Genomic DNA, 162,233 nt, shown 5'->3' with positions numbered 1-162,233 from the left:
GCTTCAGGCTCATGGTAACAACATCAGAAACAACACAAATTATTACTCAACCTAAAATTGAGGAATCTGTAGAGCCAAGCTTAAAACGTTGGTTTAAACATCTATGCTATTTTCCGGCCAGTAGCCGTTATTTTTCAAAACAAGATAAGCAGACGATTGCTGATGCGGTACAACAAGCAGAACATGGACATGTTGGCGAAATACAGGTTGTAATTGAAGGCCATATTCCATGTTCACAAGCCTATAGACAAAACACACGTTTAAGAGCACAGCAGTTATTTGCAGAATTAGGGGTCTGGGACACCGCGTTAAATAGTGGAGTACTACTTTATTTAAACTTATGTGAACGTACAGTAGAAATTATATTTGACCGCGGTATTAGAAATGCCACTAATGATCAAGTCTGGCAACAGATTTGTGATTCTATCGTGCAACAACTTAAACAAAAACAATATCAGCAAGCTGTAGTGATTGGTGTTCATCAAATTGGAGAGGTGATGTCACATTTTTATGATGAAAACATGCCAGATCAATCCAATGAATTGGGAAATGCTCCAATTATTATAAATTAAGTTATTTTCTAAAAGTTCCATATCTCATAATTTTTATTTCTCAAGGTGACTGACAAAAAATGTCATCTATTTATTTATTTTTAAAGAGAATTTGTTCACAGAACTAAATATAAAGTTTGATAAGTTTTGTTTACTTTTTTTTATGTGTGATCTGTTATAACCAAAAGTTATGTGACGATTTTTGTCAGTTACTTACAGTGATTTTATATTTAGTAAATTGAAAAATTAATATAAGTTTTTGTTTTATAAATAAAATAAAAGTTGGCATGGTTGCTGCAATATAGTTGATAGCTGAAAAAGCTTATATAAAAACATACATACAATCTTTGGGGAAAAAGGCTATGAATGCACAAAAAGGTTTTACATTAATTGAGCTCATGATCGTGGTTGCCATTATTGGTATTTTGGCGGCAATTGCGATTCCACAGTATAGTAAGTATCAAGCAAAATCTAAATTAACAGCAAGTTTGTCAGAGATTTCAGCAGGTAAAACTGTAGCTGAAGAGCGAATTAATAATGGGGAGGCAGTTACCCTAGCTGATCTTGGCCTTCAGGCAACTACATCAAATTGTAATATTGCTGTAACTGGTTTTGCAGCAGGTAGTGGTGATGGAACTATTGAATGTACAGTTCAAAATACCCCTTCTCAAGTTACAGGTGCAGTAATGACTTGGACAAGAGTTGGCGCAACTGGCATTTGGACTTGTGAAACTACGGGTATTACAGATGCAGACAATAAGTCACTTGCTCCTAAAGGGTGTGCTGCGTCTTAATATTAAGTTAAATAAAAAGGGAGGCTCTGACCTCTCTTTTTTATTGAAGAAAATAAATATGTTGAAAAACAATATACTGTTCCTGCTAATAGAAATTTATCTTATTAGTGCTTTATTGGGATATCAAATCGGATGGTCTGTATTTCAATACGATGAGCTTCGTTTATTACAATTTCCCTTAGCATTATGTGCTTTATCAATTTTAATCTTTACAAAAAAAATAGAATATTCAATCGTTACTCAATTTACTTTTTTTCTAATTAGCATATTAATAACTATACAGATAACAACTTATAGCATTTTTCAGTTTCAAGAACTTTGGTCGGCAATAACGTTATTATTTATATTGTCTGCTTTAACATATACATTAAAAAATGTGGGCAATATAGAACATGGAATAGCTTTAATTATAGTTTCATCCTTTATTCCATGTTTATTTATTCTTATTTCTATCCTTAATTTTATTTTTTATAAACAATGGTTTGATTGGCAATTTAACTCTGGAACAATTCGAATTTATGACAGCATCATAGTGCCTATTTTCTTTTTCCTGATTTTTTTGAGAAATAAGCAGTATCCTTATATTTATTACTTTTATCCGGTAGCTGTATTCTTTTTTACCTTGGCATGGTTGTTTGATGGTGCCAGGTCGGCATTATTTGCAATAATGACTGGTTTATTTATTTTATTTATTTTTTCTAGGCAAAATCGAAATCTGATTTTACAAACTATTGGGTATATATTATTCGCGTTTCTGGTTCACAAGACAGTGGTTTATCTTGCAGATAAAAATACTATGACGGTATTACGTACAGGAACATCTTTACGTTCAGAAATGTGGAGGTTTGTATTTGAACAATGGAAAGAAACACCATGGTTTGGAGTAGGGGGAGGTTATCTGGCGAAGATACAATATAGTTATGGTCATCATATGCATAACCTATATTTAAGATTGATTTTTGAGTGGGGAATTGTTGGAGGGATATTTTTAGTTTGGATAATTTATCAAGTTGTTAGGCTGTTCATAGATAGGAGTGTTTTAGCTATTGCAAAAGCGGGCGTAACTGCGATTTTAGTTGATGCAATGTTCTCAGGGAGTATGGTTTATCCAGCTTCACAAATTGCTTGTGTATTATTTATAGCATTTACTTTTTCCCAAAGAAAATTATCTTTTAGTTCCAGATTTTCTTTTCTGTCGACAAAAATACTGATCGGTTTATGGGGAGCTATTTTTTTTTACATTATGATCATGTATTTAGGACAAGATTTAATGTGCGGGGGGTGTGGTAGCTATGCTGAAAGAATGGCACCAAATTTCTGGTTTTATGGTGCTGCTGAGCATTTGGTGCCAGCTTCACAAATTCCTTAATTTTTTGAAGTAAACTCTATCAAGATCTTTTCATAGAGACTTCATACATTTTCTTTTAGGCTTCCATGTATAATTCTTTCAAGTTTTAGCCTCTAACCTTTTACTATGCAAGTATTCTTCCTATTCCTCGCTGCAATCCTGTTAGGTTTTGCATGGTTGTCTCCATTTCACTATAGCCCTTGGGTTATGTTTTCGAGTGAAGTGAGTACTTTTGGGGCTGGATTATGTGTATTAGCCGCCCTAATTCAGCAAAATATTAAAATTCCTAGAGCACAACTATTGTTGCTGCCATTTACTTTAATTCCAATAGTGCAGTGGGGGTTTGGTTTAGTTTTTGATTTGAGCACAGCTTTATTGAGTTCATTTTACTTGCTAGGTTTTTGGTTTATGGTTTTAGCTGGTTACAACCTATCTTTAGATCAACAAAAGCGAGATCAAATCTTTTCGGGTTTTAGCTTACTCGTAATTATTGTATCCCTTGCCACTAGCTTCATTGCAATTTGCCAATGGTTGAATATTGAGTCTCATATTCCGTATGTGCTTAAGTTGCTGGGTAATCGTCCTTACGGTAATTTTGGTCAACCCAATAATATGGCAACCTTTTTAATTATTGGATTATTAGGGTGTTTGTATTTATATGAAAAGAACAAAGTAACTATCTGGTTGTTATTGCCTTCAGCGCTCATTATTTTATTTACGGTCGCATTGAGTCAGTCAAGAACTTCATGGATAGTTTTTCCATTTTTACTCATCTATTGGATGATTAAGCAGTTTAAAAAGCAAAAAAGATTTGGACTTGCTCAAGGCTTCTTGTGGTGCCTAACATTTTTTTTAATTGCTGGATTAATCTTACCTTATATTACTCAATTCATCGAATTCTCTACAAATACAGAGATTACTGAAACGAGTACGTTTGTTGCTCGGGCAGGTTCGGGGCATGAGCGTGTAGGTATGTGGATACAAATATTGCATGCTATAGCTCAGCAACCATGGGCTGGGTATGGGTGGAGCCAAACTAGTGTTGCTGTAGTCGATAGTATTCAATATGGAACTGTACATGTATGGTTTAATAGCGCCCATAATGTACTGCTTGATTTAATTATCTGGAATGGTATTCCATTAGCGACTGTAATCATTGCTTACTTTGCATGTTGGTTCCTTTGGTTAAATCAACAGGCTAAAGAAACCATCTCAATTATAGCGATTATGATGGTGTGTGCGGTGTTCATTCATGCCATGTTCGAGTTCCCACAGCGCTATGCTTATTTCTTGCTTACCTGTGGTTTTTTACTTGGTATCGTTCAGGCACAAACTCCTGTACTCAAGGGAGTTGTGCTTAATAAGCAACTTTTTCGCTTAATATGGATAGTTAGTTTACTGCTTATTATTGCGATTTTACGTGATTACAATGTCTATGTTCTGAATAGTAATTTACTTTATAAGAATAAAAAGCCAAATGCAGAGTTCATGGGAAGCAGTAAAATTTTTGTTTTAACGCAGTTTGAAGAGCGTTTAAAATGGATTGAACTTAATCCAGAAACTAAATTACCCGAAGCTGATTTAGTTGAGTGGGGAAATTCAGTAAAGAATAAAGCGACTCCATATAATTTACGTAAATATGCAAAATTGCTGGCTTATAATGGAAAAATAGAGCAAGCGCAGCAGCAAATATTAATTTTAAAGCATCTCTATAAGCAAAAAATAACGCTACCAGATTTATTAAAAGAAAAGTAATAAAAAATCCCCTTGTATTCAAGGGGATTTTTTATGAGAAATTACATCTGACTCTGGATGTAATTTTCAATGCCAACGTTGCCGATAAGGTCAATCTGAGTATCTAACCAGTCCCAATATTCTTCTTCTTTCTCTAAAATTTCTTGAACGAGATCACGAGTTACATAATCTTGTTCTGTTTCAGCGAGTGCAACTGTTTTTTGAATCGCCTCTATATTTTCTTTCACTTTACGAATGTCACAGTGTAGAACTTCTTCTGTGTGTTGACCAATGTAAAGTTTGCCTAAATGCTGAAGGTTAGGAAGGCCTTCTAAAAACAAAATACGTTCAATAATTTTGTCTGCATGCTTCATTTGACGAATTGATTCTTTATATTCGTCAGAACCGAGCTGTTCAATTCCCCAATCATTAAACATGCGTGAATGTAAAAAGTATTGATTAATTGCAGTTAAATGATGGTACAGCACTTGGTTAAGCTGATTAATGACATCACGATTGCCTTTCATTGTAGCTACTCCAAAACAATTTCTGCCTTAATCCAATTAAGGCAATCTATAAAACCATTTTAGTGAACAATCATGGATATGGCGAGTAGTTTATGGAACAGCAAATGAAAATCGCAATCAAAAACAACACAATATTAGTACAGGAAAGTTTTCTGCCAAAAAAAACCGCTTGAATGAGGAACTATTAATGTTCCGCAAAAAGCGGTGGAGGAGCTAATAAATACGGTTAAATGTTTATAATTCTTTTACGCAGCTACGGAAATACGAGCAGCGATTTCTGATAATTCTTCACTAATAATAGCACGTGCTTCTGGTGCACAGCGTCCACAGCAAGTACCGAGATCAAGCAAGTCACGAATTTCGCGATAGCTTTCAGCGCCATTTTCAACGGCGTCTTTAATATCTTGATCGGTAATGCCACGACACAAGCAAACGTACATGGGAGTGATCCCCAAATATAAATGCGATAATTGATATTATTGATAATTATTATCGTTTGTCAATGAAATTCATTTAAAATCTCATTTATTATTATTGGGATTTTGGATAAAAAAATACCACCTGAGCGGAAATCTGAGTGGTGTTCAGATTTTACGCAAGGGTGGTACCTAATTTAGAGCTAAATATTTTTTAATTTCGAGTGTTTAATATTTTGTATCTTATTGATTGATAATAACAATACCATCCATCTCTACTAATGCACCTTTAGGTAGACTAGCTACACCTAATGCTGCACGGGCAGGATACGGTTGAGCAAAATATTCACCCATAATTTGGTTTACAAGTTGGAAATTTGATAAATCGGTTAGGAAAATATTAAGTTTGGCAATGTCTGCAAGTGAACCACCAGCAGCTTCACAAACCGCTTTTAAATTATCAAATACACGGCGAATTTGAGCTTCGATACCTTCTACAAGTTCCATACTGTATGGGTCTAAACCAATCTGCCCTGATAGATATAGCGTATTGTCTACTAAAATAGCTTGAGAGTATGTGCCGATAGCAGCAGGGGCATTTTCAGTATGAATCACTTGGCGGGACATTTGGTTCTCCTTGATTAAATCTCTTTCCATCATAATCGATGATAGGTTTGGACAAAAGTATCATCGATTTAATTGATTAAGTGAATTTGGAAAGTTTGATTTTGTTAAAGAAACATAAACCTGACCAATAGCTTTTGTAAAGATTAGCTTACTTTTGAAACTTCCATTTGGGGATTAGCAGCATCCAAACGTTCAATACGCGGGAAACCATAATGCATACGTAAGTCACGGATGACTTTTGCAATATGTTTACGGTTGTTGACTACAATATTAACAAAAGTTCTTTGCTCATTTGAATGAACCATCTCTACCCCAGCATTATTTTTACGACATTGATAGATCAGGTCTGATACCTGTTCATCATTCATTGCCATATCTATAGCGAGGTAGGCGGTAAAACGTACATCATCTACATCATCTGCTTTCCATTGAAGCGGCATAATATTTTCAGGATGTAGATGTTGTTCATGTAGCAAGTTATGGCAGCGGATGCGATGCACAATTAACCCACGACGTGTTAAGTGCCCCTGAATTGGGTCACCTAAAACTGGATTGCAGCAATGCGCATATTTAACGTCGATACCTTCAGTACTCTGAATAAGTCGATCTGAGTTTTCTACTTGAGGGTGTTTGTCATGAGCAAATAGGTGATTAGCTACAAGTTGAGGAAGTAAGTCACCAACCGCAATTTGTTCAAACAATGTATTCTTGTTATCGATGTGACGCCACTGCAGTAAATCTAACCAGTCAGCATCAGAGAGATCACTGATCGAACGATTGAAAAGTTTTAATGCGCGGGAAAGTGCTTGCTCACCGACAAGACGCTGTTCTTCAATTTCTTGATCTTTAAGAACATGTTGTAAAGCACGACGGGCTTTTTGCGTATTAATAAAGCTTAACCAGTCTGGATTTGGTGTTGCTAAAACATCCGTAATAACTTCGATAACCTGACCGCTAATTAATGGTGTAGATAATGGTTTAATCTCACCATCCACTTTTGCACCAACTGCATGGTTACCTAAAAATAAACTTGCTGAATAAGCAAAATCAACTACGGTAGCACCTTGTGGTAACTCATGGAGTTGACCATGTGGTGTGTAAACCCAAATTTTTTCTTGATGTAAGTAATCTAATAAATCATTGAAAGTTGTTTTTGCACATTCTCCATCGATAAGCGTATTCAGGTTTTGCATAGAGGCTTGAATGGCTGAGCGACAAGTTTGTGGTGCATTTTCACCTAATACAACACCAAAACGGGCAGCTTTACGCATAAGCTCGGTTTGAATGGTAAGAGATAATGTGGTTTTTTCACCTTTAAGTTTAATCAATAAAGATTGGTTGCCACCAGGTAATGGACGACGGATATGGTCTTGGTATTGGATGACTTGAAAATTTTCTCTTAAAGCATCAACTAGGCGGTCACAGTCGGCAATTGTTTGTAAAACAATTTCAAAAGCATGGCTATGGGTAAGCTCTTGTAAATCCATCTCATTTTTAACGAAATGGCGTAATAATTCGATATTGTTATTTTTCTTTTTAATGCGGCCTTGAATATGATAGTTGTGGAGAAGTTCAGCGAGGTTTTGTTCCCAGATACTTTGATATTTACATCGCTCTGGTTTGGTTTGACGTAGTGCATTTTGCACGTTATCAAACATATCAAGATCAAGATTTTGATAACAAAGATTTTCTAGATTATCGCCCATTTCATTCATGCCGACTAATCTTGCCATTGGCACAAAGATATCAAGAGTTTCTTGAGCAATACGAGCGCGTTTATCTGGACGTAAAGCACCTAGAGTTGTCATATTATGATAGCGATCGGCTAATTTAATAATAATGACACGTGGGTCCTGTAGGGTCGCTTGCAAGATTTTTCGGAATGAGGCGGCCTTGTTATATTCTTTATCACTTGACTGGCTAAGTTTGGTTACACCGTCAACCAGCTCGGCAACTGTCAGACCGAACTTTTCAGTAATATCTTCTTTTGTATATTGAGTGTCTTCAATAACATCATGCAAAAGTGCTGCCATTAAAGTTTCAGCATCTAAACGCATGTTCGCAAGAATGCAGCTGACAGCAATTGGATGCAGAATGTAGGGTTCACCACTTTTACGTGTAATGCCAGTATGCGCTAGATCGGCAAAATCACAGGCAGCAAGCACTTTCTCGACCTCACTTACCGATAAGTAAGGGTCGATAATCAATTTAAGCTGTTGCTTGGCTTGGCTGACCTCTTCGCCTGGCATAAATCACCCTTTTTCCTAATGCTGAGAAACTAAATCTATCTACTTCTTAATGAAAAGCATATTGCGGAACTTGTCAATTTTTTCATTTGAAAAAGTGTATTTTTTTTTCAATGAAAATAATTGCTTTTTTCAATATCTTTAAATTCAAGACAAAGCCAAATAAAAAACCACCGCAGAAAAACGATGGTTTTTTTATGAAACAGAATTAATTAGAAAGAAAAACCTTCTAAATTCAAGCTGTTTGTAGAAAGAGCAAGATCAAGACTAGAAGTTTGATAATCTTGTTCACGTTGTTTAAGAATTTCTTTCGTAACGTGTCCTGCCGCGATTTCGCGCAAAGAAACTACAGTCGGTTTGTCGTTATCCCATTCTACAGTTGGCTCCATGCCTTGACGTGCCAATTGACGAGCACGTTTACTTGCAACGAGCACAAGCTCAAAACGGTTGTCTACATGATCTAAACAATCTTCAACGGTGACGCGTGCCATAAAAGTTCTCGTTTTGGAATGGTGAATTTGAACAGACTAAACAGTATAAAAGGCTTTCGATCCAGACTCAAGTTATTCCTGTTTTGGTTGAGGAGTAATCAAGTCTTGAATTAATGTTTGATGACGTTTTGCTTGCTGGGATAACACTAAACGGTTTGCTGTAATCACAGCTTCAAGCTCATGTAAGGCTTTATTAAAATCATCATTAATAATAATGTAATCAAAGTTCGTGTAATGCTGCATGTCTTCAACTGCACAGCTTAAACGATGTTCAATGACGTCAACTGAGTCAGTACCGCGATTAGATAAACGCTGACGTAGGTCAAACTGTGTTGGCGGTAAAATAAATATTTGCTTGGATTCAGGAAAAAGTTTGCGTACTTGCTCTGCACCTTGCCAATCAATTTCAAGTAGAACATCGTGCCCTTGAGCTAACTGTTGTTTTACAGTTGCTTGAGAAGTGCCATAGTAATTACCAAATACTTCAGCGTATTCGATAAAGCCTTCATGGTTTACTTGGTCTAGAAAGTCATCTTTTGTAGTGAAGTGATAGTGAACACCATCTAACTCACCAGGACGTTGACCTCGGGTAGTATGCGAGACTGAAACATGTAAATTGCTTACACGGTCAAGCAGGGCTTTCACCAAAGATGTTTTGCCTGTTCCTGATGCAGCAGAAACGACAAACAATAGACCCGACATGATATTTTTCCTGATATGATAAAATATCTTCGCTATTGTAGTGTACCGTGCGTTTAAACTGAATAGTTTTAATTGCAAATATTCAAGAGAAATTCCCCTGTTTTATTAATTTTGAGGCTGTTATGGAAATTGTGTTAGCTAATCCGCGTGGTTTTTGTGCCGGTGTTGATCGAGCCATAGCAATCGTCAATCGGGCTTTAGAATGTTTTAATCCTCCTATTTATGTACGTCATGAAGTTGTACACAATAAATTTGTGGTAGATGACTTACGTCAAAGAGGGGCCGTTTTTGTTGATGAACTAGATCAGGTTCCGGATGACTCAATTGTAATTTTTAGTGCGCACGGTGTTTCAAAAGCCGTTCAACAAGAAGCTGAACGCCGAGGCTTAAAAGTGTTTGATGCGACTTGCCCTTTAGTTACCAAAGTTCATATTGAAGTGACTAAATATGCACGTGAAGGTACTGAAGCAATTTTAATTGGTCATGAAGGGCACCCAGAAGTTGAAGGAACAATGGGTCAATATGACAAATTAAAAGGTGGTGACATTTATCTGGTTGAGGATGAAGCGGATGTTGCTGCACTTGCAGTAAGACATCCTGAAAAACTTGCATTTGTAACTCAAACAACTTTATCTATTGATGATACGGCTAAAGTTATTGATGCTTTGCGTGCAAAATTTCCTCATATTCAAGGGCCACGTAAAGACGATATTTGCTACGCAACTCAAAACAGACAAGATGCTGTACGTGATTTGGCCGAACAGTGTGATGTGGTATTGGTCGTAGGTTCACCTAATTCATCAAATTCAAATCGTTTACGCGAGCTTGCAGAGCGTATGGGCAAAGCAGCTTACCTTGTAGATAATGCTGATCAGTTAGAACAGTCATGGTTCAATGATACTTGCAAAATTGGTGTGACAGCGGGTGCTTCAGCGCCGGAAATTCTGATTAAGCAAGTGATTCAACGTTTACAAGACTGGGGCGCGCAAGCACCTAAAGAATTAGATGGACGTGAAGAGAACATAACCTTTAGCCTTCCTAAAGAATTACGCATTCACGTGACTCAAGCATAAAGTGTGACTTATTTAACACACTGATTTTAAAATAGTAAAACAGATAATTGTTGATATGACAGTTATCTGTTTTTTTATACCCTTTATCTGCTTTGTATTTGTTTTGTAAATATAAAAAGTAAAATTTAAATAATAAATAAAAATTTTTAAGTTTATTTGGGGTTCTGGGGATGAGGGGAATTATTCCGCAAGACGGGTTCACCTTGGTTGAGCTCATGGTAACGATTGTAGTCATGACGATTATTACGATGACGGCTGCGCCGTCTATGTCGAATTTATTAGAAAGCAAACGACTAGATGAAAATCAACGAGATCTAATCAATACTTTGTCGGAAGCAAAGAGTCAAGCCATACTTGGTCGACAAGACGTTTCTATTAATCTGAATTCAACAGCCTCAAATTCACCAACTTCTTTGAATTGGAAAACTACTTCCAATAACACTCTTGAGCTCAAAAATATAGCTGCTGATGGTACGCAAAGTTCATTAACAGCGACGACTTTAACTTTTAATGCTAATGGAGTGGTAAGTAATATTACCCAAGATACACTTTTATCTATTTGTAATTCAAAAATAAATAAAAAGAAAATTCTTATTTTAACAAAGCTTGGCACATTAATTTTTAAAGCTGAGGAGACATGTTAATGCGGAGCTCTAAGCAAGAAGCTCAAGTTGGGGTTGGTTTATTAGAAGTGTTGGTCGCTTTAATTTTACTTGCAATAGGAATTTTAGGATATGTTGCCTTGCAAGTTCGGGCTATGGATGCTTCTTCAGAAGCATTAAGTAAATCTCAAGCTATTATGATTATGAGAGGATTAGCAGAAAATATTCGCGTGAATAGTTCTCAAGCTAGTCAATATCCTTTATTTGTCCGTAGTTATAGTAATTATTCATCTACTACCGCAGCTCCTACGTTGTGTTTCAATGCCGCTTGTACGCCTTCTCAACTTGCTCAATTTGATGCGTATCAAGCAGCGAGAAATGCTGATCAACTTGGCATGAAAATCACAATGACAAATTGCCCTGGGGTTACAAGCACAATGACCCAGCAGAGGCAATGTCTGTTTGTTTTTTGGGGAAAAACCTCTCCAGTAATTACAACAAATGAAGGAGTCACTAGCGCGGATGTGTCGAGCTGTATGAGTACAAATGGCGTTTATGTCAATAATTCGAATTGTTTAATGATGGAGGCATATTAATGGCTCACTCATTTGTACCATGGAAGCAACGAGGCTTTACATTAATTGAGCTTATGGTCGCATTAGCTTTAGGCCTAATTTTGGTAGCCGCGGCGACTCAATTATTTATTGGTGGACTTCTATCAAGTCATCTACAAAAAGCAAATGCTGAAATACAAGATAGCGGTATTTTTGGCTTGGAGTATATCGCACGTGATATACGCCTTCTAAATTATGGAAATGTAATAAACCCGATATTAACGGATACCACACCTTGGGGTGGTGTTGTTTTAACTGGCTCAACAGCAACCAACAATAACAGTGTTAATTTTGTCCCTAATGTTGGAGCGAATACTTATATTGCTGACACATTATTAAGTCGTGGTGCAGGGGATACGGTGAGTACCGTTAGTAATCACTGGAAAGGCCTTTCAAATATACAGAATAGTTCAAACGCTGCTGTGCAAAGTGATCAGCTGACTATTCAATTTATTGCTCCTACTAATATGACCAATTGCGAAGGTGTGAATGTACTTGCAGGGGATTTAATTGTAGAGCGTTATTTTTTACGTCTGGATAGTAATGGTAGTTCCCAGCAAGATTATGCACTTGCATGTGATGCAAATACTCCCTCTACTGTAGCCACAGCTCAACCGACCACTATTGCTGGGTTGGGCGACGCTGGTCAAATTGTATTGCCGCGTATTGACCATTTCCATGTGTTGTTTGGTGCAAAAAATGCGGCTGGCAATTTTGCTTATTATACGATTCCCCAATATCGCGCTGCTGCACAGGCTGCCCGAGATGTTACACCATCTGTGATGCCGCCACGAATTCTTTCAATACAAATATCTGTATTAGCGCGCTCTACTAATAATGCCCAAAACAAAGCCATAGATCCCGCGCAGTCTTTTCTTATGCTAGATCAAACCGTGCATGCTTCTGATAATACAACTCGATTCTTACGCCGCACTTATAACGTAACAATTGCTCTACGCAATGCGATGGGGGAGAGTCTATGACCCATTTAATTCATAAAAGTAGATCTAAGGAAAAAGGGGCAACTCTTATTGTTGTGCTTATTATTTTATTGGTTGTTATTTCTGTAGGTGTTTTAGCAATAAGAGTAGCTATTGTTTCTTTAAAAGTTGCTACTAATAGCCAAGTTAGCCAATTAAATTTTCAATCATCTGACACACCTTTAGAACTCATTGTGCAGATGAATCCTACCACCTTAACTAATATTACTAATGTGATTGGTGCCGCGCTCAAAGAGCACGAAAGTAACCCTGGCGCAGAATACAACTTTTGTTATAAGCCTATTTCTACGTCAACAAATTTTGCTCAGACCAGAGGTGCAAGTTTACTTCGAGCAGGAAGTGCTAATAATGCAGTCGTCGAAGATGGGGGAGTGGCAGGTTTTTGTGATTTAACAAGTGACTATGGAAGTAATCGCCAAGCAGTGGTTACACAAGTTGCCGTAAGTATTCCAACAGATGCTGCAAGTGATATTCCTGGTTCAAATTTACCACGAGGAACAAATACCTCCGAAGGCACACAACTACCTAAAAGTATGCTGTCTACACAACGTATTCGAGTTATTACCACTGCTTTTTTACCAACCTACGCATCTACCTCTATAGAAACTCTACAAACTGATTGCTTAAGCACGAGTTCAGCGAAAATTAGTGACAATTTTGATACTGCATTAACGGCTAAACAAACATTAGCAGAGTGTTTGGCAAATCATAACGTGCCTTTTAGTACTCAAGTTCAAGAATTTAACTATACCAATAAGCTCACTCAAATTACGGCACCAGGTTCATAACGGGGAATATCATGAAAGTAAAATTGAAGAATTTTAAGCCAAATAATTTATGGTATGCCATCTGTTCGAGTTCAGTTGCTTTTACATGGATGGTGGCAAGCTCCGTGGTGCAGGCGAGTGATTTACAAATTTATGCATCGCCTACAGCAGGTAAAAAAACGATTGTGATGATGTTAGATACCTCCGGGAGTATGACATCTAATAGTTATAACGAAAATCGCTTGGCTATGCTTAAAAATGGTATGAATGCTTTTTTAGCCAGCAATAATCCTGTTTTAAATGATACTCGTGTGGGCTTAGGTAATTTCTCTGCAAATGGTGATAGTCGAAGTGGGCAAATTTTGGTGGCTGCTGCTCCTTTAGGAGATGCAAGTACTTTAAATACGGTGGGGTCTCAGCGCTATAAATTAAAACAGGCAGTTGCAAATTTATCTGCTGGTGGGTCAACACCTTCAGCACATGCTTATGCGGAAGCTGCTGCTTATTTGATGGGCACAACAACCTATTCAGAGACGAATTATGTTATTCGTAAAGAAAGCTATATCAAACGAGTAAGGCGATCCGATAATAAAACTGAATACTCATCTTGCACCAATTCTTCACAAATTGATATTAATACTTTAAGTCAAGCATGCCGTTCTAATGGCTGGAGTAGTTGGACCACGTTCAATCCTGGAGTAAATACATTAACAGATTATGAGACTTCATCTGATCGGTATTATGATTATACTTATTACTACACCCCCTTTAATTACGCTATAGCAAACGCAGATAGTGGTATTCCAAAATCAAAAACAAATGATACGACAAGTAATCCGAATATTGTTATAGATCGAAATGCCTCTAACTTAAACGCCATTTATCAATCTCCTTTGCCTGCAGTGGCTAATCGTCAAAGTTGTGATGGACAGGGTATTTACTTTTTATCAGATGGTGAGCCGAACAATACAACAAATACACGCTCGGCAACAGTAATGTCGACGGCCCTAGGTAGCACTCTGGGAGCAAATTTTAGTTGCGCTGGAGGACTTTCTAATACTTCATCAGATTCTGGTTGGGCTTGTATGGGGGAGTTTGCGAAACGACTATTTGATAAAACAAAAAACCCTACTGGAGTTTCTATTCAAACAGCATTTGTTGGTTTTGGTAGTGATTTTTCTAGCTTAAGTTCTTCTGATGTAAAAAATGCCTGTCGTTTAAGTTCGAGAACCCAATCTGAGCGAAAAGGAGATGATGCGTGTTCACCGAATCAGACCACAAATGCGGTCGCTGCACCTGGTTATGGAAATGGTGGTTTTTTCCCTACCCAAAGTGCGCAAGGGGTAACGAGTAGTGTTATTACATTTATTAATAATTTAGATAAAGTCCCTTTAGAGCCCTTAACAACAGGTGCAATCTCTGTTCCGTATGATGCGTTAAATCCAAAAAATTTACAGGAATATGGTTATTTACGTGCTTTTGAGCCTAATCCCGCCAATACGTATTTAACATGGAGAGGAAATCTAAAGAAATATCATGTTCTTTTATCGGGAACAAATGCTGGGGCTTTTGAGGCTAATACGGGGGGATTAGTCTACAACGCAAGTGGAGCATTTAGAACGGGTACGAAGGATTACTGGAATAGTTCTAATTATAACGATGGGGGTAAAGTCTTTTTAGGTGGTTCATATGCAAAAGTTCCTGTACCAATTGTGGGGCAAAATGAAACACGTGATGAAGAAGGAAATATCACAAAATATTATTACGCAGTACAAAGTAAAATCCGCAACTTATTTACTGATGTTTCCGCCGTTGCAGCGGATGGTAGCTTAACGAAAATATCGACTTCTGGAACTAATTTGCTAAAAATTCCCGCTGCTCCACTAGAAGGAACTAATCCTTTTGATAGTGTTGCTAATACAGCAAGTTATGTTTTAGGAAAATTTGATGCCTCAACTGGGCAAGATATTTTAAAAGCTTTCCCGATTAGCTTGAAATTAAAAATATTAAATTATCTAGGTTATTCAACTGATATTGGTGCGGCCACTTTACCTTCCTCCTTGGTTACATCGAATGAACCATATTTATCTATGGGCGGCAGTATTCACTCTTTACCAGTACAGCTTACCTATAATGGAACATTAGATGAAAATGGGAATTTAACTTCTGCTCGAGAGCAATCCATTCTCTATGGAACTATGGAAGGCGGTTTACATATTGTGGATGCTTCAACTGGTGTGGAACAAATGGCTTTCGTTCCTGCCGATATATTAAATGATCCCGTTGCATCAAAAGCTTTAGTTGTTGGCCAAAGTGATGCCTCAGCTCCTGCTCACGGTATGGATGGGGCTTGGGTATCTGACCCTGCATATAGTATTACTACCACAGGAAGTGGTAGTGCTGCAGTTTCGAAAGTGACTGCAAAGCAAATGAATATTTATGGGGGCATGCGAATGGGTGGCAGCAGTTATTATGGCTTAAATGTCTTAAATCCTGCTTCACCTAAGCTTCTCTTTAGAGTAGGAGTAGACCAAACTGATTATAGTCGTATGGGGCAGAGTTGGTCTAAACCTGTACTGGCAAATATTCGTTATAACGGGTCTATTAAACGAGTGATGATCGTTGGTGGTGGCTATGACCAATGTTATGAAAAACCAAATATTACCTTGAGCGACTCTTGCTTTACGAATGGAAAAGCAAAAGGAAATGCTGTCTATATTATTGATGCCAAAACTGGGGAGCGCTTATGGTGGACTAGTGACACAGGCTCTAATATTGATAACTCTAATATGAAGCATAGTATTGTTAGTCGTATTAGTACATTAGATCGAGACGCTGATGGTTTAGTAGACCATTTATATTTCGGTGATTTAGGCGGACAAGTCTTCCGTATCGATCTTAATAATAACCAGACAAAAACGAATTCGACTTATAGTAGTTTTGGTATTCGAGTTGTTCGATTAGCCAATTTAGCAACGAATGATTCCACTTATGATAGCTCGAACGATTATACAGCTGGGAATGCGCCGCGTTTTTATGAACCTCCTACAGTTACCATACATGATTATGGCATCCGCACTTTTATTACTGTAGGTATTGCTTCAGGTGACCGTAGTACCCCATTGGATGTTTATCCGCTTACAGGGCGTGAAGGTATGTCACCTAGCACAGCATTAAGCGGACGCCCTGTAAATAATGTCTATGGAATTATCGACAAAGATTTTATTAAAAAGAATCTAATGTCTTTAACTGATAGCCAACTTGAAACAAAAGATATTACTCGATCGGCTCTTAGAAAAAATCCACAAATTTTACGATCTGGAGAAACACGAGTAGCACAAATTTTCTTTCCAAATACGGGGACGGGCCAAGGTGGTTGGTATCGTTCACTTTCTAGTACGAGCGGTGGTACAGAGAAAGCCAATAATAGTTTCCGTATTAAAGGTGGACTAAAAGCTTTTGAAGAGCCAATGGCAATTACTGGGACTTTAATTGTGCCTGTTTATGACCCGCAGGGAACAGGCATTGTGGCGGCAGACCCATGTTTACCACGTGTGGTAGGTGAAACGGATCAGCAGACTTACTGTTTACCATTTGGAGCCTGTCTTAATTCTGATGGATCCATTGATCAGAATAAAGAAGATCCTAGCGGGTTTCAAACACAAACAGGTGGTAACTGCCCAGCAGGAGTTTCTGAATGTAATAAAAACGTTATTGGCTCAGGTATCCGTGGCGTAGCATTTGTTCCAAAAAGAGATGAACCTCCAGTGACTAATAGTTGTGGGAAATTACAACTGTCTGGAAACGAGAGTGGAACGGGCGAGTGGCAGTGTACAAGTCATTTAGTTCCTACGCGTTGGTATGAGCGTTATCGCTAAGGGATGACTTATGAATAAATACTATATCCAGCGGTTTAATCAGGGTGTTACCTTGATTGAACTCATGGTTGTCATCGTGATTGTCGCTATTTTTGCTTCGATTGCTATCCCTTCATATCAAAGTTATAGCCGCAGAGCGACTGCTTCTGCTGCTAAAGGTGAAATTCTAAAATTGGCAGAACAATTGGAACGGCATAAATCCAAGAACTTTACCTATAGAGGATTTACCACCACATCTGTAACGTTGCCACGGGGTGGTTATACGATTGAAATTAGTGATGACACAACAGCAGGAAATTTATTGACGAATGGTGCTGCAAATGGGCAGACATGGGTCATTAAAGCGACAACAATAGATTCAAGAAACTTTAATTTTATTGCTAAGAATTCAGGTTTGCGTTGCCAAAGTTTAACAGCTACGGCTGTTGATAATGACTGTGGTGGAACAGTCACTTGCAATGTATGTGAAACAAATAGTGAGAATTGGCAATGAAGAATGGTTTTACCTTAATAGAACTCATGATTGTAGTGGCGATAATTGCAATTTTAGCAGCGATAGCTACTCCTTCGTACTTACAATATTTACGTAAAGCGAACCGTACAGCCGTTCAATCTGAAATGATGAATATTGCCCAAACATTAGAATCAGAAAAAATAGTTCACAATCGTTATCCATCGAATGCGACTATTACATCGATTTATGGTTCTAGTGTAAGTCCTCAACAAGGCCAGGCCTTATATAACTTGGCTTTTGCTAACATAACTGATTCAAGTTGGGTATTAACAGCTACACCTATTTCTACTACTTCTCAGGCCAGTGATGGGATCATTTGTCTTAATGATCAAGGGCAAAAGTTTTGGGCAAAAGCTGCAACTGATTGTGCGTTATCTGCTACATCAAATTGGCTACAGTAGTTTTAAATTCAAAACTGCGGATAACTCAAAATTTAATCTTTCTTTCAGGGCAAAAATCACGTAGAATGTTGCCCTCTATGAAAGGGGTTTGAAGTGTTGCCGATGGTCGGCGCAGGGATAATCCGTAAGAATTATAAGGCTTTTATCATGGTTGTTATTCGTTTAGCACGTGGCGGCGCAAAAAAACGTCCATTCTATCAAATCGTTGTGACTGATAGCCGCAATGCACGTGATGGTCGTTTCATCGAGCGTATTGGTTTCTTTAACCCGACTGCACAAGGTCAAGCAGAAAAACTTCGTTTAGATGCAGACCGTTTTGCTCACTGGGTTTCTCAAGGTGCTCAACCTTCTGAACGTGTTGCTTCTTTAGCTGCTCAAGCTAAAAAAGCTACTGCATAATTTTTTTGTAGTAGGTAACCCATGACATCAACACAGAATGTTCCCGAAGATCGTATTCAGATTGGACAGTTACGTTCAGCTTATGGATTGAATGGGTGGCTCTGGGTGTATTCAAATACAGAACCCATGAGCAATATGTTTGACTACCTGCCTTGGTACATTGAGACCAAGGCCGGTTGGCAAACAATAGATGTAAAACGTTGGAAACCACATGGCAAAGGTCTAGTTGTTGCTTTGAAAGGTGTGAGTGATCGCACTGGAGCAGAAAACTTGGTTGGCGCTAATATCTGGGTTGCTAAGTCTCAACTGCCAAAAGCAGATGTAGATGAGTACTACTGGTCAGATTTAAAAGGCTTAACAGTGTTAGGTCTGGATGATGAAGAACAGGAAGTAAACTTAGGTAAAATTCATGAGTTATTTGAAACTGGAGCCAATGATGTAATGGTGGTGCATGCTACCCCAGACAGCATTGATTCAGAAGAACGCATGATTCCTTGGCATAAAGATGTAGTACAACGTGTTGATCTTGAAGCTGGTCGTATTTACGTCAATTGGGGCGTAGATTATTAATCCTTTTAGGATTAATACAGCAGGAAAATAGAGGAGTCTGTGATGTTTTTTGCAGTCATTACGCTTTTTCCTGAAATGTTTGAAGCGATTACAGCCTACGGCATCAGCGGACGTGCGGCAAAACGGGATATTGTACAAGTCACTTGTATTAATCCTCGTGATTTTGCTGAGGGAAACTATAGAAGAGTGGATGAACGTCCATTTGGTGGTGGCCCTGGGATGGTGATGATGGCTGAGCCTTTGGCGAAAGCAATTAACCATGCTAAACAGCTTGCCTCACAAGCAGGACATGTTCATGTTCCTGTAGTGTATATGTCTCCACAAGGCAAAACCTTAAATGAACAGGCAGTACAGCAGTTTGTTGATTACGACGGCTTAATTGTACTGTGTGGACGTTATGAAGGAGTAGATGAACGTTTGATCCAGCAATATGTTGATCAGGAATGGTCAATTGGTGATTATGTTTTATCTGGTGGTGAACTGCCCGCTATGGTGTTACTTGACAGTATTATTCGCCGTTTGCCGAATGTAATGTCAGATGAACTGTCAGCAGTACAAGATTCTTTTGTTGATGGTCTTTTAGATTGTCCACAATATACAAAGCCAGACCATTTTGAGGGGCTGGATGTACCAGAAGTGTTAAAATCTGGACATCATGGCAATATCGAAAAATGGCGCTTTTTGCAGCGTTATCAACGAACTTTAGAACGTCGACCAGAGTTGGCTGAAAAAGTAGAGTTGAATAAGCAGCAGAAAAAGTGGCTAAAAGATGCGCAAGGGAGTGGTGGTAATTCTTAACCGCTATTCTCAGGAACGAAAGTTCTGCAAAAATACGAGAAGCAATGCTTCGAGTTAAAGCATGATTCTATTTAATGAATAGTTTTATGTATATTCTAAGGCTCTTTATAGACATATTGTCATAAAGGGAAAGATAAACGGGTTGATATGCGTTTTAGCCTCTATCCCCAGCGGAACCTCAGACCTCTTCTGACTCCGCACATATTGGAGATTCCCACAATGAGTGGTAAACATCCTTTAGTTCAAATTATTGAAAATGCACAGTTAAAAACTGATATCCCTGCTTTTGCTCCTGGTGACACTGTTATTGTCCAAGTTAAAGTAAAAGAAGGTGAGCGTGAGCGTCTTCAGGCATTTGAAGGTGTTGTAATCGCGAAGAAAAACCGTGGTTTAAACTCTGCATTTACAGTTCGTAAAATTTCTAGCGGTGTTGGTGTTGAGCGTGTATTCCAAACTCACTCTCCAATCGTTGCTAAAATCGAAGTGAAACGTCGTGGTGACGTTCGTCGTGCTAAACTTTACTACCTCCGTGACTTGTCTGGTAAAGCTGCACGTATTCGTGAAAAATTACCAGCTCGTAAAGCGTAAGCTTATACCGAGTAAAAAAATGCGCCTTTTGGCGCATTTTTTTGTTTAAAAATTATAGTCCTTGAAGTTTTAATCGGTTTGCATGTTGACGGTAAACCGAGACAGGATCTGAAGCAAAAATAGAGCGTATCCCAAGCACTTGGTTCACCTCATCTAAATGATTCCAGTTGTAATCATCACGAATGGTTTTACCAAATTTGGCGCTGCATCGTGAAACAAGCCCATCATTATCACCAAACGGATCGACTACTAGGCTACTGCCTGTAAGGGCAATATCAAATGGATCTAATGGATTTGTTAAAGCTTTATTTCCTGAGAAAGAATACATATAAATACCTTTCTCTTGATATGTTCCCTCACCACAAGAAGTAGTTGGCATACCCATAGGAAATTGAGCATTAAACTGAGCTGAACCTTTAGTTGATAAGCTATGAGCACCTGCTAAAGAGTCGTGCGGATAGCTTGTCGGATCTAGACCTCCTGCCCAAGTAATTGCTGCTGAAAACCAGTTTACTAAAGTTGCCACGCCTGCAAGAGGAGTACCCTCAACATTCAGGATGACATCTGCCATTGGTGATCCCTTATGAGGTGCGCCAATCGTTGTGAGTGATGCCACTTTTTCTGGCATGATACCAGCCACATAGCGAATTGTTGGGCCCCCGTGGCTATGACCGATTAAATTGACTTTGGGTTTACCGGTAATGGCAATAATTTCTTCTACTTGCTGTGCAAGTTGTTCTCCACGCACTTCTGTTGAGTTAAATGGTGAGACCCTTGTTGCCCAGACATTTCCCCCATTACGAGCAAGATCAGGAAGAATTTGATACCAATAATCAAGACCAAGTGTATCTGTTCCAACTCGGCTAAAGCCTGCCATACCATGGTTAAAAACCATTGGATATTTTGTTTGTGCGTAAGATGAATATACGAACGAGCTTTTAACTTGTTCAGCATTTGTTGCATGGGCCGCTGAAATACTCAGTCCTGAGAGCATTGCAGCGCAGAAAAACATTAACTTCCTTTTCATTTTTTACTCACTATTTTTATTTTGTATGAAAAGCAGCTTCTTACTGCTAGTGAATGTTTAGCCAATTCCCAAAAAAGGAAAGGCTTAGTAATTAAATGGCAGTTCACCTCCCTGATCATGGACCGTTTCAAAAGTTCGAAGTCTTAGTTGTTCTTGTGATGAATTGAATTGTTGTTGACGTAACTGCTGAATCGCTTGGTTTTTGGCGCTATCACTCATGTTACTTTTAATAATTTCATCTCGACCATCGAGGTAACTGGTGACTCTTTGTTGCCAAGCATTCCGTTGTGTATCTAAAGTTTCTAATCTTTGAGTCGCCTCGGCTCCAACAAGTGCTGTACGCATTTGCCGAAGTTCTTCTGCTGAACCATTGCGTGCTTTAATTTGTTTGGTCAGTGTATGTAAATCATCAAGTTTGGAGAGTTCTTGTAGGTTGTGTTGCCAGTCTTCTGGAAGTTCTTCAAAACGCTCTTTAAGCTTTCGTGCTTTTTCAATTTCGCTTAAAGAAGAGTCCTCAAGTATCTGCATTCGATCTAGTGTGTAGTTCTGATAGATATCTTCGCTCGAGAAGAGCCCTTCAATTTCAGAGGCAGAAAAGAAACGTTTTCTTATATCTTGGATCGAGTTAAAAATCTTTTGAAAATAATTTTTATCTTGTTGTTTTACTGAAGGTGCTTGGATTTGAGCAAGCTGTTCACGATATTTTAAATAACGGGTCCATAAATCCATAATCTGTGAGCGAGCTGGCTCTAGATATTGTCCTTGAATAAATTTCCCAAAGTGAATTTTGATTTGTTCTAAATCATTTTCCCCATATTGAGTAATAAAATATTCAAAGCAGTCACGGGTTTGACTATTCACGACCAAATGTTGGGAACTATCAATTTTTAATTGGCAGTTAACTTCTGTGTCTTGCTGACTTTTACTATGATACGCATCTTCGTTTAGCGATGAATGATCTGTGTGAGGAGATGATGCTAAGTTTTGAGCTGTCTTTTCACTGACTTGGGCTGATGTGTTTTTTGAGTTTGGACTTAACCAATATACACATGCAATGAGGCCCAAAATAAAAAATCCGAGCACACACCACAATACCTTCTTCTGCATCCCTTGCATAAAGATATCTTCCTTAAGTTTTAATTTGTTGTTTTTTTACTCGATTATTAATGTGCCATAAAATAAGTGAAAAGGCACCTAAATATTGTGAAAATATCTTGCCGAATTTGCTAACATGTCGGCACTTTTTTCTAGCTTTGTGTTCCAGTAAAAATGACGACAAAAAATCAAAAAATTTCTCGTCGCCATATCAGTGGTGTATTTCTATTAAATAAACCATTAGGGCTTAGTTCAAATGCGGCTTTGCAAAAAGTGCGTTGGTTATATCGCGCCCAAAAAGCAGGTCATACAGGAGCTTTAGATCCTTTGGCGACAGGGTTGCTTCCTATTTGTTTAGGAGAGGCTACCAAGTTCTCACATTATTTGCTGGACTCAACAAAGCGCTACCAAACCACTGTTCGGTTGGGGCAAACCACAACGACAGGTGATGTGGAAGGGGAGATTCTACAAGAACGCCCTATTCCTGTTCTGAACCGAGAGCTTATTGAACAAACCCTAGAAAAATTTAGAGGTGATATTCAACAAGTTCCGCCAATGTACTCTGCTTTGAAAAAAGAAGGTAGACCGTTATATGAGCTTGCTAGAAAAGGTATCGAGATTGAGCGTGAAGCACGTCCAATCACAATTTATGCCTTGGAGCTCATTGAATTTACCGAAAATAGTATCACTCTGGATGTAACTTGTTCTAAAGGAACGTACATTCGTGTATTAGGTGAAGATATTGGCGAAGCACTTGGTTGTGGTGGGCATTTAACGATGCTAAACCGGACTCAAACCGGACATTTTGAGCTTATTCCGAGTTATACCATTGAATATCTGGAAAGTCTGACAGAAGAGCAAAGAGAAGCTTTGTTACTTCCAGTTTATGCTCCAGTTGACCATTTCTTAAAAATTCAGGTTCCAGAAGGGCGTGAAAAATATTTTTGCAACGGTTTAGAAAGCAATATTGAGCATTCTGCAGAAGCAGAGGTTTTGGTTTTTTCGGATGAGCGCTGTCTAGGTTTAGCCGAGATTACCGATAAAAAACGGTTGGTACCTAAACGTATCTTAAATTTGTAGTAGATGTAGAGTATAGAGCATGGGCATGGAATGGGATGTTATCCTGAGTTTGATCTTTTTTGCGTTTACTGCGGGAGCGATTGATGCTGCTGTTGGGGGCGGCGGACTTATTCAGATTCCAGGCCTTATGAGCACTTTCCCGACCATGCAGACTGCAACGGTGATTGGTACTAATAAGCTTTCTTCAATTTTTGGTACAGCATCGGCTGCTTATACTTTTGCGAAAAGAGTGAAGTTGCAATGGAAACTTTTAGCAGTTATTGCCATTTGTGCTTTGATTAGCTCTTTTGCTGGCGCTGCTTGTTTATCCTTAATTCCTCAATCTGTATTGCGTCCTTTCGTATTCGTAATGTTGATTGTGATAGCAATTTATACGCTAGTTAAAAAGAACTTTGGACAGGTCCATACTGAGCAAAAAATTACTAATAAAATGCTGGTTTTGGCTGGCATAGGTAGTTTAGCGATTGGTTTTTATGACGGAATTTTTGGGCCGGGGACGGGAAGTTTCTTTATCTTCTTCTTTATCCGTTTTTTACAAGTCGACTTCTTGCATGCTTCTGCCTTATCCAAAATTGGTAATTTTATGACCAATTTGGCTGCATTGAGTTTCTTCATTCCGACAGGACACGCTATTTTGCACATTGGCTTAATGATGGCAGTAGCGAATGTATTGGGTTCTATTATTGGGGTGCGTACCGCACTTAAATACGGTAGTGGTTTTGTCCGTATTATCTTTTTAATTTTAGTCAGTGTTTTAATTTGTCGTTTGGGCTATCAACTGTTTGTAACAGGCTAAATATTTCGAAAAGTATGAACTGATCAGGAGAAGAAGTTCATACTTTTTGTGTAGGCATTTAAAATCATAAATATAAAAATAATTACAGAAGTTTACTAGAAAGAAAACTGTGTAAAAAATAGTCTCATTTTAAGCTACTTAAACATTATAAATTTCAACGTATGATAAACCTTGAAATAAAAAAGATTTTTTAGCTAAAAATGAGGAAGAGAATGAATATTTTCGAAGCATTAAGAGAAAGCCATGAAAATCAACGAAACCTTTCTGAACAATTAGTTCAGACACATGGTTTAACCGAAGAAAGAAAAGAATTATTTGATGCATTAAAAAATGAACTGTATGCCCATTCTGTTGCTGAAGACCGTTATTTATATATCCCTTTAATGTTTGATGATGTCGGTTTAGATATTACGAGACATGCTTTATCTGAGCACCATGAAATGGATGAGTTGGTCGAACAGCTCGAAAAAACAGATATGAGTAGCCCAAGCTGGTTAGCAACCGCCAAACAGTTGAGTGAAAAAGTCCATCATCATTTAAAAGAAGAAGAGCATAAATTTTTCCAACAGGCGGGAAAAATTCTTAAAGACAGTGAAAAAGAAACGCTTGGTAATAAATATTTAAAGGAATATAAAAAGTATAAAAAGCAGCAATAGTATTTAACTACGCTACTTTTTTAGTACTTCTTAAAGTAACCCCAATCGACGCTAGCATTACACAAGCTAAAGCCACCCATTGCAGCATGCTGATTTCTTCGTGAAGTAATAAGAAACCCGTTAATGCTGCCAATGCGGGTGCTAAACTCGTGAGGGTACCGTAAGTTAATTTATTAAGTTGTTTGAGTGCCATCAAATCAAGAGCGTATGGAATAGCGGTCGCTAAAATAGCAATAAGTAATGCTTTACCCCAGTACTGCGTTTCAAGTAATGCTGGAGCATTATGCCAGATACCAATGGGTAGCAAGGTCAGTGCAGATAATCCAATTCCGATAGTTAACGCATGCATACCTATATTTTGGGTCACAACTTTCTGACCAAAATAAATATAGAAGGCCCAGCAAAATCCAGCACCTAGTGCGCATGCAGCACCTACATAGGAAAAGTGGTGTTGCGTTGGGTCTTGCCAAGGTACCATCAGTGCAATACCTAACATCGCAAGTGCTACCCAAATGTAGTCACTCTTTTGTTTAATAGAAAGTAGAGCAAGACCTAATGGTCCAATAAATTCTAAGCCAACTGCAATCCCTTGAGGTAATTTTCCAAGCGACGTATAAAATAAAATATTCATGAGACCTAAAGATGCGCAGTACATCAATAAATCACGCCATTTTAAATAGGGTAAGCGCGACCAGATTTTCCACGAACGGAACATGATAGCGACAATAACCGTTGCAAAGCTCAGCCTTAAAATTGTAACGGTCAGAGGGTCTAATATTGCAATGAGCTGCTTAGCAAATGAAGCACTGATTTGATATGAGACCATCGACAGAATCATATAGAGCACAGCAATAATAGGAATATTCTGCATGGAAAATACCCGAGGGCCTCATCTAATATTACTTAAAATAAGAATGTTTAATTATAGCGAATACCATGTTCCAACTCGCAGGTTGAGTCGATTTAACTGACTGTTTTTTCACGTTCCTGACGTGCTTTTTGGGTAGTTATGGTACAACCGACGGAAGCTGCAATAATTGTTGCGAGTGCCAGCCATTGATTCCATAACAAATATTCACCTAAAAAGATAAAGCCAGAAAGTGCAGCAACTGCGGGTTCTAGGCTCATCAATGTTCCAAAACTTAACGGTGTTAAATTACGTAGTGCTAGCATTTCTAAAGAGAATGGTAATGCGCTGGCTAAAATTGCTAAGCCAATAAAATAAAAAAGATAGGGGAGCTCTATAACTTGGCCCATTGACCCTGAGAAAAAAGTAATTGGTAGCAATACACATGCGCCTACAGTCATTCCTAAACACACAGTATGGTTACCTGAAATGCCAGAAGGTTTTTGACCCGCAATAATATAAAGCGCCCAACATGCACCCGCACAAACCGCAAATAATACTCCGATCCAATCCAGACTATGAGCCTGATTGAAAGGGAAAAGTAAAATGAGACCAATAATTGCGAAACTGACCCAGACAAAATCATATTTCTGGCGTGCGTGATATAGGGCTACACTTAAGGGGCCAATAAATTCAAAAGCCACTGCAATACCAATGGGTAATCGCTCAATTGACAGATAAAAAAGCGCATTCATTCCGGCAAGAGCAAATCCATAAGCCAAGATCGCTTTCCAACGAACCTGACTAAAATTAATTCGCCAAATTTGGAAAATAAAGGCAAGAATCATTGCACCTAAACATAGGCGCATTGCGGAGACAGTGAGCACAGGAAAGTTCTGGAACAGAATTTTAGCTAAAGATGCGCTGCTTTGTACGCTTAGCATAGCGAGAATGAGAAAGCCCAAAGCATGTAGCTGAGATTTCTGGTTCGAACTGGACATTTTATTATTTGATCGATTGGTATACTTTTCACATGATAATGTAAATGTCCATAAAAAAGCCACAGACAATGCTGTGGCTTTTAAATTTACAGTTCGTATTAGAACAATACGCGCACGCGAATTGTACCTTCAACTTCATGCAACATATCTAAAGCTTCTTGAGAAGCAGAAGCGTCAACGTCCATTACGAGGTAACCGATGTCACCTTTAGTCATGAGTGATTGACCAGAAATGTTGATGCCTTGTTCAGCAAACAAGTTGTTGATTTTAGACAATACGCCCGGTACGTTTTTGTGGATGTGCAATAAACGGTGTTGACCAGCAGTAAGTGGTAACGCGATTTCTGGGAAGTTCACCGCAGAAAGCGTCATACCCTTGTCAGAGTAAGCAACAAATTTCTCTGCAACTTCTAAACCGATGTTTGCTTGCGCTTCCATGGTTGAACCGCCAACGTGAGGAGTTAAAATCACATTGTCTAAGCCACGAAGTGGAGAAACAAACTCTTCACCATTTGCTTTTGGCTCTTTAGGGAATACGTCAACCGCTGCACCAGCAATATGACCAGACTTGATTGCATCTGCTAAATCTTCAATCACTACACATGTACCACGTGCAGCATTTAGGAAGATTGCGCCTTCTTTCATTTTTGCAAATTGTGCTTTAGTGAAGAAGTTACGTGTAGATGGAACATCAGGCACATGTAATGTAACCACATCAGCAGTCGCTAAGAGTTCGTCTAACGAACCAACTTGGCGAGCATTACCCATTGGTAATTTAGTCACTGCATCGTAATAAATCACATGCATACCTAAGCTTTCAGCAAGAACAGAAAGCTGAGAACCGATGGAACCGTAACCTACAATACCTAAAGTTTTGCCACGAGTTTCGAAAGAACCGACAGCAGACTTATCCCAACCACCACGATGACAAGCCGCTGACTTTTCAGGAACACGGCGAAGAAGAAGAATCGTTTGAGCAAGTACAAGTTCTGCAACCGAACGCGTATTTGAATACGGTGCGTTAAATACAGGAATACCACGTGCCATTGCTGCTTTAAGATCAACTTGGTTTGTTCCGATACAGAAACAGCCCACTGCGATCAATTTATTTGCAGCTTCGAAAATTTCTTCAGTCAATTGGGTACGCGAACGAATACCAATAAAGTGAGCATCTTTAACAGCTTCTTTTAGCGCTTCGCCTTCAAGAGCAGTTTTACGATAGTCAATATTGGTGTAACCCGCAGCGTTTAAAGTATCGACTGCGTTTTGGTGAACGCCTTCTAACAAAAGGAAACGGATTTTATCTTTAGGTAGTGAAAGATGTTGGCTCATTACGGCTCCGCTACAAAGGCCAAATTTGGTGGCGCTATCATAACATAATGGGCGGTGCTATAGATATTTCGTTTACGCCATCATCTTATGGCAATTTTATCTATATCTAATCACTTCTGTTTATGGCTTGTTGACAGTTTTAAAATGTGCTTGTCATTTGAACTTAAAAATATTGATGCTTTGACGGTTCATAAGTCATTTATGAAGGTTAAACATGTTTTGTAGTGACAGTATCTCTATTCTGAACTTTATCGCTTGTGCGGTTACATGTAGAATATAGCTTATGGCTTTGCTCAGGTGAAAACTCTGAGAAATATTACGCCATAGTCCCACCACAGTTTACTTCTTGCTAGGTCTGCAAACGATGAATGCTCCAGTCGCTTTAACACCTGAGTTACTTACCCAATTAACAGCAATCGTCGGTGAAAACCGTATTAAAACCGATGCTGATAGTCTCGAAAACTGGGGTAAAGATCATACTAAGCATTTTAATCCGAACCCATCGGTCATCGTTTTTCCATCGACCACTGAGCAAGTTCAAGCTGTTGTGAAGCTTGCGAACCAGTTTAATATCGCAATTACCCCTTCAGGCGGCCGTACTGGTCTCTCGGCTGGTGCTGTTGCAACCAATGGTGAAATTGTCATTAGCATGGACAAAATGAACCAAATTCTTGAGTTCTTCCCAGCAGATCGTATGGTTCGAGTACAAGCTGGTGTTGTGACTGAACAATTGCAAAATTATGCTGAAGAACAGGGTATGTATTATCCGGTTGACTTTGCATCAGCAGGTTCTAGCCAGATTGGCGGTAATATCGGAACCAACGCTGGTGGTATTAAAGTAATTAAATACGGCATGACACGTAATTGGGTGCTTGGTTTAACCGTTGTCACTGGTAAGGGTGATATTTTACGTTTAAACAAAGGCATGGTTAAAAATGCAACTGGTTATGCATTACAACACTTATTTATTGGTGGTGAAGGTACATTAGGTTTAGTGACTGAAGCAGAAATTAAACTTGAGCGTCAACCGCAAAACTTACAAGTTTTAGTTTTAGGTGTTCCTGATTTTGATGCAGTAATGCCTGTATTACATGCGTTCCAAAAAGATATCGATTTAACTGCATTTGAGTTCTTTGGTGAACTTGCAATGCAAAAAGTTTTAGATCATGGACATGTACAACGTCCATTTGAAACTCAATGTCCGTTCTATGTATTGCTTGAGTTTGAAGCACCATATGAGCCGATTCTCGATAAAGCAATGGAAATTTTCGAGCATTGTATGGAGCAGGGTTGGGTACTTGATGGTGTAATGAGCCAGAGCCTTGATCAAGTAGAAAGCTTGTGGCGTTTACGTGAAGATATTTCTGAATCAATCGCGCCGTTCACTCCATATAAAAATGATATTTCAGTATTAATTACTCACGTACCTGCATTTATTCGTGAGATTGATGCAATTGTTCAAGAGAACTATCCTGATTTTGAAATTTGCTGGTTCGGTCACATTGGTGACGGTAACTTGCACTTAAATATTTTAAAACCTGAAAACTTAACCAAAGATGAGTTCTTTGCGAAGTGTCAGGTTGTGAATAAATATGTGTTTGATACCGTTAAAAAATACGATGGTTCAATCTCTGCTGAGCATGGCGTAGGCATGACGAAAAAACCGTATTTGGAATATTCACGTTCGCCTGAAGAAATTGAATATATGAAAGCGTTGAAGAAAGTATTTGATCCGAATGGTTTGATGAACCCAGGTAAATTATTTGATCTTTAATGCTTGATTAGATAAAAGAATTTTTGTTAAAAGCGTATCGAAAGATGCGCTTTTTTTAATCTATCATTTTTTATAAGCTTTCCAACCCGTCAAAATATGATAAATCAGCGGTAAAAGACAAAGAGCAAAGAAGCTACAAAGTCCAATGGCCCACACAGGTAAGTTACGCGGATTACCTAAAAAGAAATAGGCAAAAATAGAATAAGACAACATTACAAACATCGCCGTTGTAGCTAACGGAAGCGTCACTCTAAAAATTAAAGTACTAGCAAAGGTTTTATAGGGTTCCATGTTCCGATTGAGGCTATAGGCAATAATCATGAGCAATACATAACCTAAAATAAACAGCATAAATGAGGCTGCTGTAAACAGTAGAATAGTTCGCCAACTCTTTTCTTGCGCGGTGTGATCACCAGATTCATAAACAACTGTAATATGTTCACCAACTACCGGCATATCACCAGAGCGAACCGAATTGTCTAAAGTTAGTGTTTTGTTTTGATTATCTTTGAACTGAACGTGAGCGGTGTGCATAAGAGTTTGAGTTTTATATTTACGCCCATTGGAATCTGTACGTTCAGTATCGACCCACTCAGAGGTATAGTTCACTACAGTTGCATCGTAACTTGGCTTGGTTGCTAAACCGTATATTGCTTGCGAAACCCAATAGGTAAAAGGGAAAAATAAAGCGCTAATACTAAAAACAACTGCAAATAAATATACAAATTCAAACTTACTACTTTTACGATTTTTTGCTAAACGCTTGACCCAAAATTTGGTAAGCACAAATGACCAGACTATTAAAATTGCAACGACTACCAAGAAAACTTGCCCTGCATAAGTCAGTTGCATGGATGATCCTATTTGTTGGATGGAATAGAAATTAATCTTATCAAATCATAATCGCTAAGGTTGGGTGAACAGGATAAATTATTTAATCTTTAAGTGATTAGGCATCTTTAGAACTACATAGTTTCTACAGAGTAACCGACCAAGGCATAGCATCATAAAGCTATGCCTTTTGTTTTTGGTGATAAAAATGCAACGTTTATTTTTAATTTCAGCTCTCTGTGCTGGACTTTTCACTGGGTGTGCGACAACCAGTAAATTAATCCCTTTTGTAGGTTCAGAAACCCCAATGCAACAAGTACTTAAATCTCAACCTGAGATTGTAAAAGAGCACAACAATACCTCAGTTCAGCAAGTGTTTAACCGTGTGGAATCACCAACTGTTTCTCGTATTACTGTCATTCAAACAGGTTTAATGGACGACTCTGTTTCTGCAATCCGAACAGAGTATGCATTTAAATTGGTTGATGAAAAGTGGCAATTGCAAAATAAGCAAAAGAGCTATCAATGTGCGAGAGGTAAAGGCTCTAGAGGTTTCCAAACACAACTTTGTTCTTAAGCAAAAAAAGACGATAAATATATCGTCTTTTTTTATGGGCTAAATTATACGCCACTTTCTAAAATTTTAATTTTGACATCAATTACATCATTTTTAACTGCTGCATGATGGGCTTGCATATGAGGTGTAGCCAGATGTGCTTCAAGATGGGCAACACTTGCCCATTTTTCTAACATCACAATCGTATCGGGCTCTTTGGTTTGGAAACTGGCATTTGATATGTGGTCAATCAAAGGCTCATAGCCATGGCAACCATCTTCTGCTAAAACAGTTGGAATGATTTTTTGAAAGGCATCCAATACGTTTTGGCGATGCTGTCCACCCGATTTAGTACGAATTTCCGCAATAATAGTAAGCATGGATTTTTCCTTATTAGGCTGCTGCAAATACAGAATTTAAGTGGGTTTTATATTCTTCAACGTAACTATCAACGTCAGGCATTTTAATCACATCATTGACAATAAAAGTAGGAAGTGTGCTCATTCCTAAAAACTGATTCGCTTTATGAAAAGGTAAATAAACACCATCAACACCTACGCCATGGAAAAACTGATCTGCATCATCAAATGCTTCCATCGGGGCATTCCATGTTAATGACAACATATATTTTTTGTCATGAATTAAACCGCCTGAACCGTATTTTTTTGCGGCATCAGAACGGCTACGGCCATCGTTTGCATAGAGTGAACCGTGACCCACAGTAAATACGTCATCAATATATTTTTTTACAGTCCATGGAGCACCCATCCACCAACCTGGCATTTGATAGATCACAACGTCAGCCCATAAGAATTTTTCAACTTCATTTTCTGCATCGTAATTGCTATCGGCACGGGTCACTTGAACTTCATGTCCGAGTTCGGTGAGATATGAGGTTGCCAGTGTGGTTAATGTGTCATTTAATTCACCATTTGAATGTGCAAATTGTTTGGCGCCGTTAATGACTAAAATCTTACTCATGGGAGTTACTCTAATTAAATTCCTAAATTTGAAATCTACTCTACGGAATTTACTCTTATAGAAAAATGCATGAATTGGAAAAATATTCTTGATTAAAAATCAACAATTAAATAGGAATTCGAATTGTGAAATAAATTTAGATGAATAATATCAATAACTTTAATCTTATTTTACAAAGTACTACGGAAAAAACTGTTTATGAGCTTTAGCATTAAGTTTGAGTAGGATTAAGAGATTACATATGAGAAAAATGAGTTTGCTGACTGTTTTTAGCTTAGCAATGCTAACAGCTTGTGCTCCAGCTAAAAATTCTTCTGCTCAACTTGCTGATAGCCCGATTCAAGCAGTATTACTTGATCAACCAGATCTTCTAAATGATGCAAGTAATTTGGACATTTCACAGCAAATGAATGCTGCCGATGATCCCTCGAATGCTCAAGTTACTATTTTACAGACAGATCCTAGCGAAGATGCGATAACAAAAGTTCGTACGGAATATTTATTAAAGCGAGACCAGCAAGTCTGGAAAATTGTGAATAAAAAGCAAAGTTATCAATGTACGAAAGGGCAGGAAACCCCAGATTTCCAAGTTAATCCTTGTCCTTAATGATTAATTTTTATTATAGATGTGGATAACTTTAAGGTTATTCACAATAAAAACAGTATGGCTGTGGGTAAAAAAAATAAGATTTAAACTTCTTATAATTGTCCGATTGCTGAGCAATTCAAAAAATGCTATTGTTGCGCTCGGTAATTATGCCAACTGGTAAAAATTATCAAATCTCACGCCATATAATTTTTCTATTCTTAGACACCCTGTGAATACGGTGTTTCACATTCTAAACATGCACTCTCACGGCATATAAAAACTTAATTAAAGATTGATTGACCATACTGTCATCATCATGACTACATCCTATTTTATATGTAGTTGTAGAGACATATGGCCGCTATTTTGAAGTGTACAACTCATGAAAAATATTCAAACGACAACGTTGAACCGTACAACGTTGATGTTTCCTTTGGCCTTAGTGCTATTTGAATTTGCGGTTTATATTGGTAATGACCTGATTCAGCCAGCAATGTTGGCAATCACTGAAGATTTTGGTGTAAGCGCAACTTGGGCACCGTCTTCAATGTCATTTTACTTATTAGGTGGTGCCTCGGTTGCATGGTTACTTGGGCCTTTGTCAGATCGTCTTGGGCGTAAAAAAGTACTTTTGGCTGGTGTCTTATTTTTCGCCTTGTGCTGTTTTTTAATTTTACTAACCCGACAAATGGAATACTTTCTGACATTACGCTTTTTACAAGGTATTGGTTTAAGTGTAATTTCAGCAGTGGGTTATGCTGCTATTCAAGAGAGTTTTGCTGAACGTGATGCAATTAAAGTCATGGCACTCATGGCAAATATTTCATTGCTTGCACCTTTGTTGGGACCCGTACTCGGTGCTTTCTTAATTGATTATGTGTCTTGGCACTGGGGCTTTGTAGCCATCGCTATATTGGCATTACTCAGTTGGGTAGGTTTAAAAAAACAAATGCCAAATCAGCAGGTCAGTGTTACCAAGCAACCTTTTAGCTATCTTTTCGATGATTTTAAAAAGGTATTTAGTAATCACCGCTTTTTAGGTTTAAGCCTTGCTTTGCCTTTGGTTGGTATGCCTTTAATGCTCTGGATTGCCTTATCTCCAATTATTTTGGTAGATGAATTGAAGCTAACGAGTGTGCAATATGGTTTAGCTCAATTTCCGGTATTTCTGGGTCTAATTATCGGGAATATTGTTTTAATTAAAATTATTGATCGCCTGTCTTTAGGTAAAACGGTCATGATCGGTTTACCTATCATGCTGATTGGTACACTCATTTTAATATTAGGTATAGTGTGGCAAACCTATTTAATTCCTTGTTTACTCACAGGCATGACATTAATTTGCTTTGGTGAAGGAATTAGTTTCTCAGTTTTGTACCGCTTTGCACTGATGTCATCTGAAGTATCAAAAGGAACTGTTGCGGCGGCAGTTTCGATGCTGCTTATGATGAGTTTCTTTGCCATGATTGAGCTGGTACGCTATCTCTATACTCAATTTCATTTGTGGGCCTTTGCATTATCTGCCTTTACATTTATTGCGCTCTGGTTTACCCAACCACGAAATGTTTTAAAGCAAGAAATGCAAGAAAGAAAGCTCCAAGGAAATGATTAAATGAAAAATACCGGAATTTATATTCCGGTATTTTTTTAACTATTCTTTTAACATTTTTTCCATTTCTTCGCGGTCTGTTTCATAGGTACAACCTAATAATGTCATCGGACTTTTTCCGGTCATTTCTGATAAGTTGAGATTATGATAAACAGTAAAAGAATCTGCCGTTGCTGGTTCTGTCTTGACGGTGCGAACACCTCTAAAAAAAGGTAATGTTTTAAAGTCTGGATGTTGAGGTATATCAAATTTTTTCGAAAGTTGATTAACATTTGCATTTCGGAAAACGGCTACTATGCCTTGACCTGCTAAAGCAATTTCATGAGTTTTAATACCAAATAATTGAATGGGCTGAGCTGTTTTATATAAATAGATGAAAGGCTGTTCTGGATCATCAACTTTTTTAAAACCAAGTGCTGATAAATTTTCATCATATTCAGAAGCAAAATTGGTATAATTTTCTTGATCTGATTGACACTCTATAATCTTTTTTAAATCATTTATTTCAAATGCATATGATGTGCTACTCAGCAATAAAAAAGTGGCAGAAAGAAATTTATATATCTTTGGAAAGTACATTTTTATCCTCAATAAAGTGTTATAGCTATTTAATTTCTTGCTCTAAAAGTTTGTCTTTAAGCATCAGCAATTCTGGTAATGTTTCTAATAATAAACTGATTTGTTTCAAGACTAATGTATATTTCTCGGAAAGTTGTTCATGAGTGGTTAGGCCTCGAATTTCTTGCAATGTTTGCTCAATATGTGTGTTGTCGGGTAGTGACTGCCCAAGTACGCTTTGACTAAGAATTTGCTGGCAACGCAGTAATAATTGTAAAACTTGTTCTTCATCAATTTTTTGTCGTTGACTACCTAACGCTGCCACATAGCTGAGTTGACTGTGGCTATAAACCAAATAACGGAAAGCATAGTGAATGAGCTCTGGATTAGGATTGGGCTCGGCACTTAAGCTTGAGATCATGTTCGATAGCTCAATTTGAGCATTATGGGCAGCACGACGAATTCGACGGTACTCTATATCTTGATTTTTGCCATATTGGTATTGCTCAACAATTACATTGAAATAGTCGAGTGTCGCTTTGCTACTTTTCTTAATATTGTTAGGAATATTACGAAAATTCCAATCAGGCCATATAAAACTTACAGCGAGCCATGCAATAAAACAGCCTAATAACGTATCTATCAGGCGAGGTAAAATAATGCTGTAGCCTGCACCCTTTAAATTAAAAATTAATAGCACCATGAGGGTAGCCATAAGGGTGGCCAAGGCATATTTCTTTTGCCGTAAGTAAAAAAAGCATACTCCACAAATAATCGTAATGATGAGCTGGCCTTCAATACTCGGTACAAAATATAAGATTGGTATTCCTAATAAAACACCGATTAATGTCCCAATTGTTCTGAGCTTAAGGCGGCTTTTAGTCGCAAAATAGGTAATCTGACAAACAAATAAACTGGTCAGTAAAATCCAGTAGCCATGCTGAGCAAAGGGTAATAATGAAATGGCATAGCCCGCGGCGAAAACGACTGCAATTCTTATCGCATGTCTGAACAATGCAGATTGAGGGGTAAGCTGTTGCCGAAGTTTCAAGATCAGATCTGAGAATCCTTGGATATCATCATCAAGTAAATTTAAGTGCTCTTGCCTTGTTTGGGTATTATTTTCAGGGAAGGGCTGTGCATATTGCAGTTGTTCAAACTGTTCATGCATTCCTTTTAAATTATCAAAAATGAGTTTTAAATTTTTAACTTCAAAATTTTGTGGATGTTGTTGTATCCAGTCCTTTAAAGAACTCTCTAGGTGATTTAATCCTGTCTGGCTTTCTTGCGAAGGCTGAGATGGCCGATTATATAAAATACATTGGGCTAAGTCCTGACAAGCTTGTGCTTGTAGACGTAGATTTTTTTGGAAACGGAAAATAAGATCACTACGGCTAAAGTTCTGTTGAATATGTTCGTAATGTAAGTAATTAGAGGTGGCTTGTTCGTGAATATCTCTTGCAAAAAAATACAGGTTTAGCCAATAAATACTTTTATTACTCACCCGTGAAGCCTTCAACCGAGTGAGTAGGGAGCTGCGTATTTGATTTAGACTTTGAGCAACTTGTGTATTCTGTAGGGATAATTCATATAAGAGTTGTTCTACATTCTCTTTATTGTCTGGATCAAATAAACGTGCTTTTGCCTGTAGTAAAACAGAAATTTCTTTAAAAATTTGTGAGAGTTTATCTTGTAAGGGAAGTGTAGGTTTAATAATAAAAAATAAAATAGAGGTGAAACCGTACCACAAAGCTCCATAAACAAAGTAGGTAGGTTGTTGATACCAATGAGCATATTCTCCTAAACCGAACATGCTATAAATGGAAAGCAAAATAGTGCCAAATGAAATTGTGGCATAACGTTGCCCTAAGGCACCTAATAAAATGAAAAAAGCGCTAGAAATTGAGAGATAGAGAATAAAGAAAATTTTGTAGGGAGCGAGAAATCCAAGAATACTGCTGACTGTAAAAAATAGCAGGCAGACATAGACTAAGTTACGTAATCGAATACTTAAACGGTCATCAAAGTCGGTTAACGCTGCTGCAATTGCCCCTAAAGTCACAGGAACAATCAGCTCGTTATGGCCTAGCGAAAGCAAACCTAAAGTTGTGCCTGTGAGTACAATCAAAATTTGTAGGCAATAAATTAAAATCGAGTTTGTCTTAAAACTATTAAATATCTGGGTCAAATAATTCACGGCTTTTGTTCTAAATTAGAGAATACGTGAGAAAGCAGTATGTAACTTTAAATTTTTATTACTTCAAAAATATTATTCTTTTTATCTACAAAAGTCAGTCACTTTTTAAGATTTTATTAGACTTAAACCAAGTTATAGTGGTCAATAAATTAACAAAATTGTGGATATCTTTTTAGATACCCACAATTTAATAGACAGATAAATTATTTAATCACGCCACATGCAATTCGTGCTCCGCCACCGCCGAGAGGCAGAGGAGAGTCTGAATAATTATCTCCACCCGCATGAATCATGATCGCTCGGCCTTGAATATCTGCAAATTTCAATCGAGGTGCGATCACAGCCGTGGTTGCAACACCAGTATTATCGACCACTAAAGCAGGTAGATCGCCTAAATGGCCAGTCGTTGGCGTACCGTGATGAGGAGCTTGATTCGGGTTGTAGTGACTACCAGCAGCTAAGGCAGCACCAGGTTTTCCATCTTTCTCAGCAGGGGCACAAGAGGCATTCTCGTGAATATGGAAACCGCGAGTACCGCTAGGTAAGTCAGCTAAAGCAGGGGTAATAATTAAACCTTTGTCGCTATCTTGAAAGCTAATAGTACCTATTTTTTTACCAATACCATTTGCGGTAACTTCATTTACATCAACCACTTTTTTCGTATGCATTGTGGTTAATGAGTGAGCCGTGTCGGATACAGTTTTTGTGACTGAACTACAGCCGACTGCAAAAAAAGCTGTAAGCGCAAAGACTGCGCCAATTTTATTAAAAGTCTGCATGGTTGGATGCCCTTATAAATATATATGTCTGATTATTAGATTCAAACAAAGGAAGGCTTAGCCTACAAGTTAATTTAAATAGTCACTTTGTATCTTGAAACATTTTTAAATTAAATAAGTATGTCACTCTTTATGATTAGAAGATTCATTATCAGAATCATAAATCATGGTCGTTTTAGGCATAGGTTCAGGTTCAATGGTTTCATGTAACCATTCACGCCAAATCGCCAGTAAAATAGCTAAAATTACAGGTCCAATAAATAATCCCACCAAACCGAAACTCGCAATACCACCTAACACACCAAACATAATTAATAGGAATGGAATTTTAGTGGCACCGGAAATAACAAGCGGGCGAATCACATTATCTGAGCTACTAACAATCACCACACCCCATACAATTACACCAATTGCTTCCATGGTTTGTCCCTGAGAGAACAACCATAAGCCGACGCCTAAATAGGAGATTGGAGTACCAAATGGGATTAGAGCCAATAAGAAAGTAGCAATGGTGAGTACCATTGGGTTTGGTACACCCGCTACGAAATAACTTAATCCAGCTAAAACGGCTTGAGCAATTGCAGTTAAACCAACACCGTAGACTACGGCACGAGTTGTTTCAGAAATCGTATCAAGATAATGGTGAACACGAAGGCCTATCACCATTTCTAAAGCTTTGCTCACCTGAGACAAAATCAGTTGCCCATCACGGTAGAAGAAAAAGAGGCTAAATACGGCAAAGCCAAGTTTGACAATATTTTTACTAATTTCACCGAGCAGCACACGACCATAGCTTAAATGGCTTTGTACCCAAGCTGCAATATTTTGAATGGTACTATTAGGATCGTTATTTAACTCATTGAGTGTGCGAGAAATTTCTTTTCCAACAAAAGGAAGATCGCGAATAAAATCAGGAACGCTTAAATGACCCGAAAAAACCTGACGTTGTAAATCAAAATATAAGTTGCGGCCTTCATGCTGCAAAATAAAAATAGCGCATGTAAAAGGTATGCCAACAACCAAAATGACCAGACTAATCATTAGTGTTGCATTTAAAGTATTACGGGTTTCTCCAAAAAAACGCTGAATTCTTAAATAAATAGGCCAAGTCATATAAGCAATGATGGCAGCCCAAAGAACAGGAACAATAAAGTATTTCAGGATATTAAATCCTAAAAAAATCAAAATAAAAAACAGCCCAAACAGTAAAACGCGCTGTAAAGTAGGAGCGTATGGATGCACGAACAATATTTCTCTAATTTTCTACGTAGAATAAAGTCATATTAACTGAAAAATAACCTGAGGCAAATTTTAAGGTCGTAATGTAAAGAACCTTATACAACTCTTTTTAGAGGCTAAAATTCACTTAAAACCACTCAGCTTTGTCTTCAACTAACTTGTTTAGAACGGGTTGCCATTGATCTTGAATACTAATAAAGTTTTTTTGTGGTTTATCAAAAACACTTAAACCTTGCATAGCTAAGCTACCATAAGCACTGCGTTCAGAAATCCATGCAACAGGTTCTTGTTCAATTTTTTCAAAAAACTGTTGAATATCTTTTGAACTTGCACTGTTCGGTTTTACACGATTAGCAAGAAGTAAAATCTGTACTTTGCCTTTACGGATACGTTTAATATCTTGTAAATGCTTCAAAAAGCGACGAGTACTGTCTATATCAAAAAATGAAGGCTGAAGTGGAGTAATAATGGCATGAGCTTCGCTGATGAGTTGTTCAGCGTGTTCACCTGAAAGTGCACCAGGCGCATCAATAATTAAATAGTCCAGATGTTTAGGCGCATCACCAATCGATTTTTCATGACGCCAGTCGAGGCTCTGAATCGTTGCGACGGTATCAGGGCGTTGTTTTAACCACTGTAAAGCCGATTTTTGGTTATCGGAATCTGCTAATGCTACTTTATATCCTTTTTGTGCCAATGCTGTTGCCAACGTAATGGCCGTCATGGTTTTCCCGCATCCACCCTTCTGATTTGCAATAAGTATCGTTTTCATAAATTCAATTATTTTCAGCAGCACATTTGTTTATGTTTTATACCTTAGCATCTTTTTATGAGAAGTAGATGACCGCATTTGACAAAAGTTTAAGCTGTTTCGTTATTTTAGATATGATTAGATCTGCAATGTTGATTTGTGCTTGTTAAGGAAAGTTTATGTCTGTATGGCTTGCCATGCTAATTGGAGCGGGTATTGGTATTATTATGACTACTATTATTTTATCAAATACTCGCAATGGCCGAATTAAGGCTGAATATGAACAATATATTGCTGAACTTGAATTGGAGCACCAACAAGCTCTGACTCAAGCACAAAAGCGAAGCGTGAATACAAGTCGTGCGGTGTTGAAAGGGAAAATGGCAGAACAATTCGCTCCCATTTTGCCAGAATTTCAGTATCTACCAAGCGATGCAAAATTCATGGGCGATCCAGTGGATTATATTATTTTTGATGGATACACCGATTTTCGAGATGGGGATGGAACGGCAGAAGACATTAATATTATTTTACTTGATGTAAAAAGCGGTGGGGCAAGGCTAACCAAAGGCCAACAGGCAATTGCACAAGCTGTGCAACAAGGAAAGGTTCGTTTTGAAACTTTAAGAGTGGATTTTGAAGATTAAATTTTAATTTTGAGTGCACAAAAATAGACGAAATTAATCTGTATTGTTACTAAATTCCGATATTTTTTTCATGGCTTGCGACTACTATAAATTGAAGATCTATTTAATTTGATCTAGCAATATTCGAGGTATAAAGCGATGAAAAAACAACGTTTGATGATGGGCTTACTGGCTGCTATTGGCATGAGTTCAGCATTCGCATCGACCTCAAGTGAATATAATATTGCCAATGGTCTGAGTCCTATAGAAAAAGACCAATCCATTTCTGTGTTACAGCCTTTTCAAGGAAATTTCAGAATCTTGGGTTCAAAAGTTTATCAAAATGATGAACAAGCTAAATTTTCACCTATTGACTATGCAGTAAGTTGGGGACTGTTTGCACAGCCTGAAATTGCACGCCATATTTCAGTTAAACAATATGACCGTTATCTAAACTGGAAAATTCCTAAATTACCTGTTCCAGCAGATCAGGCGATGCAAATGGTGTCTAATATGCACATCATTCCTGCGAACCCGCAAATCGCCCAACAGATTAAACAGGTAAAACGTGGAGATCTGGTCTATCTCAAAGGTGACCTTGTCGAAATTAAGGATAAAGATCTAGTCTGGAAATCGTCGCTTACACCAACTGATACAGGTGATGGTGCTTGTGAACTATTTCGTGTGCAATCTATTCATTGGGTTGAAAAGCAAAATATATAATTTTAAAAAGCCTTCATAAATATGAAGGCTTTTTATTAAGGAATGTTGCACTTATTTCTGTTGCGATGCTTTCCAATATTTTAATTGATTTTGTGCTTGTAAATAGTCGGCAAGATCGTTGATCTGCTCATCTTTATTGGCTTGCTTATCACTCAAGTGTTTTTCTTGGTTTTCCCAATATTGGTAGAGTAGGCCTTGTACATAACGGCCTTGTTCAGTTTTTAAATCCAAATCTTTTAACATGGTCAGAGAAGAGCGCACATTATCAAGAGTACGTTGTTGCTCAAACTCTGTAGTGAGGGTTCCAGCTTCATGCATTTTTGCTAATTCGCTTTCCATCTCGTCACTCATTTCTGTAAAGCGGCGGTCATAATCCTCTAGTAGCGCAATATCGTGTGCATCCTCAGCAGTTGCTGGAAAAGTCTTAATAGGTCTTTCATTCAGTTTTTCTAAAACCTGATCGGTAGATGAGGTGGCAGAAGGTTGCTCCGTCTTAGCTGGCTCATCCGCTTTTTTACAAGCAGTAAGAAATAGGCTAGAGCAAAGCAAAGACATTAATATGACCTGAGGTGTTTTCTTCTTCATAACTTTCAACCAAACCTATTCACTAATTATTTAACGGGTAACGTACTTTTCTGAAAGTGATATGCATACGTAACATATGGAAAATCAATCTGATCTTGAGGACCTAATCCCGTAAAATCATAAACAATTTTTTCAAACTGTGCTTTGAGTTGTAATTGATCTTTTTCAGTCATTGCGGCAATAAAACTTGTTGAGAGTAATCGTTTGCTCACCACTTGTTCGACGCTACCTCGTTGTGACTGTGTAAACGTTTGTAGGCTATCAAATACAAACAAATCTTGTTGTTCAAATACGATTTTCCACTTTTCACTATGATAACGGGGTGTATCTCCTTCAAGTGGAAGTAGAAAATCAGCTAAAGCTTTGACCCAATCCGTACGCTCATCGCGTTGATTCCAAACCAGCCCTAAATGTCCTTGTGGTTTTAATATCCTATACATTTCTGTTAGGGTATCTATGTTGTCAAACCAATGAAAAGATTGCGCACAAATAATGGCATCAATTTTATGATCGGCTACAGGAATTGAATGACTAAAAGCCTGTAATGTTTTGATATCAGGATAAACGTGTTGAAGCTGCTGTAACATCTCGCCAATTGGCTCAACTGCAATAATATCTGCATGTGTTTGTTTTAAGTAGGGTAAGAATTTGCCAGTACCCGATCCAAGATCGATAACAGTAGAGTTTTCCTGTATTTGGAGGCAATTTTGCAGCCAACTCACTATTTCTTCGGGATAATTAGGCCTAACTTGCTGATACAGTTCAGCAGCTGAGCTGAAGCCTTTTTGAGCGGCAGGATGTAAGGATTGTGTCATATTTTGCGCTTTTTAATCTGACTGGCATCTATAAAATAAGATACTCCGCAATCATAAATTGGCAAAACACCTATTTTGTTTCATTTTTGACGTTGTATGTGGGAGCAAATTTTCTTTCGGTGTGAGCATGGATAAGCAAATTATTTTTGAAGACGAACACATTAGAGCCATTTTTTTACCAGGCGATTCTAATACATTGGTTCTCTCTTTTGGCGATTTGATTACCCGAGCGAGTGGCTTATCTATCAATGCTGAAAAGTCCCTAATTAAATACCAATACAATGTTATTGGGATAATGCCAAAACAAAAATCATGGTTTCCTCAAGCGAGCATGATTGAGCTGGCGAAAACAATTTCGCCTGTTCTTCAGGGTTTTAAAAATATTGTGGGTTATGGCGGTTCGATGGGCGGCTATGCAGCAATCAAATATTCTAATTTATTGAATATGAACCGAGTGATTGCATTTGTGCCTCAATATTCAATTGATCCTGACCATGTTGAAGATCGACGCTATGCTGAGTTTTTTGATGCGGCAGCAAACAAAGACATGCAGATCCAGCTGCAAGATGTGGATGCAGCGCGTGAATATGTCATTGTTTATGACCCTTATTTTTCGATTGACCGCGAACATTACCTAAAAATAAAAGAGCTATTGCCAAGCTTACATACGATTCATTTGCCATTTACTGGTCATGAAGCATTGTCAGTATTAGCAAGTTCAAGCCTATTGCATGATTTTATTGAGCATGAATTTGACGAAATTTATTTCTATCAACAGGTTCGCAAGGTTAAAAAGCAAAGTAAATTTTATTTCCGTAATGTACTTGCACATGTTCTTTCGCATCATGACGACATGTTGTTAAAGATATTACGCCAAAATGATTTTCAGCTAGATGAACGTTATTTTGATAATCCACTTAAACAGGCTATTACCCGTAGCCTTATGAAAGCAAAGCAGGCAACTGACTTAGACTTCCAAAAACTGGGTATTAAAGTGCAACAAACTCAGCAAGAGGTGAGTTATAAAGAGGGATTACAGAATAGCTTTAATTCAATTTTGGTATTCAACCTCATTAATTCAAAGTTTGAGAGTTATGCTCTAGATGTTCTGTTGGCAAATAAGTCATATTTGATTCCAATTGTGGCTGAACACACTGGTGTAGTGCACATTGAATTAAATAATGAAACTTATTTGTTAGGGATGAATGATCGCAAAGTCATTAAATTGTTCAAGAGCAAAGAGCCTTTAACATCTGACATGAGTCCGTTTGTAATCAAAAAATATTCCGACTTTTTTGCAATTAGCTATAAACAATTAAATTTATCTTGTGATGAACATGGGATGTGTGAATTTATAGAAGGTTCAATCAAGCCTACTGAACAACTGATCTCAATCGCCTATTAAACCTTTCTAGTGGTTAAATAAAGCTCAAGTCTAAAGATTTGGGCTTTATTTTTTGCTTAAAAAATATTTTTTCATTAATTTATTTATATATTAAATTCAAAGTCATTATTTAAATAAATGATGTGTCTGTTTTGTGGATGTCTGGCGTATTAAATACAAGCATTATAAATTAGGTGAAAAAATATCATGCTTTAAAGTAAATGATATTTGCATATGTATAAAATAAATAAATGATTGGAGGCTAATTAAAATACAACTATAACTTTAAATTTTAATAAGTGTTTGTTTTTTATTTATATGTTATTTATGTGGTGAGGAGTTGTTTAAAATAAGTTCACTATTCAAAGATAATTGCATATTTATTTTTTTATCCTAAAATGATTTTTTACTAAATTGTAGTTACAGTTTTTTATATGCAATCATTAAATTATCGGAATAATGATGCATCGCAACATGGAAGTTCTGCACCTTTGAAACGAGCAATGAGTACTCGACATTTGGTGATGATCTCCCTTGGCGGTGCCATAGGTACAGGTCTTTTTTTAGGTTCTGGTGACGTAATTTCTCAAGCAGGCCCAATTGGCGCAATTATTTCTTATTTTTTGGGTGGTTTAATCGCCTACACCGTAATGCTTTGCCTCGGTGAGCTTGCAGTTCATGTACCTGAATCGGGTTCTTTTGGAGAATATGCCCGCCGTTATATCGGTCCAGGCACAGGATATATGATTACTTGGCTGTACTGGTTAACTTGGACTGCCACTTTGGGGACTGAGTTTACCGCTGCGGCTTTACTGGTTCAGGAGTGGTTTCCAACTACTTCGGTTTGGGCTTGGACTCTGTGTTTTGGTGCCCTAGTTTTTATTCTGAATGTGAGTTCAACTCGATTGTTTGCCGAGTCTGAATTTTGGTTAGCACTTGTCAAAGTGATTACGATTATCTGTTTTATTGGTTTAGGGCTGTTGGCAATTTTTGGTTTTATCCCTTACCACGGGCATGAGACAGCGCCATTATTTAGTAATTTGACAGCACATGGTTGGTTCCCTCACGGTTTATTTCCAATTTTTGCAACTATGCTGATCGTTAATTTTGCATTTTCGGGTACAGAGTTAATTGGTGTGGCGGCTGGTGAGACTGAAAATCCTGCGAAGACAGTCCCAAAAGCGATTAATGCAGCCATTTGGCGTCTACTAATTTTCTTTGTTGGTACCATTGTTGTGATTACTTCGCTATTGCCATTCGAGCTTGCAGGTTTGAATGCAAACGAAGTAAGTAATAGCCCTTTTGTCACTGTGTTTAATTACATTGGTATTCCTTATGCGGAAGATATTATCCGCTTTGTAATCATTACGGCTTTACTCTCAGCTGCTAATTCTGGTTTATTTGCTGCTTCACGTATGATGTGGTCACTTTCAGTAAAAAACCAATTACCAAAAATATTTTCAAAGCTTACTCCTTCAGGAACACCGATTGTTGCCATTACTGTGACGATGTTTGGTGCAATACCTGGGTTGCTTTCAGAGCAGTTTGCCCCTGAGACGATCTTTAAAAATTTATTGGGTGTTGCAGCGTTTACCATGGTGGTTGTGTGGATTGCAATTTGCGTATCTCAATTTAATTTTCGTAGACAGTGGTATAAGTCTGGGAAAACTGCAAAAGATTTACGTTTTGCTGCTCCTTTATTTCCTTTGACTCCAATTGTGGGTGGTCTGTTCTGTGCTGTTACTTGCATTAGTATGGTGGTTGATCCTTCGATGCAAGTCGGCTTTATCTGTTGTATTGTTTTTATTCTTTTATGTTATGCGAGCTACTTCATTTTTTATCACAAGAAAGATGGTGTACAGAGCTAAGCGTTGTATGCTTTCACCAGCGTAGTCTAAAGGTCCCATTTGGGGCCTTTTTTATGGTCTGTAGGAAATTAAAAAGGATGGATTCTATATATTTTTTTTAAAAATGAATTTTTATTTTCAATCATGGAAACAAATGTTGTTTTGTAAATTCACCATTTATCGGATTTTTATTAATATTTATTTATTATAAATATTTGATTAAGCCTATGTTTAGTCTTGTTATTTAATAAGGTGGTGTTTTTGGTTTTTTAGAATAGAGGGGTGGAATAGGATTAATATGAATTTAATGTGGAGAATAAATAATTTTTTGATAGTTTTATAAAAAGTTAAATTTATTAAGTTGTTGTTATATAATGTGAAAAATATTTACATTTTTTATATTTATGGAAGTTTATTTTCTATAAGTTTTTTTTATTAGAGTTAAGGTTTTTTTAATATTTGTTGTTTTTTTATTATAAAAGACAGTGCGATTTGATTATTTTTTCTCTGCTTATTTATTTTAAAATGTTCTAAATGAGCGTGCTCTGTGCTATATTTATTGGAAGATTTTATATCTATGTTTCGGCTTAATTTTAAGCAGTATGTATGGAAATAATTAATCTGTAGGATTATTGAACAAAGTTTATTTTTAAAAAGACTAATGGAGGGATCTATCGATTAGTCAAAAATAATTTTATGGACTCATGATTTTTGTAAATCATAGTTCTTTTTAACTCCCAAACGGTTATGTCACTTCTTTTGTATTCATATTTCAGCCGGCTGGTTTAGTGGGTTGTGGTTAGTTTTTGCTTTTATAAAGCTATCTTTATAAACAGTAATTTAGACAAAAGAAAACTTGTAAAAGATATCGATATATAAAAGTAGATCATACTTTTAGTATCAACAAATGGAATTTAAAAAGTCTGATGCTTTAGAAGGGCAGAAGATTTGGTAAATAAACTAAGACATTGTTATTGCAAAGTTTTAGTTGCTAAATAATAAAGATTGCAGATTTATCAAATCTGAATCTATGAAGGTATATAGGAAAAAAGATGGCAGATCTTTCATACGTAAATGAACACAGCGATGCTTGGCAAACTTACTTGGCACAAATTGACCGTGTTGCTCCATATTTAGGTCACTTGGAAGAGTATATCGATACTTTAAAACGCCCAAAACGTGCGCTTATTGTAGACGTGCCAATTGTAATGGACGACGGTTCTATCCAGCACTTTGAAGGCTACCGTGTACAACACAACTTGTCTCGTGGTCCTGGTAAAGGTGGTGTTCGTTACCATCCAAATGTTGATTTGAATGAAGTGATGGCGTTGTCTGCATGGATGACAATTAAAACTGCTGTTTTGAACTTGCCATTTGGCGGTGCAAAAGGTGGTATCCGTGTTGATCCGCGTAAATTATCAAATCGTGAATTAGAGCGTTTGACTCGTCGTTATACGACTGAAATCGGTCACATTATCGGGCCTCAAAAAGATATCCCTGCTCCAGACGTTGGTACAAATGCCAATATTATGGGTTGGATGATGGATACTTATTCTACGAGCCAAGGTTACACGGTAACAGGTGTTGTAACTGGTAAACCAGTTCACTTAGGTGGTTCTTTAGGTCGTGTAAAAGCGACTGGTCGTGGTGTATTTGTTACAGGTCGCGAAGTAGCTGCAAAAATCAATTTACCAATTGAAGGCGCAAAAATCGCTATTCAAGGTTTTGGTAACGTTGGTAGTGAAGCTGCTTTCTTGTTTGTTGAATCAAAAGCGAAAGTTACACACGTTCAAGACCATACAGGCACTATTTTCAATGCTGACGGTATTGATCTTGAAGCGTTACGTGATCACGTAAATGCAAATCAAGGTGTTGGCGGCTTCGCTGGCGCGCAATCAATTGCTGATGAAGATTTCTGGACAGCAGAAGTTGACATTATTGTTCCTGCTGCATTGGAAGGTCAAATCACTGTTGAACGTGCTGAAAAACTTAAAGCTAAGTTGATTTTAGAAGGCGCAAACGGCCCGACTTATCCTAAAGCTGAAGATGTGTTAGTTGAGCGTGGCATTGTTGTAGTACCTGACGTGGTATGTAACGCCGGCGGTGTAACTGTAAGTTACTTCGAATGGGTTCAAGACATGGCGAGCTACTTCTGGACTGAAGAAGAAATCAATGAGCGTTTAGACAAATTGATGGTTCAAGCTATGGATGACGTTTGGAATGCAGCGAACAGCAACGCTTGTACTTTACGTACAGCAGCTTACATCTTGGCATGTGAGCGTATTTTAAAAGCTCGTAAAGAGCGCGGTATTTTCCCAGGCTAATCTGCGGAAATTACTTTTAGAAAAAGTGGTCTGAGCAAATACAAAGGATGTTATAGGGTTTATTTGTTCAGTCCCTTTTTCTGAATTATTAAAATTTAAGTGATATCGAATATATTAAATAAATACTGAGGTAAGCATGGAACAGCCAATTTCTGTAACTCGAAGCAACTTTAACGACTGGATGGTTCCAGTTTTTGCACCGGCAAATTTCATTCCTGTACGTGGTGAAGGTTCGCGTATCTGGGATCAAGAAAATAAAGAATATATTGATTTTGCAGGCGGGATTGCAGTAAACGCATTAGGTCATGCGCATCCAGTGGCAGTAAATGCTTTAACAGAACAAGCAAAAAAACTTTGGCATGTGGGCAATGGTTATACAAATGAACCTGTTCTACGCCTTGCAAAACAACTCACTGAAAATACATTTGCAGACAAGGTATTCTTCTGTAACTCAGGTGCTGAAGCTAACGAAGCGGCATTAAAACTTGCACGTAAAGTGGGTTTAGACAGTGGTGTTGCTGGTAAAAGTGGCATTGTGGCATTTAAAAATGCTTTCCATGGCCGTACGTTATTTACCGTTTCAGCAGGTGGTCAACCTAAATATTCACAAGACTTTGCACCGCTTCCAAATGGAATTAACCATGTTGCCTTTAATGATTTAGACGCAGCAAAAGCGGTAATTAATGAGCAAACATGTGCGGTTATTGTTGAGCCGATACAAGGTGAAGGCGGCGTTATTCCGGCTGACATCGAATTTTTAAAAGGCTTGCGCGCACTGTGTGATGAGTTTGGTGCCTTACTTATTTTTGATGAAGTACAAACTGGTGTAGGCCGTACAGGTTCACTTTATGCCTACATGAACACTGGTGTTATTCCAGATGTTCTTACAACTGCAAAAGCACTAGGTGGTGGTTTCCCAGTCGGTGCAATGTTAACAACTGATAAGTTTGCACCACATTTTTCAGTCGGTACCCACGGTACGACTTACGGTGGTAACCCATTAGCAAGTGCGGTTGCAGGTGCAGTATTCGAATTTATTAATACACCAGAAGTTCTTGAGGGTGTGAAGCATCGTCATCAGTATTTCCTTGATGCTTTGAATACTTTAAATGCTGAACATCAGATTTTTGAAGAAATTCGTGGTCAAGGTTTGCTCATTGGTTGCGTATTAAAAGCTGAGTATGCAGGAAAAGCTAAAGATATTACGACTTGGGCTGGTGAGGAAGGATTACTTGCTCTAATTGCAGGTCCGGATGTCGTTCGTTTTACTCCGTCTCTCATTATTCCTGAACAAGATATTGATGAAGGGATTGCTCGTTTAAAAAGAGCATTGGCAAAATTGGCTAAATAAAAAAAGGAAGCTAGCCATGATGATTGTCCGTCATGCCGAGTTTCGAGACCTTGAAGATATTTATAAATTAGCAGGTAAGTCGGGTGTAGGCCTGACTTCCTTGCCACAAAATATGGATACACTTTCGGCTCGAATTTCACGTACTCGCAATACTTTAAATGGCAATGTCCATAAAAGTGAACAAGGCTATTTATTTGTTCTTGAAGATACAGAAGCTCAACGTGTTATTGGTTTAAGTGCAATTGAAGTTGCTGTAGGGCTCATGGAACCTTGGTACAACTTTCATGTTGGAACACAAGTACATGCTTCAAAAGCATTAAATGTTTATAAGTCATTACCAACCTTATTTTTAAGTAATGACAGAACAGGTAGTAGTGAACTCTGTACATTATTTTTAGATCCAGAGCGTCGTGAAAACCAAAACGGTAAATTCTTATCGAAAATCCGTTTTATGTTTATCGCTGCCTTTAAGCAATATTTCGAGAAAAAATTAATTGCTGAAATGCGTGGTTTCTCAGACGAAAATGGATGTTCTCCATTTTGGGATGCGATTGGTCACCATTTCTTTAATATGGATTTTTCAACTGCCGACTACTTAAGCGGAATTGGGCAAAAAGTATTTATTGCAGAGCTTATGCCACGTTTTCCGGTCTATGTAGATCTCTTGCCAAAAGATGCGCAAGACGTGATTGGAAAAATGCATCCACAAACTTTGCCTGCCTATCATGTGCTTGAGTCGGAAGGTTTACGCTATCAAGGATATGTCGATATTTTTGATGCTGGCCCAACGGTTGAAGCCAATATTGATGAATTACGCGCAGTAAAAGAAAGTCAGTTATTAAACGTCAAAATTACAAGTGAAGCTGCGGTCGGTAAGACTCAATATCTCGTTGCCAATGATAATTATCATGACTATCGCGCAATGCTGATGAAGCTTGATCTTGTTGATAACACTATAAATTTAACACATGAACAAGCTGAAAACCTCGGTGTACAAGAAGGTCATGTTGTTCGTGTGCTATCACTCAATCCAATGGAAGTATCCTGATGTCAAACTCTTTATTTATAAACGGTGTCTGGTTACAAGGCAGCGGCACAACATTTGAAAAAACAAATCCAGTTGATAACCAAACTGTCTGGTCGGGTGCTGAGGCTACTGCTGCTGATGTTGAGCAAGCTTGCCAAGCGGCGCGTACTGCATTTCCAGCATGGGCACGTTTACCTTTTGTAGAGCGTGTGGCGATTGTTGAAAAATTTGCAGCTTTGCTTGAAGAAAATAAAAAGCACTTAGCGGAAGTCATTAGCCAAGAAACCAGTAAACCATTTTGGGAAACGTTAACTGAAGTTCAATCAATGATTGGCAAGGTTGCTATTTCAATTCGTGCTTATCACCAGCGCACTGGTGAAAGCTCAACTGAAATGGCTGATGGCGTGGCATCTTTACGCCACCGTCCACATGGTGTACTTGCAGTTTTCGGTCCATATAACTTTCCGGGCCATTTACCAAATGGACATATTGTTCCTGCATTACTTGCAGGGAATGCTGTGGTATTTAAGCCAAGTGAATTAACGCCTTGGACTGCTGAAGAAACTGTAAAACTTTGGCAGCAAGCGGGTTTGCCAAATGGTGTGATGAACTTGGTGCAAGGTGGTCGTACCACGGGTGAAGCGTTAGCTGCTTCACATGAAATTGATGGTTTATTATTTACTGGAAGTGCGAACACAGGTTATCACCTACATAAACAACTGGCGGGTGCTCCTGAAAAAATTCTTGCGCTTGAAATGGGCGGCAATAATGCATTGATTATTGATGAAATTATCGATATTGATGCTGTGGTTAATCTCACTATTCAATCTGCCTTTGTTTCGGCGGGTCAGCGTTGTACATGTGCACGTCGCATCTTGGTAAAAAATGGTCCAGAAGGCGATGCATTTATTCAACGTTTTGTTGAGGTTGCTAAAAACTTAAAAGTTGGTCGTTGGAACGACGAACAACAACCATTTATGGGTGGCGTTATCTCGTCAGTTGCCGCATCAAACATGATGCTTGCTCAGCAAAAATTGCTTGAGCTTGGCGCAAAAAGTTTATTGCCAATGACGCGTCCGCAAGAAGACAGTTCATTACTTACCCCAGGCATTGTGGATGTAACAGGTGTGACAGATATTCCGGATGAAGAATATTTTGGTCCACTTACGACTATTCAACGTTATGACAACTTTGATGAAGCATTGAAAATTGCAAATGCAACTCGCTTTGGTTTGTCTGTTGGTCTAGTTTCTCCAAAACGTGAATTATTTGATCAAGTACTTATTGAAGCGCGTGCCGGTATTGTGAACTGGAATAAGCCATTAACAGGTGCTTCAAGTGCTGCGCCATTTGGTGGTGTAGGGGCATCGGGTAACCATCGTGCGAGCGCCTTTTATGCAGCTGATTATTGTGCTTGGCCAATGGCTTCACTTGAAAGTGACAGCTTAACCTTACCAGAAAAATTATCTCCAGGGATTGTGTTGCCTTAAACACTAGGGAAAGAAAAATGAAAGGATATGAAGTAAATTTCGATGGCTTGGTGGGACCAACACATCACTACGCGGGCTTGTCATTTGGTAATGAAGCATCGACAAAAAACCGTAATAACGCCTCGAATCCAAAATTAGCAGCTAAACAGGGTTTGCTAAAGATGAAAGCCTTGGCTGACATGGGAATGAAACAAGGTGTGCTTGTTCCGCATGAGCGCCCACATGTTCCAATGTTACGCCGTTTAGGTTTTACAGGAGATGACATTAGTGTTGTTGCTCAAGCAATGCGTCATTCACCTGAACTCTTATCATCGTTAAGTTCCGCTTCGCCAATGTGGACTGCAAATGCGGCAACAGTTTCACCTTCGGCAGATAGCCAAGATGAACGTGTGCATTTTACTGCAGCGAACTTAAATAATAAGTTTCACCGTTCGATTGAAGCGGAAACAACAAGCCAAGTTTTACAAGCAATCTTTAAAAATGAACGTCATTTTGTACACCATGAAGCATTGCCGCAAGTGGCTTTGTTTGGTGATGAAGGTGCAGCAAATCACAATCGTTTAGGTGGTGATTATGCTAAGCGTGGGGTTCAAGTTTTTGTTTACGGTCAACAACATTTAAATAATGGGTTGCCGGGACCAAAACGTTATCCTGCTCGTCAGACGCGTGAGGCAAGTGAAGCAATTGCACGTTTGCACCGTTTAGATGATGCACATACTGTTTTTGTTCAACAAAATCCGGATGTGATTGATCAAGGCGTTTTTCATAATGATGTCATTGCGGTCAGCAACCAACAGGTTTTATTCCATCATCAACATGCATTTTTAAATCAAGATCAGGCTTTTGCTGAAATTCGTCAAAAAATGGCAAGCATCGGTGAAGACTTTATCTCGATTGAAGTCCCTGAAAACCGCGTTACCGTTGATGATGCAGTAGCAACATATTTATTTAATAGCCAGATTTTGACTCGTCCAGATGGTGGAATGACTATTGTTGTGCCGGAAGAGTCTCGCCAGAATAAGGCAGTTTGGGGTTATCTGAATGATATGGTTCAGATGGGCACACCAATTGATGCTATTCAGGTATATGACTTACGTGAAAGTATGCGTAATGGTGGTGGTCCGGCATGTTTACGTTTACGCGTAGCTTTAAACGAAACTGAGTTAAATGCTGTAAATCCAAAAGTATTAATGAATGATCAATTGTTTGGCACACTCAATCAATGGGTAGATAAACATTATCGTGATCGTTTAGCTCAAGAAGATTTAGCTGATCCGCATTTATTGATGGAAAGCCGTATGGCACTTGATGAGCTGACCAAAATTTTAGGTTTGGGTTCGGTTTATCCTTTCCAAAAATAAGGAGGAGGTGACATGCAAGATTTTCTAGCATTAACCTTACAAGGTGAGCAGCCTACAACACGTGAAGGAAAACAAGATAATTTTTCTTGGCGCTGGTTAGGTGAGGGAATTCTTGAATGTACGCCACATGCACAGTACGACAAAGCCGTCGTACTGTCAGCTGGAGTACATGGTAATGAAACAGCACCAATTGAATTGTTGTCTCATCTTTGCACAGATTTATTTGCTGGACGCTTAAACCTTGCTGTGAGGCTGCTGTTTGTATTGGGCAACCCATATGCAATGCGTCAAGGTAAACGTTATGTGCATGATGATGTGAACCGAATGTTTTGTGGTGGATATAAAACTCTGCCTGTGACCGAAGAATCAAAGCGAGCTGAGGTTTTAGAGCAAGTTGTCACGACTTTCTTTCAAGAAAGTTCTAGCCAAGCAAAGCGTTATCACTATGATTTGCACACCGCAATTCGGGCTTCTTTATTGCCAACTTTTGCGTTGTTTCCATATCAAACGCATGCTTATGATGCGAATTTAACAGCAAGTCTTGAATCGGCTGATTTAGATGCCTTGGTTTATCACAATGCGGTAGGTAAAACGTTTACGCATTTTACCAGTGAGAATTTTAAAGCAGCCAGTGCAACTTTAGAGTTGGGCAAAGCTTTGCCATTTGGGCAAAATGACTTGAGTCAGTTTGCTACAATTGATGAAGTCATTCGTAATGTCGTTTCTGAGCAAGTTTTACCAGCACGCAATAAAGCGAAAATTCGAGTGTTTAAAGTATCGGACTCTTTAATTAAAAAAGATGAAGATTTTCAGATGAACTTATCAGCTGAAGCTCCGAATTTTTCGACTTTTACAAAAGGTGAAATCATTGCGACACAACCTTCTGGTAATTATGTTGTTGAGCAAGATCAGGTCTGGATTTTATTTCCAAATCCAAATGTGAAGCTCGGTTTACGTGCTGGTTTAGTTTTAACTGAAATGAGCTGAATGATTGATTTTAAATAAATAAAAAAGGGCGATTAATCGCCCTTTTTTGTGCATCACGTATTAGTTAGTACCGAAAAGACCTTTAATCCAAGATTTCTTTTCTGCTTTTTGTGTAGACGCTTGCGCATCTGCATTTACACTTGCATTAATTCCGACAGGAGCAACGTTAACACCAACATTTACGCCAGTATTAGCATTGATTGCCGCTGGTTGAGCTGCATTTAACTTTGCCTGAGCATCTGCTTTAGTGTCTGCAACAAACTCTTTTTGCTCAGCTTGATTTTGAGCTACGCGAGTTTTTACAGCATCTACATGCGCTTGAGCATCAGCTTGTTTTTCAGCAGTAAATTCTTTTTGGTCAGCTTGTTTTTCTGCAACTTTAGTTTTTACAGCATCAAAACCTGCTTTTGTATCAGCTTTAGCCTCAACTGCTAGATTTTTAGTGCCATTTGCAGCTTTAGTCGCTACATTTTTAGTACCTGTTACTGCTTCGGTAGCAAAATGTTTAGTACCATTTGCAGCTTTAGTCGCTACATTTTTAGTTCCTGTCGCAGCTTCGGTAGCAAAGTGTTTGGTACCTGTTGCAGCTTCAGTTGCTAAGTGTTTTGTACCATTTGCAGCTTTAGAAGAAAGTTCAGTCACTTTTCCTGTTGTTTTTTTAGTTGCTTTAACTGTAGTGTCAGCAGCGACATGACCAGCATGCTTTGCTGTGCTACCTACAGTGTGTGCAGTAGTTTTGACTGTATTGGCTACGCCACTAACAAGACCGCCCGGTTGTACATTTACTTGAGCAGAAGCATCTGCATTAACGCCCGCACTTTGTGCAAAAATAGAAGCAGAAGCAAGAACACTTGCAGTAACGATAGCTGTTTTCATCATTTTCATTGCGATATCCTTCAAAGAATATACCCTTTTAGTGAGGTATTTCATAAACGCAAACGGATCATAGCTAACGCACTATGGGCTTGGGAACTCACTTCATCAAAACGTTACAACAGTGTTACGTTGAGTAAACAGACTAGGGATAAATTGTGGAGATTAATAAAAATTAATAATAAAGTGAAAAAGAATGTTTATTTGTTAGTTATTCTAATTAAGTTGGGCTAATTTTATCTTTTTATTTTTAAAAATTAAATTTCAAATTTTCTTGAAGTTTCTCTTCTTTTGATCTGGTACTGATATCTCTAATTATGATTTGAGTCTCATTATTTATTAGTGGGAACGGCATAGTTATTGCTTATTATGAGAATAAGATGCTTTTTAGCACTTTTTTGAACCACCTTCTGCCAGAAATATAAATGTACAGGGCAGAACAACATTTTTGCTTATTCGGGTGTGGATATTTCTACTTCTTTTGTGGGTATATATTTCATTCATTAAATTTTTCACATGAAATATATTTTAAGAAATACCTCTTTATTTCGAATAATCAAAAATAAAAATAGATGTCTATAAACAAAAGAACAGAGATCTTAACTGATGAAAATTATTGCTTCCTTTCTTGTATTGGTCGGCTTGGTCGCCGTTGTTCTCTATTTTAAGCCCACAAGCGGTGCATCTGATGTGTTCAATTCGGTTTTACATGAATCGAATTCGTCACAACCAGACACATCATCTTTTCTTTCTAAACTTAAGGAGCCTACTCAAGCTAAAAATCTATCTTTAGATTCAACTCATCCTCAATCGGTGTCAGCTGATACCGTTCCTTTTTACAACACAAAAAGTGATCTTTCTATTCAACCGATTGATCCAGAAAAAGATCCAGCAAATGAAATAAAAGCGAAATAAGCAAATTGTTAGTTTAAAAAACTACGGAGAAAAATAATGCAAAGTAAAACGTTATTTCTATTAGGTCTATGTACGATATTAAGTACAACTGCATCCGCTCTTCCTTTAGATTCTAAAGGGGCTAAACAGCGGTTAAATCAAGCAGCAAAACAAAAAGTATTTCAGGGTAAAATTGATTTAGATGCCTTGGTCAATAATGATTCGAATGATTTAATTGTTGAATATAATATTCCTTCGGTCAGTGTGCCTTCTGGTTTAGAGCGGCGGAGTTATATCGCAACCAATAAAAAGAATATACAGGCAAGGTTTAACCGTGCTGGCGGTGTGCAAGTACTGCGGGACTACAATAATTTGCCTTTAGCTTTTTATCGGATTAGTAACCGCGAAGCATTAGTCTCTTTATTAAATGACCCGAATGTTAAAGCGGTTTACCCAAATCGGATTAATCAAACCACGACCAATGAAAGCTTACCTTTAATTAACCAACCACAAGCAAACACCAATGGTTTTACGGGTGAGGGTTCTAGTGTGGCAGTGATTGATACAGGTTTGAACTATTTACATTCCGATTTTAGTTGTACAGCAGTCAATACACCATCAAGCACATGTCGGGTGGTCTATTCTTTTGATAGTGCACCAGATGATGGAGCATTAGATGATGACGGACATGGCAGTAATGTTTCAGGTATTGTGTCTAAAGTCGCAACTAAAACTAAAATTATTGGTATTGATGTCTTTAGAAAAGTGAGGTCTCAAGGTAAGTGGGTCAGTACAGCCTATGATAGTGATATTCTTGCAGGGATTAACTGGGCCGTAAACAATGCGCAAACTTATAATATTAAAGCGGTTAATTTAAGTCTTGGCGTTCCTGGCGTTAAATATACTTCAGAGTGTAGTGATAGTAGTTATGGAACGGCATTTGCCAATGCACGTGCTGCTGGTGTGGTGCCAGTTGTAGCCTCAGGTAATGATGCATTTTCAGATGGTATTTCATCTCCTGCATGTGTTGCTGGTGCAGTAAGAGTTGGCGCTGTTTATGACAGTAATATTGGTGGTGTGTCATGGGGGAATCCAGTGAAATGTTCTGACCCAACCACAGCAGCAGATAAAGTTGCATGTTTTAGTAATGGTGGTAGCCTTGTGACTTTATTAGCACCAGGTGCAATGATTACCGCGGGTGGTTACACCATGGGCGGTACATCTCAAGCGACACCGCATGTGGCAGGCGCGATTGCTTTATTACGAGCGAATAGCGTGAATCCAACTGAAAGTATTGATCAAACGATTAGCCGTTTAAAAACGACAGGTAAGCCAATTACAGATTCGAGAACGGGATTAGTTTTTCCGCGGATTGATTTGTTAGCAGCAACAAATGGCTTGATCGCTAACTAAATAGCTTATTTATAATTTTTAAATCAGGTCCAAGAAATTTTAAATGGCTATAACTCGTTGCAAAAGAAAGCTTCTGCAACGAGTTTTTTTATGGAAAAGCCTTAATTACACTTTGCTAAATTAGCTGCATTAAAATTATTTTGGAGTTTTTTGAAGTTATTTTGAATTTCAGGATCTTGAATATTAAAGGTCGTAGAACTCTTAGTCGTAGAGTTGGTTGCTTGATTTAATATGCCTGATTCATCAGGGTATTGTAGGGTCGAAGAAGTCGCTGAAATTAGACCTTTATTATTAAACGTCCAATGTTCGGTCACATGTCCTCCACCTAAATAACCTGTAAATTCAATCATACAAGCTTGATTATCTTGCTTAATGAGCTTGGCCACATTACCTGTCGTAGACGGATAGGCTTTAATATTGGTGTCTTGCTCTAAAACTTGAGCTTGAGAATAAGAAGAAAGGGGCGTTGATGTTGCACAGGCAGTTAATGCTAAGCAGCATAGTGTTGAAAAGAGAAGTTTTTGACTATTCATAAGGCAGATTCCTAGCTCTTTATAGTGAGTGGTATTTATGTCTAGATTGATATTTGTATTTTATATTAAAGCGCGAATGTATCGCGCTATCCAAGAAATTTAGTTAACCGTAGTGCTAGATTTACTTAACTCACCTTGTTCTATTGGGATGTTTTCACCGTTTCGGCTACTGGTAATATTTTGCTTAGCTTGATCTATTTTTGTTTCAGTAAAAGCTTTTGCTGTATCCGCTTTTTGTTGAACGACTTCTGCCTTTTCAGCAGTAAATTCTTTGGTGTTTTTCCACTTTTCACTAATTTTATTTGAGGTCTTTTCAGAAGCACCTTGAATATTGTCTCCTAAATTTTGTATGCCTTTTCCTGTTTTATATAACAGTACACGTCCTAGGCTTGGATTATCACCATAAGGTTGTGTTTTCGGAGCTATTTCATTCACTTGTTGAGGTTGCGTTGTTTCAGCAAATAAGCTTGATGAAGCCAATATAGAGGTCGCAATACATAGAGTTTTTAGGGTTTTCATTTTGGATAAAACCTCCCCAACCAGAATCAAAAGATGAAGTGCTGATCTTACTGATAAAAATACAGCTTGTACTGCAATGAGATAAAACCCATACGATTTGATTACGATAAATCATCATTTCAAATATAATTAAATACCGTATCTAAATTTCTAGAATGATCTGGAGCCTCAAGTGATACAAAACATTGAATTAAAATGGTTATATGACCTGATTGTTCTAGAAAAATACCGAAATTTTACAGTCGCTTCTGATATTAGAAATATTTCTCAGTCTTCGCTGAGTCGTCGCATTCAAGCCTTGGAAAATAGTCTTGGTTTTGAAGTGTTTGATCGAGAAACTTCTCCTTTACAGTTAACGGAGCAGGGTAAGCTTTTTATATTGCATGCTAGAAATTTACTAGATGATTTTGAGTTTAATATAGATCAAATTAAAGGTGATAATCATGTGCGAAGCAAAGTCACGATTGCTTCTGCGCATTCTTTGGCGGGATATATTTTTCCTAAAATTTTAGGGAATTTAAAAAATTACCAAGAAAAGATTTTTCATGTTGAAGCAATCAATGTGAATGAAACTGTAGATTCTCTTAAAAATGGTCAATGTGACTTTATTGCATCTTTTTATGATGATGACTTAATGAACCCACAATTTTTGTGCCATAAGTTGTTTTCTGCAAAGCTTTATTTAGTCACGGCTCCAAATCATTTAGGTCGACCTAAATTTTCACTCGAAGATACTTCAATTCCGCTCATGAACTATACCGATGACAGTTACATGGGGAAAAAGGTAAATAAATTTCTACAAGATCATCATTCGGACAAGTTTGAGACAAATTTTGTGTCTTCAATGAGTCTATTACTTAAGGATATGATCAAAGGCGGTTATGGCGTAGGGTGGTTACCCGATTACAGCATTCAAGATGAGTTAAAACAAAATCAGTTAATGATTATGCCAATGAAAGAGTCAGTACTGTCTGTCGATATTTATTTATATCGCAGTAGTGCAAGGCTTAATGCAACTTCTGAAGGATTATGGAATTTTGTGAAGGCAATTGATTGGACCATTGCCTAAATTAATTATGCATAATTTGCATTAAATTTTATTCAATCATGCGGCTGATGCTGTTAATGAGTTCTGATACCACGCAATCGCATTTTTAATGAGTAAATCGGTCGCATCAACAAACAGTTCAGGATTGTCTTGGATACTGTCTTGTAAGATGAGCGGAATTTCAGTACATGCTAATAAGAATTTTATGCTTTTATTTTGTTTATAAAAATGAACAACCTCACTCATAAGTTGTTTTGATTTTTTGATATTTCCTGCTTTGTATTGATAAATACTTTGCATCACTTTGTGTTGCATTTCAACAGATGGGGTAGAGAAACGAATTTTGTTTTGGATGAATTGGCTTTGGTAAAGCTGAGCGCTTATGGTGGCAGACGTCGCAAGAATACAAACTTCAGCAATTTGGCTGTCTTGAATAAAATGAACCGCAGATTCAATAATACTAATCATTTTGGTTTGGGTACGTTGCTGTAACTGGTTAAACCAAAAGTGGGCAGTATTACAGGGAATAATGATACAGCCGACCTGCGCTGCTTCTAAAATTTTAAGATATTCAGCCATTTTTTCGAGTGGTTTATCATCATGATTGATAATCGATTGTGTTCTATCTGGGATGTCTGGAATAGAAACCGTGATGACAGGAATATGCTCCTGATCGCAATGTGCTGGCGTATTTTTAATAATTTTATCCATGGCATCAATCGTGGCTTGTGGACCCATACCACCTAAAATTCCAATTGCTTTATTCATGCTGAATGACTCAAAAAATACGTTATGTACTTAGCATCTGCTTCTTTTTAGTGAGGTCGTTGCAAAAAACGGATGGGTCATGCAGTTTATGTTTTTATAATTAATTTTTAAACAATATTAAGATTTTGTTTTATATGAATAAAATTAAAATATTTAAAATGTCGTGATGTGTTTTATGCATCATTATTTTATGTAAAGCATAGGGTTTTACATGGGAGATTTTATTTGAATGCAAAGTTAGGCTATAAATTCTGACTTAATCAATTCTAAAAACATATCTCTCGCTTTGTGGTTACTCACATTCTTATGCCAGAAAAACTGGTTTTGCATAAAGGCAAGATGTTCAAATTTATAGCCTCGAATATTGGTTAAATTTTTATATTGCTCAAAAAGACTCTTTGGCACTAAAGACACACCGGAACCTGCACTCACGCAACCAATAATAGTGGCATAACTGGTAATGCTGGTAATTGGAAGTGAGATATTTTTGAGCTTAAGCCATTCTTCAAGTGCAGCGCGGTAAGGGCAGCCTTCAGTCCACATAAAAATTTCTTTACCAATCAGGTCTTCTTGGCAGTGGATTTCACCGAAAGATTCTGGGGCAATTAAAATAATTTCTTCTTGATAAATACTGAGCCTATTTAACATTGGAAATTCAATACTTCCCGCGACAATCGCACCATCGAGTTTATGTTGAGAAATATCAACTAATAGCTGTTTCCATGTGCCAGTAATAATTTGAATGGAAACTTCTGGATAGCGTTGATGATATTTCGCGAGTAAGTTAGGTAAACGGGTTGTGGCAGAAGATTCAATAGCCCCAATTTTTAATGGACCAGAGGGTGGTGCATCAGGATGAATGCTTCGTTTTGCTTCATCACAAAGCGCTAAAATTTTTTGGCAGTAATTAAGAAGGATTTCTCCAGATGGAGTGAGCTTTAAACTTTTCCCTTCCCGATAAAACAGAGGTGCACCGAGTTCTTCTTCAAGTTGTTTAATGCGCGCCGTGATGTTAGATGGAACGCAGTGTAACTGCAAAGATGCCTTGGTCATCGTGCCGCATTCAACCACCGTTTGAAACATTTTTAACTGAGCGATATCCATGTTTTATCATTCACTTTTAATGAATATTAGACTCAATATAAGTTAATTTTATTCAACTATCCATGCGCATATGATGAAAGAGTTCCATTTCATTAGCGCAGATTTAACATGGCAATTTCACTTGCTGTCGAAACACAGCCTCCTGCATTTAAGCTCTATTTATGTATTGCTGTGACCGTCTTTTGTTGGGGTTATTCACCTATTGGTGTACACAGTGCTTTGCATTCATATACACCGCAGCATATTGCCTTGCTTCGCTTTTTGATTGCATCAGTTTTCTTACTACTTTTGGTCATGAAAAAAGGGATTCAGCCTTTAAAGTGGAAAGATGCTCCTGCGCTTGGTGTGTTAGGATTTTTCTCTGTGACCTTGCATCACTTACTTATAAATACGGGTCAGCAATATGTCAGTGCGGTTGCATCTAGCATTTTAAGTCAATCTATTCCGCTATTTACCTTTATAGTTTCAGCTTTGATTTTTAAAGAGAAAATCTGTTTCAAACAGTGGTTGTGTATTTTATTAGGTCTTTGCGGTGCTGTTTTAGTGGTTAGTGGTGACCATGGTTTTGGTGTGCCGAGCCCTTATGGTTTGTTAATTGTTTTGGCGGCAATTGCATGGGCGATTTACTTTAATTTATATAAAAAATTTGCCTTAAATTATGATGCTTTGAGCATGATGTGCTACATCATTTGGTTCGGAACCATTCCTTTACTGTTCTATAGCGCGCAGTTGTCTGCTGAAATTTTACATGCCACTTGGCAGGCCAATATGTCGATTGTGTTGTTGGGTATTTTCCCTAGTGCGATGGCTTATGTACTTTGGGGCTATGTACTTAAAAATATGCCGTTAACGATTGCATCGAATTTTTTATATTGCTCGCCGATTGTCGCAATGAGTTTGGCAGTTATTTTCTTAAATGAAAAACCATCAATCATTGTGCTGTTAGGTGGAGTGATTATTGTGGGGAGTTTAGTGTGGATGAATTGGGGGAATCGGCGTACTATCGAGTAAACTATAGATAAGCTATCAGTAGTTTAACCCTTCTATGTCATGTGCTACTTCCTTTAAGAGAATGAAATGATTGTTGTTACCTTGACCTATAAAAAACCATTAGCCGAAGTTGATACTGTACTGAAAGAGCATATTGCATTTTTAGACTATTACTATGAGCAGAAGAAATTTTTGGCATCGGGGCGTCGAGAAAATAGGGTAGGTGGAGTGATTTTAGTTTTAAGCTCTTCGATTCAAGAAGCTGAAGAAATTATGAAAAATGATCCGTTTTATATTCATGATGTGGCCGATTATGATTTTATGTGGTTTGAGCCATCGAAAAGTTTAGAAGAAATTAAAGAGTTTGTTTAATTAAATGAGAGAACTACTTAAATTTAAGTAATTCTCTAATCTATATCACTTGATATTAATTAGTAATTTTTATTATTGTTCAACGATATAAATATTATTTTGAAATACATCCCCTTTGCTTGTTTTAACTACACCAACACATAAATTGTCAGGAGTTTGAATAAAAGAAACTAAGGATGTATCTGCATTGGTTTTACAGTTCTTTTGCTTGTTCTCATCAAATGCTGTTAAATTTAATTGATGTTGTAAATCTAAAGTGAACACTTGGCTAAGAGCGCTAAATGCTTGATCTGCTTTTTGCATAAATAATAAATTATTTTGAGCTTCCCATTCAGATAAAGAAATACGTTCCTTACTCACATAGTGATATAAGCGTTTTGTATCTGCATTATTGTCTGCCGCATTTTTGAATTGGGTCTTTAAACCAAAATTTACTTTTACAATTGGCTTTTCACGAAAAGAAAGACGTGAATAAGGCACAATTTTGACTTCTGATGCCTGATTTAAACCTAGCAGTTTGAGTGTGGTATCTGCTTTATTTTGGGTGAAAGAGTCGGTAATTTTTTGTTGTATTAACTGGTCAAATTTAATAGGTTGATTAAGAGAGCTTTTTTCAATGGTTGAACTATTTGCATTTTTGTCAATTGCCATTGCAACACCTACTCCGATAAGGCCAAACATTCCAGAAACTGGGCTGGCAGAAGCATTACTTGAATCACCAACTAATATTTGGCTATCCTTTACAAAGTAATCACCTGCACCTGATTCAGTCATTGAAGAAAGTTGTTCTGACGAAACTGAAATAGATGTTTGCTTACCCGCAGCTGGATATTGAATAGACTTTGTTGTTGCACATCCAGTAAATAATAATGTTGATATAAGTAATAAATTTAAGTTTTTCATTGCAATGGTACTTTGTTAAGTTTGGTAATTATTTGTTCTAGTTTATTGAATTATGGATTAAATGTGAAGGTGGTAAATAATTCTTATTTATTAATTGATTGCAAAATAATCGTTTATAATTTTACTGAGCGAAATTCTTCAATAAGAAATCATTAAAAAACCATGTTTCCGATTTAAATCAAAAACATGGTTTTAATAAGACTTAATTATACAAAAATTAATTTCTATATAATTTTAACCCTGCAATACACTTACATCAGCGATAGCAGTAAACAGGTTACGTAACTGAGCCAATAAACGTAAACGGTTTGCTTTCAGGTCAGCATCATCTGCCATCACCATGACACCATCAAAGAATGCATCAATTGGCGCGCGAAGTGCTGCAAGCTTAGAAAGAGCAGCCGTATAGTCTTTTGCCGCGAGTAATGGCTCAACAACTGGAGTAACTGCTTGAAGCTCAGCAAATAATGCTTTCTCAGCATCTTCAACCAAGTTCGCTTCAACTACAGAACCTTCTGGTGCGGCTTCTTTTGCAAGAATGTTAGCAACACGTTTGTTTGCAGCAGCAAGTGCAGCAGCTTCAGGTAGTGCACGGAAATGGTTTACAGCATTTACACGCTTGTCAAAATCAAGTGGAGATTTTGGTGCAAGTGCTTGAACCGCTTGAAGCACATCAACAGCAACACCTTGGTCTTCATACTTGGCACGGTAACGACCTTCCAAGAATGCAACAGCATCAGCACGCGTTTTGTCGTGGTCTTTCACGATGCCGCCATAACCTTGAAGTGCAAGATTTACCAGTTCTTCAATCGTTACATCTAATTCATTTTCAATGATTAAACGTAAGATACCAATTGCTGAACGACGAAGAGCAAACGGGTCTTTAGAACCTGTAGGCGCTTGTCCAATACCAAAAATACCAACAAGGGTATCTAAACGGTCAGCAAGGGCAATCGTTGTACCAGTTTTGGTTTTTGGTAAAACATCACCAGCAAATTTTGGTAAATATTGCTCGCCTAAAGCTTCTGAAACTTCAGTATTTTCGCCTTCAATGCGTGCATAGTAAGTACCCGCAATACCTTGAAGTTCTGGGAATTCACCTACAAGCTCAGATGTTAAGTCGCATTTAGCTAGTAATGCAGCTTTTTCAGCATCTGCTGGGTTTGCACCAGTGATTGCAGATAATGCAACAGCAAGTTTTGCAATACGTGTTGATTTATCCCAAAGCGTACCCAACTGTGCTTGGAATACCATGTTTGCCAATTTTTCTTTACGAGATGCAAGCGGTTGCTTTTGATCTTGTAAGAAGAAGAATTCAGCATCAGACAAACGAGGACGAACAACTTTTTCATTACCTTCAATAATTTGAATCGGATCTTTAGACTCAATATTTGAAACAGTAATGAAGTAAGGCTGTAATTTACCTTCGCTATTGATCAAACAGAAATATTTCTGGTTGTCTTGCATTGTCGTAATAAGTGCTTCTTGAGGAACAGCAAGGAAGCGCTCTTCAAAATTTGCACGAAGAGCAACAGGCCATTCAACGAGGCTTGTTACTTCATCAAGTAAGTCAGCTGGAACAATTGCAGTTGCATTAACTTCATCAGCTAACTTTTTCACTTGTTCTTGAATGGTTGCTTGACGTTTTTCAAAGTTCGCAACGACATATGCTTTTTCTAAAGCAGCTAAGTAGTCATTTGCATGCGCTAACGTCACAGCTTCAGGGGCATGGAAACGGTGACCATAAGTCACATTACCAGCTTTATGATCTTGAATAGTTGCGTCAACGATTTGAGCATCTTTAAGTAAGAGAACCCATTTAACCGGACGTACAAACTCGGTACGGCTTGCAGCAGAACGCATACGCTTAGCAATTGGTAAGTTGTCTAGTGCAGTTTGCAAAATTTGTGGCAGTAAAGCATCAAGGCTTTGACCTTTCACATCTTTTAAATAGCAAACTTTTTCAACTTTACCAGCTTGGAATGTAGAAAGCTGATCAACAGTAATCCCTTGACCACGCATAAAGCCTTCGAGTGCTTTAGTCGGTTTACCTTCTGCATCGTAAGCCGCTTGAACAGCAGGGCCATCAAAACGTTTTTGTGTATCAGCTTGAGCAGCATCGATATCAACAATTTTAAGCGCTAAACGACGTGGAGCTGCATAAGCTTCGATAGATGCGAAATTTAAGCCAGCATCTTTTAAGCCTTTTACCGTTTCTGCCTGTAATGCATCACGTAAGTTTTTTAAGCTTTTTGGTGGAAGCTCTTCACAGCCAAGTTCGAATAAAACAGTGTGTTTGCTCATTAGTTTTTCTCCGCCTTTGCTGCTTCACTTTCAGCTTGTGCTTTTAGCTGTGCCAATACTTCATCACGCAAGTGTGGTTCTGCCATTGGGAAGCCAAGTTCTGCACGTGCTTGTACATAACTTTGTGCAATCGCACGAGCTAAAGTACGTACACGTAAAATGTAGCGTTGACGCTCAGTCACAGAAATCGCGCCACGTGCGTCAAGCAAATTAAAGGTATGAGACGCTTTAACCACTTGCTCATAAGCAGGAAGAGAAAGTTTTGCTTCAATTAAACGATTTGCTTCTGACTCATAAAAGTCAAAGAGTTCAAATAGTTTTTCAACTGGAGCATATTCAAAGTTGTAAGTCGATTGTTCAACTTCATTTTGATGGAATACGTCGCCGTAAGTCACAGTACCAAATTGGCCTTTGGTCCAAACAAGGTCATAAACCGAGTCAACACCTTGTAGGTACATCGCAAGACGTTCTAAACCGTAAGTGATTTCGCCTGTTACTGGATAACATTCAACACCACCCACTTGCTGGAAGTAAGTGAACTGAGTCACTTCCATACCGTTAAGCCAAACTTCCCAACCTAAGCCCCAAGCCCCAAGTGTCGGAGATTCCCAGTTATCTTCTACGAAGCGGATGTCGTGAGTAAGCGTATCAATCCCGATTGCTTTTAAAGAATCAAGATAAAGCTGTTGGATGTTATCTGGGTTTGGCTTAAGTACTACTTGGAATTGGTAGTAGTGTTGCAAACGGTTCGGGTTTTCACCATAGCGGCCATCTTTAGGACGACGTGAAGGTTGAACGTATGCAGCATTCCAAGTTTCAGGCCCTAAAGCACGTAAGAATGTTGCGGTGTGGAATGTTCCAGCGCCCATTTCCATGTCGTAAGGTTGTAATACGACGCAGCCTTGTTCGGCCCAATAGTTTTGTAGGGCAAGAATTAAGCCCTGAAATGTATCAATGTGCGAGATGGCGCGACTCATGTAGCATCCACGAATTTATGAGAAAAATTGCCCCTAAGTATAAGGATTTTGTGGGGGAGTGGCAAAGACTAGTTTCTATACCTATAAAAAATTATTGGCTGTCATTTAGCTGGGATTTTCCTACATGTTTTGCTTTTAATCGAGGTTGAAATGAGGCAAAAAACCAAAAAATGAGGCTAAGAATAAAACTTACAGTGAATGTAGAGGTTGAGATCAAAGTACGTCCAACAGTTGGGAATACATAATCAAATATTGGTAAATTATGAGAAATATTTTCATAGATCGCTAAAAAGAAATAAATCAAGCTAAATGATACATGTGCACCTAACCACATTAATGGAAAGATAAAGCGGTTTTTAGTAATGAGTACTTGGCATATCTTAAGTAGTAATGGGAATAAGATAATATAATAAGTACCAACAAAGATTCCAATAATATAGAGGAGATCAAGTGCAAACTTGCCAGTAAGTACAGACAATAAAATTAAGAGGCTGATCGGAATAAGAGGGGTAATAATAAGAGCAATTTTAGGTTGGTATTCGATATTTGGCGTTGTTGGATTCATCTTAATCATAGTAGGTTATGTTTTTTAAATTCTAAAATGATCTGTTGATAATGTCCATGAACCATTAAAATAAGATTATTATCTTTTGTATTTAATACATCTTTTGATAGGATAATTTTTCATGGTTTGAATTAGATTATTTTAGAATGAATTTGAAAAAATATTATTTTGGAATTTTAATATTATTTTTAGGCTTTGTTGGCTTTTACTATTTAAAGAATAATTGGATTTATTATTCAGCTAAATATAACTACAATTTCAATAAGTTAAATGCAGATGAGCTGAATAATTATGCTGCATTATTATATTATAAAAATAGAAATGATTGGATTCGAAGTAAAGAGGGTGATGAGGCCTTTGAAGCAAAAAAAGCCTTAGAAATTGAAAAGCTCTTTCAACAAGCGGCTGAACAAGGGAGTGCTTTAGCTAAATTGAATTTGACTACGCTTTATTATCGGAAAGAAGACTTAAGTGCTTTTGTACCTAAGATGTTCAAACTCTCTGAAGAGGCTGCGCAAGCAGGCAATGCTGATGCTCAGTTCAGGGTAGGTACGTTTTATCATCTAGGTTATGGTGTAGATACAGACTATAAAAAAGCAATGTATTGGTATACAAAAGCTGCTGAGCAGGGTAATCCAGCAGGGATGAATAATATAGGGGTTCTTTATCAACAGGGTTTAGGGGTAACAGAAAATGGTAAAGTTTCAACAGATTGGTATATTAAAGCCGCCAATCTTGGTTATGCGAATGGTCAAGAAAATATGTTTCAAAATTATTATTCTGGGTTAAATGGTCTACCTAAGGATAAAGAGGAAGCAATGAAATGGCGTGATATGTGCTCTTACCGTACAGAGGAGATACCAATACAACCAGTTTATAATATTGATCTTAAAGTTGATGAAACCTATCCGAACACCTGTAAAAATCAGTAAAGCTTTAAATTGCCACTATACGGAATGATTGGGACTATTTCATAAATAGGAGAAATGAATAGTTTTCTATTGCTGAAGAAAGTTCAACTTATAAGGATTTTATATTCAATTAGCAGAGCGTTCATTCAATGTTGATGTTCTGCTCTTTGGTCTTATTATCTTTATAGTTATACCAAGTCAATAATGCCCAAAAATTAAAAGCTGTAATTAGTGTAGAGATTCCAATCCAACTAAAAATAAGTTCGGAAAAAAAGGTCTTAAAGGATAAGTTAGCAAGCGTATTAAAGATGAGGAGTATACCTAGTGCTGTTAAATATATTGTTATGAAATTTAGAAGCTTGAATTTATTTAGTAATATAGACGTTGCTATAAGGAATGGTAAAAAGAACAGATATATAATGAATAAATAAGTAAGCATAGAGCTCATTGAAGTCAAAATAATAAGCACTGGTATAGGAGCGAAGAATAGTCCCTTTATTATGTCTAAATACCGATAGGCAACTGTTACAGAATTTTTGTTATATTGAAGCATATTAAAAATTATAGAATTGAGAGTAAGTTATGCTGAAATTTTGCTGCAAACTCATTGTTTTATCCAGTCTTTTTTGTAGTCCATGGCTATACGCACAAACCGACACTGATGAGCAAGATGAATATAACCAATGTGTTGATCAGACGATTAAAGAAATGAAGCTTGAAAGCATTAACAACATGGTCGTGCATAGCTGTTCTGAACAAGCTAAAAAGACTTATGAAGAAAAAATTGTTGCTTTGATTGATCAAATTCGTACACAAAGCGAAGAATATCAACAGCCAGAGCGTTACCAAGATATTTTAAAGTCTCAGAGACTTTGGAAAGCTTATGTAGATCAGGAATGTAGTAATGCAGGTTCATACATTGGCTCTCCAATGTATTCATATTGCCCAATGCAAGAGTATGCAGCGCGTGTAAAACAACTAGAAGAATACGTTAATTAAGACAGATTATTTTAGACGTCACCTCATGACGCATAGCGTACTTCACTGGATTAAATTTAAGAATGCAAAATGATATTTTTTAAACGATGCCATAAATGAGTCGTTTGATATGTCTGATCGCATTCGAGAAAAACTACAAATTCTTGCTGATGCTGCTAAATATGATGTGTCTTGTTCATCAAGTGGCAGTGACCGTAAAAATAAAGATAAAGGTCTAGGAGATGCCAGTCATTCAGGAATTTGCCATAGCTATACCGAAGATGGCCGCTGTGTATCTCTCTTAAAAATTCTATTTAGCAACGTATGTATTTTTGACTGCGCTTATTGCGTTTCACGTCGTTCTAATGACGTTCAACGTGCAGCATTTACGGTGCAAGAGGTGGTGGACTTAACCATTAACTTTTACCGCCGTAATTATATTGAAGGCTTATTTTTAAGCTCGGGTATTTTTAAATCAGCCGACCATACAATGGAGCGTATGCTTCAAGTCGTGAAGAAGTTGCGCCTTGAAGAAAACTTTAATGGCTATATTCACCTAAAAACTATTCCGGGGGCATCGCCTGAACTTATTCATGAAGCAGGTTTATATGCTGACCGTATGAGTATTAATTTAGAGATGCCGACCGAAATTGGGCTAAAGACTTTTGCACCAGAAAAGTCCCATCAGGAAGTGCAAAAAGATTTAGGGTTAGTACGTGACAGACTCATCCAGCTTAAGGATGAACGTCAAATCATTAAGCATGTACCGAAATATGTGCCAGCAGGACAGACTACGCAAATGGTGGTTGGCGCTCATCAAGAGTCAGACCAAGATGTCTTGTTTATGGCAGACAAGCACTATAAAGAATTTAAACTCAAACGCGTCTATTTCTCTGGCTATATTCCAATTAATACCGAAAATAATTACTTGCCAGCAGTGGGTTCTGCACCGCCATTACTGCGGGAAAACCGCCTCTATCAAGGCGATTGGCTGATGCGTTTTTATGGTTTTCAGGTCAATGAAATCGTCAATGAAAAATTCCCAAACTTAGATCTGGATGTCGACCCAAAATTAAGCTGGGCTTTAAGGCATCCTGAACAGTTTCCAGTAGATTTAAATCGTGCTGATTATCAAATGATTTTGCGTGTACCCGGCATTGGGGTGAAATCTGCCAAGAAAATTGTGCAAGCTCGTCGTTTTGGCAAAATCCACATCGATTTACTTAAAAAGTTAGGTGTCGCTTATCAGCGAGCAAAATTCTTTATCCACTGTGAAGACAGTCCAAAATTCCAAAAAGAATTGTCTTCAAGCTTTATCCGACAGCAAATTTTAACGCAAGGTTCATCGAAATATGTGCAGCAGCTTTCGCCCCAATTAAGCCTTGGGTTTTAGTTATGTTTAATGATGAAGTGGCTTACTATTTTGATGGCTCAATGGTCGGACTGCTCAGCTGCGTTTTTCGCGCATTTCAATTCAAAGAATTACAGGTCAGACTCTGTTTGAATGATGCGGCTCAACATGGTTTATTTGCCGATAAAATTGAGGTTTCAAATAGTGAGCTACATGCCGAACGTGTGTGGTCCGCGTTGCAAAAAAAGCTTTCTTCGTCTTCTTTAAGGCAATTTTATTTTGCTTATTTATCTGAGTCTTTAGATGCCTATCAGCATTTATTTAATTACTGTATTTACGTTTTTACTAGTCACTCCTCGATAGAAAAAGATTATTCGCACCCAAGTGTTTTGGCAATTTCGCAGTGGACGAAAAAGGTTGGGCGAGAGAAGCATCGGATGGAAGCTTTTATTCGTTTTAAGAAAACCAAAGATGAGCTGTTTTTAAGTTTGGTTCGGCCTGATTTTAATGTTTTACCGCTCATTCAGCCGCATTTTAAACGGCGTTATCAAGATCAACGTTGGCTCATTTATGATGAAAAACGTAAGTTTGGACTTTATTATGATTTAAAAGAAATACATGAGGTTTCGCTTGAAGCTTCTGAGGTTGACCGTAATTTAAAAAATGGAATGAGCCAAAGCTTTCAGCTGGAGCTAGATGAGCAAGAAGTCTTATATGACCAGCTTTGGAAAGATTATTTTAAGAGCGTGAACATTACGGAACGTCAGAATATAAAACTTCATGTGCAATATTTGCCGAAACGTTATTGGCGCTACTTAAATGAAAAATTGATTGAATATTAAAGTTTTAAAATAACAAAAGATAATTCAACAGGGTTTCTTATCTTTGAAAGATATAATTTAAATGCATTTTATGTGGCTTTGAGCGTATACTTTTGCCCGTTATAAATAACGGCATATCCCCAAAGGTGTACTGTGAGTGTTATACAGCGAGAATGGTTACAGATTTTAAAACCAAATTTTAAGGTTTTGCCTTTAAAAGAGCGGTTGCTTTGTGGTGTTGGAGCACTGTGTGGTTTAGCAATTTCTTCCTTAATTAGCTGGTATGTTTTAGGTGGAATTAATGCCTGGTACATTGCACCCATGGGAGCTTCATCTGTTCTCTTATTTGCTGTGCCAACCAGTCCATTGGCTCAACCATGGAATGTGATTGTTGGTAATACGCTAGCCGGAATTATTGGGGTTGCCTGTGCACAGTGGATTCCTGATTTAACCACTGCTTTTAGTGTCGCAGTAGGCTTTGCCATATTCTTAATGATGACCACCGACTCTTTGCATCCACCAAGTGGTGCAGTCGCGATTACGGCTGTGTTAGGTGGTGCTGCAATTCATAAATTAGGCTTTTATTTCGTTTTTTATCCGGTTCTACTCAACTCGTTACTTTTACTCGGTTTCGCCGTCTTTTTTAATAGATTAATTGGAAGACATTATCCAGTTACTGCACGTCTCAATGAGCGTAGCAAAGACCCAACACCGACTCAAAAAGTATCGATTCAACCGAAAGATATTGAGTACGCTTTAGAGCACCACACTGAATTGCTAGATATTAGCCAGTACGATTTAGAAAAAATTATTTTAGATGCACAAGAACATGCCAACGAACGCATAGTCAACCAATATACCTGTCAGGATATTATGAGCCGTGATGTGATTAAGCTGCATGAAGATGATGATATTCATCAGGCGCTGGATAAGTTCAAGCATATTAACCTTATGAGCTTACCGGTGGTCAATGCTGACAATCATCTAGTAGGAACTTTAGCTTTATATGAAGTTGTGGAATGGTTTAAAGGTGCAGCGGACCCAAGAAACTCTTGGCAGCATTATGTGAAACAGATTATGAGTCATAGAGTGGTGACAGTATTGCCAACACAGCCTATTCAAGATCTAGTGCCTTATTTTGTCGAAAAATCTTTTAATTATATTCCAGTGGTCGAGGAGCGGAAGTTAATCGGAATGATTAGCCGCGCAGATATGATTGCTGCCTTACAACAGCAGTTAAACCGTAAAATATAATCTAAAAAAACAGAGCAAAAAAAGCTACGGTTGATTAGGGGATGCAACCGTAGCGACCAAAATTAATTAACGTGTTTGCTCTTCATGTACAGTTCGGACGGATTGTCGATAGCCTTCAATATGTTCTGGCTGTTTTTTCGGAATGACTAACCACAAAACCAGATAAACTAAGATTCCGGGAAAGGCCGCACTCATAATTGAAATCACAACAAAAATAATGCGTAGTAAAGTTACGTTCCAACCAAAACGTTCAGCAATACCACCCATTACACCGGCGATCATGCTATGTCGGTTCGAGCGATATAAACCAGAACTGGCCATCTAATTCTCCTTAAAAATAAAAAGTTACAAGGAATTGTTTATTCTCTTGCTTAATAAAAATATGGAGACGAAATAACGGGTTTAAAGTCTTCTAAAAAGTAAAATGGTTAAAATATGTAAAGGATTGGGATGAAGGAAACCAACATCAACTAAAATGCACCTTTTCAGGGCTTAAAGGTTTATGGCAGCAATTGGCTCGTGCCTGAAATGAATATAAACATGGTTGTTGCTGTTATCTGTGAATAATGTATATGTCTTTGAAGCGGTCTAGGTTTTTAGTTAAGCATTTGGTTGTAGGGACTATGATGTGCCTGACACTTAGTGCTTGCGACATAAACCACACCAACTCCAAAGATCACTCTAGTCCAAGTTCTAGTTCTACCGATGAAGAAAATTTAATAAAAAATAGTACATCTACAAAAACATTAGATTATGTGGCGGGACGTACTTTTTTACCTGAAGAAAATTTAGATCAAACCAAAAAATTAAGCGCAATTTCATTGCAATATGTAGGGCGATATAACACCCGAATTTCATGTGAGGATGCGTTTGCCGATTGTGAGTCTGGAGAGGCAGAGTACATTTTAAATTTATTACCCAATGGATCAGCTTATTGGAATGTTATTCATTTTGGCCGAGTGGGAAGTAAGGATGGAGCCAAAAGTACTGCTATAAATCAGTTGTGTCCTGATTTAAATTGGAAAGTACATGAAAGAGAGCATGAGTTAACCATTCACTGTCCTTTATCTAATGTTAATTTTTATTTTAATGTTGATTCAAACAAAAGATTGATCGTGAATCTAGAAAAATTGTTTTATAGCGACTACGGTAAAAACCGTGAGTTTTTGGAACAAAACTATTTTGTTCCAAAGCAAGCTTATGTTCTGACTAAAGAATAAATATTAAATTTTTACTTGAATAAAAAAGAGCGCAATATGAATTGCGCTCTTTTCATTTCACGATTTAAAAATCATTAGTAGTCGAAGCTAAAGTGTTCAACTGGTAATGATGTTAATGTGCGAGAGGTTGTCACCATTGACTCGGCGTGACCTTGAGTACGAGGTAACATACGGTCAAAGTAGAAGTCTGCAACTTTGATTTTTGCTTTATAGAATTCAGGTGTTTCTGCACCATCACCTGCTTCAAGTTTCTCAGAAGCAATGACTGCTTGTTGCGCCCAGAAGTAAGCCATCATCACGTAACCTGAGAACATCAAGAAATCTACAGAAGCAGAAGATACGATGTCACGGTCTTTACGTGCAGCAAGCATAATACGAACTGTTAAAGTATTCCATTGAGCACAAAGCTTAGTTAAATCCCAAGCAAAACGACGTAAGTATTTATTACGTGCGTGTGCAGCACAGAATTTTAAGATTTCAGCAGTGTAGTCACGAACCACTTTACCTTTTGAGCTAAGCAATACTTTACGACCAATCAAATCAAGTGCTTGAATGCCTGTTGTACCTTCGTATAGCGTTGAGATACGAGCATCACGAGCGATTTGTTCCATGCCCCATTCTTTGATGTAGCCATGACCGCCGTAAACTTGCATACCGTTGTTTGCAGCTTCTAAACCAAGTTCAGTCAAGAAACCTTTCAAAATTGGTGTGTAGAAACCAAGTTTATCATCGTAGTCTTCGTAAGCAGCTTGGTCGCCACGTGTTAATGCATCTGTCATTTTGTCTGCAAGTTTTGCAGCATGATAGATCATTGAACGACCACCTTCAGCAATTGCTTTTTGAGTCAACAACAGGCGACGTACGTCAGCATGATGAATGATGGCATCTGCAACTCTTTCAGGTTCTTTTTTACCAGAAAGTGCACGCATAGACATACGATCTTTCGCATAAGGTAATGCACCTTGGAACGATAACTCAGCGTGCGCAATACCTTGAACAGCAGTACCAATACGTGCTGTATTCATGAAGGTAAACATTGCATGTAAACCTTTGTTGACTTCACCGATTAAATAACCAGTGGCATTATCAAAGTTTAGTACAGCAGTTGCAGAAGCACGGATCCCCATTTTGTGTTCGATTGAACCACAGGTCACTGCATTACGTTCACCGATGCCACTATCAGCAGTAGGTATGAATTTAGGTACGATAAATAATGAAATACCACGAGTACCAGCAGGCGCATCTGGAAGACGTGCAAGTACGATGTGAATAATATTTTCAGTTAAATCATGTTCACCGGCAGAAATGAAGATTTTTGTACCAGAGATTTTATAAGTGCCATCTGCTTGAGGTTCAGCTTTAGTTTTAACTTGCCCTAAGTCGGTACCACATTGAGGTTCGGTTAAGCACATTGTGCCGCTCCATGTACCTTCTACAAGCTTAGGCATATACGTTTGTTTTTGTTCATCGGTACCGAATTGCAAAATGGTGTTCATACAACCCGAACTTAAGCCAGGGTACATCGTAAATGACCAGTTTGCAGTACCCATCATTTCTGATTTGATGAGGTTTAAAGACATTGGTAGGCCTTGACCACCAAATTCTTCTGGATAAGAAAGACCTTGCCAACCACCCATAACGAACTGGTCATAAGCTTCTTTAAAGCCTTTAGGTGTAGTTACTTCGCCGTTGTCAAAATGGCAACCTTCTTCATCACCAGATTGGTTAAGTGGCGATAATACGTTTTCACAATAATCTGCCGCACCTTCAAGAATCATATCAACGGTATCTGGATCTGCATTTTCACCATTTGATAAAGTTTTGTAGTGAGCAGGGTAATCTAATACTTCATTCATTAAGAAGCGAATATCGTGTAGCGGGGCTTTATATGCTGGCATGGCTTTAATCCTAATTTTGAATCATTGTGGGATTATCTGAATCGATGATTTGATTATTCACTCGCATGATAAAAATACAATGATAATCACATCCGAAAGAAATGTCAGAAAAGCGAATTTTGTCGAAAATAAATACACCTGAAAATACATTTTCTGCTACATTCAGGACTTATACTTTTATGTGAAAAAACAACTATTTTTTTATTTTTAGCAAGTTTTGCTAAAAAGATAAAGCGATAAGGTTTTAAAAAAGGTTATGCATTTAAAATATCTCAGTTTATGTTTATTCAGTTTGGGTTTGACCGCATGTGCGCAGCATAGCCTACGTCCATCAGTGGCATCTGCTAATTTAGATCAAAAAGTCATTCAGGGTATGAATGCAATGTATGAATACCCAAGCTATGACTACCGTGGGCATTTTAAAGTTAATGTTGATTCAAATCAGCCCAACAAAATAAGCACTGTAGAGAAAAGTGCTCAACTTGATGCTGAAGTGCAAAAAAAAGTAGATCAATATTTACGTGAACAAAAAATTAATTTGAATAAAAAACAGAAGCAGGCGCTTTATGCTGCAATTGCAAATGAGCAATCTGTTTCGGGTGTATCTGGCGAGTCACGTTCAGAAAAAGTAAATGCCGTATTAATCAATTTATTAAATGATCTCCAGTTTAGTTACGATGGTTCAGTTCATTATCGTCAAAAAATGGGGTCTTTCAACCTCACTGCAAGATATGAAAAACCGACTTTGCTCGTGCAGGCAAAACTGCCAATGGTACTTGATCTAAAGGATTATAAGTTTTACGTTAATTATTTCGGATTAATGCCTTATTTGGTGAATAAAGATAATCAAAACAACTTAGCCTATGTCGATTTTTCGAAATATAAAGATCTATTTACGAACGTCGATATGAAGAAGTTCGTTGAATATGCGAAGGCTTCTGGCGCCGTGTCTTATCGTTTGGCTGATCCGCAAAATTTACAACGTTTACCAATTACAGACGCTGACCGTAAAGCGGGAATTGTAGAAAAAATTCGTTTAAAAGATACGGTTGAAGAGTTGCTTCTGCAAGTCGATTTATATGGCCAAGTCAATGAAAAATACCTGCAAAAAAGTGTTTTAGGATTTGATGATCAAAAGATTGCTGAATCTATAGCAACCGAGCTTGCCGCTTCTGAAGCTAAGAAAAAGTCAGGTGGTGCCGAAGGGCAGAAAGTTTCTTCTGAAGATGCAGCAGCAGTCAGCCAACAACTTTACTCACTTATTAATGCTCATTTTGGTGGTACATTGGCTTCTGAGGAAGGTGATGAAGAACAATCAAGTGCAGCTCAAGATGCAGCGGCAGCAGCAGAGGAAGCCTCTGCTTCAGGCCAAGATGAGGATGCTGCTGATGTTGCGGTAGCGGATGCAGAACAAACTACCCAAGATGAAGAAGGCCCAGCCCTTACAGAAGAACAATGTGTTGAGTTACAGACCCTTAAAAAACCAGTAGTTTTAGGGGATATTAATTACTGTCAAATATATGGTGTTGATGTTCTTGATCAAAGCGTAGAGAGTACCCAAAAAACTCAGATCAAGTCTCGTCAAGCTGCTTTAAAACAAACTTTTGCCGCTTATGATCAGAACCAGTTTGTGAATGATGAAGCATTCAAAGCTTTATGGTTAAAGCATAAAGCAGAGATTGAACAAGCTTTACCAAAACAAAGAAATCCAATTACGATTGATGTTGGACTCGATGAAAAAGGCCGCGCAGTCAACGTAGATTACGATATTGCATATACACCAGCTGAATTTAACCATCGCTTTAATATTAAAGCAGACATGCAAATTCTAAATTATGGTAAAGCAACCTCAATTAATCAGCAGCAACTTAAACAAGCTAAATCAGTTGCAGAGGCAAGCAAAGGTTCTTTATTTGAAAACTTCGTAAAAGGTTTTAGTGAAAAACTTGGGCAGAGTGATGTTTCTGAACATCCAGTTGGCTCACATAGCGATGTACAAGATTTAGATTCGAATCTGGCGCTGTTGGCTAACCAAACTTATGATGCAACACGTGCCTATGACAAAACGTATAAGGCTGTGTTTATTGCAAAATTGACTGCCGAAAAACCGTCATATATTAATTATTATTCAGTTCAGCAACTGCAAGAAATTGCCGAAGTTTATGCTTACTGGTTCTCTGAAGAAGAAACCTATAATCCTCAAGGTAAGGCTTTAGAGCGTATCGAGGCCTTGCAGAAAAAGCATCATCTTGAACAAGAAGACCAGTTTGATAATGATTTAGGCCGTGCTGTAGACCATATTGTGATTACAACAATACAAGGTAAGGCAGGGCGTGAAGCATGGCAAAAATTACAGAAACAATATAAGCAGCCTGAGCAGCTTTTCTCGAAACAATATCAATTAAAATTTGAACAACAAAATGGTGCTTCTGCTGAAGAAAAACCATTGTTATCACAAACTGCTGATATTCTAGGTAAGGCTTATGCTGCTGCGCGTAAACAGCAACTTACGGAAAAAACAATTCAGAATTTAAAACCTGAGCATAATGAATTTATTGATTATGAGATTTTCCGAGATGTTTATCAGCAAATGGTTACAACCAAAAAATAATAAATGAAATAAAAAAAGAACCTACATCATGTAGGTTCTTTTTTATATTTATAGAAAATCTTTTAATTCAGGTCTTACGCCATTCCAGATAGAAAAGGATTCAATAGCCTGACCGACTAACATTCCAAAACCTTCCGAAGAGGGCACATTGCGTTGTTTAGCTTGATCAAGGAAGCTAGATGGTTTCCCATATGCCATTTCATAGGCATGTTCGAATTGTAAATTTTCAGGAAGCTGTAGAGCATCGCCTGAAAGGCTTGCAGAAGTCGCATTAATTACAATATCAAATTTCCCTTCTAGCTCATTTAGAGAAATTGCTTGTAATTGAGCTTGCGGGACGGCTACTTTTAGGTCATCTATAAGTTGTTCGGCACGAGCTAGAGTACGGTTTGCAATCACAATCTTTTTTGCGCCAGCTTGTACTAGTGGATAAATAACACCACGAGTTGCACCGCCAGCTCCTAAAATTAAAATAGTCGTATTTTCTAGGTTCCAGTCTAAAGCTTGAATCGCGGCTACTAAGCCTTGGCCATCAGTGTTATCGCCATGCAATTTGCCATTTTCCATCCATAACGTATTAACTGCTTTTGCAATCTGAGCACGCTCGGTTAGCACATCGCACAAAGCGAAAGCCTGTTCTTTAAACGGCACAGTAACGTTCATGCCACTTCCGCCATTTGTAAAGAAACTACGCATACTCGACTCAAAACCATCAAGAGGGGCAAGACGTTTTTGATAGTCGAGATCAACACCTGTTTTTTGAGCGAAAGCATGATGCAATTCAGGAGAGCGTGATTGTTCGATTGGGTTGCCAATTACTGCAAACTGTTTGGTCATTCTTATATCCAAAATTTTAAAATGGCATAAAGCAGTTAAAAACGTGTGCTGAATATTCAGCAGGCCTCACTATAAGCCAAATTGGAATAAGAAAAAATATTTGAATGAGGTTTAGAAAAGTGAAAATAAAAAAGGAGATTCTCTAGGGTGGAAGCCAAAGAATCTCCAAAAAGCAAAAAATTAAGCGACTTTTTCTTTTAGATTTAACCAGTCACGTGGTTTTAGGTAATAGTCGGTTAAACGTTTCTCTGGCGAGTCTTCATCCCATTCTGGGCGATACGACCAACCTGCAAGGTTAGGGAGGCTGACTAAAATAGATTCGATCCGTCCACCTGTTTGTAAGCCAAACAATGTTCCGCGGTCATATACTAAGTTATATTCGACATATCTACCGCGACGGTAAATTTGGAACTCACGTTGAGCTTCGGTATAAGGCTGTTCACGATGTTTTTCAAAAATTGGCAGAATGGCATTTAAATAACCATTACCTACAGCTTGAATATATTTAAAGCAAGTTTCGAAATCCCAGCCATTGAGATCATCAAAAAATAAACCACCAACGCCTCGTTGTTCATCGCGATGTTTTAAATAGAAATAATCATCACACCATTTTTTATGTTCTGCATAGACATTGTCACCAAAAGGCTGGCATAAGTCGTAAGCGGCTTGATGCCAATCGATAACATCTTGCTCATCTGGATAGAACGGTGTTAAGTCAAAACCACCGCCAAACCACCAAATTGGATCTTGTCCTTCAGGCTCTGCAACGAATAAACGTACATTGGCATGAGAAGTTGGAATATTGGGGTTTTTAGGATGAATTACTAATGAGACACCAAGTGCTTGCGCTTTAGCACCAGCAATTTGAGGGTGTCTTTCTGTAGCAGAAGCAGGGAGTTTACTAATGTTGATGTGAGAAAACATCACACCACCTTTTTCAATCACTGTACCATTTTGCAAAACTCGTGAACGACCACCACCACCTTCAGGACGTTCCCAATCATCAATAATAAATTCACTCGTACCGCCGCCAGCTTTTTCTTGTTGTTCTAAACCCGCACATATACGGGCTTGTAAATCGAGGAGAAATTCGCGGACACGTTGAATATCTGTTGAAGTCGGATGTTGCATAGTGACCCTCAAAGATGATTGAGATAGGAGATAGATACATCAAAGCACAAAACCATAAAAAAAGTAAGGGATTTCTGAGGAATGTCTCAAAAATCCCTTCCAATTATTTTTAAACTTATAATTTGGGCTTAAAAATCATCTTTTTGATAAAGGTGATCCATACGTTCACGTTTGGTTTTTAAATATTGTTCATTAAAAGGGTTGCGTCCAACCGTTAAGGGAACGCGGTCAACCACATTAATTCCTTGATCTTTGAGTGCCTGAATTTTCAAAGGATTGTTGGTAATTAATTTAACTTCTTTCACTGCTAAGTGATCGAGCATAATGCTACACATGTCATAACGACGTGCATCGGCAGGTAAATTTAAAAGTAAATTAGCATCTACGGTGTCATGACCCTGATCTTGTAAGGCATAGGCGCGAATTTTATTTGTAAGCCCAATACCACGGCCTTCTTGACGTAAATATAAAATAACGCCTTGACCTGCCTCGTTGATGAGCTTTTGAGTTGCCTGCAATTGAGGACCACAGTCGCATTTTAATGATGCAAACGCATCACCTGTTAAACATTCTGAATGTACACGAACCAAAACAGGGCCTGTAGGTGGATTTTCTAACCCTTTAGAAAGTGCCACATGTTCTTCACCTGATACTGGATCTTGAAACACAGAAATATTGAATTCACCAAAAGCGGTCGGGAGTTTTGATGTTGCAATGAACTCTATAGGCACAGATTAACTCATCTTTTAACCGAAAACGGTTTAAAGTATAGCGTAATGCTGGGAGATTGGTCGAATTGTCATAATCATTTTGCACACTAAGGTTTTCTTTTTTGTATAAAGATGACGATAATAGTTGATAAATAGTCAGATTATTCAGGATAATCTGCCAACCATACCCATGATGTATGAGAGACTGCTTTGCATGACCTCGTTCGCAAATGTGGCTGATTGAAGGTGACTTCATTCGATTGTATGATCGACCCATTTTGACCCAGCTTAGGATTTGCCAGGCTTATAAAGGCTTTGCCACATATGTTGTATACCGAAATTCCAACTCAACGCCCTGTTACGCCATTGTTAGATGCAATTGATCATCCTCAACAATTACGTCAGCTCGAGCATAGCCAATTGGTTCAAGTGGCTGATGAGTTGCGTCAATATATTTTATATGCAGCAGGCCAGAGTGGTGGCCATTTCGGTGCTAATCTCGGCGTGGTTGAGCTGACGGTTGCGCTGCATTATTGCTTTAATACACCAAATGACCGATTAGTTTGGGATGTAGGACATCAGGCCTATCCGCACAAAGTCCTGACAGGTCGTCGTGAACAAATGACGACGATTCGTTCTAAAAATGGTTTAGCGGCATTTCCAGCTAGAGAAGAATCAGTTTTTGATACATTCGGCGTAGGGCATTCATCAACAGCAATTTCAGCTGGTTTAGGAATGTCGTTAGCACGTCGTTATCAAAACGACCCATGTGAAGTGGTTTGTATTGTAGGTGATGGTGCAATGACAGCGGGTATGGCATTTGAAGCCATGAACGATGCTGTTGCACATAATGCTGATTTAATTGTTGTGCTCAATGACAATGACATGTCAATTTCTTGTAGTACAGGTGGTTTTGCTAAACATTTGGCTGCAATTTGGGAAAAAGGCCATTTAGTTAACGTTAATGAAGATGGCGAAGCGTATATACAGCCACATCCAAAATGGACTTATAATTCTCGTTTGCATCAATCAGCAACAGATGCGGCCGATAATTTATTTAAAGCAATTGGTTTTGATTACTTTGGTCCATTTGATGGCCATGACGTAAATCAACTGGCCCAAGTATTTAATGCTCTGAAGAAGCGTAAAGGTCCACGTTTAGTACACGTCTATACTAAAAAAGGTAAAGGTTTTATTCCCGCAGAAGCGGATCCGATTACCTACCATGCAATTAGCAAAATTAATGCAACCTCAGCAGGTAAAACACCACCTAAATATTCTGATGTATTTGGTCAGTGGTTATGTGATGAGGCAGCGCAAGATGAGCGTCTACTCGCGATTACACCTGCGATGTGTGAAGGCTCAGGCATGGTTCAGTTTGCTAAAGAATTTCCACAGAGATTCTTTGATGTTGCGATTGCTGAACAGCATGCTGTAACACTTGCAGCAGGAATGGCTTGTGAAGGCTTAAAACCTGTTGTTGCAATCTATTCGACGTTCTTGCAGCGTGGTTACGATCAGTTTATCCATGATGTTGCATTACAAAATCTTGATGTGACTTTCGGGATTGACCGTGCTGGTTTGGTTGGTGAAGATGGTCCAACTCACGCAGGTGCATATGACTATGCATACATGCGTACAGTTCCAAACATAGTCATCATGGCGCCAAAAGACGAAAATGAATGTCGTCAGATGCTTCATACAGCCTATGTCTATAATGGACCAGCTGCGGTACGTTACCCACGTGGTGCTGGTGTAGGTGTGGAAATTCAGCAAGAGTTGACCACTATTGAATTAGGAAAAGCTGAAATCGTTGCTGAAATAAAGACTAGCTGTGAAGAGCAAATTACAATTTTGGCATTTGGCAGCAGAGTGATGGTTGCTATAGAGGCTGCTGAACAATTTGCACAAAAACATGATGTGGGCGTGCGTGTTGTAAATATGAGGTTTGTGAAACCGCTTGATGAAAAAATGATTCGTGATTTGGCTGAAAATACTCATTTATTTGTCACAGTTGAAGAGCATGCCGTTATGGGTGGTGCAGGTAGCGCTGTTAATGAGTTTATGGCGCAAGAACAAATTGTGAAACCTATTATTAATTTAGGCTTGCCAGATTTGTTCCTACAACAGGCTTCACATGGACAAATGTTACAAGACTGCGGATTGGATGCTAAAGGTATTTTGAGCTCCATTGAGAGAGTTTGGCTTAAGCTCAATCAGGTGGTTTAGGCCTCCAATAAAATTTTTGAAACATTTTCCCCCTAAAAGCGCATATATTTGCTAAAATATCTGCGCTTTTATGCATTATTCTTTGTCAAAATCTTCAAATTTGTCTAGTGGGTGTTCAATGGAACCTATGGTGGTTATGGCTGCGCGTGCGGCTCAAACAGTTGGTCAAGAGCTTTTAAAAGCGCATCAAAATCGTCATAAACTCGATTTACAAGTTGAAGAGAAAGGCATTGATGGCCCGGTAACACGTGTAGATCGTTATTTAGAACAATTAGCGATTGATACATTACGTAAAAGTTATAAGAACCATAGCTTCTTAGGTGAAGAGTTTGGTTTGCAAGAAGGCAAAGGCCATGATGCAGAGTGGTGCTGGGTAATTGACCCGCTTGATGGCACACAAAACTTTATTAATGGTTTCCCTCATTTCTGTATTTCTATTGCAGTTCAACATAAAGGTGTTACTCAACACGGCGTAATCTACGATCCAGTACGTGATGAGTTGTTCTCTGCTAGCCGTGGTCGCGGTGCAGTTATGAATCAACGCCGTATTCGTGTAAATGTAAAAGATAGTTTAGAAAATACATTCTTGGCAGTAGGCCATCCTTACCGTGCTAAACGTGCTGGCGAAATCGTATCTTATGCAGAGCAGCATTTCGCATCGTTATTAGCGGTTACTCAAGCAGGTGCACAAATCCGTCGTGGCGGTTCGGCTGCTCTAGATTTAGCGTATGTAGCTGCAGGTCGTTTTGATGGTTTCTTTGAGCTTGGTTTAAAGCCATGGGATATTGCTGCTGGTGAACTTATTCTTAAAGAAGCGGGCGGTGTAGTTGTTGACGCACGTGGTGGTAATAACTCATTTGAAAATGGTCAAGTACTCGCATGTTCGCTTAAATTATTAAAACCTTTAATGCAAACAGTTGTTCCAGCTTGGGATAAAGCTGCAAAATAATTTAGCGTATTATAAATAAAACCCTCTTTAATCAGAGGGTTTTGTGTTTTAAGTAAAGAGTAAAATTAAATTAATTCAAGAAATATAGATAAAGTTGATTAAAACAGGTGACTTTTAATTTATTTCTGCTATAATCCGCCAACGCACTTAAATTTCCGTTCATTACCTGAACATTCTGTTCTATTCATTGTAAGCGCACGCCGTCCATAGAGAGGACCATTTCTTGCGCCCCGATCGCTCAGCGATTCTTCAGGTTCGGCCGTAATCAAGCATGCGTTTAGTCCACATCGTCGTTACTCGGATTGCTGCTGAATAAAAGCTTTCAGCTAATTTTGCTTTGCCGCTTTTTGCCGATGTCTATTTTGTATTTATTAAAAATGGAGCACCCACAAGGGTGAAACTCTCTATGAGCAAATCTTTTGCCGAATTTTCTTTGCATGAAACCTTACAACAAGCGCTTGAAGGTTTAGGTTTTACTACCCCGACTGCTGTACAAGAACAAGCAATTCCTGCTGCTTTAGAAGGTAAAGACCTTCTCGTATCAAGCCAAACTGGTTCTGGTAAAACTGCAGCATTCTTACTTCCAACATTAAATGCTTTAGCTGGTCAAGAGTCTGTTGTACCGTTCAAAGACCGTATGAAAGCAGTGACTCAACCGAATATCTTGGTAATTTCACCAACTCGTGAATTGGCACAGCAAGTAAGTCAAGATGCAATTGCACTTGTACGTCACATGAAAGGTGTTCGTATTGCTGCCATTATGGGCGGTATGCCATTTGCAAAACAAATTCAACAATTAAAAGGCGCGCAAGTTGTTGTTGCAACACCTGGTCGTTTACTTGACTTGGTGAATCGTCGTCAAATTAAATTAGATCAAGTAGATGCTTTAATCGTTGATGAAGCGGACCGTATGCTTGACCTAGGTTTCTCTGAAGACTTAGAAGCAATTAGCGAATTAGCAGCTAACCGTAAACAAACATTAATGTTCTCTGCAACATTTGCTGATCGTATCATTCGTCTTGCATCATGCATGATGAAAGATCCTATGCGTATCGCAATTGAAACAGGTCATTCAACCAATACAGATATTACGCAAACATTGCATTGGACTGATGGCTTCGAACATAAGAAAAAATTACTTACACATTGGTTAAGTGATGAAAACTTAGATCAAGCTGTTGTTTTTGCTAGCACGCAAGAAGATACAGATATGTTGGCAGAAGAACTTGCTGAAGCAGGTCATTCTGTTGTTGCACTTCATGGTGCAATGCCACAAACAGTTCGTAACCGTCGTTTACGTAGTATTCGTGAAGGTCGTGCAAAAATCCTAGTTGCAACTGACGTTGCTGCTCGTGGTCTTGACGTCCCGACTATTTCTCACGTAATTAACTTCGGTCTTCCGATGAAGCATGAAGATTATGTACACCGTATTGGTCGTACTGGTCGTGCTGGTCGTACTGGTCAAGCAATTACTTTAGCGACTTATCGTGAACGCGGTAAGATTCGTGCACTTGAAGAATATTTAGAAGCACGTTTGAGTGTTTCTGAAATTGAAGGCTTAGAGCCATCTCCACCTCCTGCTCGTTCAGGTCGTGATGGCGGTGGTCGTGGCCGTAGTGGTAATGGCGGCGGTGGTCGTGATGGTCGTCGTAGTGGCGGCGGTGGTTTTGGTGGTGGTCGTCGTTTTGAAGGCGAAAGCAACTTTAAACGCCGTGAAGGTGGTCGTGATGACCGTCCACGTCGTAGCTTCGATGATAAACCACGTGGTGAACGTCCAGCGTTCGGTGGTGAAGATCGTCCGCGTCGCGAATTCAATTCAGACCGTCCACGTCGTGAAGGTGGTTTTGAAGATCGTCCACGTCGTGAGTTCACTTCAGATCGTCCACGTCGCGAAGGTGGTTTCAATGATAAACCGCGTTTTGAATCGAATGATGACAACCGTGGTAATCGCGTAGATTATAAGCCACGTCGCGAAGCTGGTTTTGGTGACCGTCCAAAACGTAGCTTTGGTGGTGAAGATCGTCCGCGTCGTAGTTTTGATGACAAACCACGCGGTGAGCGTCCAGCATTTGGTGGTGAAGATCGCCCACGTCGTAGTTTTGATGACAAACCACGTGGTGAGCGTCCAGCGTTCGGCGGTGGTGATGATCGTCCAAAACGTAGCTTTGGTGGTGAAGATCGTCCGCGTCGTAGCTTCGATGATAAACCACGCGGTGAGCGTCCAGCGTTTGGCGGTGAAGATCGTCCGCGTCGTAGTTTTGATGACAAACCACGTGGTGAACGTCCAGCGTTCGGCGGTGGTGATGATCGTCCAAAACGTAGCTTTGGTGGTGAAGATCGTCCGCGTCGTAGCTTCGATGATAAACCACCGCGTCGTAAATTCGACCGCTAATCAATATTTAGTTTGAAAAAAAAGGCCAGTAAAAATACTGGCCTTTTTTATTTTTCAGTTTTGTTATAAACTAACAAAATGTGAATTGGTTCAATTTTTTATTCAATAATGCGTAAAAGTAAGCGAAAAGAAACAATAATGGCACAATTGAAGAACCTTTTGGTTCAGCATGGTTTGCCTTATCTCTTTATTGCACTCGTTTTGTGTAATGGTGTTTACTTCGCCTACGCTTTTACAAATGGAAGTTCTGTTGAGCAATTCCAAGCTTCTGAATTGACCTCTTTTTACGAACATACCTCTTCTATTTCTATAAAATAAGTTAGATTTGCTTTTGTTAAAATTACAACAAGTTTGCTAATTTTCAGTGTTATAGTATGCGTGCATAAAAGTGCAGGAACGATTGCCATTATGAATAATAAAACTCCTCTCTCGACTCAACCACTTATTGAAGTGAAAAACTTGAGTTTTAATCGAGGGGAACGCGTCATTTATGACAATATTAGTTTAAATATACGTCGAGGCCAGATTACGGCCATTATGGGACCTTCTGGTACAGGTAAAACAACTTTATTACGTCTGATTGGTGGGCAGCTTGTTCCAGATCAGGGGGAAGTTTTACTCGACACAAAAGATATTGCCAAAATGTCTCGTCAGGAACTTTTTTCCGCCCGTGCACGTATGGGAATGTTATTTCAGAGCGGAGCTTTATTTACGGATATGTCCGTTTATGAAAATGTGGCGTTTCCAATTCGAGCGCATACTAAGCTTCCTGAAAATCTCATTGCTGAACTGGTTGCGTTAAAACTTGAATCAGTGGGTCTACGTGGTTCTGAACAATTAATGCCGACAGAACTTTCAGGTGGTATGAATCGTCGTGTAGCATTGGCTCGCGCGATTGCACTTGATCCAGATTTAATCATGTACGATGAACCTTTTGCTGGTCAAGATCCGATTGTAAAAGGTGTTTTAACACGTTTAATCCGTTCGTTAAGAGAAGCTTTGGATTTAACAACAATTATTGTTTCGCATGATGTCGCAGAGACATTATCGATTGCTGACTACATTTATGTGGTAGCAGAAGGAAAAATTCAGGGTGAGGGTACACCTGAAGATTTGCAAAAATATGCTTCTCCATTTGTACACCAATTCTTAACAGGTTCGGCAGAAGGACCGGTTGAATATCAATTTAGTCCTCAAGCCTATTTAAATAACGAGGTTCGTCCATGAATGCGATTGCCTGGTTAGGTAGACTCGTTATTGAGCGGATTCGAGGGATTGGTGTTGCGGCACTAATGCTCGTACAGATTGTTTTTTCTTTTCCTACATCGGGTGGTTTTGGACGATTTATTTACCAAATGCATCGGGTAGGGGTAATGTCTTTGTTGATTATTACTGTGTCAGGCCTATTTATTGGTTTGGTACTGGGTTTGCAAGGATATTCAATCTTAGTAAATATTGGCAGTGAATCAATGCTCGGCACAATGGTGTCATTAACATTATTGCGCGAGTTGGCTCCTGTGGTTGCAGCTTTATTATTTGCTGGTCGAGCAGGTTCAGCATTAACCGCAGAAATTGGTTCAATGAAGCAAAGTGAACAACTTGCCAGTATGGAAATGATTGGGGTTGACCCTTTAAAACAAATCGTATCACCACGCCTTTGGGCGGGAGTGGTCAGTTTACCGATGCTAACTGTCATTTTTGCTGCGATTGGTATTGTGGGCGGTAAAATGGTCGGTGTCGATTTTCTTGGCGTCGATGAAGGCTCATTCTGGAGTGGAATGCAAAACAACGTGCAATTTGGACATGATGTCGTAAACGGCATTATTAAAAGTATTGTGTTTGCTTTGCTATGTACATGGATTGCGGTGTATCAAGGATATGCGTGTGATCCAACTCCAGAAGGAATCGCAACTGCAATGACGAGAACAGTTGTATATTCTTCATTATGTGTTTTAGGTTTTGATTTCGTGTTGACTGCGGTCATGTTCGGAGGGATTTAATGAAATCACGTAGTAGTGAACTGGCCGTTGGTATCTTTGTTATTATCTTCGGTATTGCGTTGTTTTTTTTAGCGATGAAAGTCAGTGGTCTTGTCGGTACGAACTTAAGTGATAGTTATACCATGAAGGCTCAGTTTGATAACGTCAATGGTCTAAAGCCTCGTGCTAAAGTAACAATGAGTGGTGTTACAATTGGTCGTGTTGATTCAATCACGCTTGATCCGGTTACGCGTTTGGCTACCGTAACATTTGGTTTAGATGGAAAATTGACAAGTTTCAATCCTGAACAATTAAAAGAAGTTCAGAAAAATGCACTGGAAGAGTTACGTTATAGCTCAGATTATACGCAGGCTTCTCCAGCGCAACAAAAAACAATGGAACAGCAACTGACCAGTAACATGACCTCCATCACCAGTATTGATGAAGATGCTTATATAATGGTAGCAACGAATGGTTTGTTGGGTGAGAAATATTTGAAAGTTGTACCTGGTGGTGGTGTTAACTACCTGAAACGAGGTGACACGATTTCAAACACTCAAGGAACTATGGATTTAGAAGATTTAATTAGTAAATTTATTACTGGTGGTGGGGCTGGTAAAGTTGCTGCCGGTTCAGGCTCAACAGAAGCGAGTGCTCCTGCAAGCACTAATAAAGATAGTGCACAAGCATCATTTGTTGAGTAAAAGATTATTTGAAGGAGTGGTTCCTGGTGAATACGTTGTTTAAACAAACCCTGACAGCAAGTCTTTTGTCTACCATGATTGCAGGTACAGCTTTTGCTGCACCTTCAGAAGCACCACCTGATTTTATCAAGCGTGTTGCTGATGGTTTGATTGCTCGTTTAAAAGCTGACCATGCTAAATTGCAAGCAAATCCTGCTTTAGTGAAGGCTATCGTACGTCAGAATTTAGACCCGTATGTTGATTCACAAGCATTTACACGTATTGTAATGGGTACTTATGCGACCAATCAGTATAGTACAGCTGCACAACGTGCTCAGTTTGAAACAAACTTCCGTAATACGTTAATTGAAAATTACGGTAGTGCATTTGCTAAGTATACGAATCAAAGCTATACAATGCGTCCTTATAAAGCAACTGCGGGTAAAAACCCTGTAGTGACATTGGACTTTAATCACAATGGTGAAAAAATTCCTGTGTCTTTCCAGTTAGCTGATAAAGGTACTCAGTGGAAAATCCGTAATATCAATGTTTCTGGTATTGATTTAGGATTGCAGTTCCGTAACCAGTTTGCTGCAACTGTGAAGCGTAATGGTGGCGATTTAAATAAAGCAATTGCAACCTTCCAACCGGATGCAGACGCTGCTGTTAATCAGAACAAACAGAAATAAGTAGGTGAATAGTGGTTCAGTATCTCAACCAACAATTGGTTGTTTCGGGAAAAATTGATTTTGAAAATGCCGAACAACAGTATAAAGCTGGGTTAGATATCATTAAAAAGCAACAAAGCTTTCCTTTAGTGGTAGATTTAACACAGCTTGAGCATGGTAGTACCTTGGCATTGGCTGTTTTAGTTCAATGGCTACGTATTACTCCGCAGAATACTGGTTTACATTTTAAAAATGTACCCGAAAAAATGCTGAAGATTATTCAAGCCTGTCATTTGCAGGAAGATCTACATCTGATTTGATCTGTAAAATATAAAAAAGCACCTAAATATAGGTGCTTTTTTATGCTTGGAATTAGCATTTTATTACAAAGCTTAGATCCATTTTTTCCAGCGGAAGTAAATAATAGGACCAATAAAGAAGCCCATAATAATGAGTAAAACAATAAAGAAACTAGTTGTACCATGTGCGAAAGGTAATACATCTGTGTTCATACCATAGATACTGGCAATGAGCATAGGTGGAGCTAACATACTTGGTAAAATCGAGAATCGACGGATCGTGTCATTCTGCTCGGTATTAATGAATCCAGACGTTGTATCAAGCAAGAATCGTACTTTTTGGAATAAGAAGGCATCATGTTCTACGAGTGAGCGAACATCTTCACTGAGTTCTCGAATATCCGCATCGTAAATATGACTGCCTAATGCACGTGGACGTGATAAAAAAGTAAGTACACGTCGTAAATCAATTAAACAGAGCTGCGCTTTTCCTAGCATATCTTCTTGTTGAGCTAGACGGGTAATCATGTCATCAAGATCTAGAATTTGTTCACGCTGGTGATTATTTAGAACTTCGGTAGAGTATTTTTCTAAATCTTTGTGGATATCTTCCAAGATATCCGCAAGCTCATCGAGTTTTGCCTCAAGAAGGCCTAATAAAATCCATGTTGGATCTTTATAGTCCATGTCATAGTCATTTCGACGAGCGCGTGCACGGAAGGCACGAAAGGCAACTAATTTTTCTCCCCGCATCGTAAAGAGACGGTCTTTATGTAAGATAAATGCGACCGTTTGCACCATCGCTAAAATGTGCGATGAGTCTTCTGCATCACCATCCACTTGATAGTTTTTATTTTTCGTTAAAAAATAGGTGCTGATATGCAAAATACCGTCATCATCACGGTAAAATCGTGCTGAGGATGAAATATCTTCAAGCGACTTTAGTGTGGGTAAGTTTTGATCATAGGCATCTAAGACCCATTGTTGCTCTTCTTGCGAGGGGGCAATAAGATCAAGCCAGACTAATTCGGGATGTAGATCAAATCCACCATTGATGGTGGCATCTTCCAGACTTCCGCGTTCTGTGGCATAAAAGGCTTCAAGCATGTGTCTTTTTTCCTCACGCAGTCTGATGGAAATGGATGGGTGTATTTTAGACAAGGATTTGCCGAAAAACACTTGCTAATACGCTATTTTGCAAAAAAAAACTTTATCAATAGTTTAGTTTGTCAGCATGACAGTTCAATAAAACGGTTTTTTACACTATGAATTCAATTTGTATTTTCTGTGGTTCATCTCTTGGTTCAAACCCAATTTTCCAACAAGTTGCCCAAACTACAGGCGAGGCTATTGCAAAACAAGGTAAGACCTTGGTTTATGGTGGTGGTCGCTCAGGCTTAATGGGCGTTGTCGCTGATAGTGCCTTACGGGCGGGTGGACAAGTCATTGGAGTGATACCTCGTGCTTTGGTCGATCGTGAGTTAGCTCATCCGGGCTTAACCAAATTATATGTTGTCGAAAATATGCATGAGCGTAAGACCAAAATGGCAGATCTTTCTGATGGCTTTATTGCTTTACCAGGCGGTGCGGGTACATTGGAAGAAATCTTTGAACAATGGACGTGGGCGCAATTAGGTATTCATCAAAAGCCATGTGCTTTCTTAAATGTAGCTGGCTTTTATGAAGATTTACTTAAAATGATCCAAGGAACGGTAGATAATGGATTTAGCCAAGCACGGTTCGTTGATAAATTGATCGCATCGGACAAAATCGAAGATATTCTTCAACAATTTGAGCAATATCAGGCTCCTGCTCCAAAATGGGCAAATGCTGATGTACAGCCATAAAGAGGTTAAATAGGTGAAAACAATTACGGTCGCTGCTGCAGTGATCTTGAACGAGCAAAATCAGTTATTGCTCGTAAGAAAGCGTAATACCCATGCTTTTATGCAAGTGGGTGGTAAGCTGGAACCCAATGAGGCGCCAGAGATCACAATGCAGCGAGAAATTTTAGAAGAAGTTGGAAGTTCTTCTGTAATTGAGCAATTTCTTGGTCGTTTTGAAACAGCAGCGGCGAATGAACCTGATCATATTCTGGTCAGTCATTTATATCTGGTTCAACTCGATCAGGCTCCTAAAATTGCTGCCGAAATTGCAGAAATGAAATGGGTGGATTTAAATGATTCAGAAACTCACCTCGCACCATTAACCCGTGAAATTGTTATTCCTTGGTGTGAGCAGCATTTATCTACGGTTTAATGATCTTAGCTCGTTAAAGTTGCCGCTAAACAGGCGGCATGAATGGTTGTACATCCTAATTGCTTTAATACCTGACTAAGGGCATAAATTGAACTTCCGGTGGTAACGACATCATCAATAATCAGAACACGGCGATAACGCCGTTTTTCTTGAGTAAATACAATGAATTGTTGTTCGATGTTCTCAAAGCGTTCCAGTCGAGAAAGCCCTTTTTGTGAATGCTCAGCAAGGCGTTGCACTGGCTGCCAAACAGGTATTTTTAATTGCTTGCTTAAGATATTCGCGAGTAATAGTGACTGATTAAAACCACGTTCAATTAAGCGTTGATTCGAAATTGGCATAGGTACAATAGCCTGTACCTTGGGAAATTTGAGTTGTTGTAAAATTTCACCTAACAAGATTTGATAATGTAATTTTTGTTCATATTTAAACTGCTGAATGATTCGGTTGACTGGATATGCATAATCACAGGCCACAAGAACGGATTGATCATTACGTTGAATTATTTGTTTAAGCCATGGTAACTGTTCCCAACAGTCCTTACAGAGCGAATCTTTTTCTCGCACACCTGACTCACACAACAAGCAAGGTGAGAGTGAGTGGATAAGATGCTGTGGATTTAAGAAACTAAACATATGCATAACGAGGCGCTTCTGGAAGCCAACGTTTTAATAGCGCATCTGCTTGTTCTGGATAATCTTTTAACACTTGCTGAGCTACATAATGAGCTTGACTCAGTAAGTGGTCATCTCGCTCTAAACGAGCCACTCTAAATCCCATATCTCCAGTTTGTTTAGTACCTAGTAATTCACCCGGCCCGCGTAACTCAAGATCTTTTTCTGCAATCACAAAGCCATCATTACTTTCTCTTAAAATAGAAAGTCTCTCTTGGCCATTTTGTGAAAGAGGTGTTTTATATAAAAGTACACAAAAGCTGGCTTGAGCACCTCGACCGACACGACCACGTAATTGGTGTAACTGAGAAAGTCCTAAACGCTCGGCATTTTCAATGACCATAATAGAGGAGTTGGGAACATCGACTCCAACTTCAATGACTGTCGTTGCAATAAGAAGCTGTAATTCATTATTCTTAAATGCTTGCATGACCGCTTGCTTTTCGTCGGCTTTCATTTTGCCATGCACTAAGCCAATATTGAGCTCAGGAAAGCGTTCTTTCATTTCTTGATAAGTTGCTTCAGCTGCTTGAGCATCTAAAGTTTCAGACTGTTCAACCAGTGTGCACACCCAATATGCTTGTTTTCCATCTCTGCAATTCGAAGCAATTCGTTGGAGTACTTCCTCTCGACGATCAAGCGGAATCGTAACGGTTTGAATTGGAGTTCGCCCTGGCGGTAACTCATCAATAATTGATGTGTCTAAATCACCATAGGCACTCATTGCCAGTGTTCGTGGAATAGGGGTGGCTGTCATGACGAGTTGGTGCGGGGTGAACTGCTCAGCACCTTTATTACGTAGAGCTAAGCGCTGATCTACGCCAAAACGATGCTGTTCATCAATAATCACTAGACCTAATTTGGCAAACCCGACGTTATCTTGAAATAGGGCATGTGTACCAACAATAAGCTCCGCATGGCCTTCTTTAATTTGCTGCTCTGCTTGAGCACGCGCTTTACCTTTTTGCTTTCCAGATAACCATGCGACAGTAATGCCTAAAGGTTCAAACCAACGCTTAAAATTCAAATAGTGCTGTTCTGCAAGAATTTCAGTAGGAGCCATTAATGCAACCTGCCAATCAGCTTCTAAAGCAGGGCAAGCGGCTACAGCAGCAACTAAGGTCTTTCCGGCACCTACGTCACCTTGCACTAATCGAAGCATTGGTTGGTTCTGCTTCAAATCATTCAAAATTTCTTTAGATACACGCTTTTGTGCATTGGTCATTTGAAATGGCAAAGCTTCTAATAGCTTTTTAGCTAATATTTTGCTGCTTGAGAAAGCTGGAGATGCAATTTGACGAATATAAGCACGTCGATTAAGTAAACTAATTTGGTGTGCAACCAACTCTTCAAAAATAAGCCGTTGCTGTGCGGGGTGTGAACCTTGAGCCAATTGGACCATATTGGCATCAACTGGAGGCTCGTGAATGTAATACAGAGCCTCTTTAAGCGCATAGCCATTGGTATATTGTTTAGGAAGCAACTCTGGTAAAGCATCACTATGATGCTTTAAAGCTTGTTTAACATATTCGCGTAATTTCGGTTGAGTCAGCCCATCTGTACTTGGGTAAATTGCTGTAAGTTGAGTCTTGGGTAGGGGCGTGTGTTCATTAATGAGTTGAATTTCTGGATGATACATCTCAAGGCCGCGAGCACCTACTCGGACTTCACCAAAAATACGTAAGCGATGACCTGGTTTTATTTTGTCAGTCAGGTTTTTATAAATATGATAAAAGCGTAAGGTGACTTTACCGAATTCATCTTGAACCAAGGCTGCCATGGATTTTCGTTTTCCCGGAGGGAAATCAATTGATCTGACCTCACCTTCGAGTAAATAGCTACGCCCAACCACAAGTTGATTCATTGCAATAATTGTACTGCGGTCTTCATAATCACGTGGCAGATGAAACAGTAAATCATCTGTGGTAAAAATATTTAGTTTTTCGAGCAGGGCTGCTGAAGCCGATCCAACGCCTTGTAACTGATGGACTGAAGTCATGTCCCCTCAACGAGTTTTCTATGCATATATTATTTATCGGTTATGGTAAAACATCTCAGCGTGTTGCTAAACAACTATTTGAGAAAGAACATCAAATTACCACAATCAGCCGTAGTGTAAAAACAGATAGTTACGCAACCCATCTTGTTCAAGATATCTTTAAACTCGATTTAAGTAAAATTGAACCTGTAGATGTTGTATATATTTTACTTTCTCCAAACGAGAGTACGGTTGAGGGCTATCAGCATACTTATGTAGATAGTATTGAACCGATTCGAGAAGCATTAAAACCACATCCGGTCAAAAAAATAATCGTAGTCTCTTCTACGCGGGTATATGGTGAAAATGCAGGGGAGATCATTGATGATTGTAGTGAAATTCAGCCAAGCGATGCACAAGGCCATATCTTACGGAATATGGAGTTGCTTTGGCAGAAGCATTATCCAAACCAATGTGTAATTATTCGCCCAACTGGCATTTATGGAACCTCCGTTGCCCGTTTGAAGAAAATGGCTGAAAATAATCAAAGTTATCCAAATATTCATTATAGCAATCGAATACATATTGATGATTTAGCAAGATTTTTGGCTTTTATGGCTGATTATGAAAATCATCAAGCGAGCTATATTATGACTAATAATCAACCATTGCCCTTGCATGAAATTATATTGTGGTTTCAAAAACAATTGGGATTGCCTGAGTTAACTTTAGAATCGAACCAAACTTCAGGTAAAAGAATTTATGCTAAACATTTGCTTCAAACAGGTTTTCAATTAGAGCACCCAATTTGCTTTAATGACTATTTATTATGTTTAAATGTTCATGGTACAAAATAAAATTTTGATTAAACTTTAAATAAGCATAGAAATACCTGATGAGGCAGCCAAATTGCCGATAAAGATAAAAAGGTTGAAAGTGAAAAAAATTTGCTTAGCTCTTATTTTGAGCTTAACAGCTGTCGCGAGTTGGGCAGAGGATCAGGTGTGGTGTGCATATGATCCGATTGGCTCCCAAGGGGATATCACACGTCGTTTAAATGACATTCGGTTATATGCCCAGCAATATCAAGTCAAATTTAAAGTGGTTACCTATCAAAAGGAACAACAGGCCATACAAGCATTTGACGAGGGTAAATGTTCTGGTTTAGCGGCATCTAATTTTAATACTTATCGTTATAACCAGTTTATGGGGAGCACCTCAGGTATCGGGCTTATTCCTAATAATCGTACCGCTAAAAGCTTATTGCAGCTTTTGAATCATCCAACAGTCGAGAAAAGGCTAATTTCTAAGGACTATGAAGCAGTAGGGATGATTCCAATTGGCACTGCCTATATGGTTCTAAAAAATAAGAAAATCTCTAGAGTTGCTCAATTAAGAAATCAGCGTATTGGGGTGTTACCAAATAATCCACCACAACAGGCATTGGTGCGAAGTGTGGGTGGTCAGCCAGTTTATGTTGATTTATCTAATGCGATTGTTCAGTTTAAACAAGACAAAATTGATATTGTTCCTGTCCCAATATATGGACTATTGCCATATAACTTACAAAAAGAATTTGGACCAGATGTCCAAGTCATTAATTTTCCTTTGGCATATTTCGGCGTCAATTTAATTATTAAACCACAAGCTTATCCTGCTAATTTTGGCCGAAAAATTCGAGGATGGTTTGTTCAAAACAGCCAATTACTGACTAACCGTGCGACCCAGTGGGAAAACCATTTACCTGCCTATTACTGGGTAGATGTCTCTTTTTATGAAAAGCAGAGCTATGATGTTATGGTTGCAAAAATACGCAATCAGTACGTACTTTCAGGTTATTACGATGCTTATTTTGTTCAACTTATGAAGCGTCTGCGTTGCATGGATGATCCACGTTATTTTGAATGTCCAACTCGCTAATAAAATAAAAGGCAACTTTCGTTGCCTTTTATTTTGACTAAAATCTTAAGATTTTTTACGTTTTAATCGTCGTTTTGCTTGTTGAGATGCCATAGCTTCAAGCGCATCTTTTAATTCTTCATCGGTAAAGGTCGTGATGTGTTGCAACATTTGTAAGGTTACTTCATCAAGAACCAATTGTGCACCCGCAGCCATTTGACGGAAATTATCATCAAACTCGATTTGGCCTTGGTCATTGGTCCGAATGTAATTTTGCTGTGTAAGTACTTTTAAGAAGCTTTGGAATAAAGCTTTGTCAAAGAACTCTGGCGAATTAAATTCATATAGAACAGACAAACGTTGTCCGAGTAAATGACTTAATTCTTCAACCTGTTTAGCAGAAATATTACCCGAACCACGTTGAGTAATTAGCGCAAGCGTCATGTAGTAACGCTCAAGGCTTTGCTTAACAGGAGTAGCTAAAACAACGAGTTGATTATGCTCTTCAGTATTTGGTGCAGAGCTAATCAAGTTACCTTCATCGTCTTGTTGAATAAGTTTGGATTGAACCAACGCATCTGCATATTGCTCAATTTGTTCTTTAAGCTCGCTACTCTTCCATTTAAGGAATAACTCTGCCTTCAAAAATGGATACAGGGTATAGATGACATTGGTTAAATCTGAACGGCTGATTTTTCCATTGTGTTCAACAAGTGATGCAACCAATGACGGTAAAACAAAGGCGTGCAAAATGTTATTACGGAAATAGGTCAGAAGAACAGCTTGGTTATCTTCAATCCCAATAATATCGCCGAGTGCATGCTGAACTCGTTTAATGAGTTTAAGCTTTAAACCATAAGCAATAATTTCTTTACCAGAAAGTGGTGTTACTTCCATACGTTGGTCATATGGGAAGTTTGATGCCAGATTGCGGTAAGCTTCAAGTTGCTTAATACAGATTTCTTCATCAAGCGTATGCTTTGGAGTTGCAAGCAAAATAATAGAAAGTAAAGAGACAGGGTTAATCACCACAGCTCGGTTAATATTTTCTAAAATTGCATGTGCAGAGCTATTTACTGCATCTGAAACCGCTTGAGGAATTGGATCGTCATTTTTCTCGATATAGACATTTTCTGCATTATGTTGCTTAAGCAGATCATCAAGAAAAACAGGCTCACCAAAGTTCACATGGACTTTACCGAAAATACGTTCAATTTTTCGTAAGGTTTTTACAATACCAAAAATTGATTCGGCTTCTTTCGGTTTACCTTGCATTTCGCCCACGTAGGTCGAGCCTTCCATTAGTCGTTCATAACCAATATAAGTTGGTAAGAAGACGATCGGTTTAGCACGACCACGTAAATGGCTGTGAACTGTCATGGCAAGCATGCCAGTTTTAGGCGGTAATAGGCGTCCTGTACGTGAGCGCCCACCTTCAATAAAGTATTCAAGAGGGGTGTTGCGTGACAAAATACTATATAAATATTCTTTAAATACCGTTGTATAAAGGCCATTTCCACGGAAAGAGCGGCGAATAAAGAATGCACCGCCTCCACGTAAAAGTTGCCCTACAAATGGTAGATTTAAGTTATCACCCGCAGCAATATACGGAACCATTAAGCCACGTTTATAAATCACATAGGATAATAATAAATAGTCAATGTGACTGCGGTGGCAAGGTGTATAAACCACTTCATAATCTTTTGCCAGTTCACGAACAGTGCTGAAGTTATGCACTTCTACGCCGTCATAAAGTTGGGTCCATAAGCGCGTTAAAGCAAGATCGGCAAAGCGTACAGCTGAGTGTGAATAATCAGATACGACTTCATTTACATAACCAATCGCACGACGTTCAGCTTCGAGCATGCTAACTTTTCCGCGAATACTTTCACGGCGGATCGCTTCTTGCACATCGCGAGATTTTACAACTGACTGCATGACATTACGGCGATCCGATAAATCGGGGCCTAAGACCACTTCACGTTGACGATCTAAGTAATCATTTAACGTACTTACAATATATGTAGCTGGTGAAAGGTTTGGATAATGCTGTTGTGCATATTCAACCAGTTCACGTAGCGATTGCGGTTCATGAAATTCTAAATACGATTGGCGGCCATGCAAGCCAATGTTGACCAATTGCTTAACGGTGCTTGGTGTAGCCCATGTATCTGAAAATAAAAGCTTAAACCAAGAATCTTCTTTATCTGGTGTACGGCCCCATAAAACGGTAACCGGAACAAGCTCTATATCAAGTTCAGGATTTTCTTGTAAGACTTCAATTAATTTTAGTAAGCGTGGTGGAAAAGCATGAGGAGGCGGATTCAGTAAATTATTTTCATCATTGTGCTGTAAAAATAAAACCGACGCTTTTTCCTGATGAGTGCCAACAACTAATGGGTCTAACGCAGGTTTTAAATTTAAACGACGCGTTTCTCCATCAACCACCAAAGCATTGCTTCGAGAATGGTTTTGTAAGACATAGCACACCACTTTCTGGCGGTCAGTTTTTGCTTCTGTTTCTGATACTGGTTCAGTAGGAACTTCCCCAAGAACATGTGGTGTTACCACGAGGTCAAGTAGTTTACTCGAAAGCCGACGATACATTTGACCAAACCCACTCTTGGACATAAGAACTCCTACTTCTTAAAGACAAATCCCAGCACCAAATGCGGAGGGTAATTATTTTGAGGCATTTGTTGAAAAAAACAATATGCTAATAGCGTATAAATTATAATGCTTTTGGCATATTTTATCGTTAAAAATCGTATTTTTAGCTGTTATATCAGCAATGTTCGTCATAAGTTGACTGATTGTTCCATGTTCAAATAGTTTTTTATGGCACAATAGATTCTACACACCTGTCCTTTAATACGATTTTTTACCTGAAATATGAAGGTATCTCTCATGAATGCGCTAACCCAAGAACTAGTCGAGCTTCTCACTTTAGAAAAGCTAGAAGAAAATATTTACCGTGGCATGAGCCGTAATCTTGTCGGTAAACGTGTCTTTGGTGGACAGGTTTTGGGTCAGGCTTTACGTGCAGCATCTTATACAACTGATCGCCCAGCGCATTCTTTGCATGCATATTTTTTGTATGGCGGCGATATTAATGCCCCAATTATCTATGAAGTAGACCGTTTACGGGATGGGAAGAGCTTTGTAAGTCGTCAAGTCCGTGCAATTCAGCATGGGCGAGTAATATTTTCAGCGATGGTTTCTTTTGCCAATCCAGAAGAAGGTTTGAACTATCAACATCAAGAACCTGAATATCCTGCACCAGAAACGCTTAAATCTGAAAATGAGCTAAAACAGGGTATTCTAAATTTTGTACCTGAAAATGTTCGTGCTAGTTTCATGCGTGAGCGTCATGTAGAAATTCGTCCAATTGATCCGGTAAACCCGTTTCAGCCGCAACCCGAAGCTCCATATAATGCGCACTACATCCGCACGCATGATCGTATTCCAAAACAATTAGATGATATTGCTCTGCATCAAGCGATTGTTGCCTTTTATTCAGACTTTACTTTAATGACAACGGCTTTAAGACCGCATGGCTTAAGTTATATTTCTCCAAGTTTGCAATGTGCAAGCATTGATCATGCGATTTATTTCCATCGCCCACTGCGTGCGGATGAGTGGATGTTGTATGATATGGAAGCCACAGTGAGCGCGGCTTCTCGCGGTTTAAACTTCGGTCGTATGTGGCAAAATGGTCAGCTTGTATGCAGTACAGTACAAGAGGGTTTAATCCGTTTGCGGGAAATTGAAACGCAATAGATTCCTCGAAAAAGCCATCTAACCAGATGGCTTTTTTCTTTTTAATGGGATCGATGTGACAAAAAATTGCTCGAATGAAAAGCAAGCTCATGTCATATTGTAAAAAGGTATGCCAACTGAAAAAAATAATGCTGATATGAACTTAAATACACAAATTCTGATTGCCGCCATTTTAGGTTTAGCCTTTGGTTTCCTACTCACAATGTATCCAGACACTGCTTTTGTAAAGCATAGTTTATATGGGCTTGGAATACTAAGTAGTGTTTTTATTGGGCTCCTTAAAATGCTTTTGGTACCTTTAATTTTTAGTTCGATTGTTGTAGGTGTATCCAATCTACAGGCAGGCGGACAGTTAGGGCCAGTCTGGAAAATCACATTTTTATGCTGTTTAACTACAACCACTTTAGCCTTAATTTTAGGCATCAGTTGTGCTCATTTATTTGAAGTTGGACGTGGCATAGATATTTCTATTTTCCAGACATCTATGCAAAATTATCAGGCACCAGATAGTTTGAACCCTGCCAGTTTTTTCACTAATTTTATTCAAAATACTTTAATTAACCCATTTAAAGCGTTTAGTGATGGTAACGTTTTAGCTGTCGTAGTCTTTGCTTTATTCGTTGGTGTCGCTTTGGTGCAGGGTGGGGAACGTTTCAAAAGTATTCGTTTATTGAGTCACCAGTTCTTTGAAATGATGATGCTGCTGGTTGGCTGGGTGATGAAATTAGCGCCGTTGGGTATTTTTGCTTTGTTAGCAAAGTTAATGGCAACAGAAGATATTTCAGTATTAAGTCGTTTGGCTGAGTTTGCAGTCGTTGTAACGGGTACAACTATTTTTCATGGTGCTGTTGTTTTACCACTACTGCTTTGGATTTTTGGTCGTATGAGTCCGTGGACCTTTTTTAAAGGGACTCGTACAGCACTGATTACAGCCTTTGCAACCAGTTCTAGCTCTGCCACTATGCCGCTTAGTATGAAGTGTGCGCAAGAAAACTTAGGCGTGCGCCCGCAAACAGCAGGATTTGTTATTCCATTAGGCACACAGTTGAATATGGATGGTACTGCACTATATGAAGCGGCAGCTGCATTGTTTGTGGCAAATTTGGTGGGTCTAGATTTAAACCTGACACAACAAATTATAGTGTGCTTAACAGCAATGATTGCATCACTCGGTGCGCCAGGAATACCTAGCGCGGGCATGGTCACTATGATTATGGTTTTACAGTCTGTGGGTTTGCCAGCTGAGGCAATTGCAATTTTACTTCCGATTGACCGTTTGTTAGATACAGTCAGAACAGTGGTAAATGTGCAGGGCGATATGATGATTAGTGTGGTTGTAGACCGTTATACGAAAGATAAAGATATCAGTGTCTAACTATCTATAGATCAAAAAAAAGCAGGATTTTAAATCCTGCTTTTTTATTTTAAGCAGCTTGAAGTTCTGCTCTTTTTGCTGCTGGAGATTGCGATAAATAGCTAACCGCATCTTCAGTGCTGCCTTCTTTGACTGGATCATACCAAGGCATGAGGTAATCAATTTGCTGGGCAATAAGCCAGAGAGGGTTAGGTAAAACCTGATTATCTTTTCGGCTGATTTTGTACCACTCTAAAGTAACCCACACTGGAAAAAATCTAGATTTGGCTGCATCTGCGAAACGTGGATCTTGTTTCATAATATGTGCAGCGCCATCTACCCATAATCCAAGTACAAGTGTGATAACAGCAAGACTCATATAGTAACGTGGAATATAACCGCCACCAAGATGACGATATAAATCAAAGGCAACCGTGCGGTGTTCAATTTCTTCTGAACCGTGCCATTTAACTAGATCCACCATTTCTGGATCTGCGCCTAGTTCTTCCCATCGCTCGTTATATAACGCATATTTACCCAACACGCAGGTCATATGCTCAACAGTTGCAATAACTCCTAAACGGAATAAATCCCACTGTTTCTCTAAAATTTTTGGAACTTCTCTATCAAAAGGTTTATCTGCCAAAGCGATAGTAAATACATAATTCATAATGTCCAGATTTCTCTGGATATCAATATTACGTGCGCTTAAATATTCTTTGTTTGCAGAAGTGTGAGCATTGGCATGCATAGCTTCCTGACGGATAAATGCCTGTACATCCTGCTTAAGTTTTTCATCTGTAATTTGTGGTAAAACCTTATTATACAAACGGCAAAACCAGAACTCTCCAGCAGGCAAGATGTTATTAATTTCATTAATAAAATAACTTGCGAAAGGCTGATTAGGAATCCAGTCGACAGGGGTATCTTTCCAGTCAAATTTTACTTTACGTGGAAGAATTTTATAATCAATAGAAGAACCTAAAGCCTTGTTCTTCAAAAAAGATAACAATTTCATCATTTATTCCTGATTTTTAACTCGATGAAGTTATAACGAGTATAAAAAAAGCCCCTACATTTGTGTTTAGCAATAGGGGACAATTGAGTATAAATTTAATGAAGAAATTGTATCTGTGAGGATAATTTAGCTTTCAGCATCCTCATCTGTCGCTTCAGGGATTGAATCGACATCAAATTCTGGCTGTTGATCCAGTGTGAAATGTAAACGCCCTGCCATAACACTTGCTAACTCTTCTAAGCCTATTTTGTTAAGTGAAGAGAAAAGCTGAATAGAAAAATCAAGCTTCATTTTTTTCAGCTGTTGCTTAACTTCTAGTAGAACTTTATTTGCGGGACCGCGATTAAGTTTGTCTGCTTTTGTTAATAGAATATGAACAAAGAGATGACGTGAATAAGCCCACTCTAGCATCATCATGTCGAAATGCTGTAGAGGATGGCGAATATCCATAAGTAATACTAAGCCTTGTAAGCTTTGGCGATGGATCAGATAGTTTTCTAATTCTTTTTGCCACACCCGTTTCATATCTTCGGGAACCGCTGCATAACCGTAACCTGGAAGGTCGACCAAGCGTTGATCAGGGTTACCTAGACTAAAAAAGTTAATCATCTGGGTACGGCCTGGCTTTTTAGAAGCGCGGGCAAGTTGTTTCTGATTGGTTAATGCATTAATCGCACTCGACTTACCAGCATTTGAGCGCCCTGCAAAAGCAATCTCGTAGCCGCTATCTTCAACACAAAGTGCCAATTTAGGTGCACTCATTAGAAACTCAGCTTGGCGTAACCAGTTTAGTGATTGCACAGCATAGGCTGTGATCGCCGGATCTGGTGCTTTTTCATAGCTGATCTTTTGCTTGGGTGCGAGTCTGGCTTTGGTGTCTTTCGATTTTTCACTACGACGCATAAAAAATAACTTTTTAGATGAGAGGGCTCGTGCCTAGTATAAAGGAGCTTGGTTATTCTTGCTAATTTTCAATAAATCTACTTATGAAAATCAATAGAAGTCAGATTTGTAAAAAAGCAATAGGAGAGTCAGGTGGGGCAGACTTTGACTGTTGCAAAACCTCTCCAAGCGTGTATTGGTCTAGACTTTGGTAAAAGCTTTCTAAAGCTTGGTCAAGAATACCTTTTAAACCACAGTGACTTCGCAATACACAAGGTGGCGTATTGCATTCAACGATTTGATTGTCACCCTGTAATATTCGAACAATTGAACCTAAATTTGAGTTAAGTGCATCTGGATTTAAGCGAATTCCACCGCCTTTTCCACGAATAGTAATAATCCATTCCTGCTTACCCATGAAGTGAACAACTTTAACCAGATGGTTTTGTGAAACATGCAAATCTTTCGCGATTTCTGCAATCGTGTAGGGTGCATCACTTGGGCGTGCAACATACATTAATAGTCGTAATGCATAATCGGTAAATTTATTAAGCTGCATGATCACCAAAAATGGAAGAGATTAAAAGGATGATCATCTTAGCCTGAAAGTCTAAATAAGAAAACTTTCAGGCAAGAGGTTTTTATATTAGAGCGTTAAAGGCGCTGAAACTTGAACTTGATCGCCAACTCTATAATGTTCAAGCAAGATGTTTGAAACTGAAAATTCAGTATGGTTTTCTTCAGGCTGAACTTCAAAATGATATGAGTTGTTTTCCTGAGCTTCTGTAAATTTAAAAGCTTTCGGTTGTTCAAGCTGCTCATCTGGAACTTGTACTTTAACCGAAATAAAAGCATTTGCAGGTCCGCTAAGTATGTCTTCATGGTCAGTTGCTTTTAAGGTGAAACGTTTGCCAGATTCAAGAGGATCAATTTGAGTAATTTCAAATGAACGCCATCCAGCCCATCCACCATTTAAGTTTTCAAGTTGTTCATATTTTTGTTTTTCAACGCCAATTAGAATATCTGCCAATTGTAAATAAGCCTGTTTCCACGCCTCAATCAGTTCTGATTCAAATGGCACGTTGAGTACTTCACTAATTGAATGAAGTAAGTTGTCGCCAACAATTGCATATTGGTCTGGTTGAATATCTAAGCTCACATGTTTAGTCGTAATACGCTCAACTGCTTTCGCTAAAACAGTAGGGTTCTCAATATTTTCTGCATATGCAAGAACGGCAGATGCAAGAGCACGAGGTTGACGTAAGCTAGTTTGGTCATCCAAATTGAAAACATTTTTTAATTCAGGATTGTTATTAAGCATACGCTTATAAAAGTATGTGGTCAGCGTAACGCCGTGTTCACGTAAAACAGGTACTGTAGATTTAACGAGTTCGATTTGTTGTGGAGTCATGGCTAGACCTTATTTATCTGGCTATATAAGATGTATTTAAAATACATCTTTAAAAAAACAATCGCAATAGATTTTTTATAAAAACCATAAAAAAATTAGGGAATATAAAATTCCCTAATTTAAAACTGATATATCGAAGAAAGTTATTTGCCAAATAGTGAACCAAGCAGGCCCCTTACTAATTTTTGACCTGTACTTCCTCCTAGACTGCGTGCAGCACTTTTTGCAAAAGTACCCACAATATCTTGCGTAAGCTTGGCTCGTTCACGTGCTGCTCGTTCTTCTTCTTTTTGCTGTTCACGTGCTAATCGCTCTTGTTCCTTTGCTTGCTGCTTTGCTAAAGTTTCTTGCTCTTTTTCTTGTTGTTTAGCAAGTTCAGTATTTTGTTGCTGTTGCTCACGTTCAGCGACTTTATTTTGTAGCATTTCATAAGCGCTATCACGATCTACAGCTTGTTCATAAATACCAGCAATAATACTTTTTGAGATTAGAGTTTGGCGCTCTTCTGGAGTGATTGGTGTAAAAGCAGAGTAAGGAGGCATCACCCAGCCACGTTCTACAATTTGTGGCGTACCTTGTTCATCAAGACAACTAATTAGCGCCTCACCAACAGCCAGTTCGGTAATGGCTTCATCAACTTTAAAGTTTGGATTAGCACGGAAAGTATCTGCTGCGGTTTTTACTGCTTTTTGATCTTTAGGGGTAAATGCACGTAGTGCATGTTGAATGCGATTGCCAAGCTGACCTAGAACGCTTTCTGGTAAATCGAGTGGATTCTGAGTAATAAAATAGATGCCAATACCTTTAGAGCGAATTAAGCGTACAACTTGCTCAATCTTTTCTTGTAATGCTTGACTGGCATTGTCAAATAATAAGTGAGCCTCATCAAAGAAAAACACGAGTTTAGGTTTGTCCATATCGCCAACTTCTGGAAGTTGTTCAAATAACTCCGAAAGCATCCATAACAAGAAAGTGGCATATAGCTTAGGTGTATTCATGAGCTTGTCAGCAGCAAGAATATTGATATAACCATGTCCATTTGCATCGGTTTGTATAAAGTCTAGAATGTTTAAAGCCGGCTCACCAAAAAATTGTTCTCCACCTTGGTCGGCAAGAGCAAGCAAGTTACGCTGAATAGCACCTAAGCTAGCCGGAGATAAATTACCATATTCTGCTTTAAACTCTGCTGCATGTTCACTAACGAAGGTGATCATGGCTTTTAGGTCTTTAAAGTCTACTAACAGTAGGCCCTGATCATCCGCAATTCGAAAAACTGCAGCTAATACACCTTCTTGAGTATCATTTAAATTGAGCATACGAGCCAATAAAATTGGCCCAATCTCAGAAATAGTAGTGCGAATAGGGTGGCCTTGTTGGCCGAACAGATCCCAGAAAACGACAGGGTTAGCAGCAAAAGGAACGCTATCAATCTGTAATAGTTTTAGGCGTTCATTAAACTTATCTGAAGCCTCACCTGATTTTGCGAGACTCGAAACATCGCCTTTAGCATCGGCAAGAAATACAGGAACGCCGATTCGAGAGAAACTTTCTGCTAGAACTTTTAAAGTAACTGTTTTACCTGTACCTGTTGCACCTGCAATCAGGCCATGGCGGTTAGCAAACTGAGAAAGCAAAACAATTTCTTTTGATGTGTCATTCAGATTTTTAGCAATAACAATCGGTGTACCCATATATTTTTATCCTTTGGTTCGAGCCACTATAATGTTGTCGTTTTTACAGTTGTTTCAGTGCATTTTCGATATCTTGAATTAAATCTTGCGGATCTTCCAGTCCTATACAGAAGCGAACTAATAAACCTTGTTGTAAATGTGTATTCTCAAGTTTTCTCATCATTTTTAAATCATAAAGCATGATCAAGCTAACTGGTCCTCCCCAACTAAATCCAAGTTTAAATAACTCTAATGCATCGCAAAAGCGACGTACTGCGGTAATGTCATAATCTGGTTTGAAAATAACACTGACTAAGCCAGCACTTTGACCATTTGTGCAGATTTCTTGCCAGTATTGATGGCCTGGGGCGGTCTCATCACTTGGATGTAGAACTTGTGCAAAGTGAGGTTGGTCTTTTAGCCATTTAAGTAAAGTTTGAGCATTGGCTGATTGTTGTTCATAGCGTAAAGACATATGAGCAAGACTGCGTTGGACTTGAGCTGCATCATCTCCTGAAACTGCAATACCTAAAATGGCATGTGTACGGAACAGGCGATGATGGAGTTTATCATCACGAGTTACAATGCTACCCATTAAGATGTCACCGCCACCGCTCGGATATTTGGTTAGAGCATGGACGGTTAAGTCGACTGATAGGTCTTCATCAGAAAAATTAAAAGCATTAAACGCAAGCCCAGCTCCCCAGGTGTTATCTAGGGCTGTTAATACACCATGTTTTTTAGCTTTTTTAACTAGATTTTTAAGATCAGGGAATTCTAAAGTAACCGAACCCGCAGCCTCTAACCATAATAGTTTACTTTTTTCAGTCGGTTGAAAACTTGAAGCGTCAATAGGGTTATATACTTTAACAATAACGCCATATTGATTTTGTAGATGATTTAAATGTTCTAGATTTGGTCCATAAATGTTGTCTGGGACCCATACTTCATCATTAGTGCTTAAAAATGCTGAGTTCACAACATTAATTGCTGATAAGCCACTCGGTGCAAGCAAACAATGCAGTCCACCTTCAATTTGCGCAATATTGTCGCCTAAGGTGAAGGTGGTGGGGGTGCCATGCGTGCCATAGCTATAGTCGTAATCATCAGTCCAATGGCGATCAAAAAGGTGCGAAGTTGATTTAAAAATAATAGTGGATGCACGAAATAAGGGTGGTTGCACTGTTTCGATAAATTGCGGAGCCTTTCTTGGTGCGTGAATGAGGCGAGTCTGGAAGTCGTTATGCTTTTTCATAGTGCGTTGCATTTTAGATAATAAAGTTAGATTAAGAGAAATTTAAATTCTTCGCTAGATTTACGAAGTTTTATAAGACGTTTCGTTACAGTAGACCCATAAAATAAAAACTTGGCTTTATTTTTGCAAAGACCACTACAACATTCTAACAACAATAGGTTTAAGCGCATGAAGTCGCATTTACGAGTTCACTATTTTCAACATATTGCAGGTGAGGGATTTGGAAGTTGTTACTCATTTTTAAAAGCCCATCACGCGACCATTAGCTCTACGGAGTTCTTTGCACTTCCAGTTGATCGATCACTTGAAATAGAGGCTTTACCCAGAATCGAAGAAGTTGATTTGTTACTGGTCATGGGTGGAACGATGAGTGTAAATGATGAGGCAAATTTTCCATGGCTTAAGATAGAGAAAAGATGGTTGCGCCGTTATTTGGCAGCAGGAAAGCCTGCTATTGGTCTTTGTTTAGGGGGGCAACTGATTGCTAATGCATTGGGCGCGGCGGTGAGCCGTAATCGCTATCAGGAACTTGGCTGGTCAACGGTCCAGAGAGTTGCAAATTTACCTCAAGAAAGCTTTCCGTTACCTGAAAAGATAAATGTTATGCAGTGGCATAGTGAGACATTTGAAATACCTAAAGGCGCTATACACTTGGCGGAGAATAGAGCTTGTCGCAATCAGATGTATCAGATTGGAAAAAATGTGCTTGGTTTTCAGTTTCATCCAGAGATGACACCAGCAGCTTTAGCGCTCTTACTTGAAGATGAAGAGGAGTTGTCTATTTTTGACGGAGAATATGTTCAATCTACGCGTGAACTACAGTATTCAGAAGCACAAAAATTTGAGCAAGGTAATCAACTCCTAAATAAAGCTATTGAGTTTGTAATAAATGCCTAGATGAACTCTGAATGCTCGATCAAAGCAGGTTTTGTGGAGAAAATAGAAAAAGAGAATTGCATAAGACTTAAACAATCGTTATAATGAGCGACCCTCAATAGGAGGGGCATTTACTACGAAGAAAGTAGTAAATGTGCATTACAGTCGTGGCATCGATCATGACCTTAGTGATTTTCACTGCCTTTGACACTTACCAGTGGGTAAGATGCGTCAAGGGTGATTCTTTATATGTTTGGCTTGGAGTTTACTGGTATGTCTAACCAGAGAATTCGTATCCGTTTGAAGTCTTTTGATCATCGTCTGATTGATCAATCTGCTCAAGAGATCGTAGAAACCGCTAAGCGTACTGGCGCACAAGTTTGTGGTCCAATTCCGATGCCTACTCGCATCGAACGCTTCAACGTTCTTACTTCACCGCACGTTAACAAAGATGCGCGTGACCAGTACGAAATCCGCACCTACAAACGTTTGATCGACATCGTTCAACCTACAGATAAAACTGTTGATGCATTGATGAAATTAGATCTTGCGGCTGGTGTTGATGTTCAGATCGCTTTGGGTTAAGGCTTTCGGTTGATTAACTTTTAAGTTAATTAGGCCGCTTTTTTAGAGGTTTATGCACATGGCTATTGGTTTAGTCGGTCGCAAATGTGGTATGACTCGCATCTTTACAGATGCAGGTGTTTCTGTACCTGTTACAGTCATCGAAGTCGATCCAAACCGCATTACGCAAATCAAAACACTTGAAACTGATGGTTATCAAGCTGTTCAAGTAACTACTGGTGAACGTCGCGAATCTCGCGTAACTAACGCTCAGAAAGGTCACTTTGCGAAAGCTGGTGTTGCTGCTGGTCGTTTGGTTAAAGAGTTCCGTGTTACTGAAGCTGAGCTTGAAGGTCGTGAAGTTGGCGGTACTATTGGTGTTGATTTGTTCACAGTTGGTCAAGTTGTTGACGTAACTGGTCAATCAAAAGGTAAAGGTTTCCAAGGTGGTGTTAAGCGTTGGAACTTCCGTACCCAAGACGCTACTCACGGTAACTCAGTTTCTCACCGTGTATTAGGTTCTACAGGTCAAAACCAAACTCCTGGTCGCGTGTTCAAAGGCAAAAAAATGGCTGGTCACTTAGGTGATGAACGCGTAACAGTACAAGGTCTTGAAATCGTATCTATTGACGCTGAACGTTCTGTTTTAGTTGTTAAAGGTGCAATTCCTGGTTCAACTGGCGGTGACGTGATTGTACGTCCTACCATCAAGGCCTGAGGGGAAATACCGTGAATTTGAAAACTGTTTCCGGCTCTGCTGTTGAATTGTCTGAAGTTGCTTTCGGACGTGAATTTAACGAAGCTCTTGTACACCAAGTTGTTACTGCTTATTTAGCAGGTGGTCGTCAAGGTACTCGTGCTCAGAAGTCACGTGCAGACGTTTCTGGCGGTGGTAAAAAACCATTCCGTCAAAAAGGTACTGGTCGTGCTCGTGCGGGTTCTACTCGTAGCCCTATCTGGGTTGGTGGTGGTAAAACTTTTGCTGCTCGCCCACAAGACTGGTCTCAAAAAGTAAACCGCAAAATGTACCGCGGTGCAATGCAATGTATCTTAGCTGAACTTGTTCGCCAAGATCGTCTTGTATTAGTTGAAGAGTTTGCTATTGCAGCTCCAAAAACTAAAGAATTGCTTGCTAAGCTTGGCGATTTAAATGCCGCTCGTGCATTGATCGTTACTGAAGCTGTAGATGAGAACTTATATCTTGCAGCACGCAACCTTCCGCATGTAGATGTGGTGGATGCAACTGCAATCGATCCTGTAAGCTTGATCGCGTTTGATAAAGTTGTTATGTCTGTAGCTGCTGCTAAGAAAATTGAGGTAGAACTCGGATGAACAACGAACGTATCTATCAAGTCCTTAAAGGACCAGTCTTCTCAGAAAAGGCACAAGTTTTAGGTGATACTGTTGGCGTTCAAGTATTTAAAGTAGATATTAATGCTACTAAACTTGAAGTTAAAAAAGCAGTTGAAAAACTTTTTGGCGTAGAAGTTGTTAAAGTTAACACTACTATTACTAAAGGTAAAACTAAGCGCTTTGGTAAAACATTGGGACGTCGTTCTGATGTTAAAAAAGCATACGTCACCCTGAAAGCCGGCCAAGATGTTGAAATGGCTGACTTGGGCGATACCGCTGAAAGCGCAGCGGAATAAGGACGAAAATTATGCCGATTCAAAAATGTAAGCCAACGTCTCCAGGACGTCGCTTTGTAGAGAAAGTGGTTCATGATCACCTTCACAAAGGCGCGCCTTACTCACCGTTGGTTGAAGCAAAAAAACGTACTGGTGGTCGTAATAATAACGGTCACATTACAACTCGTCACGTTGGTGGTGGTCATAAGCAACACTATCGTATCGTTGACTTTAAGCGTAATAAAGACAGCATCCCAGCTGTTGTAGAACGCATTGAATACGATCCTAACCGTACAGCACATATTGCTTTATTGAAATATGCTGATGGTGAGCGTCGTTATATCATTGCACCTAAAGGCTTACGTGCTGGCGACAAAGTACAATCTGGTAACGATGCTCCAATTCGTCCAGGTAACTGCTTGCCACTTCGTAACATGCCGATCGGTTCTACACTTCATAACGTTGAACTTAAAATCGGTAAGGGTGCGCAATTAGCGCGTTCTGCTGGTGCTTCTGTTCAGTTGTTGGGTCGTGATGGTTCTTACGCAATTGTTCGTCTTCGTTCAGGCGAAATGCGTAAAATTCATGTTGAATGCCGCGCTGTAATTGGTGAAGTTTCTAACCAAGAAAACAACCTTCGTTCATTGGGTAAAGCTGGTGCTGCGCGCTGGCGTGGTGTTCGTCCTACCGTACGTGGTATGGCGATGAACCCAGTTGATCACCCGCACGGTGGTGGTGAAGGGCGTAATAAAGGTATTCAACCTGTAAGCCCATGGGGTCAAAAAGCTAAAGGGTACAAGACACGTACCAATAAGCGTACGACTAAGATGATTATTCGCGACCGTCGCGTCAAGTAAAGGAATCTGACTAATGCCTCGTTCTCTGAAAAAAGGCCCATTCGTCGATGCGCACTTGTTCGCTAAGGTTGAAGCGGCTGTTGCTAGTAACTCTCGCAAGCCGATTAAAACTTGGTCTCGTCGTTCGATGATCCTTCCAGATTTTGTTGGTTTAACAATTTCTGTTCATAATGGTCGTAATCACGTTCCAGTAATTGTTACTGAGCATATGGTTGGTCATAAACTCGGTGAATTCGCGCCAACTCGTACCTATCGTGGTCACGGTGTTGACAAGAAGTCTAAACGTTAATAGGTGTCATGATGGAAGTAACTGCTAAATTACGCGGTGCCGCTATCTCGGCACAAAAGGCACGTTTGGTTGCAGATCTTATTCGCGGCAAATCTGTTGCGCATGCTTTAAATATTTTAAACTTCAGCAATAAAAAAGCTGCTGTTTTAGTAAAAAAAGCATTGGAATCTGCGATTGCAAACGCTGAACACAATAACAGTTTAGATGTTGATGATCTTAAAGTTTCTACGATTTACGTTGATGAAGGCGTTAGCCTTAAACGTATTATGCCACGTGCTAAAGGCCGTGCAGATCGTATTACTAAGCGTACTTGTCACATCACCGTTAAGGTAGGGGTTTGATATGGGTCAGAAGGTTCATCCAATCGGTATCCGCCTAGGTGTTGTGAAACGTCATAACGCTAACTGGTATGCGAGTCCGAAACAATACGCTGAATACTTGCTTAAAGATCTTCAAGTTCGTGAGTTTTTAAATAAAAAACTTAAGAATGCGATGATCAGCAACATTCTTATCGAACGTCCATCAGGCGCTGCTAAAGTAACAATTAGCACAGCTCGTCCTGGTATCGTAATCGGTAAAAAAGGCGAAGATATTGAGAAATTACAGCGCGAACTTACTAGCATTATGGGTGTTCCTGCGCAAGTAAGTATCAACGAAATTGATCGCCCAGACTTAGATGCGCGTTTAGTTGCTGAAGCAATTGCTTCTCAATTAGAAAAGCGTGTAATGTTCCGTCGTGCTATGAAGCGTGCGGTTCAAAACACTATGCGTGCTGGTGCTAAAGGTATCAAAGTTGAAGTGTCTGGCCGTTTAGGTGGTGCAGAGATTGCTCGTACTGAATGGTATCGTGAAGGTCGTGTACCTTTGCATACATTGCGTGCAGACATTGACTATGCAACTGTGCGTGCAGAAACAACTTACGGTACGATTGGTGTTAAAGTTTGGATTTTCCGTGGCGAGATTTTAGGTGGCATGAAACAAGTCATGAACCCTGCTCCCGCTGAAGATCGTCCAGCTAAACGTGGTCGTGGTCGTAGTGAAGGTCAAGAGCGTCGTGGTCGTCGCGGTGACCGTGCTGCTGACAAGGGAGAATAATCCATGTTGCAACCTAAACGTACCAAATTCCGTAAGGTGCACAAAGGCCGTAATACTGGTCTAGCGCATCGTGGTAGTACAGTATCATTTGGTTCGATTGCAATTAAAGCAACTGAACGTGGTCGTATGACTGCGCGTCAGATTGAAGCTGCACGTCGTACTATTAGCCGCCGTATTAAGCGTGGTGGTAAAATCTTTATTCGCGTATTCCCGGATAAGCCAATTACTCAAAAGCCTCTTGAAGTGCGTATGGGTAAAGGTAAGGGTAGCGTGGAATACTGGGTTTGCCAGATCCAACCAGGCAAGATCCTGTACGAAATTGAAGGTGTGAACGAAGAATTAGCGCGTGAAGCATTTGCTTTAGCTGCTGCTAAACTTCCGTTTAAAACCACTATCGTGACTCGGACGGTAATGTAATGAAAACTAAAGATTTACGTGAAAAGTCGGTAGAAGAGTTGAAAGCTTTGCTTGATGAGCAACAGCTTAACCAATTCCGTCTTCGTATGGCGAAAGCAACTGGTCAGTTGGGTAAATCGCACGAAGTGCAAGTTGCTCGTAAGACAATTGCTCGTATTAAGACACTCCTTACCGAAAAACAGGGGAACGGACAATGAGTGAAAAAACAGTCCGCACGTTAACCGGCAAAGTCGTAAGTGACAAAATGGATAAATCTATTGTTGTTCTTATTGAACGCCGCGTTCAACACCCGTTGTATGGCAAGTCAATTCGCCGTTCAACTAAGTTACACGCTCATGATGAGAATAACGTCGCTAAAATTGGTGATGTTGTGACCATTAAAGAAAGCCGCCCAATTTCTAAAACTAAAGCTTGGACTTTAGTGGAAGTAGTTGAAGCAGCTGCTGAGTAATTCGACGTTCTTGTTGCATCATCGGTCAATTTCGAGTACTCTTTGAGCCTTTCGAAATTGTGACCGGTGATGCTCGGTTTTGGAGTAGGGCAATGATTCAAACCGAAACTATGCTCGACGTAGCAGACAACAGTGGTGCTCGCCGCGTACAATGTATTAAAGTACTTGGTGGTTCACATCGTCGTTATGCTTCTGTTGGCGACATTATTAAAGTTACTGTAAAAGAAGCAATCCCACGCGCACGTGTTAAAAAAGGTGACGTGATGAATGCGGTTGTAGTTCGTACTAAATTCGGCATTCGTCGTCCAGATGGTTCTGTGATCCGTTTTGATGATAATGCTGCAGTTATCCTGAACAACAACAAAGCTCCGATTGCTACTCGTATCTTCGGACCAGTGACTCGTGAACTTCGTACTGAACAGTTCATGAAAATCATTTCATTGGCTCCTGAAGTTCTATAAGAGGCAATCATGGCTAAGATTAAAAAAGGCGATCAAGTTATTGTGATCGCAGGTAAAGAAAAAGGCAAACAGGGTACTGTATTGTCTGTTTCTGAAGACCGCGTTAAGGTTGAAGGCCTTAACTTAGTGAAGAAGCATCAAAAGCCGAATCGTGTAACTGGCGCTGAAGGCGGTATTGTTACTCAAGAAGCTTCGCTTCATATTTCAAACGTGGCAATTTTAAATGCTACAACCCAGAAGGCTGACCGTGTTGGTTACCAAGTGATTGATGGCGTGAAAACTCGCGTTTATAAATCAAATGGTGAATCAGTGGCGGTAGCGAAGTAATAGGTTGAAAAGGCGATGGCCAGACTTAAAGCACGTTACAATGATGAACTTAAAGCCAAGTTAAAAGAAGAACTTAGCGTTAAGAACGTGATGGAAATTCCACGCATCACAAAAATCACCCTAAACATGGGTGTAGGCGCAGCTGCAACTGATAAGAAATTATTGGATGGTGCTGTAGTCGACATGCAATTAATTGCTGGTCAAAAACCAGTAATTACACTTGCTCGTAAATCTATCGCAGGTTTTAAAATCCGTGATGGGTGGCCGATTGGTTGTAAAGTTACTTTACGTGGCGACCAAATGTACGAATTCTTGGATCGTTTGATCTCAATCGCAATCCCTCGTATCCGTGACTTCCGTGGTTTCTCTTCGAAATCATTTGATGGTCGTGGTAACTATTCAATGGGTTTGAAAGAGCAAATCGTTTTCCCTGAAATCGATTTCGATAAGATTGATCGTATTCGTGGTATGGATATTACTATTACTACGACTGCTCGCACCGATGACGAAGGCCGTGCGCTTATGCGTGCATTCGGCTTCCCGTTCAAATAAGAGGTCGATATGGCTAAGAAAGGTATGATTAATCGCGAATTGAAACGCGAAAAAACAGTTGCTAAATACGCTGCAAAACGTGCTGAATTAAAAGCTACGATTGCAAATGTAAACGCAACTGAAGAAGAGCGTTTCGAAGCGACGTTAAAGTTACAAGCATTGCCACGTAATGCATCTCCGGTACGTCTTCGTAACCGTTGTGGTTTAACTGGTCGTCCTCATGGTTACTTCCGTAAGTTCGGTTTAAGCCGTAACAAATTACGTGACACAGTAATGCAGGGTGATGTACCAGGCGTTGTTAAGGCAAGCTGGTAAGGAGCGACTAAATGAGTATGCAAGATACCGTTGCCGACATGCTAACACGTGTTCGTAACGCACAAATGGCTAAGAAACAAACTGTTTCTATGCCTTCTTCTAAGTTGAAAGTTGCAATTGCAAACGTTCTTCAACAAGAAGGTTATGTTTCAAATGTAGAAGTTGCTCAAGAAGAGACAAAATCTACTTTGACAATTACTTTAAAATATTTCGAAGGCAAACCAGTTATCGAAGTGGTTAAGCGCGTAAGCCGTCCAGGTCTTCGCCAATACCGCGGTAAAGATAAACTTCCAAGCGTTAAGCAAGGTTTAGGTATTGCAATTGTTTCTACAAGCAAAGGCATCATGACTGATCGCGCTGCACGTGCTGCGGGCGTTGGTGGTGAAGTTATTGCTTTTGTTTCTTAATAGGTGATTCCTCATGTCTCGTGTGGCTAAAGCCCCAGTAACTGTACCGAATGGTGTAACAGTTACTCAGAACGGCCGGCAGGTCGAAGTGAAAGGCAGCAAAGGTACGTTGTCTTTCAACCTGCATGCGCTGGTCGAGCTAAAACAGGAAGAAGGTAAACTTCAACTTGCTCCAGTTAAAGAATCGAAAGATGCTTGGATGCAAGCTGGTACTGCTCGCGCTGTATTGAATAACCTTGTAAAAGGGGTTAGTGAAGGCTTCGAACGTAAGTTGCAGCTAGTTGGTGTTGGTTATAAAGCTGCGGTTAAAGGTACTGTTGTAAACCTTAACCTTGGTTTTTCACACCCAATTGACTACGCTTTACCTGAAAGTGTAACAGCGGAAACTCCAACTGCAACTGAAATCATTTTGAAATCAGCAAACAAGCAGTTGTTAGGTCAAGTAGCGGCAGAAATCCGTGCGTATCGTTCTCCTGAACCATATAAAGGTAAAGGTGTTCGTTATTCGGATGAAGTCATTCTTCGTAAAGAAGCTAAGAAGAAATAAGGCGCGAGGTTCTTATGAACGAAAAGAAACAAACCCGTTTGCGTCGTGCGAAAAGCACACGCTTGCACATCCGTGCATTGGGTGCGACTCGTTTGTGTGTAAACCGCACTCCGCGTCACATCTATGCTCAAGTTATTTCAGCAGATGGTGGCAAAGTTTTAGCTCAAGCTTCAACTTTGGATGCATCTTTACGTAGCGGTACTACAGGTAATGTAGATGCGGCTACTAAAGTAGGTGCTTTAATCGCAGAGCGCGCGAAAGCAGCTGGTGTAACTAAAGTTGCATTTGACCGTTCTGGTTTTAAATATCATGGTCGTATCAAAGCCTTGGCTGATGCTGCTCGTGAAAACGGCTTGGAGTTCTAATCATGGCTAAAGTTGAACAAAACGAAGGTCTTGTTGAAAAGCTGGTTGCCGTTGATCGTGTAGCCAAAGTTGTTAAGGGCGGTCGTATCTTCTCTTTCACAGCATTAACTGTTGTGGGTGATGGTAATGGTCGTGTTGGTTTTGGTCGTGGTAAAGCGCGTGAAGTTCCAGCTGCTATTTCTAAAGCACTTGAAGCTGCACGTCGCAACATGATTACTGTAGACCTTGCAGGTACTACTTTACAACACCCTGTGAATGCTCGTCATGGTGCAAGCCGTGTATACATGCAACCTGCTTCTGAAGGTACTGGCGTAATCGCTGGTGGCGCAATGCGTGCCGTTCTAGAAGCTGCAGGCGTGCATAACGTACTTGCTAAATGTTATGGTTCTACTAATGCTGCTAACGTAGTAAACGCAACTTTCAAAGGTTTGCGTGATATGACTTCTCCTGAGAAAGTCGCTGCGAAACGTGGTAAATCAGTAGCAGAAATTCAAGGGTAATCAATCATGAAAACGATTAAAGTTACCCAGACTAAATCTTCTTCACATCGCTTGAAAAATCACAAGCTTTGCTTACAAGGTTTAGGTCTGCGTCGTATTGGTCATACTGTAGAAGTGCAAGATACGCCTTCTAACCGCGGTATGGTCAACAAAGTCTACTATATGGTTAGTGTAGAGGAATAAGCCATGACTCTGCGTTTAAATGAGCTTGCGCCTGCAGAAGGTGCAAAACGTGAAAACCGTCGTTTAGGCCGTGGTATCGGTTCTGGCGTTGGTAAGACCGGTGGCCGTGGTGTCAAAGGTCAAAAATCACGTAAAAGTGGTGGCGTTCGTCCAGGCTTTGAAGGCGGTCAAACAGCGATTTATCGTCGTTTACCTAAATTCGGTTTCACTAGCCAAATCGCTTTAAAAACTGCTGAAGTACGTTTATCTGAGTTAAGCAAAGTTGAAGGCGACATCGTTAGCCTAGAAACTTTGAAAGCTGCGAATGTTGTTCGTCGTGACCAAATTCGTGCTCGTATCGTACTTTCTGGTGAAATCACTCGTGCATTCACTGTTCAAGGTGTTGCATTGACTAAAGGCGCTAAAGCTGCGATTGAAGCAGCTGGCGGCAAAGTCGAGGAGTAATCTCGAGTGTCTATGTCTCCTAGTTCTTCAGGTCATGTCAACATGATGAAAGGTCAGCCATTTCATGTGAAATATCGTGAAATTATTCGCCGGATGAGTTTTCTAATCGGTGCATTGCTGGTCTTTCGACTAGGAGCGCATATTCCAGTACCAGGCATTAATAATGCTGCGTTAGAAAATTTATTTCATGCGAACCAAGGAACTATTCTTGGGCTATTCAATATGTTTTCTGGCGGTGCTTTAGAGCGAATGTCTATTCTTGCTTTAGGGATTATGCCTTACATTTCTGCATCAATTATTGTGCAGTTAATGTCTACGGTAATTCCTTCACTAGAATCCTTGAAAAAGGAAGGTGAGCAAGGTAAGCGTAAAATTAATCAATATACGCGTCAGGGTACATTATTGCTTGCAGTGGTTCAGGCAGTTGGTATGTGTGCAGGTTTGATTGGTCAGGGTATTACTCTGTCAGTTGGTCTTGAGTTTTATATACCAGCAGTTACATCACTTGTCGCTGGAACTATGTTCTTAATGTGGCTAGGTGAACAAATCACTGAAAGAGGTATTGGTAACGGTATCTCAATGATTATTTTTGCTGGTATTGTTTCTGGTTTGCCTAAATTAATTATGCAATCAGTTTCATCAGTAGATAATGGTCAGACAAGCTTAATAGGTCTTGTGATCTTTGGTCTTTTGTCTTTAGGTGTGTTGGCTGCCATTGTGTTTATTGAAAAAGCACAACGTCGTATTCCAGTAAACTATGCACAAAAGCAGCAAGGTCGTCGTATATTTACGGCACAGCAGACACATTTGCCATTGAAAATTAATATGGCTGGTGTGATTCCTGCGATTTTTGCAAGTTCTTTACTGTTGTTCCCAGCGAGTCTTGGTCAATGGGTAGGAAGTGCAGATGCAAATGCTGGATTAATTAAGCGTAGCTTACAAGATTTAGCTTTAGTATTGTCGCCTGGACAGCCTTTGTATTTGGTGCTCTTTGGTGCGTTAATTATCTTTTTCTGTTACTTTTATACGGCTTTAGTATTTAGCCCTAAGGAAGTATCAGAAAATCTAAAACGCAGCGGAGCTTATGTGCCTGGTATTCGCCCAGGTGAGCAAACTGCTCGTTACTTAGATCATATTCTTAATCGTTTGACGTTTATTGGTGCGATTTATATTACGGTCATTTGTTTAATGCCAATGATTCTACAAAGTTCTTTTGGGATCCCATTCTCTTTGGGTGGTACATCATTACTAATTGTAGTTGTCGTTGTTATGGACTTTATGGCTCAGCTACAAGCGCACTTAACATCTCATCAATATGATAATCAAACATTAATGAGAAAAACGACTGCTCATCCTAAGGGATAAGCGCACTTAGAGGTTTCATCATGAAAGTACAAGCTTCTGTAAAGAAAATTTGTGGTAGCTGTAAAGTTATCCGTCGTAATGGGGTTATTCGCGTAATTTGTAGCGCAGAACCTCGTCATAAGCAGCGTCAAGGTTAATCTAATCAAGACCTGTTGATTTCAGTAGGCGAATTGGGTTAATATCCGCCCCTCAAGATTTTGTGGGGCGGTTGATTATCTCTACTGCCTTTTTGGAGAAAGTGAATGGCTCGTATTGCCGGTGTAAACATTCCGGATAACAAGCATGCTGTTATCTCCCTCACTTACATCTTTGGTGTCGGTCGCCATACTGCTAAGAATATCTTAACTGCAGTTGGTATTACTGAAACTACTAAGATCCGTGAGTTGGACGATGCTCAGCTTGATGCGATTCGTGCAGAAGTTGCTAAGGTTCCTACCGAAGGTGACTTACGTCGCGAAATTTCCATGAACATTAAACGTTTAATGGATTTGGGTTGCTATCGCGGCCTTCGCCATCGTCGCAGCTTGCCTGTCCGTGGTCAACGCACCAAAACTAACGCACGTACCCGTAAAGGTCCGCGCAAACCGATTAAAAAGTAAGATTTCTGGAAGCTAAAAGATGGCTAAAGATACTCGCACACGCAAGAAGGTCACCCGTACCGTCTCTGAAGGTGTTGCACACATTCACGCGTCTTTTAATAACACCATTGTTACGATTACTGATCGTCAAGGTAATGCATTGGCTTGGGCCACCTCTGGTGGACAAGGCTTCCGTGGTTCACGTAAATCAACTCCGTTTGCTGCTCAGGTAGCTGCTGAAGTTGCTGGTAAAGCAGCTTTAGATTACGGTTTGAAAAATCTGGATGTCCTTGTAAAAGGTCCTGGTCCAGGTCGTGAGTCTGCGGTTCGTGCATTAGGCGCAGTGGGTTATAAAATTAACAGCATTACCGATGTGACGCCAATTCCTCACAACGGTTGCCGTCCACCTAAAAAACGTCGCGTGTAAGGAGAAACATTCATGGCTCGTTATATTGGTCCAAAATGCAAACTCTCTCGCCGCGAAGGGACAGACCTGCAACTTAAATCTGGCGTTAAACCTTTTGACGTCAAAACTAAAAAAGCTAACAAAGCACCTGGTCAACATGGTCAGGCACGCGGTGGTAAGCAATCTGAGTATTCACTACAATTACGTGAAAAACAAAAAGTCCGTCGTATTTACGGTGTGTTAGAACGTCAATTTAGTAACTACTATAAAGAAGCAGCTCGTGTTAAAGGCGCAACAGGTGAGAACTTGTTGAAATTGCTTGAAAGCCGTCTTGATAACGTTGTTTATCGCATGGGTTTTGGTTCTACACGTGCAGAAGCTCGTCAGTTAGTAAGTCACCGTAGCATTACTTTGAATGGTCGTCGTGTAAACATCGCATCTATTCAAGTTAAAGCTGGTGATGTAATTGCGGTTCACGAAGGTGCTAAACAACAATTGCGTATTAAAAACGCGATTGAGTTAGCTGCACAACGTGGTATTCCAGCTTGGATGGATGTTGATCATTCTAAGCTTGAAGGTACGTTTAAAGCTGCACCAGATCGTGCTGATTTACCTGCTGAAATCAATGAAAGCTTGATTGTAGAATTGTATTCTAAATAATCCTTGAGGTAGCAATAATGACGCGTACTGCAAACGAGTTTCTAACTCCGCAAGCGATCAAGGTCGAAGCGGTTAGCGGGACCTCGGCAAAAGTGATTCTAGAACCTTTAGAGCGTGGTTTTGGCCACACTCTAGGTAATGCTTTACGTCGCATTCTATTGTCTTCTTTACCTGGCGCTGCTGTGGTTGAAGTTGAGATAGAAGGTGTCGAGCACGAGTACAGTACTTTAGAAGGCTTGCAGCAGGACATCGTCGAGCTCTTGCTGAACCTAAAAGGATTGTCTATTAAGCTGTTCGATCAAAATGAAGCATATTTAACATTAGAGAAACAAGGTCCTGGCGAAATTACTGCTGCTGACCTTCGTTTACCTCATAATGTTGAAGTGGTTAATCCAGAACATTTAATAGGTACTTTGAGTGCTTCAGGCTCATTAAAAATGCGCTTGAAGGTTGCTCAAGGTCGTGGTTATGAAACATCTGATTCTCGTTTCCCTGAAGGTGAAACACGTCCTGTTGGTCGTTTGCAATTAGATGCTTCTTATAGCCCGATTAAGCGTGTTTCTTACACCGTTGAAAATGCGCGTGTAGAACAACGTACCGATTTAGATAAACTGGTAATCGATCTCGAGACAAATGGAACGGTTGATCCTGAAGAAGCAATCCGCAAAGCGGCAACAATCTTGCAACAACAAATTGCAATTTTTGTTGATCTTCAGAAAGACCAAACTCCGGTTGCTCAAGAGCCTCGTGAAGAAGTTGACCCAATCTTGCTTCGCCCAGTAGATGATCTAGAGCTTACTGTTCGTTCTGCTAACTGTTTGAAAGCAGAAAATATTTACTACATTGGTGATCTTGTTCAACGTACTGAAGTTGAGTTGTTAAAAACTCCTAACCTTGGTAAAAAATCGTTAACAGAGATCAAAGATGTTTTGGCATCGAAAGGCTTACAACTCGGTATGCGTCTTGAAAACTGGCCACCAGCTAGTCTTCGTATGGACGACCGTTTTGCCTATCGTAGCCGTTAATTAAGTAGGACTATCACCATGCGTCATCGTAATAGTGGTGTGAAATTAGGCCGTACAAGCAGCCATCGTAAAGCGATGTTCCAAAACTTGGCTAATTCTTTATTTGAACACGAGTTGATCAAAACAACTGTGCCTAAAGCTAAAGAATTACGTCGTGTTGCTGAGCCTTTAATCACTCTAGCAAAAAACGATACTGTAGCAAATCGTCGTTTAGCATTTGCTCGTACTCGTAATGCTGCAACTGTAGGTAAATTATTTACCGTACTCGGCCCTCGTTACAAAGAACGTAACGGCGGTTATCTACGTGTTCTTAAAGCGGGCTTCCGTGCTGGTGATGCAGCACCGATGGCTTACGTTGAGCTTGTAGATCGTGAAGTGAATACTTCAGCTGAATAATTGATTTTATTCAAAAAAGACCGGTTTTATACCGGTCTTTTTTATTTTTGTTAATTAATAAAATTATAAAAATGTCCCCAAGTGACATAAAAAAACGGATAAACGGTCAAACTTGACATTGTGTATTGTCAAAATTGTGCTTTAATAAACTTATATTCTCAACAATGGGTATAAAAATAAAATGGAAAAGCAAGTTGATATTTTAATCATTGGCGCAGGTATCTCAGGAATTGGAGTTGCTGCCCATTTATCAAAAAATTCTCCACAACGCCAATTTGAAATTTTAGAGCGTCGTGAATCTTTTGGTGGAACATGGGATCTTTTTCGTTATCCAGGCATTCGCTCAGACTCAGATATGTCCACATTTGGTTTTAATTTTAAACCATGGTGTAAAGCGAATGTATTAGCTGATGGTGCTTCTATTAAAGGGTATTTAGGCGAAGTAATTGATGAATATAAATTAAAAGAAAAAATTCACTTTGGTCATCGTGTACTTTCTGCTAATTATGATTCTGAATCAAAGAAATGGCAGGTTGTAATTGAAGATGGTAAGAAAAAACAACAGACTTGGATTGCTAGTTTTGTTGTAGGTTGTACCGGTTATTATAATTATGATCAGGGATATGCTCCTTCTTTCCCAAATCAAGAAGCTTTTAAAGGGCAGCTTATTCACCCACAGCATTGGCCTGAGAATTTAGATTACACAGGCAAAAAAGTCGTTATTATTGGTAGTGGCGCAACTGCAATTACTTTAGTACCGGCAATGGCTAAAGGTGGTGCTGGGCATGTCACTATGTTGCAGCGTTCACCAACGTATATTGCTAGTGTACCGTCTATCGACTTCGTTTATGAAAAAACGCGTAAATTTATGTCTGAAGAAACAGCTTATAAATTTACCCGCGCACGTAATATTGGTATGCAGCGCGCTATTTATGCATTATCGCAGAAACATCCAAAGACTGTACGTCGTTTACTCTTAAAAGCAATTGAAGTGCAGTTGAAGGGTAAGGTAGATATGAAGCATTTTACACCTTCATATAATCCTTGGGATCAACGTTTGTGTGTGGTACCTGATGGTGATTTGTTTAAAATTTTGCGTGAAGGTAAAGCAAGCGTAGAAACTGATCAGATTGAGAAATTTACCGAAAAAGGTATTCTACTTAAATCTGGTAAACACCTTGCTGCTGATATTATTGTTTCTGCAACAGGCTTACAAGTTCAGATTATGGGTGGTGTTCAGGCGACTATTGATGGGAAAGCAATTAATTCATCTGAGCATATGCTTTATAACGGTGTGATGTTAAGTGATGTACCAAACATGGCTATGATTATTGGTTATGTAAATGCATCGTGGACCCTTAAAGTTGATATTGCTGCGGAATATATTTGTCGCTTGTTAAATTATATGGATAAAAATCACTATGATGAAGTGATTCCATCAGGTGATAAAACTGAAATGGAAGAAGATACTGTAATGGGTAAATTGTCTTCAGGTTATATTAGCCGTGCGGCACATGAACTTCCAAAACAGGGTAAGCATGCTCCATGGCAGGTGACTAATAACTATTTAGAAGATAGAAAGTCGCTGAAAAATTCAAAATTTGAAGATGGTGTTCTACATTTTCATAAACGTTCAGAAGCTAATGAGCGTAAGCCAAAATTAGTATCTTAATAGATATTAGATAAAGAAAAGGGGCGTAATGCCCCTTTCTTATTTAGGTATTAAAGTGTTCTTGAAATTAACTCTTTCATAATTTCATTGGTACCAGCATAAATTCGATTTGCTCGATGATCAATGTATGCACGCGCTATTGGATATTCAAGCATGTAACCATAACCACCATGTAATTGAAGACACTCATCTACAATTTTTGAGAACATGTCTGAAATTTTATATTTAGCAGCTGCGGCAGCTTCCACACTCAATTTTTCTTCAAGTTGTAATTCCATACAACGATCTAGATAGGTACGGCAGAAATCTATTTCTGTTCTAAGTTCAGCAAGTTTAAAACGCGTATTTTGAAATGCACTAACAGGTTTGCCAAATGCTTTACGGTCTTTTGTATATTGGACAGTATGCGCAAATGCAGCTTCAGCGCCTGCCTGACAAATAATAGCGACTAGCATTCGCTCCCAAGCTAACTCTTTCATGAGCATAATAAAGCCCATGCCTTCCATACCTAAAAGATTTTCTTTAGGAACACGAACGTTATCAAAAAATAATTCGCACGTATCTTGGCCTTTCATCCCAATTTTATTAAGAGGCTTACCTTTACTAAAGCCCGCTCGGTCTGCTTCAACAATAATGAGTGATAAGTTCGCTGAACCTTTGTCATTATTACCAGTTTTACAAACCACTACGACCATGTCACATAAGTAGCCATTCGTAATGAAAATTTTAGAACCATTAATGACATAATCATCACCATCAAGAACGGCTGTGGTTCTTACTGCTTGTAAATCAGAACCAGTGCCTGGCTCAGTCATGGCAATAGCTGTGACCACTTCTCCTGTTGCCATCTTCGGTAGCCACTTTTGTTTTTGTTCTTCATTACCAAAGTTATTCACGTAATTGGCAACAATATCTGAATGCAAAGAGAAGCCCGTACTAGAGTCCATAGCATAAGCTTGTTCTTCGATTAAGATCATACTGTACAGGCGGTCTACTCCGGAACCACCATATTGTTCTGGCATTGTGGTACACAAGAGGCCTAATTCTCCAGCCTTATTCCAAAGATCGCGATCAACATGTTGCTGTTTTTCATATTTTTCAATATTGGGAACAACTTCTTTTTCATAGAATTTACGAACTGTTTCGCGGAAGGCCTCATGCTCTTCGTTAAATAGTTTTCTCGGTAACATATTTGGAATGGGACGGATAGCACCAGATTGCATTTGTATTTCTTCCTTGGTTCAGATGAGATGTTATGAACTTAAACATACGGAAGCCTTGCTTATGTAACAATGTGATGAATGCTCAATTATGAGTACAAGATGATAAATTTGGTCAATTTGATATTTTTAGCGATCTTTGGAATGTGATCAGGTAAACTAAGCGCACTATCAACGCAGATGGGGAAATAAATGTCTGACGAAATGACCTTGGAAGAACGTAAAGTAATTTATCGAGCACGCCGCGGCTTAAAAGAAATTGACGTCTATTTTGACCCTTATGTAAAAAACTATTATCTAAAAGCGGATTCGGCAGAGAAGGCGTTATTTGCAGAGTTAGTTGAACAGGAAGATCCTGATTTACTCGATTGGTTCATGGAAGTTTCTGAACCTCCACGTACAGAGTTACGTGAATTTATTTATAAATTAAAACAGTACGTTCATGGCTAAACTGTTTTGATAAAAGAATTAAATTTTGAGCTGAAATATAGTCGTTTCTCGATAATATTTCAGCTTTTTATTGGCTTGAGTTTAGCCATCCTACTTTATCAATTGTTATCACCCATTTGGTGGTTGATTACTTTCATCCTTTTATCTATAAGTTTTCTATTTTTTTTAAGACAATCACAAATTTCTCAAATTGCATATTTAGACCAAAAATCGTGGTCAATTGCATACTCCTCACAAAAGATAATTTCTCGTGTGGAAATTTCTAAAATAATTGATTATCAGCTGTTTATGGTTATTTATCTTGAGGGGGCAGCTATAAAGGTAGCCATAATTTGGTTTGATCAACTTCCTTTGCAGCATTGGAAAAAGCTAAAAGTCTTACAGAAACTTCATTAATTGTTAGACAATTCTACATTTGTATATTTATTTAAAAATTATAAAAAACAATAATTTAATCTTTATTTTTTTGCTTAAGTTTAGGATTGTCTAATTAAAAATTAGAAAAAAGCTAAGGAAATACAATTGTCTGACAATTTCACCTATGGGTATCTAGTTGATCGGTTAAAGTACAAACACCAACGTAAAGTGTGTCGGAGGTCTCAAAATGGAGATGCCAACATGGTCGTTCTTGGTCATTGCCATCATTTTGGCAGTGGTGATTGGAAGAGCAGGAACTTTACTCAGGGAACATCTTAACAAAGTTAATTTTAACAAAGTTAAGAGACAGAGGATGCAAGGTCGTCGATCAGTCAATTATTAAATTGCTTAGTCGATTAATTTCATCAAGTGTCCAGTTTATAACTGGGTGCGATTGTAGTAAAGGAGGTCTCTCATGGAGATTTCAATGTGGATGTTTCTGTTAATTGCAGTGCTTATGGCTGTGGTAGTAGGAAGAGCAGGAACTTTACTTAAGGATTATCTAGAACAAAAATAATATAAGCCGTTAAAAGCTTATCTCAGTTAATAAGTAGCATGTGCTGAACCGTCGCAATGCTACTTTTTTTTGCCTAAAATTTCTGTTTTCTGAAAAAACTGTCAATTTTATCTACTGTGAAGTATGTCAAAGTATAAGCGCTACAATTAGAGTAATTACTCTTTTATTCAAGATATGCATCTGCTAATGTACATCTGAAAAGGAAAAAACAAATTACATAGAGGACAGGAAGATGTCTAAAGTCCAAAAAATAAGCCAAGGTTTGGCGGTAAGTTTGCTTGCAGCTTCAGTTTTATCAGGTTGTTCATACGTCGTGAAAACCGGAGCAAATGTTGCTTTAGGTTTTACGGAAAAGCACGTCGTTCCACCTATTTTAGCAATGCAAGATGCTGAAATGGTTTGTAATACGGGTAGTGCATTAACACCTGCAATTATGTCTACCAAAGGTATGGGTGCAGATCCAACTCGTGTTGCTGTATTAATGTATGCCGCATCAGGTGTATGTGCGGAAAACCAAGCGTTAGAACAGGAATTACGTTATTTACGTGCATCAAAAGCAGGTCAAGTAACCGAAGCTCAAGATGCTCGTATTGCTCAGAAGCGTTGGGCAGCCATCGCTGCTGAGCGTCAATATACGGGCTATAAGTTGTTCGCTGACCGTTGGGAATCTAAATATAAATATCATTTAGGTGATTCTTGCCCAACCATGCGCAGTGATACTGATCAAACTGTTTATTTACTTGGAATGATTAGTGGCCTTCAGGCTGTAACCAATGACATTAACTCTGGTGGCGCAGTTAATGTTCCAAAAGATATTGCGGCTATTGTAGAGCGCGGCATGGTTTGTCTAGATAATGAAAAATTCTGGGGCGCACCTAATGCAACACGTGCTGTTATTTGGACCTTACTGCCTGGGGCTGATGAAGGGAAACCTGACCCATATCAAACGTTAAAGCAATCAGTTCAAATTGGTGAACAAAAGGGTGTTCGCCTGTCCCATGCTTTGTATGCGGTAGCTGCTCAAGCAAGTGGTGATGATGCAAAAATCCGTGATGCATTAAGATCATATGCCGCATCTCAAGCTGATGATAAGCCTGTCAATCCGAACTTTAAGTTAATCGATAGTATGGCTGGTTTGATAGTACGCGGTATTTCTGACCGTTACTGGACTGAGCATACAGGTGTGCGTACTGGAGATGATGGTATGTCACATTTCTGGGATGATAAGAATGAAGGTGCAGCAGAGTTAGATGAATTGTTTGATGGAGGGGCCGCATCTGAAGCTCCTGCAGACTCATCTGCTCCACCAGCAGCGCAGTAAAAATATTTGAAAGGTTAACTTCTTGCGAGACTGTTGTTAAGTTTTACAATGGTAGCAAGAAGTTTAATTTCAAGGAGTGTGCCATGAAGGATCATGTACTGAATCATAAAGTGCTTTTGGTCGCAGTGTGCATTTCTGTGTCTGCCTGTCTGCAGGTGTTTCCTGATACATTTATTTATTGGCGTGAAAGCCTACTTGGCGAATTCTGGCGTTTGTGGACAGCGCACTGGGTACACGTTGGGTGGATTCATTTCCTTTTAAATATGATGGCATTCGCCTGTTTGCCTTTTATCTTCCCGCATACCAAAGCGTGGCATCTTTTAAGTCTGCTTCTGCTTTTACCACCGTTCATTAGTCTGGTTTTCTATTTTTATTTACCTTATATCGAAGCGTATGCAGGGCTGTCTGGTGTGTTACATGGGCTCTATACAGCAGTTGCTTTAGTTTATTTGCAATATCGTAAAGAACGGAATTTTGCTTTTCTGGTTTTAGGATTAATTATTGCAAAACTGATATGGGAAAATACCTTTGGTCAAACAGGAACGGCTCAGTTAATAGGAAGCCCTGTTTTAACTGAAGCTCATCTCTATGGCGCGATTGGTGGCGCAGTTTTTGGGGGATGCTATTGGCTGGTACAGAGATTAAAAAAGAAATATTGACAATACGAACTGTTAAAAAAGTGATTTTAGTCATTCTTTATTAATAAAGTTTGATGCAAATTTGATCGTTGAATAAAGGGATTGGTAGAAGGGGTATGGATTTAACCCCTGACCAAGAAAATTGCATGACTCAAGTCTTTATTTTTTAAGGACTTGAGAGAACAAAATTGGAATATTTATGCAAGAATATCAAGAAAAAAGATCTGGATTAGGTCTGTTGGGTTATATCTGGAACGAGTGGATCTCAACATTCGTTATCCTCACTCTGCTATTAATGACTTTAATAATTGGTACCGGGGAAATGATCCACGGACAATTATTACGTATCGGGGAGCGTCTTTATGGTGACCCTGCTATAGGCATGCAATATTCATTTTTGCGTGCTGAACCTGAAAAGCCGACTTGTGATCGACATCCAAATATCGATGCCCAAGTAAAAGAACAAATGAAAGCGAATGCATCTGATGATTTCTCGAGTTTCTTTGGTGCAGCATCGGAAAGTGATGTCCGTGCATCGCTACTCGCTGCGCAGCAACAATGTGACGAGAAATATCAGGCCTATGACAAGACAATTAAATATATCGAAGCTAACCCAGGTGTGCGTACTTACCGTGCTATCGAGACAGGTTTCTTTGGTATTTTTAAGTTTGGTACAGAAAATCGCGCAATTTTACTGATTTTTATGGTTTTGATTTCTGCGATTACAGCATCGTTAAAATTTCACCATATTGGCTTACGTAATCCAGCAACAAAAATAGATTACAAAGTCTATTCCATCTTTATGGTGGTTGCTAATGCGTTACTCAGTTTCTCTGTAATTAGCCAGTATCGTTCAGTTATTAATTCTGGGGTAACACCAACCTATGAAACAGTAACTATTTACTGGATATGGATGATTCTATTTGTTGTTCTGACTTTAATTAGTCTTTATCAACTATTTGTTTCACCTCCACCAAAACGTGAAGGCGGCAATATTGGCTTAGCCTTACTAAGCGTGCCTTTGTATGCTTATATGGGGTTGATTACGGGTATCGTATTCACATTCTTTATGGATTATCCAATGGGGCAAGGGATTTACCTTGGTTTATTGGTTGAGTTTTCAGGTATTTTCTTAAACCTTGCCTTGTTTATTTGGGCAGGTATGCTCCTAACTCAAACACGTGTTATGGATTTATTCCTTAATGTGCTTCGTCCATGGAATTTGGCACCAGAAACCTTAACATGGTTAATTCTAATTGCAGCTGCGGTACCAACGGCTTATACAGGCGCATCAGGTATCTTCGTTATCGCAGCGGGTGCAATTATTTATAAAGAAGTTTGGAATGCGGGTGCTCGCCGTCAATATGCTTTGGCTGTATCTGCAATGTCAGGTTCTTTAGGTGTGGTTGTACGTCCATGCTTACTGGTCGTTTTAATTGCCATGCTTGATAGCCGTCATGTAACGTCCGATGAATTGTTTGGCCATGGTATTTATGTATTTTGGCTAACAGCATTTATTTTCTTGGGTGTGTCATTACTATTGGCTGAAGAAAAATTCCGCGTGAATTCACCAAAAGTAGCGATTCCGGGTATGTTACGTGCCTTTGTACCCGTGATTCCATACATTCTGATTACTGTTGTTGTTCTTGCGATCTATAAATATGCGCTAGACACAGGAATGAATGAATTTACTGCACCAGTAATTTTGCCATTAGTCCTGATCGCAATGATCTTGTATGACAAATTGGTGTCTACAAAAGAAGCTCCTGCAATCAATATTCATGAAGCAATTGTTCGTGAACATGAACAAAAATCACCATTCTTGCAGTCACATGATCCGCATAGTTCTCAATACCGTCTTGGTTTTGGTGGAGCCCTTCGTTTTGCAACCTCAGAAACAGTCGGCCATATTGGTGCACTAATTATCTTGATGGCATTGTCTGCAAGTGTAGGTGGTTTAATTGAACGTTCCGAAGTGGTTGAATTATTGCCGACTCATTTAGGCAGTATCTATATATCACTGGCATGTATTGCACTATTGCTTGCCATTATTGGTATGTGTACCGATCCATTTGGTGCTGTAATTTTAGTTGCTGCAACCATTGCGCCTGTGGCATACGAAAATGGTATTCATCCAATTCACTTCTGGATGATTGTATTAGTTGCATTCGAGTTTGGTTATGTAACGCCACCAGTTGCCTTGAACCATCTACTCACGCGGTTGTCCGTCGGAGATGATGAAGTTAATGCGGCGGATGCTGAAGCGAAAGAGAAATATACAAGTTTCTACTTCCGTTATGAGCGCTGGTTACTACCAATTATTGTCTTGTTCTCATCATTGGTATTGGTTACTTATGTACCGTATGTGTTCAAGTTATTCGATTGGTATAAATAACTTAAATTAAAGTATCTGTTATACAAAAAAGCCCTCCTAAATGAAGGGCTTTTTTAGTAGTAGAATTCAGTAAATTTAGGAAAAAGATGACTGGAATTATTTTAATTAGAATAAAAAAGCTAAAGATGAATAACTTTAGCTTTTTAAGTTCCCATTGAAAAACTATTGCTGTTTGAGCTGAGCTTCAAGCAATTTAACTTGTTCTTCTTTGAGTTTTGTTAATTGATCTGCATCTGCATGCTGAGCTTTTAATGAACTTTCTTGATCTTGCAACTGACGGTGGATGTCATCGAGTTTAGACACTTCTTCTTTAGCTAAAGATTCTTGAGCAGGTACAGGCTGTTTAAGTACATCTTCATTCACCAGTTGTTGTGAACTCGCAGCCTCTGCTATGGGTTCAGAACCTGATGATGGATCATTGGTTTTAGCAGGCGCAGGTGTCGAAACAGGATGAGGATCAACCATTGGTGTGGATGACTCGGTTTTTTTGAAAAACCATTGTGCAGCGAAAAAAAGCACTACGAGAATGCTTAAGCCCCCAATTAAAATCCACAATAGTTTTGAGTTTTGTTTTCTTTGTAGTGGCATCTCTAAGACCTTTAGTCAGGACGACGAGGCTTGAACTGTATTACTCCAACTTCATCAGGTACAGCAGGTGCTTCAGGCTCATCAATATGAGTCGGACGATTTTCGCTATAACCGCATTCGATACATTCAATCCATTCGTCTTCAGCGGTGGTTAGCATGACAATCCGATCTGTTGCTTCACATTTTGGACATTTAGCCCCAGCAATGAAACGTTTTTTCATCTTTATCACCCTAACCACACGATCAATTTAGGCCCATAGTTTAAGCGGTTTTGCTGTCATTCGTCCAACCTTGATGACGTAACAATGCATCAATTTTAGGTTCACGGCCACGGAAATTAACAAATGCTTCAAGAGCAGTGTCTTTTCCACCTACAGCTAAAATCGCCTGACGGAATTCTTTACCCGTTTGAGTATTGAAAATGCCTTCATGTTCAAAACGGTCAAATGCATCGCTAGCTAACACTTCTGCCCATTTGTAAGAGTAATAACCAGCCGCATAACCACCAGCAAAAATATGGCTGAAGCTATGTTGGAAACGGTTGTATCCGACAGTAGGAACGACAGCATATTGGCTACGTATTTCATTTAAAGTCTGCTGAATTTGCTCACTGTTCAGTGCTGGTGTTTTGGTGTGAATTGTTAAATCAAACAAGGCAAATTCAAGTTGACGTAAAGTCTGCATGCCAGATTGGAAGAAGCGGGCATTTAATAAAGCATCGAGCAATTCTTGCGGTAAGGTCTGTTTACTCTCAATGTGCTCACTTAATACATCTAGACTTTCTTTATCCCAAGACCAGAATTCCATGAACTGACTTGGAAGTTCTACCGCATCCCAAGCAACACCATGAGTACCTGCAACCGAAATGTTATCTACTTCGGTCAGCATGTGATGTAAACCATGTCCAAACTCATGGAATAAGGTGATGACTTCATCATGAGTCAGTAAAGCAGGCTGATCACCTACTGGAGGTGTAAAGTTACATACCATGTAGCAAATTGGTTTTTGCAGACCGTGAAGAGTCTGCATGCGTGAGCGGAAACCATTCATCCATGCACCACCACGTTTGCCCGTACGTGCATAGATGTCAAAGAAGAATCCACCAATTACTTGGCCTTGGTCTTCTAACTCAAAATAACGTGCATCTGGGTGCCAGACAGGTGCTTGTCGCTCAATGATGTTAATACCATATAAGCGCTGTACGATCTGGAATAATCCTTGAATGACTTTAGGCGCAGGGAAGTAAGGTTTTAACGCTTCTTGAGATAAGTTGAACTGTTGTTGTTTAAGCTTTTCAGAATAATAAGTGGTATCCCAAGGTTGAAGTTCATCGACACCATCTTGTTTGGCAATATCTCTAAGCTCAGCAACTTCTTGGAGAGCAGGGGCACGTGCATGTTCGGCTAGATCAACCAAAAACTCATGTACTGTTTTTACATCTGGTGCCATCTTGCTTGCAAGAGAATATTCAGCATAGTTATCGAAACCGAGTAGCTTCGCCATTTCTTGACGAAGACTCAAAATTTCTTCCATAATTTTGCTGTTATCAAACTCAGCTTGCTCAGACTGATCAGAAGCACGAGTGACATAGGCTCTGTAAAGCTCTTCACGCAATGAACGGTCATCTGCATAGGTCATAATGGCAAAGTAAGCAGGAAAGTCGAGTGTCGCTACAGCTTGATCTAATTCACGTTGTTTACCGTACTGTTTCAACAACTCAACATTACTTTCTGGAAGACCTTTTAACTCAGCTTCTGTAAGTGGTTTAAAGTAAGCTTGTGTTGCATCAAGTACATGATTAGAAAAATCAGAAGAAATTTGTGACAAACGTGCAGAAATCTCTGCATAGCGTTTTTTCTCTTCGCCCTCTAAAGCCACACCTGAAAGTTTAAAATCACGTAAAGCAAGGCGAATAGCACTTTGTTGGGCTGGACTAAGAGACGTATAGCCCTGACCATCATGGATATGTTGATACGTTTGATAGAGCGCCGTGTGTTGACCAAGCTGAGTATAGTATTCACTCAACGCTGGTAATAACGATTGATAGACTTCTCTGGTTTCAGCATTGTTCATCACAGCATTTAAATGTGATAAAACACCCCATGATTCACTGAGGTTATTTTCAAGTGTATCGACTTGTTCAAGTACGGCAAGTTGTTGAGCGGTATCGCTAGGTACAACTGTAAGCGTATTTAAAAATTCTTGACCTGCTTGAATCGCTTGTTGGATATCTTGTTTTAAATTTTCTAATTCAATTTGATCAAAACGCGGGGTTGGTAAGGTCGCTTGTTGAAAAGTCATTGCTGTTAGCCACATTATTTTTTAAACATGTTATTAGATGTAGGTCCTCTCAAGCCAGAAATCAAGTTTAATGTGCAAAATAAGCTTTTTAAAAAGAAATAAGCTCCGATTCGGAGCTTATTTCTAAATTGGCAACATCTATTGTTTAATTATTCAGCCTTTGATTTTGCATTCGCCTTTTTCTTTTTGGGCTTAGACTTTTTCTTTACTTTTTCTGGTTTACTTTCGGCTTTCGCAGAAGTTTTTTTACCAGGTTTTTTAGTATAAGAACTAGGCTTGGCTTTTTCTTTCTTTTTGTGAACAGGCTTTTCGCCATCATTACTTGTTGATTTGCTGAAAACTTCTTCAGTTGCCTGTGAAGGTGTTTTGGTTGTGCGCGGAGCTCGGCTACGAACTACTCGTCCTGCATGTGTGACTTGTTGAAGAAGTTGGAAGTCAATTTTACGTTCTTCAAGATTTACGCCAGCAACCTGAATTTTAACTTCATCGCCTAAACCAAAAACTTGCCCTCTATTTTGGCCTACAAGATTTTGACTCGCTTGGTCATAAATAAAGAAGTCATCACCGAGTTGGCTAATATGAATCATGCCATCGACATATAAGTCTTTTAGTGTCACGAACAAACCAAATTCAGTTACGGCACTTACGATACCAATGAATTCTTCGCCTAAATGCTGTTGCATATAGTGACATTTCAACCAAGTCGTTACACTACGAGATGCTTCATCTGCACGGCGTTCAGTTTTAGAGAAATGTTCACCAGCGTCATCTAGTGCAGCGCCAGAAAGTGGAGAAGGTTTTTGTTTAAGATGAGCTTTAATGGCACGGTGTAACAATAGATCTGGATAACGACGGATTGGCGAAGTGAAATGCGTATAGGCTTCATAAGCCAAACCATAGTGCCCCGCATTTTTTGCGCCATAATAAGCTTGCATCATCGAACGTAATAACACGGCATGAATGCTTGGTGCATCAATACGATCTTTGGTTGCTTCGATGACTCGTTGATAATCTGCTTGAGTTGGTTGGTCAGGGAAGGGTAGACCAAGTAATTTAACAAAGTCTTTTACTTTCTGAATACGTGAAAACTCAGGAGCTTCATGTACGCGGTACAACATTGGAATATCATTTTCTAATGCATATTCAGCAGCTGCTACGTTAGCAAGCAACATGCACTCTTCAATGAGCTTATGTGCTTCATTACGTGTACGTGGCAAAATTTCTTTAATCCCGCCTAGCTCATCAAAAGTCATGTACGTTTCAATGGTTTCAAATTCCATTGCATGACGGTCAGCACGTAAGTTTTTCAAAATTTGATAAAGCTGGAAAAGCGTATTTAAGGATTTATGAACATCGCGATCTTTTGGAATCGCGTCTGTTGCCCCTTCAAAATATTGTGCTACTTGTGTGTAGGTCAAACGTGCTTTTGAATGCATGACTGATGGATAAAACTCAAATCCAGTCACACGTCCAGTGCGCGAGAGTTTAAGGTCACAGACCATACATAAGCGGTCTACATGCGGATTCAGAGAGCACAGACCATTTGATAAGGCCTCTGGCAGCATTGGTAATACAAAGTGAGGGAAGTATACAGAAGTACCTCGTTCCTCAGCTTCTTCATTGAGTGCTGAGTCTAAGCGTACATAATGACTTACGTCGGCAATTGCTACCACAACACGGTAACCACCACCCGGACGTTTTTCTGCATAAACTGCATCGTCAAAATCTCGGGCATCTTCACCATCAATCGTAACTAATGCTAAATCTCTTAAATCAATGCGGCCTTCACGGTCTTGAGCTGATGGCTCTTTAAAGCTTTCTGCTTCTTTTAGTACCTGATCTGGAAACTCATATGGCAAACCAAATTCAAGAATGGTTTGTGGAATGATAATTTCTGTATCAGCTTTATCGGCCATAGACTGAATAATATGCGCCGTTGAAAATTCTTCGCGAGTCGGATAGCTATCAATTGCAACACGTAGCATATCGCCAACATTTGCTTCAGCGTGTTTTACGAGTTCTTTTTCTAAAGGAATAGGTTGGTGCTGATTAGGACTGTTGGGTTGAATAAAATATTCGCCATCATGAACTGACAATTTACCGATCATTTGTTTGACGCGATGTTGTAAAACTTCTGTAATAAAACCCCAAGGTTTACCTTTACGGTCTACCGAAGTCTGGCGCACTCTAACTCGGTCACCATTAAATACTAAACGTAATTCACGTTCAGGAAGTAAAAGGTCAGTTTGACCATCAATATGTGCTGTACCTAAACCTTTACTATTAATATAAACAGTTGCTTCATATGTTGGTTGATCTGCCACCAACTGAAATTTAAAACCGTCTTTCATGATTTGACCATCACGAACCATAGCACTTAAACGATGACTTAACGCTTCGATACTTTTTTGGTCATGAATATTAAAATGATCGACAAGCTCTGCATGAGATTGTGGTGTTTGCACCTGCTCCAATGTATCTAAAATAAGAGTACGGCTTGGAATAGGATTGTCATAACGTTCAGCTTCAGCTTTCGCTTCAGGGTCAGCCCAGTTTTTTGTCATGTCGTTTGGTTTCACGCTTGGCAGATAAGTTTAGCATAAGCCATGCAGACCCGAACTGCACGTTTAGGTTTGCAATAATGTGTTATGCACTACAGTATTTTGATGAAGAAATAATATCTATCTTAACAAGCGTTTGATCGAAAAAGACGAAAATAATGAGTAAATTGCTTAAAAAGTAATTCATTGAACTAAAAAACAAGAAAATTTCAGTATGATGACTTGATCAATGTGGTTTTAGTTTGTATTATGGCGGCTCGTTCCGGTGAGGTGGATGAGTGGCTGAAATCACTTCCCTGCTAAGGAAGCATACCTATTACTGGTATCGAGGGTTCGAATCCCTCTCTCACCGCCATTACTTAATGCGCTCATAGCTCAGCTGGATAGAGCACTTGGCTACGAACTAAGGGGTCGGGAGTTCGAATCTCTCTGAGCGCACCAAGTAAAATAGAACGAATCGCTGAAAGGCACACAAGTTACGCGCTCATAGCTCAGCTGGATAGAGCACTTGGCTACGAACTAAGGGGTCGGGAGTTCGAATCTCTCTGAGCGCACCAACTTGAAGAATTAACCGCTTTTATAGCGGTTTTTTTGTGCTTGTTTTTTAGTAATTTTAAAAAAATCTAAATTTATAACTTTTTAATTATATTAGAGATAATCATAAATGAATCTAGCTTTATTTGATTTTGATGGCACGATCACTCACAACGACACATTTAGCTTATTTCTTAAGTTTTCGTTGAATAGAAAAACTCAAATCGTCGGTGGTATCCGACTTGCGCCGTATATAGCAGGTTATAAACTTGGTTGGGTAACGGATAAAACTATTCGGACTAAGCTCTGTCAGGTAGGGTATGTAGGCTATGATGCGAACTCCATAAAATATATGGGACAAGAGTTTGCAAAAAAGGTGCTTCCTACATGCGTTCGTGAAAATGCTTTGGAGCGTATTCTTTGGCATAAAGAGCAAGGTGATCAGATTGTTGTTGTATCTGCATCATTAGGCGTTTATTTAGAAAGTTGGTGCCATTCTTTAGGTTTAGATGTTATATGCAATCAACTTGAAATACATAATGGTATTTTAACGGGTCATTTTATTGATGGTGATTGTGGTTATTTAGAAAAAGTAAATAGAATAAAAAATAAATATGATTTAAGCCAATATTCTACAATTTATGCCTATGGTGATACGCCTAATGATTATGCAATGTTAGAGTTAGCACATAAAAAATATTATAGATGGCAAGAGATTGATTAGTATTAATTAACATTTAAAACTATATTAAGGCAGAAAGCCACTTATAAAAGTGGCTTTCTTTTAATAATATTAAACAGTATGGAAAGAATTATCTAAGAAGTTATCAGTAAGTAATGACTGAGGTACGATAGTATGCGTTGTATTTGTTACGCTAGATACTGTAGAAGTTACTCCACCGAGTAATCCGCCACTCGTTAATCCACCAAGTAAATTAGAAATAACATCTAAACCACTTCCACCCGTAACACCACCAGTTAAGCTACCCACGATATCTGTTACGATACCAATTGGACTGTCACCACCCACACCGCCGGTAATTCCGCCAGTTAAGCCACCTACAAGGTCAGTTACTACACCAAGAGGACTGTCACCGCCAGTAACTCCTCCAGTTAAACCACCGAGAAGATCAGTTACTACGCCAAGAGGGCTATCACCACCAACGCTACCAGTTGCGCCACCAATAGTTCCTGTCACTCCTCCAAGGATTTCTGTTAATAACCCCGTTGCAGTAGAGCCATTAGTAATAAGTGTACCCAGAATGCCAGTCGCGGATTCAGTTGCACCTTGAATATCACCACCGACTAAATCAGATACAACTTCAAGTGCACCATTTACCGTGTCACGAGAAGTTTCGAAAGTTAATGTACCAAGGTCTGCAATTTCAGAAACAGGATGCTCTACTTGTGGAAGAATACCGATAATTGTATCTGCTACTGTATCAATACCAGTGTTGATGATTTCAGTTTTTAAGCTTTCTACACCCTGAAGAATATCAATACCGCCTTGAACTACGTCAATCACTGGAGAGATTGGAGATGTCCCACCACCAATACCGCCAGTCACGCCACCGATGATGTCAGTCACGACTTCAAGAGGGTTACCACCAACGCCGCCTGTTACACCACCGATGATGTCAGTCACGACTTCAAGAGGGTTGCCACCAACGCCGCCAGTTACGCCACCGATAATGTCAGTCACGACTTCAAGAGGGTTACCACCAACGCCGCCAGTTACGCCACCGATGATGTCAGTCACGACTTCAAGAGGATTGCCACCAACACCACCAGTTACACCACCGACTACATCTGTAACACTTCCAACAACGCCAGTGATAATACCAGCAGCAGTTGTACCATTAGTGATAAGCGTATCAAGAATACCTGTTGCTGATTCAGTTGCACCTTGAATGTCACCACCGACTAAGTTAGAAACAGTTTCGAGAGCACCATTTACAGTGTCACGAGAAGTTTCGAAAGTTAATGTACCAAGGTCTGCAATTTCAGAAACAGGATGTTCGGTTTGTGGAAGGATGCTAATAATTGTGTCAGCAACAGTGTCAATACCTGTATTAATAATTTCAGTTTTTAAGCTTTCTACACCCTGAAGAATATCAATACCGCCTTGAACTACATCAATGATTGGAGAAATTGGAGATGTGCCACCGCCGATACCGCCAGTTACACCACCGATAATGTCAGTCACAACTTCAAGAGGGTTGCCGCCCACACCACCTGTTACGCCACCAATAATATCTGTAACAACTTCAAGAGGGTTACCACCCACACCACCAGTTACACCACCGACTACATCTGTAACACTTCCAACAACGCCAGTGACAATACCTGTAGCAGTTGTACCATTAGTGATAAGTGTATCAACAATACCTGTTGCTGAAGTAGTTGCGCCTTGGATGTCACCACCAACTAAATCAGAAACAACTTCAAGTGCACCATTTACCGTGTCACGAGAAGTTTCGAAAGTTAATGTACCAAGGTCTGCAATTTCAGAAACAGGATGTTCAGTTTGTGGAAGTACTCCAATTACTGTCCCTGCAACAGTGTCGATCCCAGTGTTGATAATTTCAGTTTTTAGGCTTTCTACACCCTGAAGAATATCGATACCGCCTTGAACTACATCAATGATTGGAGAAATTGGTGAAGTTCCACCAGTCACACCACCTGTTACGCCGCCGATAATACCAGTGACAACTTCAAGAGGATTGCCACCAGACACTCCACCAAGCAAACCGCCAGTTACGCCACCCACCACATTGGTTACAGTTTCTAAGGGATTTGTAGAACCGACAGTACCTGTTACCGTACCAACCACATCAGAAACCAAGCCTGTTGTTGTGTGGGTAACAGTATTAGTTACTGTTGAAATAACATTTGAAAGTAAGCCTGATGTTGAAACATTCGCATCAACAGAGGAACCCGTGTTTACAGTGGTAGTTACCGATACAACATTACCCAAGTCTTGAGTAACTTTTGATATCGAAGATACGAGATTTTTTAGTAAAAACATGTTGGTCTATTTCCTATATAATTATGTATTTTTAAGTAAGTATTATTTATTGCGCTACGTAATTATTGAGATATATATCTCAATAATTGAAATTTAGTATTGGTTAGATCTCAAAAGCTGTCAATGTGTATTTTTAGTCACATTTTTTGATATTAAATAATATTTAATGAAATAATAATTCATTTAATTTAGACGTAAAAATAATAATGGTTTTTATATAATATTTTTTTAAGTAATTATTTTTTTTATCATATTTTCACTCATTTGAAGCATTATCTTAGATAAGTTCTACTCTTGCCTATAATGTTTAAGCTCCTATAGAAATATATTATTTATATAATGTTGACTAAAACAGTAGCCTTTATCTTGTAGGTAGATGACCAAATACTTCAAAAAGCCTATAAAACTTATTTGAAAAAAAATATTTCAAATACATCTTAGGTGAGAAAAACACCAATAATTTTAGCTACTATTTTATGTAAAATAGGGTGCTGGCTAAGAACTAGACGGTTAATGACAGAAAGATGAAAAAAGGCTTCCTAAGCTTTGAAAAATGCGTATAATGCGCAACATCAAGTACGCGCTCATAGCTCAGCTGGATAGAGCACTTGGCTACGAACTAAGGGGTCGGGAGTTCGAATCTCTCTGAGCGCACCACTTGAAGAATTAACCGCTATAATATAGCGGTTTTTTTGTGTCTGATTTTTATCATCTTTATTAAAAGCCGGTGTTCATAGAAACCAGCTGTGAAAAGAATTAAAGGTGAAAAAGATTAACCAAATGTTTTAAAGCGGCTTTCATTTTCAATAAAAGCTTTTTCACCTGCTTCGCCTTCGATTGAACCAAATACTAATTGAGCTCTTAATTTCCAGTGAGTAGGAATATTAAAAGCTGCATTAATTTTCTCATCAATGATTGGATTATAGTGTTGCAATGAAGCGCCAATGCCTTGTTCAGCTAGGACGTTCCATACTGAAAATTGTGCAATTGCTGTTGAATGCTCAGACCATATTGGAAAGTTATCGGCATATAGCTCGAATTGCTCTTGTAGACCTTTAATCACATCTTGGTCTTCAAAAAATAAAACTGTACCTGCACCTGATGCAAAACTTTGAATTTTCTGTTCAGTTCCAGTTAGGGCTTCTGCCGGAATAATAGTTTTTAATACATCTAGAACTATATTCCAGAAATTTTGGTGTGATTGGTCAAATAAAACCACAACGCGAGAAGATTGGGAGTTAAAGGCAGATGGGCTATGTTTTACAGCCTCTTGAATTAGTTTTTCAATTTCAGTAGGAGAGTGTTTTAAGTTTTTTCCTATTGAATAAATAGAACGACGTTTTTTAATTAATTCTAAAAAGCTTGGTTCATTGGAGGGATTCGTCTCTTGAGTGGTTTGCGTAACCACATCTTTTGACACAGTTGCTTTTTGATTTAAGCCAAATAATTTTGCAAAAAAAGACATGAGAAATTCCACTAAGAAGGTGATGCTATTATTGTAGAAATTTTAAAAAGTGAAATAAGCCCAATAAATATGAATCTACGTTCCATATATGCAACGAAAAATATTTTTAATCTAGTTACTAAGGCTACTTTTGAGCAAAACAAAAAATAGCCTTTGATTCATTTTAAAGCTGAAATGAATATGCTCTAATAGTTCCGATTTATTGAGTATCGATGCAGTGCAATGACTGAGCAAAAAACAGCTTTATCTTTACGTTACTATTTGAATTTAGAAGAGTCACAAGATGGATTTTCATTAGTGACATTTGGGAAAAAACAATTTACCCGTTTTCTAACACCTGCGATTAGTATCGCAATTATTATTTGGGGACTTTATTTAGGTTTCTCTGGGGTAGGCCGATATTATGTCGGGTTAGGTGTGTTTTTTCTGGTGATGCAAGGACTGATGCGTTATTGGCTTTTACCTATGTTGTTCAAGCGTCAATTTGTTCGTTACCAGTTTGGAAAGAGCGAGCAGGGAATCGACCTCTATCAAGATTATTTTGAGCTTTATGCCAGCGGTCGTAAACAAGTGATGCAATATTCAGATGTACAAACCTTTGCTAAAGGTAAGCTGACTTACATGCTTGAGCTAAAAAATAAAACTGTAATTATTGTGCCAAAGCGAGCATTTGCACAAGTTTCAGATCAAACTATATTTGAAAATACATTTCAGAAATAAATTATTGGACTTATTAGCCGCAACAACAAAGGAAGCCTCATGAATACACGTCCTTCAAAAATCGTTTGCGTGGGCAGAAGTTATGCCGATCATGTCAAAGAATTAAATAATGCTATGCCTGACAGACCTATATTATTTATTAAACCACCTAGTAGCTTGATTGGTTTAAATGACGGTATTTCATGGAATCCAGCTTGGGGCAGTTGTCATTTTGAGTGTGAATTAGTCTTACGTATTGACCAGCCTTTAAAAGGTGAAACTGACCCTGGAAAAGCATTAAAAGCGATTGGGGCAGTGACTTTAGGTCTTGATTTAACAATGCGTGATTTACAGAATGACCTGAAAACTAAAGGTCACCCATGGGAGCGTGCAAAAGCTTTTGATGGTGCTTGTGTTTTGGCAGACTGGGTCGATTTGAGCGAAATTACAAATTGGCAAGAAACTAAATTCACGTTCCATATTAATGATGAGTTACGTCAAGATGGGAATACTGAACTATTAATGTTTACCATTGGCGATTTATTAGTTGATATTAATCAGGTCTTTTCACTGGAACCAGGTGATGTGATTATGACAGGCTCACCTGCTGGTGTTGGGCCATTACACTCGGGTGATCAGTTGAAGATGACATTAAAGGGTGCAACACAAGATTTTGTGTGGGAAACTTTTGTAAAAGCGTAATCCCATTTACGCTCCTACATATTTTTAACCCTATTATTTTTCAATAATAGGGTTTTTTTATGAGCTAAGAATTAGAGTACAGATAATTAAATGAGAAGCTGCTGCCTACTTATTTCTCTTCAAGAATTGTGGAGAGGGGAATAGAAAGTTTTGCAGCTAGATAGTCATTAGACTCAACTAAAGCTGGACCAATTTTTTCCATCCATTCATCGTCATCATGCACATTTTGGACATCTTGGCGTAATGGGAGTGGATATGGAAGAGCAGTAAAAAAGCTCCAGAAGTCGACTTGAGACAAATTACGAACTAAGACATATTCATCTTTATCTGTACGCTTAATCAAATTTTGCTCTTCAAGTAAAAGTACATAAGAAGGCCAGCGTCCAATTTCACCTCGGCCTAAAATTTCTAAGGCTTCTTTATCACTTACACTTTCACCTAGTTTCTGCTTTTTATAAAACAATTCAAGAATATCTAATAACATGAGCACAGGGTGTCGTTTTTGCACTTTACCCGAATGAAAAGCAGTTAAAGCAAAACTGACTTCTACTCCGAGTAAAATAATATTCCATGAGAGAAAGATCCATAACAGGAAAATAGGCACTGCGGCAAATGCACCGTAGATCAGTTCATAGCTAGTGAAGTTTGACATTACGAAGCTGAATAAGTTTTTGAGTATTTCAAAAAGTGCAGCACTTAAGCAGGCCGCTATACCGGCTGCATAAACTGGAACTGTTCGATTCGGAATAGTCCAATACAAAATAAAAAAGCCAACAATAGTCAATACAAACGAGATCATCCAGAGAATGAATGATCCATCAAGTTGATATCCTGCAAAATTATTGCTGAGAATGTTCATGGAGGCGACAGTAGATGAAATGACGAATGCGCTTCCTAAAATAATTGGACCTAAAGAGATGATCGTCCAATAACGCATAAAGCCCATAATGCCACTACGAGTTTCTTTAACTCGCCAAATACGATTAAAGACAGTTTCAATTGATGTGAGCATTAAGACGGTTGTGACGAATAAAAACAGCACACCGATAACAGTTAAGTTGCTGGATTTTTCTGTAAAAGCATTTAGCGCTTTATCAAATGCGATAGTGCTCTTAGGTAAAAAATTACTATAAATTAAATGTTGGAGCTGTTGTCTTGCAGGTTCTAACGCTTTAATTGAAGAAATAATTACTAAAAAAACCGTTAACATCGGCACAACTGCGAATAGAGTTGTGTAAGTGAGAGAGCCAGCTTGTTCGCGGCACCGATCAGCTTCAAAACGTTTAAATACATATAAAACGAATTGAAACCAGGTTTTATTATAAAAAGGAAGCTTACTTAAAAAACGTTGTAACATGCGTCGTCTATCCCGATTTTTTTAATCATCATGTTGGGCGATTAATAGCTTATCAAAGTATGAGCTTAACAACTCAAATCATAGATTAAAGCAAAATAATAACTTATAGAATTAAAGTCGTTCTGTAAGTTTACTCTGCGCTATAGAAAAAATTGTAGCCCTAATCTTTTTCAAAAAAGTTGGCTTTCTGTTGTCTGGGCATAAAATTCATCAAAGTCGATAAACCTTTTACCCAACGAATTTGAGAAATTTGCTCGTGTTACCTTTCATGCTACACAATCAATCACCTCTAGAATTTCATAAGATTGGTTTCGCCAAAAAAATAAAAAATACCGTATAGTGTTCTTTTTAACAAAATTTATGAAACCGATGCAACCTTACATTCTTGTACTCTATTACAGTAAATATGGTTCTACTAAAGAAATGGCACATTTAATTGCCAATGGTGTTGAGTCTGCGGGTATGTCAGTGAAAATTCGGACAGTGCCAAATATTGCCCCAGTCGTCACAATAGCTGAGCCAAGCATTCCTGAAGAAGGTGATATCTACTGTACGTTAGATGATCTAGCGAATTGTGCGGGTCTGGCATTAGGTTCTCCAACTCGCTTCGGTAATATGGCAAGTGAAATGAAATATTTTTGGGATCAAACGACTAGCCTTTGGCTCAATGGGGCATTACATAATAAACCAGCTTGTGTTTTTACTTCTTCTGGATCGATGCATGGTGGACAGGAGAGTACTTTACTCACGATGCTGCCGCCGTTATTTCATCACGGAATGATGATTTTGGGATTACCAAATGCAATTCCAGCTTTATCTAATACTAAAACAGGTGGAACACCGTATGGGGCAACTCATGTAAGCGGACCCCGCCATGACCAGAATTTAAGTCAGGATGAAAAGATTTTGTGTGAAGCTCAAGGTAAACGTTTGGGGGAGGTTGTTAAGAAGCTTTCAGGGGTACTTTAAAAACAAATAAAAAAAGAGCGGATGTCCGCTCTTTTTTTTATTTGCACAATTTATTCTTTTACAAAGGTAACTTTGCCATCTGTAAGAGAAAGAACACGTGCTAATGACTCAACTCGGTAGCCTTTTTCAAGCAATAAATCACGACCTGATTGGAATGATTTTTCAATCACAATACCTACACCGACAACTTCTGCATTGGCTTGGTGAATTAAATCAATTAGTCCTAATGCTGCTTGACCATTCGCCAAGAAGTCATCAATAACTAATGCTTTATCAGTTGAATGAAGGTGTTTGTTTGAAATCGCAATCGTGCTTTCAGTTTGTTTAGTAAAACTAAATACTTTAGAGCGATATAAGTCATCTTTTAACGTCAATGACTGATATTTACGAGCGAAAATTACAGGTACACCAAGTTCCAAACCTGCCATGATTGCAGGTGCAATACCTGATGCTTCAATGGTAATAATCTTGGTAATCCCTGCATCTTTAAAGCGAGCGGCAAATTCTTTACCAATCTGCTGCATGAGTACAGGATCAATTTGGTGGTTTAAGAAAGCGTCGACTTTCAAGACTTGATCAGATAGAACGATACCTTCTGTTAAGATTTTCTGTTCTAGTGCGTGCACGGGAGAATCCTCTAGACGGATGCTTTTAAAGCAAATGCGTATTTTAAAAAGCATCCGAAAAAATGCAAGCTTTAATTCGTTTTACCCGTATAACTTGTTAATAACAGGCCATAAGAAGTTTTACCATCAACATGGCTGACTTTAACTGGTAAATAGTCCAATTTAGGTGCTAACCAGAAAATAGTATTACGGTCTGGTTTACCATGTTCTAAAACAACTTTTACGGTATCAAAGGTGCCATAAGAGGTTTTAATTTTTTCATTGCCTTGTTTTACAAAACGACGATTTTCAACTTCTTTTGCATCGGCAAGAGGGTATGAACTTTTAAGTGAACCATTTTTTAAATCTTCACGAACTTGTAATTCTGCATTTAACTCGTCAAGTACACCGGCCTGCCAAGCAAATGAACGAGCTTTATCATCTTTCTTGGTAGAAATAGTTTTGCTGTTTGGATTGAAGTTAATATTCATAGTGTTGTTATGAATCAAAATTTTGCTGGTACGGCTAAAACTTTGAGATCCAATTTTACCATTAGCAAAACTAAATTTACTTGTTTCGCTTGCAGAAGCGATTCCACCTGCTTTTGCAGTGAAATTATAAGTCCAATTATTACCTTGTTGGCTTAAGGCACGTGTCGCCGAACCCATACCTTTATTATTATAAGTAAACTGATAATTTGCCTGAAATGGGCTCATGGCAAGTGCATGACTTGAGAAGCCTGCAAAAAGCAAAGTTGTTGAAATACCTGTTGCGATGCCAAACGATTTCAGAAATTTTGTTGCCATAAGTAAATATCCTTGTACAGACTGAAAAGTCAGTGCTGATGCATCTATAACTTAAACATATTATGCCTGTTGATCATGGAGAAAAAATCAGGATTTATGCTAAATGTGTAATCTATTTGTGTTTTTTGGCGGTTAATTCATTTTTATTCATCACAGCTTTATACATCTTTTTGCTGGATTGGCGTGATTTCAGAATCTTCTAATTCATCTTCATAATCATCGTCCTGATCACGATAAAGCAGAGCTGCTAAATTAACGTTTCCAAATACGACTAACTCAGCTTCACGAACTCGTGCGTAATTTACATGTACTTTACCTAGTGTCTCGATGATACTGGCTTTTTTTCCAAACCAGCGGTTGAGGTCGAGAAATATGAGTTCATCACGTTCTTCTGCTACATTAAAACGTTGAAGAATCATTCCCAAGGGATCTTTTTTCAAAATTTTATGGTAGTAAAAAACTGCGGCTTTTACGGCAATCTTCTGCCAAAAGTTTTTATATTTTGCTTCAATAATTTGTGTATTACTAATTTGTTCAAAAACCAAAAGCTGTTGTTCTTTATTAAATTCCATCTGAATCAGTTTTAAATCAACAGATAATGTCGTCTCTAGGCCTTTTACATGCATGGTTGCATATAATCTTAACCAGTCATGATAAAGATCAGCATGGAGGTCATCTAAAAACGCAACATTATTGGTGACATAACGTTGTAAAGTCGCATTCAGAAAGGTTTGTGATAACGTAAAATCTCTTTCTTCTTCAATGAATGCTTCAGCTTTTTGGTAGACTTTTTGAAGGCGTCTGACTAATGAGGAAAATAGCGTTTGCATAAAAGAACTTCCAGAAGATAATTTACTTAAGAACCAACACAATCTTTATTATGATAAAAAACGAGTTTTGATATTGCAGTGTAACAAATTTAATTGATACATTTTTACAAAATGAAAATGGATAAAACTCTATATTTGAAGTGAATCACATTTTTATCCAGATTTGAATATCAGTTTATATTTTATTCGGTATTAAACCGTGGGGATAAGGCATTTATATGCTTTTAAAATTATGTTGAACAAAAGAAGTCTATCGATAGAGCCTTTTTATCATTGGTGGCAAGACCGAGTCTTTATTGTTGCGACAATATTGGCAGTCTTACTGCATATTTTTGTGTTGCTCATTCACTTTGCGATGCCTAGCCCATCAGAGCAATCTACTAAAGAAATTGCAATTTCTATTCGATCAAGCAATGAGCCAGTTCAGCAGGCAGACTTTTTGGCGCAAGCAGACCAGCAAGGTTCAGGCGCATTTCGTGAAGCCCACCGTACCTCTAGTGATACTCCAAATCCTATGTCTAACGATGCTTCAACTGGAGATGCACAGTTAGAAACTTTGCAAAAGGTTCAGCAACAAAGAGAGCTTAAATTTGAAGAAAAAGTCTTAATGACAGTTTTGAGTTGGCAAAAACAAGCTGATGCCAGTCAAAGGAAAAAAGAATTAGAACAATTACAAAGTCAATTTCAGGCAAAAGCTGCGATGGTTGCGAGCCTTGAAGCACAATATTTACAACGCCAACAGGATTTTAGCCGGCAACAAAAAATAAAAACAGTGGATGGAATTCAGGCGAAAAAAGATGCCTCGGCTGCTTATTTAGATAAATTCCGTGAGAAAGTGGAGTTGTATGGTAATCGCTATTATCCGGAAGAAGCCAAACTTCAACAGTTGAAAGGCGAAGTCCGTTTAATGGTTATTTTAAATGCACAAGGAGGGATTCGTGCAATCCGGTTACTTGAGAGCTCAGGGCATTCGGTATTAGATGAAGCTGCAAAGTCTTCAGTGCGTCGCGGCGCACCATTTGGGCATTTTGATGCCAATATGAAAGATATTTCTGAATTACGTATTGTGCGTACTTGGCGTTTCGATCCGGCTCAAGCAGAATTTGAAGTGCATTAATAAAAAATGTGGATAAGTTTTAGCTTATCCACATTGATTTTAGTTTATTAAACAACATCTCACCTGAATGATTAGATCTGTTCTTGGTAGGGATTGTCTATATTCAGCTTTGCTAGAATTTCAACTTCAAGCCCTTCCATTTCTTCAGCTTCTTCGTCACTAGTTTCGTGGTCATAACCGAGTAAATGCAAAACACCATGTACTAATAAATGTGCAAAGTGTTCTTGAGCTGTTTTCTTTTGTTCAACCGCTTCTTGCAATACAACTGGAATACAAATGACTAAGTCACCCAGAGGAAAGGCATCGAGCATTGGTAAAACTTCTTCAGGAATATCACTTGGAAAAGATAAAACATTGGTTGGTTTATCTTTCTCTCGATATTGCAGATTAAGTTGTTGGCTTTCTGCTAAATCGACACAAGCAACGCCAATTTCGCAATCTTCGTTATAACCAACGTGGCGTAAGGTTGTTTCAATGATTTTTTTGAGTTGAGCTCGTTTGAGCTCTAACTCAGGTGATAGGAAGTCTTGTTGTAAAGTTAAACTGATTTTCAAAATGAATCCTTAAGCATCCTGATGTTGCAAGTCTGCTGCTGTATCGTTTTCAGTCATTAACGCTTCTTGACGTGCTTTGCGTTCAGCACGAGCTTCAGCATTAAGACGATGTTGTTCTCCATCCCAACCTTCATACGCTTCAACAATTTTTTGAACCAGTTGATGACGTACAACATCGCGGGAATGGAAACGGGTAATATGAATTTCGGTAATATTTTCAAGTACACGAAGTGCGTGTGCCAGACCAGATTGTTGACCTTTAGGTAAATCGACTTGAGTAATGTCACCTGTAATTACTGCACGAGAGCCAAAACCTAAACGGGTCAAGAACATTTTCATTTGTTCAGGTGTTGTGTTTTGAGCTTCATCCAAAATTACAAATGAATGGTTAAGTGTGCGACCACGCATATATGCAAGAGGCGCAACTTCAATTACTTGACGCTCAATTAACTTGGCAACTTTTTCAAAGCCAAGCATTTCGTAAAGGGCATCGTAAAGAGGGCGTAGATATGGGTCAATTTTCTGGGTTAAATCACCAGGTAAGAAACCCAGCTTTTCTCCAGCTTCTACAGCAGGACGTACAAGTAAAATCCGCTGGATTTCATTGCGTTCTAGCATATCTACGGCGGCGGCAACTGCTAAATAGGTTTTACCTGTACCAGCAGGGCCTACACCAAAAGAAATATCGCTTTGTAAAATACGTTGTACATAACGTTTTTGATTGGCACCACGTGGATTAATGCGGCCTTTTCGTGTCTGGAAATAGACATCGAGCGGCGCATCATGTTCATCCATTTCGTCACCGACCAATTCGAAATTGCGTTCAGTTTGTGAAGATTGAATGAGGAGGTGTAATAGATCGGCACTGATTTGCTGGGATAGCTCAGACTCTTCGTAGAGTCGTTGCAATAATGCTTCGGCTCTCCCAACAGCATCAATTTCACCATCTATGTGAAAAACATCTCCACGATGAGTAATTTTGACATCTAAACGCTGTTCAATTTGCTTCAGGTGCCCATTATAGGCACCCAGAATGCTCTTTAAACGTTCCATTGAAATTTCAGGAAATGTTACGGTACGTCGAATCGCTGCAGTCAAGAGAAAACCTTTCAGTAGACTTTAGAATACCTCTACATTACGCCACGTCAGGTTCAAGATTCAAGAGCTCACCGTAAACAAAATTTAAAGTTTTAATTTCAGTAATCTCGATCTCTGCAAAACGACCAACCCAAGTCGCATCACCAACGAAAGTGACCAGACGTGTATTGTCAGCAGTACCAATTAAAATATTAGGGTCTTGATCAGATACTTTTTCAATAAGTACACGTTCAATTTTACCTAACATGGCATCTGTTTTTTCAATACTAGATTGCTTAATTACTTTTTGAACTTGAGCTAAACGTTCTTTTTTAACTTGCTCTGGTGTGGTGTCTGGCAAGTCTGATGCAGGCGTACCTGGGCGTTTTGAATAAACAAAACTATACGAATGATCGAAGTCTAAATCTTTGATAAATTGCAATGTTTCTGCAAAATTTTCATCGGTTTCACCAGGGAAGCCAATAATAAAGTCACTTGATAAATGCATATCTGGACGAATTTTGCGTAGCTTCGCAATTTTATCGATATAGACATCAATCGTGTGATTTCGCTTCATTGCTTTTAAAACATCATTTGAACCACTTTGTACCGGCAAGTGTAAATGTGACACCATTTGAGGTAAATCTTCATAACACTGAATAAGCTCATCAGAGAACTCAAGTGGGTGCGATGTCGTATAGCGTAAGCGTCCAATACCCGGAATTTCTGCAACGAGTCGTAACAATTCAGGGAAAGTACAGATGCCACCTTCAAAGGTTTCACCGCGGTAACCATTTACATTTTGTCCAAGAAGAGAAATTTCACGGACACCTTTTTCAGCAAGCCCTGCAATTTCTGCAAGTACATCATCTAAAGGTCGAGAAACTTCTTCACCGCGTGTATATGGAACTACACAGAAAGAACAGTATTTAGAACAGCCTTCCATAATAGAAACAAATGCTTTAAAGCCTTCTACACGTGGTTCTGGTAAAAAGTCGAACTTTTCAATATCTGGGAAAGAAATATCAACCAGTTTGATTTTATCTTTTTTAGGTTTTTCTACTTGAGCATTATGTTGATCAAGCATTTGCGGTAAACGGTGTAATGTTTGAGGGCCAAAAATCATGTCCACGTAAGGCGCACGTTTTTGAATGTTGTCACCTTCTTGAGAGGCAACACACCCACCGACACCAATCACAAGATCAGGATTTTTGTCTTTTAGTTTGCGCCAGCGCCCTAATTCACTAAATACTTTTTCCTGTGCTTTTTCACGGATAGAGCATGTATTCATGAGCAGGATGTCTGCTTCGCTAGGGTTGCTCGTTAAAATGTAACCGTGAGAGTCCCCTAAAAGGTCTGCCATACGGTGACTGTCATACTCATTCATCTGACACCCTTGAGTTTCAATATAAAGTTTTTTTATTGAAACATCAGTGGTGTGCGTTGGCTGGGTAACAGTGTTTTCTGAGGCAGCTTTGGCACCATTGGGAATGAAGGTTTGAACCGTCATGCAGGCTCCTAACAGATCGATCTAAAAAGAATAAATTTGCCCAAAATGGGTCAAACCATTCATTATAGCAGTATTTGGACCGAACCGATAACAGTAAACCTTCAGAACATGACACGGTTTTTTTGAAGTAAATTATGTAAATTTTAATGATGTTGAATCAGAGAGTTACATAACACAACAAAAGAAAGCACGAAGACTAATTAAACTATGCTCTGAAGGTGAATAGTCAGGGTTTAACACATTTATGAGACCAAGTAGAAAGAGCTCATCAATCCATAGTCGTGTAATGAAAAATAAATATATGCATCGTAGCTGGTTAGGAGCTATGTGTTTACTTGGTTGTTCATTTACCTATGCTGCTGAAGAGCAGTTTAATGACGCATTAAACGCTGCAAATAGTGGCAATACAGCATTATTAGACCAATATCAGCTTGCTATGCAAAATGATGTATTGGGATACTATCCGGAATATTGGAAACTTAATACCAATCTAGGCTTTCAACCTTCAGCCTCGATTGTAAGTTTTGCTCAACGTTATCCTCAATCAGCAATGGCTGAGAAATTAGCAGCCGATTATGTTGAAGAAAAAGTTAAACAAGCTGACTTCGCATCTGCACAACCTTTACTATCTTATGTAACTAATCCTGATCAGGCCGAAAATTGCGCATTGGCACAGGTGAGAGCGAAAACCGGTGATGCATTAGTTTTTGCTGAATACAAAGATGTATGGTTAGCCACCGAATCGCAACCTGAATCTTGTGTGGGTCTAGGACGCTTGATGTTATCTAGCCCACTAATGAGTCAGCAAGATAAACAACAACGTCTTTGGGTGCAGTTACGTTCTGGTTTAACAGGGCAGGCCCTTGCTACCGCACAGACTTTGGGAATGAATTTGTCGTTGGCGCAGCTTAACCAAATTCAGGCTAATCCACTCAATTATTTGTGGAGTGCACCTAAAACAAATGATACAGATTATGCGTATTTGATTTTTGCATTAGGTCGTTTGGCTAATAATGACTTAAGCAATGCTTTTTCGAATGTTCAACGTGTCGCTCAAGGTACACCAGAGAATATACAAAAGTATTTATATCGAACCGTGGCTTATATTGGTGGCACCACGGTCATGAAAAATAATTTCAATCGTGAAGTTCTTCAATATTTTGATGCAAGTTACGGTTATCCTCTAAGCCCTGAGGAAGCTGAAATTTATGCGCGTCAGGCAATTCGATTTGGTGCGTGGGAAAGTTTAATTCGTGCCATTGATGCTATGAGCGTGACACAAAAACAAGAAGATCGCTGGCAATATTGGCTTGCTCGTGCAACAGAGCAGCGCGGTGATAGTGGTTCGAAAAATACTGCGCAACGTATTTATAAAAAATTGGCTGAAAGTGGTGATGACTATCACAACCTTTTAGCAAAAGATCGTTTGGGTGAACGTTATAATCATCAACCCTATGATGATCAGCCAACAGCAAGTGATTTAAGACGGTTAGACCAGAATGTTCACTTTAATCGCGCTTTTACTTTAAGACGTATTAATGCAAATCCAACCTATACCAACCGAGAATGGAACTGGGCAGTTCGACAAGCTTATCTTCAACATGATGATGGTGTGTTGTTAGCTGCGGCAAAGCGTGCTCATGATATGGGGTGGTATGACCGTGCAATTTATGCAGCAGATCGTACAACAAATAAACATAATGATACGTATCGCTATGTGACGCCTCATAAGACTAATGTTGTAAGTCATAGTTACAATGCAGGAATTGATCCAGCGTGGGCTTATGGTTTAATGCGACAAGAAAGTCGGTTTGTTACCTCTGCACGTTCTCATGTTGGAGCGGGAGGTCTTATGCAAATTATGCCTGATACGGCGAAGTTGATTGCACGTCAAATGGGCGAAACCTATAATCCAGCGGCATTAAATGAAATGAATACCAATATTCGATATGGTACATTTTATTTGTCGATGATTCAGGGGCAATTAAGCAATAATCCAGTTTTGGCAACGGCAGGTTATAATGCTGGGCCTAATCGGGCAAGACGTTGGCAACCGGACTTTCAATCAATTTCGGCTGACCAATATACAGAGACAATTCCATTGTTAGAGACCAGAGACTATGTCAAGCATGTCATGACTAATGCAACACATTACGGTGTAATATTGGGGCAAGGGGCTCAATCGTTATCACAACGTATGAAAGTCATTCCAATGCGTACATCGCCTTAAGTTTAAGGTGGTTGATGATGGATCTTCTTTTAATTGGCATATTCAAGTTTTAATTAAATGAAATATAGATATTTGGAACTTCGTTCAATTTTGCAACTTGCATGGTGGCTTATCTGTGCAGGGGTAGGATTGATGAGTTCCGTTTTACATGCCGAACCTGTTAATTTACAGGGGTATGTTATGCATGTACAAATGACACCTGCCGCATGTGCGTTAGATCCTTCTAAACAAAAACAACGTAAATGTCTTGAAGGATATTCTTTGACAATTACAGGCCTCATGCCAGAAACAAATCAAACAGATTGTTCAACAGAAAGTTCGGCTGCTCTCTCTCCATTACAATCTAAAGTCGTAGCTCGGGTCATGCCTGACAACAATGCCCGTGTGCAGCTTTGGAAAAGTGTAGGGGGGTGCGTTCCTATGAATGCAAGTCAATATTTCCGGACAGTCATTAACTTTGCTGAACGTCTAAAAATTCCAGCTAGCCTCACAAGTTCGACGAATGTTGAAATTCAGCAGTCAGCTTTAAAACAGCAATTTACTCGTCTTAATCCGACCTTACCTCAAAATGGTATTCGTTTAAGTTGTCAGTTATCGCGTTCAGATGTTGTTTTGACTGAAGTGAAGGTGTGTTACACGGTAAAAGGCCAATATAAACAATGTGCAAATCATGTGGTATCGAATTGCCCAGGTGAAATCACGATTAAAGGTAGTTACTAAAGATGACGGTCATTTCGTAAAAAAATGCTGACCATGCATTGAATCTTTTTGTAAATATTAATTTGTATTTTCTATCAGACTTTTGGTGAAAATGAGTCGCTTTTACATGCATCTGCCACATCTTTAGAGTACAATCTTTGCCGTTTATGATGATTTAGTTAGATGGAATTCCTATTTAGCTAGATTAAGGACATTCATTGGAGACAATTACATGAAGCAACCCGTTCGTGTTGCCGTGACTGGCGCTGCAGGTCAAATTGGTTACAGCTTATTATTCCGTATCGCAAGCGGTGAAATGTTAGGTAAAGATCAACCTGTTATTTTACAATTGCTTGAAGTTCCAGTTGAAAAAGCTCAACAAGCGCTTAAAGGCGTAATGATGGAACTTGATGACTGTGCTTTCCCTTTATTGGCTGGCATGATCGGGACTGATGATCCGAAAGTTGCATTTAAAGATGCTGACTACGCTTTATTGGTAGGTTCTCGTCCACGTGGTCCTGGTATGGAACGTGCTGACTTGTTAAAAGTTAACGGTGAAATTTTCATCGGTCAAGGTCAAGCATTAAACGAAGTTGCTAGTCGTGACGTTAAAGTATTAGTTGTAGGTAACCCTGCAAACACTAACGCTTACATCGCTATGAACTCTGCTCCAGACCTTCCAGCAAAAAACTTCACTGCTATGTTGCGTCTTGACCACAACCGTGCGTTGACTCAAGTTGCTCAAAAAGCTGGTGTTGCAGTTGCTGATATCGAACACTTAACAGTTTGGGGTAACCACTCTCCAACAATGTATGCTGATTACCGTTTTGCAACTGTAAATGGCGAAAGCTTAAAAGACAAAATCAACGATGCGGCATGGAACAAAGATGTGTTCCTTCCAACTGTTGGTAAACGTGGTGCTGCGATTATCGAAGCACGTGGTTTGTCTTCTGCTGCTTCTGCTGCTAACGCTGCAATTGACCATATGCGCGACTGGGCACTTGGTACAAATGGCAAATGGGTAACTATGGGTATTCCATCTGATGGTTCTTATGGTATTCCAGAAGGCGTTATGTTCGGTTTCCCTGTAACAACTGAGAACGGCGAATACAAAATCGTTCAAGGTTTAGAAATTGATGAATTCAGCCGTGAACGTATTAACTTTACGTTAAATGAGCTTGAAGAAGAACGTGCAGCGATTGCTGACATGTTGAAATAATTTATCTTTTTGATAAGTTAAAAAAAGCACTCTTTTTAGAGTGCTTTTTTATATTCAATCATTTGAAACAAAACACAAAAAACAACAAGAAAATATAGACACTATCATGCATATAAAAAGGTTTTATTGTTAGATTAGTTAATAGATGATTTAAAAAAGTTATAGGAGAATAACAATGTTTGAGCAGCAACCTACTTTAGAACTTTTATTTGATCAGCTGGGTTTAGATTCGGATGAAGCAAGTATCGAAAACTTTATCAAAACACATCAATTGCCGGCTGATCAGAAACTACATGAAGCCTCTTTTTGGTCAAAAGGCCAAAGCGATTTTTTAAAGAGCCATTGGGAAAAAGATGATGAGTGGATTGTGGTTATTGATGAGCTGAATGAACAACTACATGAAGATAGTGTAAAGAGATAAATTAAAAATAAGGCCTGTTTTACATAAGATATAGAACAGGCCGATTCAAATTAAATATTTAGTGCGTTTTTGATTTTACTAAATTTTTATACCATGGTTCTTGGCGAACCGAATTAAAGACAGGATGTGCGTGAAGCAACTCAAGATCACATTGGGTTGTTGATAAATATTTAGTTAACCAATGTCTGGTTAGTGCTGACTCTTCTCGCGCTGCTGATGCATAAGCCAAGAAGAAATATATATCTGCATGTTCATAGTGGGCTAATGGCTTCAAAATTTGTTGAGTAATCAACGCAAAACGTTTTTCTTTATTTAATTCAAAATAAAGCATATAGGCCTTAGCCAACTGCAAAGATAAATTGAGATACAGACTCAATGGCATTTCTTCATATTCCATACGAGCTTGTTCAAGTAAAACAATCGCCTCTTGTAAAAAATGAAGCTGCTCTTGGCGAACATGACTTAATATGACAAGTTGTAAGCGTAAATCGGCACGCTCCAAAGCAAGTTCAGGCGTATTTTCAGTCAAATAAAGTTGATCTGTTTCACCAATTCTGTTCACAATCGTTTTACTTTCAATAGACATACGCGCTAGTCCTTCTTGATCAATAGCATTTATATCGGGTTCATTTACCAAATTTAAAGAGTAGCTTTTAAACCCAGATAGAATTTCCGCTACGAAGCCAAGCTGTAATCGAAAGCCTTTGTTGCTTTGAAGTTAATACTTCATGTAATAAGTTGCTTTGAAATATCACCAGTCGATTGGGTTCTGGGTCAACAATATGCCATTTCTCATTTTTATCTTGCAGTCGTAATTGACCACCCCAATCTTCTTGCCATTCTGCATGTAAATAATAAACGGTTGAGATAATACGATCATTTTTTTGTTGAGGATTGTCTCGGTGTAAAGCATAAAACTCCCCCAAATTATAACGGGCAAAATGAGCTTCAACTTCTTTAATTCCTAAATAGAATGCTTGATTTAGGCTTTGCGAAAATGAAGTTAAGGTTTCAATATGTTGTTGAGCAATAGGGAGTTGATCATTAATCCAGAGAATATGGTCACTACGAATATTGCTCACCACACCATTTTGAATACCAGCTTCTCTAAATTCATCAATATGATAGCTACACTCTTTGGCGACTTGCGCGCGATATTGATCCGAATAGGCTTGATTAATAATAGCAAAGCCATGCGTATTTAAGTCATCCAGAATTTGATCCAGATCCCATGAGTCTGGAAGCAGGTGAGAGAGCATATAACCTCGAGTAGATCGTAAAAATATCAAGCTGCTCTATTTTAGATGATCACAACCTTACGAAAGAATATTTTTTTCATGTTAAACTATTTGTTGAATTGAGGAATTAAAGTCAACATGAATTACCGTCACCATTTCCATGCGGGCAACTTTGCAGATGTTATGAAGCATGTGCTTTTGCTACAGCTTCTCAACCGTTTAAATGCTAAAGATAAACCTTATCGTTATATCGATACGCATGGAGGTGCAGGAAAATATAATTTATCTCTGGCACCTTCACAAAAATCTGGAGAGTTTCTTACAGGCATTCATCGTCTAGTTCAAATATCTGAAATGGAAAAGCGTCAGGCACCTGAAGCAATCCAGCAATATTTGAAGTTAGTAGAACAGTTACGTTCTGAAGAAGGTAAGGGTAGTTATCCAGGGTCACCATGGTTTGCTTTGCAAGGTATGCGTGAGATTGATAAAGCAACCGTGTTTGAAATGCAACGTGATGTTTTTGAGCAATTGCGACATAACATTTATGATAAACGTGCAGGTTTACATGAGCGTGATGCATACGAAGGCTTGCTCGGCGTTATTCCACCGAAAGAAAAACGTGGTTTGGTCATGATTGATCCGCCTTACGAATTAGAGCGTAAAGACTTTCCGCAATTAGTTGAACTTTTACAACAAGCTTATAAAAAATGGCCAACAGGTGTTTTTGCAGTTTGGTATCCAATTAAAGACCGAGCGATGATTGAGCGTTTTGAAAAGAAAATGTTCAAAACAGGTATTCGCCGTCAATTGGTTTGTGAAATCTGTGTATGGCCAGATGATACACCTGTAGGTTTAAATGGTTGTGGTCTATTGGTGATTAATCCACCTTGGCAGTTCTCTGAACAAGCCGACCAAGCCCTACAGTGGTTATTCCCGCATCTACGTATGCAAGAAATTGGTGGCCATGCTGCTGTTCGCTGGTTAGTAGGTGAATAACAGTTAACTTAAATCAATGCACATGTTTGGAATAGAAAATAATGACAAATGCGCCTAAACCAGAGCAAGATTTAACTCATAATGAACATTCATTTGATGGGATTACATTCGAAGTGGTTGAAGAAGAAGATAATCCGGAAGGACAAAAAGTGAAGCGCCGAGGAATTTATCTTTGGCCTAACTTAATTACGACAGCCGCTTTGTTGTCTGGTTTCTATTCCATCATTGCGAGTATGAATGGGGATTTCACCCAAGCTATTTATGCCATCTTTATTGCAGCTTTACTCGATGGTTTAGATGGCCGAGTTGCTCGAGCTATTGGTGCACAAAGTGCTTTTGGTGAGCAATATGACTCACTTTCAGACTTATTGGCTTTTGGTGTAGCTCCAGCAATGCTTATGTATAGCTGGAGTTTGCATGATTTAGGTCGTATTGGCTTGGCATGTTGTTTTGTTTATACAGCATGTGCAGCTTTCCGTTTAGCACGTTTTAATGTGCAAATTGGTGTGGTTGATAAGCGCTATTTTATCGGAATTGCAAGTCCATTGGCTGCCATAATCATTATTTCACTGGTGTGGGTTGCTCGCGACTATCCTTTCATTTTTGATTTACGTGATATTGCGATTAAAAGTATTAATGCTGTTCTTATGGTTGTTGTGGGATTACTTATGATCTCCAATATCAAATATTACTCTTTCAAACAAATGGACCGTAAAAGAGTTCCTTTTGTAGTTATGTTGCCAGTAGTACTGATTTTTGCAGCAATCACCTATAATATTCCAATGGGCATTTTGACCGTTTCAATAATCTATGCTCTATCTGGTTTCGTTACGACATTATTTGCACGCAAGAGTAACGAAACAATAAAAACATAAAATAGAAGAGGTTCGGTATGCCTATGTTGATGAATCAAATTAATCAATTACAGCAGCTGGGCCTTAATGCCAAAGAGGGGGTTGTCTATCAACCTTCTCGCGGCTTCTTTAAAATTGTTTATCAAGGCTTAATCCTTCCAAATCTACCGGCTCCACTGCGCTATTTTAATTACATTAGTATGGTTGGACAGCCGCGCATTCCTCTTTGCTATAACACTCACTCAATTACGACTTCGGCAATCGATACTGCAACTGTACTTGTAAGTAATAGCCAGCATAGTGTGGGACATTTAAAAACTTATTCTATTCGGCGGCAATGCCAGTTTGACTCAAAACAATATCAGTTTGATAAAACAGATTTGATTGAGTGGAAAATCCCAAAGATCCATCTTCAGCGACTAGACTCGGAAATGGGATGTGATCTTACTCTTCAGATTCCAGAAAATATCTCTACTACTTCTGCATTACAGTGGGGAGTCTCAGACTATTGGTCAACCTTATGTTTATGTGAGGGTGAAATTTTTTATAAAGGACAAAAGTATCAAGTTGAAGGATTAGGACGCTTTAAACATGCAAGGGCTCTACATTTACCATTTTTATCTTTATGTTTCTATACATGCCAAATTATTAATTTAAATGAAACGACTCAGCTTACATTTACACAAATAAGAAATCAGTGGAATATCATCTTATGTTCAAGGTTAGATATTCAAGAATTTGGTAAGCCTGTTGAAAGCTTTACTGAAGATGTAAATTTACATATCCATCGCGTTTATCCAAAAGTTAGAACACCCAATGATAAAGAGATGTATTTGCCAAGAGAATTTTCTTGGCAGTGTAAAAAAAATGGAAAAATTATTTTTGAACTTTATGCACAAAGCCGTGGCGACTACAAGTTTGGATTGGCTGCTGGATATGTGGGAAGCTTCCAATATCAATTAAGTTGGAATGAGCAATGTCTACAAGGAGAAGGTGGATATTGTGAATATATTGATTGTCGCCCACTTAGGTGGCAGGAAAAGAACCAAGATGAAAAAATATTAGATAAATTGATGCTTTTACAGCCATGTTTATATAAAAAATGACTATTTTTAGCATTTTTGATTAAAAAGTGAACTATTGTTTCACTAATGTTAAAAAAGGTATTGCAAAGGGATCTTAATCCTCTATAATGCACATCCATCGGCGGTGATGCAGATAAGAACTTGTTGAAAAACAGTTACTTGGAATTGGGTTGATTGCTTTGAGCAGTGGATTTGATAAGAAGTTGGTTTTGAGAATAAGTTTTAAAA

At 38.8% G+C, this 162,233-nt stretch carries 166 protein-coding genes, 4 tRNA genes and 5 pseudogenes; 112 read left to right on the top strand and 63 right to left on the bottom strand.

Annotated features, from left to right (window positions below; all coding sequences use genetic code 11):
• Window positions 1-11: 11 nt before the first annotated feature.
• The 4 genes from HL290_RS16455 to HL290_RS16440 all read left to right on the top strand — a co-directional run bounded on the left by HL290_RS16455 (window position 12) and on the right by HL290_RS16440 (window position 4,448).
• Window positions 12-572 (top strand): TPM domain-containing protein, encoded by a 561-nt coding sequence (locus HL290_RS16455; protein WP_198497033.1) that lies wholly within the window; start codon window positions 12-14, stop codon window positions 570-572.
• Between the two features lie 341 nt (window positions 573-913).
• Window positions 914-1,345: a pilin gene (locus HL290_RS16450; protein WP_198497029.1), complete on the top strand. Its 432-nt coding sequence runs from the start codon at window positions 914-916 to the stop codon at window positions 1,343-1,345.
• A gap of 58 nt (window positions 1,346-1,403) precedes the next feature.
• Window positions 1,404-2,714 (top strand): O-antigen ligase family protein, encoded by a 1,311-nt coding sequence (locus HL290_RS16445; protein WP_198497032.1) that lies wholly within the window; start codon window positions 1,404-1,406, stop codon window positions 2,712-2,714.
• Window positions 2,715-2,819: 105 nt separating this feature from the next.
• Window positions 2,820-4,448 (top strand): PglL family O-oligosaccharyltransferase, encoded by a 1,629-nt coding sequence (locus HL290_RS16440; protein WP_198497028.1) that lies wholly within the window; start codon window positions 2,820-2,822, stop codon window positions 4,446-4,448.
• 41 nt (window positions 4,449-4,489) lie between these two features.
• Here the strand turns inward: HL290_RS16440 and bfr are convergent, their stop codons facing one another.
• The 7 genes and pseudogenes from bfr to gmk form a co-directional block, all read right to left on the bottom strand.
• Window positions 4,490-4,954: a heteropolymeric bacterioferritin subunit Bfr gene (bfr, locus tag HL290_RS16435; protein WP_198497027.1), complete on the bottom strand. Its 465-nt coding sequence runs from the start codon at window positions 4,952-4,954 to the stop codon at window positions 4,490-4,492.
• Between the two features lie 245 nt (window positions 4,955-5,199).
• A complete protein-coding gene (locus HL290_RS16430) occupies window positions 5,200-5,394 on the bottom strand; it encodes a bacterioferritin-associated ferredoxin (RefSeq protein ID WP_004639703.1) in 195 nt (64 codons plus the stop codon).
• 219 nt (window positions 5,395-5,613) lie between these two features.
• Entirely contained in the window at window positions 5,614-5,997 is a 384-nt protein-coding gene (locus HL290_RS16425) for a RidA family protein (protein ID WP_002116996.1), read from the bottom strand.
• Between the two features lie 143 nt (window positions 5,998-6,140).
• Complete coding sequence (locus HL290_RS16420; protein ID WP_005038306.1) at window positions 6,141-8,246, bottom strand: RelA/SpoT family protein; 2,106 nt, start codon at window positions 8,244-8,246, stop codon at window positions 6,141-6,143.
• Between the two features lie 39 nt (window positions 8,247-8,285).
• Window positions 8,286-8,375: pseudogene (locus HL290_RS16415) on the bottom strand (hypothetical protein); the annotation flags it as partial.
• A gap of 80 nt (window positions 8,376-8,455) precedes the next feature.
• Complete coding sequence (gene rpoZ / locus HL290_RS16410; protein WP_002116990.1) at window positions 8,456-8,734, bottom strand: DNA-directed RNA polymerase subunit omega; 279 nt, start codon at window positions 8,732-8,734, stop codon at window positions 8,456-8,458.
• A 72-nt stretch (window positions 8,735-8,806) separates the two neighbouring features.
• The gene (gmk, locus tag HL290_RS16405; RefSeq protein ID WP_003653783.1) at window positions 8,807-9,436 is read right to left on the bottom strand and encodes a guanylate kinase; all 630 of its coding nucleotides are present in this window, start codon (window positions 9,434-9,436) and stop codon (window positions 8,807-8,809) included.
• A gap of 122 nt (window positions 9,437-9,558) precedes the next feature.
• On the opposite strand from gmk, the gene ispH reads away from it, so the two are divergent.
• The 12 genes from ispH (at window position 9,559) to rplS (ending at window position 20,641) form a co-directional block, all read left to right on the top strand.
• Window positions 9,559-10,509, top strand: a complete 951-nt coding sequence (gene ispH / locus HL290_RS16400) for a 4-hydroxy-3-methylbut-2-enyl diphosphate reductase (RefSeq protein WP_003653781.1) — start codon at window positions 9,559-9,561, stop codon at window positions 10,507-10,509.
• Between the two features lie 170 nt (window positions 10,510-10,679).
• Complete coding sequence (locus HL290_RS16395; protein WP_198497026.1) at window positions 10,680-11,153, top strand: Tfp pilus assembly protein FimT/FimU; 474 nt, start codon at window positions 10,680-10,682, stop codon at window positions 11,151-11,153.
• The gene (gene pilV / locus HL290_RS16390) at window positions 11,147-11,707 is read left to right on the top strand and encodes a type IV pilus modification protein PilV (protein ID WP_198497025.1); all 561 of its coding nucleotides are present in this window, start codon (window positions 11,147-11,149) and stop codon (window positions 11,705-11,707) included. Before HL290_RS16395 ends, pilV begins: the two co-directional genes overlap by 7 nt.
• Window positions 11,707-12,708 carry a PilW family protein gene (locus tag HL290_RS16385; protein ID WP_198497024.1) on the top strand — a complete coding sequence of 334 codons (1,002 nt, stop codon included), beginning with the start codon at window positions 11,707-11,709 and terminating at the stop codon, window positions 12,706-12,708. Before pilV ends, HL290_RS16385 begins: the two co-directional genes overlap by 1 nt.
• Window positions 12,705-13,514: a PilX N-terminal domain-containing pilus assembly protein gene (locus HL290_RS16380; RefSeq protein WP_198497023.1), complete on the top strand. Its 810-nt coding sequence runs from the start codon at window positions 12,705-12,707 to the stop codon at window positions 13,512-13,514. The genes HL290_RS16385 and HL290_RS16380 overlap by 4 nt, the downstream gene beginning before the upstream one ends.
• 11 nt (window positions 13,515-13,525) lie before the next feature.
• Entirely contained in the window at window positions 13,526-17,371 is a 3,846-nt protein-coding gene (locus HL290_RS16375) for a PilC/PilY family type IV pilus protein (protein WP_198497022.1), read from the top strand.
• 10 nt (window positions 17,372-17,381) lie between these two features.
• Window positions 17,382-17,864: a type IV pilin protein gene (locus HL290_RS16370; protein ID WP_198497021.1), complete on the top strand. Its 483-nt coding sequence runs from the start codon at window positions 17,382-17,384 to the stop codon at window positions 17,862-17,864.
• Window positions 17,861-18,286, top strand: a complete 426-nt coding sequence (locus HL290_RS16365; RefSeq protein WP_005038325.1) for a type IV pilin protein — start codon at window positions 17,861-17,863, stop codon at window positions 18,284-18,286. The genes HL290_RS16370 and HL290_RS16365 overlap by 4 nt, the downstream gene beginning before the upstream one ends.
• Before the next feature lie 147 nt (window positions 18,287-18,433).
• Window positions 18,434-18,685 carry a 30S ribosomal protein S16 gene (rpsP, locus tag HL290_RS16360; RefSeq protein ID WP_000260334.1) on the top strand — a complete coding sequence of 84 codons (252 nt, stop codon included), beginning with the start codon at window positions 18,434-18,436 and terminating at the stop codon, window positions 18,683-18,685.
• 21 nt (window positions 18,686-18,706) lie between these two features.
• Window positions 18,707-19,255: a ribosome maturation factor RimM gene (rimM, locus tag HL290_RS16355; RefSeq protein ID WP_003653772.1), complete on the top strand. Its 549-nt coding sequence runs from the start codon at window positions 18,707-18,709 to the stop codon at window positions 19,253-19,255.
• A gap of 42 nt (window positions 19,256-19,297) precedes the next feature.
• The gene (gene trmD / locus HL290_RS16350; RefSeq protein WP_198497020.1) at window positions 19,298-20,053 is read left to right on the top strand and encodes a tRNA (guanosine(37)-N1)-methyltransferase TrmD; all 756 of its coding nucleotides are present in this window, start codon (window positions 19,298-19,300) and stop codon (window positions 20,051-20,053) included.
• A gap of 219 nt (window positions 20,054-20,272) precedes the next feature.
• Complete coding sequence (gene rplS / locus HL290_RS16345) at window positions 20,273-20,641, top strand: 50S ribosomal protein L19 (protein WP_003653770.1); 369 nt, start codon at window positions 20,273-20,275, stop codon at window positions 20,639-20,641.
• 52 nt (window positions 20,642-20,693) lie between these two features.
• On the opposite strand, the gene HL290_RS16340 is transcribed toward rplS, so the two are convergent.
• Both HL290_RS16340 and HL290_RS16335 read right to left on the bottom strand, forming a co-directional pair.
• A complete protein-coding gene (locus HL290_RS16340) occupies window positions 20,694-21,635 on the bottom strand; it encodes a lipase family alpha/beta hydrolase (protein ID WP_198497031.1) in 942 nt (313 codons plus the stop codon).
• A gap of 117 nt (window positions 21,636-21,752) precedes the next feature.
• Window positions 21,753-22,784, bottom strand: coding sequence for a lipase secretion chaperone (locus tag HL290_RS16335; protein WP_198497019.1), 1,032 nt, complete (start codon window positions 22,782-22,784; stop codon window positions 21,753-21,755).
• Between the two features lie 153 nt (window positions 22,785-22,937).
• On the opposite strand from HL290_RS16335, the gene truB reads away from it, so the two are divergent.
• From truB to HL290_RS16320, 3 genes are all read left to right on the top strand, one after another.
• Entirely contained in the window at window positions 22,938-23,843 is a 906-nt protein-coding gene (gene truB / locus HL290_RS16330; protein ID WP_198497018.1) for a tRNA pseudouridine(55) synthase TruB, read from the top strand.
• A gap of 19 nt (window positions 23,844-23,862) precedes the next feature.
• The gene (locus HL290_RS16325) at window positions 23,863-24,639 is read left to right on the top strand and encodes a sulfite exporter TauE/SafE family protein (protein WP_198078153.1); all 777 of its coding nucleotides are present in this window, start codon (window positions 23,863-23,865) and stop codon (window positions 24,637-24,639) included.
• Between the two features lie 212 nt (window positions 24,640-24,851).
• Window positions 24,852-25,295 carry a hemerythrin domain-containing protein gene (locus tag HL290_RS16320; RefSeq protein ID WP_003653765.1) on the top strand — a complete coding sequence of 148 codons (444 nt, stop codon included), beginning with the start codon at window positions 24,852-24,854 and terminating at the stop codon, window positions 25,293-25,295.
• 7 nt (window positions 25,296-25,302) lie between these two features.
• On the opposite strand, the gene HL290_RS16315 is transcribed toward HL290_RS16320, so the two are convergent.
• The 3 genes from HL290_RS16315 to serA all read right to left on the bottom strand — a co-directional run bounded on the left by HL290_RS16315 (window position 25,303) and on the right by serA (window position 28,474).
• On the bottom strand, window positions 25,303-26,166 hold the full coding sequence (locus tag HL290_RS16315; RefSeq protein ID WP_005038341.1) for an EamA family transporter: 864 nt from the start codon (window positions 26,164-26,166) through the stop codon (window positions 25,303-25,305).
• Window positions 26,167-26,258: 92 nt separating this feature from the next.
• Window positions 26,259-27,143, bottom strand: coding sequence for an EamA family transporter (locus HL290_RS16310; RefSeq protein ID WP_198497017.1), 885 nt, complete (start codon window positions 27,141-27,143; stop codon window positions 26,259-26,261).
• A 98-nt stretch (window positions 27,144-27,241) separates the two neighbouring features.
• On the bottom strand, window positions 27,242-28,474 hold the full coding sequence (gene serA, locus HL290_RS16305) for a phosphoglycerate dehydrogenase (RefSeq protein ID WP_056482508.1): 1,233 nt from the start codon (window positions 28,472-28,474) through the stop codon (window positions 27,242-27,244).
• Window positions 28,475-28,838: 364 nt separating this feature from the next.
• On the opposite strand from serA, the gene HL290_RS16300 reads away from it, so the two are divergent.
• Window positions 28,839-30,248 (top strand): FAD-binding oxidoreductase, encoded by a 1,410-nt coding sequence (locus HL290_RS16300; RefSeq protein ID WP_005043994.1) that lies wholly within the window; start codon window positions 28,839-28,841, stop codon window positions 30,246-30,248.
• A gap of 63 nt (window positions 30,249-30,311) precedes the next feature.
• On the opposite strand, the gene HL290_RS16295 is transcribed toward HL290_RS16300, so the two are convergent.
• Window positions 30,312-31,100, bottom strand: coding sequence for a xanthine permease (locus tag HL290_RS16295; protein WP_198497016.1), 789 nt, complete (start codon window positions 31,098-31,100; stop codon window positions 30,312-30,314).
• Between the two features lie 187 nt (window positions 31,101-31,287).
• On the opposite strand from HL290_RS16295, the gene HL290_RS16290 reads away from it, so the two are divergent.
• The gene (locus HL290_RS16290; protein ID WP_198497015.1) at window positions 31,288-31,656 is read left to right on the top strand and encodes a hypothetical protein; all 369 of its coding nucleotides are present in this window, start codon (window positions 31,288-31,290) and stop codon (window positions 31,654-31,656) included.
• Between the two features lie 44 nt (window positions 31,657-31,700).
• On the opposite strand, the gene HL290_RS16285 is transcribed toward HL290_RS16290, so the two are convergent.
• Both HL290_RS16285 and HL290_RS16280 read right to left on the bottom strand, forming a co-directional pair.
• Window positions 31,701-32,015, bottom strand: coding sequence for a putative quinol monooxygenase (locus tag HL290_RS16285; protein WP_198497014.1), 315 nt, complete (start codon window positions 32,013-32,015; stop codon window positions 31,701-31,703).
• A 13-nt stretch (window positions 32,016-32,028) separates the two neighbouring features.
• On the bottom strand, window positions 32,029-32,616 hold the full coding sequence (locus tag HL290_RS16280) for an NAD(P)H-dependent oxidoreductase (protein ID WP_198497013.1): 588 nt from the start codon (window positions 32,614-32,616) through the stop codon (window positions 32,029-32,031).
• Between the two features lie 241 nt (window positions 32,617-32,857).
• Between HL290_RS16280 and HL290_RS16275 the strand changes: the two genes are divergently transcribed.
• Together HL290_RS16275 and HL290_RS16270 are read left to right on the top strand one after the other, a co-directional pair.
• A complete protein-coding gene (locus HL290_RS16275) occupies window positions 32,858-33,223 on the top strand; it encodes a hypothetical protein (RefSeq protein ID WP_003653754.1) in 366 nt (121 codons plus the stop codon).
• 364 nt (window positions 33,224-33,587) lie between these two features.
• Window positions 33,588-34,817: an MFS transporter gene (locus HL290_RS16270; protein ID WP_198497012.1), complete on the top strand. Its 1,230-nt coding sequence runs from the start codon at window positions 33,588-33,590 to the stop codon at window positions 34,815-34,817.
• A gap of 39 nt (window positions 34,818-34,856) precedes the next feature.
• Here HL290_RS16270 and HL290_RS16265 read toward each other — a convergent pair whose 3' ends face one another.
• The 5 genes from HL290_RS16265 to HL290_RS16245 form a co-directional block, all read right to left on the bottom strand.
• Complete coding sequence (locus HL290_RS16265; protein ID WP_198497011.1) at window positions 34,857-35,393, bottom strand: hypothetical protein; 537 nt, start codon at window positions 35,391-35,393, stop codon at window positions 34,857-34,859.
• Between the two features lie 25 nt (window positions 35,394-35,418).
• The gene (gene yccS, locus HL290_RS16260; RefSeq protein WP_198497010.1) at window positions 35,419-37,569 is read right to left on the bottom strand and encodes a YccS family putative transporter; all 2,151 of its coding nucleotides are present in this window, start codon (window positions 37,567-37,569) and stop codon (window positions 35,419-35,421) included.
• A gap of 203 nt (window positions 37,570-37,772) precedes the next feature.
• Window positions 37,773-38,348: a superoxide dismutase family protein gene (gene sodC / locus HL290_RS16255; protein WP_045433290.1), complete on the bottom strand. Its 576-nt coding sequence runs from the start codon at window positions 38,346-38,348 to the stop codon at window positions 37,773-37,775.
• Between the two features lie 123 nt (window positions 38,349-38,471).
• The gene (locus HL290_RS16250; protein WP_045433287.1) at window positions 38,472-39,590 is read right to left on the bottom strand and encodes an AI-2E family transporter; all 1,119 of its coding nucleotides are present in this window, start codon (window positions 39,588-39,590) and stop codon (window positions 38,472-38,474) included.
• A gap of 124 nt (window positions 39,591-39,714) precedes the next feature.
• Window positions 39,715-40,359 carry a ParA family protein gene (locus tag HL290_RS16245; protein WP_017390979.1) on the bottom strand — a complete coding sequence of 215 codons (645 nt, stop codon included), beginning with the start codon at window positions 40,357-40,359 and terminating at the stop codon, window positions 39,715-39,717.
• Window positions 40,360-40,517: 158 nt separating this feature from the next.
• On the opposite strand from HL290_RS16245, the gene HL290_RS16240 reads away from it, so the two are divergent.
• On the top strand, window positions 40,518-40,985 hold the full coding sequence (locus HL290_RS16240; RefSeq protein WP_198497009.1) for a Holliday junction resolvase-like protein: 468 nt from the start codon (window positions 40,518-40,520) through the stop codon (window positions 40,983-40,985).
• 138 nt (window positions 40,986-41,123) lie between these two features.
• Complete coding sequence (locus HL290_RS16235; RefSeq protein WP_004639639.1) at window positions 41,124-41,687, top strand: hypothetical protein; 564 nt, start codon at window positions 41,124-41,126, stop codon at window positions 41,685-41,687.
• 51 nt (window positions 41,688-41,738) lie between these two features.
• Here the strand turns inward: HL290_RS16235 and HL290_RS16230 are convergent, their stop codons facing one another.
• Window positions 41,739-42,272, bottom strand: coding sequence for a hypothetical protein (locus HL290_RS16230; RefSeq protein WP_133747440.1), 534 nt, complete (start codon window positions 42,270-42,272; stop codon window positions 41,739-41,741).
• A gap of 26 nt (window positions 42,273-42,298) precedes the next feature.
• Entirely contained in the window at window positions 42,299-43,087 is a 789-nt protein-coding gene (locus HL290_RS16225; protein ID WP_198497008.1) for a class I SAM-dependent methyltransferase, read from the bottom strand.
• 127 nt (window positions 43,088-43,214) lie between these two features.
• Between HL290_RS16225 and HL290_RS16220 the strand changes: the two genes are divergently transcribed.
• The 8 genes from HL290_RS16220 (at window position 43,215) to astE (ending at window position 54,858) form a co-directional block, all read left to right on the top strand.
• Window positions 43,215-44,492, top strand: a complete 1,278-nt coding sequence (locus tag HL290_RS16220; protein ID WP_198497007.1) for a hypothetical protein — start codon at window positions 43,215-43,217, stop codon at window positions 44,490-44,492.
• A 413-nt stretch (window positions 44,493-44,905) separates the two neighbouring features.
• Window positions 44,906-46,339: an amino acid permease gene (locus HL290_RS16215; RefSeq protein ID WP_198497006.1), complete on the top strand. Its 1,434-nt coding sequence runs from the start codon at window positions 44,906-44,908 to the stop codon at window positions 46,337-46,339.
• Window positions 46,340-47,370: 1,031 nt separating this feature from the next.
• Entirely contained in the window at window positions 47,371-48,642 is a 1,272-nt protein-coding gene (locus HL290_RS16210) for a Glu/Leu/Phe/Val family dehydrogenase (RefSeq protein WP_004639628.1), read from the top strand.
• A gap of 136 nt (window positions 48,643-48,778) precedes the next feature.
• Window positions 48,779-49,993, top strand: coding sequence for an aspartate aminotransferase family protein (locus HL290_RS16205; protein ID WP_017388537.1), 1,215 nt, complete (start codon window positions 48,779-48,781; stop codon window positions 49,991-49,993).
• Window positions 49,994-50,009: 16 nt separating this feature from the next.
• Window positions 50,010-51,041, top strand: coding sequence for an arginine N-succinyltransferase (astA, locus tag HL290_RS16200; protein WP_198497005.1), 1,032 nt, complete (start codon window positions 50,010-50,012; stop codon window positions 51,039-51,041).
• Entirely contained in the window at window positions 51,041-52,510 is a 1,470-nt protein-coding gene (astD, locus tag HL290_RS16195; RefSeq protein WP_198497004.1) for a succinylglutamate-semialdehyde dehydrogenase, read from the top strand. Before astA ends, astD begins: the two co-directional genes overlap by 1 nt.
• Window positions 52,511-52,527: 17 nt before the next feature.
• A complete protein-coding gene (gene astB, locus HL290_RS16190) occupies window positions 52,528-53,871 on the top strand; it encodes an N-succinylarginine dihydrolase (RefSeq protein WP_004789725.1) in 1,344 nt (447 codons plus the stop codon).
• Window positions 53,872-53,883: 12 nt separating this feature from the next.
• Window positions 53,884-54,858 carry a succinylglutamate desuccinylase gene (gene astE / locus HL290_RS16185; protein WP_198497003.1) on the top strand — a complete coding sequence of 325 codons (975 nt, stop codon included), beginning with the start codon at window positions 53,884-53,886 and terminating at the stop codon, window positions 54,856-54,858.
• Between the two features lie 60 nt (window positions 54,859-54,918).
• On the opposite strand, the gene HL290_RS16180 is transcribed toward astE, so the two are convergent.
• Window positions 54,919-55,743 carry a hypothetical protein gene (locus HL290_RS16180; protein ID WP_198497002.1) on the bottom strand — a complete coding sequence of 275 codons (825 nt, stop codon included), beginning with the start codon at window positions 55,741-55,743 and terminating at the stop codon, window positions 54,919-54,921.
• Between the two features lie 594 nt (window positions 55,744-56,337).
• Here HL290_RS16180 and HL290_RS16175 point away from each other — a divergent pair.
• Together HL290_RS16175 and HL290_RS16170 are read left to right on the top strand one after the other, a co-directional pair.
• On the top strand, window positions 56,338-56,646 hold the full coding sequence (locus HL290_RS16175; protein WP_035360063.1) for a hypothetical protein: 309 nt from the start codon (window positions 56,338-56,340) through the stop codon (window positions 56,644-56,646).
• A 36-nt stretch (window positions 56,647-56,682) separates the two neighbouring features.
• Window positions 56,683-58,038 carry a S8 family peptidase gene (locus HL290_RS16170; protein ID WP_198497001.1) on the top strand — a complete coding sequence of 452 codons (1,356 nt, stop codon included), beginning with the start codon at window positions 56,683-56,685 and terminating at the stop codon, window positions 58,036-58,038.
• 101 nt (window positions 58,039-58,139) lie between these two features.
• Here the strand turns inward: HL290_RS16170 and HL290_RS16165 are convergent, their stop codons facing one another.
• Together HL290_RS16165 and HL290_RS16160 are read right to left on the bottom strand one after the other, a co-directional pair.
• Complete coding sequence (locus tag HL290_RS16165) at window positions 58,140-58,571, bottom strand: hypothetical protein (RefSeq protein WP_017388531.1); 432 nt, start codon at window positions 58,569-58,571, stop codon at window positions 58,140-58,142.
• A gap of 99 nt (window positions 58,572-58,670) precedes the next feature.
• Window positions 58,671-59,090, bottom strand: a complete 420-nt coding sequence (locus HL290_RS16160; protein WP_003653724.1) for a hypothetical protein — start codon at window positions 59,088-59,090, stop codon at window positions 58,671-58,673.
• A 172-nt stretch (window positions 59,091-59,262) separates the two neighbouring features.
• On the opposite strand from HL290_RS16160, the gene HL290_RS16155 reads away from it, so the two are divergent.
• Complete coding sequence (locus HL290_RS16155; protein WP_045433250.1) at window positions 59,263-60,159, top strand: LysR substrate-binding domain-containing protein; 897 nt, start codon at window positions 59,263-59,265, stop codon at window positions 60,157-60,159.
• 36 nt (window positions 60,160-60,195) lie between these two features.
• On the opposite strand, the gene HL290_RS16150 is transcribed toward HL290_RS16155, so the two are convergent.
• Both HL290_RS16150 and HL290_RS16145 read right to left on the bottom strand, forming a co-directional pair.
• Window positions 60,196-60,906 carry an aspartate/glutamate racemase family protein gene (locus HL290_RS16150; RefSeq protein WP_198497000.1) on the bottom strand — a complete coding sequence of 237 codons (711 nt, stop codon included), beginning with the start codon at window positions 60,904-60,906 and terminating at the stop codon, window positions 60,196-60,198.
• A 237-nt stretch (window positions 60,907-61,143) separates the two neighbouring features.
• Window positions 61,144-62,010, bottom strand: coding sequence for a LysR family transcriptional regulator (locus HL290_RS16145; RefSeq protein WP_198496999.1), 867 nt, complete (start codon window positions 62,008-62,010; stop codon window positions 61,144-61,146).
• A 108-nt stretch (window positions 62,011-62,118) separates the two neighbouring features.
• Between HL290_RS16145 and HL290_RS16140 the strand changes: the two genes are divergently transcribed.
• Together HL290_RS16140 and HL290_RS16135 are read left to right on the top strand one after the other, a co-directional pair.
• On the top strand, window positions 62,119-63,021 hold the full coding sequence (locus HL290_RS16140; RefSeq protein ID WP_198496998.1) for a DMT family transporter: 903 nt from the start codon (window positions 62,119-62,121) through the stop codon (window positions 63,019-63,021).
• A 66-nt stretch (window positions 63,022-63,087) separates the two neighbouring features.
• Window positions 63,088-63,372: a YciI family protein gene (locus HL290_RS16135; RefSeq protein ID WP_198496997.1), complete on the top strand. Its 285-nt coding sequence runs from the start codon at window positions 63,088-63,090 to the stop codon at window positions 63,370-63,372.
• Window positions 63,373-63,444: 72 nt separating this feature from the next.
• Here the strand turns inward: HL290_RS16135 and HL290_RS16130 are convergent, their stop codons facing one another.
• The 4 genes from HL290_RS16130 to HL290_RS16115 all read right to left on the bottom strand — a co-directional run bounded on the left by HL290_RS16130 (window position 63,445) and on the right by HL290_RS16115 (window position 68,130).
• Entirely contained in the window at window positions 63,445-64,275 is an 831-nt protein-coding gene (locus HL290_RS16130) for a hypothetical protein (protein WP_035358211.1), read from the bottom strand.
• Between the two features lie 234 nt (window positions 64,276-64,509).
• The gene (gene glyS, locus HL290_RS16125) at window positions 64,510-66,579 is read right to left on the bottom strand and encodes a glycine--tRNA ligase subunit beta (protein WP_198496996.1); all 2,070 of its coding nucleotides are present in this window, start codon (window positions 66,577-66,579) and stop codon (window positions 64,510-64,512) included.
• Window positions 66,579-67,556: a glycine--tRNA ligase subunit alpha gene (glyQ, locus tag HL290_RS16120; RefSeq protein ID WP_002044989.1), complete on the bottom strand. Its 978-nt coding sequence runs from the start codon at window positions 67,554-67,556 to the stop codon at window positions 66,579-66,581. The genes glyS and glyQ overlap by 1 nt, the downstream gene beginning before the upstream one ends.
• A gap of 91 nt (window positions 67,557-67,647) precedes the next feature.
• Window positions 67,648-68,130, bottom strand: a complete 483-nt coding sequence (locus HL290_RS16115; protein ID WP_003653714.1) for a hypothetical protein — start codon at window positions 68,128-68,130, stop codon at window positions 67,648-67,650.
• A gap of 137 nt (window positions 68,131-68,267) precedes the next feature.
• On the opposite strand from HL290_RS16115, the gene HL290_RS16110 reads away from it, so the two are divergent.
• The 5 genes from HL290_RS16110 (at window position 68,268) to HL290_RS16090 (ending at window position 73,436) form a co-directional block, all read left to right on the top strand.
• Window positions 68,268-69,053, top strand: a complete 786-nt coding sequence (locus tag HL290_RS16110) for a tetratricopeptide repeat protein (protein WP_198496995.1) — start codon at window positions 68,268-68,270, stop codon at window positions 69,051-69,053.
• 561 nt (window positions 69,054-69,614) lie between these two features.
• On the top strand, window positions 69,615-70,031 hold the full coding sequence (locus HL290_RS16105; protein ID WP_198496994.1) for a lysozyme inhibitor LprI family protein: 417 nt from the start codon (window positions 69,615-69,617) through the stop codon (window positions 70,029-70,031).
• Window positions 70,032-70,140: 109 nt separating this feature from the next.
• Window positions 70,141-71,403: a putative DNA modification/repair radical SAM protein gene (locus tag HL290_RS16100; protein WP_198496993.1), complete on the top strand. Its 1,263-nt coding sequence runs from the start codon at window positions 70,141-70,143 to the stop codon at window positions 71,401-71,403.
• Between the two features lie 2 nt (window positions 71,404-71,405).
• A complete protein-coding gene (locus HL290_RS16095; RefSeq protein WP_198496992.1) occupies window positions 71,406-72,203 on the top strand; it encodes a TIGR03915 family putative DNA repair protein in 798 nt (265 codons plus the stop codon).
• A gap of 132 nt (window positions 72,204-72,335) precedes the next feature.
• The gene (locus HL290_RS16090; RefSeq protein ID WP_004639579.1) at window positions 72,336-73,436 is read left to right on the top strand and encodes an HPP family protein; all 1,101 of its coding nucleotides are present in this window, start codon (window positions 72,336-72,338) and stop codon (window positions 73,434-73,436) included.
• Window positions 73,437-73,502: 66 nt separating this feature from the next.
• Here the strand turns inward: HL290_RS16090 and HL290_RS16085 are convergent, their stop codons facing one another.
• Entirely contained in the window at window positions 73,503-73,757 is a 255-nt protein-coding gene (locus HL290_RS16085) for a PspC domain-containing protein (RefSeq protein WP_004639576.1), read from the bottom strand.
• 251 nt (window positions 73,758-74,008) lie between these two features.
• Here HL290_RS16085 and HL290_RS16080 point away from each other — a divergent pair, with 251 nt between their 5' ends.
• A complete protein-coding gene (locus HL290_RS16080) occupies window positions 74,009-74,656 on the top strand; it encodes a hypothetical protein (RefSeq protein ID WP_198496991.1) in 648 nt (215 codons plus the stop codon).
• Between the two features lie 74 nt (window positions 74,657-74,730).
• Here HL290_RS16080 and HL290_RS16075 read toward each other — a convergent pair whose 3' ends face one another.
• Window positions 74,731-76,554, bottom strand: coding sequence for an acyl-CoA dehydrogenase C-terminal domain-containing protein (locus tag HL290_RS16075; RefSeq protein WP_003653705.1), 1,824 nt, complete (start codon window positions 76,552-76,554; stop codon window positions 74,731-74,733).
• A 256-nt stretch (window positions 76,555-76,810) separates the two neighbouring features.
• Between HL290_RS16075 and HL290_RS16070 the strand changes: the two genes are divergently transcribed.
• A complete protein-coding gene (locus HL290_RS16070) occupies window positions 76,811-79,165 on the top strand; it encodes a hypothetical protein (RefSeq protein ID WP_198496990.1) in 2,355 nt (784 codons plus the stop codon).
• Window positions 79,166-79,213: 48 nt separating this feature from the next.
• On the opposite strand, the gene aroE is transcribed toward HL290_RS16070, so the two are convergent.
• The 3 genes from aroE to ribA form a co-directional block, all read right to left on the bottom strand.
• Window positions 79,214-80,002, bottom strand: coding sequence for a shikimate dehydrogenase (aroE, locus tag HL290_RS16065; RefSeq protein WP_132070379.1), 789 nt, complete (start codon window positions 80,000-80,002; stop codon window positions 79,214-79,216).
• 180 nt (window positions 80,003-80,182) lie between these two features.
• Window positions 80,183-81,133, bottom strand: coding sequence for an oxygen-dependent coproporphyrinogen oxidase (gene hemF, locus HL290_RS16060; RefSeq protein ID WP_198496989.1), 951 nt, complete (start codon window positions 81,131-81,133; stop codon window positions 80,183-80,185).
• Window positions 81,134-81,261: 128 nt separating this feature from the next.
• Entirely contained in the window at window positions 81,262-81,864 is a 603-nt protein-coding gene (gene ribA / locus HL290_RS16055; RefSeq protein ID WP_003653698.1) for a GTP cyclohydrolase II, read from the bottom strand.
• A 303-nt stretch (window positions 81,865-82,167) separates the two neighbouring features.
• Between ribA and dxs the strand changes: the two genes are divergently transcribed.
• The 9 genes from dxs to HL290_RS16010 all read left to right on the top strand — a co-directional run bounded on the left by dxs (window position 82,168) and on the right by HL290_RS16010 (window position 91,063).
• Window positions 82,168-84,072 carry a 1-deoxy-D-xylulose-5-phosphate synthase gene (gene dxs / locus HL290_RS16050; RefSeq protein ID WP_151744430.1) on the top strand — a complete coding sequence of 635 codons (1,905 nt, stop codon included), beginning with the start codon at window positions 82,168-82,170 and terminating at the stop codon, window positions 84,070-84,072.
• Window positions 84,073-84,190: 118 nt separating this feature from the next.
• Window positions 84,191-85,021 (top strand): inositol monophosphatase family protein, encoded by an 831-nt coding sequence (locus HL290_RS16045; protein WP_003653693.1) that lies wholly within the window; start codon window positions 84,191-84,193, stop codon window positions 85,019-85,021.
• Window positions 85,022-85,427: 406 nt separating this feature from the next.
• The gene (locus tag HL290_RS16040; RefSeq protein ID WP_132070377.1) at window positions 85,428-87,413 is read left to right on the top strand and encodes a DEAD/DEAH box helicase; all 1,986 of its coding nucleotides are present in this window, start codon (window positions 85,428-85,430) and stop codon (window positions 87,411-87,413) included.
• Between the two features lie 108 nt (window positions 87,414-87,521).
• A complete protein-coding gene (locus HL290_RS16035) occupies window positions 87,522-87,731 on the top strand; it encodes a hypothetical protein (protein ID WP_026057109.1) in 210 nt (69 codons plus the stop codon).
• Between the two features lie 90 nt (window positions 87,732-87,821).
• Complete coding sequence (locus HL290_RS16030; protein ID WP_005043907.1) at window positions 87,822-88,640, top strand: ABC transporter ATP-binding protein; 819 nt, start codon at window positions 87,822-87,824, stop codon at window positions 88,638-88,640.
• Window positions 88,637-89,413, top strand: a complete 777-nt coding sequence (gene mlaE / locus HL290_RS16025; RefSeq protein WP_045433193.1) for a lipid asymmetry maintenance ABC transporter permease subunit MlaE — start codon at window positions 88,637-88,639, stop codon at window positions 89,411-89,413. The genes HL290_RS16030 and mlaE overlap by 4 nt, the downstream gene beginning before the upstream one ends.
• Entirely contained in the window at window positions 89,413-90,096 is a 684-nt protein-coding gene (locus HL290_RS16020) for an outer membrane lipid asymmetry maintenance protein MlaD (RefSeq protein WP_198496988.1), read from the top strand. Before mlaE ends, HL290_RS16020 begins: the two co-directional genes overlap by 1 nt.
• 26 nt (window positions 90,097-90,122) lie before the next feature.
• Entirely contained in the window at window positions 90,123-90,764 is a 642-nt protein-coding gene (locus HL290_RS16015) for a phospholipid-binding protein MlaC (protein ID WP_005038459.1), read from the top strand.
• Between the two features lie 11 nt (window positions 90,765-90,775).
• Window positions 90,776-91,063 carry a lipid asymmetry maintenance protein MlaB gene (locus HL290_RS16010; protein WP_080027838.1) on the top strand — a complete coding sequence of 96 codons (288 nt, stop codon included), beginning with the start codon at window positions 90,776-90,778 and terminating at the stop codon, window positions 91,061-91,063.
• A 72-nt stretch (window positions 91,064-91,135) separates the two neighbouring features.
• On the opposite strand, the gene HL290_RS16005 is transcribed toward HL290_RS16010, so the two are convergent.
• Window positions 91,136-92,149 (bottom strand): magnesium and cobalt transport protein CorA, encoded by a 1,014-nt coding sequence (locus tag HL290_RS16005; protein WP_004639553.1) that lies wholly within the window; start codon window positions 92,147-92,149, stop codon window positions 91,136-91,138.
• Window positions 92,150-92,307: 158 nt separating this feature from the next.
• Between HL290_RS16005 and HL290_RS16000 the strand changes: the two genes are divergently transcribed.
• Both HL290_RS16000 and HL290_RS15995 read left to right on the top strand, forming a co-directional pair.
• Entirely contained in the window at window positions 92,308-92,889 is a 582-nt protein-coding gene (locus HL290_RS16000; RefSeq protein WP_005038465.1) for a TIGR00730 family Rossman fold protein, read from the top strand.
• Between the two features lie 13 nt (window positions 92,890-92,902).
• Window positions 92,903-93,301: an NUDIX hydrolase gene (locus tag HL290_RS15995; RefSeq protein WP_003653680.1), complete on the top strand. Its 399-nt coding sequence runs from the start codon at window positions 92,903-92,905 to the stop codon at window positions 93,299-93,301.
• Between the two features lie 5 nt (window positions 93,302-93,306).
• Here HL290_RS15995 and HL290_RS15990 read toward each other — a convergent pair whose 3' ends face one another.
• Both HL290_RS15990 and recG read right to left on the bottom strand, forming a co-directional pair.
• Entirely contained in the window at window positions 93,307-93,936 is a 630-nt protein-coding gene (locus HL290_RS15990) for a ComF family protein (RefSeq protein WP_198497030.1), read from the bottom strand.
• Window positions 93,929-95,974 carry an ATP-dependent DNA helicase RecG gene (recG, locus tag HL290_RS15985; protein ID WP_198496987.1) on the bottom strand — a complete coding sequence of 682 codons (2,046 nt, stop codon included), beginning with the start codon at window positions 95,972-95,974 and terminating at the stop codon, window positions 93,929-93,931. Before recG ends, HL290_RS15990 begins: the two co-directional genes overlap by 8 nt.
• A gap of 20 nt (window positions 95,975-95,994) precedes the next feature.
• Here recG and HL290_RS15980 point away from each other — a divergent pair, with 20 nt between their 5' ends.
• Together HL290_RS15980 and HL290_RS15975 are read left to right on the top strand one after the other, a co-directional pair.
• Window positions 95,995-96,810, top strand: coding sequence for an NAD-dependent epimerase/dehydratase family protein (locus tag HL290_RS15980; RefSeq protein WP_198496986.1), 816 nt, complete (start codon window positions 95,995-95,997; stop codon window positions 96,808-96,810).
• A 79-nt stretch (window positions 96,811-96,889) separates the two neighbouring features.
• Window positions 96,890-97,873, top strand: a complete 984-nt coding sequence (locus HL290_RS15975; RefSeq protein ID WP_198496985.1) for a putative solute-binding protein — start codon at window positions 96,890-96,892, stop codon at window positions 97,871-97,873.
• Between the two features lie 45 nt (window positions 97,874-97,918).
• On the opposite strand, the gene plsB is transcribed toward HL290_RS15975, so the two are convergent.
• The gene (gene plsB, locus HL290_RS15970; protein WP_003653675.1) at window positions 97,919-100,483 is read right to left on the bottom strand and encodes a glycerol-3-phosphate 1-O-acyltransferase PlsB; all 2,565 of its coding nucleotides are present in this window, start codon (window positions 100,481-100,483) and stop codon (window positions 97,919-97,921) included.
• Window positions 100,484-100,759: 276 nt separating this feature from the next.
• On the opposite strand from plsB, the gene HL290_RS15965 reads away from it, so the two are divergent.
• Window positions 100,760-101,632: an acyl-CoA thioesterase gene (locus HL290_RS15965; protein WP_003653674.1), complete on the top strand. Its 873-nt coding sequence runs from the start codon at window positions 100,760-100,762 to the stop codon at window positions 101,630-101,632.
• 109 nt (window positions 101,633-101,741) lie between these two features.
• Window positions 101,742-103,007: a dicarboxylate/amino acid:cation symporter gene (locus HL290_RS15960; protein ID WP_035359955.1), complete on the top strand. Its 1,266-nt coding sequence runs from the start codon at window positions 101,742-101,744 to the stop codon at window positions 103,005-103,007.
• A 49-nt stretch (window positions 103,008-103,056) separates the two neighbouring features.
• On the opposite strand, the gene HL290_RS15955 is transcribed toward HL290_RS15960, so the two are convergent.
• From HL290_RS15955 to HL290_RS15930, 7 genes and pseudogenes are all read right to left on the bottom strand, one after another.
• Complete coding sequence (locus tag HL290_RS15955; protein ID WP_198496984.1) at window positions 103,057-104,007, bottom strand: metal-dependent hydrolase; 951 nt, start codon at window positions 104,005-104,007, stop codon at window positions 103,057-103,059.
• A 123-nt stretch (window positions 104,008-104,130) separates the two neighbouring features.
• Window positions 104,131-104,907 carry a ribosome biogenesis GTP-binding protein YihA/YsxC gene (gene yihA / locus HL290_RS15950; RefSeq protein ID WP_003653671.1) on the bottom strand — a complete coding sequence of 259 codons (777 nt, stop codon included), beginning with the start codon at window positions 104,905-104,907 and terminating at the stop codon, window positions 104,131-104,133.
• Between the two features lie 100 nt (window positions 104,908-105,007).
• On the bottom strand, window positions 105,008-105,445 hold the full coding sequence (locus HL290_RS15945; RefSeq protein ID WP_004639536.1) for an RrF2 family transcriptional regulator: 438 nt from the start codon (window positions 105,443-105,445) through the stop codon (window positions 105,008-105,010).
• Between the two features lie 87 nt (window positions 105,446-105,532).
• The gene (locus HL290_RS15940) at window positions 105,533-106,297 is read right to left on the bottom strand and encodes a globin domain-containing protein (protein ID WP_198496983.1); all 765 of its coding nucleotides are present in this window, start codon (window positions 106,295-106,297) and stop codon (window positions 105,533-105,535) included.
• 2 nt (window positions 106,298-106,299) lie between these two features.
• A pseudogene (locus tag HL290_RS18895) lies at window positions 106,300-106,451 on the bottom strand (hypothetical protein).
• Complete coding sequence (locus HL290_RS15935; protein WP_056482623.1) at window positions 106,441-107,988, bottom strand: helicase HerA-like domain-containing protein; 1,548 nt, start codon at window positions 107,986-107,988, stop codon at window positions 106,441-106,443. The pseudogene HL290_RS18895 and the gene HL290_RS15935 overlap by 11 nt, the downstream one beginning before the upstream one ends.
• A 43-nt stretch (window positions 107,989-108,031) precedes the next feature.
• Window positions 108,032-109,222, bottom strand: a complete 1,191-nt coding sequence (locus HL290_RS15930; RefSeq protein ID WP_198496982.1) for a PLP-dependent transferase — start codon at window positions 109,220-109,222, stop codon at window positions 108,032-108,034.
• Window positions 109,223-109,390: 168 nt separating this feature from the next.
• Between HL290_RS15930 and HL290_RS15925 the strand changes: the two genes are divergently transcribed.
• The 30 genes and pseudogenes from HL290_RS15925 (at window position 109,391) to HL290_RS15780 (ending at window position 125,602) form a co-directional block, all read left to right on the top strand.
• Window positions 109,391-110,119, top strand: a complete 729-nt coding sequence (locus tag HL290_RS15925) for a type 1 glutamine amidotransferase (protein ID WP_005038489.1) — start codon at window positions 109,391-109,393, stop codon at window positions 110,117-110,119.
• 252 nt (window positions 110,120-110,371) lie between these two features.
• Window positions 110,372-110,683 carry a 30S ribosomal protein S10 gene (gene rpsJ, locus HL290_RS15920; protein ID WP_000070912.1) on the top strand — a complete coding sequence of 104 codons (312 nt, stop codon included), beginning with the start codon at window positions 110,372-110,374 and terminating at the stop codon, window positions 110,681-110,683.
• Between the two features lie 58 nt (window positions 110,684-110,741).
• A complete protein-coding gene (gene rplC, locus HL290_RS15915) occupies window positions 110,742-111,380 on the top strand; it encodes a 50S ribosomal protein L3 (RefSeq protein ID WP_004639526.1) in 639 nt (212 codons plus the stop codon).
• An 11-nt stretch (window positions 111,381-111,391) separates the two neighbouring features.
• Window positions 111,392-111,994 carry a 50S ribosomal protein L4 gene (gene rplD, locus HL290_RS15910; RefSeq protein ID WP_003653663.1) on the top strand — a complete coding sequence of 201 codons (603 nt, stop codon included), beginning with the start codon at window positions 111,392-111,394 and terminating at the stop codon, window positions 111,992-111,994.
• Entirely contained in the window at window positions 111,991-112,311 is a 321-nt protein-coding gene (gene rplW, locus HL290_RS15905; protein WP_003653662.1) for a 50S ribosomal protein L23, read from the top strand. Before rplD ends, rplW begins: the two co-directional genes overlap by 4 nt.
• 11 nt (window positions 112,312-112,322) lie before the next feature.
• Window positions 112,323-113,147: a 50S ribosomal protein L2 gene (gene rplB, locus HL290_RS15900; protein ID WP_004789629.1), complete on the top strand. Its 825-nt coding sequence runs from the start codon at window positions 112,323-112,325 to the stop codon at window positions 113,145-113,147.
• A 13-nt stretch (window positions 113,148-113,160) separates the two neighbouring features.
• Window positions 113,161-113,436 carry a 30S ribosomal protein S19 gene (gene rpsS / locus HL290_RS15895; protein ID WP_001138119.1) on the top strand — a complete coding sequence of 92 codons (276 nt, stop codon included), beginning with the start codon at window positions 113,161-113,163 and terminating at the stop codon, window positions 113,434-113,436.
• Window positions 113,437-113,447: 11 nt separating this feature from the next.
• Window positions 113,448-113,777, top strand: a complete 330-nt coding sequence (gene rplV / locus HL290_RS15890; RefSeq protein WP_004639524.1) for a 50S ribosomal protein L22 — start codon at window positions 113,448-113,450, stop codon at window positions 113,775-113,777.
• A 1-nt stretch (window position 113,778) separates the two neighbouring features.
• Window positions 113,779-114,595: pseudogene (rpsC, locus tag HL290_RS15885) on the top strand (30S ribosomal protein S3).
• Window positions 114,535-114,948 (top strand): 50S ribosomal protein L16, encoded by a 414-nt coding sequence (gene rplP, locus HL290_RS15880; protein WP_002049688.1) that lies wholly within the window; start codon window positions 114,535-114,537, stop codon window positions 114,946-114,948. Before rpsC ends, rplP begins: the two are co-directional and overlap by 61 nt.
• On the top strand, window positions 114,948-115,145 hold the full coding sequence (rpmC, locus tag HL290_RS15875; protein ID WP_000849928.1) for a 50S ribosomal protein L29: 198 nt from the start codon (window positions 114,948-114,950) through the stop codon (window positions 115,143-115,145). The genes rplP and rpmC overlap by 1 nt, the downstream gene beginning before the upstream one ends.
• Entirely contained in the window at window positions 115,142-115,399 is a 258-nt protein-coding gene (gene rpsQ / locus HL290_RS15870) for a 30S ribosomal protein S17 (RefSeq protein ID WP_001291845.1), read from the top strand. Before rpmC ends, rpsQ begins: the two co-directional genes overlap by 4 nt.
• A gap of 92 nt (window positions 115,400-115,491) precedes the next feature.
• Complete coding sequence (gene rplN / locus HL290_RS15865; protein WP_001982634.1) at window positions 115,492-115,860, top strand: 50S ribosomal protein L14; 369 nt, start codon at window positions 115,492-115,494, stop codon at window positions 115,858-115,860.
• Window positions 115,861-115,869: 9 nt separating this feature from the next.
• Window positions 115,870-116,187, top strand: a complete 318-nt coding sequence (rplX, locus tag HL290_RS15860) for a 50S ribosomal protein L24 (RefSeq protein ID WP_002116820.1) — start codon at window positions 115,870-115,872, stop codon at window positions 116,185-116,187.
• A 15-nt stretch (window positions 116,188-116,202) separates the two neighbouring features.
• The gene (gene rplE / locus HL290_RS15855) at window positions 116,203-116,739 is read left to right on the top strand and encodes a 50S ribosomal protein L5 (protein WP_003653658.1); all 537 of its coding nucleotides are present in this window, start codon (window positions 116,203-116,205) and stop codon (window positions 116,737-116,739) included.
• A 9-nt stretch (window positions 116,740-116,748) separates the two neighbouring features.
• Window positions 116,749-117,054, top strand: coding sequence for a 30S ribosomal protein S14 (gene rpsN, locus HL290_RS15850; RefSeq protein WP_003653657.1), 306 nt, complete (start codon window positions 116,749-116,751; stop codon window positions 117,052-117,054).
• 11 nt (window positions 117,055-117,065) lie between these two features.
• Entirely contained in the window at window positions 117,066-117,461 is a 396-nt protein-coding gene (gene rpsH, locus HL290_RS15845; protein ID WP_003653656.1) for a 30S ribosomal protein S8, read from the top strand.
• Between the two features lie 13 nt (window positions 117,462-117,474).
• The gene (gene rplF, locus HL290_RS15840; RefSeq protein ID WP_003653655.1) at window positions 117,475-118,008 is read left to right on the top strand and encodes a 50S ribosomal protein L6; all 534 of its coding nucleotides are present in this window, start codon (window positions 117,475-117,477) and stop codon (window positions 118,006-118,008) included.
• Between the two features lie 14 nt (window positions 118,009-118,022).
• The gene (gene rplR, locus HL290_RS15835; RefSeq protein WP_003653654.1) at window positions 118,023-118,373 is read left to right on the top strand and encodes a 50S ribosomal protein L18; all 351 of its coding nucleotides are present in this window, start codon (window positions 118,023-118,025) and stop codon (window positions 118,371-118,373) included.
• Between the two features lie 2 nt (window positions 118,374-118,375).
• Window positions 118,376-118,873 carry a 30S ribosomal protein S5 gene (gene rpsE / locus HL290_RS15830; RefSeq protein ID WP_003653653.1) on the top strand — a complete coding sequence of 166 codons (498 nt, stop codon included), beginning with the start codon at window positions 118,376-118,378 and terminating at the stop codon, window positions 118,871-118,873.
• Between the two features lie 6 nt (window positions 118,874-118,879).
• The gene (gene rpmD, locus HL290_RS15825) at window positions 118,880-119,056 is read left to right on the top strand and encodes a 50S ribosomal protein L30 (protein WP_003653652.1); all 177 of its coding nucleotides are present in this window, start codon (window positions 118,880-118,882) and stop codon (window positions 119,054-119,056) included.
• A 3-nt stretch (window positions 119,057-119,059) separates the two neighbouring features.
• Window positions 119,060-119,500 carry a 50S ribosomal protein L15 gene (rplO, locus tag HL290_RS15820; RefSeq protein WP_003653650.1) on the top strand — a complete coding sequence of 147 codons (441 nt, stop codon included), beginning with the start codon at window positions 119,060-119,062 and terminating at the stop codon, window positions 119,498-119,500.
• 45 nt (window positions 119,501-119,545) lie between these two features.
• Window positions 119,546-120,865 carry a preprotein translocase subunit SecY gene (gene secY / locus HL290_RS15815; protein ID WP_170834093.1) on the top strand — a complete coding sequence of 440 codons (1,320 nt, stop codon included), beginning with the start codon at window positions 119,546-119,548 and terminating at the stop codon, window positions 120,863-120,865.
• A 20-nt stretch (window positions 120,866-120,885) separates the two neighbouring features.
• Window positions 120,886-121,002, top strand: a complete 117-nt coding sequence (rpmJ, locus tag HL290_RS15810) for a 50S ribosomal protein L36 (protein ID WP_000867907.1) — start codon at window positions 120,886-120,888, stop codon at window positions 121,000-121,002.
• A gap of 105 nt (window positions 121,003-121,107) precedes the next feature.
• Window positions 121,108-121,464, top strand: a complete 357-nt coding sequence (gene rpsM, locus HL290_RS15805; protein ID WP_003653646.1) for a 30S ribosomal protein S13 — start codon at window positions 121,108-121,110, stop codon at window positions 121,462-121,464.
• Between the two features lie 19 nt (window positions 121,465-121,483).
• Window positions 121,484-121,870: a 30S ribosomal protein S11 gene (rpsK, locus tag HL290_RS15800; protein ID WP_001040166.1), complete on the top strand. Its 387-nt coding sequence runs from the start codon at window positions 121,484-121,486 to the stop codon at window positions 121,868-121,870.
• A gap of 12 nt (window positions 121,871-121,882) precedes the next feature.
• The gene (gene rpsD, locus HL290_RS15795) at window positions 121,883-122,509 is read left to right on the top strand and encodes a 30S ribosomal protein S4 (protein ID WP_003653643.1); all 627 of its coding nucleotides are present in this window, start codon (window positions 121,883-121,885) and stop codon (window positions 122,507-122,509) included.
• Window positions 122,510-122,526: 17 nt separating this feature from the next.
• Window positions 122,527-123,534 (top strand): DNA-directed RNA polymerase subunit alpha, encoded by a 1,008-nt coding sequence (locus tag HL290_RS15790; RefSeq protein ID WP_003653641.1) that lies wholly within the window; start codon window positions 122,527-122,529, stop codon window positions 123,532-123,534.
• Window positions 123,535-123,552: 18 nt separating this feature from the next.
• Entirely contained in the window at window positions 123,553-123,930 is a 378-nt protein-coding gene (gene rplQ, locus HL290_RS15785) for a 50S ribosomal protein L17 (protein WP_002049717.1), read from the top strand.
• A gap of 181 nt (window positions 123,931-124,111) precedes the next feature.
• A complete protein-coding gene (locus HL290_RS15780) occupies window positions 124,112-125,602 on the top strand; it encodes a flavin-containing monooxygenase (RefSeq protein WP_198496980.1) in 1,491 nt (496 codons plus the stop codon).
• A gap of 50 nt (window positions 125,603-125,652) precedes the next feature.
• On the opposite strand, the gene HL290_RS15775 is transcribed toward HL290_RS15780, so the two are convergent.
• Window positions 125,653-126,825, bottom strand: a complete 1,173-nt coding sequence (locus HL290_RS15775; protein WP_198308147.1) for an acyl-CoA dehydrogenase family protein — start codon at window positions 126,823-126,825, stop codon at window positions 125,653-125,655.
• A 189-nt stretch (window positions 126,826-127,014) separates the two neighbouring features.
• Between HL290_RS15775 and HL290_RS15770 the strand changes: the two genes are divergently transcribed.
• The 5 genes from HL290_RS15770 to HL290_RS15750 all read left to right on the top strand — a co-directional run bounded on the left by HL290_RS15770 (window position 127,015) and on the right by HL290_RS15750 (window position 132,560).
• Window positions 127,015-127,272 (top strand): succinate dehydrogenase assembly factor 2, encoded by a 258-nt coding sequence (locus HL290_RS15770; protein WP_017388310.1) that lies wholly within the window; start codon window positions 127,015-127,017, stop codon window positions 127,270-127,272.
• A 6-nt stretch (window positions 127,273-127,278) separates the two neighbouring features.
• Window positions 127,279-127,668: a hypothetical protein gene (locus tag HL290_RS15765; RefSeq protein WP_198496979.1), complete on the top strand. Its 390-nt coding sequence runs from the start codon at window positions 127,279-127,281 to the stop codon at window positions 127,666-127,668.
• Between the two features lie 770 nt (window positions 127,669-128,438).
• Window positions 128,439-129,527 carry a hypothetical protein gene (locus HL290_RS15760; protein WP_003653630.1) on the top strand — a complete coding sequence of 363 codons (1,089 nt, stop codon included), beginning with the start codon at window positions 128,439-128,441 and terminating at the stop codon, window positions 129,525-129,527.
• A gap of 83 nt (window positions 129,528-129,610) precedes the next feature.
• On the top strand, window positions 129,611-130,186 hold the full coding sequence (gene rrtA, locus HL290_RS15755; protein WP_004639503.1) for a rhombosortase: 576 nt from the start codon (window positions 129,611-129,613) through the stop codon (window positions 130,184-130,186).
• A 178-nt stretch (window positions 130,187-130,364) separates the two neighbouring features.
• Window positions 130,365-132,560 (top strand): TRAP transporter large permease subunit, encoded by a 2,196-nt coding sequence (locus tag HL290_RS15750; RefSeq protein WP_198496978.1) that lies wholly within the window; start codon window positions 130,365-130,367, stop codon window positions 132,558-132,560.
• A 162-nt stretch (window positions 132,561-132,722) separates the two neighbouring features.
• On the opposite strand, the gene HL290_RS15745 is transcribed toward HL290_RS15750, so the two are convergent.
• The 4 genes from HL290_RS15745 to rnr all read right to left on the bottom strand — a co-directional run bounded on the left by HL290_RS15745 (window position 132,723) and on the right by rnr (window position 138,013).
• A complete protein-coding gene (locus HL290_RS15745; protein WP_198496977.1) occupies window positions 132,723-133,148 on the bottom strand; it encodes a hypothetical protein in 426 nt (141 codons plus the stop codon).
• Window positions 133,149-133,159: 11 nt separating this feature from the next.
• Window positions 133,160-133,369, bottom strand: coding sequence for a YheV family putative zinc ribbon protein (locus HL290_RS15740; protein ID WP_004639498.1), 210 nt, complete (start codon window positions 133,367-133,369; stop codon window positions 133,160-133,162).
• Between the two features lie 40 nt (window positions 133,370-133,409).
• On the bottom strand, window positions 133,410-135,464 hold the full coding sequence (locus tag HL290_RS15735; protein WP_198496976.1) for a M3 family metallopeptidase: 2,055 nt from the start codon (window positions 135,462-135,464) through the stop codon (window positions 133,410-133,412).
• 134 nt (window positions 135,465-135,598) lie between these two features.
• The gene (gene rnr / locus HL290_RS15730; RefSeq protein WP_198496975.1) at window positions 135,599-138,013 is read right to left on the bottom strand and encodes a ribonuclease R; all 2,415 of its coding nucleotides are present in this window, start codon (window positions 138,011-138,013) and stop codon (window positions 135,599-135,601) included.
• A 261-nt stretch (window positions 138,014-138,274) separates the two neighbouring features.
• Between rnr and HL290_RS15725 the strand changes: the two genes are divergently transcribed.
• The 4 genes from HL290_RS15725 (at window position 138,275) to HL290_RS15710 (ending at window position 139,268) form a co-directional block, all read left to right on the top strand.
• Window positions 138,275-138,365, top strand: a tRNA-Ser gene (locus HL290_RS15725).
• Between the two features lie 9 nt (window positions 138,366-138,374).
• Window positions 138,375-138,451 (top strand) — tRNA-Arg (locus tag HL290_RS15720).
• Window positions 138,452-138,490: 39 nt separating this feature from the next.
• Window positions 138,491-138,567: transfer RNA gene (locus tag HL290_RS15715), tRNA-Arg, on the top strand.
• A 107-nt stretch (window positions 138,568-138,674) separates the two neighbouring features.
• On the top strand, window positions 138,675-139,268 hold the full coding sequence (locus HL290_RS15710) for an HAD-IB family hydrolase (protein ID WP_198496974.1): 594 nt from the start codon (window positions 138,675-138,677) through the stop codon (window positions 139,266-139,268).
• A 69-nt stretch (window positions 139,269-139,337) separates the two neighbouring features.
• On the opposite strand, the gene HL290_RS15705 is transcribed toward HL290_RS15710, so the two are convergent.
• Entirely contained in the window at window positions 139,338-141,572 is a 2,235-nt protein-coding gene (locus tag HL290_RS15705; protein ID WP_198496973.1) for a hypothetical protein, read from the bottom strand.
• A 339-nt stretch (window positions 141,573-141,911) separates the two neighbouring features.
• Here HL290_RS15705 and HL290_RS18705 point away from each other — a divergent pair.
• Together HL290_RS18705 and HL290_RS15700 are read left to right on the top strand one after the other, a co-directional pair.
• A pseudogene (locus tag HL290_RS18705) lies at window positions 141,912-142,010 on the top strand (hypothetical protein); the annotation flags it as partial.
• Window positions 142,011-142,152: 142 nt separating this feature from the next.
• Window positions 142,153-142,229 (top strand) — tRNA-Arg (locus HL290_RS15700).
• A 115-nt stretch (window positions 142,230-142,344) separates the two neighbouring features.
• Here HL290_RS15700 and HL290_RS15695 read toward each other — a convergent pair.
• Window positions 142,345-143,037 (bottom strand): nitroreductase family protein, encoded by a 693-nt coding sequence (locus tag HL290_RS15695; protein WP_198496972.1) that lies wholly within the window; start codon window positions 143,035-143,037, stop codon window positions 142,345-142,347.
• 222 nt (window positions 143,038-143,259) lie between these two features.
• Between HL290_RS15695 and HL290_RS15690 the strand changes: the two genes are divergently transcribed.
• Both HL290_RS15690 and HL290_RS15685 read left to right on the top strand, forming a co-directional pair.
• The gene (locus HL290_RS15690; RefSeq protein ID WP_198496971.1) at window positions 143,260-143,757 is read left to right on the top strand and encodes a YcxB family protein; all 498 of its coding nucleotides are present in this window, start codon (window positions 143,260-143,262) and stop codon (window positions 143,755-143,757) included.
• Window positions 143,758-143,796: 39 nt separating this feature from the next.
• Window positions 143,797-144,438, top strand: a complete 642-nt coding sequence (locus HL290_RS15685) for a fumarylacetoacetate hydrolase family protein (protein WP_198496970.1) — start codon at window positions 143,797-143,799, stop codon at window positions 144,436-144,438.
• Window positions 144,439-144,547: 109 nt separating this feature from the next.
• Here the strand turns inward: HL290_RS15685 and HL290_RS15680 are convergent, their stop codons facing one another.
• Entirely contained in the window at window positions 144,548-145,795 is a 1,248-nt protein-coding gene (locus HL290_RS15680) for a YihY family inner membrane protein (protein ID WP_045125985.1), read from the bottom strand.
• A 360-nt stretch (window positions 145,796-146,155) separates the two neighbouring features.
• On the opposite strand from HL290_RS15680, the gene wrbA reads away from it, so the two are divergent.
• On the top strand, window positions 146,156-146,764 hold the full coding sequence (gene wrbA / locus HL290_RS15675; RefSeq protein ID WP_004639482.1) for an NAD(P)H:quinone oxidoreductase: 609 nt from the start codon (window positions 146,156-146,158) through the stop codon (window positions 146,762-146,764).
• Between the two features lie 50 nt (window positions 146,765-146,814).
• Here wrbA and HL290_RS15670 read toward each other — a convergent pair whose 3' ends face one another.
• The 3 genes from HL290_RS15670 to HL290_RS15660 all read right to left on the bottom strand — a co-directional run bounded on the left by HL290_RS15670 (window position 146,815) and on the right by HL290_RS15660 (window position 149,005).
• Window positions 146,815-147,390, bottom strand: a complete 576-nt coding sequence (locus HL290_RS15670; RefSeq protein WP_004639480.1) for a xanthine phosphoribosyltransferase — start codon at window positions 147,388-147,390, stop codon at window positions 146,815-146,817.
• Window positions 147,391-147,461: 71 nt separating this feature from the next.
• Window positions 147,462-148,175 carry a DUF3108 domain-containing protein gene (locus HL290_RS15665; protein WP_045433041.1) on the bottom strand — a complete coding sequence of 238 codons (714 nt, stop codon included), beginning with the start codon at window positions 148,173-148,175 and terminating at the stop codon, window positions 147,462-147,464.
• Between the two features lie 158 nt (window positions 148,176-148,333).
• A complete protein-coding gene (locus HL290_RS15660) occupies window positions 148,334-149,005 on the bottom strand; it encodes a hypothetical protein (protein WP_045433039.1) in 672 nt (223 codons plus the stop codon).
• Window positions 149,006-149,237: 232 nt separating this feature from the next.
• Between HL290_RS15660 and HL290_RS15655 the strand changes: the two genes are divergently transcribed.
• Window positions 149,238-150,122: an energy transducer TonB gene (locus HL290_RS15655; RefSeq protein WP_198496969.1), complete on the top strand. Its 885-nt coding sequence runs from the start codon at window positions 149,238-149,240 to the stop codon at window positions 150,120-150,122.
• A gap of 71 nt (window positions 150,123-150,193) precedes the next feature.
• Here the strand turns inward: HL290_RS15655 and ybeY are convergent, their stop codons facing one another.
• Genes ybeY through miaB form a run of 3 tightly spaced genes read right to left on the bottom strand, consistent with a single transcriptional unit; the run spans window position 150,194 to window position 153,263 of the window.
• Window positions 150,194-150,676 carry an rRNA maturation RNase YbeY gene (gene ybeY / locus HL290_RS15650; RefSeq protein WP_003653597.1) on the bottom strand — a complete coding sequence of 161 codons (483 nt, stop codon included), beginning with the start codon at window positions 150,674-150,676 and terminating at the stop codon, window positions 150,194-150,196.
• Window positions 150,677-150,685: 9 nt separating this feature from the next.
• Complete coding sequence (locus tag HL290_RS15645; RefSeq protein WP_017388325.1) at window positions 150,686-151,774, bottom strand: PhoH family protein; 1,089 nt, start codon at window positions 151,772-151,774, stop codon at window positions 150,686-150,688.
• A gap of 37 nt (window positions 151,775-151,811) precedes the next feature.
• Entirely contained in the window at window positions 151,812-153,263 is a 1,452-nt protein-coding gene (miaB, locus tag HL290_RS15640) for a tRNA (N6-isopentenyl adenosine(37)-C2)-methylthiotransferase MiaB (protein ID WP_133747487.1), read from the bottom strand.
• A 286-nt stretch (window positions 153,264-153,549) separates the two neighbouring features.
• On the opposite strand from miaB, the gene HL290_RS15635 reads away from it, so the two are divergent.
• From HL290_RS15635 to HL290_RS15620, 4 genes are all read left to right on the top strand, one after another.
• Window positions 153,550-155,493: a lytic transglycosylase domain-containing protein gene (locus HL290_RS15635; RefSeq protein WP_198496968.1), complete on the top strand. Its 1,944-nt coding sequence runs from the start codon at window positions 153,550-153,552 to the stop codon at window positions 155,491-155,493.
• A gap of 57 nt (window positions 155,494-155,550) precedes the next feature.
• Window positions 155,551-156,213 (top strand): ribonuclease T2 family protein, encoded by a 663-nt coding sequence (locus HL290_RS15630; RefSeq protein WP_045433029.1) that lies wholly within the window; start codon window positions 155,551-155,553, stop codon window positions 156,211-156,213.
• 211 nt (window positions 156,214-156,424) lie between these two features.
• The gene (locus HL290_RS15625; RefSeq protein WP_004639466.1) at window positions 156,425-157,411 is read left to right on the top strand and encodes a malate dehydrogenase; all 987 of its coding nucleotides are present in this window, start codon (window positions 156,425-156,427) and stop codon (window positions 157,409-157,411) included.
• Between the two features lie 175 nt (window positions 157,412-157,586).
• Window positions 157,587-157,832: a DUF2789 family protein gene (locus tag HL290_RS15620; RefSeq protein WP_003653589.1), complete on the top strand. Its 246-nt coding sequence runs from the start codon at window positions 157,587-157,589 to the stop codon at window positions 157,830-157,832.
• Window positions 157,833-157,890: 58 nt separating this feature from the next.
• Here HL290_RS15620 and HL290_RS15615 read toward each other — a convergent pair whose 3' ends face one another.
• Together HL290_RS15615 and HL290_RS15610 are read right to left on the bottom strand one after the other, a co-directional pair.
• A complete protein-coding gene (locus HL290_RS15615; protein WP_003653587.1) occupies window positions 157,891-158,418 on the bottom strand; it encodes a hypothetical protein in 528 nt (175 codons plus the stop codon).
• Window positions 158,419-158,485: 67 nt separating this feature from the next.
• Window positions 158,486-159,091, bottom strand: a complete 606-nt coding sequence (locus HL290_RS15610) for a 2OG-Fe(II) oxygenase (protein ID WP_198496967.1) — start codon at window positions 159,089-159,091, stop codon at window positions 158,486-158,488.
• 117 nt (window positions 159,092-159,208) lie between these two features.
• Between HL290_RS15610 and HL290_RS15605 the strand changes: the two genes are divergently transcribed.
• The 3 genes and pseudogenes from HL290_RS15605 (at window position 159,209) to HL290_RS15595 (ending at window position 162,036) form a co-directional block, all read left to right on the top strand.
• On the top strand, window positions 159,209-160,066 hold the full coding sequence (locus tag HL290_RS15605) for a 23S rRNA (adenine(2030)-N(6))-methyltransferase RlmJ (protein WP_003653584.1): 858 nt from the start codon (window positions 159,209-159,211) through the stop codon (window positions 160,064-160,066).
• 41 nt (window positions 160,067-160,107) lie between these two features.
• On the top strand, window positions 160,108-160,941 hold the full coding sequence (pssA, locus tag HL290_RS15600) for a CDP-diacylglycerol--serine O-phosphatidyltransferase (protein WP_004639460.1): 834 nt from the start codon (window positions 160,108-160,110) through the stop codon (window positions 160,939-160,941).
• A gap of 17 nt (window positions 160,942-160,958) precedes the next feature.
• Window positions 160,959-162,036, top strand: a pseudogene (locus tag HL290_RS15595) (DUF6670 family protein).
• Window positions 162,037-162,233 lie beyond the last annotated feature (197 nt).

The sequence above is a fragment of the Acinetobacter sp. AC1-2 genome, from assembly GCF_016124155.1.
In the GTDB taxonomy this organism is placed as follows: domain Bacteria; phylum Pseudomonadota; class Gammaproteobacteria; order Pseudomonadales; family Moraxellaceae; genus Acinetobacter; species Acinetobacter calcoaceticus.
This window is presented reverse-complemented; position numbering and strand designations above follow the sequence as displayed.

What these genes read in the sequence shown, in the direction of transcription:
- HL290_RS16455 (WP_198497033.1), top strand. Translation starts at nt 12, where the DNA reads ATGGTAACAACATCAGAAACAACACAAATTATTACTCAACCTAAAATT.
- HL290_RS16450 (WP_198497029.1), top strand. Translation starts at nt 914, where the DNA reads ATGAATGCACAAAAAGGTTTTACATTAATTGAGCTCATGATCGTGGTT.
- HL290_RS16445 (WP_198497032.1), top strand. Translation starts at nt 1,404, where the DNA reads ATGTTGAAAAACAATATACTGTTCCTGCTAATAGAAATTTATCTTATT.
- HL290_RS16440 (WP_198497028.1), top strand. Translation starts at nt 2,820, where the DNA reads ATGCAAGTATTCTTCCTATTCCTCGCTGCAATCCTGTTAGGTTTTGCA.
- bfr (WP_198497027.1), bottom strand. Translation starts at nt 4,954, where the DNA reads ATGAAAGGCAATCGTGATGTCATTAATCAGCTTAACCAAGTGCTGTAC.
- HL290_RS16430 (WP_004639703.1), bottom strand. Translation starts at nt 5,394, where the DNA reads ATGTACGTTTGCTTGTGTCGTGGCATTACCGATCAAGATATTAAAGAC.
- HL290_RS16425 (WP_002116996.1), bottom strand. Translation starts at nt 5,997, where the DNA reads ATGTCCCGCCAAGTGATTCATACTGAAAATGCCCCTGCTGCTATCGGC.
- HL290_RS16420 (WP_005038306.1), bottom strand. Translation starts at nt 8,246, where the DNA reads ATGCCAGGCGAAGAGGTCAGCCAAGCCAAGCAACAGCTTAAATTGATT.
- rpoZ (WP_002116990.1), bottom strand. Translation starts at nt 8,734, where the DNA reads ATGGCACGCGTCACCGTTGAAGATTGTTTAGATCATGTAGACAACCGT.
- gmk (WP_003653783.1), bottom strand. Translation starts at nt 9,436, where the DNA reads ATGTCGGGTCTATTGTTTGTCGTTTCTGCTGCATCAGGAACAGGCAAA.
- ispH (WP_003653781.1), top strand. Translation starts at nt 9,559, where the DNA reads ATGGAAATTGTGTTAGCTAATCCGCGTGGTTTTTGTGCCGGTGTTGAT.
- HL290_RS16395 (WP_198497026.1), top strand. Translation starts at nt 10,680, where the DNA reads ATGAGGGGAATTATTCCGCAAGACGGGTTCACCTTGGTTGAGCTCATG.
- pilV (WP_198497025.1), top strand. Translation starts at nt 11,147, where the DNA reads ATGTTAATGCGGAGCTCTAAGCAAGAAGCTCAAGTTGGGGTTGGTTTA.
- HL290_RS16385 (WP_198497024.1), top strand. Translation starts at nt 11,707, where the DNA reads ATGGCTCACTCATTTGTACCATGGAAGCAACGAGGCTTTACATTAATT.
- HL290_RS16380 (WP_198497023.1), top strand. Translation starts at nt 12,705, where the DNA reads ATGACCCATTTAATTCATAAAAGTAGATCTAAGGAAAAAGGGGCAACT.
- HL290_RS16375 (WP_198497022.1), top strand. Translation starts at nt 13,526, where the DNA reads ATGAAAGTAAAATTGAAGAATTTTAAGCCAAATAATTTATGGTATGCC.
- HL290_RS16370 (WP_198497021.1), top strand. Translation starts at nt 17,382, where the DNA reads ATGAATAAATACTATATCCAGCGGTTTAATCAGGGTGTTACCTTGATT.
- HL290_RS16365 (WP_005038325.1), top strand. Translation starts at nt 17,861, where the DNA reads ATGAAGAATGGTTTTACCTTAATAGAACTCATGATTGTAGTGGCGATA.
- rpsP (WP_000260334.1), top strand. Translation starts at nt 18,434, where the DNA reads ATGGTTGTTATTCGTTTAGCACGTGGCGGCGCAAAAAAACGTCCATTC.
- rimM (WP_003653772.1), top strand. Translation starts at nt 18,707, where the DNA reads ATGACATCAACACAGAATGTTCCCGAAGATCGTATTCAGATTGGACAG.
- trmD (WP_198497020.1), top strand. Translation starts at nt 19,298, where the DNA reads ATGTTTTTTGCAGTCATTACGCTTTTTCCTGAAATGTTTGAAGCGATT.
- rplS (WP_003653770.1), top strand. Translation starts at nt 20,273, where the DNA reads ATGAGTGGTAAACATCCTTTAGTTCAAATTATTGAAAATGCACAGTTA.
- HL290_RS16340 (WP_198497031.1), bottom strand. Translation starts at nt 21,635, where the DNA reads ATGCTCTCAGGACTGAGTATTTCAGCGGCCCATGCAACAAATGCTGAA.
- HL290_RS16335 (WP_198497019.1), bottom strand. Translation starts at nt 22,784, where the DNA reads ATGCAAGGGATGCAGAAGAAGGTATTGTGGTGTGTGCTCGGATTTTTT.
- truB (WP_198497018.1), top strand. Translation starts at nt 22,938, where the DNA reads ATGACGACAAAAAATCAAAAAATTTCTCGTCGCCATATCAGTGGTGTA.
- HL290_RS16325 (WP_198078153.1), top strand. Translation starts at nt 23,863, where the DNA reads ATGGGCATGGAATGGGATGTTATCCTGAGTTTGATCTTTTTTGCGTTT.
- HL290_RS16320 (WP_003653765.1), top strand. Translation starts at nt 24,852, where the DNA reads ATGAATATTTTCGAAGCATTAAGAGAAAGCCATGAAAATCAACGAAAC.
- HL290_RS16315 (WP_005038341.1), bottom strand. Translation starts at nt 26,166, where the DNA reads ATGCAGAATATTCCTATTATTGCTGTGCTCTATATGATTCTGTCGATG.
- HL290_RS16310 (WP_198497017.1), bottom strand. Translation starts at nt 27,143, where the DNA reads ATGTCCAGTTCGAACCAGAAATCTCAGCTACATGCTTTGGGCTTTCTC.
- serA (WP_056482508.1), bottom strand. Translation starts at nt 28,474, where the DNA reads ATGAGCCAACATCTTTCACTACCTAAAGATAAAATCCGTTTCCTTTTG.
- HL290_RS16300 (WP_005043994.1), top strand. Translation starts at nt 28,839, where the DNA reads ATGAATGCTCCAGTCGCTTTAACACCTGAGTTACTTACCCAATTAACA.
- HL290_RS16295 (WP_198497016.1), bottom strand. Translation starts at nt 31,100, where the DNA reads ATGCAACTGACTTATGCAGGGCAAGTTTTCTTGGTAGTCGTTGCAATT.
- HL290_RS16290 (WP_198497015.1), top strand. Translation starts at nt 31,288, where the DNA reads ATGCAACGTTTATTTTTAATTTCAGCTCTCTGTGCTGGACTTTTCACT.
- HL290_RS16285 (WP_198497014.1), bottom strand. Translation starts at nt 32,015, where the DNA reads ATGCTTACTATTATTGCGGAAATTCGTACTAAATCGGGTGGACAGCAT.
- HL290_RS16280 (WP_198497013.1), bottom strand. Translation starts at nt 32,616, where the DNA reads ATGAGTAAGATTTTAGTCATTAACGGCGCCAAACAATTTGCACATTCA.
- HL290_RS16275 (WP_003653754.1), top strand. Translation starts at nt 32,858, where the DNA reads ATGAGAAAAATGAGTTTGCTGACTGTTTTTAGCTTAGCAATGCTAACA.
- HL290_RS16270 (WP_198497012.1), top strand. Translation starts at nt 33,588, where the DNA reads ATGAAAAATATTCAAACGACAACGTTGAACCGTACAACGTTGATGTTT.
- HL290_RS16265 (WP_198497011.1), bottom strand. Translation starts at nt 35,393, where the DNA reads ATGTACTTTCCAAAGATATATAAATTTCTTTCTGCCACTTTTTTATTG.
- sodC (WP_045433290.1), bottom strand. Translation starts at nt 38,348, where the DNA reads ATGCAGACTTTTAATAAAATTGGCGCAGTCTTTGCGCTTACAGCTTTT.
- HL290_RS16245 (WP_017390979.1), bottom strand. Translation starts at nt 40,359, where the DNA reads ATGAAAACGATACTTATTGCAAATCAGAAGGGTGGATGCGGGAAAACC.
- HL290_RS16240 (WP_198497009.1), top strand. Translation starts at nt 40,518, where the DNA reads ATGTCTGTATGGCTTGCCATGCTAATTGGAGCGGGTATTGGTATTATT.
- HL290_RS16235 (WP_004639639.1), top strand. Translation starts at nt 41,124, where the DNA reads ATGAAAAAACAACGTTTGATGATGGGCTTACTGGCTGCTATTGGCATG.
- HL290_RS16230 (WP_133747440.1), bottom strand. Translation starts at nt 42,272, where the DNA reads ATGAAGAAGAAAACACCTCAGGTCATATTAATGTCTTTGCTTTGCTCT.
- HL290_RS16225 (WP_198497008.1), bottom strand. Translation starts at nt 43,087, where the DNA reads ATGACACAATCCTTACATCCTGCCGCTCAAAAAGGCTTCAGCTCAGCT.
- HL290_RS16220 (WP_198497007.1), top strand. Translation starts at nt 43,215, where the DNA reads ATGGATAAGCAAATTATTTTTGAAGACGAACACATTAGAGCCATTTTT.
- HL290_RS16215 (WP_198497006.1), top strand. Translation starts at nt 44,906, where the DNA reads ATGCAATCATTAAATTATCGGAATAATGATGCATCGCAACATGGAAGT.
- HL290_RS16210 (WP_004639628.1), top strand. Translation starts at nt 47,371, where the DNA reads ATGGCAGATCTTTCATACGTAAATGAACACAGCGATGCTTGGCAAACT.
- HL290_RS16205 (WP_017388537.1), top strand. Translation starts at nt 48,779, where the DNA reads ATGGAACAGCCAATTTCTGTAACTCGAAGCAACTTTAACGACTGGATG.
- astA (WP_198497005.1), top strand. Translation starts at nt 50,010, where the DNA reads ATGATGATTGTCCGTCATGCCGAGTTTCGAGACCTTGAAGATATTTAT.
- astD (WP_198497004.1), top strand. Translation starts at nt 51,041, where the DNA reads ATGTCAAACTCTTTATTTATAAACGGTGTCTGGTTACAAGGCAGCGGC.
- astB (WP_004789725.1), top strand. Translation starts at nt 52,528, where the DNA reads ATGAAAGGATATGAAGTAAATTTCGATGGCTTGGTGGGACCAACACAT.
- astE (WP_198497003.1), top strand. Translation starts at nt 53,884, where the DNA reads ATGCAAGATTTTCTAGCATTAACCTTACAAGGTGAGCAGCCTACAACA.
- HL290_RS16180 (WP_198497002.1), bottom strand. Translation starts at nt 55,743, where the DNA reads ATGAAAATGATGAAAACAGCTATCGTTACTGCAAGTGTTCTTGCTTCT.
- HL290_RS16175 (WP_035360063.1), top strand. Translation starts at nt 56,338, where the DNA reads ATGAAAATTATTGCTTCCTTTCTTGTATTGGTCGGCTTGGTCGCCGTT.
- HL290_RS16170 (WP_198497001.1), top strand. Translation starts at nt 56,683, where the DNA reads ATGCAAAGTAAAACGTTATTTCTATTAGGTCTATGTACGATATTAAGT.
- HL290_RS16165 (WP_017388531.1), bottom strand. Translation starts at nt 58,571, where the DNA reads ATGAATAGTCAAAAACTTCTCTTTTCAACACTATGCTGCTTAGCATTA.
- HL290_RS16160 (WP_003653724.1), bottom strand. Translation starts at nt 59,090, where the DNA reads ATGAAAACCCTAAAAACTCTATGTATTGCGACCTCTATATTGGCTTCA.
- HL290_RS16150 (WP_198497000.1), bottom strand. Translation starts at nt 60,906, where the DNA reads ATGAATAAAGCAATTGGAATTTTAGGTGGTATGGGTCCACAAGCCACG.
- HL290_RS16145 (WP_198496999.1), bottom strand. Translation starts at nt 62,010, where the DNA reads ATGGATATCGCTCAGTTAAAAATGTTTCAAACGGTGGTTGAATGCGGC.
- HL290_RS16140 (WP_198496998.1), top strand. Translation starts at nt 62,119, where the DNA reads ATGGCAATTTCACTTGCTGTCGAAACACAGCCTCCTGCATTTAAGCTC.
- HL290_RS16135 (WP_198496997.1), top strand. Translation starts at nt 63,088, where the DNA reads ATGATTGTTGTTACCTTGACCTATAAAAAACCATTAGCCGAAGTTGAT.
- HL290_RS16130 (WP_035358211.1), bottom strand. Translation starts at nt 64,275, where the DNA reads ATGAAAAACTTAAATTTATTACTTATATCAACATTATTATTTACTGGA.
- glyS (WP_198496996.1), bottom strand. Translation starts at nt 66,579, where the DNA reads ATGAGCAAACACACTGTTTTATTCGAACTTGGCTGTGAAGAGCTTCCA.
- glyQ (WP_002044989.1), bottom strand. Translation starts at nt 67,556, where the DNA reads ATGAGTCGCGCCATCTCGCACATTGATACATTTCAGGGCTTAATTCTT.
- HL290_RS16115 (WP_003653714.1), bottom strand. Translation starts at nt 68,130, where the DNA reads ATGATTAAGATGAATCCAACAACGCCAAATATCGAATACCAACCTAAA.
- HL290_RS16110 (WP_198496995.1), top strand. Translation starts at nt 68,268, where the DNA reads ATGAATTTGAAAAAATATTATTTTGGAATTTTAATATTATTTTTAGGC.
- HL290_RS16105 (WP_198496994.1), top strand. Translation starts at nt 69,615, where the DNA reads ATGCTGAAATTTTGCTGCAAACTCATTGTTTTATCCAGTCTTTTTTGT.
- HL290_RS16100 (WP_198496993.1), top strand. Translation starts at nt 70,141, where the DNA reads ATGTCTGATCGCATTCGAGAAAAACTACAAATTCTTGCTGATGCTGCT.
- HL290_RS16095 (WP_198496992.1), top strand. Translation starts at nt 71,406, where the DNA reads ATGTTTAATGATGAAGTGGCTTACTATTTTGATGGCTCAATGGTCGGA.
- HL290_RS16085 (WP_004639576.1), bottom strand. Translation starts at nt 73,757, where the DNA reads ATGGCCAGTTCTGGTTTATATCGCTCGAACCGACATAGCATGATCGCC.
- HL290_RS16080 (WP_198496991.1), top strand. Translation starts at nt 74,009, where the DNA reads ATGTCTTTGAAGCGGTCTAGGTTTTTAGTTAAGCATTTGGTTGTAGGG.
- HL290_RS16075 (WP_003653705.1), bottom strand. Translation starts at nt 76,554, where the DNA reads ATGCCAGCATATAAAGCCCCGCTACACGATATTCGCTTCTTAATGAAT.
- HL290_RS16070 (WP_198496990.1), top strand. Translation starts at nt 76,811, where the DNA reads ATGCATTTAAAATATCTCAGTTTATGTTTATTCAGTTTGGGTTTGACC.
- aroE (WP_132070379.1), bottom strand. Translation starts at nt 80,002, where the DNA reads ATGACCAAACAGTTTGCAGTAATTGGCAACCCAATCGAACAATCACGC.
- hemF (WP_198496989.1), bottom strand. Translation starts at nt 81,133, where the DNA reads ATGCAACATCCGACTTCAACAGATATTCAACGTGTCCGCGAATTTCTC.
- dxs (WP_151744430.1), top strand. Translation starts at nt 82,168, where the DNA reads ATGTTGTATACCGAAATTCCAACTCAACGCCCTGTTACGCCATTGTTA.
- HL290_RS16045 (WP_003653693.1), top strand. Translation starts at nt 84,191, where the DNA reads ATGGAACCTATGGTGGTTATGGCTGCGCGTGCGGCTCAAACAGTTGGT.
- HL290_RS16040 (WP_132070377.1), top strand. Translation starts at nt 85,428, where the DNA reads ATGAGCAAATCTTTTGCCGAATTTTCTTTGCATGAAACCTTACAACAA.
- HL290_RS16035 (WP_026057109.1), top strand. Translation starts at nt 87,522, where the DNA reads ATGCGTAAAAGTAAGCGAAAAGAAACAATAATGGCACAATTGAAGAAC.
- HL290_RS16030 (WP_005043907.1), top strand. Translation starts at nt 87,822, where the DNA reads ATGAATAATAAAACTCCTCTCTCGACTCAACCACTTATTGAAGTGAAA.
- mlaE (WP_045433193.1), top strand. Translation starts at nt 88,637, where the DNA reads ATGAATGCGATTGCCTGGTTAGGTAGACTCGTTATTGAGCGGATTCGA.
- HL290_RS16020 (WP_198496988.1), top strand. Translation starts at nt 89,413, where the DNA reads ATGAAATCACGTAGTAGTGAACTGGCCGTTGGTATCTTTGTTATTATC.
- HL290_RS16005 (WP_004639553.1), bottom strand. Translation starts at nt 92,149, where the DNA reads ATGCTTGAAGCCTTTTATGCCACAGAACGCGGAAGTCTGGAAGATGCC.
- HL290_RS16000 (WP_005038465.1), top strand. Translation starts at nt 92,308, where the DNA reads ATGAATTCAATTTGTATTTTCTGTGGTTCATCTCTTGGTTCAAACCCA.
- HL290_RS15990 (WP_198497030.1), bottom strand. Translation starts at nt 93,936, where the DNA reads ATGTTTAGTTTCTTAAATCCACAGCATCTTATCCACTCACTCTCACCT.
- recG (WP_198496987.1), bottom strand. Translation starts at nt 95,974, where the DNA reads ATGACTTCAGTCCATCAGTTACAAGGCGTTGGATCGGCTTCAGCAGCC.
- HL290_RS15980 (WP_198496986.1), top strand. Translation starts at nt 95,995, where the DNA reads ATGCATATATTATTTATCGGTTATGGTAAAACATCTCAGCGTGTTGCT.
- plsB (WP_003653675.1), bottom strand. Translation starts at nt 100,483, where the DNA reads ATGTCCAAGAGTGGGTTTGGTCAAATGTATCGTCGGCTTTCGAGTAAA.
- HL290_RS15965 (WP_003653674.1), top strand. Translation starts at nt 100,760, where the DNA reads ATGAATGCGCTAACCCAAGAACTAGTCGAGCTTCTCACTTTAGAAAAG.
- HL290_RS15960 (WP_035359955.1), top strand. Translation starts at nt 101,742, where the DNA reads ATGCCAACTGAAAAAAATAATGCTGATATGAACTTAAATACACAAATT.
- HL290_RS15955 (WP_198496984.1), bottom strand. Translation starts at nt 104,007, where the DNA reads ATGATGAAATTGTTATCTTTTTTGAAGAACAAGGCTTTAGGTTCTTCT.
- yihA (WP_003653671.1), bottom strand. Translation starts at nt 104,907, where the DNA reads ATGCGTCGTAGTGAAAAATCGAAAGACACCAAAGCCAGACTCGCACCC.
- HL290_RS15945 (WP_004639536.1), bottom strand. Translation starts at nt 105,445, where the DNA reads ATGCAGCTTAATAAATTTACCGATTATGCATTACGACTATTAATGTAT.
- HL290_RS15940 (WP_198496983.1), bottom strand. Translation starts at nt 106,297, where the DNA reads ATGACTCCACAACAAATCGAACTCGTTAAATCTACAGTACCTGTTTTA.
- HL290_RS15935 (WP_056482623.1), bottom strand. Translation starts at nt 107,988, where the DNA reads ATGGGTACACCGATTGTTATTGCTAAAAATCTGAATGACACATCAAAA.
- HL290_RS15930 (WP_198496982.1), bottom strand. Translation starts at nt 109,222, where the DNA reads ATGAAAAAGCATAACGACTTCCAGACTCGCCTCATTCACGCACCAAGA.
- HL290_RS15925 (WP_005038489.1), top strand. Translation starts at nt 109,391, where the DNA reads ATGAAGTCGCATTTACGAGTTCACTATTTTCAACATATTGCAGGTGAG.
- rpsJ (WP_000070912.1), top strand. Translation starts at nt 110,372, where the DNA reads ATGTCTAACCAGAGAATTCGTATCCGTTTGAAGTCTTTTGATCATCGT.
- rplC (WP_004639526.1), top strand. Translation starts at nt 110,742, where the DNA reads ATGGCTATTGGTTTAGTCGGTCGCAAATGTGGTATGACTCGCATCTTT.
- rplW (WP_003653662.1), top strand. Translation starts at nt 111,991, where the DNA reads ATGAACAACGAACGTATCTATCAAGTCCTTAAAGGACCAGTCTTCTCA.
- rplB (WP_004789629.1), top strand. Translation starts at nt 112,323, where the DNA reads ATGCCGATTCAAAAATGTAAGCCAACGTCTCCAGGACGTCGCTTTGTA.
- rpsS (WP_001138119.1), top strand. Translation starts at nt 113,161, where the DNA reads ATGCCTCGTTCTCTGAAAAAAGGCCCATTCGTCGATGCGCACTTGTTC.
- rplV (WP_004639524.1), top strand. Translation starts at nt 113,448, where the DNA reads ATGGAAGTAACTGCTAAATTACGCGGTGCCGCTATCTCGGCACAAAAG.
- rplP (WP_002049688.1), top strand. Translation starts at nt 114,535, where the DNA reads ATGTTGCAACCTAAACGTACCAAATTCCGTAAGGTGCACAAAGGCCGT.
- rpmC (WP_000849928.1), top strand. Translation starts at nt 114,948, where the DNA reads ATGAAAACTAAAGATTTACGTGAAAAGTCGGTAGAAGAGTTGAAAGCT.
- rpsQ (WP_001291845.1), top strand. Translation starts at nt 115,142, where the DNA reads ATGAGTGAAAAAACAGTCCGCACGTTAACCGGCAAAGTCGTAAGTGAC.
- rplN (WP_001982634.1), top strand. Translation starts at nt 115,492, where the DNA reads ATGATTCAAACCGAAACTATGCTCGACGTAGCAGACAACAGTGGTGCT.
- rplX (WP_002116820.1), top strand. Translation starts at nt 115,870, where the DNA reads ATGGCTAAGATTAAAAAAGGCGATCAAGTTATTGTGATCGCAGGTAAA.
- rplE (WP_003653658.1), top strand. Translation starts at nt 116,203, where the DNA reads ATGGCCAGACTTAAAGCACGTTACAATGATGAACTTAAAGCCAAGTTA.
- rpsN (WP_003653657.1), top strand. Translation starts at nt 116,749, where the DNA reads ATGGCTAAGAAAGGTATGATTAATCGCGAATTGAAACGCGAAAAAACA.
- rpsH (WP_003653656.1), top strand. Translation starts at nt 117,066, where the DNA reads ATGAGTATGCAAGATACCGTTGCCGACATGCTAACACGTGTTCGTAAC.
- rplF (WP_003653655.1), top strand. Translation starts at nt 117,475, where the DNA reads ATGTCTCGTGTGGCTAAAGCCCCAGTAACTGTACCGAATGGTGTAACA.
- rplR (WP_003653654.1), top strand. Translation starts at nt 118,023, where the DNA reads ATGAACGAAAAGAAACAAACCCGTTTGCGTCGTGCGAAAAGCACACGC.
- rpsE (WP_003653653.1), top strand. Translation starts at nt 118,376, where the DNA reads ATGGCTAAAGTTGAACAAAACGAAGGTCTTGTTGAAAAGCTGGTTGCC.
- rpmD (WP_003653652.1), top strand. Translation starts at nt 118,880, where the DNA reads ATGAAAACGATTAAAGTTACCCAGACTAAATCTTCTTCACATCGCTTG.
- rplO (WP_003653650.1), top strand. Translation starts at nt 119,060, where the DNA reads ATGACTCTGCGTTTAAATGAGCTTGCGCCTGCAGAAGGTGCAAAACGT.
- secY (WP_170834093.1), top strand. Translation starts at nt 119,546, where the DNA reads ATGAAAGGTCAGCCATTTCATGTGAAATATCGTGAAATTATTCGCCGG.
- rpmJ (WP_000867907.1), top strand. Translation starts at nt 120,886, where the DNA reads ATGAAAGTACAAGCTTCTGTAAAGAAAATTTGTGGTAGCTGTAAAGTT.
- rpsM (WP_003653646.1), top strand. Translation starts at nt 121,108, where the DNA reads ATGGCTCGTATTGCCGGTGTAAACATTCCGGATAACAAGCATGCTGTT.
- rpsK (WP_001040166.1), top strand. Translation starts at nt 121,484, where the DNA reads ATGGCTAAAGATACTCGCACACGCAAGAAGGTCACCCGTACCGTCTCT.
- rpsD (WP_003653643.1), top strand. Translation starts at nt 121,883, where the DNA reads ATGGCTCGTTATATTGGTCCAAAATGCAAACTCTCTCGCCGCGAAGGG.
- HL290_RS15790 (WP_003653641.1), top strand. Translation starts at nt 122,527, where the DNA reads ATGACGCGTACTGCAAACGAGTTTCTAACTCCGCAAGCGATCAAGGTC.
- rplQ (WP_002049717.1), top strand. Translation starts at nt 123,553, where the DNA reads ATGCGTCATCGTAATAGTGGTGTGAAATTAGGCCGTACAAGCAGCCAT.
- HL290_RS15780 (WP_198496980.1), top strand. Translation starts at nt 124,112, where the DNA reads ATGGAAAAGCAAGTTGATATTTTAATCATTGGCGCAGGTATCTCAGGA.
- HL290_RS15775 (WP_198308147.1), bottom strand. Translation starts at nt 126,825, where the DNA reads ATGCAATCTGGTGCTATCCGTCCCATTCCAAATATGTTACCGAGAAAA.
- HL290_RS15770 (WP_017388310.1), top strand. Translation starts at nt 127,015, where the DNA reads ATGTCTGACGAAATGACCTTGGAAGAACGTAAAGTAATTTATCGAGCA.
- HL290_RS15760 (WP_003653630.1), top strand. Translation starts at nt 128,439, where the DNA reads ATGTCTAAAGTCCAAAAAATAAGCCAAGGTTTGGCGGTAAGTTTGCTT.
- rrtA (WP_004639503.1), top strand. Translation starts at nt 129,611, where the DNA reads ATGAAGGATCATGTACTGAATCATAAAGTGCTTTTGGTCGCAGTGTGC.
- HL290_RS15750 (WP_198496978.1), top strand. Translation starts at nt 130,365, where the DNA reads ATGCAAGAATATCAAGAAAAAAGATCTGGATTAGGTCTGTTGGGTTAT.
- HL290_RS15745 (WP_198496977.1), bottom strand. Translation starts at nt 133,148, where the DNA reads ATGCCACTACAAAGAAAACAAAACTCAAAACTATTGTGGATTTTAATT.
- HL290_RS15740 (WP_004639498.1), bottom strand. Translation starts at nt 133,369, where the DNA reads ATGAAAAAACGTTTCATTGCTGGGGCTAAATGTCCAAAATGTGAAGCA.
- HL290_RS15735 (WP_198496976.1), bottom strand. Translation starts at nt 135,464, where the DNA reads ATGTGGCTAACAGCAATGACTTTTCAACAAGCGACCTTACCAACCCCG.
- rnr (WP_198496975.1), bottom strand. Translation starts at nt 138,013, where the DNA reads ATGACAAAAAACTGGGCTGACCCTGAAGCGAAAGCTGAAGCTGAACGT.
- HL290_RS15710 (WP_198496974.1), top strand. Translation starts at nt 138,675, where the DNA reads ATGAATCTAGCTTTATTTGATTTTGATGGCACGATCACTCACAACGAC.
- HL290_RS15705 (WP_198496973.1), bottom strand. Translation starts at nt 141,572, where the DNA reads ATGTTTTTACTAAAAAATCTCGTATCTTCGATATCAAAAGTTACTCAA.
- HL290_RS15695 (WP_198496972.1), bottom strand. Translation starts at nt 143,037, where the DNA reads ATGTCTTTTTTTGCAAAATTATTTGGCTTAAATCAAAAAGCAACTGTG.
- HL290_RS15690 (WP_198496971.1), top strand. Translation starts at nt 143,260, where the DNA reads ATGACTGAGCAAAAAACAGCTTTATCTTTACGTTACTATTTGAATTTA.
- HL290_RS15685 (WP_198496970.1), top strand. Translation starts at nt 143,797, where the DNA reads ATGAATACACGTCCTTCAAAAATCGTTTGCGTGGGCAGAAGTTATGCC.
- HL290_RS15680 (WP_045125985.1), bottom strand. Translation starts at nt 145,795, where the DNA reads ATGTTACAACGTTTTTTAAGTAAGCTTCCTTTTTATAATAAAACCTGG.
- wrbA (WP_004639482.1), top strand. Translation starts at nt 146,156, where the DNA reads ATGAAACCGATGCAACCTTACATTCTTGTACTCTATTACAGTAAATAT.
- HL290_RS15665 (WP_045433041.1), bottom strand. Translation starts at nt 148,175, where the DNA reads ATGGCAACAAAATTTCTGAAATCGTTTGGCATCGCAACAGGTATTTCA.
- HL290_RS15660 (WP_045433039.1), bottom strand. Translation starts at nt 149,005, where the DNA reads ATGCAAACGCTATTTTCCTCATTAGTCAGACGCCTTCAAAAAGTCTAC.
- HL290_RS15655 (WP_198496969.1), top strand. Translation starts at nt 149,238, where the DNA reads ATGTTGAACAAAAGAAGTCTATCGATAGAGCCTTTTTATCATTGGTGG.
- miaB (WP_133747487.1), bottom strand. Translation starts at nt 153,263, where the DNA reads ATGACGGTTCAAACCTTCATTCCCAATGGTGCCAAAGCTGCCTCAGAA.
- HL290_RS15635 (WP_198496968.1), top strand. Translation starts at nt 153,550, where the DNA reads ATGAAAAATAAATATATGCATCGTAGCTGGTTAGGAGCTATGTGTTTA.
- HL290_RS15630 (WP_045433029.1), top strand. Translation starts at nt 155,551, where the DNA reads ATGAAATATAGATATTTGGAACTTCGTTCAATTTTGCAACTTGCATGG.
- HL290_RS15625 (WP_004639466.1), top strand. Translation starts at nt 156,425, where the DNA reads ATGAAGCAACCCGTTCGTGTTGCCGTGACTGGCGCTGCAGGTCAAATT.
- HL290_RS15620 (WP_003653589.1), top strand. Translation starts at nt 157,587, where the DNA reads ATGTTTGAGCAGCAACCTACTTTAGAACTTTTATTTGATCAGCTGGGT.
- HL290_RS15615 (WP_003653587.1), bottom strand. Translation starts at nt 158,418, where the DNA reads ATGTCTATTGAAAGTAAAACGATTGTGAACAGAATTGGTGAAACAGAT.
- HL290_RS15610 (WP_198496967.1), bottom strand. Translation starts at nt 159,091, where the DNA reads ATGCTCTCTCACCTGCTTCCAGACTCATGGGATCTGGATCAAATTCTG.
- HL290_RS15605 (WP_003653584.1), top strand. Translation starts at nt 159,209, where the DNA reads ATGAATTACCGTCACCATTTCCATGCGGGCAACTTTGCAGATGTTATG.
- pssA (WP_004639460.1), top strand. Translation starts at nt 160,108, where the DNA reads ATGACAAATGCGCCTAAACCAGAGCAAGATTTAACTCATAATGAACAT.